At 44.4% G+C, this 185765-nt stretch carries 133 protein-coding genes, 4 tRNA genes and 1 pseudogene; 67 read left to right on the forward strand and 71 right to left on the reverse strand.

What is annotated here, in order from left to right; all coding sequences use genetic code 11:
- Positions 1–140 precede the first annotated feature (140 nt).
- The 13 genes from AAFP14_RS08830 to psbZ form a co-directional block, all read right to left on the reverse strand.
- A complete protein-coding gene (locus tag AAFP14_RS08830) occupies positions 141–404 on the reverse strand; it encodes a hypothetical protein (RefSeq protein ID WP_341731904.1) in 264 nt (87 codons plus the stop codon).
- Positions 405–645: 241 nt separating this feature from the next.
- A complete protein-coding gene (locus AAFP14_RS08835; protein ID WP_341731905.1) occupies positions 646–2130 on the reverse strand; it encodes a DEAD/DEAH box helicase in 1485 nt (494 codons plus the stop codon).
- Between the two features lie 588 nt (positions 2131–2718).
- A complete protein-coding gene (gene rimO / locus AAFP14_RS08840) occupies positions 2719–4035 on the reverse strand; it encodes a 30S ribosomal protein S12 methylthiotransferase RimO (RefSeq protein ID WP_341731906.1) in 1317 nt (438 codons plus the stop codon).
- A 380-nt stretch (positions 4036–4415) separates the two neighbouring features.
- Positions 4416–5039, reverse strand: a complete 624-nt coding sequence (locus tag AAFP14_RS08845) for a Uma2 family endonuclease (protein WP_341731907.1) — start codon at positions 5037–5039, stop codon at positions 4416–4418.
- A gap of 35 nt (positions 5040–5074) precedes the next feature.
- Positions 5075–5245 carry a hypothetical protein gene (locus AAFP14_RS08850; protein WP_341731908.1) on the reverse strand — a complete coding sequence of 57 codons (171 nt, stop codon included), beginning with the start codon at positions 5243–5245 and terminating at the stop codon, positions 5075–5077.
- A 5-nt stretch (positions 5246–5250) separates the two neighbouring features.
- Positions 5251–5886, reverse strand: coding sequence for a Uma2 family endonuclease (locus tag AAFP14_RS08855; RefSeq protein WP_341731909.1), 636 nt, complete (start codon positions 5884–5886; stop codon positions 5251–5253).
- Between the two features lie 350 nt (positions 5887–6236).
- Positions 6237–7262, reverse strand: a complete 1026-nt coding sequence (locus AAFP14_RS08860) for a D-alanine--D-alanine ligase family protein (RefSeq protein WP_341731910.1) — start codon at positions 7260–7262, stop codon at positions 6237–6239.
- A gap of 4 nt (positions 7263–7266) precedes the next feature.
- Positions 7267–8658 (reverse strand): ATP-grasp domain-containing protein, encoded by a 1392-nt coding sequence (locus AAFP14_RS08865; protein ID WP_341731911.1) that lies wholly within the window; start codon positions 8656–8658, stop codon positions 7267–7269.
- Between the two features lie 240 nt (positions 8659–8898).
- The gene (locus AAFP14_RS08870; RefSeq protein WP_341731912.1) at positions 8899–9702 is read right to left on the reverse strand and encodes an O-methyltransferase; all 804 of its coding nucleotides are present in this window, start codon (positions 9700–9702) and stop codon (positions 8899–8901) included.
- A gap of 2 nt (positions 9703–9704) precedes the next feature.
- Positions 9705–10943, reverse strand: coding sequence for a sedoheptulose 7-phosphate cyclase (locus tag AAFP14_RS08875; RefSeq protein ID WP_341731913.1), 1239 nt, complete (start codon positions 10941–10943; stop codon positions 9705–9707).
- A gap of 530 nt (positions 10944–11473) precedes the next feature.
- Positions 11474–12052, reverse strand: a complete 579-nt coding sequence (locus AAFP14_RS08880) for a Uma2 family endonuclease (RefSeq protein WP_341731914.1) — start codon at positions 12050–12052, stop codon at positions 11474–11476.
- A 106-nt stretch (positions 12053–12158) separates the two neighbouring features.
- On the reverse strand, positions 12159–12707 hold the full coding sequence (gene ribH, locus AAFP14_RS08885) for a 6,7-dimethyl-8-ribityllumazine synthase (RefSeq protein WP_340522660.1): 549 nt from the start codon (positions 12705–12707) through the stop codon (positions 12159–12161).
- Positions 12708–12917: 210 nt separating this feature from the next.
- Positions 12918–13109, reverse strand: coding sequence for a photosystem II reaction center protein PsbZ (gene psbZ / locus AAFP14_RS08890; RefSeq protein WP_341731915.1), 192 nt, complete (start codon positions 13107–13109; stop codon positions 12918–12920).
- Positions 13110–13370: 261 nt separating this feature from the next.
- Here psbZ and AAFP14_RS08895 point away from each other — a divergent pair, with 261 nt between their 5' ends.
- The 9 genes from AAFP14_RS08895 (at position 13371) to AAFP14_RS08935 (ending at position 24370) form a co-directional block, all read left to right on the forward strand.
- The gene (locus AAFP14_RS08895) at positions 13371–16400 is read left to right on the forward strand and encodes a CBS domain-containing protein (RefSeq protein ID WP_341731916.1); all 3030 of its coding nucleotides are present in this window, start codon (positions 13371–13373) and stop codon (positions 16398–16400) included.
- 14 nt (positions 16401–16414) lie between these two features.
- Positions 16415–16546, forward strand: a complete 132-nt coding sequence (locus AAFP14_RS08900) for a hypothetical protein (protein WP_341731917.1) — start codon at positions 16415–16417, stop codon at positions 16544–16546.
- 63 nt (positions 16547–16609) lie between these two features.
- Positions 16610–16750, forward strand: coding sequence for a hypothetical protein (locus AAFP14_RS08905; protein ID WP_341731918.1), 141 nt, complete (start codon positions 16610–16612; stop codon positions 16748–16750).
- A gap of 318 nt (positions 16751–17068) precedes the next feature.
- A complete protein-coding gene (locus AAFP14_RS08910; RefSeq protein ID WP_341731919.1) occupies positions 17069–18640 on the forward strand; it encodes a serine/threonine protein kinase in 1572 nt (523 codons plus the stop codon).
- 296 nt (positions 18641–18936) lie between these two features.
- Positions 18937–19269: a DUF6825 family protein gene (locus AAFP14_RS08915; protein WP_341731920.1), complete on the forward strand. Its 333-nt coding sequence runs from the start codon at positions 18937–18939 to the stop codon at positions 19267–19269.
- A 95-nt stretch (positions 19270–19364) separates the two neighbouring features.
- Positions 19365–21131 (forward strand): ABC1 kinase family protein, encoded by a 1767-nt coding sequence (locus tag AAFP14_RS08920; RefSeq protein ID WP_341731921.1) that lies wholly within the window; start codon positions 19365–19367, stop codon positions 21129–21131.
- A 735-nt stretch (positions 21132–21866) separates the two neighbouring features.
- Positions 21867–22598, forward strand: coding sequence for a PP2C family protein-serine/threonine phosphatase (locus AAFP14_RS08925; RefSeq protein ID WP_341731922.1), 732 nt, complete (start codon positions 21867–21869; stop codon positions 22596–22598).
- Positions 22599–22658: 60 nt separating this feature from the next.
- Complete coding sequence (locus AAFP14_RS08930; RefSeq protein WP_341731923.1) at positions 22659–23828, forward strand: anhydro-N-acetylmuramic acid kinase; 1170 nt, start codon at positions 22659–22661, stop codon at positions 23826–23828.
- A 92-nt stretch (positions 23829–23920) separates the two neighbouring features.
- Complete coding sequence (locus tag AAFP14_RS08935; protein ID WP_340525467.1) at positions 23921–24370, forward strand: hypothetical protein; 450 nt, start codon at positions 23921–23923, stop codon at positions 24368–24370.
- 847 nt (positions 24371–25217) lie between these two features.
- Here AAFP14_RS08935 and AAFP14_RS08940 read toward each other — a convergent pair.
- The 8 genes from AAFP14_RS08940 to grpE all read right to left on the reverse strand — a co-directional run bounded on the left by AAFP14_RS08940 (position 25218) and on the right by grpE (position 33783).
- A complete protein-coding gene (locus AAFP14_RS08940; RefSeq protein WP_340525411.1) occupies positions 25218–25415 on the reverse strand; it encodes an NblA/ycf18 family protein in 198 nt (65 codons plus the stop codon).
- Between the two features lie 430 nt (positions 25416–25845).
- Positions 25846–26544 (reverse strand): ExbD/TolR family protein, encoded by a 699-nt coding sequence (locus tag AAFP14_RS08945; protein WP_341731924.1) that lies wholly within the window; start codon positions 26542–26544, stop codon positions 25846–25848.
- A gap of 141 nt (positions 26545–26685) precedes the next feature.
- Complete coding sequence (locus tag AAFP14_RS08950; protein WP_341731925.1) at positions 26686–27471, reverse strand: MotA/TolQ/ExbB proton channel family protein; 786 nt, start codon at positions 27469–27471, stop codon at positions 26686–26688.
- A 129-nt stretch (positions 27472–27600) separates the two neighbouring features.
- Positions 27601–28812: a ribosome small subunit-dependent GTPase A gene (gene rsgA / locus AAFP14_RS08955; RefSeq protein WP_341731926.1), complete on the reverse strand. Its 1212-nt coding sequence runs from the start codon at positions 28810–28812 to the stop codon at positions 27601–27603.
- Positions 28809–29096, reverse strand: a complete 288-nt coding sequence (locus AAFP14_RS08960; RefSeq protein WP_341731927.1) for a sulfurtransferase TusA family protein — start codon at positions 29094–29096, stop codon at positions 28809–28811. Before AAFP14_RS08960 ends, rsgA begins: the two co-directional genes overlap by 4 nt.
- Before the next feature lie 302 nt (positions 29097–29398).
- Positions 29399–30529 carry a molecular chaperone DnaJ gene (gene dnaJ / locus AAFP14_RS08965; protein ID WP_341731928.1) on the reverse strand — a complete coding sequence of 377 codons (1131 nt, stop codon included), beginning with the start codon at positions 30527–30529 and terminating at the stop codon, positions 29399–29401.
- 125 nt (positions 30530–30654) lie between these two features.
- Entirely contained in the window at positions 30655–32793 is a 2139-nt protein-coding gene (dnaK, locus tag AAFP14_RS08970) for a molecular chaperone DnaK (protein ID WP_341731929.1), read from the reverse strand.
- 195 nt (positions 32794–32988) lie between these two features.
- Complete coding sequence (grpE, locus tag AAFP14_RS08975; RefSeq protein ID WP_341731930.1) at positions 32989–33783, reverse strand: nucleotide exchange factor GrpE; 795 nt, start codon at positions 33781–33783, stop codon at positions 32989–32991.
- Positions 33784–34630: 847 nt separating this feature from the next.
- On the opposite strand from grpE, the gene AAFP14_RS08980 reads away from it, so the two are divergent.
- From AAFP14_RS08980 to AAFP14_RS09000, 5 genes are all read left to right on the forward strand, one after another.
- Positions 34631–36631, forward strand: coding sequence for a GspE/PulE family protein (locus AAFP14_RS08980; RefSeq protein ID WP_341731931.1), 2001 nt, complete (start codon positions 34631–34633; stop codon positions 36629–36631).
- 175 nt (positions 36632–36806) lie between these two features.
- A complete protein-coding gene (locus tag AAFP14_RS08985; RefSeq protein WP_341731932.1) occupies positions 36807–37901 on the forward strand; it encodes a type IV pilus twitching motility protein PilT in 1095 nt (364 codons plus the stop codon).
- A 163-nt stretch (positions 37902–38064) separates the two neighbouring features.
- A complete protein-coding gene (locus AAFP14_RS08990; RefSeq protein WP_341731933.1) occupies positions 38065–39192 on the forward strand; it encodes a type II secretion system F family protein in 1128 nt (375 codons plus the stop codon).
- Between the two features lie 150 nt (positions 39193–39342).
- Positions 39343–39957, forward strand: a complete 615-nt coding sequence (locus tag AAFP14_RS08995) for a cupin domain-containing protein (protein WP_341731934.1) — start codon at positions 39343–39345, stop codon at positions 39955–39957.
- Positions 39958–40161: 204 nt separating this feature from the next.
- The gene (locus AAFP14_RS09000; protein WP_341731935.1) at positions 40162–41028 is read left to right on the forward strand and encodes a Uma2 family endonuclease; all 867 of its coding nucleotides are present in this window, start codon (positions 40162–40164) and stop codon (positions 41026–41028) included.
- On the opposite strand, the gene AAFP14_RS09005 is transcribed toward AAFP14_RS09000, so the two are convergent.
- From AAFP14_RS09005 to AAFP14_RS09015, 3 genes are all read right to left on the reverse strand, one after another.
- Entirely contained in the window at positions 41005–41607 is a 603-nt protein-coding gene (locus AAFP14_RS09005) for a Uma2 family endonuclease (RefSeq protein ID WP_341731936.1), read from the reverse strand. The two genes, AAFP14_RS09000 and AAFP14_RS09005, sit on opposite strands and share 24 nt — an antisense overlap.
- A 406-nt stretch (positions 41608–42013) precedes the next feature.
- Positions 42014–43030 (reverse strand): (S)-8-amino-7-oxononanoate synthase BioU, encoded by a 1017-nt coding sequence (gene bioU, locus AAFP14_RS09010; protein WP_341731937.1) that lies wholly within the window; start codon positions 43028–43030, stop codon positions 42014–42016.
- Between the two features lie 79 nt (positions 43031–43109).
- Positions 43110–43526, reverse strand: a complete 417-nt coding sequence (locus tag AAFP14_RS09015) for a hypothetical protein (RefSeq protein ID WP_341731938.1) — start codon at positions 43524–43526, stop codon at positions 43110–43112.
- A gap of 704 nt (positions 43527–44230) precedes the next feature.
- On the opposite strand from AAFP14_RS09015, the gene AAFP14_RS09020 reads away from it, so the two are divergent.
- The 4 genes from AAFP14_RS09020 to AAFP14_RS09035 all read left to right on the forward strand — a co-directional run bounded on the left by AAFP14_RS09020 (position 44231) and on the right by AAFP14_RS09035 (position 60354).
- Entirely contained in the window at positions 44231–51946 is a 7716-nt protein-coding gene (locus AAFP14_RS09020; RefSeq protein WP_341731939.1) for a S8 family serine peptidase, read from the forward strand.
- A 416-nt stretch (positions 51947–52362) separates the two neighbouring features.
- Positions 52363–55278, forward strand: coding sequence for a two-partner secretion domain-containing protein (locus tag AAFP14_RS09025; RefSeq protein WP_341731940.1), 2916 nt, complete (start codon positions 52363–52365; stop codon positions 55276–55278).
- Entirely contained in the window at positions 55268–57175 is a 1908-nt protein-coding gene (locus tag AAFP14_RS09030; RefSeq protein WP_341731941.1) for a ShlB/FhaC/HecB family hemolysin secretion/activation protein, read from the forward strand. Before AAFP14_RS09025 ends, AAFP14_RS09030 begins: the two co-directional genes overlap by 11 nt.
- Positions 57176–57429: 254 nt before the next feature.
- Positions 57430–60354: a CHAT domain-containing protein gene (locus tag AAFP14_RS09035; RefSeq protein WP_341731942.1), complete on the forward strand. Its 2925-nt coding sequence runs from the start codon at positions 57430–57432 to the stop codon at positions 60352–60354.
- A 34-nt stretch (positions 60355–60388) separates the two neighbouring features.
- Here AAFP14_RS09035 and AAFP14_RS09040 read toward each other — a convergent pair whose 3' ends face one another.
- From AAFP14_RS09040 to AAFP14_RS09055, 4 genes are read right to left on the reverse strand one after another with little or no spacing between them, the layout of a single operon-like run.
- Entirely contained in the window at positions 60389–61111 is a 723-nt protein-coding gene (locus AAFP14_RS09040) for a DUF928 domain-containing protein (protein ID WP_341731943.1), read from the reverse strand.
- A 21-nt stretch (positions 61112–61132) separates the two neighbouring features.
- Positions 61133–63478, reverse strand: coding sequence for a CHASE2 domain-containing protein (locus tag AAFP14_RS09045; RefSeq protein WP_341731944.1), 2346 nt, complete (start codon positions 63476–63478; stop codon positions 61133–61135).
- A 28-nt stretch (positions 63479–63506) separates the two neighbouring features.
- Positions 63507–64958: a DUF1822 family protein gene (locus AAFP14_RS09050; protein ID WP_341731945.1), complete on the reverse strand. Its 1452-nt coding sequence runs from the start codon at positions 64956–64958 to the stop codon at positions 63507–63509.
- Between the two features lie 4 nt (positions 64959–64962).
- The gene (locus AAFP14_RS09055) at positions 64963–66627 is read right to left on the reverse strand and encodes a sigma-70 RNA polymerase sigma factor region 4 domain-containing protein (RefSeq protein ID WP_341731946.1); all 1665 of its coding nucleotides are present in this window, start codon (positions 66625–66627) and stop codon (positions 64963–64965) included.
- A gap of 697 nt (positions 66628–67324) precedes the next feature.
- On the opposite strand from AAFP14_RS09055, the gene AAFP14_RS09060 reads away from it, so the two are divergent.
- The 4 genes from AAFP14_RS09060 (at position 67325) to AAFP14_RS09075 (ending at position 71287) form a co-directional block, all read left to right on the forward strand.
- Complete coding sequence (locus AAFP14_RS09060; RefSeq protein WP_341731947.1) at positions 67325–69511, forward strand: SPFH domain-containing protein; 2187 nt, start codon at positions 67325–67327, stop codon at positions 69509–69511.
- A 476-nt stretch (positions 69512–69987) separates the two neighbouring features.
- Positions 69988–70206, forward strand: coding sequence for a hypothetical protein (locus tag AAFP14_RS09065; RefSeq protein WP_341731948.1), 219 nt, complete (start codon positions 69988–69990; stop codon positions 70204–70206).
- 320 nt (positions 70207–70526) lie between these two features.
- A complete protein-coding gene (locus AAFP14_RS09070) occupies positions 70527–70886 on the forward strand; it encodes a hypothetical protein (protein ID WP_341731949.1) in 360 nt (119 codons plus the stop codon).
- Complete coding sequence (locus AAFP14_RS09075) at positions 70886–71287, forward strand: HNH endonuclease (RefSeq protein ID WP_341731950.1); 402 nt, start codon at positions 70886–70888, stop codon at positions 71285–71287. Before AAFP14_RS09070 ends, AAFP14_RS09075 begins: the two co-directional genes overlap by 1 nt.
- Positions 71288–71431: 144 nt before the next feature.
- Here AAFP14_RS09075 and AAFP14_RS09080 read toward each other — a convergent pair whose 3' ends face one another.
- The 3 genes from AAFP14_RS09080 to AAFP14_RS09090 form a co-directional block, all read right to left on the reverse strand.
- Positions 71432–71644, reverse strand: coding sequence for a type II toxin-antitoxin system HicB family antitoxin (locus AAFP14_RS09080; protein WP_472851035.1), 213 nt, complete (start codon positions 71642–71644; stop codon positions 71432–71434).
- A gap of 283 nt (positions 71645–71927) precedes the next feature.
- Positions 71928–72353 (reverse strand): GUN4 domain-containing protein, encoded by a 426-nt coding sequence (locus tag AAFP14_RS09085; RefSeq protein ID WP_341731951.1) that lies wholly within the window; start codon positions 72351–72353, stop codon positions 71928–71930.
- 429 nt (positions 72354–72782) lie between these two features.
- Complete coding sequence (locus AAFP14_RS09090; protein WP_341731952.1) at positions 72783–73199, reverse strand: helix-turn-helix domain-containing protein; 417 nt, start codon at positions 73197–73199, stop codon at positions 72783–72785.
- A 99-nt stretch (positions 73200–73298) separates the two neighbouring features.
- Here AAFP14_RS09090 and AAFP14_RS09095 point away from each other — a divergent pair, with 99 nt between their 5' ends.
- The 4 genes from AAFP14_RS09095 (at position 73299) to AAFP14_RS09110 (ending at position 77866) form a co-directional block, all read left to right on the forward strand.
- The gene (locus AAFP14_RS09095) at positions 73299–73583 is read left to right on the forward strand and encodes a DUF2470 domain-containing protein (protein ID WP_341731953.1); all 285 of its coding nucleotides are present in this window, start codon (positions 73299–73301) and stop codon (positions 73581–73583) included.
- A 139-nt stretch (positions 73584–73722) separates the two neighbouring features.
- Positions 73723–75300 (forward strand): AAA family ATPase, encoded by a 1578-nt coding sequence (locus tag AAFP14_RS09100; protein WP_341731954.1) that lies wholly within the window; start codon positions 73723–73725, stop codon positions 75298–75300.
- A gap of 103 nt (positions 75301–75403) precedes the next feature.
- Positions 75404–76576 (forward strand): FliH/SctL family protein, encoded by a 1173-nt coding sequence (locus AAFP14_RS09105; protein WP_341731955.1) that lies wholly within the window; start codon positions 75404–75406, stop codon positions 76574–76576.
- 186 nt (positions 76577–76762) lie between these two features.
- Positions 76763–77866 (forward strand): site-2 protease family protein, encoded by a 1104-nt coding sequence (locus AAFP14_RS09110; RefSeq protein ID WP_341732042.1) that lies wholly within the window; start codon positions 76763–76765, stop codon positions 77864–77866.
- Between the two features lie 301 nt (positions 77867–78167).
- Here AAFP14_RS09110 and AAFP14_RS09115 read toward each other — a convergent pair whose 3' ends face one another.
- Complete coding sequence (locus tag AAFP14_RS09115; protein WP_096832251.1) at positions 78168–78557, reverse strand: AbrB family transcriptional regulator; 390 nt, start codon at positions 78555–78557, stop codon at positions 78168–78170.
- 264 nt (positions 78558–78821) lie between these two features.
- Here AAFP14_RS09115 and AAFP14_RS09120 point away from each other — a divergent pair, with 264 nt between their 5' ends.
- From AAFP14_RS09120 to pyrR, 4 genes are all read left to right on the forward strand, one after another.
- Complete coding sequence (locus AAFP14_RS09120; RefSeq protein WP_341731956.1) at positions 78822–79265, forward strand: Rrf2 family transcriptional regulator; 444 nt, start codon at positions 78822–78824, stop codon at positions 79263–79265.
- Positions 79266–79380: 115 nt separating this feature from the next.
- Complete coding sequence (locus AAFP14_RS09125; protein ID WP_341731957.1) at positions 79381–79776, forward strand: GFA family protein; 396 nt, start codon at positions 79381–79383, stop codon at positions 79774–79776.
- A gap of 22 nt (positions 79777–79798) precedes the next feature.
- The gene (gene cbiB / locus AAFP14_RS09130; RefSeq protein ID WP_341731958.1) at positions 79799–80884 is read left to right on the forward strand and encodes an adenosylcobinamide-phosphate synthase CbiB; all 1086 of its coding nucleotides are present in this window, start codon (positions 79799–79801) and stop codon (positions 80882–80884) included.
- Positions 80885–80925: 41 nt separating this feature from the next.
- Positions 80926–81459, forward strand: a complete 534-nt coding sequence (gene pyrR, locus AAFP14_RS09135) for a bifunctional pyr operon transcriptional regulator/uracil phosphoribosyltransferase PyrR (protein WP_341731959.1) — start codon at positions 80926–80928, stop codon at positions 81457–81459.
- A 142-nt stretch (positions 81460–81601) separates the two neighbouring features.
- On the opposite strand, the gene AAFP14_RS09140 is transcribed toward pyrR, so the two are convergent.
- Positions 81602–81674: transfer RNA gene (locus AAFP14_RS09140), tRNA-Ile, on the reverse strand.
- A 181-nt stretch (positions 81675–81855) separates the two neighbouring features.
- Here AAFP14_RS09140 and AAFP14_RS09145 point away from each other — a divergent pair.
- Together AAFP14_RS09145 and AAFP14_RS09150 are read left to right on the forward strand one after the other, a co-directional pair.
- Positions 81856–82548 (forward strand): hypothetical protein, encoded by a 693-nt coding sequence (locus AAFP14_RS09145; protein WP_341731960.1) that lies wholly within the window; start codon positions 81856–81858, stop codon positions 82546–82548.
- 192 nt (positions 82549–82740) lie between these two features.
- Positions 82741–84204, forward strand: coding sequence for a hemolysin family protein (locus AAFP14_RS09150; RefSeq protein ID WP_341731961.1), 1464 nt, complete (start codon positions 82741–82743; stop codon positions 84202–84204).
- Here AAFP14_RS09150 and AAFP14_RS09155 read toward each other — a convergent pair.
- The 3 genes from AAFP14_RS09155 to AAFP14_RS09165 form a co-directional block, all read right to left on the reverse strand.
- The gene (locus tag AAFP14_RS09155; RefSeq protein WP_341731962.1) at positions 84197–84511 is read right to left on the reverse strand and encodes a hypothetical protein; all 315 of its coding nucleotides are present in this window, start codon (positions 84509–84511) and stop codon (positions 84197–84199) included. The genes AAFP14_RS09150 and AAFP14_RS09155 overlap by 8 nt on opposite strands.
- Positions 84512–84588: 77 nt before the next feature.
- Positions 84589–85263 (reverse strand): 7-cyano-7-deazaguanine synthase QueC, encoded by a 675-nt coding sequence (queC, locus tag AAFP14_RS09160; protein ID WP_341731963.1) that lies wholly within the window; start codon positions 85261–85263, stop codon positions 84589–84591.
- A 154-nt stretch (positions 85264–85417) separates the two neighbouring features.
- A complete protein-coding gene (locus AAFP14_RS09165) occupies positions 85418–86752 on the reverse strand; it encodes a cytosine deaminase (RefSeq protein ID WP_341731964.1) in 1335 nt (444 codons plus the stop codon).
- Positions 86753–87084: 332 nt separating this feature from the next.
- Between AAFP14_RS09165 and AAFP14_RS09170 the strand changes: the two genes are divergently transcribed.
- The 3 genes from AAFP14_RS09170 (at position 87085) to AAFP14_RS09180 (ending at position 90737) form a co-directional block, all read left to right on the forward strand.
- Positions 87085–88332 (forward strand): GTP cyclohydrolase II, encoded by a 1248-nt coding sequence (locus tag AAFP14_RS09170; RefSeq protein ID WP_341731965.1) that lies wholly within the window; start codon positions 87085–87087, stop codon positions 88330–88332.
- A 78-nt stretch (positions 88333–88410) separates the two neighbouring features.
- Positions 88411–89493 carry an adenylate/guanylate cyclase domain-containing protein gene (locus AAFP14_RS09175; RefSeq protein WP_341731966.1) on the forward strand — a complete coding sequence of 361 codons (1083 nt, stop codon included), beginning with the start codon at positions 88411–88413 and terminating at the stop codon, positions 89491–89493.
- The gene (locus AAFP14_RS09180) at positions 89490–90737 is read left to right on the forward strand and encodes a URC4/urg3 family protein (protein WP_341731967.1); all 1248 of its coding nucleotides are present in this window, start codon (positions 89490–89492) and stop codon (positions 90735–90737) included. Before AAFP14_RS09175 ends, AAFP14_RS09180 begins: the two co-directional genes overlap by 4 nt.
- 119 nt (positions 90738–90856) lie before the next feature.
- Here AAFP14_RS09180 and AAFP14_RS09185 read toward each other — a convergent pair.
- The 4 genes from AAFP14_RS09185 to AAFP14_RS09200 form a co-directional block, all read right to left on the reverse strand.
- Positions 90857–90928 (reverse strand) — tRNA-Thr (locus AAFP14_RS09185).
- A 64-nt stretch (positions 90929–90992) separates the two neighbouring features.
- Positions 90993–91077: transfer RNA gene (locus tag AAFP14_RS09190), tRNA-Tyr, on the reverse strand.
- Positions 91078–91244: 167 nt separating this feature from the next.
- Entirely contained in the window at positions 91245–93065 is a 1821-nt protein-coding gene (locus AAFP14_RS09195) for an ABC transporter ATP-binding protein (protein ID WP_341731968.1), read from the reverse strand.
- Between the two features lie 252 nt (positions 93066–93317).
- Positions 93318–98834, reverse strand: a complete 5517-nt coding sequence (locus AAFP14_RS09200; protein WP_341731969.1) for a trifunctional serine/threonine-protein kinase/ATP-binding protein/sensor histidine kinase — start codon at positions 98832–98834, stop codon at positions 93318–93320.
- 687 nt (positions 98835–99521) lie between these two features.
- Here AAFP14_RS09200 and bchB point away from each other — a divergent pair.
- The 3 genes from bchB to AAFP14_RS09215 all read left to right on the forward strand — a co-directional run bounded on the left by bchB (position 99522) and on the right by AAFP14_RS09215 (position 103144).
- Positions 99522–101048, forward strand: a complete 1527-nt coding sequence (gene bchB, locus AAFP14_RS09205; RefSeq protein WP_341731970.1) for a ferredoxin:protochlorophyllide reductase (ATP-dependent) subunit B — start codon at positions 99522–99524, stop codon at positions 101046–101048.
- 279 nt (positions 101049–101327) lie between these two features.
- Positions 101328–101819 (forward strand): DUF2188 domain-containing protein, encoded by a 492-nt coding sequence (locus AAFP14_RS09210; RefSeq protein ID WP_341731971.1) that lies wholly within the window; start codon positions 101328–101330, stop codon positions 101817–101819.
- Positions 101820–102598: 779 nt separating this feature from the next.
- The gene (locus AAFP14_RS09215; RefSeq protein WP_341731972.1) at positions 102599–103144 is read left to right on the forward strand and encodes a helix-turn-helix domain-containing protein; all 546 of its coding nucleotides are present in this window, start codon (positions 102599–102601) and stop codon (positions 103142–103144) included.
- On the opposite strand, the gene AAFP14_RS09220 is transcribed toward AAFP14_RS09215, so the two are convergent.
- Positions 103141–103437: a hypothetical protein gene (locus AAFP14_RS09220; RefSeq protein WP_341731973.1), complete on the reverse strand. Its 297-nt coding sequence runs from the start codon at positions 103435–103437 to the stop codon at positions 103141–103143. The genes AAFP14_RS09215 and AAFP14_RS09220 overlap by 4 nt on opposite strands.
- A gap of 13 nt (positions 103438–103450) precedes the next feature.
- Between AAFP14_RS09220 and AAFP14_RS09225 the strand changes: the two genes are divergently transcribed.
- Positions 103451–103672: a hypothetical protein gene (locus tag AAFP14_RS09225; RefSeq protein WP_341731974.1), complete on the forward strand. Its 222-nt coding sequence runs from the start codon at positions 103451–103453 to the stop codon at positions 103670–103672.
- Here AAFP14_RS09225 and AAFP14_RS09230 read toward each other — a convergent pair.
- The gene (locus AAFP14_RS09230) at positions 103655–104038 is read right to left on the reverse strand and encodes a DUF5615 family PIN-like protein (RefSeq protein WP_341731975.1); all 384 of its coding nucleotides are present in this window, start codon (positions 104036–104038) and stop codon (positions 103655–103657) included. The genes AAFP14_RS09225 and AAFP14_RS09230 overlap by 18 nt on opposite strands.
- Positions 104035–104295 (reverse strand): DUF433 domain-containing protein, encoded by a 261-nt coding sequence (locus AAFP14_RS09235; RefSeq protein WP_015176393.1) that lies wholly within the window; start codon positions 104293–104295, stop codon positions 104035–104037. The genes AAFP14_RS09230 and AAFP14_RS09235 overlap by 4 nt, the downstream gene beginning before the upstream one ends.
- Positions 104296–104508: 213 nt before the next feature.
- Between AAFP14_RS09235 and AAFP14_RS09240 the strand changes: the two genes are divergently transcribed.
- Positions 104509–104799 carry a type II toxin-antitoxin system TacA family antitoxin gene (locus AAFP14_RS09240; RefSeq protein ID WP_341731976.1) on the forward strand — a complete coding sequence of 97 codons (291 nt, stop codon included), beginning with the start codon at positions 104509–104511 and terminating at the stop codon, positions 104797–104799.
- A 144-nt stretch (positions 104800–104943) separates the two neighbouring features.
- Here AAFP14_RS09240 and AAFP14_RS09245 read toward each other — a convergent pair whose 3' ends face one another.
- Both AAFP14_RS09245 and AAFP14_RS09250 read right to left on the reverse strand, forming a co-directional pair.
- Entirely contained in the window at positions 104944–105561 is a 618-nt protein-coding gene (locus AAFP14_RS09245) for a Uma2 family endonuclease (protein WP_341731977.1), read from the reverse strand.
- A 96-nt stretch (positions 105562–105657) separates the two neighbouring features.
- Positions 105658–106287 (reverse strand): Uma2 family endonuclease, encoded by a 630-nt coding sequence (locus AAFP14_RS09250; RefSeq protein ID WP_341731978.1) that lies wholly within the window; start codon positions 106285–106287, stop codon positions 105658–105660.
- A 453-nt stretch (positions 106288–106740) separates the two neighbouring features.
- Here AAFP14_RS09250 and AAFP14_RS09255 point away from each other — a divergent pair, with 453 nt between their 5' ends.
- Positions 106741–106962 carry a helix-turn-helix domain-containing protein gene (locus AAFP14_RS09255; protein WP_341731979.1) on the forward strand — a complete coding sequence of 74 codons (222 nt, stop codon included), beginning with the start codon at positions 106741–106743 and terminating at the stop codon, positions 106960–106962.
- A gap of 293 nt (positions 106963–107255) precedes the next feature.
- Here AAFP14_RS09255 and AAFP14_RS09260 read toward each other — a convergent pair whose 3' ends face one another.
- The gene (locus AAFP14_RS09260) at positions 107256–107633 is read right to left on the reverse strand and encodes a Mo-dependent nitrogenase C-terminal domain-containing protein (protein ID WP_341731980.1); all 378 of its coding nucleotides are present in this window, start codon (positions 107631–107633) and stop codon (positions 107256–107258) included.
- A 581-nt stretch (positions 107634–108214) separates the two neighbouring features.
- Between AAFP14_RS09260 and AAFP14_RS09265 the strand changes: the two genes are divergently transcribed.
- Complete coding sequence (locus tag AAFP14_RS09265; RefSeq protein WP_341731981.1) at positions 108215–108808, forward strand: rhomboid family intramembrane serine protease; 594 nt, start codon at positions 108215–108217, stop codon at positions 108806–108808.
- 21 nt (positions 108809–108829) lie between these two features.
- Here the strand turns inward: AAFP14_RS09265 and AAFP14_RS09270 are convergent, their stop codons facing one another.
- The gene (locus AAFP14_RS09270) at positions 108830–111718 is read right to left on the reverse strand and encodes a PAS domain S-box protein (protein ID WP_341731982.1); all 2889 of its coding nucleotides are present in this window, start codon (positions 111716–111718) and stop codon (positions 108830–108832) included.
- 288 nt (positions 111719–112006) lie between these two features.
- Here AAFP14_RS09270 and AAFP14_RS09275 point away from each other — a divergent pair, with 288 nt between their 5' ends.
- Positions 112007–112447, forward strand: a complete 441-nt coding sequence (locus AAFP14_RS09275; protein WP_341731983.1) for a hypothetical protein — start codon at positions 112007–112009, stop codon at positions 112445–112447.
- Positions 112448–112636: 189 nt separating this feature from the next.
- A complete protein-coding gene (locus tag AAFP14_RS09280; RefSeq protein ID WP_472851037.1) occupies positions 112637–112825 on the forward strand; it encodes a DUF2949 domain-containing protein in 189 nt (62 codons plus the stop codon).
- Between the two features lie 89 nt (positions 112826–112914).
- On the opposite strand, the gene AAFP14_RS09285 is transcribed toward AAFP14_RS09280, so the two are convergent.
- From AAFP14_RS09285 to AAFP14_RS09310, 6 genes are all read right to left on the reverse strand, one after another.
- Positions 112915–112991: transfer RNA gene (locus AAFP14_RS09285), tRNA-Met, on the reverse strand.
- Between the two features lie 255 nt (positions 112992–113246).
- On the reverse strand, positions 113247–114200 hold the full coding sequence (locus AAFP14_RS09290; RefSeq protein ID WP_341731985.1) for an asparaginase: 954 nt from the start codon (positions 114198–114200) through the stop codon (positions 113247–113249).
- Between the two features lie 157 nt (positions 114201–114357).
- On the reverse strand, positions 114358–114858 hold the full coding sequence (locus AAFP14_RS09295; RefSeq protein ID WP_341731986.1) for a CGLD27 family protein: 501 nt from the start codon (positions 114856–114858) through the stop codon (positions 114358–114360).
- Between the two features lie 326 nt (positions 114859–115184).
- Positions 115185–115610 carry a ribosome silencing factor gene (gene rsfS / locus AAFP14_RS09300; RefSeq protein WP_341731987.1) on the reverse strand — a complete coding sequence of 142 codons (426 nt, stop codon included), beginning with the start codon at positions 115608–115610 and terminating at the stop codon, positions 115185–115187.
- Positions 115611–116104: 494 nt separating this feature from the next.
- A complete protein-coding gene (yqeK, locus tag AAFP14_RS09305) occupies positions 116105–116737 on the reverse strand; it encodes a bis(5'-nucleosyl)-tetraphosphatase (symmetrical) YqeK (RefSeq protein WP_341731988.1) in 633 nt (210 codons plus the stop codon).
- A gap of 335 nt (positions 116738–117072) precedes the next feature.
- Positions 117073–117252, reverse strand: coding sequence for a hypothetical protein (locus AAFP14_RS09310; protein ID WP_340524036.1), 180 nt, complete (start codon positions 117250–117252; stop codon positions 117073–117075).
- A gap of 126 nt (positions 117253–117378) precedes the next feature.
- Between AAFP14_RS09310 and AAFP14_RS09315 the strand changes: the two genes are divergently transcribed.
- Complete coding sequence (locus AAFP14_RS09315) at positions 117379–117564, forward strand: hypothetical protein (RefSeq protein WP_341731989.1); 186 nt, start codon at positions 117379–117381, stop codon at positions 117562–117564.
- 70 nt (positions 117565–117634) lie between these two features.
- On the opposite strand, the gene AAFP14_RS09320 is transcribed toward AAFP14_RS09315, so the two are convergent.
- On the reverse strand, positions 117635–119140 hold the full coding sequence (locus AAFP14_RS09320; protein WP_341731990.1) for a GUN4 domain-containing protein: 1506 nt from the start codon (positions 119138–119140) through the stop codon (positions 117635–117637).
- A 524-nt stretch (positions 119141–119664) separates the two neighbouring features.
- On the opposite strand from AAFP14_RS09320, the gene AAFP14_RS09325 reads away from it, so the two are divergent.
- The 7 genes from AAFP14_RS09325 (at position 119665) to AAFP14_RS09355 (ending at position 128769) form a co-directional block, all read left to right on the forward strand.
- On the forward strand, positions 119665–121038 hold the full coding sequence (locus AAFP14_RS09325) for a hypothetical protein (RefSeq protein WP_341732043.1): 1374 nt from the start codon (positions 119665–119667) through the stop codon (positions 121036–121038).
- 634 nt (positions 121039–121672) lie between these two features.
- Positions 121673–122140 carry a ribosome maturation factor RimP gene (gene rimP, locus AAFP14_RS09330; RefSeq protein ID WP_341731991.1) on the forward strand — a complete coding sequence of 156 codons (468 nt, stop codon included), beginning with the start codon at positions 121673–121675 and terminating at the stop codon, positions 122138–122140.
- Positions 122141–122281: 141 nt separating this feature from the next.
- Entirely contained in the window at positions 122282–123562 is a 1281-nt protein-coding gene (gene nusA, locus AAFP14_RS09335) for a transcription termination factor NusA (protein WP_341731992.1), read from the forward strand.
- Between the two features lie 3 nt (positions 123563–123565).
- Positions 123566–123829 (forward strand): YlxR family protein, encoded by a 264-nt coding sequence (locus AAFP14_RS09340; RefSeq protein WP_341732044.1) that lies wholly within the window; start codon positions 123566–123568, stop codon positions 123827–123829.
- Between the two features lie 423 nt (positions 123830–124252).
- Positions 124253–127414 (forward strand): translation initiation factor IF-2, encoded by a 3162-nt coding sequence (gene infB, locus AAFP14_RS09345; RefSeq protein ID WP_341731993.1) that lies wholly within the window; start codon positions 124253–124255, stop codon positions 127412–127414.
- 218 nt (positions 127415–127632) lie between these two features.
- On the forward strand, positions 127633–128265 hold the full coding sequence (locus tag AAFP14_RS09350) for a low-complexity tail membrane protein (protein ID WP_341731994.1): 633 nt from the start codon (positions 127633–127635) through the stop codon (positions 128263–128265).
- A 279-nt stretch (positions 128266–128544) separates the two neighbouring features.
- Positions 128545–128769: a hypothetical protein gene (locus tag AAFP14_RS09355; RefSeq protein ID WP_340524929.1), complete on the forward strand. Its 225-nt coding sequence runs from the start codon at positions 128545–128547 to the stop codon at positions 128767–128769.
- A 204-nt stretch (positions 128770–128973) separates the two neighbouring features.
- On the opposite strand, the gene epsE is transcribed toward AAFP14_RS09355, so the two are convergent.
- The 7 genes from epsE to AAFP14_RS09390 all read right to left on the reverse strand — a co-directional run bounded on the left by epsE (position 128974) and on the right by AAFP14_RS09390 (position 136604).
- Positions 128974–130197, reverse strand: coding sequence for an exopolysaccharide biosynthesis GT4 family glycosyltransferase EpsE (gene epsE, locus AAFP14_RS09360; protein ID WP_341731995.1), 1224 nt, complete (start codon positions 130195–130197; stop codon positions 128974–128976).
- 306 nt (positions 130198–130503) lie between these two features.
- The gene (locus AAFP14_RS09365) at positions 130504–131721 is read right to left on the reverse strand and encodes a DegT/DnrJ/EryC1/StrS family aminotransferase (protein ID WP_341731996.1); all 1218 of its coding nucleotides are present in this window, start codon (positions 131719–131721) and stop codon (positions 130504–130506) included.
- 267 nt (positions 131722–131988) lie between these two features.
- Positions 131989–132564, reverse strand: coding sequence for an alpha/beta hydrolase (locus AAFP14_RS09370; protein WP_341731997.1), 576 nt, complete (start codon positions 132562–132564; stop codon positions 131989–131991).
- Positions 132565–133087: 523 nt separating this feature from the next.
- Entirely contained in the window at positions 133088–133396 is a 309-nt protein-coding gene (locus tag AAFP14_RS09375; RefSeq protein WP_341731998.1) for a DUF3493 domain-containing protein, read from the reverse strand.
- 61 nt (positions 133397–133457) lie between these two features.
- Positions 133458–134690, reverse strand: a complete 1233-nt coding sequence (locus tag AAFP14_RS09380; protein ID WP_341731999.1) for a DUF445 domain-containing protein — start codon at positions 134688–134690, stop codon at positions 133458–133460.
- 86 nt (positions 134691–134776) lie between these two features.
- The gene (ubiE, locus tag AAFP14_RS09385) at positions 134777–135478 is read right to left on the reverse strand and encodes a bifunctional demethylmenaquinone methyltransferase/2-methoxy-6-polyprenyl-1,4-benzoquinol methylase UbiE (RefSeq protein WP_341732000.1); all 702 of its coding nucleotides are present in this window, start codon (positions 135476–135478) and stop codon (positions 134777–134779) included.
- Between the two features lie 181 nt (positions 135479–135659).
- On the reverse strand, positions 135660–136604 hold the full coding sequence (locus AAFP14_RS09390) for a response regulator (protein ID WP_341732001.1): 945 nt from the start codon (positions 136602–136604) through the stop codon (positions 135660–135662).
- Between the two features lie 157 nt (positions 136605–136761).
- Between AAFP14_RS09390 and AAFP14_RS09395 the strand changes: the two genes are divergently transcribed.
- Positions 136762–137856, forward strand: a complete 1095-nt coding sequence (locus tag AAFP14_RS09395) for a RuBisCO accumulation factor 1 (protein ID WP_341732002.1) — start codon at positions 136762–136764, stop codon at positions 137854–137856.
- 192 nt (positions 137857–138048) lie between these two features.
- Here AAFP14_RS09395 and AAFP14_RS09400 read toward each other — a convergent pair whose 3' ends face one another.
- Positions 138049–139053, reverse strand: coding sequence for a DUF4349 domain-containing protein (locus AAFP14_RS09400; RefSeq protein ID WP_341732003.1), 1005 nt, complete (start codon positions 139051–139053; stop codon positions 138049–138051).
- 154 nt (positions 139054–139207) lie between these two features.
- On the opposite strand from AAFP14_RS09400, the gene AAFP14_RS09405 reads away from it, so the two are divergent.
- From AAFP14_RS09405 to AAFP14_RS09415, 3 genes are all read left to right on the forward strand, one after another.
- Positions 139208–141676 (forward strand): ATP-dependent helicase, encoded by a 2469-nt coding sequence (locus tag AAFP14_RS09405; protein WP_341732004.1) that lies wholly within the window; start codon positions 139208–139210, stop codon positions 141674–141676.
- Between the two features lie 156 nt (positions 141677–141832).
- On the forward strand, positions 141833–142579 hold the full coding sequence (locus AAFP14_RS09410; RefSeq protein WP_341732005.1) for a dienelactone hydrolase family protein: 747 nt from the start codon (positions 141833–141835) through the stop codon (positions 142577–142579).
- Between the two features lie 102 nt (positions 142580–142681).
- Positions 142682–143581 (forward strand): S1 RNA-binding domain-containing protein, encoded by a 900-nt coding sequence (locus AAFP14_RS09415; RefSeq protein ID WP_341732006.1) that lies wholly within the window; start codon positions 142682–142684, stop codon positions 143579–143581.
- Positions 143582–143715: 134 nt separating this feature from the next.
- Here AAFP14_RS09415 and AAFP14_RS09420 read toward each other — a convergent pair whose 3' ends face one another.
- The 4 genes and pseudogenes from AAFP14_RS09420 to AAFP14_RS09435 all read right to left on the reverse strand — a co-directional run bounded on the left by AAFP14_RS09420 (position 143716) and on the right by AAFP14_RS09435 (position 149865).
- A complete protein-coding gene (locus AAFP14_RS09420; protein ID WP_341732007.1) occupies positions 143716–146085 on the reverse strand; it encodes a transglutaminaseTgpA domain-containing protein in 2370 nt (789 codons plus the stop codon).
- A gap of 141 nt (positions 146086–146226) precedes the next feature.
- Positions 146227–147288 (reverse strand): hypothetical protein, encoded by a 1062-nt coding sequence (locus AAFP14_RS09425; RefSeq protein ID WP_341732008.1) that lies wholly within the window; start codon positions 147286–147288, stop codon positions 146227–146229.
- Positions 147281–148462, reverse strand: a complete 1182-nt coding sequence (hetZ, locus tag AAFP14_RS09430; protein ID WP_341732009.1) for a heterocyst differentiation protein HetZ — start codon at positions 148460–148462, stop codon at positions 147281–147283. Before hetZ ends, AAFP14_RS09425 begins: the two co-directional genes overlap by 8 nt.
- A gap of 127 nt (positions 148463–148589) precedes the next feature.
- Positions 148590–149865 (reverse strand): annotated as a pseudogene (locus AAFP14_RS09435) (RNA-guided endonuclease InsQ/TnpB family protein).
- 167 nt (positions 149866–150032) lie between these two features.
- Between AAFP14_RS09435 and AAFP14_RS09440 the strand changes: the two are divergent.
- On the forward strand, positions 150033–150518 hold the full coding sequence (locus AAFP14_RS09440; protein WP_341732010.1) for a hypothetical protein: 486 nt from the start codon (positions 150033–150035) through the stop codon (positions 150516–150518).
- A 144-nt stretch (positions 150519–150662) separates the two neighbouring features.
- On the opposite strand, the gene sds is transcribed toward AAFP14_RS09440, so the two are convergent.
- Positions 150663–151634: a solanesyl diphosphate synthase gene (gene sds, locus AAFP14_RS09445; protein ID WP_341732011.1), complete on the reverse strand. Its 972-nt coding sequence runs from the start codon at positions 151632–151634 to the stop codon at positions 150663–150665.
- A gap of 652 nt (positions 151635–152286) precedes the next feature.
- On the opposite strand from sds, the gene AAFP14_RS09450 reads away from it, so the two are divergent.
- From AAFP14_RS09450 to AAFP14_RS09485, 8 genes are all read left to right on the forward strand, one after another.
- Entirely contained in the window at positions 152287–152445 is a 159-nt protein-coding gene (locus tag AAFP14_RS09450; protein WP_341732012.1) for a hypothetical protein, read from the forward strand.
- A 214-nt stretch (positions 152446–152659) separates the two neighbouring features.
- On the forward strand, positions 152660–154882 hold the full coding sequence (locus AAFP14_RS09455) for an ATP-binding protein (protein ID WP_341732013.1): 2223 nt from the start codon (positions 152660–152662) through the stop codon (positions 154880–154882).
- A 59-nt stretch (positions 154883–154941) separates the two neighbouring features.
- The gene (locus tag AAFP14_RS09460; protein ID WP_341732014.1) at positions 154942–155343 is read left to right on the forward strand and encodes a response regulator; all 402 of its coding nucleotides are present in this window, start codon (positions 154942–154944) and stop codon (positions 155341–155343) included.
- Complete coding sequence (locus AAFP14_RS09465) at positions 155340–158525, forward strand: PAS domain S-box protein (RefSeq protein WP_341732015.1); 3186 nt, start codon at positions 155340–155342, stop codon at positions 158523–158525. Before AAFP14_RS09460 ends, AAFP14_RS09465 begins: the two co-directional genes overlap by 4 nt.
- Positions 158526–158620: 95 nt before the next feature.
- A complete protein-coding gene (locus tag AAFP14_RS09470; RefSeq protein ID WP_341732016.1) occupies positions 158621–160561 on the forward strand; it encodes a response regulator in 1941 nt (646 codons plus the stop codon).
- A 27-nt stretch (positions 160562–160588) separates the two neighbouring features.
- Complete coding sequence (locus tag AAFP14_RS09475; RefSeq protein WP_341732017.1) at positions 160589–162445, forward strand: ATP-binding protein; 1857 nt, start codon at positions 160589–160591, stop codon at positions 162443–162445.
- A 550-nt stretch (positions 162446–162995) separates the two neighbouring features.
- Positions 162996–163451, forward strand: a complete 456-nt coding sequence (locus AAFP14_RS09480; RefSeq protein ID WP_341732018.1) for a response regulator — start codon at positions 162996–162998, stop codon at positions 163449–163451.
- Positions 163452–163673: 222 nt separating this feature from the next.
- Positions 163674–165332 (forward strand): sensor domain-containing diguanylate cyclase, encoded by a 1659-nt coding sequence (locus AAFP14_RS09485; protein WP_472851038.1) that lies wholly within the window; start codon positions 163674–163676, stop codon positions 165330–165332.
- Positions 165333–165343: 11 nt separating this feature from the next.
- On the opposite strand, the gene AAFP14_RS09490 is transcribed toward AAFP14_RS09485, so the two are convergent.
- The 4 genes from AAFP14_RS09490 to AAFP14_RS09505 all read right to left on the reverse strand — a co-directional run bounded on the left by AAFP14_RS09490 (position 165344) and on the right by AAFP14_RS09505 (position 178426).
- Entirely contained in the window at positions 165344–167809 is a 2466-nt protein-coding gene (locus AAFP14_RS09490) for a PAS domain-containing sensor histidine kinase (protein ID WP_341732020.1), read from the reverse strand.
- A gap of 110 nt (positions 167810–167919) precedes the next feature.
- Complete coding sequence (locus AAFP14_RS09495; protein WP_341732021.1) at positions 167920–170412, reverse strand: PAS domain-containing protein; 2493 nt, start codon at positions 170410–170412, stop codon at positions 167920–167922.
- A gap of 200 nt (positions 170413–170612) precedes the next feature.
- On the reverse strand, positions 170613–171812 hold the full coding sequence (locus AAFP14_RS09500; protein ID WP_341732022.1) for a hybrid sensor histidine kinase/response regulator: 1200 nt from the start codon (positions 171810–171812) through the stop codon (positions 170613–170615).
- A 143-nt stretch (positions 171813–171955) separates the two neighbouring features.
- Positions 171956–178426 carry a PAS domain S-box protein gene (locus AAFP14_RS09505; protein ID WP_341732023.1) on the reverse strand — a complete coding sequence of 2157 codons (6471 nt, stop codon included), beginning with the start codon at positions 178424–178426 and terminating at the stop codon, positions 171956–171958.
- A 664-nt stretch (positions 178427–179090) separates the two neighbouring features.
- Between AAFP14_RS09505 and ppsA the strand changes: the two genes are divergently transcribed.
- Both ppsA and AAFP14_RS09515 read left to right on the forward strand, forming a co-directional pair.
- Positions 179091–181568, forward strand: coding sequence for a phosphoenolpyruvate synthase (ppsA, locus tag AAFP14_RS09510; protein ID WP_341732024.1), 2478 nt, complete (start codon positions 179091–179093; stop codon positions 181566–181568).
- Positions 181569–183514: 1946 nt separating this feature from the next.
- Positions 183515–185765, forward strand: a 2251-nt coding sequence (locus tag AAFP14_RS09515) for a DUF4347 domain-containing protein (RefSeq protein WP_341732025.1), incomplete at its 3' end; no start/stop codon positions are given.

Raw genomic sequence — 185765 nt, forward strand, 5'->3', positions numbered from 1 at the left:
CAAAATCTTATCACTTTTGCGAAAGCTTTTAGTTACAAAATACGTATATTTAACAATTATTTGCAATAAGTGGAAATTAAAGCCGTCCTAGAAGGACGGGGCTTTAGACCCAATTTTTTGGTAAAAACCCGGTTTGTTTGCTAGGAATCTTCTTCGTCAACATCCGACAACTTTTCCATTTCCTCAGCAACAAGCGTCTGAAAATCCTCTCCGCAGTGAACGTTAAGATGAATTGCAACACTTATGAACTCTGCTAGAATTTCAGCTTTTTGTCGATCGCTCAAATCAGGTAACTGAAGCTGATGGATTAAAGTAATCACATTTTGACACTCAGTACCCAATTCATCAATTAACGTTTTCAGCGTAGAATTAGTTACAGAAATTGTCCGATCGCTAACTTGCATCTTTACTTACCTAGTCGTTTTAAAGCTTGCTGAATTCCTTTCTCAAAAGCCAGAATTTCGCTATTATTAATCTCTCTCTTCTCTTCCTTCGCGTCATGAGCGCCTTCGCGGTTAAATCATTCCGATACAACCTGAAACGATATCACACCCTTGAAACAAAGTAGAGATGCGATCGTCGATCGCATCTCTACCAAAATTTAAAGTAAGGCGCGCGCAGCGCACCCTACAAATTACCTACAAATTAGTAGTTTTGTGGAACAGGAGAACCTGATGCTCCTGAAAGGCTCGGTGACGGAGTGTTACTTGGTCCCGTACCATTCTTAGGCCGCTTCTTGATCAAGATCGGCTTCACACCATTTTCGGCGATCGGGGGATCTTCTTGTTGAGCGTAATCCGCGCCCATCCAAGCTGGACGGCTTTGATCGAAAGCCATTTGCAAAGCAGCAGCGGCGATCGCGTGGGAGTCATACTCCTCAGACAACTGAGACACCAGAGGCAAGAAAGATGCCATCCGTTCCCCAGCCAAGGCTTCGCGAACCTTAGACTGCATCTTTTCCAACTGCCGCGCTTCTATTTGCGCCCGCGTCGGAATATTTCGCACCGTCAAACTTTGGCGAACGTGACGTTCGATCAAGCGCAGTTTCCGGCGGTCTACTGGTTGGATCAGCGTAATTGCGGTTCCTTCCCGACCAGCCCGGCCCGTGCGGCCGATCCGGTGAACGTAGCTTTCCACGCTGTCGGGTAAATCGTAGTTAATTACGTGGGTCAAGTGATCCACATCCAAACCGCGGGCTGCGATGTCAGTCGCCACTACCCAGCGCACCTGACATTGGCGGAACCGCGACAGCAAACGTTCCCGCTGTGCTTGGTTCAAATTACCGTGATATTCATCAACGCTGTGACCTGCTGCTTGCAGTTGGCTGGTGAGTTCCGCCGCCGACTGCCGAGTCCGCACAAAAATCAGCGCCGATTCCGGGTCTTCCATTTCTAGAATAGGCTGCAAAGCTCTTGCCTTCGACCAGCCGCGGGGAATCATGTAGACGCCTTGGCCAATGCGCTTCGGTGTTGCTTTTGGTTGTTCTACGGTGACGTTAACTGGATTGCACAAATGCCGTGCCACCAATTTGCGAATGGAAGGTTCCATTGTCGCCGAGAAAAATGCCGTTTGACGTTCTTTTGGTGCTGCATCCAAGATTTTTTCCACATCTTGAATAAAGCCCATGCTCAGCATTTCGTCAGCTTCATCCAAAACCAACCATTTCACTCTGTCGAGTTTCAGGCTTCCCCGGCTCAACATATCCAAGATACGTCCTGGTGTACCGACCACAATGTGAACGCCACGTTTCAAGCGCTGCATTTGGCGCTCGATCGACTGACCACCGTACACCGTCAAAACTTGTAGAGAGCGACCTACTTTCACCGGGCCATCATTACTAATACCGCTCAAATCACGGATGGCTTCAGTTACTTGCATCGCCAATTCGCGAGTTGGTGTCAGCACCAGTGCTTGCACCGCAGTTACATCTAAATCAATCCGCTCCAAGATGGGCAACGAGAATGCTGCCGTTTTGCCCGTTCCAGTTTGGGCTTGACCCACAACGTCGCGACCTGCTAGCAAGTGCGGAATTGCTTGTACTTGGATGGGAGTAGGTTCTGTAAAGCCTAGTGTTTCCAGATGGAGAACGAGTTCTTCCGAAAGACCCAAGCCTTCAAACAATAAATTCATTAATGCTCCTAATAACGAGTCTTAGCCTTCTAAGTCGCCCAACTCGGATGCGGATTTCTGCTCTAGGGCAGGAACTCATAAGAGTTCTGTATGGTGCTGCGCCTGCGCGCACCTTTTTAAATAGCAATCGAGTATAGGGCAGCTCCGTCGATGGTGACTAATTTACCAATTCGACAGCCGTCTTTGATTTTGTGACATGACCTACACAAACCGCCAGCGGTTTGTTGTAAGCTTTCAACAGCCTTTAACAGGATATTGAACTTCCTTTGAGGTACTCGCCAGTTTTCCCTCTTGGGCTTTTTATAGTGAGGATTATGACTAGCCCCACTTCACTAAATAGTAGTAACCACGTTTATTGGTTCAGGCGCTATCCCGCAATCTTTCGTCTACGGGATTAAGTAAGGGATGTAGCGACCGTCACCGCCTATCAGCTCTACACTCCTTCGGCATACCGTTGTGGTGTGGGGCCGACGGCGAAGCAATCTAAGATCATCCCGCTTATGTCTGGCTTGTTACTAATATTATAGCTGTTTACATTCAGAAACAAAACATTAAATTTGTTAAAACTTTCTGATTGTTCTGTAGAGACTAACTACTGACTTGACCGTAAAGGTCGTAGACGTCTGCACCAGTAATTTTCACGGATACCATTGAACCGAGCCTCGCTTGTCCTGTAACATAGACGAGTCCGTCTACTTCGGGGGAGAACCGGGCGGATCTACCAATCAACTCACCTGTCTCTGGTTGTTCTTGTTCTATCAGGACATCGACTACCTGACCAACAGATGCTTGATTCTTCTTCAATGATATAGGTTGTTGTGCCGCCATTACCAAATTGCGCCGCATTTCCATTATTTCTGCTGGTAATTGCTGAGGCAAACTGTAGGCTGGCGTTCCTTCTTCTGGGGAAAATACGAAAACTCCTACGTGATCGAATTCGTGGCGCTTGACAAATTCCAGCAAGTGTGCTGCGTGTTCGTCTGTTTCGCCGGGGAAGCCGACAATAAAAGTTGTCCGCATTACCGCACCGGGAATTGATGCTTTCAGCCGATCGACTATAGCATCATTAATCCCAGCTTGACTAGGCCGATTCATTGCCCGGAGAATTTCGGGATGGGAATGTTGCAGAGGTAAATCCAAGTATGGCAAAACGTTTGGCGTTTCTCGCATTGCCTCGACAACTTGCGGAGTCAGACCTGTAGGATAGGCGTAGTGCATCCGAATCCAAGGTACATCTACTTTACCCAAAGCCCGAAGCAGTTCGGCTAGTTTGGGTTCCCCATAAATATCTTTGCCGTAGTTGGTGGTAATTTGAGAAATTAGGATAATTTCCTTTACCCCTTCGGAGGCTAATTGCTTAGCTTCGGCGACAATAGATTCGATGGTGCGCGATCGCTGATTTCCGCGCAAGTGGGGGATGATGCAAAAAGCACAGCGGTAGTCGCAGCCTTCGGCTATTCGCAGATAGGCGACACCTTCGGATGTCGTGCGATAGCGGGGAGTGGTTTCATCAGCGATGTAAGTTGGTTCCTTCGAGACGAGGGAAACTCGATCGCCTTTTTCCACCTGTTGCATTACATCGACGATTTTATGATAGTCGCCAGTGCCGACAATTGCCACTGCTTCGGGCAATTCATCGAGCAATTCCTGTTGAAAATGCTGTGCCATGCAGCCGGTGATGACTACTTTTTTCTTAGCTTCGGCCAATTCTACCAGGGTGCGGACTGATTCTTCTCGCGCAGCTTGGATAAAACTGCAAGTATTGACGACGACGTAATCCGCTAATTCTTCATTAGAATCGACTTGATAGCCTGCTTGAGCCAGCAAGCCAATCATGTGTTCGGTATCAATGCGATTTTTTTCGCAGCCGAGGTGGGTAAATGCGATCGTTGGCTTCGTTGCCATGCAGTAATATTTGCTGTTGCGCTATTTTCGAGAACGTTTTATGGTATCACACAATTTTACAAATAGCAATGTGTCGGTGGATGCGATCGGGGACTGAAGCGTCAAAACTAGAGAAACCGGGTTTTTACGAGAATACTGCGTTAGGGCGACAGAAACCCGAAAAAACCCGGTTTCTGACCACCCGTGCGTAAACCCCCCTTGACTATACGAGCGGTTGAAACCGCTCGTATAGTCAAACAAAGTCCGCCGACGCGGACTAAGAAATAGAGGCTCTTTGGTTTGTTGCTGTCAAAGTTAAGTTGTTTTTAGTAGATTAAATAGTCGCCAACCCATCGTAATATCATCCAATCTTCGATCGCCATTTGCATAATTTTTACTCGCTAATTCGGCAATCCAGCCCGAAAAATCTGTTCCGCTGTTAATTTCAACTCTGGAAAAGCCAGCGACTCAATCCTCTCGCTTCCCCTAAACTGTTTGACCTGATACTCCCCATCTACTAATTGATAAACCGAGAGTGTTGGTTGTTTGGGATTGCCGATGAAATTGCGACCGCCCAATCCTAAATAATCGACAATCCAGTATTCGGGAATGCCCATTTCCTCATAGTCAGAAGCTTTGAAAAAATAATCATCCCGCCAGTTCGTACTGACGACCTCTACAGCCAATCGCACCGAAGACCCCATCGTGATGACGGATTCTTTTTTCCAGCGTGGCTCCTTTGCAAGTGTGGTTCTATCTAGGACTATTAAGTCTGGTTGATAACCTGCTTCGTCACGGGAAAGTTTGAGTAAGCAATCACCTGGAATTGAGTAAGGCAATTCACGACGGTCAATTTCAACTGCTAGTTTTGAGTTTATAAAACCCGTAACTTCGGAATGGTCGCCAGTTCCTAAAGGCATTTCAATAATTACTCCATTGTGTAGTTCGTACTTATGGACAGAGTTCTCTGGATACCAAGCAACGAACTCATCAAACGAGATTGTTTTGGATATGGTTTGGATCATGTTGCTGTTTCCTCTGTTGATTAGTATACGGAAAGCTAGAAGATGGCACAATGATAGATGCTATCGTTGACAAATTGGACTGTAGCTGATAAAAGTGCGATCGCCCGTCCCGACAAAACAGCACTTGGTACAAAACGACGATTTATTAAAAAAATGGTGTTCTTTTCTACCCGATTTGATATTCTTTTAATACGCGATCGCAGCATTCGTTCTAAGTCGGCTCGGTTGCAGGCAATCCAGCTCGAAAAATCACCTCCGCCGTCAACCTCAACTCTGGGAAAGCCAGCGACTCAACTATGTCATCGCCCTTAAACTGTTTTACCTGATACTCGCCGTCAACCAACTGGCAAACCGATAATGTGGGTTGTTTGGGATTGCCGATGAACTTGCGGCCGCCCAAACCGAGGTAGTCCGCAATCCAGTATTCGGGGATGCCCATTTCTTCGTAGTCGGCGAATTTGAGATGGTAATCGTCCCGCCAGTTGGTACTGACCACCTCTACAGCCAGTCGCACCGAAGAACCCATCGTGATGATGGATTCTTTTTTATAGCGCGGTTCGTTTGCAAGTGCGGTTCTATCTAGGACAATTACATCTGGTTGGTAGCCTGCTTCGTCACGGACGGGTTTGAGTAGGCAGTGACCAGGGATTGAGTAGGGTAATTGGAGTCGTCTGATTTCAAAATTGATTTCACTGGAAAGAAAACCTATAACGTCGGCATGGTCGCCAGTTCCTAAAGGCATTTCAACAATTACTCCATTGTGTAGTTCGTACTTATGGACAGAGTTCTCTGGATACCAAGCAACGAACTCATCAAACGTGATTGTTTTCGATATGGTTTGGATCATGTTGCTGTTTCCTCTGTCTGGTGATTAGTATGCGGAAAGCTAAAAGATGGCACAAGTCTTTTCGGTAAAATACTGAAAATTCTTGACATAGGAAGTGAAGTTTGTTATTATATAGCGCCCATAATATCAAAATACCGATCGCGCCGATCGACTGAATCTCAAAGTATCTACAGAAATTCTTGATACGATCATTATTTCACAGATTTTGTGATGTTTTACCTACTCCGATCGCAAACTGAGCCAAATATCGTTGACCGTTATATCGGAATGATTTAACCACAGAGGACGCAGAGAACACAGAGAGAACAGAGAGAAATGAATAATTCCGATGCTAACGGAACTGATATAAGTCATCTGTGCAAAGCATTTTGCAACATACTCTCAAAAAAACTATCCAGAGAAGTTCCTGATGCTTTCGTCATCGCAGAAAGCACACTTTTCTGAGCAAAGGAACAGTACAATCCTGCTTCCAAAAACCAAGGTTTTCCCTGCGGATCGATGCGGAAATCAAATAGACTATAATCGCGACATCCCAAAGCAATATGGGATTTTCTCGCCATATCCCAAACTCTCTCAGTTGCCGAATCGCTGATGTCAACTATCCACGATTTGGTACTATCTTTCGCGGCATAACCCAAGCTGCCATCATCATTTTGTTTCAGCTTGTCGGCATAACTCCGAATTGGCATTGTCTCAGCATTTAGAGCATATTCTTCTAGTGGCAAACAGATTAATTCCCCTGCTTTGACGATAATTCCACAGCGAACTTCTCTACCCAATTCAATAAATTTTTCTACTAATACTTCATCCGAATGAGTTAATGCTTTCTGCAAAGCTGCATCATAGTCAGCAGCATCTTTAACGAAGGTTACTCCAATGGAATTATCACCATTTAGTGGCTTGAGGACGACTGGGAAATCAATCAAAGTTCGATCGCCCGCACGGACAATTTCTCCCAACGGTACACTCACCCCAGCCGCTGCTACCACCGCCTTCGTCCTCGCTTTATCCGCCACCAGCGCCATCAACTCCGCCGGATTACCCACATAGGGAATACTCAGCAGATCGAACAAACTGCGGTATTGAGTCATTCCTGGAATGCAAAACATCTGGGGGATCGTTACATCAATTTTGAGGTCGGTCAGCACCTGCACAGCCCCCGCTAAAGACATGGGATTAGCCGCCGCGATCGCACTTCGATCGAGAGATGTCGGAAAACGCCAAGTGCGATCGGGAGAAACATAGGCAATATGAAATTCATACAGTGCTGAATTAGCCGTATTCTCCAAGCAATCTTGAGCATAAAGGCGCGACAAATCGCAGTAAAAATCACTGACTGCCGATCCAACTAAATGCAAAACTCGTAATACTGACATATACTCAATCTCCTCCTATTTCCACAAGTTTGCCAATATTAAAATCAATCCGAATCCACTCTTTCGGCTTCTGCAAATTTCCCCACAATAACAAGGGAATTTGCCAATGATGCACCATCAAAAATGGTAACGGATCGTTCCAATCGAAGATGGCATCTTTACCTTGGGTGATAATTTTTAACCGCTCAGAAACTAGCTTTGGTGAGGACAAATTAGTCACCAATCGCCAAATTTCGTGGTAAATCCAGTAAGTCGGGTGGCTAGATGCTAAGGGCTGCACAGTTTCTGGTAGCGGATTCGGATCTAAATAAGCTTTAGCTACATCGGGATGGTTGTAAAACATCGTGATGGCTGAATGGGTGCGGGGATTACATTCGATCGCGTAAATCTCTCCATCATCCGCCGCCTGAATGAAATCAAAGGAAACTTGTCCAGTCAAATTGAGACTTTTGGCAAACTGACGAATCCAATTTTCGATATCCGGGCGATCGACATTTTCGTAGTTTACCTGAAATGCCGATGATTCACAGCAACAGTGCAACTGAACATGACCGTTACGGATGGTACTGTGAGTGCAAAACTCTTGTCCTGGAATATACTCTTGCATAATCCAAGGTTTACTCTCAGAAATTGGTAAAGAGTTGACAAAAGCGGCCGTCTCTGATGGGGTTGGGCAGGGTAATTTAGTTAAGTTTAACCTGCGGATAGAATCGTAGGGAATACTTTTGATAATGTACGGGCGCTGTGCATCACTAAAATCAAAATCAATTACTTGCTGGGCATTGGTAATGCGATAGGACTTCGGGACTCGCAGCCCCAAGGCTTCCGCAGCGGAGGCAAATGTATATTTATCATCCAATCTTTGCAAGGTTTCCACATCGACGTGCATTACGGTACAGTGGGGAGAAAGTACACTTTTGACTTTGGCATCGTAGTAACTCGCGACGGGGCTGCACACGGGAACATAAACATTAACTCCCTCTTGTTGAACAATTTTCAAGAGTGCTTGGGAGTATTCTTCTGTTTGGGGATTGGGTACTGTGTAAAAGCGATCGATCGCCCAAGAGTAACGATGACCAGTCAGCCAGTATTTCTCGGTTTCTATCAAAATTACTCGATGACCGGCTTTGTGGAAAGATCTCGCTAGCTGTAATGCCTTAGTCATCTTACCCCCACTTATCAAAATTGTTTGGGGATTAGCTGTAGTCGGTGGAGACTGGAACGGTTTGATGATGATGGCTCTGAGCAAGGCTAGGATTGTCAAAGCGAGATTCAGGGGCATTACTAATAGCAACAAAGTGAGAGTTGCTAGGGTTTTAAGTGCTGTTTGGAAGCGTCGGCTCTCTGGGTTTGTGTCCTGTTCAGATGGCATCGCTGCAACTGAAATTGTTTTCATAATAAGTTTCTGGTATGACCGTAAAAATTTTCCTAATACTAAATCAATGGACTATCGCCACAGATTAGATCCCCCTAAATCCCCCTTAATAAGGGGGACTTTGAGCAATTTCTCCCTTATTAAGGGGAGTACGGGTTAACTTTGAGAATGCTCTTGTCCCCCCCTTATTAAGGGGGGCTAGGGGGGATCTAATCTGTGGCTAGAAAATAGCCCCTAAAAACGATCGATCGCGACTTTGATCTAAACGCGCCGAATCAAGGTAATCCCATCTCTGAGCGGCACTAACACCTGCTCTACGCGCGGATCGTCAACTACAGCCTGATTGAATTGGGCGATCGCAATTCCGTTAGCAGTAGCAGTACCGGACAAATAGGGCTGTCCCTGCATCAGAGTATTATCGGCACAAATCAAGCCATTGGGAGCCAACAAACCAGTAGTGAGCAGTAAATCGAGATAATCTGTATATCCAGCTTTGTCAGCATCGATAAACACTAAATCGAACACTTCTCCAGCCACAGCTAATTGTTTCATTGTTTCTAAAGCTGGTGCCACCTTAACTGAGATTTTGTGGCCAGCATTCGATTCGTTGAAACACTTCTGGGCAAACTCAGCTACATAAGCATCTACTTCACAGGCTACTACTTCCCCATCTACCGGCAGGGCTTCGGCCATTGCTAATGCTGAGTAGCCAGTGAACATCCCGATTTCCAGCACGCGCTGTGCTTTGGTGAGATGGACGAGAAATTTCAGCATTTGGCCTTCCACATGGCCCGATAGCATTTCTTGTTCCAAATGCCGCACTGTCTCGCCGTCAGAGAATCGCTGACTCCAATCTTCTGATTGGGTGCGCTTTACTAAGGTGGCTAAGGCTGGAGATTCCGGGGTGGTACAAAGGTTCAGGTAGGGATCGAGACCATTTGCTAATTCGTAGGCTTGTTTTAATTCTGCCTTGAAAGCTGGATCTAGATGATTGATTTTTTTTGCTTCCTCGACCAGACTTTCGAGTTTAGCGGCTAAAATCCCGATAGGGGTAACAGGTCTCATCTTTATACCCCGGCTGTGGAACGAGTTCCAACTTTGTCCAATACTACATACATATCCTCGCCATCACCATGGCGCGGGTAGCCCTGACAGATTTCTCGATGCACTGCTAGGGCTTCATCCAACTCAGTCCGAGTCAAGTCGTTCATGAAAAAGCATTCACCAATGGGCTTGGGTGCCGCCGCACGTTGAAGGCCATCGCGGGTACGGGCGATGGATGTTGTGGCTTTCCAAAGCAGTTCTGATGTGAGATAGGGGCTATCAATGGCTAGTCCCAGCCGACTCATTAATCCTAGGATGCGATCGCGCGAGGCGATCGAAATATAACCCCGTTGTTGGGCAATTGTCGCTGAAAAAGCCATATCAATGGCGACACTATGGCCGTGGAACATCGGAATTTCCGGTGTTAGTTCCAGTGTCGGACTCCAGGTGTGACCGTAGGCAATCACTCGATCTAAATCTAACTCGTGCAGGTTTGGCACTTCTAAGGCCAGCATCGACTGAATCGCATTATACGTTAAGCGATGTGCCACTTCGCGCAGTTCAGATGTGCCATCTAAATAACCAAAATGGCTATTGAGCAATGCTTCGCCGTAGTTTTCTAACAACTCGAAGATTTCTTTGTTGCCAACAACTGCGATCTTAATTAACTCTGCCATGCCGTTGCGTATTTGGTCGATCGGCAGAGTTTTTAGGAAAGAGAAATCTAAAATTACTTTTTGCGAAGCATGGTAAGCACCGAGGCGGTTTTTGAGTTTACCATGATTCACAGCTACCTTGATCGCTACACTGGCATCAATCAGCCCAATTAAGGTTGTCGGTACGCGGATGTAGTTAGTCCGACGGCGATAGGAGGAGCAGGCAAATCCAGTGACGTCAGTAGTCAATCCACCACCAACCACTAACACAGGTTCTTTCCGGACGAGTCCGAAATCAACGAAGGCATCTATGATGCTTTCAAAAGTTGTTAAGGTCTTATCCGGTTCCTTTATATTCACTGGAAAGACTGTTAAATCTATCTGGTGATACTGGAAATAAGCGTGCATTTGCTTGCCGTACAAACCATACACTGTCTGGTCTACAACCATTAAACAGCGACCAAAGGGGCGATAGCTATCGGCAATTTCTGGATTTTCAAGTTTGAAAGCGCCATCTACATAGAGTAAGCTGAAATCAATTTTTTCGTACCCTTCAACATGAAAAGCACGGTCTGTCGCTGTAAACTTAGCTTGAATGTCACCCATAAGATTGTTGCAATTTCCGGCTGGTAAGTAACTGTAAGTATCCGGGCTACCCTCAAAATTATCAATCCCTTTTCTGGCAAGCTTTCTAGGTGTTAACTGAACAAATTGATTATTTAAGATTGCATTAACAATTGACCTGAAAATTAATTTTCAGGGCTGTTCGTTAAGAATACGTTAAATACTGTTTATACAGTATTTATGATGAAAGCTATCCTAGGATCTAGTTGAGACTGCCTTAATGCTTACACAAAACTTAACATAACGAATTTCTCATATTTGTGCAACCAGATTCATCTAAATCTCATAAAATTGTTGAGAAATATTAGATAGTCAGCAATTTTCAGTTAAAAAGTCGATCGTATTTCAGTATTTTAATTAATTTATGTGTAAAACGATACTGATCGAGCTGTCGCTCGACCGCCAAATAAATAAATGTATAAAAATATACTAAAAATTGTGAGAGAGTTTTATCGGGGTCGCCTTAACAGCCTTGGAGGTTGCTATAAATTAACTTAAAGTCTCAATTCAGGTTAAGCTGGAAACACCAAAGACAAATCTAGAGACAAATCGGGAAAGCCCGGAATTACCACAGTCTCATTTTGTAGAACGATGTTTTGCGATCGATAATTGAAATCCCCTTGTCTTTTTTGATAAGGTTCGCTGTGCATTTCCAGTTGATTATCGACTAAATTAAATATCCAATAATTAGAAATCCCAGCTTCAGCATACAGAGATAGCTTGATTTCGCGATCGTACTTTAAAGTAGAATCAGAAACCTCAATCACTAACAAGATATCCGCAGGTTCCGGGTGAGAATCTAAATAATTATCAGAACGATTGCGGGCGATAACCACATCAGGTTCTGGTTCGCTATCTGTAGTAGATAAAATTATCGGATCTTGTACGCGGACACGAGCGCGTCTTGTTAGTAAAATTACTAACTCCTCAACTAAAAGACTGTTGCAAAAAGAGTGAAGTCTACCTTTAGCAGCCATTTTGATAAGTTCTCCGCGAATCAATTCTACTCGCTCATCAAGACCGAAAAATCCTAGTTCTCCCAAACGGTGATATTCTGCGATCGAGAATCGTTTTGCAGTTACAGTAGTCATAGCTTTGCTTACCTAGCATTCTACAAGCGACGAGCGAGGCAGAGCCTCTGGATATGGGTTCCCCGGCTCTTCCGGGGAACCAGTTGGAATCACATAATGATATATATTAGGCTAGATCGCCTGACAGCACTTCAACAGCAGACGCAGCAGCTAATTTATCGTAAGAACTTCCACCCAAGCCATTAACTTGACGCATCAAAGTGCCCATTTCCAAAGCACTCATTGCATAATTCCAGCCCAAATTGCTTTTAATTCCGGCCCTTTCCAAAGCTTGCTGCATAGTGTCAGTCGTCACCACCCCAAAAATCACCGGTACTCCACTTTGAAAAGCAGCAGCAGCAATTCCCTTAGAAACCTCACCAGCGACAAAATCGAAATGAGGAGTTTGGCCGCGAATCACCGCACCCAGACAGATTACTGCATCGTAGCGACGAGAAAATGCAGCTTGACGAGCAATCAAGGGAATCTCAAAACATCCCGGAACCCAATAAAAATCAACCTGATTACCATGAGGATTGATATCAACCCCGTGGCGTTTCAAACAATCTTGACAACCTTCCAAAAGTTTATTGACTACCATGTCGTTAAAACGACCAATGACAATCGCAAACCGCAAAGATTCTGTTTGAGTAAAAGTACCCTCGAAAACTGCCATAATTTTATACTTTGGTAATTTGTAATTGGTAAGTTGATTTTTCTTAGGTTTATTTATGAGTTGTGAGCTTTAAATTTTGGCTGTGAATTAACTGATTCAAAAAGTCACTTCTATCAATAATTAATCCCAAACCTAAAACCACTAATCATAGCCTAGATTTAAGTCAAAATTTAAAACTCACAACTATTTTACCTCGTTCTATACCGAATTTTAAACTACCAAAAAGTTTAAAACACCCACGGCAATAACCAGCAAAAACCAGAGACCAGAACCTGCAAAAATCAGTGTTTTAGACTGATTCCAGTTTTGGGGAGAAGCATAAGCCACGGGAACGCCAACTACCATCACAAAAGATAGCAGTACCAAACCTAGTAAAACAAGTTGAAACACAATTGATAACATTTTTTCTCCTTTCGATATAGCGGTGGGACGATTGATCGGAAAATTGTCGGTTGTTGAAATTCGACTGGCCCGTACAAATTCTCAGTGGTGCGAACAGCAGTCAGCAGCTCTTGAGATTTACCTAAATTTTACCATTATTGGCTGCTGCGATTGAAACTAGAATCAATACTTGACTAAGCTTGAGTTATAGTGCGATCGGCTCGTGCGCTGTTCGTAAGCCAGATTCAGGGACACTTTGGGTTACAGATGCAGGATTTGTTTATGGACTTAGTTTTGTGCCACACTACAGCAGATTTTGACACCTTGGGAGCGGCGGTGGGACTTTGCGTGCTGCACCCCGGTACCAGAATCGTGCTTGCTGGTGGGTGTCACCCCACGGTGCGGGATTTTTTGGCGCTACACCGCGATGAGTACCCGTTAATCGAACGTCGATCGGTCAATCCGCAACAAATTCGATCGATCGCCATTGTTGATGCTAGCACGCGCGATCGCCTAGGAAAAGCCGCCGAGTGGCTAGATTTGCCACAACTTAACGAAATTACGGTTTTCGATCACCATTTAGAAGCGCATTCAGACATCCGGGCTACCCTGAGCCAAATCGAAGCAGTCGGGGCTACCACTACTTTAATAGTCGAAAAACTTAGGGAAAAATTCGCAAATCAAGTCCCAAACACCAACAAAGAATTCCATCTCGATCCCTCAGAAGCCACAGTTATGGCCCTCGGTATCCACGTCGATACAGGTTCCCTCACCTTCGAGGGTGCAACGGCGCGAGATGCTATGGCTTTGGCGTGGTTGATGCAGCAGGGAGCGAGTTTGGGAGTCATCGCTGAATATGTAGAACCCGGTTTGTCTGCTCAATTGCAGGATTTGCTGAAAGAAGCTCTGAATAACTTGCGATCGGAAACTGTACGCGGTAACAGTGTAGCTTGGGTATTGCTCACAACTGATGCCTATGTTCCAGGACTTTCTGCCCTAGCATCTCGCTTGCTGGATTTGACTGAAACCGATGCTCTGCTATTAGGAAATGTGTATAAATATGGTGAAAAACAAAACAGTGATACCATCGATCCCGACTCTCTCGAATCCTCAGTTTCCAATCGATTAACTATTATCGGTCGATCGCGCATAGAAGGCACAAACCTCAGCACATTATTCAAACCCCTAGGTGGCGGAGGCCACGCCCGCGCCGCCTCCCTAGCTGTCAGAGATGTGGAACCCTTACTAACTTTAAATCAGTTAGCTGAGGAACTCAAAGCTCAAATTCCCCATCCGCCCACAGCCCGTGAATTAATGTCATCTCCAGTGCGGAGTATTCGCCCAGAAACTTCTGTGGGTGAGGCTCACCGTATCCTCCTACGTTACGGACATTCCGGGCTGTCTGTGGTCGATAACGGCGATCGGCTGGCGGGAATTATCTCGCGTCGCGACATTGACATTGCCCTGCACCACGGCTTCAGTCACGCTCCTGTCAAGGGTTACATGACTTGGCAGCTCAAAACTATCACCCCCGATACCTTGTTACCAGAAATTGAATCTTTAATGGTGACTTATGATATCGGGCGTTTGCCGGTGTTGGAAAATGGCTTACTGGTGGGAATTGTCACTCGCACTGATGTGTTGCGCCAATTGCACCAACAAAAAGGACCAGACACAGCAAGTGATACCGAATTGTCCTATTGTCATTTACCTGAAGTGGTTGAGCCGTTGTTGCGATCGCGTATTAGTCCTGAATTATGGCAATTATTGTCGCTCTCCGCCAACATTGCACGAGAGCGAGGCTGGCAACTGTATATTGTTGGTGGAGCCGTTCGAGATTTACTCTTAACTGTGACATCAGACAGGCAAGATGCCCAACCCCTACTCCCGACAACAACATCCAACTCTGGTGCTATAGGCAAGATGCCTGTTGCTGAGAGTGCCGGCGCTCAGTTAGAGGCTAATGATACACTGCAACTAATGGATATCGATCTGGTTGTAGATGGTGATGGGCGATCGGGCAATTCCGGTGCTGGTGTCGAATTAGCCTCCGAACTACAAAAACTATACCCCACCTCCCGTTTAGAAATTCACGGTGAATTTCAAACCGCCGCCCTGTTGTGGCACAAAGACTCCCCTTTCGGCTCCCTCTGGCTCGATATCGCGACGGCTCGTACTGAATTTTATCCTTATCCCGCCGCCAATCCTGAAGTTGAAGCCAGTTCAATTCGCCAGGATTTGTACCGTAGAGATTTTACCATTAATGCCCTAGCAGTCAAATTGGGTACGCCGCGATCGGGCGAATTGTTAGATTTTTTTGGCGGTTTGTTAGACTTGGAAACTAAACAAATTCGAGTTTTGCACGCCAATAGTTTTATTGAAGATCCGACGCGAATTTATCGAGCTGTGCGGTTTGCGGTGCGGCTGGGATTTACCATTGAGCCACAGACGGAAGGATATATTCGCCACGCTCTAGCCAGCGGGATTTATTATCGAATTCAAGGGGAAAATGGTCGCGCTCCGGCTCTGGAAACCAGGCTCAAAAGTGAATTAAAATACATTTTGCAAGCTCCTTATTGGCAAGTTGCTTTGCAAATTTTGGGAGATTTGCAGGCGTTGCGCTGCATTCATCCTACGTTAGATTTGGACAAAGCGCTCTGGCATCAATTGCGTCTGCTAGAACGTTTTTTGCAAGGAAGGAAGGAAGAAGCAAGAAGGAAGAAGGAAGAAGGAAGAAGAACCCCCCCCTGCCCCCCCCAAGGGGGGAAGGAACAAGGAAGAAGGAAGAAGGAAGAAAAAGACACTATTCCCAATTCCCCATTCCCAATTCCCAATTCCCCATTCCCCATTATCAATATTCCTGATTGGCAGATGCGGCTAGAAGTTTTAATCGCTTATTTAGCGCCGGAATATCGGGGTAAGGTGGCTCACAATCTTAAATTACCTGCTGATAGCATTAAGCGACTTCAAGATTTGTCTGCTTGCAGTTGTGAGGTGTTAGAGCGTTTGCCAAAGTGTGAGTTGCCGAGTCAATTGGTGCTATTTTTGCGGAATTATGAGTTACCGATGTTAATTGCGATCGCCCTGCAAAGTCCCCGAAGTGTTCGACACCAAATTTGGGAATTTTTCACCAAGTGGGTGAAGGTTGAAGCCCCTTTGAATGGCAATGATTTGAAGGCTTTGGGCTACAAACCTGGGCCTGCGTTTAAACTCATGTTGGATGATTTGTTGGCTGCAACTTTGGATGGGCATTTGGGCGATCGCACTTCGGCTATTGCTTTTTTGGCAGCACATTATCCACTCTCAAAATAGGTAAAAATAATCCGGTGAAAAAACAGCGCCCCTCTGGTTTAATCGCCATAGTGATTTACAAGACTTTTGTGGCTTCCCTCTTGACAGTGACTTCTATTGCTTTGCTTTTGGCGATGAAGAATCATCAATTATTAGAATATAATTGATGATTCTTATTTGAATGTGGCTGTATTCTGGTATTTGTTGCACCATTTGCCGAAACACGCTAATTGAACGTGCGATCGGGAGCGGCTAGCCTGGATATTGATTGGTGGGTGGATTTTTTTAAGCTGGCGATCGCCCTCAGACTATCTTCCTTACCACAATTATTTTCACAAGTCAAGCTCAAAACTAAAAATTTACAAAAGTGAGTTTAGTGTAAAGACTTGTTAAAGTAGAGAGGGGTAACACCCCCCATAGGCTATAGTCATAGATATAGATGCACCCTGATGGCTTTCCCGCTCCAAAAGAGCGGGATTTTTATTGGAAAACTATTATATTAAGTTTTAAGACGCTGGTTACAGATAAACTGATTGGGACATCCCCATAAAACGATCGCCAGATACAAAGTCTAGTAATTAGACAAAGCAGAGTAAAATCAGGCTTCGGCTCCATGGAAGCGCTCGCCCTCAGTCTGCTTTAATTACCCAAAGGCGATAGCATAGGTTGGGACACGGCATCAACTAAAGATGAACTTAGCGCCAACAACAGTCCTGCAACAGGGCAAATACACAATTAACACGACTTTAGGTATAGGAGGGTTCGGGATCACTTACCGAGCCACACACTCCCATTTAAACCAAACCGTCGTACTCAAAACCCTTAACGAAAGTCTGCGCCAACACCCTGAATCTGCCCAATTTCAGGAGCAATTCATCGCCGAGGCCCAACGCCTCTCTCGGTGTCAGCATTCCAACATAGTCAGAGTTATAGACTTTTTTACAGAAGCCGGACAGTCCTTTATCGCCATGGACTACATTCCCGGCCAAACTTTGGCCAAAATAGTTGCCACAGGCGAGCCACTACCAGAAGCTCAAGCCCTACACTACATTCGGCAAATAGCCTCAGCCTTAAGCACAGTACACCACAGCGGCTTGCTACACCGAGATCTCAAACCAGAAAATATGATCCGGCGAGAGGATACTCACATCGTCATGCTCATAGATTTTGGCATAGCCAGGGACTTTACAGCCGGCACAAAACAAACCCACACTAACTTGCTCTCCCCAGGATATGCACCGATCGAACAATACCTCCATGATGGTAAATGTACACCCGCCACAGATATTTACTCCCTCTCGGCAACCCTATACTACTTACTATCGGGCCAACCACCCATAGCAGCACCCTTGCGCGATCGGATTCCCCTGCCAAATTTGCGACAATGGCAACCTAACCTCAGCCCTGGAGTTGAGCAAGCTATCCTTCGGGGACTAGAAACTGAACCCGACAAACGCCCCCAAACCGTGGAAAATTGGCTCGCTATGCTACAAGAAACAGAGCAATTACCAGCAATCAAAACAAAGCCAACTCTGCTTTTGCCCGCACCACCGCCCCCACAGTTGACTCTGCTGGTCTTTGTCGTCACATCTCTAATTGCAGGCTGGATGGGTTTTGACCTAGCATGGCGCTACAATAGTACGAATCTCAGCAGGAATAGCACTGGCAAAACTGATTCCTTGCCATCTTTGGAAGATTTACTCAAATCCCGCGATTTGTCGGGACCCATGTTTGGACAGCCTTCCGTTGAAAGTAGTCCTGTGGCACCGCCAGAAGTTGAAAATCTGCCCACATATACACCAGATAGCAGCACGCCCGAACCCATCGAGTCCCCAGAAGTTAGCTCCCAACCAGAGGTATCCCCAAGCCCAGAAATTCCCAGCCCAACACCCCAACCAGAACCTTCAGAAATTCCTACCCCAGCACCGCAACCAGAGCCTTCAGAAACTCCTACCCCAGAGCCTAAAATCTCCATCGCTCCATCTCCTCCCATCGCCCCAGCACCGGTACCAGAAGTTCCTCCTCTGCCCCCGGAACCGCCTCCCCAATCCTTCGGGGTTCCCACTCCGCCAGTGGCTAATAGTGCTGAAACTTTCTCCCCGCCACAGGAGCAGCCTTCACCAGAAATTGTGCCAGATCGATCGCCTCAAGTCCCGATACCGAGCAGTAATGAAGGCAGTTTCGATAGTCCGATCGTACCTGACTCCCCGCTCACAGTTCCAGAACCAACCGTACCTTTCCCAGAACCTGCTACGAATTAGTCTGTGGACAAGTGAGGAGCGGACTCCCAAGATGGTGCCTGGAAAAGAACTTGAAATCATACCCTGAATAGATGCTCCTGAAGTTTCAGAGAAGGGATAACCAAGTTATAATTGTTTGGGGAAGTACACAGAAAATTTTCTCGTCAGCGATCGCGAATTATAGGGATGAAAAGATGAGACAAAATTTTTTACATCCATGAAATTCGTTGAAGCATGACACAGATTCAGAATCTGTGAAAATCGTGTTTAAACCATAGTCTAAAAACATAGAGTTTCCCTACTTACCGGAGTTTTTTATGAGTAAACCCCCAGTTCATGCCTTTTTCATAGGCAGAGCACTTGCAGAAGCACTATACGAACAATTGGAGAGTGCAGCCACTAACGCTTTCTCTGAATTCGGTAAATTTGATGCCGAACAAAGAGAGCGACTGCGGCAGTTCACAGATCGAGTTGTGGAACGAGCTCATAGAGAAGCTGATTCGGCAATGCAAGGTAGAACAGGCACTGTCAGCACAACTACTATTCAAGACATCCAACCAGCCGACTTGCAAGTAACTATTGATGAGTTACGTGCAGAAGTGGCCTTAGTGCGATCGGAATTGCAGCGCTACCGCAGCAGTTTGCCCTAACAGTCACTAACAAATATTTACCCTAGGAGCGCAAAACTATGCGCTCTTACTTCTCATCACAGCAACGACATAAAATAAGCAATTTAGGAACCCAAGTGTCTGCTCTCCTTGATGACTCTGTTAATCGCAAGCGATACGCCAAGCCTACCGGCGATGCCGTTTTGCCACCCACCGCTGGTAAATCCTACGGCAATAAAGCTTATCGCTGGAACCGCGAAAAATACTCCCGGCAGCGGCGCTTCTTCGACATTTGGACCTTTGTATTGCTCTGGTTGGCTTCGCTGTGGCTCGACAGCAAAGATTGGAGCTACTGGAAAGGTGTTACTGAAGAAAAGAAAGTTGCCAGACGCCGTTTTCAGGCTATCTGGGTTCGAGAAACTCTCTTGGATTTGGGCCCAACTTTTATTAAGGTAGGTCAGTTATTTTCCACCCGCGCTGATTTGTTCCCCGCAGAGTATGTTGAGGAACTTTCTAAGCTGCAAGATAGAGTCCCTGCTTTCAGCTACGAGCAGTTAGAGGCAATTGTTGAGCAGGATTTGGGCAAGACGGTTCACGAACTCTACCAGAGTTTTGACCCGGTGCCTCTGGCTGCTGCCAGTTTGGGTCAGGTACACAAGGCTCAACTCCATTCTGGCCCGGAAGTGGTAGTGAAGGTGCAGCGACCTGGACTGCGGAAGCTGTTCGAGATTGATTTGCAAATTCTTAAGGGCATCGCTCGCTACTTTCAAAATCATCCTAAATGGGGCAGGGGCAGAGATTGGCTGGGGATTTATGAAGAGTGCTGTCGCATTCTGTGGCTGGAAATTGATTATCTCAATGAAGGGCGGAATGCTGATACTTTTCGCCGTAATTTTCGCGATCGCGACTGGGTGCGGGTGCCACGGGTTTATTGGCGCTACGCGGCTCCGCGGGTGCTGACTTTGGAGTACCTGCCGGGGATTAAAATCAGTCACTATGAGGCTTTGGAGGCTGCTGGGATCGATCGCAAGTCGATCGCCCAAAAAGGAGCTGAAGCTTATTTGCACCAGTTGCTCAATGATGGCTTTTTTCATGCCGATCCCCACCCAGGTAATATCGCTGTGAGTGCTGATGGGGATCTGATTTTCTACGATTTTGGCATGATGGGCCAAATTCAGGCCAATGTTCGGGAAGGACTGATGGAAACTCTCTACGGTATTGCTTCCAAAGATGGTCAACGGATTATGGATTCTTTGATTAATTTGGGGGCTTTGGTTCCTACGGGTGATATGAGTCCGGTGCGCCGATCGATCCAGTATATGCTGGATAACTTCATGGACAAGCCTTTTGAAAATCAGTCCGTCAGCGCGATTACAGATGACCTTTACGATATTGCCTACGACCAACCTTTTCGCTTCCCAGCTACCTTTACTTTTGTGATGCGCGCTTTTTCGACCATTGAAGGGGTCGGCCGCGGTTTAGATCCAGAGTTTAACTTTATGGAGGTGGCACAGCCTTTTGCCATGCAGCTTATGAGTAATGGAAATGGGCATGATACAACTAGCAGTATTTTTAACGAACTTGGCCGTCAGGCGGCTCAAGTAAGTTCCACTGCTTTGGGTTTACCTCGCCGGATTGAGGAAACTATTGACAAGCTTGAACAGGGAGATTTACGGATTCGCGTCCGTTCTTCTGAAACAGACCGTTTGCTGCGCCGCATTAGCAGCGTTCAAATGGGAACCAACTATAGTTTGCTGATGAGTGCTTTTACTTTGTCGGCGACCATTTTGTTTGTCAGCCATCAAGTATGGCCCGCCCTCGTGATGGCTTTGCTAGCAGTCGGTACTGGGTTTGTTCTCCTGCGCTTGTTTAAGCGACTCGATCGCTTGGATAGAATGTCTTGAGGCTCTGAATGCTCTTGCTCTGTGCTGGCTCTGTCACGGCCGTGGAATGGGAGATTTTTAATTGCATAATTGAGATTTCTCCCTACTACCAATATCAGTTATTGAGATGTTCCATGCCCTGGCATTTCCTCACAATTATTAATGGGCAGATAGCTGGAATGGGTATGAACAAAAGTATTCCCCCATCACAGCTTACCTGCTTGTTTATCATCCTTATGGCTTCTACTTAACTAGCTCAAGATTAGCTCTAGTTAAGGTTATTTTGCATCCTCCCATGCCAGAGTGATTTAAGCTCAAAGTCGCATCAGTTACTAAAAAAGCTGATGGCTATTATTTGACTTTGAGCCTTGAAGATACAAAAATCCCAGTGTCAAACTGTGAGAGAACAAAATGTCAATTTAGTTTTCAAACAAGTGATATTGTTATAGTTGCAGCGCTCCGTTGCCCAAAATTAGGCGAATACATGGAGAGAATTGCGATCGAGTGCAAGTCTGGAAATTTTATTTCAACCACGTAGGGGCTGCTAAAAAGGATAACTCACAGAGCTGGCACACATATTCACAAACAGGACATTTACTCCTATGGGAATTAAGAAATTTGTTAATTATTCAACAGTCTCTCTCATTGCAGGTGCTGATGCACAAATACACTTAAGGGATGTTTTACAATTAAGCCTACCTTCCTCCCACCACTGTGCTGAGTACAGCTATGGTGGAGGTTTCTTGGAGGTTTGAGATGAAACTCTCTTTCGCAGGTCAGACAGATACAGGGTTAGTTCGTTCAGTAAATCAGGATTCGTACTACATCGACTCGGAGGGGCGATTTTTCATCGTTGCCGACGGCATGGGAGGACACGCAGGAGGTCAAGAAGCTAGCCGGATTGCTACGGAGGCAATTAAATCTTATCTGGTAGAACATTGGGAAGGCCCAGAGGATTCTCCCCTGTTGTTAGAACAGGCTTTTTTAATCGCCAATCAAGCAATTTTGAACGATCAGCTCAACCATCCCGAACGGGCTGATATGGGTACTACTGCTGTGGTAGTAGTGTTCCGGGATGAGGGGCGGCCTTGGTGTGCTAATGTCGGTGACTCTCGCTTGTACCGACTGCATGGGTCTCATTTGGATCAGATTACTGAAGACCAAACTTGGGTGGCTCAAGCTGTACAAAGAAAAGCTCTGACTGCTGAACAGGCTCGCAATCATCCCTGGCGTCACGTTTTGTCCCAGTGTTTGGGCCGTGAGGATTTGCGTGAGATAGACATTCTGCCGGTGGATGTCAAACCTGGGGATCGCTTGCTGTTGTGTAGCGACGGTTTGACTGAGGAACTTTCCGATCCTTTGATTGCTGGACCTCTCAAGTCGATTCGCCCCTGTGAAGCGGCTGCAACTGCTTTGATTGAAGCAGCTAAGGAGAAAGGCGGCCGTGACAATATTACTCTGGTGATTGTCACCATCGACCTCAAATAAATCCAGTCCACCCCCGTACAATCTAAAGTCTAAAATCTAAAATCTAAAATCTAAAATCGAATGACTCGCGTTATCGGTTTGATCAGCGGCACTTCAGTGGATGGCATTGATGCTGCTTTGGTGGATGTGGTCGGTTCCCAAACTGACTTGAAAATTGAGTTGTTAGCAGGTAACACTTTTCCTTATTCTCCTGATTTGCGATCGCAAATTCTTTCAGTTTGCAGCGGGGCTGCTTTGTCCATGGCAGAACTAGCTGCATTGGATGACGCCATCGCCCAAGAATTTGCCACCGCAGCCTTGACTATTCAAGCAAAGTACGATCGAGCTGAATTAATCGGGTCTCACGGGCAAACCGTCTACCACCGACCAGCCCTGAAGGGGGAGATGGGTTACAGCTTGCAACTAGGGCGGGGCGCGCTGATAGCGGCATTGACAGGCATTACTACTGTGAGCAACTTTCGAGCGGCAGACATTGCTGCCGGGGGTCAAGGAGCTCCTTTAGTGCCCATAGTTGATGCTTACTTGTTGGCACAACCCAATCTGAATCTGTGCATCCAAAATCTGGGTGGAATTGGCAATGTGACTTATCTACCTTCCAGGGACAATAGTCCCTTGAAGGACAACTCTGTGGTTTCCCATTGGGGGGATCGCATTTTGGGCTGGGATACAGGGCCGGCAAATTCTCTATTAGATTTGGCGGTGCAACACTTCTCCGGGGGAACTAAAACTTGTGATGAAAATGGAGCAGGGGCCGCCCTTGGTACTCCTTGTCAAGCTTTAGTAGAAGCTTGGCTCCAGCAAGAGTTCTTCCTGGAAAAACCGCCAAAATCTACAGGGCGAGAGTTATTTGGTGTAGACTATTTTAACCGTTGTTTGGTCGAGGCTTCTGATTACAAGCTCAGTCCTGCTGATGTGCTGGCTACTCTGACAGAACTGACAGTTGCCTCCATCGTTCACAGTTACCAAACTTTTTTACCGCAGATGCCCGATCGAGTTTTGCTATGCGGGGGCGGTAGCCACAATCTCTACTTAAAAAGCCGATTACAAGCACAATTGCATTCTGTGCAAGTGTTGACTACTTCTGAGGCGGGCTTGAATGTAGATTTTAAAGAGGCGATCGCTTTCGCGGTTTTAGCCCACTGGCGGGTTCTAGGTATTCCGGGTAATCTCCCTCAAGTTACTGGTGCTTCAGCCCCCGTACTTTTAGGAGAAATTAACTCCTTTGGGTAGAGTTGGGCATGATACCATATACTTTGAGAGACAACGGCTGTGCGTTGTTGCAACAGCATTTTAGCCAGCAGGAAAAGCATAGGAACAGCACTGTGGCTCACACGTTTTTAATGGAATCAGGCCAATGGACGCTCGAAGGAAGTTGGATTGAGCGCAATGGCGTGCCAATTACGGTTAAAGGCAAAACTTTAGTGAGCTGGAACCGAACAGATTGGTTCAGTATGGTGACGAAGCTCGTGTTTCCTGGAGGCGATCGCGAAGAACTTATTTTGCAGTACCGAGGACACCTCAACAGCGATGAACGGCAGTATACTTTTGTGCTCCAGCACAGCGAACTTGGCCGCGTCGAGGGCGAAGGTTGGATCGCTCCCCAGTCGATCGTCCAACGTTACTGGGTACTCGGAGACGAACGCCAACGGCGAACAGGTTTTGATACCCTTCACCGCGTCGATAGCAACCGCTACTACCACTCTAGTGGCATCATGTCTGGTCATTACTTAACCAGCACCATGGAGGCTACCTTGGAACGTCAGTCGGAATAGATGTTTTGAGCTAGACTAAATAGCCAAATACTTGTCTAAAGTTGCTCATAGTTCTTCTGGCGTGATGATATTGACAGCGTTGTAATTTTCTGCTAATTTGACGCTCGTGCCGAAACGATCGGGCAAAATATCTGGTTTGTAAGCCGAGCGTCGATTCAAAACTGACCAGCCTGTAAAAAGGTCGAACGGGAGACCATGATTCGTTAAATAGGTTGAAAATACAGGTTGAACAATGGCTAAAAGCTTCAACAGTTATACAACGTGATGCATAGGGTGGGCTACGCCCGAATTTACGCCTGTGGACAAGTACGAGCCGACTCCCTTGGCAGAAGCAGGAAGCAGAACCTCTAGAAACCACTTCTAGTTGAATGGTGAAGCTCGAATAAGTTTAGCCAAGTTTTGCATAGCAAACTTACGCATAAATACCAAAGAAATCGGGTTTTTTACAAGTTTTCCAGGTTCAAACCCAGTATTTTCGTAAAAAACCCGGTTTTGGCGTAAGTCACGGGAAAAACTATCACTTTTGATTTATAGGCTTTGATTGAAAAATTTAAAGTCTTGTTAGTCGGATGTCGGTTTCAGATGTCCGACTCACTAAATTTTTGTGCAGCCTTATCTGCTGCAAGTTGAGACGAATATATTTGATTTTTTTAAATAATTTGCTCTGAGCGATCGCAACTGCCGAACAGAAAGCCTCAAATGTTCAGATCGAAGGACGAGTCTGTTAAAATACCTTCTGTTTTCTATAATTTGTAACTTGTCGCTTCGAGTTGACGCCCCATCACCCCCAACTCATTTCCATCTGGGAAGAGAGTAAGAGACGGAGGTCGCCCACTGCGACTTGACATTACTCAAGACCAGGGTTTGGTTCTAGGCCCCAGTGGTGTTTCAGAAAATGACGATACATGGTTTCCCGCAACATCATTTGTTCGTAGAGCTTAACTAAAAACTCTTGAGCTTGCTCGCGGCTCATGTCATTGACCTGTGTTTTGAAGGAACACAGGCTAAATTGCTGTTCCAAAGATAGTTCTGCTGGTTGGTTCATGACTTTGACTCCTTGACAAGTAGAGGTGACTTGAAAGTACAAACCTGGATTCACCGGTTTTGTAAGTTGTTCCAGCTCACGCTAGTTGGTTTCAGGATGACCTAAAGCCCATCTTGCTTTAGCTATATTACAAAAGGTAACAATTATTTGACAAAATCGCCATCTTTCCTAAGAAATAATCTATGAGTAAAGATGGCTAGCAGCAGACAAAGGTTCCTTCTGTAGATATATATAAATATATCTACTTGTCTAGAGAAAAAAAGCTCAGTACGAACCAAAATAATTGCAGCGATTTATACCGATTTTTTAAGGAAGAAGGAAGAAGGTTATTCGACACTTCAACTACGCTCAGTGTCCGAAGTCCCAAGTCCGAAGTCCGAAGGCCAATGCCCTGTTTGGCCAATGCCTAGATGATAAATCAATATATTGCCTAATTTTGAGGCGCAACATTCTGCGATGGAGTGGCGACTCCCGGCCCGATATTAGGGGCAGTGGGTGCAGGGGAAACAGGAGATTTGCTAACCCCCTGGCTAGGAGTAGGGAGAGGGGATGGAAACTGATTCGGATTGAACTGCTGCTGGGGCGGTGGTACTTCTAACTGAGGTTGTCGAGGGTTCGAGGGAGTGGCCAGAGGATAGGGCTGGGGTTGAGTCGGATTTCCCGTGGGTGGTGCGACGGGAATGCCAGAATTGGGAAGCGAGGGAGTTGGCTGCGGGGATGGAGCCGAACTAGGAAGAGTTGCTAGGGCGACTCGATCGCCTCCTACTTCTCGCAATTTATCCAAAACCTCCACAACTTTGGCGTACTTGGCATTTTGAGGAGCGTAGAGCACCGTCAATCCCGCAGGATTTTGCTTGTGGAAACTGTTTAAAACTCGATCGAGCTGTTGATAATTAACAGGCAATTGGTCAATATAAGTTTGCCCAAAGTCATCAATGCTAACAATCAGCATTTCTCGCATCTGGGTTTGTCCAGTTTTGGCTTTAGGCAAATCGACATTAATTGCTTGCTGGCGAGTCAGTTGCAAAGCAGCCAGCAGAAAAAACGTCAGAATGCAAAATATCACATCAATTAAAGGTACCAGTTCAATCCGAGCCTCTTCAGCAGGAGTATCTAGATTAATTTTCATTGTTTTTCAAGGTTTTAACTAGCTCGGCGGGAATTGGGCCACTATAGCTTTACTCAGCTTAGTACGGGTTGAAACCAATGGGTTTCTGCCGTCGAAGTTGGAAGCTTAAGCTCTACCGCCTAAGCGGTTGGTGTAGGTAGTTCACTTGTTAGAAGTCGAATCCACATCAGGATCGGGACCTTTAAATTTTGGCTCTCGATTCCGTTCTATAGATTCTTGAGAATTGAGGGAATGGCGGTTCAAGCCATCGACACCAAAGGAAGAATTGCTGTGTTCTGTACTCGACGATCGACCTTTAGCGTTAGCCGTAGGCCAATATTGTCTGTAGAGCAATTCCAGTTCATTTCCAGCTTTGCGAAAAATTTTTGCCTGATTGAACAAAAAAGCTTGAAATATGCGATAAAAGACTAAAGTAAAAATTGCTACTACCATCCCAGAAGCTGTAGTGATCAGTGCTTCGCTAATCCCCAAAGTCACGCCAGTAGTAGCTGCGGTGCCGATGTCACCCAGCCGAATGGAACTCAGGGAGTTAATCAAGCCCAAAACAGTTCCCAGCAATCCCAACAAAGGTGCTAGAGCAATCACCGATTCTAATACTTTGTCTCCACGGCGCATAGAAGCCAATTCTTCATCAGCAGCAGATTCCAGTGCGAGTCGAAATAATTCTGGTTCAGGATTGTATAGTCGCAGAGGAGCAGATAAAAATCGACCGATGGGCTGTCGATTAGCTTGTCTAGCAATTTCATTAGCAGCGCCCCAATCGCTGCGAGCGGCATCGAGGATGCGGTTGACTATTTGCTTTTCCTTAGTAAGGAGGCTCGCCCAGAACCACAAGCGCTCGATAATTGTACTTACAGATAGAATAGACAGCACCAACAGGGGGTACATGGCTGGGCCGCCTTTTTGAAACAGTTCTTGAATATTCACAGTATTTTTACTCCCGCATAACCTGCTAAATGATACTTCTGTTGTACTTTTTTTTTAAGAAATTTAAGGCCATTTAATTTTAGCTATTAATTTACCGTGTTCTGGAGCCGATCGACTATTTGCTCCAACCTAGAATAAGTCGTCTTGACACATATCTTGCAGCGACTGGTGTTGAAGGCGGCGGGAAGAGCGGCGATATTTTTTAGTTTGCAACTTGGGTTCGTATTGCTGCGTACCATCAGACTTAGTTTGCTGCTTCAAACTCGCCTCCGCACTACTAGAGTTTAGCTCTTGTTGCTGACGGACAATCGCCTCAGACAGAAACTGCAAATAATACTCATAGCGTTCCCAATCGCCCCGCACGACACAGTTAGGCTCATGGCGGTGCGAGCAGTCGCTAAACTGGCAACTACCCAAAGCCAGCCTCTGACGAGCTTCTGGGAAATATTGAGCTAACTCAGATGGTTCGCATTCAAGTGTCGGCTGATTAAAGCCTGGAGTATCGGCCAAAAGTCCGCCACCTGGGAGTTCAAACAATTCTACATGGCGAGTAGTGTGTCTGCCACGCCCTAGTTTGCCCGAAACAGCACTGACTCGCAGATTCAGCGCCGGAATTAGTTGGTTGATCAAGCTGGACTTACCCACTCCAGAAGGGCCGCAAATTACGGTTATTTTGCCTTGGAGGTGACTTTGGAGAGATAAGGCTTCTCCAAGGGGGGAAGTCAGAAGCACCTCGCCCCCCTCAAGAGGAAGACAAGATGTGTCGATTTTGTCTAATAAATTTGGGTTTGTGGCAGAAACTTGATTTTGACTGTCATTAGCGGTTTGCTTGTAGATTCCTAAGCCGCTACGGACACTAATAAACATGGGTTCGTATCCCCATCCTTTCAGCCGATCGCGCCACTGTGCCAAATCCTCGGCCGTGACTAAATCGCATTTGTTGAGACACAAACTCACCTCCAAACCTGTAGATTCTGCCTTGACTAAAAACCGACTTAATGATGCGGGGTCTAAGTCCGGTTCCGTGAGGGCAAAAACTAGGAGAATGCGATCGGCATTAGCCACAGGTGGCCGATTGAGTTCCGTTTGGCGGGGAAACACTTGAGAAATCACACCCCTGCGATCGTTCCAGTCTGGTTCTTCTACCACGACGCGATCGCCCACCATCACCTGTTGACCAATTTTTTTCAGTCTAGTGCGGCGAGTACACAGGAGAACTCGTAGATCTGCCCAGAGAGGATTTTCCCCCTCAGTGCTAGCATCTGGATCTAACCTCACTTGATAGAAGTTAGCCTGAACAGCCACAACAGTACCCGTAATCAAGGAGGAATCCCGGCTCATGCTGCTTCCTGCTCAGGTCGCTGCACTTGCATCGCAAAAAAACCAGAATTATCCTCACCAGCCACAAATTGGGTTTGTAGAATCTGGTAGCCTTCCATTTTTAGACTATCCGGCACCTGTTCGATCGGCTCCCCAGCATCCAGCCAAACTTCCAACACTGCTCCCGCAGCCATTTGCTCCAACCGCAGTTTAGTTCGGACAAAATTGATCGGGCAGGGCGTACCCCGCAGATCGAGCTGAGCATCTGGAGATTTGAGATTTTCAATTTTCGATGTTGAATTCATAGGGATCAAGAAGAAAGAAGGAAGAAGGAAGAAGGAAGAAGAAAGAAGGAAGAAGTCACCCCCCCCCTGCCCCCCCCAAGGGGGGAAATTCAGGAAGAAGGAAGAAGTCAGCCCCCCTGCCCCCAGGGCTGTTTTATTCTGGTGACAAATCATGGTTTTGTAGGGGTAGTGCCAAGAGTGCCTACCCTCTTCGTCTTGGCGTGGGTCAGTCTTGGAGATACAATCTATTATTATTTTAAGAAAAAATGAGCGCAATTGCGCTCATTTGTTTCAGAAATAATAAACTGCGCTCATTTTTTTGGTTATTTCTGAAACAAATTTCCCAGAAATCCTTCCAAGCCACCTTTTCCGGTACGATCGCCCTTGAGCTTAGCCAACTGCATCAACAATTCCCGCTCCTCAGTCGTCACCTTAGTAGGAATGTCAATAGACACCGTAATCAAATGGTCCCCACGACTGACTGGATTTCCCAATCGAGGCACGCCTTTTTTCTCCAGAGTCAGAACAGTATGCGGCTGAGTTCCGGTGGGAATCAACAATTCCGCCGGCCCGTCTACAGTCTCCACTTCCAACCTGCACCCCAAAATTGCCTGCAAGTAACTAATTTTCACTTCCGAGTTAATGTTAGTACCTTCGCGCTTAAATACGGGGTCTTCACTCACAGCCAAGAACACGTATAAATCCCCTGGTGGCCCCCCCAGTTTGCCAGCATCCCCTTCATTGGAAACGCGCAAACGAGTACCATTGTCAACCCCTGCCGGAATTGTAATTTTCAGCTTTTTCATCACTTCTTTTTGGCCCCGGCCGCCACAAGTTTCGCACTTGTCCTCAATCACTTGCCCGGTGCCATTACAGGTGGGGCAAACTGAAACTTGAGTAAAACTGCCAAAGGGAGTACGGGTAGCGCGCCGGACTTGGCCACCGCCACTGCAAGTCGAGCAGGTTTGGGGTCTGGTTCCCGGTTTGGCTCCCGTGCCTGTGCAAGTTTCGCAGGTTTCTAGGTGCTTGATGCGGAGTTCTTTTTCCCCACCAAACACTGCTTCGCGAAAATCCAGTCGCAAATCGAGGCGTAAATCGTCACCACGCACGGGCCCGCTGCGTCTGCGACCTTGTTGTTGTGGACCGCCTACCCCTCCCTGAAAACCCTGAAAGAAGCTTTCAAAAATATCAGCAAAACTGTCGCCGAAGTCTTGGAATCCCGGCGCTCCTGCACCACTAACCCCTGCTTCGCCAAAACGGTCAAAGCGAGCACGGGTTTCCGGCTCTGACAGTACCTCGTAAGCGCGGTTAATTTCTTTAAACCGGTCTTCGGCACCGGGTTCTTTATTCACGTCTGGATGGTACTTACGAGCTAGGCGGCGGTAGGCACGCTTAATTTCTTCTTTGTCTGCGCTTCGAGAAACGCCTAATATTTCATAGTAATCGCCGGCCATAAAGCTGTTTGCCTGGAGGTAAATAACAAAAAGTGTACGAAAAAGAAACTATTGACCTTTCCAGATGTTAAAGATTAAAAATTACGAGCGTTTATTTGTAAATTTTAATCTTTAATTTTTAATTTTTAAAGGAAAGGATTCATATCATCAACTTCAGGTTCGGGAACCTGCGGTTTTGGTTTTGTCTGTAGATTTTGCTGTTTGTCGCGTTTTGGTTCCGGCTTTGGTTCTGGCCTTAATTCCGGCTTTGGTTGCCGTTTTGATTCCGGCTTTGGTTCGGGCCTTAATTCCGGCTTTGGTTCCGGCTTTGGTTCCGCCTTTGGTTTCAGCGTTGGTTCCGCGATCGTCATTAGGTCTTCTGTCGGCAAGATACTTTCATCGCTAACTGCAACCTCATCTAATTCTGGCACCGATTCGCTGGCAACCACAGTGGGGGAAGTGGCTTCCTCGTTCCGAGCTTGCTCGTAAACAGCAGTACCAAGCGAGTATAGCAGTTGCTTGAAAGATTCGATTTGTGCTTCGAGTTCTTCGCAGGTGATGTCTGGGTTAGCCATCGCTGCCCGCAAGGTAACAGATGCTGTTTGGGCTTCTGCCTTCAGGTCGTCGCCTAATAATTGGGCATTGGTTTTTAAGGTGACACCACAATTATAGACCAGGGTGTCGGCTTGATTTTTGAGTTCGACAAGTTGGGCCCGTTGGAGGTCTTCCTCGGCGTAAAGTTCTGCCTCTTGTCTCATCCGCTCGACTTCGGTTTCGCTCAATCCCCCTGTATTGGAAATTTGGATGCTTTGTTCTTTTGAGGTTCCCTTGTCTTGAGCTGAAACTTTTAGAATGCCGTTGGCATCGATTTCAAAGGTAACTTCGATTTGAGGTATGCCACGGGGTGCTGGGGGAATACCTTTGAGCAGGAATTTGCCCAGACTTTTATTGTCTTTGACTAATGCCCGTTCACCTTGCAGGGCATGAATTTCTACGGAAGTTTGGCCGTCTGCGGCCGTGCTGTACATTTGCGATCGACTGGTGGGGATAGTGGTATTGCGTTCAATGACTTTGGTGAACACTCCGCCCAAGGTTTCGAGTCCTAGGGACAGGGGAGTCACGTCTAGCAGTAGCAAATCCTTGACCTCGCCACCCAAAACTCCGGCTTGAATGGCGGCACCTACGGCTACAGCTTCGTCAGGATTGACCGATTTATCGGGAGACACGCCACCAAAATATTTGCTAATTGCCTCTTGAACTGCGGGAATCCGGGTTGACCCTCCTACTAAAATAATTCGATCTATGTCTTTTGGGGTCAAACTGGCATCTTTGAGGGCTTGAGTCACAGGGTCGATCGTGGCTTGGACTAAATGAGCGACCAGTTTTTCAAACTTAGCTTTGGAAAGTGGCATTTCCAGATGCTTCGGTCCTTTTTCATCTGAGGAAATAAAGGGCAAATTTATGGAGGTTGATTCGCAACTAGAAAGTTCTATTTTTGCTTTTTCGGCCGCTTCTCGGAGGCGTTGCAAGGCCATTTTGTCTTTTGACAGGTCCGTGCCTTCTTTGGTGCGAAAAGCTTCAACCAGCCACTGCACGATGCAGTTGTCAAAGTCATCTCCTCCCAGATGATTATTACCCGCAGTAGCGTTGACTTCAAAAATTCCGTCTCCCAGTTGCAGGATGGAAACATCGAAGGTACCGCCGCCGAGGTCAAATACTAAGATTTTTTGTTCTATATTTTGTTTGTCCAAGCCGTAGGAAAGGGCCGCGGCTGTGGGTTCGTTGACTATCCGCAGGACTTCTAAACCCGCGATCGTACCTGCGTCCTTAGTCGCTTGCCGCTGGGCATCGGTGAAGTAGGCCGGGACTGTAATTACTGCTTGGGTAACAGGTTGTCCCAAATAAGCTTCTGCATCCTGCTTCAGCTTTTGGAGTACCATTGCCGAAATTTCTTGGGGGGTGTGAACCTTGTTCCGAATTTGGACGTTAACGGTATCGTCTTTGCCTTTAATGCAGGTATAGGGAGTGCGGGATCTTTCTTCTTCTGTGTCATCCCAACGACGTCCGATAAATCGTTTGATGCTGTAGACAGTGTTTACAGCATTAGTCACAGCTTGCCGCTTGGCCAATTGACCTACTAAGCGATCGCCCCCTTTACCAAATCCTACTATGCTCGGAGTTGTGCGACCGCCCTCAGAATTGGCGATCACGACTGGTTTACCGCCCTCTAACACAGCTACGCAACTGTTGGTTGTGCCTAAGTCGATGCCTATCACCTTTCCCATAGCGCCTCATAAAACTTCGTGGGATATTTACAAAAATTTTTCAAACCCCCGAATTCTATTCGGGGGTCGGTTACGGCCTGTACAGTTTGAAGCGTTGAGGCTATCGATATTTTAGGGACGATCGCACTGCAACGTTTCTTAAATGTGAACGTACCCTCTGCTTTAGCTTCCAGAATGCAGTAGGTTCGATCCCGATCAACCTTCCGAACTATCAGGATTGTCATCTGAGGCTACCACAGATAGCCCCGGCGCTGCAACTTTAACTTTGGCGTGCCGCAAGACGCGATCGCCCAGAGTATAGCCTCGTTCTAGTTCTTGGATGATTGTGCCTTCCTCGTGTTCGTCAGTTGGTTCGCTGAGCAAAGCTTCGTGGAGGTTGGGGTCAAACTGTTCACCTTCTGGACGCATCGGAGAAACTCCGATTTGTTTGAGGCATTCTACCATTTGCTTGTAAACGCTTTGGTAGCTTTTGTGTATGTTCATTTCGCCATCTGTTTGTGGCTTAATGTGGGCTCTTGCCCGCTCAAAGTTATCAATTACTGGCAACAGGGGTTTGATAATTAAACATTTTGCCTGTAAATCTAACTCTTCTTTTTCCTTTTGGGTGCGCCTGCGGAAGTTTTCAAAATCTGCTGCTAAGCGGAGATTTTGATTTTTGAGATCTTCTAATTGAGTAGAATAGGCTTGCAACTGAGCTTTTAAACTCTCTTTGTCGCTGGTGGCTTGTGCCAGCTCTCTCTTGAGCAACTCCGTAGCATCAGCAGTGACGCTATTGCTGGAACTAGAGGAGCCTGTTTCCCCGGCATTGTGAGTCGCTCCGGGATCGACCTGAGCACTTTGATAAGCTTGAGCAAGTTCCAGCTCCCAATCGGCTGCTGCATTGGAGTTTGCGGATGCTGGCGGCGGATTTTCGCTTACCATTGGCGAACTCTCTAGGGTTTCCCCCGTTGAGCTAGGATCTTGATGTTGCTGTTTTTCCTCGTCAATCATCAGAAAAATGGGTTTGAAACCCCGTCCTTTTAGGACGGCTTTACATTTATCACTACCGCCTTGGGGTTGTTTAATTTGGTGTACTTTTGTAATGCACTTTCAACGGGACAGTTACCGTTTCAAATTTTGCAACCCTGTACGCATAGTGTTTCGCTCCTTACAGAGCCTCCCATTACTGGGGTAATGTTAGCTTCGCCAAAGTTTAGTGAGCTTGTTAGGCTAGCAGCACTGTCTCAGTGACCTTAAGACTGTTTAACCACTAGCGACAGAGCAGGGGACTAGCGAAACCATCCACAGGGTGTCGTGACTCAAAAAACGTAGTCAATGAAGACTGAGGCTGGTCAGAACGGCTTGCTAGATTTCTCTTTCAAGCCTCACGCCTTGATAGCTGAGGTTCCTGACATATATCTGTGCGACAGAACCCTATCAATTCTAGCAGTCGGAAGAGACGCGCCCTCTGTGTAGTATTTGCTGACGGCAAATTAGACCTGCTTCAAATCGGCCTTGGTGAAGACCGGAGGATGGGCAGTTGATTAATCAAAATATATCTCACTAGACCGATCGCAGACTTTCTAAAAGCTATCATCACAGAACAGGCAATGTTTAACATCCTGCGGTCAAATTCAACAAGTTAAGCCTGTTGCCTCCAGATTACTCTCTTCTGGTTGCAAGAGGAAACCAATGTTAAGTTATGGCTGATAGATTCCCGTCAAGCAAGCTTGAACAGAATATAAAATTATCGTTGGAAAGCGATACACCCCGCCCCGCTTTCCTCTCCCGGTAAGGGCAATGCCCAAGTGCTGTGCCCTCTCTGCTATCACGGGAGTCTCCCGCGGGTTTTAGGTAAATGACTAACACATCCGATCGGCGTTTCTCCACATCTATAGTTACTATCAGCAATTTTACTCCGGCTCTCAACAAGATGATTCAGTCTGGTTACGTCAACAGCGACCAACTGAAAAAAGCTCAACTTGAAAGTCGGAAGTCAGGTAAGCGGTTGACAGAGGTACTAGAATCTGCTACGGGGCTGCCATTGCCACCTGAATTGCTGCGGCTTTACAAAAAGCAGCAGATGTTTGAACTCAAAATAGTGTATGGGGTTGAAGCGTTTGACCCGGAATTGAACGAACTGTCTAACGAGCAACTTGGAGCAATGCTCGATGACTTGAAAATGTCGATCGACATCTGTCGCCAACGTCGGTTTTTGCCTGTGGCGAAGACAGAAACTGAACCTCCGGCGCTAGTAGTGGCAATGGTCGATCCTGACAACCTGGATGCTCAAGAAGATTTGCGGCGGATTTTGAAGGGGTTGAGTTTTCAGCGACGGGTGATTACGCCAGATGACTATCAAGACATTACTTCTGCCTATCAAGAAGACCAAGTTAAGATAGCAGCCAAAATGGCTGAAGCCGAAAAGGAGAGAAAGCTTTCCCTAGGGGAGGGAGACTTTGGCGAACTCTCCTTAGAAGAGGTTTCTGCCGATACAGAAGACATCGCTGACACCATAAATGACATGGACCAAGCTCCTGTCATCAAAGCGGTGAACATCATTTTGGCTAAAGCTTTATCGGAAAAAGTGTCTGACATCCACGTAGAACCTCAAGAAGAGTTCATGCGAATTCGGATGCGGAAGGACGGGGTGCTGCAAGAATATTTCCGATTTCCCAAACAAGTGGTGCAAGGGATTACTGCCAGATTTAAAATTATTGCCAATTTGGACATTGCCGAACGCAGACAAGCTCAAGATGGTCGCATCCGCCGGGTATTTGAAGGACGGACGGTGGATTTCCGGGTAAATAGCTTGCCTTCTCGTTACGGCGAAAAAATTGTGCTGCGGATTTTGGACAGTTCCAGCACTCAGTTGGGTCTGGGTTTGTTAATCTCGGATCAAGAAACTCTGGCTTTGGTGCGAGAAACTGCGAGTCGTCCCTTCGGACTGATTTTGGTGACTGGGCCGACGGGTTCGGGTAAGTCCACTTCGCTCTATTCCATTCTGGCAGAAAAGAATGATCCGGGGATTAATATCAGTACGGCGGAAGACCCGATCGAATATGCTTTGCCGGGAATTACCCAGTGTCAAGTAATTCGGGAAAAAGACTTGACTTTTTCCAATATTCTGCGGGCGTTTTTGCGGCAAGACCCTGACGTGCTGCTGGTGGGGGAAACGCGGGATAAAGAAACGGCGAAAACCGCTCTGGAAGCTGCTTTGACCGGACACTTAGTGTTGACTACGCTCCACACTAATGATGCGGCCGGTGCGATCGCCCGTTTGGACGAAATGGGCGTAGAACCCTTCATGGTTTCGGCAGCTTTGTTAGGCGTGTTGGCTCAGCGTTTGATGCGCCGGGTTTGTGACAAATGTCGCATTCCTTACCAGCCCACACCCGAAGAACTAGGCAAGTACGGTCTGTCGGCTTCTCAAGAAGTGGATCTGACAGTCTACAAGGCTAACACTATACCAGTTGAACAGAGGAAGGAATTGGCAGACCGGGATCAACTTTGTACCAAGTGCGGTGGTATCGGCTACAAAGGACGGGTAGGGGTTTACGAGTTCCTGAAAAATACTGAACGGCTGCAAGCTCTGATTACTCAAGGTGCTCCCACAGAGCAAATTAAGGAAGCAGCAGTAGAAGAAGGGATGAAAACCTTGTTGGCCTATAGCTTGCAGTTAGTGCGAGAAGGGGCGACTACCTTTGAAGAAGTGGAGCGGGTGACTTTTACCGACTCTGGGCTGGAGGCAGAATTGAAAGCGAAACGCAAGCAGGGACTAACCTGCAAGACTTGTCAGGCGGAATTGAAGCCGGAGATGCTGGATTGTCCGTACTGTTTGACGCCGCGCGTTTTTTAGATTGATTCAGCAGTCAGTAGTCAGTAGTCAGTAGTCAGTAGTTGTTGGTAATCGGTTATTAGAAAAACAACAGTCAACAGTCAACAGTCAACAGACAACAGACAACAGACAACAGACAACAGACAACTGAGTTAAATTGGTCAATAACTATCAACTTGATTAGGGAGACATATCTATGGGTCTGATGATTGAAGACGTACTGGAGTCCCTCGTAGAGCAAGGGGGTTCAGATATACACATCCAAGCGGGCGCACCTATTTTCTTCCGGGTGAGCGGGAGACTAACTCCTCAGCCACAATACGGCGAAATTATGTCGGCTGAGGAAGTGCAGATCCTGATCTTCCAAATGCTCAACAATATGCAGCGCAAGCAATTGGAAATGGAGTGGGAATTAGACTGCGCTTACGGGGTGAAGGGTTTGGCTCGGTTCCGGGTGAACGTTTACCGCGAACGGGGTGCTTGGGCTGCTTGTTTGCGGGCTCTGGCTTCTAAGATTCCGAACGCCGATGCTTTAGGTGTGCCTCAGATTTTGCGGGATCTGACGGAAAGACCCAGAGGTATGCTGTTGGTGACGGGACAAACGGGTTCTGGGAAAACAACGACGATGGCGGCTTTGTTGGATCTCGTCAACCGGACGCGGGCGGAACATATTCTGACAGTTGAAGACCCGATCGAATATGTGTTTCCCAATATCAAGAGTTTGTTTCACCAGCGTCAAAAGGGCGAGGATACTAAGAGCTTCTCTAATGCCCTGAAGGCTGCTCTGCGGGAAGATCCTGATGTGATTCTGGTGGGGGAAATGCGCGACTTGGAAACTATCGGTCTGGCAATTTCGGCGGCGGAAACTGGTCACATGGTAATGGGAACGCTGCACACTAATTCTGCGGCTGCTACGATCGATCGGATTTTGGACGTGTTCCCCCCCATTCAACAACCCCAGGTTCGCGCTCAGGTGTCTAACTCTTTGGTGGGAATTTGCAGCCAAAATTTAGTTCTGAAAGTTGGTGGTGGCCGTTGCTGCGCTATGGAAATCATGGTGAATACTCCTGCTATGGCTAACTTGATCCGGGAGGGGAAAACTCCGATGATTTACTCTCAAATCCAAATGGGGGCGAAGTTGGGTATGAGGACAATGGAAATGGCTTTAGCTGAACTTTACAAAACTGGTAAAGTCACTTGGGAATCGGCAATGGCTAAGGCTTCTAAAGCTGATGAACTCGAACGCTTAATTGGCCCGGCACCCATTGGTGCAAAGACAGGCGGTCATTAATTCAGTTATTGGTTACTGGTTATTGGTTACTGGTTACTGGTTATTGTTTATTGGTTATTAATAACAATCAACCAACCAAACAACTACGAACCAACAAGTAACAAATAACCCATAACCAATAACTACTAATTAGTAATTTTCCATAAACTTTCACAGGTAATGTATGGCTACCAATGTAATCCGCGAAAAGCCTAAAGGCAGTTTTAGCTTTGAACAAATTCAAGAGAAAATAGATTACACTTTTAGCAGTGTTACTGTTAAAGATTTAGCTATTTTTGCTCGTCAGTTTGCGGCTATGTTTAATGCAGGTGTCGCCATCGTTAGATGTCTTTCTGTTTTGCACGAACAGTGTTCTAATGCTAAGTTGAAACGAGCGCTCAGGAGCATGAATGCTGACGTACAAGAGGGGATAAACTTGGCAGAAGCGATGGCGAAGTTTCCTGATGTTTTTGACCAACTGTTTATCAGTATGGTGGCGGCCGGAGAAGTCGGGGGTGTGTTAGATGAAACCCTAGACCGTCTTGCTCTGATGATGGAAAAAAATCACAAAACAGAGTCGGAAATTAATTCGGCGATGTCTTATCCGAAGACTGTGCTTTCCATCGCGATCGTGATTTTTTTCGCAATGACCATATTTCTGCTACCAACTTTTGCGAAAATTTTTAAGGATATTGGTGCAGATTTGCCTGCTTTTACGGTATTTATGTTGGCAATTAGTGCGTTTTGTACCGCTTGGCCTCCCATTCAACAGTTGACAGTTATTGGTGTGATTATAGCACTAAAATTTGCCTTCGATATGTACTACAAAACTCCTGTAGGACGCCTACAAATTGATAAAATAGCAATGAAGTTGCCGATTTTTGGAGATTTGATCGAAAAATCGGCTGTAGCTAGATTTTGTGTGATATTTGGGTCGCTGACGCGATCGGGTGTACCGATTCTCAATTCTTTGGAAATTGTGCGAGATGTGGCTGGGAATCAGGCTATCTCAAACGCGATCGAATATGCAAGACAAGAAATTCAAAGCGGTGGCATGATTAGTATTGCTTTGCAAGAACAGCAAGTTTTTCCATCCTTGGCAATTCAGATGATGGCAATTGGCGAAGAAACTGGGGAACTTGACAAGATGCTAATGAAAGTTGGCGCTTTCTACGAAACGGAAGTGGAAGAGGCTGTAAAAGGACTTACAAGTATGCTAGAGCCGCTGATGATTGTGGTTGTAGGTGGTATCGTAGGTTCGATTTTGCTGTCTATGTATCTGCCGATGTTTGCAGTGTTTCAGAAGCTGTAAAAAACAGTAATTTGTTATGCGTTATTGGTTATTGGTTATTGTTTATTAATTGGTAAAAATTAAAACAAGTAATCACTAACCAGTAATTAAACAGCTAATAACAAATAAGAAATAACAAATAAGAATTAACTAATAAATCCTGAATTTAAAATGTTTATTAAACAATATAATTACGAAGCGTTACTAGCACAATACAGTGAATCTGCTGCGGCCCTTGAACTGCTTAAGAAGTATCGAATTTACATGGAAATGGTTCCGAGTATTCGTCGGAGCGATGATAGTTTGATTGCAATTCCTTTGCCCATTGCGCGGCTGCGGGAGGGCGTTTCCTATGCGCGAAGCAGCGGTGCTAGTATATCACCGGGACAAGCAGTTTGTTTGCCCTGTGATTTGGCGATTTTGATGTGCGATCCTGAATGGAAAGTGAAAATTGGGGTAGAAATTTTGATTTTTATTCATCGCCAAAATGAGGAGTTTTCTGAGTTACTTGCCCGTTGGCGGCAGTGTCAGGTTTGGCTGGATAAAGATTACGAGTGGGTGATGCCGCATCGTTACAGGCATATTTTCAGCGATCAAGCTGAGGCTATTCATCCTTTATTTGTGTTGTTTGATGAAACGCCGGAACTGATTCAGCGAGGTTTAATGGGGGCTGGTTTGCCGTTTGTGGTGGAAAGTTTCGACTCTGGGATTGAGGAAGCAGAGGAGGAAGAGTTTCTGGGTACTGGGGAAGTGGGAAGTCTGGGTGAAGAGAGTTATGAGTTGTAGGTAAATAAATGAATATTCAAGTTCATGAATCTTATGGACCGATCGCCTTTGCAAGAATTAAATCCCTATAATTGCTAAGTCTAATAATTTAGATGACACTTTAATGCTCTAAAAAAAAGAGAGAAAAATTTTCCATCTAATTGGATTCCCCTCGCTATAAATTATGATAAAATAACTAACAATAGCTCCGATCGCCCTAAAATTATGTCGGAAACATTAATTGATATAAGTCTGCCTCCCCAATTTCCAGATCATACACAACTTCCTGAGTCTGACGGTACTTTCGTGAAAAATTTTCAGGAGCATCCTCAAAGTATAATTCTCACTGATTCCATCGGGCCTGTGTTGCAGCGCCGACATCCCGACGGACGCTACTGCATCGGACAAGATTCTGGGATTTATTGGCGGGAAACTGAACCACCGGAAAAAGGGGCAGAAGCTCCTGACTGGTTCTACGCGCCGAATGTTTCAGCACGCCCGGAACAGGGCAAATATCGTCGTTCTTACGTGCTATGGAGAGAACATTTAGCACCTTTAATTGCTTTGGAATTTGCTAGCGGAAATGGCAATGAAGAACGAGATGACACTCCTCTGTTGATGACTGATGCAGGAGAAGTGCAAAAGCCGGGTAAGTTTTGGGTTTACGAGCAAATTATTCGGATTCCTTACTACGGCATTTATGAGATGAGCAACGAGCGATTAGAAGTCTATCATTTGAGAGATTTTGCTTATCACAAACTCGAACCTAATCAACGCGGTCACTATCCGATTGAACCATTAGAAATTGAGTTGGGACTTTGGCAGGGAAGTTATCAAAATCAAACGCAACTTTGGTTGCGCTGGTGGGATAGTCAGGGGAATTTGTTATTAATTGGTGATGAAAGAGCTGAACTTGAAAAACTCAGAACTGAACAGGAACATCAACGTGCTGAACAGGAACGTCAACGTGCTGAACAAGAGCGTCAACGTGCTGAACGGGCGGAACAAAAAGCGGCGCGACTTGCAGAAAGACTATTAGCAATGGGTATCGATCCTGATGCAGATGATTCACCAGATTTTGGCCATCCGTAAGACAAATCCTGTTAACTCTGGATCGGCGCTCACTGTTTCGGGATTATCCAAGATTTCCAGTTCTCGATTGGGGCGGTAGATGTAGACTTTTCGGTTTTTGCGATCGATCAACAAGCCGAGTAATACACCATTGTCAATATATTCTTGCATCTTGTTTTGCAATCCTTTGAGAGGATCGCTAGAGGAGCGTAATTCAATCACAAAGTCTGGACAAATCGGTGCAAATGAGGCTTTTTGTTCTTCAGTTAAGGCATTCCAGCGCTCTAGTTTAATCCATGAGGCATCGGGGGAAAGGATTGCGACCTTGGGCAGGGTAAAGCCTGCACTGGAGTCAAACGTTTCACCTGTGCCATCTTGTTCTGCCCAGTTCGCAAGTTGCTGAAAAATCTTACCGTTGCGATTACTTGTATCCGAAAAAGCTGGTGACATAACGATCACTTCCCCACTGGCGGTACGTTCGATTCTCAAATCGCCATTGGCTAGACAGAATTGATAGAACTGTTCAACAGTCATTGGTTCGATCGCAGGGAGATCGATCGTCAATGGGACGCTTTGGGTTGGAATTAGCAGGGTTGTCATGGTTTTTTTTCAGTTGGTGTAGGAGTGAATTAGTGACAGAATACCTGAACTTTTTTGGCTCGCAGTGGGTGGTCAGAAACCGGGTTTTTTCGAGAATAGTGGTTATAGTCTTTAATATCGCTAAAAACCCGGTTTCTTGGATGGTAGCGCGTCCAGGGTCAGAAACCGGGTTTTTACGAGAATACTGGTTAGAGCCTTTAATATTCGGTAAAAACCCGGTTTCTTGGGTGGGAGTGCGTCCAGGACGATGATTTTTAGCTTATACCAATTTTTTATGAGGCTGCATAGAATCTGATCCCCCCTAGCCCCCCTTAATAAGGGGGGGACAAGATTCTTCTCAAAGTCCCCCTTCTTAAGGGGGATGCGAGGGGGATCGAGATCTGTGCAACGACCCATTAAATTGGTATTACTTGACAAATTGAGGCATGATTTCGGCGGCGGTGAATAAGCCGGAAATGCCTTTTCTTTGCAGCATTATACCGGCTTTCAGATAACCGAAAGCTGGGCCGCAAACGTTGGCAGCCATGCTGGTTTCGTCGCCTAAAGTAAAGGTGTGAGTGGAGATTTTGCCCTCGAAGGTGCGGCCGGTAATTTGAACGTTGGTGCTCAGGGGTTTTTTGGAATTGCGGGTATCGACGATGCCGCCGACTGTGACTCGATCGCGATCGCAAATTCCTGCCAATTCCAACATGATATCATCGGCGTGTTCCATATTTTCCAGCTTCAATAAACCCTTGGTGGTATCTAACAGCGCTTCCACTTCTGCATCAGACATGGCTTGAGCTTTCGGTACATCATAACCGGGCAAATGTGCGATGTCTTCGCGAATGGTGGCTCGATAAGCTTCCCAATTGGCAATTCCGACTCCAAAGGTGATTTTGACGCTGTGCACTTCTGCGAAACTTTGAGCTGCTAATGCTGCTGCTGCTGTGAGTAACCCTGGTGTTGCACCGCAGCCTGTCATGTAGGTAATTCCTGCTGCTTGAAGTTCGTCTTTGAGGGCGAGAATTTGTTCGACGGCGCTGGTGCGTTTGATGGCATCTACTAATACTCCTTTCCAGCCGGATTCGATAAATTGTCTGGCTACCGATGCCATGAATGTGTTGGGAAGATTTGGTAATGCGAGGAAATAGCCGTCTACTCCTTGGGCTGTTTGGATCAGTTCTTGAATGCTGCGATCGCTCAAAATTCCCGCTGGTTCCAAATAACCTAAAGAACCTTGAGATTTATAAATAGCTTCGCAATCTTTAGAATTTAAGCCTTCAGCAGCATAGGCGTAACCTTTTTGGTCCGCGGCGGCTACCCAGAGCATTTCCCGTTTGGGAGCGAGTAAACGGGCGGCTGCTTGGCCGAGTCCGCCATAACCCAAGACCCCTACTCGAATTGGTTGGTTAATTAAATCTGTAGCTTTTTTTGTACTCATGGGAATTTGTGAATATTGGACAATCTTTGATTATCGGTCAATTGGGGACAATTGAGAAGGGAATAATCAAATAAGATGGCTATGGCGCGATCGCGAAAGCCTGTTTAACTTCCGATCGCAGTAAGTAGTAAATTGTAGCGATCGCAAAACCGAGAGTCAAAAAGTTGACCGCAGTACCACCACTACCAAACATTTTCGCCACCTGTGCAAGGGTAGCAATGACATGGACAATTAATGTTCCTGTCCAAGCCCAAGTTTTGAGTTGAAACAAACCCCAAGTTAAAACTAAAGAAATAACTCCTAAAATCAGACTTATCGCGGCAAATATGGCAATAACCCCCCCGATGACAGTGCCCACTTTCGCGCCACCAACAACAGCACCGAGGCCACCAAAAATCCCCGCAAAAAACAAGATAAATAAGCCATCAAGCAGACTAAAAACAGCACTGATTAGCTGTAAAATTGCCAGAATAGTAACACTTTGAGGACGAGTCATGTTTTTATGTTCCCTTGTTAAATAGATGCGATCGCGCAACCCTCAAGACGGTTGATATATTTGTCATACTGAGCGACACCTAGTGTAGCGAAGTATCTCCGAGATTTTTCACTCTCCTGAACCTTGTCAAGAATCGGAATGACAGAATTATAGAACCTCCTTGGGGGTTGGTATAAATATTTTAACCTGTTAAGTGGTTATGCGGATATAGTGTTTAAAGGCATGAGGGATGGGCATCAAGAGTTTCTTAATCGCTGAAAACATCTATTTTATGGCTTTTTTTTGCTGATTTCTTGTTTTTTCTTCCTTTTGCTCTCACTTTCTTTTAATCCCGTGAGGTTAGCTTTACAGCAGGCGGAAAGCAAAATCTTTATAAAAAAAATGCAACATATCTCTAAAATTCAGCTACAATGCTAACCGTCTAGATAAAAGTTCTACCAAAAATCGAATACATCATATTCATATATCTGTTCTGACTTTCAATTTCAGGGTGAGAAGCATCTGCAAACGAATTGAATTGCTGTAAAAGCAAGTCGAAGACTAAGCTGAGAATCAGGAAATCATAAGTATTACTTATTTTCCCGTGAAACGGCTTGGCGAGTTTCGGCAACACATCGGCATTTTAAATCCTGCGCATTTTGCTTATAGCCAAAATTAAGGCTATTTTTTTTGTGTGTTGTCAACTTATCAGGGGAATATAAACAATGTCGATTTTAGATATTAGTAATTTTAAAAATACATACAGTAACCAAGACTCGGTTAACTTTGCAGCCCCCAATGATACTTATAAATTTAAGATTACGGAACCGAGCAATCTGAACATATCATTTTCTGGTTTAAGCGCTCCTGTAAACTGGCTACTAAAAGATAGCAATGACAGGATTTTATCCATAACACAACTAGACCCCCTCGCTCCTCAAGTCATCAATTTTGGCAATTTAGAAATAGGCAACTATTCTTTAGAAGTTCAACAAGCAGGTAGTGATACCAATTATAAGCTAACCATTGACTCTCTGACAGGTTCACCTTTTGAATCAGGTTTTTTTGATGTTCATTCGGCAGGGGAAGTGGGTTTTGATTTGCTGCTGGATGGTGGCACATACCAAGGTGAAATAGGGATGTTCAGCTTGGAGGGATTGGGAGCATTTAATCCAGATTCTGTAGAGTTTATTAAGGAAACCAGTCGGCGAATTATCAGCAATTCTTATTTGGGTCATGTGGTAATTTCCGACTTCAATCAAGGAGCTAAGTTTGATGCGGTTTTACCCTGGGAAGCTAACCAAAATTCGGGAGAATATAAAGGCGCTCAATACTTTACGATGAGACCTGGGGATAAATTTGGGCTGATGCTGGTCCCTAATGGGACGGTACAAGAAGTGTTTAATAATCCCACTATCGGTAGTACGAAGCGTCCTTTGTTTTCCCTGGCTAAAGCTAATCCCTCTGAGGCTTTTCATATAGGTCAAATAGCAGATGTAAATGGGAATGGCAATGTGTTTGTCATGGAAGATTTACGGGTGGATTTAGGGAGCGATCGCGATTATAATGATACGATTTTTCAAATCACGAATGCGACAGGAAAGGCGATCGTACTAGATCGGGTGATCGAGCCTACACTTGATTGGCGACCGAAATTACCAGATGTAGTGAAATACATTAACGACCAAGTTAATATAGTACCTAAAAATACAGCACCTACTTCCTTACAGTTTAATGTTAAGGAAATTTATAATCCCAATGATATAGTGAGTTTGACTGGTGGCAAAGTATATGATGCGGAAGGAGTTAGTGACCTTAAGCAAGTAAGTTTTTGGCTGAATAAAGATAATAATAATTGGCAAAAGCTAGGCAGTGATGCTGTAAATTTTACAGCCGATAGCGCTGGGTTTGCAAGTTTTGACTACTCGCTCAATAGCCTAGGAATTGGTGATTATCAATTGACTGCGATCGCCTACGATCGAACAGGTGATTCTAGCACGGCGGTGACTAAAGAATTTACAGTAAAAACTCCTGAAGTGGTAGTTCCGCCAACTCCGACACCAGTACCAACACCGACTCCAACTCCAACTCCACCACCAACTCCAACACCAATAAATACAGCACCAAAAGACTTGCAATTTGAGATTTCAAGTACATACACGGTGGGAGACAAAATTAGTTTTACGGGTGGTAAAGTTTACGATGCTGATGGTGTGGAAAACCTGAAAAGTGTAGAATTTTCGGTGCAAAAGGAAGGCGGTGCATTGATTAAGCTTAGTAATGCTGAAACTTTCGTGGCTGATGGCCTTGGATGGGGAAATTTTAGCTATTCTTTGCCGGATTTGGGTGTAGGGAAGTATGAGGTAAAGGCGATCGCCTATGATAAAGAAAATGCTACCAGCAATACGGTACTCAAAAGCTTGACTGTCAACGAAGCTATCGTTACACCAACACCAACACCAGTAACAACTCCGACACCAGTACCAACTCCGACACCAGTACCAACTCCGACGCCAGTACCAACTCCGACTCCGACAATAACTCCAACTCCGACAATAACTCCAACGCCAACACCAACTCCAACTCCGACAATAACTCCAACTCCAACTCCAACTCCGACAATAACTCCAACGCCGACGCCAACTCCAACTCCGACAATAACTCCAACTCCAACACCAACGCCAACTCCGACAATAACTCCAACTCCAACTCCGACAATAACTCCAACTCCAACTCCAACTCCGACAATAACTCCAACGCCAACTCCAACGCCAACTCCGACAATAACTCCGACGCCGACGCCAACTCCAACTCCGACAATAACTCCGACGCCGACGCCAACGAATACAGCGCCAAGAGATTTACAATTTAGAACTTTACCCCTCTATACTAAGGGTGAAAAAATTAGTTTTAATGGCGCTAAGGTTTTTGACGATCAAGGAGTCGGCGATATTGCTAAAGTCGATTTCTGGTTCCAAAAAGAAGGTGGTGAGAAAATTGAAATCGCTAATGATGTTACTCAATTCACCAGTGATAGCGATGGGTTTGGTAGATTCAATTTTAGTGATAATTTGAGCAGTTTAGCACCGGGTCGTTATCAATTGTCGGCGATCGCCTATGATAAAGTAGGTAATGCTAGTACAGTATCGAGTCAAAGGTTTGCGCTGATTAGCGATCCGGGTGAAGATGGGTTGTCTGATGAAGTCAGATTGGCGATCGTTGGTTCAGCTAACCTAGAAAAATACGATCCAGAAGCACTGGCTAACACGCGAGAATGGTTGGTTTGGCTGACTCCCGGTAGTTCATCCTCACAGTTGGCTAGCAGTTTAAATGCTGTAGATTTAGGCATAGCCGGACACATCCCCAACACCTACCGCTGGCAATTTCCAGAAGATGCCGATCCATTACAGGTGCAACAGTCTTTACTATCACTAAGTCGAGTGGAATTTGCTTATCCCCTTGTTCCCATACAGCCAAAATTGCTGTCGGAACCCAAGGATGAACCTTTGGTAAAAGATGGAACTCAGTGGCACTTGCAAACAGGCATTAACCCAACCGCTAATGTGATGTCTGCTTGGGAGTTAGCGCGAGGGAAGGGTGTAGTTATTGGCATTGTTGATGACGGCTTTGAGTATAGCCATCCAGAATTGAGCTCTCAATATCGATCGGATCTGAGTTGGGATTTCAACGAAAATGATGCCGATCCCTTACCCACTTACCAGAAGGAAGTGATTGATAAATATTCCCCGGACAGTTCCCTGAATAGTGCAATCAAAGACTTTCGGCAGACGATGTTCCGTATAAAAGTGCCTCTGACGGGAGTGGTAACAGACGTGAAAGTTGAACTGAATATCCAGCACCCCAAAATCTCGGATTTGGAAGGATATTTGGTAAGTCCCAAGGAACCAATGTTCGACCCCCTCGTTTTCCTGTCTTCGTGGCGCAATTGGTCTCCCAGACCAGGCGATCCGCCTGCTGGACCGCCAGAAGTTGAACTATTCCGAAATATCGTCGGTAGTGGCAGTAATTTTTCTGGCACAATATTTGACGATCTAGCAACAACACCGATATCGACCGCCTTTGCGCCTTTTACGGGCAGTTTCCAACCGGAAGGGAGTTTAACCGGCGCTAATAACCAGTGGGCACCGGGTTATTGGCAGTTAAGGATTAACAATGAAGGACAGTTAAACACTGGAAAAGTCAATCAGTTTGGTTTGAACTTTAGTACCTACAATCCTCATGGAACATCGGTAGCAGGAGTTGCGATTGCTAATGGTTCCAATGGCTATCAAGGCAGTGGAGTTGCCCCGGAAGCTTCCTTCGCTGGACTGCGCCTAATTGCTGATAAATTTGACGATACAATTTTAGCGAATGCGCTGTATGACGTGTCTGGTAAAAATCGAAATGAGTCCATTGATATCTACAACAATAGTTGGAAGGAAGAGAATTGGCTGAGTGACTCCGGTCCTGGTGTGAAAGCGATGGAGATGGGAGTCAAACAGGGGCGCGGCGAACTTGGTAATATCTATGTCTTTGGTGCTGGTAACGATGCCTTAGATGAGGGAAATGTCAACTATAACGGATTGGCGAATTCTCGCTATGCGATCGCCGTAGGTGCGATCGATAATAGGGGCTACAAGTCACCTTATAGCGAACCGGGAGCCTCTCTATTAGTATCTGCATATTCGAGTGGCAACGGAATCGGTATTACTACACCCGATCTGCAAGGTAGCAGGGGATACGACGAGAAGGACTACACCACTGGCTTTGGCGGAACTTCAGCAGCCGCGCCTTTCGTATCAGGGGTTGCTGCCTTGATGTTAGAAAAAAATTCCTCTTTGAGTTGGCGGGACGTGCAGCATATCTTAGTAGAAACTGCTCAGAAAAATGATGCTTTCGATCCAGGTTGGTCTCAAAATGGAGTGGGGGCTTGGGTTAACCACAAATACGGGTTTGGGGCTGTCGATCCGGTAGCAGCGGTGAAAAAAGCTGATAATTGGACATCTGTTGATCGAGAATTTCAGGTGAGTTCTAACTTACAAGTTGTCAGGGAAAGTATCCCTGATGGTGCAGAAACAGGTTTGTCTTCAAAGGTAACAATTAATGAAGATATTAATGTCGAAAAAATTGAAGTTTTGTTTGATACTGACCACAAGGATTGGAGCGATTTAACGGTCAAACTAAAATCGCCAGACGGTACAAATTCGATTTTAATGCAGGCATTACCTAAAGAAGGAAATCCAAACAATAACTATCAAATAAAACCTGAATCAACTAAAACACCTTGGCTATTCACTTCTAATCGCACCTGGGGAGAATCTTCTAAGGGTGACTGGACATTAGAAGTTATTGATGAAAACGGAAATGACACAAAAGGTTCCTCGGATAGTTGGAAGCTGAATATTTACGGAACTAAGCCAAATGTATCTATAGAGGCAACAGATCCGAGTGCTTCAGAAAATGGCGATCCGGGTACGGTGATTATTTCTCGGAAGGGTCAAACAAAATATGATTTGAAGGTCGATTATTTGGTGGGAGGGACTGCTAGTGAGTCTCTAGATTATCAGAAATTAAGTGGGAGTGTCACGATTCCTGCTGGCCAGTCGAGTGTGGCAATTCCGATCGTTCCAGTTGATGACAATTTAGTCGAAGGAGAGGAGACGGTAGCGCTCACGTTATCAACAGGTCAAAGTTATACTATTGGCAAAGATGGCAGTGCAACAGTGGCGATCGCTGATAATGATGAGTCTCCCAATGTTGTTACCAATACCAAAGACAGCGGGCCTGGTAGTTTGCGGGCAGTTTTAAATTGGGCTAATAGCAATCCGGGTAAGGATACGGTTATCTTCAAGATTCCGAACACAGATCCGGGCTACAATACCAGCACCAATGCTTTTACTATTCGACCACTATCACCACTGCCAAAGATTACCGATTCAGCGATTATTGATGGCACTACTCAGCCTGGATTTTCAAATCGTCCAGTGATTGAATTAGATGGCAGTAATGCTGGCATAGTGGATGGTTTATATATCTCTGCTGGCAACAGTACAGTCAGAGGATTAACCATCAATCGTTTTGGTATTGAGGGTATCCGATTGATTGATAATGGTAACAATATCGTTGAAGGAAACTTCATTGGTACTGATGTCACTGGCACTCAAGATTTCGGCAACCTCTATAGTGGCATTTCAGTTTGGTCGCCTAATAATATTATTGGCGGTACAACGGTTAAAGCACGCAATATCATATCTGGCAATGATAACGATGGTGTTTACATTAGCGGATTAAATGCTAATAGCAATTTGATTCAAGGCAACTATATCGGTAGCGATGTCACTGGTACTAAAGATTTGGGCAATAAATATAGTGGTGTTGCTATCTGGAACGCAAGTAATAACACTGTTGGCGGTACAACGATTGATGCAGGGAACTTGATACTCGGCAACGGTAAAAATGGTGTCTTTATTAATGGTTCTGGTTCCACTGGTAATGCTGTTTTATCTAATTCCATTTCTGCGAACGATAGCTTTGGAATTGATTTGGGAGATAATGGATTAACCGTGAATGATTTAGGAGATAGCGACACAGGCTCTAACAACTTCCAGAATTTCCCTGAGTTGACTTCCGCTATATTTAGCAGTGGGAATACGACAATAAAAGGCAAGATAAATAGCACTCCCAATACTACATTCAGAGTAGAGTTCTTCTCTAACAAGGTTTTAGATGACTCTGGTTTTGGCAGTGGTGGTTTTGGTGATGGTAGTTTTGGTGGTGGCGGCTATGGTGAGGGAGAGAAGTTCCTGGGATTCCAGACTGTGACGACAGATGGCAGTGGTAATGCGAATGTTGAGATTAAGTTACCAGTAGCTGTGCCCATTGGTCAATTTATTACTGCTACGGCTACCGATCCGAAGAATAACACTTCGGAGTTTTCTCAAGGAATTGCGATCGTAGCTAATCAAGCACCCACCGAACTATTTACCGACATTAATGCTAATTTGGATGGTTCTTATTACAGTTCAGCAGCCTGGGGAGATTATGATAACGATAGCGATCTAGATATTCTAGTGACAGGCACAAAGGGACCAAATTCTATCGCCAAAGTTTACCGAAACGATAGTGGCAACTTCACGGATATTAATGCTGCTTTGAATGGAGTTAAGAATAGTTCAGTAGATTGGGGAGATTATGACAGAGATGGCGATCTTGATATTCTGCTAACAGGTTTGGATAATACCTCCAACCCAGTCTCGAAAGTTTATCGGAATGATGGGGGTAATTTTACGGATATTAGTGCTAACTTGCCTGGAGTTTGGAATAGTTCAGCAAATTGGGGAGATTATGATAATGATGGCGATCTCGATATACTGCTGACCGGTGTTACCATTATTTCTGGTTCTTCTGTTAAGATTGCGAAAGTCTACCGCAATGACAGTGGTAGTTTTACAGATATAGCGGCTAATTTACAGGGAGTTTGGCAGGGTTCAACAGATTGGGGTGACTACGACAAAGACGGAGACCTTGATATTCTCATAACTGGTAATTCTGATGATTCGTCTTCATCAGATGTCTCTAAGATTTATCGTAATGATAGTGGCAGTTTCACTGATATAAGCGCATCATTAACAGGTGTTTCTTCTGGTGACGCAGCTTGGGGAGACTATGACAATGACGGCGATCTAGATGTACTTTTGACAGGCTTAATGGCAAATAATTCATCTCCTGTTGCTAAGGTTTATCGTAATGATGGTGGTAGTTTTACCGAGATTAATGCTGGCTTGCAGGGAGCTTATTATAGCTCTGTAGATTGGGGTGATTATGATAATGATGGGGACTTAGATATTCTTTTGACAGGTGCAACGCCATCCAGGGTCTCAAAACTCTACCGAAATGATGGTGGTAGCTTCACTGATATTAGTACCAACTTACAAGGAGTGTTTGGTAGTTCAGTAAGTTGGGGAGACTACGACAATGATAGCGACCTAGATCTTCTTTTGGTTGGTAATCAATTGGGGGTTTCATCTGGTAGCACTAAGGTTTACCGAAATAACATTTTTACTGTAAATACACCATCCACACCACCCCTGGGGCTGATTTCTTCAGTTAATGGCAATTCTGTTACCCTAAACTGGAACCCTGCTACTGATGCTGAAACACCGCAACAAGGTTTGACATATAACTTGCGGGTAGGAACAACTCCTGGAGGTTCAGATATTATGTCTCCGATGGCTAATAGTAATGGAACCCGCAAAGTAGTCCAAATGGGCAATGTCAATCAAAAAACAAATTGGACGCTTAAAAATCTCAAACCGGGTACTTATTACTGGAGTGTCCAAGCAATTGATACTTCTTTTGAAGGTTCGACTTTTGCTACTGAAGGCAGCTTTACAGTTTTAGGTGTAGGTGCAATTGGAAGTATAAGTATAAGTGCTACTTAAGGTTCATTCCACAGTCCGGCAAGGGTTGAAACCCCTGCCTCAAAGCGCAAGTCCTCTCAAAGAGGACTGATGATAATGAGTTCTTGAGTCCTCTTTTAGAGGACTTTAGCTATTAGACAGGGAATTCATTCCCTGGCGGACTTACGGGCCCACAGACAGACTTGGCGGGCTTTCAGGCTTAAGTTGACACCAATGGGTAGTGCCGTGTCCCTACAATTAATCCGGCGATGATGATATCTTCAGCTCGTTGTGTTGTAAGATTATTAGGACTTGCGTGTAAATACCAAAGAAACCGGGTTTTTCACCAGTCTTAAAGGTTGGGGTGCAGTATTTTCGTAAAAAAACCCGGTTTCTGCCTCCAGGATTAATCATCTTAATATTTTCATCGATCGCCCCTTTTTATATCTTCCTTCCCTGTGAGCAATAAAACAAAGGCAAAAATATTCTGTACTCTATTTTATGTTTGTGGCTTTCCCACTTTGGCAACTGCCCAAATTGTCCCGGATGCCACTTTACCGATCAACTCCACCGTCACCTCAGATGGCAACACCTTCACCATTGAAGGCGGTACGGAAGCGGGGCGCAACCTGTTCCACAGCTTTCGCGAGTTTTCGGTCCCCACCGGCGGTACAGCATTTTTCAACAACATTGATAGCATTCAAAATATCTTCACTCGCGTCACAGGCGGGTCAATTTCTAACATTGATGGCATCCTCCAAGCCAACGGTAACGCTAACCTATTTCTCCTCAACCCCAACGGGATTATTTTTGGCCCGAATGCCAGCCTGAATATCGGCGGCTCGTTTCTTGGTACTACAGCCGATCGCATCAATTTCGCTGACGGTACATCATTCAGTGCTACTAATCCCCAAACAACTCCTCTGCTAACTATTAGTATTCCTACGAGCTTGCAATTTACAGGAACTCCCGCAGAAATTCGCATTGAGGGGATTGGCCACAATTTCAGCTTAGGTGATGATGACAAAGTAGATAGGAGCGATCGCCCTGCTGGTCTTGAAGTAACAGCCGGGAACACCTTAGCGCTCATTGGGGGCAATCTCACCCTAGACGGCGGAAACCTCATAGCTGAAGGAGGGCGGATTGAGCTTTGGTCAGTCAGAAACGGTCAACTAACCTTGAATAGCAGCGGACAGATCGCAATCGAAAATGCTGCGCCCGCCACCGAATATGGTGACATCCAATTCACCAACGCAGCATCCGCGGACGTTAGTGGTGTTGGAGGTGGAACGATTCAAGTACAGGGCAGAAATGTCTCCCTGACAGGCGGTTCGGCAATGTTAAGTATCACTGAAGGATCGCAGCCAGGAGGCTCTTTAACTGTAAACGCTTCCGATTCCGTAGAACTGATCGGCACCACAACTGAAGAACGCCCCCTTTTCCGTAGCGGCTTGCTGGCAGAAACTCAGGGCGATGGCACTGGCAGCAATTTAAGCATTGACACAGGGCGGTTGAGTATTCGAGAAGGAGCCGTTGCACAAACTGCTACCTTTGCGGCTGGTAATGCTGGAAATTTAACCGTCCGAGCTAGGGAACTCGTGGAACTGATTGGCCCTGTCACAGATTCTGAAGTCACTACTGGCGGTTTGTTTTCTGGAGTCGGTTCAGAGGTAACGGGAAACGGAGGTAGTTTAACTGTTGACACCAGACAGTTGTTTCTGCAAGGTCCAACTGAGATTTCCAGCACTACTAGCGGTTTTGGTCGATCGGGAGATTTAACAGTAAACGCCATCGATTTGGTGCAATTGTCAGGAATTAGTGGTTTATTTGCAAATGCACAAGGAAAGGGAAATGGAGGAAATTTAACAGTTAATACGAGACAGTTGATTGTGGAGGAATTAGCTCAGATATCAACGTCTACTTTTGCCTCTGGCAATGCAGGAAATTTACTAATTCGCGCTTCTGACTCAGTGGAGGTAAGGAGTGTCGGTGGCTTATTCGCTCAAGTTAACGGTCAACAAACAGAACAGGGAGAAATTTTGCCAGCAACGGGAAACGGAGGTAATTTGACGGTGGAAACCAGACGGTTAACAGTCGAGGGGGGCGGTCGGATCTCCGCAACAACGTTCGGCGAAGGGTCAGGAGGAACCTTGACAGTTCGAGGTATTGGGTCAGCAGAAACAGCAGCGGTGACTCCTGCGGAATTGGTGGAAGTAATCGGAACCTCAACTGAGGGGAGTCCCAGCGCTTTATTTGCCAGCACACAAGCAGGTGCTGCTGGGGGCAATATCATAATTGACGCGAGGCGGGTGGTTGCTAGGGACGGCGGACAGATAACAGCCTCTAGTCTGGGTGCAGGGCCAGGAGGCAGTATCGAGGTGAGAGCTTCCGACTCGGTAGAATTGAGCGGCATTGGCAGGACAGAAACAGGTGAAGCATTGCGGACAGAAGAAGGCGAGCTACTCCGCAGTGGTTTGTTGGCTCGGACGCGGGGCGGTTCTGGTGATGCTGGTAGTTTGAACGTCACTACTGAAAGATTGACGGTTGAGGGGGGAGCAACACTAACAGTTAGCAGTCGATTGGGAACAGGGACACCAGCAGCCGGCAACTTAGACGTAACAGCCAGCGACATCCGACTAGACAGAGGAACCATTACCGCCGAAACTAGATCCGGTGACTCCGGCAATATCAACCTCCAAGTTTCCAACTTCTTACAGATGCGTAACAACAGCAATATTACGGTAACAGCCACGGGCGATGCCACAGGTGGCAATATCGAGATTAATAGCAGAGCCTTAATCGCTGGTATCAACAGCGACATCACCGCCAATGCAGTCAACCGCGAAGCTGGCCGCGTTGAAATTACCGCCCCAGAAGGAATCTTCGGTGCCCGATCGCGCCGTGCCACAGATCCAACCTCCAACCTTAGCAGTGACATCACCGCCACATCCCTAGCAGGCCCGCAACTCGACGGCCAAGTTCTCCTCAACACGCCCGACGCAGACCCCACCCAAGGCGTGGTTCAACTACCACGGACGATCGCCAATCCTGATGCGATCGCCCAAATTTGCCCCAATCAACGACAAGCAGGAACCGACAAAACCTTCACCAGAGTAGGCCGCGGCTTGCCCGCAAATCCGGGAGAAACACCCGGTAATGGCTCCAACGCAGTCGGTTTAGCCGATACTGTAGCCCCTGTAAAACAACGAACCAGAACCGCTCCACCCCAACAACTCGGAGCCCCTAACCGCCCCATCCTATCGGCTCAAGGTTGGGCGATGAACAGCAAAGGAGAAGTGATTTTTACTGCTAATCCTGGTACTGTTCCCCTCCATAGCCCCGTTCAACCTACCCGTGGTTGCTATGGTCAATAAAGGAAATCCGAAAAAGGGCGATCGCCTCCTACCAATAGCCGTGGGAATATTAGCTAATAATTGGACTGTTTTGCCCCTGAAAGCACAAACCGTCCCCCTATTTCCCGTAGAATTCACAGCACAAACACCGATCGAAGCTCAAACTCCTAACTTCTCAGAACCTTTGGCACCGCAAACAGTCCCTTCCGAGCCAAATGTACCCCAGCCTAAACCAGACCCTACCTTACAAGAAGGGAAAACTGAACCTAATTCCGATACCAGTGAGGTTTATGAATGTCCGCTCTCAGTGCGATCGGCCCAACCCCAATCTCCTCCAACCCAAACACCAGAAGATAGCAAAACCGATGAAGTAATCGAAGCGATATCCGTTACTAATTTTCGCTTCATTGGCAATACAGTTTTCAGTCAAAAAACCCTAGAACAAGAAATTATTAAGAAAATCCTCAAATTAGATAACAATACTAACAGAATCACCTTTGCTCAATTGCAGCAACTGATTTCCGAAGTAACAAAACTATATAATCAGAAAGGATATATAAATTCCTTTGCCTACATTCCCACCACTAGCGAAGAACCAAATCAAAGGTTACAAAACCGAGGCGCTGCTGGGGAAGTGATCGTTAAAATAGTCGAAGGTGGCTTAGAATCAATTCGAGTTAGAAGAAGGAAGGGAAAACAGCGACTCAATCTCAATTATATATGCAGCCGTTTGGCTCGCGCCTCCCAACCCTTACAAGTTCCTCACCTATTAGATGCCCTGCGATTGCTCCAACTAGATCCCTTAATTAAAAGTATTTCTGCTGAATTAATACCCGGTTCCCAGTTCCACAGAAGTGCCCTAGAAGTTAAATTCGAGGAGGAAAAAACATTTAGTGCTGCATTGCTACTAGATAATCGACGAGCTCCGAGCATCGGCAGTTTCCGTCGCCAAATACAACTAACAGAAGCTAATTTATTAGGAAAAGGAGATGGTTTAAGTCTGGCTTACACCAATACTGATGGTAGTAATGCCTTTGACCTCAGCTATACTTTGCCCTTAAATCCTCAGAATGGCACAATTAATCTATCAGCGGGTGTTACTGACAATCGCGTTATCGAAAAACCTTTTGAAAAAGTTGATATAACCGCAGCAGCACAATATTTTGACCTAAGTTTGCGCCAGCCTGTCTTGAGAAATCCCAGACAAGAATTAGCCCTAGGAGTGACAGCAACTAGGCGAGAAAGTGGCACTTCCATTTTAGGGGAAGATTTTCCCCTGTCTGCGGGTGCGGATGCCAAAGGGCGCACGGGAATATCCGCGGTCAGGTTTTTTCAAGATTGGACTTTGCGGAACAATGATGAATTGTTGGCTTTGCGCTCTCAATTTAGTTTGGGATTGGGAGTTTTTAATGCTACTGTTAATAGCGAGGCTCCTGATAGCCGATTTTTGGCATGGCGGGGACAGGGACAGTGGATTCGCCGCTTCAGGAGAGACACTTTTTTGGTGGCAAAAACTGATATACAATTGGCGAATAGGACGCTTTTACCTCTAGAACAATTTGGGATTGGGGGTGGCAATAGTGTCAGAGGTTATCGCCAGGATATTCTGTTGGCTGATAATGGGATTTCGGCATCGGCGGAGTTGAGGTTTCCGATTGTTGGCAGGTCCGATCGAGGGTTAGGAGTTTTACAAATTGCCCCTTTTGTTGATGCTGGCACGGTTTGGAATAGTTCGGGTATAGAGAATTCTGAGCGTCAATTTTTGATGTCTGTAGGTACGGGTTTGCGGTGGGAATTGGGTGATACTATGTCGGCTAATTTTTACTGGGGTATTCCTTTAGTTGATGTGAATTCGAGGGGGAGAACATGGCAAGAAAAAGGTTTACATTTTTCGGTTCTATCCAGGTTCTCTTTTTGAAGCCTGTTCTTCACAGATTTCGGGTGCATCTGTGTTTTGCAAATATATTCGTAGGGGCGAAGCATTCCGGCAGACAATTTATTAGCGATAGCCATAAATTTAGAGCCGGAATGCTTCGCCCTTACAAAATCGGGATGCTCCCCAGATTTCGCCGCAGTCTGAGGCTATTTACTATAATAGTTTTAGCTGGATTTATAGCATTTTTTGCGGTCAATGTCAAGGCTCAATCTATATCGAATTTGGCAAAAAGTGGGGTGTCAAATTCTCCAGTGAGTTGGCAACAGGTGGATGATTTGGCAGTAATATCAAATCCGTTAGCATCGGAATTATTAAACTCTCTCTTCTCTTCCTTCGCGTCCTTCGCGCCTTCGCGGTTAAATCATTCCGATACAACCGGAATTGGTATAATTCCTGGCAATTTAGGGATGGGGAATGAGTCGCGATCGCCCCAAGCCTGGGAGAATTTAGCTAGAACCAGTTATGCTGCTGGAGAGTTTGCAGAGGCTGCGAAGTATTGGCGGCAAGCTGTTGCGGGTTTTGCGGCGGGGGGAGATTGGTTGAATCAGGCGATCGCCCTGGGTAATCTTTCGTTAACTTATCAACAGTTGGGGGATTGGAAAGAGGCCAATAGTGCGATCGCCAAAAGTCGCAGTTTGTTACCGGAGGAGTCGAAGGTACAGTCGCCAGGGGAATTAAAGGCGATCGGTCAAATTCTCGATATTCAATCCAATGGGGAATGGGAACAAGGACAAATTAATCTTGCTTTGGAAACTGGGAAGCAAGCAACGAATATTTATGTTAAATTAAAGGATAATTTAGGCTGGAAACGTAGCCTAATTGCTCAAGTTAAAACTTTGCAAGAATTAGGTTTATATCAGCAAGCTTGCCAAGCCATCATCCCTGTTGTCGAATCAAGCAATTCCGAAAACTTCGTCATTCCCAGTCAGGATTGTCAGCAGTTAATTAGTCAAAAATTAATTAAAGAAAGTGTCAAAACGCCATCAAATCCGAATTTGAAAAATATCCAAATTACCGGGGCGCGTCTCCTTGGCGATGTGTGGAGACAGCTTGGTTATTTGAAAGAGTCTCAACAGTTGCTGGAAGAATTAGAGCGAGTTGTGACTCAACAAGAATCTCCTCAAGAACAAGCTTTAGTCTTACTAAGTTTAGGTGATACCTATCAAGCTCTGGGAAATAGAAACAACTTCTTGTCTGAATTGAATCAGTCTGAAGAATACTACCAAAAGGCTAGAAAATCCTATGAAAAATCGGCGCTGGTAGCTGCGAATAATTCTTTTGTAAAAGTCCAGGGACAACTGAATTTATTAAGTCTTTTAGTTAAGCGTAAAAGTGAATTTACGGAAAATGGAAAGGAAATCGAAAAATTGCGGTTAGAAATTTGGTCTCAATTGAGTAAGTTGCCACCAAGTCACAAGCTAGTTTATGCGGAAGTCAATTTGATGAATAGTTTAGTTGAGTTCAATAATCAACTAAAAACTCCTAATCCTGTTTCAAACTCTTCTCAGTTAAATGCAGAAAAGATATTCAATTACTGTTTGCCAAATTCTGCAATGGCGGCTGAAAATGTGCTGGGAAATATGGCGTCTGTCTCTTGGGGAGAAGTTGGCAGATTGGGTGCAAAGGCGATCGCATTGGCTAGGGATTTGGGCGATTTCAGGGCAACAGCCTATGCTTTGGGCAATTTGGGTACTGTGTATGAAAAAAATCAGCAGTGGCTGGAGGCTCAACAGTGTACGGAACAAGCTTTGTTGTTGTCGCAGAATGTTAGTTTAAATGCGCCGGATCTGGCTTATCAGTGGCAGTGGCAATTGGGGCGGATTCGTTGGCTTGGGGAGGCGAAGGATGTTAAAGGGGCGATCGAAGCTTATACTGCTGCATTTAATACGTTACAGTCGCTACGCAACGATTTTGTGCCAATTAGTCGGGATGGACAGTTCGATTTTCGCGATCGGGTAGAGCCTGTTTATCGGGAATTTGTGGATTTATTGTTACAAGAAAATGACCCTAATCAAGACAATTTGAAGCAAGCTAGGAATGTAATTGAGGCGCTTCAGGTGGCTGAGTTGGATAACTTTTTTAGGGATGGTTGCATTCAGATTAAAACCAAACAAATTGATGGGATAGATCGAACAGCAGCAGTGATTTATCCAATTATTTTAGAGGATCGTTTAGAAGTTATTGTCTCCCTCCCCAACCAATTATTACACCATCGCTCATCTAGTGCACCTCGCAAAAAAGTTGAGGAGCTTATCAAAAAACTGCAACAGGAATTGAGCGAAGCCGGTGAACGTGCTGAAGTTCCCAAAATTTCTAAATTTTTCTATGACTGGTTAATTGAACCTTTTAATAAATATCTGAGACAATACCCCGATGTAAAAACATTAGTATTCGTCCTAGATGGAAGCTTGCGCAATATTCCAATGGGTGTATTGTATGATTATGATGAAGTTACTCAAAAAGGCAATTTTTTAATCGAAAAATATGCTATAGCTTTAGCACCCGGTTTGCAACTAATCAGCCCCAATACCTGGCAACCAGAAAGGTTGAAAGTTTTAATAGCTGGTTTGAGTGAAGAACGGACTTTTCCAGGGAGAACTCCATTCCCGGCTCTTAAATATATAAACCAGGAGTTAGGAAATCTCAAAAAAGAGGTTCCTAGCAGCGAAAAGTCGCTAATTAACCAAGATTTTCTTAAAAATAGCTTAAGAGACGAAATTAACTCTTTGCGTTCCTCAGTGGTTCATATAGCAACTCATGGTGAATTCAGCTCCGATCCCGAACAGACTTTTATTGTTGCTTATGATGACCTGATCCAGAGTAAAGAGTTAAGCGATATACTGAGGGGCAGGCGTGCCGGCGAAAGTAATAGTATTGAATTATTGGTTTTGAGTGCTTGTAAAACAGCCAAGGGCGATCCTAGAGCTGCATTGGGGCTAGCTGGAGTCGCCGTGCGTTCGGGAGCGCGCAGTACATTAGCCACATTATGGTATGTTGACGACGAGTCTACAACGGAAGTAATGATTCGGTTCTACAACGAATTAAAAAAACCCAATGTGAATAAAGCTGAAGCACTCCGCCAAGCTCAATTATCGCTTCTAGCAAAACAACCTGACTCCTATTATTGGGCTCCTTTTGTGATGCTCGGAAATTGGTTATAAGAATAGTCTGATTCTGAGAACTATTTATAAAATTTTATCGAGGTAGCACCGATCCAGTTATCTTTTCTTCCTTCAGTTTTTCCAAATCCATAGCTTTCAAGATGTTAATCCAGTCATTAGGACTACTGCGAATCTGCGCTAGATCGGGCATATCATACCAAAGCTGGTTAGTAATATAGATTGCAGCACGATTTTCGATCGTTGCAGCCTGCAACTGAGCCTCAAGGTTTACTCCCTCGACCCGTTTCACCAAACCTGTATGAAAAACCGAATTAGATCCCGATGAGTTTTGAGACGAACAGTAAAGTCGGAAATACCAGCGATAGGTTTTATTAATCTCTAAAGATTTTTGCTCTTGGGGAAGGTTGACGCTAACAATCCCCGGAATGTCAGGTAGTTTAAAATCCATTTTATAGAGCCGATTTCCTTCTGCATCTTCTAAAGAAAAAGTCCCGTAGCTGACGCTTTGACTGCTGTAGGGAACATAAAACCAGAAAGTCGGACGATCGGTAATTGTCGAGGCTAAAAAATCTGAACTCCTAGGGGGTAACAAAGGGGTAAAAGGTACGCCTGCTGTGTCTTCACAGGGTCCACGAGTACCTGTGGGTTTTCGCTCTGAAGGTCTACTATTTACAGGTGGTTGTTGAGAATCAGAAACTAGGAGATTGTTTAAATTAAGTTGCACATATCCCAAAACTAAGCAGTTTGTCACGTTAATAACCGCCAGCGTCCAAGCGGAGGTGAACAGAGTTTTCATATAGGTGTGCTATGGGAGCTGCTATGAGTCTTTCCTAGCATTGTATACTATTAAACATCCGCTAGCACCCAACAAAGCCAATCCTGATGGTACAAGGGGTAGCACGCATCCTAATGTCAGCAAGCTAAACCCGCAGCTCCCATATAAAATACTGAGTAGCGCTCCTTGAGCTAATCCTAAATGCAGTCGAGATTGGAGGCCGATGGCACAAAAACCCCCCACCACAGACCAAAGCAAAATCAAAACAGTATCGCCCCACTGAGGTAAAAACCACATCAGAGGTATACCATCTTCAATGGCAGTAATAATTTGACTGACCCTCTGGGCTAAAAACATTAAGCTAGGAATTTCTTGGTTGTAAGGCGTGTTATAGTTTGCGTTGTTTCTAGTTGGGTCCGTAACACCAATTAAAACAATTTTCTCCTTGATATCAGATGGGTTAACCTGTTCGTTGAGAATTTGCATAAGGGTTACTCGCTCTGCAATGTCAATTAGAGAGCGGCGCGATCGATAATTCAAGATTATTTGAAATCCACCTAATTTTTCTTTTTGATAAAAACCTCGGTCAATTTCTAAATTTTTGAAATCTGTTTTACCGATTTTCCAATAATTTTCTCGAAACTCGACTGGCAGCTTGGAAATCCGAGTTCCATTACTATTGGGTTGGCTTTGTAAATAATGTAAAGCTAGCTGAAAACTTAGCGAAAAAAATGTTTTGCACTGAGAAGACGGGTAGGGCTTCATAGCCAATAAATGTCGCCGAATCACGCGATCGGAATCTTCTATAATATCGCCAAATCCGGGTCGATTATCTGGCAGGTTTGGTATTTGTAGAATCCCTTCTGGTAGTTTTTCCGAAGGAAACATACATATAGGAATTATATGATTGTGCTTTTGTAAGTATTTAATTAAATCATCACGCCCTTGCCCTTGTGGGATATCTCTATAAATATCCAAACCAATAGTTCGTGGTTGGTGCTTATTTAATTTTTCTAGAACCCGAACTATTGTTTTATCTTGTAGGGGATATTCATTATTTAATTTCTTGAAATCGTCTGTCGTAGCTTCAACAATTAATAAGCGAGAATCTAGCGCTTTATCTGGCATAATCTGTGTTAGTTCATCAAAAGCTTTTTTTTCTAAAGGTTCTAACAATCCCAGCCACCGCACTCCCATCACAGCGCCGGTGACTAACACACTAGCCACCAACACAGCCCGAAGATTGCGCCAAATCGAAACACGTTGCCGCTCTTCCTCATTCCCCTTGAGTAACTCATCCCAAGTGGGAGGCTCCACAGCCCGATGCTCATAAATCATCGGTAGCCAACTAGCACAGGGATATTGAATATCCATAACGTGCAGCTTTTTCCGCGCCTGCATAACAGAGTCGCGCAAAGATTTCTTCTCTCTAGCAAATGCGTTTAGAAAATGCTCCAAAAATTTCTGAGCAACTTCATCCGGCACTCGCTCTCGCATGGCAATTATCGCAGGAATTTCCAGGGAAGCTAGTTCCTTGACTAATCCCATGCCATCACAAGAATTGAAAATTGCTAATTTTAAACCGTGCTTAATCGCATTTTCTAAACCATACTTTAAATCTTTAATCGCTATACTTTCAGTTTCACTCAGAGCCAGCTTACCTTGACTGTAATCATCTTCACTAGAACTATGACCTGCAAAAAATAAAATATCCCAATTCTGGTTCCATAACTCGTCATCAAGCTTGCTACTATTAGTAGCTGTTAAAGTTGTAATTTCTGCATCATTATGGGCAATAGATTCTTTTAATAGTTTTAAATCTGCCTCGACATTGATGTCTGAACTATCTCCTAATATAACTAAAACTCTAATTTTATTCTTATAATTATTTTGGCTTAATTTAGAATTAATATTAGTAGTTAAAAGAGCAAAACTAGGTTCGACTTCCAACTCTTGAAACTTATTCCATAAATGCCAAGGAAAACTCCACAAACTAATATTGTCTGTTTCGATAATGACCCTGACATCATTTTTATGAGCACTCAATACTTTTAAAAGTAAATCTCTCACCTCCTGAAAATCAGAATCTGGAAAATTTAGCCAATTATTTACACTTATTTCTACCCCCTTGGCTAATTCTTTCACTGAAACATTGGTAACTTGCGCTTTCTTGAGCTTTTCTAATTTGCGATAAGAACCAAAACCGTCATCCATGCGATTTCGCTTCAAATTATCATAGTTTTCTATCAAATCTTTAGCTGGTGGAAATTTCCCGCTAACTGTACTTTGAAAATTCTGATAATTAATGCTATCGCAAATTCTGAGGGTGACAGGATAGCGTTGCTCATTGTCAGCATCGCGTATTTCCAAAATTACAAGCTTGCTCATCGCTTTTGACCTCCCGATCCTAATTTAGTTAAATGGTAAAATCTTCTGTGATGCTAACTTCGCCACAAGCCAGTTTTACCTGGAAATTATCGCCGATCGCACCTCTGAATTCATACATTAGCCTATTGGTAAAATGGTGTGCTTTTTCTTCCCAAAAAACTTCGCCATCTTCATCTAGGATAATTAGTTCGAGATTTTGTGGTAGAGTTTTCGATCGCACTGGTAATACCCGCAAGAAAATATTGGTTTTATCACTTCCTTCAGGTAACAGAGTGATTTCTAGCACTACGCGATCGCTATCGAGCTCCATTTTTAATTCAATCATCTTACCAATTCTCACCCCCGCAGCGGCATTTTTGGGGTCAAGTTTTCCCAAACTGACTGCTGCTTGGCGCTTCAAGGCATCATTTTCGGTAGTTTCCCGCAAGTGTGTCAGTGCGGAAATTGCCTCCTGATTTCCAGGCTCAACGCAACCTAATAATTCCGCAGCCCGCAATTGATTGCTTTTATGGCGGCGATCGCGCAATAAATCAAGCAATGTCGGAATTCCCTTAGGGCTGCTAGAATCACCATAACGATAACCTTCACCTTCCATCGCATACATTAAGCCAGAATCTAACAGTCCCAACCTCTCAATTATGTCATCAATCGTCTCCCAGCCAGCTTGAATATAAGTCTTGGCCCACTCAACTAAACGTGATTGACTTTCCACCACCAGTGGTTCCTGAATAATTCCTAAACGCAGATTATATAGTTGTTGTCTGCATTCATCATTAGCCAAGAAAGATGCCCATTCCCCAAATGGAACTAGCAACCGGGGAGAATACACCGCAGAATTACCCAAAGTATGTAATAATTGAGTCGATTCCACCTTGGATAAAATTGGCAAGGGTGAGACTTCTGCTTGCAAATTCAACCCTAGAGTTATGTCCATGACAACGAGAGATTTAGTTAATTCCTGTATGGGTAAAACATAAGTGCGATCGGCGGCATTATACTTACCTTCATGCTTAAGTTGGCGGTGCGTAGCAAACCCCAAAACTTCCATCCAGCACTCCCCATCATCCCCATCCAAATTCATCTGCACCGCCAGGTAATAATCAGCATTCCAATTAGGAATATCAACCCATTCCTGCGGCACGCAAAATTCCTCCAAATCTCCCTCATCGCTAGGAATTAACACTAATCTAGTTTCGCCAATTTCGATAGCAGTGCCATTAACAACTTCCCAAAGACTAGCAATATCCTGACGTTTACCAACATAAATTGGAGGCAAATCTTCCTCTGCCCACACTTCTGAAATCCAGTTCAAAAAAGGCTTTAAACAAACACTATTTAGATAAGCATTGTAACGAGAAAGTGGATTAGAATGTTCTTGAGCTTCGTGCCATGCAGTCTCTATATCTGCTGGGTCAATTGTCAACCGCACGAGGCAAGAATTACTATAATCAACTGATTGTAATTTGGTTAAATCAAACATTGGTTTATTCCCCTTTTTTATAAGCGATTAAAGTTTTCAAGGATTCTGCTACAATTTTATCAATTGTTTCGCCGTCATAGATGATATCTAAAGATAGATTTAGATGCTCATGAGCTAGGCAAATTTTAGAGTAATAAAAACTCTTGAGCCACTCTTCTACATACTCTTTTTCCCAATGAGGTAGTTCCTTGATTAAATAGGCTTGTAACTTGTCTTGAGATTCAGAAATTATGGTCTTCACATCTAATAAACTAAGACCCAATTGACTGGCAATTTGCTGTTCATTAAGCTGTTGACCGTAGCGCCTAAACAAAATATTTTGAGCTTCCCGTCTCAGTTCTTTTGTTGCTTGTACTAAGGCTGCTTCAATTAAATCTGAGTGCCGGGGGGCGCGGAAATCTTTATGTAACCATTCAATTACATAATTTTTTACCCATGCCTGGGGTTGTGATTTGTTAATCAAGGTTCTTAAGAGTTGCTTCTTAATAGTATTGAGACGACGAGAAATAGCGGACTGGCTCGTTCCTAATTGAGTTTCCAGTTGCTTTTGCTTCAAGCCGACACCATAATAAAGCAGGAGAATTTTGTGTTGAGCGGGTTTGAGGCGATCGAGTTCTTCATGGAAATCCAGTTTAGTTTGATTCAATAGGGGATTGGCTTCTGAATCAGATTCTTCAGCTTCCAGACTAATTATTTCTGACTCTAAGGCATCCCATAATTGGTTACTGTCTTGTGGCTGAGTTATTGGGGATACATTCTGAATATTTTCAGGGCTAGAAATAATAACTCGATCGTATTTTTTTAAGGCCTCAATGGAGGTTTCCATCCAAGCTTGCATTTGCTCTCTGCTAATACTTGAGCCTGCGGAAACTTCATGGGGAGCACAAGAGAGAGACTTTTCTGCATTATAACATTCTGTGGCAGCTTGAAAGTCTTCCATGTCAGGCTCCAGCCATTTATCCCCCAATCTTCTCAGGGCGGGATTCTGAACTTTGTTAAAGCGATAAACTTGTTGAAAGTATTTGCGTGCAAAGATACATTGAGAAATGTAAGGTTCCTGATATCCGGCTCTTTGCAGTGCTTCCCGCAGCTCTTTATCACTTTTTTTAACTACCAGTCGCCACCGGGAAAATTTACATATTTGGTGTTGGTTTTTAATCTCCTTAATTAAGGTTTGTTGAATGTATGTATCTAGAGTAGCCTGAGCTTCGTCATAAGAATTTAACACTTTGACCAGATTATCTGAACTGTAAACAAAAACCCGAGCTGAAGATAGATATTCCTCCCAAGAGCGGTCTTGTGCATTTAGCCATACTTTTTTGCTGGCATAATAGCAGTTTTTTTCAAATAAACTAGCTAAATGCTCTAAGGCTAATCTTCTGCTGTTTTTGGGTTCCCAATCTTCAAGTATAGGCGCTGAAGTAATTATTATATTCCGCCAAAACATTGAGAGACTTTGGATGATATTTGGCTGAGATAACAACTGTCTAAATGTCGGGTTGTGTTTTTGGTATAACTCAAAATTGCGTTTGAGAGCCGGAATATTCTGCCACTTAATCAGTGGGGGACAGTTTTGGGTATCGAGCATGAGATAGGTAGAAAAAACCTCGGTATTATTTGGACGATCTGGTAATATGGGAATGGTTTCTCGATGAGAGTAAGTGGTCATTTTGGTCGATTCTCCAATCACAATAAAGAAAGATTTTAAGTCTGACGCAGGGGAGGGAATTTTTGCCGGTTTGAGTCTTTCTCCAGTTTAGTTTAAGCGACTTAAAGATTTATCCTAGTGTTTTTTCTCTGACTGATTGGATGAGTCCTAGGATGGATGCACTTGTTTTCTGTTGAAAGGTCGATCGCCTGTACCAGGGCCCAGATGTTTGTGAGGGAGCGATCGACTTTGGGAATAGCTTGAGCATAGTGGTTGGGAGAGCGTGCTGTGTGTCTTATTAATTTATTGGGATCGTCCCTCGAAATTTATGAGGGTTGCTGTGAGTTTTTGTCTTAGCACTTTCTCTGAGGCAGCAGTATTGAGTGCATCACTAGGTGGCTTTCAGAGGCTGAAACCCTTTCAATACATGACTTTCAAGAGATAAATGATTCCGTCTGATTTTCAATAAAAGTGACTTATTGAAAATAAATAATATTTTTGAAATCTCAAAACTCGTCAAATCCTAGGGAGCATCCCGATTTTGCATAGGCTTTCGCATGACCGCAGACAATTTATTAGTAATAAACAGAGATTTACAGGGGTCATGCGAAAGCCCCTACAAATATATTTGCCAAACACAGATGCTTAAGTTTTGGGTCAAACTTTGCGATCGAGGCTAAGCTTGAACCAATAGGACAATCTAGCCCATATTAAACAAATGCTTGATTTATTTAAACCCAAGTCAAAAATAAAAGTTCCTGTTTTCAAACAATTAGCAGTGGCTGTTTCGGCTGCTATAGCTTTGGGCGCAACAAGCAGTTTAAAAACATCGCCCGTATTAGCTGCTAGCGATATCCCCCCTACCAGTCAAATTTCGACGCAGCTAGTAGCTAAACCTGGGTTACTATCGAAACAGCAACTTCAAACTACTATCGCTGTGCAGACAACACAGATGGACTTATTCGGCTCAATTGTACCAATTGTCGTAGGTGGTGCGATCGTTCTTTGCATACCATTATTTTTTGGTGGATTGGTAGTAATTGGCGATCGCGAAGTAGGCATTGTCAGTAAAAAGTTTAGCTTCGGTGGCAAAGCTTTACCACCCGGAGATTTAATTGCCCTAAACGGAGAAGCGGGATATCAAGCTGATACTTTACCTCCCGGTTGGCACTGGGGTTATTGGCCTTTGCAATACAATGTTCGTAAAGAATCTTTAACAGTAGTTCCCCAAGGTGAAATTGCCTTAATTATCGCAGCAGGTGGTCAGTCTATTCCCTCCCAGCGCATCCTTGGTAAAATCACCGAATGCGACAATTTTCAAGATGCTCGAAAATTCCTCAAGAGCGGTGGCGAAAAAGGTAGACAACTAGGAATTTTAACCGGAGGTAGCTATCGAATTAATACAGCATTATTTACTATAATTACCGCAGCTAATGCACAGAAACATGGAATGACAGCAGAACAGTTAAAACTGTACAAAATTGCTCCCGATAAAGTGGGAATTGTGACCACTTATGACGGTGTTCCTATTCAAGATGGCGAAATTGCTGGCCCGATTATTCCGAATCATGATAATTTCCAAAATGCACAGAAGTTCATCATTGGTGGAGGAAGGCGCGGCTTGCAGGAGCAGGTTTTACTATCGGGTTCGTGGAACTTAAATCCTTGGTTTGTCGGGGTGGAACAAGTGGCAATGACTGAAATCCCGATCGGCTATGTGGGCGCAGTTATTTCCTATGTCGGTAAAACCTCAGAAGATATCAGTGGTGCTGCTTTCACCCACGGCAATTTGGTGGAAGTTGGCAACAAAGGCGTGTGGATAACTCCACTTTATCCTGGCAAACATCCGCTAAATACGCGCATTTTGAAGGTAGAATTAGTACCGACTACAAATATTGTTTTGAATTGGTCTAGCAAAACAGAAAGACACAGTTACGACTCTCAACTTTCATCTTTAACTGTACGTTCTCAAGATGGTTTTGCCTTTGATTTAGAAGTAGCTCAGATTATTCATGTGGGAGCCTTGGATGCTCCGAAAGTCATCTCTCGTGTCGGTTCAATGCAGAATTTAGTTGACCACGTTTTGCAGCCGACAATTGGCAATTATTTCCGCAATTCGGCTCAAGCTTATTCTGTGTTAGATTTTCTCTCGGCAAGAAGTGGCAGACAAGCGGAAGCCGCCGAGTATATTAAAGCAGCTTTGCGTACCTATGATGTGCAAGCAATTGATACTTTGATCGGGGATATTTTGCCACCGGGAGAGTTGATGCAAACTCAAACGGATCGCAAAATTGCGGAAGAACAATGTAAGACTTATGAGGTGCAGCAATTGGCGCAAACTCAGCGGCAACAATTGGTGCGGGAAACGGCGCTGGCTGAGATTCAGCAAGAGATGGTAAAATCGGAACAAGGTGTGAAGATTTCGGAGTTGAAAGCGACTTCTCAGGTGAAACAAGCTCAAGGTGAAGCTGAGTCGATTCGGGTGAGGGGAAATGCTCAAGCTGAGGCTTATCGCGCTGGTGTGATAGCTTTGGGTAATTCCGGTTATACAGCTTTGCAGTTAATGCAAATTATAGGCGATCGCCATGTACGAGTTGTACCGGATGTGGCGGTAAGCGGTAATGGTAGCGGCGGCGGTTTGGTTGATGGTTTGTTGGGGATGATGATGTGGAATCAAACTAGCAAAAATGGTCAAAATGGTGGGGAATTACCTGTAGTTAAGTTACCCAAATCTGAGTCTTCTGTGTTGGAACCTGCGGCGAATTTACCAGTAGCAAAAGCGCCTGCGGTGAAGTCTCCCGCATCTCGTACTAATTCGCCAGTGGCTAAGTCTGAGGCTGCGGAACAGAATGATATTGAGTCGCTGTTTGATGAATTGCCCTTTGACGATCGCTCTTTTAGTTAGGGTGTGTAGTTTGTAGAATAGAATACTCGGATACCCTGACTTTTTAAAGAACTCAGGGTATCTAATACCAATTTAATGAGTCGTTGCATATATCTCGATCCCCCTCGCATCCCAGGGCTGTTTCATTCTCAGGAAAACGATGATTTTGTAGGGGTAGTGCCAAGAGTGCCTACCCTCTTCGTCCACGATTTTGTATGTGTTTGGTGAGATTGGGGCGGGCACTCTTGGCACCGCCCCTACAAGAGAATGAAACAGCCCTGCCTCGCATCCCCACCCCCCCAAGGGGGGAAGGGGGACGAAAAATCGGAATCTTGTCCCCCCTTAGTAGGGGCGGTGCCCCCGTGCCCGCCCTCTTTGTTAGGGGGGATCGGATTCTATGCAGCCTCATAAAAAATTGGTATAAAATCTATTTTTGAGCTATAATCAAATCAACCTTTCCTAAATTTTCCACAACATAAGAAGCAGAAAAATTTGCTATGTTAACTAATGTTCGAGAAGTTTACGATCGCGTTCTGTCTACCCTTTCGCCAACGAATAGACTGCGCTTGGCAACTCTTATTCTCAACGATTTGGTGCAGCAAAATCTGTCGGTTGTCGATGAAAGCGAGACTTGGACTGAAGAAGATAAACTCGATGTGACGACATTTTCTTTGCAGTATGTGGCCACCATTTTTCCTGAAAACGAGGTGATGTAATAGTGTCTTTTAATCCTGGTGATGATGAACGTAAAAAAAAATGGATTTCAATAGCATTTATCTAACTAATTTTAGGCGCTTTTAACTGCAATTGCAAATCCTTGAGAGCGGGCGATCGATCTACGAGCGATAAACTTATAGCAATCCTAAATCATTTGCATAATTCTTGTAGGGGCTCTTGGCCCCGTGGTTGCCCGATAGATAGGGGGTAGGCACGGGGGCACTACCCCTACAAATTTACCTGAATCATTTAGGATTGCTATAGCTATAATTGTAGGGAATCAGGTTATACTAAATTAGTAACTAACTTTCACTCAGATATGACTACGGTAGCTATCCTGCCTGTACTTAATACCAACGGTGAGAAATCCTATCGCGCTATTGCGGGCGATCGGCAATCTGTCGGTCAAACTGCGGGTCAAGCTTTAGATGCTTTGACTTCTTTGTTAGGCGAAACGGACTTCAGCGCATTAATAGTCATTCAAAGGTTTAATCCTGATGAATTATTTACTATACAGCAACAAAAAAAATTATCAGAATTAATGAATTTGTGGCGTACAGCGCGCGATCGAGGACAAACTCTTTCTCCCCAACAACAAGCGGAATTAGAAAGTCTTGTCGAAACTGAACTTCAAGCTGCTACTATTCGGACAGAAGTTCTCCTACAACAATCGATCTGATGAATCCTAACTACAATTTAGTAGCAGATCGTGCTGCTCATCGTTGCGAATATTGCCGCGCACCTGAAATCGTATTTAACTTTCCTTTCGAGATTGAACATATTGTTCCACTTTATCGAGGCGGTAATAATGAGATTTCAAACTTAGCATTAGCTTGTCGCTCTTGCAATCTGCGGAAAGGAACTAATACAAGCGGAATTGATTCTACATCTAATACAGAAGTTTCGCTGTTTCACCCAAGAGAAAATAGGTGGGAAGAGAATTTTCAAGTGCAAGCTGAGTCAGGTGCGATCGCAGGAATGACACCAGTAGGTAGAGTAACAGTTACAGCTTTGGGAATGAATTCTCAAGCACAGTTAATAGCGCGACAATTATGGATTCGTTTAGGTTTATTTCCCTAGCTTTGCGGATCGCGGGTAATCAAAGTGCCAACATCGGTTAAAGTTGGCCTAGGTGAATCTGGGGTTAAAAATTAGAGTTTGAGTATAGCATAAATTTATTATCCTTGAATTTTGCCGACTTAATTTATGAAATATTTTGCTCTACTACCGTGCTTCTACATACTCACAGAGAGTAGTTGGTTCGGGAATGGGTAAACCGTCCTCTCGCAATCCTTCTAAGTGAAATTCGATCGCTTCTTTAATTTGCTGCTGTACTTCCGCAAGGGTAGCGCCTGTAGCTGCACATCCGGGTAAATCTGGTGCATAAGCTGAATAGTTATTGGGTGTTTTTTCAATGACAATGGCATAACGCATCATTTAGTCTCGACTTTAGAGTAGATTAGGATTGACGCACTGACCAAAGAAACCGGGTTTTTACCGAATCTGCTGGCTACAACCAAATATTTCGTAAAAAACCCGGTTTCTGAGCCCCAAACAGTTTGTGTTGGCCAATTGCTATCACCCGAATTTCGCGAGTCTGTTGTTTGAAGAGTAAACCCCCGCGTAGCAGGTATTGAAATGACCAAAAGCCGATAACTTCGTAGAAAAAGGTTCTAGAATAAATACTTAAAAAGGGGCTGAAATTGCTATAAATTACAGCTTACAGCTCTTGATGCGAGAGAAGAGAGAACCACACAACCAACCCAAACCACCCCAACACCCCAACAACCCAACCGAATCCTTCTCCCCCCAACGCAAACACACGCGCACACGACGGGAGGTGTCCCCGTGATGCTTGCTTTAGATTAAACGTCAGGTCATCGTACTCCAACCAACCTTTCCTCCCCTTTCTCCTCTTTCTCCAACCCACACGATCGCCCAACTTGCATTCAGTGTCATAATCAACTTTACCGCCTACTTCCAACCAGATTTTTTTCTGGACGCTAAAGCCAAAGTGACCCTGACTGTATTTTACCCACAATTGGTCGATCGTCCGCAAATCATCGCCAGGAAAATTCTCGATCGATTCCTTATCAAAATAGTCTTTCTTCAGTTTGTAGTGCCGGATGGGTTTTGGTTGAGGCAATCAGGGTTTAGACACTGGCTCATAAGTATAGCAGGTTGTTTAAATTCTCTCTAATTGCTCATTATGATAAACTGTCTCGCCTCTAAAAAGCAATGAAAAGGAAGCATTCTCAGGATTTACGCATTCCGATTCAATAAACCGGGTTTTTAGAGAATCTCTCGGTGACAATGCGTCTTATCGTAAAAATCAGGTTTCTGGACTCAAGTCCTGACTACAAACAAAAATATGGTTTTATACCAATTTTTTATGAGGCTGCATAGAATACGATCCCCCCTAACAAAGAGGGCGGGCACTCTTGGCACCGCCCCTACTAAGGGGGGGACAAGAATCCGATCTTTCCTCTTTTTTCCCCCCTTGGGGGGGGTAGGGGGGGGTGGGGATTTAGGGGGATCGGAATATGTGCAACGACCCATTAAATTGGTTTTAAATTCAAGCAGTTTTCTTAACTGGATGCAGCGGAAAGAAGACAGCCGGGGAGACGCTGAAAAACTCTGCAAGTTTTTGGATATGTTCGGTTGTAAGTTGGCGCTTTTCGCGGAGGATGTCTGAGACAATAGACTCGGTTTTAAAAATAGGAACTAAGTCTTTTTGTCTGAGTTCAAATTCTTCGATTAAAGCTTTTAACAGTTCTACTCCGTAAATGTCAGGTATGAGTTCTAAAGTTTGCTCGTACTCATAAACCAGGGTTCCTAGTACATGGAGGTAATCGCGTTCGTCTGGAGTCAGTTCGCCTTTATCTAACAAGGAGTCGATCGCTGCTTGAGTTGCTATTAATTCCTCCTCAGCATTTATAGGTCGTGGAGGAAATGCTTGTAGTAGTTCGATATAAACGCTACAGTTTTTCATGGGAGCATCCTATTGATGTTAACTTAGCAAATTGCGAAGTGACTTGTCAACCACGATTCGCAGTACAATCTATCTATATTGGATCGGAGGAATTTCCCTATGTCAGAACCGTTTTCTACTGAGATTAGCGATCGCATCTGCAACCACATGAACGAAGATCATGCTAGTGCTGTAGTGCTTTATGCTCAAGCTTTTGGCAACAAACCGGATGCAACCGAAGCTCAGATGCTGGCGATTGATGCAACTGGCATGGATTTAACGGCTCAAGTCAATGGCGAAACTTTCCCAGTCAGAGTCAATTTCGATCGCACTTTGAAAGATGCTGAAGATGCTCACCACACTCTGATTGAAATGCTGAAACAAGCTCGCAAAGTTGCCCCATAGCCAATAGTCTCCTCTTCTGTTATAATTTCAAGGTTCCTAGTCCAGATTTTAGTCCTTTTTCAAGATTTTATCAGGACTAAAATCTCGACTAGGAACCTTATTTTTAATCTCACTTAAACCCTTTAAGAGCTTAAATAAAATGACAGAAAATTACCTCCAACTAAAAGCAGGTGATGCCATTAAGGGCGATCGCCATAACCCTTTCGAGGCCCTGGTAAAACGACTAGATTTGATGATTCGCGCCCACTATTCGCTGCTGTATATTGTAGGCGCGGAAGAAGAACCTGTGGAAGCAGTAATTGCTCAAGTAGCACTGCAAGTAACTCCCGCGCGCCGGGTGTTGTTCTGGGATATCGTGCGGGGCTGGGAAGATAATGGTTCCGCCAAAGGTTCGGTGATGGCGGCGCTCGATCGCATTGGCAAAACTGCTGTAGAAGAATATACCATATTTGTGTTGCGGGACTTGCACCCAATTTTGAAATATCCCTACACCGAAAAAAATGTGCCGGTAGTCCGAGAATTACGCAATTTAACGCGGGAATTGAAGCGCAGCAAAAAAACGATTGTTCTGACTTCTCCCGCCCTGGAATTACCAGAAGAATTGCAGGAAGAAGTGACAGTAATTGATTTCCCTTTGCCCAACGTTCAGGAAATCGATCGTTTAATTTCTCACCTAGTGTCTCAGCCGGAACAGTTGCAAGTTACTGGTTTAGGAAGGGAACAGTTAGTTAAAGCTTGTCAAGGTTTGAGTCGCGCTAGAATTGGGCGGGTTTTAACTAAAGCGTTGGCGGCCAAACAGGAGATTAATGAGTCAGATATTGATGGAGTTTTAGAAGAGAAACAGCAAGCCATTCGCCAAACGGGAATTTTGGAGTTTGTTAATTCCAAAGAATCTATCAAAAATGTGGGCGGATTGGAAAAATTGAAGCAGTGGATCGAGATACGGCAAGATGCTTTTACTGACGAAGCGCGCAGCTATGGCATACCAAATCCCAAGGGCGTTTTGTTAGTGGGAATTCAAGGTACTGGGAAATCTTTATCAGCCAAAACAATCGCCTCGGAATGGCGTTTGCCACTGTTGCGGTTGGATACTGGCAGGCTGTTTGGTGGCAGGGTCGGGGATAGCGAAAGTCGGGTCAGACAGATGATAGAATTGGTAGAGGCGATCGCCCCTTGCGTTTTGTGGATCGATGAAATAGATAATGCCTTTGGCAATATTGTTAGCGGCGATGGCGATTCGGGAACATCCCGTCTGGTATTGGGTAGTTTGATTACTTGGATGCAGGAAAAAACCAGTCCGGTGTTTATTGTCGCAACTGCAAATAATGTGCGGATTTTGCCCGCCCAGTTGCTGAGAAAGGGCAGGTTTGATGAGATTTTCTGTTTGCATTTGCCTTCAGAATTGGAGCGGCAAGATATTTTTCAAGTCCATTTACAGCGGTTGCGATCGACTATTTGGCGAGAGTTTGATTTGGGGATTTTGGCTAAGCGGACTGAGAATTTTAGTGGTGCAGAAATTGAGCAAGTTGTAATTGATGGATTGTATCGGGCTTTTGGGACTTTTGTCAACGGTCAGCGGCGAGATTTGACGACTGAGGATATGTTAAAGTCGATCGAGGAGACAGTACCTCTAGCTACCATGGCGCGATCGCAAATCGAAGATTTGAAGCGCTGGGCGGCCGAAACAGGGGCGAGAACAGCTTCTAATCATACTTAATTAGTTGATTAATTGAAGCGCTATAGTCAGCGGGGGAGAAGGGATGGATTCGATGGTGATTAAGTCAAGTATGCTATAATTCAAAATTTAATCCTATATTTTTATGACGCGATTTATTCACGATCGTTTTGCCAAAGAATACCTGGAAGAACTTTTGTCACCCATTGGAACAGTCAATATCGGCAGAGATGTAACTTCCGAAGTCCGAGAAATTGATGTTTACTTCACTCCCATCACCCTAAATCCAGAATACTTAAAAGCTCTGGGATTGTTGGGAAAAATGGCAAGCACAACTGCTATTATTGAACCGTTTCGGAATCCGGCCAACGTCAGCGAAATTTGTAGCTGTCTAGGCAAGTTATTGGATGTGCGAGGTGAATTAGAGCGACAATCTAGAAGAGAAAATACTCGCCTTGATGATTCTCAGTTACCCAAACTGTGGATTTTGATGCCCACAGCATCAAAAGCATTGGTGGATAGCTTTAATGCCAAGCCAGATACAGAGAATTGGATGGAGGGAATTTATTTTTTGGGCGAGTCTTTGCGAAGTGCCATTGTGGCCATTCACCAGTTGCCAGAAACTCCAGAAACCTTGTGGTTGAGGATTTTGGGCAAAGGTAAAGTGCAGCAAAGGGCGATCGCTCAATTGAGTGCTTTACCAACGGAGGCTCCGTTGCGGATGGTAGCGCTAGAATTATTGTATCGGTTACAGTCAAATTTAGTAACTGATATCCCACAGGAATTAGAGCCAGAAGAGCGGGAGTTAATTATGGCTATTGCACCACTTTTTCAGCAACAAATAGAGGCAGCACAGCAAAAAGGTAGAGAACAAGGACTAGAACAAGGGCTAGAACGAGGGCTAGAACGAGGGCTAGAACGAGGACTAGAACGAGGACTAGAACAAGGGCTAGAACGAGGTAGACAAGAACAACAGCGCTTAATTTTAGAAAATTTTCTGCAAGTCAGGTTTGGAGAATTAAACCCAAAAATGACGGTTTTTCTAGCTCCCATATCAAAGTTGTCTGCAACGGATTTTACCATGTTGTTACTGGCACTATCAATGCTGACAGTCGATGTATCAGGGCGAGAATCAGCGGTGAAATTATTAGCTGAAAGTGTCTTGAAAATCAGTTCAAATGAATTGGGGGATCTTTTGCCGATCGCCATCACTAATTTATTGGCATTGTCTGTAGCAGAATTGGCACTATTTGTAGAGCAACTGCCGCAGTTATCGGCTGATGAATTGAGGGAAAGATTGGGCAAGATACCTGATTAATCTCAAACCTGTTTGAGTAGTCGTCAAGGGCGATCGCACTTTCTCTGTCCAAGGGCGATCGCTCTTTACCGAACCTACCCAGGCGGATACCACGCCCATCGACAGATTAACATTCTCGTTACATTTCGTTACTATAAGGAAACAGAGAGAAAAAAACTCTGCCCCATAGTATCAGAGGTAGCCATTATGAATGGTACATTTCGCGTCGGCAACCTGTTTGGAATTCCCTTTTACATCAACGCATCTTGGTTTTTAGTCCTGGGCTTAGTAACGTGGCAGTATGGTGGCGCACTAGCTGCTCTGTTTCCTACCTTGGGCCCTCTAGCGCCCTGGATGCTGGGATTATTCACAGCATTGCTGTTATTTGCTTCGGTGTTAGCCCATGAATTGGGACATAGTTGGGTTGCTATCAAACAGGGAATTGGCGTGAAATCCATATCGCTATTTCTGTTTGGTGGATTGGCTAGTTTGGAAAGAGAATCTAAAACTCCGGCTGAGGCTTTTTGGGTGGCGATCGCAGGCCCGTTAGTTAGTCTATTGTTATCTGGTTTGTTAGCAGCGATCGGGATTGGTGCTGCTCTCACAGGCCCCGCGGCGGCAATCGTCCAACTTTTAGCTTCGATTAACTTAGCTTTAGCTCTATTTAACCTGATTCCTGGTTTGCCCCTAGATGGTGGTAACATCCTCAAAGCGATCGTCTGGAAAATTACAGGGAACCCTTACAAAGGTGTCATTTTTGCTAGCCGTGTGGGTCAAATCATTGGTTGGATTGCCATTGCTACAGGGATATTTGGCAACATCTGGAATTTAGTAATCGGTTGGTTTTTGTTGCAAAATGCTGGTCAATCTGCACAATCTGCCACAGTCCAAAATCAACTGGCTGGGCTGACAGCCGCAGATGCTGTTACTCCTGGAAGCCCCATCGTCTCAGAAAACTTATCTCTGAGAGAATTTGCCAATAACTACGTCATCGGTAATCCTCAAAACTGGCGTCGCTATCTGGTAACAGATGATGAGGGACAATTGGTAGGTGCGATCGAACTTGACGAGCTCAAAACAATTCCTACGGGTAACTGGCCTTCTGTTCAAGTGAAAGAACTCCTCAAGCCGATCGAATTTTCCGCCACCGTTGAACCAGAACAATCCCTCCTAGAAGTTGTGACTCTCCTGGAACAACTCAAAGTCCAAGAACTCCCTGTGATTCGCGGCAACGGTGTTCTCGTCGGACTGATCGAAAAAGCTGAAATTGCCCGACTCTTGCAAAGACGAACTGCCGCAAACCCAGCTTAATAAGTGAGCCTCAATTACTCCCCCTAGGGACACGGCACTCCCGTTTCCCTACTACACTTTATCCACCTCTTCGAGATTGTATACGCGGAAAAACCTCGCTGTTCCAATTGGATCTAGCGAGGGAGAAAATAGCTAATTTCGGATCTGATAAATGGTGGCAGTGGCTGTTGTCGAGCCATTGCCATCTCTAGCTATCCTGTTCCAGACTCACAGATTTAGCCACACAGAAATATTTCAGAGCAAAACCTCTGCTTGAACTCCAATCAACCAGTCCCAGCAAGTCAAATCAAAAAGTAAGTGCTTAAGCTACTTCTTCTTCTTGATCGATTTGGCGCAGGTGAATGTGTTTCCGTCCCAAAGAGATTTCAAATTCATCTCCTGGCTGGAGTTCCATCTGTTTGGTGTAAGCTGCTCCAATCAGTAAGTTCCCGTTAGATTGAACGCTAATCCGATAGCTAGCCGAGCGTCCGCCTCGTCCGTTGCCGTTTTGCTTACCATCTAGCTGAATGCCCTCTGCATCAATCAGAGCATTCAAGAATTTCATCATGTTGACCCGTTCTACTCCATTTTTGGTAACGGTGTAGTAGCCACAGGCTCTCGCTTTTTCTTCTTTGGTAAGGTTCTCTAGGTCTTTAACCTTTTTGATCAGACCTTCGCCTTCTAGGGGTTCGATACTTTTCTTTTTAACCATCTACTGAGTCCTGAAATATTCAACTGGTGTACGGTTTTTTTCTCGGTTGATTTTTGATTTGGCCAAGAAAGTTTAGCTTTATAGCTGGTCGTAAAACCATATTACACCGATTGGCTCGATTGTTAACCACTATTATCTAAATATTTTTAACAATGTGCAGTCTTTCTTGAGGAGTAGCTGTCGATTGCGAGCAATCTCTAAACTCTGTAGCATAAGCTATCAGCTATCAGCTAGCTGAATATATGCCCCACATCTTAAAATCCGATGAAGTTAACTGCACGCGGACACTACAGTGTCAAAGCTCTACTGGATCTAAGTTTGCAACCTGGGTTCGGGCCGACATCGGTAAAATCGATAGCTAAACGACAGGAGTTACCCGCTCCCTATCTCGAAAAATTGCTAATTGAAATGCGACGAGCCGGTTTAGTGCAATCAGTTCGGGGTTCACAAGGAGGCTACAAATTAGCCCGCCAACCCGCTCAAATCTCTCTTGGACAAATCTTAGAGGCTGTAGGGGAAACTATTGAACCTTTACGTCGCCATTCTCCTGATGCTTGCCTTCCAGAGGACTGGGTAACATTCAGTTTGTGGAACCAACTGCACAAAAAACTGGTGCTGGCGCTGTACAGTATTTCTCTGGAAGACTTATACTATGATGCCCGAAGTTGGCAAGCTGCTCTTGGTGAAGAAACTAGCTTTATCATTTAGATGGTAAGGCATCAGGAATCATGACAATTCAATAAAATCAATGGTTTGGGCAATTAAAAACGCCCTAACTACCAAGAATGTTAAGATCCATTCCAAAATAAGATTGCCAGTAAATATGGATCTCACACTTGTTATCTACGAAGGTGGCTGTCATTGCGGCGCTGTCCGCTTCCGAGTCGCGGTGGAAAAACACGAAGCTGTTGATTGCAACTGTTCTATCTGTCACAAGAAGGGATTTTTGCACCTAATTGTACCACCAGAACATTTTACGTTGCTAAGCGGCGAAGATGTTTTGACAACCTATACGTTTAATACGGGCATTGCCAAACATAATTTTTGCCGGATTTGTGGTATTCATGCGTTTTATCGCCCCCGATCGCATCCCGATCAATTTGATGTCAATGTCCGCTGTCTCGACTCCGATGCAGTTACTCAATTTCGGATCGTACCCTTTGATGGTGCTAATTGGGAGCAGAACGTGCACCTACTGCGGGACGAAAACAATCTGTGAACTTAAAACTGTCTATATATAAATGATGCCCGATGAATTGTCTGTTTTGATTTTAGCTGCTGTATTAGATTACTCCATCGGCGATCCTTGGGGTTGGCCACATCCTGTACAGGCGATGGGTTGGGCCATTGAGCGCTATACTCGACTGGTCTTTAATATCTGGAATAATCCCCCAGCTACAAAACCGAACTTGGGCGATAGTCCCCCAAGCGATCGCCCTAAACTGTTGCTTCGCGCTGCGGGTACAATACTAGCGATCGGGTTGATTGTAGGCAGTTATACTGTCAGTTGGTTGATGGTGCAAGCTGCTAGTTGGGTGCATCCTCTTTTGGGCATTGCTTTACAGACCATTTTACTCGCAAGCTGTTTTGCAGGTAGGAGTTTGAGGGCTGCTGCCGAGGATGTACTGGCACCTCTAAATCTAGGAGATTTACTCAAGGCGCGAGAACGGTTGAGTCTTTATGTCGGTCGGGATACTGAAAACTTATCCGAGCCAGAAATTCTGCGAGCATTGTTAGAAACTGTAACAGAGAATGCCGTGGATGGGGTGAGTGCTCCCCTATTTTATGCCTTAGTTGGGTTCGCTCTCCCACATCTATATCTATTATTAAGTGTGAGGGATTTGCCGATCGCGGATTACTCCATGTCAATGAGCGCCATTGTCCCCTTGGCGATCGCTTATAAAGCAGCCAGTACATTAGATTCTACAGTGGGCTACAAAGAAGCACCCTACACAGATTTAGGATGGTTTAGTGCCAAACTCGAAGATGTCCTGACTTGGCTTCCTTGCAGATTAACAGTGATGACATTAGCTGCGATATCAGGAAAACCTCTGTACATTTGGAGGATTTGTCAAAGAGATGCGGTAAAAGATGCCAGTCCCAATTCCGGTTGGAGCGAATGCGCCTACGCCGCCATCTTGGGAGTGCAACTAGGAGGTACAAATTCCTATCGGGGAGTTGTTAAACACAAACCCCTGTTAGGGGAACCCAATCAACCTATCACAGTGCACCATATTCACCAAGCATTGCAATTAACTCGGTATTGCTTTCTGATTTGGTTGGGATTATCATTGCTCTTTTATGCTCGCTTCGTTTTTGTCCGCTAACTGTCGATCGACCCACAGCCAAAAATTAGCAACAGCCACCAATGACTAAAATTATTGAAATTTTATCGCCGGATGAAGTGCGACGCACTCTTACCCGCATCGCTTCCCAGATAGTGGAAAAATCGGGACACCCAGGAGAATTAGTCTTGTTAGGTATTCATACTAGAGGAGTACCTTTAGCTCAAATTCTGGCGGCTCAAATTGAAGTCCTCGAACAAGTCAAAGTATCCGTAGGTGCTCTGGATATTACGTTTTACCGAGATGATTTGGATCGAGTGGCGATGCGGACACCAGCCAAAACCGAAATTCCCTTCGATTTGACAGGCAAAACTGTTGTATTGATAGATGACGTTATATATAAAGGTAGAACTATTCGAGCAGCTTTGAATGCAGTAAATGATTATGGCAGACCGGAGAAAATTTGGCTAGCAGTGTTAGTCGATCGCGGACACCGAGAAGTACCGATTCAGCCGGATTTCACGGGTAAGAAGTTGCCCACCGCCAAGGAAGAACAAGTTAAAGTCTACGTTCAAGAAATTGATGGGCGCGACGGAGTGGAGTTAATTAAAGGTTGATATGCCGATCGACCCGTTGCTGAGCGCCAACAGACACACAGTGATAGGAGACCACAGAAACCCAGTTTCTCAGACCCCTAGTCTAACGGAAACGGTAACTCTCGCCCAAACCTGAGTGAGCGAAGTCGAAGTATTGTCAAAATCGGCAGTGCAGGAGTTGAACCTGCCTGAGGCGAATTATGAGTTCGCTGCCTAAACCGCTCGGCCAACTGCCGTTAGATCGCTTGGTGCGATCGAACTTAAAATGAATTATAACATAATTTCCCAGTCCGTGCTAAAACTAGAGAACAAAAATCACAATCTTCGATCTGCAACGCCCGATCGCCATCAGCCCGAAGTTGAAGTCGATCGGTCAAACAAAGCAGTTTCTAAGACTTGGCATAGAACTTACAGGTAATGGTACTGAATTCGACGGTAGTGCTGACTCTGATTCTACTGACTATGATGTTGGGAGCTGGTGTGACGAGTTCTGTTTTCGGATTTACTTTAGGTCGGGAAGCGTTGAAAGGAACTACTCAACCAGACGTTCGCCCCAGCAATAATGCAGGTGGCAAACAGGGAACACCAGCTAGCAAAGACCAAGTGAGCATTTTGAAAGAAAAAGACATTCTCAAAACCGTCAAAGCACGGATTGAAGGTCGCGATCCTGAGAAAGTAGCGGGTCAAGGGAATACCAAAACAGACAAGGCTAGCTCTAAAACAGCTACAGCCAAAAAACCAGCCACTGAGAAAAATCCCAGCACCAAGTTTCCCCTCAACAGTCGCGACGGGGGAATCACCCTAGAAGTGAGTGCAGCCAATCAGCGAGGTAACTCCATGCTGCTAGACGTGAGCATGAAGAACGAAGGCTCCCAATCTGTCAAGTTTTTATACAGTTTCTTGAGCGTCACGAATAACCAAGGCCAGCCCCTAAGTGCGACGGCCGAGGATTTGCCTGGGGAACTGCCCCCCAACGGGCAGGTGTTTTACGGCACGATTAGTATTCCCACAACTTTACTGGAAAATAGTAAAGAAATTTCGCTGACGCTGACAGATTATCCAGCTCAAAAACTTCAGTTGCAAATAGCGGGCATTCCAGTGCCGAAGTGAATTAACTTACAGCGCCGGGAAGTCCCCTGCTATACCTGTTAGTCCAGGTAAGCGGTGAGTAGTTCAATATTGGGAAAATATTTGCAGATGCTTGCCCCTGTTGTGTTCGTGTTAGGGGGATTGTCAACAATTTTAGCTTGCTATGGAGGATCTGTATCACTCCCACAGGCCTGGGTCAGGAGAGTGTAGGAGATGGCTGAGTTGCCTGCTATGACTTGGACAGAGGTGCTGTCACGGTTGCTATCAGTGCTGCTGCTGATAGCGATCAATGCTTTTTTTGTGGCGGCTGAGTTTTCGATGGTGACGGTACGTCGTTCGCGGATTAATCAGTTAGTTGAGGCGGGGGATGTTCCGGCTCTGACGGTTCAATCTTTGATCCAAAGTATTGAGCGATTGCTCTCAACTATGCAGTTGGGAATCACTCTTTCTAGTTTAGCTCTCGGCTGGATTGGGGAAGATACGATCGCCGTGCTGATCCGAGCTTCCATCCACTTTTTGCCACTGCCAACTTATATCAAGGAATCGATCGCCCATTCTTTTAGCATATCCATAGTCACTTTTTTTCTGCTGGCTTATCTACAAATCGTACTCGGCGAACTGGTGCCGAAATCTGTAGCCTTACTTTATTCCGAACAATTAGCAAGAGGCCTAGGCACTCCCAGTTTACAGATTGCTCGTTTATTCAATCCCTTTGTTTCCTTGCTCAATAAATCGACTCGATCGCTCTTGCAGCTTGCGGGTATTGAATACGATGTCACCCATCGGCCAGTGACTCCCCAAGAACTACAATTAATTATCGCTACTTCCACAGAATCCAGCGGCTTACAAGCAGAAGAACGAGAATTGCTCAACAACGTATTTGAGTTTGGGGAAGTGTGGGTACAAGAAGTGATGGTGCCAAGGCCAAGTATTGTCGCGCTTCCCAAGACTGCTACTTTTCAAACATTGCTCTCAGAAATTGCGATTTCCAACCATTCTAGGTATCCGATCACAGGAGATTCCTTCGATGATATTATCGGGGTGATAGACTTCAAACAACTTGCTAAACCGCTAGCCGAAGGTTTGTTATCACCAGACACGCCTATTCTAACGTGGATGCGTCCGGTGAGGTTTGTGCCGGAGATGATGCTGTTGGGAGAATTGCTACCTTTGATGCAGGGTTCCTCGGAAGAAATTGCGATCGTAGTCGATGAATTTGGGGGCATTTCCGGGTTAGTGACGCTGCGGGATTTGATTGCGGAAATTATCGGCCGCAGTTACGAATCGCAAGATAGTAAAGAAATAGCTTTGCAAGTATTGAACGATCGCACTTTTTTGGTGCAAGCGCAGTTAAATGTAGATGATGTGAATCAAATATTGAATTTGGATTTGCCTGTAACTGACGAATATCAAACCATTGGAGGTTTTTTGAGCTATCAGTTGCAAAGAATGCCGGCGGTGGGGGAAGTGTGGCGCAGCGAAAATGTGGAACTGGCGGTGGTTTCTGTGTGCGGGCCGCGGTTAGATCAAATTCAAATTCAGTTGTTGTCAGGGGTGGCGGGCGATCGCACTTTCAGCGAAGTTGGACAGACGAATGGGGAAATTGTGGGAAAAGGGCGCAAGAATAGCGCGTTAAAAGGTGTGGCGAAAGCTCATAGTTCAGAATCTTTTAGTTAATGCCTATATAATCTACTCGCTCGAAGTCGCTGCGTACTAAATTATCTAACGTCGGGCCTTTGGGGCGCAAATTAACGCGATCGCCAGCCTTCACATTTTCGTAATGTACAAAGGGAATATAGATATCTTGCTCCTCCATAAAAGCGTAAGTAAAGCGAAAGGCACTGTCAATGTCTTCAGCTTTAACCTCACGAAAGTCAGAGAGGAATAGGAGATCCATTTCTTCCTCAAAGTACAGCATCTCTGCAAATGCACCTCCGTCGCAAAGGACAATATAAAGAATCAGTTGAACTTTTAACTCAAGCAATTAATCTCAATATCTGCGGGCGGCAGCGAAGAGACTCGAAACAACCCGGTTTCTGACTACCCGCGCGCCAGCCATATTTAAGCGTAAGAAACCGGATCTTGCAACCCCAATTCTTCAAAAGCGGCCAACCGCAACCGACAAGAATCGCAAACCCCACAGGCATTTTCCCCGCCTGCATAGCAAGACCAAGTTTGGTCCCAAGGCACTCCTAATTTGTTACCCAATTCAATAATTTCGGTTTTTTTAAGTTCAATCAAAGGTGTTATAATCTTAATAACTTCTCCTTCCCTTCCCTGCTTGGTTCCTAACCGAAATACTTCCTGCATGGCTTGGATATAATCGAGGCGACAGTCGGGATAGCCGGAATAATCTAAAGCGTTGACACCGATATAAATTCGCTGAGCTCCTAGGGTTTCGGCGTAGGCTAGGGCAAAACTGAGAAAAATGGTATTTCTAGCTGGAACGTAGGTACTGGGGATGTTTTGAGACATTTCTCCCAAAGTGCGGTCGATCGGCAAATCCATCTGATTATCCGTCAGCGCCGAACCTCCCCACAATGTGAGGTCAAAGTTGACTATCTGATGTGCTTTAACACCAGCCGAAAGTGCGATCGCTCTTGCTGAATCTAACTCCCGCCGGTGTCTTTGCTGGTAGTCAAAGGAAATCGCGTAACATTCGCAGCCGTCGGCTTTGGCTTGATACAAAACTGTTGAGGAATCCAGCCCTCCCGACAATAAAATAACTGCTTTCATTTAAAATCACCTCCATTAAATTAGCTTTTATATTTATATCAAATTAGTTGTGAATTGACAAGATTACAGCGATGGATTTTAACGAACCGCGAAGACGCGAAGGAAGAGAAGGAAAGAGAAATAGTTGACAGTTGATGTGAGGATTGTTATAAGTTTAAGTTGCTAGCAAGTCGTCTAGTTCGCGGTAGTCTGGCAAGGTTGTATCTATTTTAATGCCTTGTCTCAACACTGTGCGATCGCGCTGGGACCTAGATAATAATTCGCTGTAGTTCCTGGCTTTAAACAAAATCAAATCTGCTGGTAAACCTACTGCTATTTTCCCCAATTTAGGCAATCCCATTAAATCTGCCGGAGTCTTGGTCACTGCACGGGGCCAATCTCCATAGGGTCTATCTAAGTGAGCGATTCTGACTGCCATATTGAAGACTTCTAAAACATCGTGGTCGCCAAATCCATAAAAGGGGTCGCGACAGTTGTCGCTAGCAAAAGCAACGGGAATTCCTGCTGTTTTGAGTTCGTGCACCAGCGTCACTCCCCGCCAGCGCGGTGTCCGCTGGGCTTGTCTGTCTTGGAGATAAAGATTGCACATTGGTAAGCTGACAATGCCAATATTGGCTTCCTTGACTAAGGTGATAGTTTCTGTTACTAATTCTGGGGGTTGGACGGCTAAACTACAGCAGTGTCCGCAGATGATTTTACCTGGGAATTGATGGCGGATGGCTGTTTTGGCTACTTGTCGCAATGTTACTGATTCTGGATCGTCATTTTCATCGGTGTGGAAATCGAGGTTTAAGCCTCGTTCTTTAGCCAGGGCAAAAACTCGATCTAGTTGTTGGTCTAGGTCTGGATTTATATAGGCAACACCGCCTAAAATACCGCCTATTTCTGCCATTTTATCGGCTAATTTTTCGCCTGCTGGTGTTAGTAAATATTCCAGGGACACTAGGGAAACTGCTTGCAAAATTAGCCGATCGCCCCATTGTGTCCGCAACTCTTCAAATGCTGCTAAGCTAAAGTTTCCCTGTTCGCCTCCGCTGTCGATGTGGGTGCGGATGGCTTTGGTGCCGTGGGCGTAGCTGCACTTAATCCCGAACTCCATCCGCCGATAAATGTCTTCTGGGTTCCAGTTTTTTTGAGTGTCAGCGCCCACTGTCAAGATTGCTTTGGCAAATGTACCATCGGGATTGGGTGCTCTTTCCCAAATATGACCTTTGTCTAAATGGGTGTGTAGATCCACGAAGCAAGGCCAAACTAGCCCTCCTCGACAATCTACCACTGGGATATCTGCAACTTCTGATAAAGGTTGCTTACCGGAATGGGTAATTTTGGCGATCGCCCCGGCGCCAATTTCCACATCCACTACACACAAACCCTCGCCAGTCTCTCTGACTGCGACTGGATCTGACTTGAGTGCGATCGATGGAATCTCCAACAGAGACATCGGCACGCAAGCATTTTTTAGCAAATAATTAGATGTACTTGGCAACATTCAATCTATGAGTTAATATTTATGGATAATTTAGTGCTATCATTTGTAACTATAGCAACTATTTCAGGAGTTGTAAACCTCTATAATTCCCCAACTTATCTGTTTGTTAATTTTTCCGTCTCCTCTGTATTTTGCTGTATTTTCCTGCCTAAAAATCAGCCAAAAGTCAGATAAAATTACTAGATAAACTAGGGTAGAGTATGTACCTTGATTATTGGCAGTTTAGCCCCGATCGCTGAATCACAAATGAAAAATCTTTAATTTTTGAGAAAATTTCCCTAGTCAATCGATTTTAGATTTTAGCAGCATCCATAACTAGAGCCAGAAAAACTGTGTCAACACCCAAGGATATATTTTTAAGTTCTCACCCCAAGATATCTCCCAGAAAACCTCTTCCTATTTATTGGGGAGAAATCGATCCGCTGAAACGAGGCCCCGTGATTGCTAGTCTCAGCAAATCCTCTCACCGCAATGCGATCGGCACTCACTCCGGTTCCTACTCTGTCTATCGGGCGCTAGCTGTAGCCAAGGGGACACTCCAAGCAAATCACCGCCCCGATTTTACTAACACGTCTCCCGCCGCCGACATCGGACCTCACCCCAGTTGGGGTGATGCTAACTTGATTGTTTCTCTCGATCCTTTTGGCGCTTTGGTTAGCGAAATTTACACCTCGTTTTATCAGCAGGGATACGATATTCGACCGACAATTGCAGTGACAAAAGCTCACATTAATCTGCCCGAACTTCAAGAAGCTATTGCCCAAAATCGGGTACTAATTGATGGCAAAATTGTCAAAGCTGGCGGAAATTTAGCAGTAACCAAAATCGCGATCGATCCAGTTTGGTATTTGCCTGGAATTGCTCATCGGATTGGTGTGGAAGAAAGAGTTCTCCGTCGCGTGCTGTTTCAGCAAACAGGGGGAATGTTTTCCGACTTAGTGAAGCGACCAGAATTGCAGGTTTTTTTGCCGCCGATTGGGGGAACTACAGTTTATATTATTGGGGATGTAGCTCATATTTCTGACCCACAGAAGCAGTTGGCGGTACGAGTACATGACGAGTGTAATGGTTCAGATGTTTTTGGTTCTGATATTTGTACTTGTCGTCCTTATTTGGTACACGGAATTGAGATGTGCATCCAAACAGCACAAGCAGGGGGATCGGGGGTAATTCTTTACTTTCGCAAGGAGGGCAGAGCTTTGGGTGAAGTAACTAAGTTTTTGGTGTACAATGCGAGGAAAAGGCAGACTGGAGGCGATCGCCCAGATGAGTATTTTACTCGCACTGAATGTGTTGCTGGAGTTCAAGATATGCGCTTTCAAGAACTAATGCCAGATGTGTTGCACTGGTTGGGAATTTCTCGGATTGACCGTTTAGTTTCGATGAGCGATCTCAAATACAATGCAATTGTCAATTCTGGCATTCAAGTAGTCGATCGCATCCCCATTCCCGAAGATCGGATTCCCGCAGATGCACAAGTCGAAATCATCGCTAAAAAAGCTGCTGGCTACTACACTCCATCGGGAGTACCCGATGCTACAATCCTCGCAGAAACTAAAGGACGAGATTTGGAAGATTGATGTGAGCTCGATCGCGATTCATCGCATCTTGGTCAAATCAAACTCATTGCTATTTTTTTTGAGCGCTCAAGGCAGGTTATGGCTAATTTACGTTCTACTGTGATAGTAAAAACAGATATTTGCGGATATACCGTCAGAGTAAAAAAATTATCTCAGTCGGAATTAAGTAGCTTGTTGAACGAACACAAAACTTTTATTTTAGATATTAGCACCAGAAATGAAGGCAGTTTGATTAAAGGAGAAGGTGATTCATTTTGGCTGATTTTTCCGAGTGTGACAGCCGCAGCTATGGCCGCCATAGAAATGCAGCAACAATTGAGAGCACAACAATCTAGCAAATCCAATGACGAACGATTGGCGATTCGCGTCTCAATTACTTTAGGAGATGTTTTACACCAAGATAAAGATATCTTTGGTGATACAGTAAATTTAACAGCTCGCATAGAATCTGTTACTCCCCAGGATGAAATATATTTATCCCAAGCAGCTTGGTTAGCCCTCAATAAAGCAGAAGTGCAAACATCCTTCGTCAATGAATTTTCTTTGAAAGGAATGAGCGAACCTGAAAGAGTCTACAAAGTTGACCAAAGTCATAAGACGAGAATTGTAGAAAATCAAGCCATCATCAAAGCTGATTTGAGAGGTTTTATTGCCTATCAAGAATCTAATTCTATCAAAGATGTAGAATATTTACTCACCAATTTTGATGCCTTTGAAAAAACAATTTGCGAAGAATATGGTGGCACAATTCGCAGTATAGTTGGCGATTCACACCTGCTCACTTTCCCGGAATCTCACTCGGCCCTGGCTGCTATGGAAAGTTTGTGTAAAAATTGGAAAATCTTTATCGATTCCCATCAAATACCTTGTGGGTTGTCGGTGGGAGTTGCTAAGGGAAATTTGTATATATTTCGGTCTTGTACCTACGGTAAAGATATTAACATAGCTGACAGACTGGAAGATTTAAGCAAAATAGTCTCTCCGAAATATGATAAAAATTCGGTGATAGTTTCTGAAAGAATCAAACGGGAAGTGAGCGGTTCTAAGTGGGAATATCAATTGATTAAAATCGATAAAAATGTTATATTAGATAATATTTTAGATTATAGTCAGTTTGATTTTTTTAAAGAAAATGATGTTTACCGTTTCCTAGTTATATGAACTTGAATAGTAGAGAGTTAGAAACCGTGGAATATCTGAGGACACCTGCTGCTATTCGCCACAAGTGCGATCGGCTGTTTAATTTAGCCTCCGAAGATAAACTCCGCCATTTCCGCATCGATTTAACCAAACTCGACCAAGCCGCCAATTATGTGATGGAGACAACTAGGGAACAGTATCCCGATTTCCAGATACCCTTTCACAGTCGCTGGCGGCATTTTGAAGTGGGAAACCAGCCCCGACTCGCTCAATTAGATCTAGCAATAGCAAAATTTACACTCCTGGAAAAGACTCAAATCAAATTTGACTTAGCAATTATCAGTGTGTTGCTTGATGCCGGTGCTGGTGCAGATTGGCACTATTGCGAAGCCGAAACAGGACAGATTTACCGCCGCTCCGAAGGCTTAGCCGTCGCCACTTTTCGGATGTTTTGTCAAGGTCTTTTTTCCAGCAATCCCGATTTTCCGTGGCAAGCTGATGCTCTAGGACTTTCTGAATTAACCTTAGAAACCTTAGCGACGGGATTTCAAGTAAGTCAAGAAAATCCGCTAGTTGGTTTAGGGGGTAGATTAGAATTGTTGCAGCGTTTGGGAAAGGCGATTTGCCAACATCCATTATTGTTTGGCTCAGAAAACCCGCGCCCTGGCAATTTGGCCGCATACTTGCTGGATACTCATTCTTGTGGATTCAAAACTATCAATGCCCAGGAAGTTTTGAGCGCTGTTTTGACAGGATTTGGGGAAATTTGGCCTGGGAGATATGTAATTGGAGGTGTGAATTTAGGCGATGTTTGGCCACATCCGGCTCTGTTGGGAGAATATCAGCACTCTGAATTTGTGCCGTTTCACAAACTTTCTCAGTGGTTAACTTATTCCCTGTTGGAACCGCTACAAGAGCTTGGTTTAGAAGTCGTGGAATTAGATGAGTTAACGGGATTGTCTGAGTATCGCAACGGCGGTTTTTGTTTGGATATTGGGCTATTGCAGGCAAAAGATTTAGGGATTTTTGCCGAGAGTTATTTACCGGGTTCGGAGGTGATAGTAGAATGGCGATCGCTCACGGTGCATCTGTTAGATAAAATTGCCGCAGCTATTCGAGAAAAGCTGGATTTGAATGCGACTGAATTGCCACTGGTGAAAATTTTGCAAGGAGGAACTTGGGGCGCGGGGCGGAAAATCGCCGGAGAATTGAGGGCTGGTGGAGTGCCGCCAATTCAGATAACCAGTGACGGGACAGTGTTTTGAATCGAAAAAATCCGATCGACTCCACTTGCACTCCTACAGTATGGTTGAGATAAAACCATTAGCACCAAAGTGGAGCCGGAAAAGTATTTTCTGGCTATCCTGAAACCCTTGACGCAGTAAGCCCGTAACGAGATTTGAACTCGTGACTTCCTCCTTACCAAGGAGGTACTCTACCACTGAGTTATACGGGCATAAACAATTAAAAATATCAAATTAAAAATTTTAACTTTTAAATTTTAACTTTTAATTAAAAAGTGGTGGGCCGAGCTAGATTTGAACTAGCGTAGGCGTAGCCAGCGGATTTACAGTCCGCCCCCATTAACCGCTCGGGCATCGACCCATTTGCACCACAGTTAAATACCTTATCACTATTTTCTGGGTTTGCAACAACATATTTAAAATATTAATCAAATACGTGGAATATATAAGTAAAAAACGGGGTATAGGACACCGTAGCTCCGGGATCGGGAATTGGGAAATTTCAATCCCAAACCCAAAATCCTTTGACTAATCAAGCAACTGGCCGGTTTCTTGCAGGGAGTGCAGCCTCCGGTAAACCCCTTGTTGCTTCAACAGTTCGTTGTGGCTGCCAACTTCGACGATTCTACCGCGATCGAGTACGACGATCGCATCGGCTTCACGAATGGTACTGAGTCGGTGGGCAATAATGATGGTAGTGCGCGTACCCAGGATATTTCGCATGGCTATCTGGATCGATCGCTCGCTTTCATAATCCAAACTCGAAGTAGCCTCATCGAAAATTAACACATCCGGCTCCACTAACAGCGCCCTAGCAATACCCAATCGCTGTCGCTGACCACCGGACAAGCGCATTCCTCGCTCCCCAACCACGGTATAGTAACCGTGGGGCAACAACTGTACAAAATCGTCTACTTTGGCGATGCGACAAGCATCCTCAACTTGCTCGAAAGTGGCACTTCTGTTTCCGTAAGTCAGATTTTCGAGCAAAGTACCGTTAAAAACGTCTACTTCTTGGTGAACAATGGCTAAACGCTGGCGGTAACGAGTCACATCTAAGCTGCGAATGTCTTCCCCATCGATCAGAATCCGCCCGGAGTTGGGTTCAAAATAGCGAAACAGCAGTTTCACTAAAGTCGATTTCCCCGAACCGGATCGCCCTACTAATGCTATGGTTTGACGGGGATGAATCAATAAATTCACATCCTGCAACACAGGTTTTTCACTGTCGTAACCGAATGTCAAACCGCTAAGCTCAACCTTACCAGTAAATTTATAAGGTGGCTGTGCGGCTCTAGCATTTTCTGCTAAATTAATCGCATCTACACCCTCTGACGTTTCCATAAACTCATGGAACCGGATCATGGAAGCATAGCGGCGGGCAAATACTTCGGCGATAATGCTAATCGGCCGTAGTTGGGAATAGGCCATGCTTGCCAAAGTGTAGATGGTAACAAAATATCCGATGGAAATTTTGCCTCCCACCGTGGCTGCGAGGCTAAAACCGAGAACAGAAAACAAACACAACTGGACAAATGTCTGCTGGTATGTCCCCAGGGTGACGTATCCTTTGTGAATGCGGTGGATCACTACTTTTAATTCGCGATCGAGTCTGGTGGTTTGCCTTTTTAGTTCCTCTGTTTCTGTCGCAAAAGCTTTGACTGTTTTGATGTTGGTGATAATTTCCGAGTTGCGACTTTCGGTATCTTCGATGTATTCATCCAGAATTTCTTCCCGCTTAGTAACCTCTTGCAAACCTTTGAGGGTGAAACCGAGGATCAAGAGGAAGGAAAGCAAAATTAATAAGCCAATTCGCCACTCCATTAACCAGATGACTGCAAAAATGCCAATTAAGCGGACGACTTCGGGGATGAATTCCCCAGCAATTTCTGGGTAGGTCCAGGTGTAGTTAGCGACGCCTTTGGCGATGCGACTGGAAATCCGTCCGGCGTTGTTTTCGTCGTAGAATTCTAGGGGTAAGGTGAGGATTTTGCCGATCGCATTTCTCATTTGATCGCGCCTAGCTGTCAATGGTATTACCCAGTGGAACCAATTTCCTACCCAAGGTTCGATCGGTGATTTTACTACACTTACCACAAAAATTAACCCCAGCAAGACGGCCAGTGATAATGTTTGGTTGACTGGTTGCTGGGTAACAGAGGCGATCGCGGAGATCAGTTTTTGGGTAACATTGTCTGTAGGTTTACCCGACAATACGTTTAATGTTTGACCGATCGCGTAGGGCGCAAGCAAATCGGCTAGTGCCAACAGGCTGGATGCGCCTATGCTCAAAACTGAAATTTTCCAGTAGTGGCTGTAGTATTTTAAGATGTCCCGAAAGCTGGCCATAAATTTTTGTTGAGATAGAACCCTTGCAAACACTTAAATCTGAAACTGTACTCTGTAGGCAGCTAAGTTACAAGTGTACTACACAAGTGAGCGATCGGGCATCCCTGTTCGCCGAATGCTAGAGACTCACCCGATCGAGTGACTTATGGCAATTTTCGGTTTTAAGTCAAATTAAGTCATCTGTCAAAATGCTCAAATCCCCAACTTTCCAGTGCCAGCAGGGAGTATAAAGTGTGTTCTGGGCTATGTTTTTTACATCACCTGCCGTGGGGCGATGGGAATTTCAATAATAAACTCACTCCCCTCTCCCGGCGCAGAAACACAAGTCAATTTCCCACCATGAGAACTCACCACAATCGAGTGACAAATAGACAATCCCAAACCCGTACCAGAACCCACCGGTTTAGTCGTAAAAAACGGGTCAAAAATCTTGTGCAGCACCTCCCTTGTCATCCCAGGACCCGTATCCCGGATTCTAATTATCGCCGAACTCCGGTCCGTCACCTCCGTGGCGATCGTAATAGCAGGCTTTTGTTGATAATTTTCCGGGCTATCTCTTACCAACAACAGCGCATCGATCGCATTAGTCAAGATATTCATAAACACCTGATTCAACTGCGACGCATAACAAGTAATTAGCGGCAAATTCCCGTAATTTCTAATCACCTCAATCCCCAAACGCCCGCCCTCCTTTCTCAGACGAGGCTGCAACAGCATCACCGTACTGTCAATCCCTTGATGAATATCAACCGACTTCATTTCCGCTTCATCTAGGCGCGAAAAATTCCGCAAACTCAACACAATATCGCGAATTCTTTCAGCTCCCACCTTCATAGAATCCAGCAACTTTTGCAAATCTTCGATCAAAAATTCCAGTTCAATAGTTTCAATCTCATCGATAATTTCATCGCTAGGGTCTGGATAGTGCTGCTGGTAAAGCTCAATCAATTTCAGCAAATCTTGGACATATTCGCCCGCTGGTGTCAGATTTCCATAGATAAAACTTACAGGATTATTAATTTCGTGAGCTACACCCGCCACCATTTGTCCCAGACTAGACATTTTTTCGGTTTGAATCAATTGAGCTTGAGTGAGTTTTAACTCCCGCAAAGTTTGTTCTAAACTCTCATTTTTTTCATTTAACTCCTGCGTCCGCTCTTGCACTTTCTGTTCCACAGAATTGTAAAGCAGAGCATTTTCTAAAGAAATAGCAACTTGGGAAGAAAGCAACCTTAAAACTTCCAATCTGTGAGGAGTAAAAGCACCGATAGTCAAATTATTTTCCAGATAAAGAATGCCGAGCAGTTTCCCTCGATTCACAATGGGAGTACACAAAATAGATTGGAGTTGGTGCTGGGCGACGTAGGGATCTGCCGTAAATAGTCCCTCCGCTGCCGCATTGCTCAACACCAAGTCTGAGCGAGTCCTTTCCACATAATTAATCACCGTCACAGGTAAATCCTGACATTCCTCAAGAGGCGTAAATGGGAACATCGTAACATCTTCGGCAAATACTGAAGCTTTCGCTAAAATTAACAGTTTTCCCTCTCTAACTAAAATCAGAAAACCTAATTGAGCACCAGCATTTTCCAGGGAAATTCTCATCAAAGAAGCCAGCAACTTATCCAGGACAATTTCGCTAGAAATTGCCAGAGATGCCTTCATTACCGTTGCTAAATCCAGCGCCCTCGCATCGCTACCAGTAGAAGTATGAATAGTTGTGGTAGTTTGGTTGAGGGCAAAATTGCCGTTGAGAGGTGTCATTTCCCGCAACTGGGGATATTTTTGTTCTAAATCATCTACTTTTCGCGCGGCACCCCAGCGTTGGTAACAGGAATGAGCATCCCGTAAGTGAATTTTAGCATATTGATATTTGCCTTTATTTAACCAATATTTGGCGGCTAGTTCATTAGCCAAGGCTTCATTTTGGACAAACTCATTGTCTTGAGCTAAAGTGATGGCGAAGTCGTACAATTCTACAGCTTCTGAGTCTTTTTTGGAAATTCTGGCTATTTCTGCTTGCACTAAAACGTGCTTGTGAAGAAAATTTTCTGGACAGTTGTCTGCCCAAATTTTCATCTCTCTTTGATTCTTTTCTAATTTTTCTAAATACAGCGTTTGATCTGATTTAGAAACATTGGGATAGACAGCGATTAGCACTAACGAAAAGTAAAAATTCCATTCGGTTGCGGGTATAGCTCCTGTAATAAAGGAAAGCTGCTTTTCTACTTCCAAAGCTAATTGTAATGCTTCCTTGTAGTTACCATACAAGTATAATACCTGACATTTCCGAATTTGATACAAGCACAACGAGTACAAATTTTGATGGGCTTGACAATTGTATACATACTCAAGTTCGGTAATTTCTTCGTTCTCAAAAACCAGTTTGTCCGTAGTGAGTTTGCTGAGGTTTCGGAGGATTAACTCAACTCCTAATAATGTATCCGTTACCAGTTGATTTTTGGTTTTTTGGCTGAATTGCAAATATCCTTTGGTATCTGCGAGCACTTGGGCAATATCTCTGCCTTGAAAGAAATAATTCGCGATGCGGTTAGACAGAATATAACCTGCATATTCTAAATCCCCCGATTCTAAGGCCGCTTGATATCCTTCATTACTAATTGCGTAAGCTTCTTTAATATGATTGAACCAGTAATGAAAAATACTGACCAGAGATGAACAAGCTCGACATTTTAGACCCAAATTCCCAGATTTTTCGCTCAAATTCAGGGACAGCATGGCAAATTGATAGGCGGTTTTATAATCTCCTGAAACCGCATTTAAAAACATACCATAACCTGCGTAACAAAGAGATGCTTCGGGAACTAAACCGTATTTGAGAGACAGATTTAGTCCTTTTAATACGCTGACTTTCCACAAATCTGGATTGTTTAGGTAGGCGGATGTTAGTAAATTTGTGATTAATTTAACGGCAACTTTTTTTTCTGGGATAGTCATTTCTGGGGCGTCAATCAATGAAGCAATTTCGCGATCGCCCAAAATGCTCTTGGCTGCCTCAAATTCTTCAGAAATCACGGTTTGCAGCCCATCTAGGGGTAAATCGATACCCAGCAAGTTCAAGGCTTTGATGCCCGCTTTGACTGCATCCTCGTACTTGGCGCGCAGGGTGTACTGTACGATCAGTAGGTTGTAAATTTCTACTTTCTCTAAAGGCGATCGGGCTTTTTTTAAAGTTATATTGATAAACCCTTCGGATTTTTCAAAATAACCGTTTAAATACTCAACATTTGCTCGTTCCATATGCAAAGCAAAGGCTAAGTCATAGTGGGAATCCCAAATATCCTCCGTCAAGCCGTCCATACCTGCGGTTAAATACTGCAAAGCTGAAACATAAGCTGTGGCATCTTTCGCTCGCCTCGCCGCGTCTAAATTCAACGTCGCCAGTTCAATTAATTCTTTATCTTCCCCGATTAAAGTTCGAGCCACATTCAAGTGATCGACCAACTCAAAGATTCTGTCAGCCCGATATTCAGTAGGAGTATTTTCTAATATTTGCCTACCTATTTTCAGGTGAACAGCTTTTTTTTCCGAATCATCAATTAAAGCATAGGCTGCTTGTTGTACCCGGTCATGTAAAAATTTATAATTGAGAATTAACAGCGGAAACATTACATAATCTAAGGACTTACTTTCCAACTCCGAACTTGGCAAAATCAATCCCGACTTAATCGCTGGTAACAACTGGGAAAAAGTTTCTGAAGCTTCTTTTTCATTAATTAAAGACAGGGTGTTTAAGTCAAATTCATTACCCAAACAAGCTACTAAACGCAAAACTTGCTGAGTGGAACTAGGCAGTTTTCTTAACTTTTGCACCATCAAATCTACCACATTATCAGTGATAGCGCACTGCTCTATTTGATTTATGTCCCAATGCCAGCCGCCTTTATTTCCCGACAGAGGCGGATGAAAAACCAGCAAGTCTTCTTGATATAATGTATGTAAAAATTGATTTACAAAAAAAGGATTGCCATCAGTTTTGCTGACAACAAGCTCAGCTAACGGTTTGACAGATTCTCGATCGCTATGCAAAGTCTCTGCAATCAAATGAGTTATATTGTCCACTCCCAGTGGCAATAAAGCAATCTGATTGACAATTGCTTCTTGATTTCGCAGCGTCTCCACAGTCATCATTAAAGGATGAGTGGGACTGACTTCATTATCGCGATAAGCCCCAATTAAAAACAGATATTGCGTAGCCTCATCTGTCATCATCAATTCGATCAACTTGAGAGTTGCCGAATCAGCCCACTGCAAATCGTCCAGAAAAATTACCAGAGGATGTTCTGGCTGACAAAATACGCGAATAAAATTTTGAAAAACCAGATTAAAGCGATTTAGAGACTCCGTTGGCCCTAATTCAACTACAGGAGACTGAGGTCCCACAATCAGTTCTACTTCGGGAATGACATCAATAATAATTTGCCCATTTTGGCCGAAAGCGCTACGAAGTTTTTCCCGCCATACTGCTAACTGCGTTTCACTTTCAGTTAAAAGCTGTCGCACCAGTTCTGAAAAAGCGATCACAACCGCCGAGTAAGGAATCGTCCTTTTGTACTGGTCAAACTTACCCCAGATAAAATATCCCTGTCTGCAAGTAATCGGTTTTTCTAAAATTTTCACCATGGCGGATTTGCCAATACCGGAATAACCAGCAATTAGCATCATCTCGCTGCGAGATTTATGATATTCTCTTCTTGTTAGCAATAATTGGGAAGTTTCTGCCGTGGATTTTATATCTTTATTAATCACAGCAATTTGAGAGTGTTCGGTGCGACGGTTAGAACGATAATTTGTGGCTGCTACCCGTTCAAATGCTGCTAAAAGAGTTTCTACTTCTCGCTGTCTGCCGTATAGTTTTTGAGGAATTTTAAATTTATCGGAAATATCTTGACTACCAAGAGTAAACTCAGAAATCAACCCGGATGTCTGCAACTGAAACAGACAAGATTCCAAATCTGCTTTCAGTCCCCAGGCGCTTTGATAGCGTTCATCAGCGGTTTTGGCTAACAATTTCATCACAATATCTGAAACAGCTTGAGGAATTTCCGGTGCAATTTCCTTAAGAGGTACTGGCTGTTTAGCGATATGACAATGAACCAACTCCATGGGATCTGCTGTGTTAAAAGGGAGTTGTCCTGCCAGAATTTCATAGAAGGTGACACCCAAGGAATAGAAGTCGGTGCGATAATCTATTACCCGGTTCATTCTACCGGTTTGTTCCGGCGACATATAGGCTAAAGTACCTTCTAAAAAATTAGGGTCTTTATTGGGAATGTTATCGAATTCGCTGGCCGTGGAAATACTAAAATCTATTAGTTTGACTTTACCTGTAGCTGAGTTAAAAACAATATTACCAGGGTTAATATCTTTGTGAATTACATTTTTAGCGTGAATTTCTCCCAAGGTTTCAGCAATTTTGATGGCCGTAGTTAAAAATCCTAAAGTTGTGAATTTTTGGGAAGCCATGAAGATTCTCAAAGATTCGCCGCCAAAATCTTCTAAAATCATTGCCAAACTATTTCTCACAGATAGCAACTTGTGGACTGTTACCACTCCGTCTAACTTTAAGCTGGCAGTAATTTGATATTCGCGCCGATATCTATTCAGCTCTTCTGGAGTCGGATAGTCTTCTTTGATAAGTTTTATAATAACAGGCTGATTGTTCTGCTCATCCCGGCCGCGGTAAACCAGGGATGTGCTGCTTTCATAAATGAGAGCGAGAACTGCAACGCCGGGAATTGCCATCATAGTTGGGTTCTCTGAAATTAGGTGTGCTAAGTTAATATTACTCTCCATTATCACTCAAGAGCTGTTTTTTGGGATGCGTGGGCAAGTGGGCCTTGACAGCAAACCACTACCGGTAGCCTCCCACCGTAAGGATTTTGGCATCCACAGGAGTCAGCCATAGAGAGTTCATAGTATTTTAGATTAAAGAATGAAATTATTGCTGTATACTCGCTGCATAATCATTCTGGACTTCCCCGCCCCAACCGGATTTTTCAGGAATTTGTATGATTAATCACAAGACTTGCAGTTTTTGCGTCAGTATGGAAGAAATTTTCAAATAAATGCGTATTTTACTATATTAATAGTATTTCTAGTAGGCTTTAAAAAATCAATCAAATTGATTAATATTTAGCTGTGAGGAATCAGTTCAAGATTTAATATCTACGTTGTAGGAATTGAATTTGCCGAGGTGTTAACGAAAATTGACAAAAGGTTAAGAATTATTGCAATAAAAGCAGAGTAAAGTTATTTTATTCAGGGGTCAAATCCTTAGCAGGAAGAGGGTTTGACCGATCGCCCAAATCAACAAATCTAGAGAAACTTACTATTTCTAAAGGATTCATTCGGTGAGAGAATCGGAAACAACTCTAAAATTTAGCAGTAATCGCCCGATCGAGCAACTCTCAACCAGCACAAGGAAAAATACCTATGAAATTGGCTTATTGGATGTACGCAGGCCCAGCCCACATTGGCACCCTGCGCGTTGCTAGTTCCTTCAAAAACGTCCATGCAATCATGCACGCACCCATAGGAGACGATTACTTCAATGTCATGCGTTCCATGCTGGAAAGAGAACGGGACTTCACCCCAGTCACCACCAGCGTCGTTGACAGACACGTACTCGCCCGCGGTTCCCAGGAACGAGTGGTGGACAATATCACCCGTAAAGACAGAGAAGAACACCCAGATTTAATTGTTTTGACTCCCACTTGCACTTCCAGCATTCTGCAAGAAGACTTAGAAAACTTCGTGGAGCGAGCTCAATTGGAAGCCAAAGGCGATGTGTTGTTGGCTGATGTTAACCACTATCGGGTAAACGAACTCCAAGCAGCCGATCGCACTTTAGAACAAATCGTCAAATTTTACATCAACAAAGCCCGCAAAAAAGGCGATTTAGTAGAAACCAAAAGCGAAAAACCATCAGTCAACATCATCGGGATGTCTACGCTGGGTTTCCACAACAACCACGACTGCACCGAGTTGAAGCGTTTGATGGCAGATTTGGGCATCGAAGTCAACGAAGTTATTCCCGAAGGCGCTTCAGTTCATAACTTAAAAAGACTGCCACGGGCCTGGTTTAACCTGGTTCCCTATCGCGAATTAGGGATGATGGCCGGAGAGTATTTGCAAACAGAATTCGGTACGCCAATGGTGGATATTACCCCCATGGGTGTGGTAGAAACTGCTCGTTGTATTCGGAAGATTCAGCAAGTTTTGAATGCTCAAGGTGCGGATGTTGATTACGAAAATTTCATTGACCAACAAACGCGGTTTGTGTCTCAGGCTGCTTGGTTTTCGCGATCGATCGACTGTCAAAACTTAACAGGCAAAAAAGCCGTTGTATTTGGCGATAATACCCACGCAGCAGCCATGACGAAGATTTTGGCTCGCGAGATGGGAATCCACGTTGTGTGGGCAGGAACCTACTGCAAACACGATGCTGACTGGTTCCGGGAACAGGTAAGCGAGTATTGCGATGAGGTGATTGTTACCGACGATCACGGGGCGATCGGAGATGCGATCGCCAAAGCCGAACCTTCCGCCATTTTCGGCACCCAAATGGAACGCCACGTCGGTAAGCGCTTGGATATTCCCTGCGGCGTAATTGCTGCGCCGATTCATGTCCAAAATTTCCCGATCGGCTACAAGCCATTTTTGGGTTACGAAGGCACAAATCAGTGCGTCGATTTGGTCTACAATTCCTTTACTTTGGGCATGGAAGACCACCTGCTAGAAATCTTCGGTGGCCACGATACCAAGGAAGTAATTACTAAGGGAATTTCGGCTGATTCGGATATGAATTGGACGAAGGATGGACAGGCTGAGTTGAATAAAATCCCTGGTTTTGTGCGCGGGAAAGTCAAGCGAAATACTGAGAAGTTCGCGCGCGATCGGGGAATTGCTCTCATCAATGCTGAGGTGTTGTACGCGGCGAAGGAAGCTGTCGGCGCCTAGGTTATGAGTGGGGTAAGGGCATCTCTTGTGACATTAGTGTTAACAACCGCGTCAAATGTATTACAATTCTACTGTTTGACGATTAGGCTTTCGATCCCCCCTAGCCCCCCTTAAGAAGGGGGGAACCGGAAATGCTCAAAGTCCCCCTTCTTAAGGGGGATTTAGGGGGATCGAGACTCCGCTATAAACGAGAGATAAAAAGATTTTCAGGCTTAAGTTGACACCAATGCTCTTGTGGATGCCCTTGCTTATTTATAAAATTTTAAATAAGCGAATAATATGGACACAAGAGTAAAAATTCTCGAAGATTCCACAAGTATTACAGGTTTCTACGATAAAGAAGCGGATGTTCTGTATATCTCGCTGGGAGAACCGCGCGAGGGCGTAGCTGTGGATATTAGCGATGGTGCGATCGCCCGCTATCATGAGGATAGTGAAACAATTGTCGGCATTACTTTAATTGGATTGCGGCAGCGGGTATTGAAGGAATTGAATCACAAACTGCACGTAGCACCTCATCCAAATGGGTGGGCGGTGAATGAGGCAAGTGTTGAGTCAGTTGAGAGACTATTTCCTACTCAGGAAGCTGCGCTTAAATATGCAGTAGGAGCCGCAAAGGCGCAATGGCTTGAGGTGGTGATTTATGGTGAAAATGGGGAAATTCAGAAAGTGATTAATCCGGGAATAGATGCACTTTTGCAGCGGAGGAGTCAACGACGAAATTCGGTTGCAGATCAACTTGAATGTTTAAAGAATGTTGAGGTTTCCTGAAAGAAATGCGCGATCGCTATTCTAGTGGTAGCTAAAAGGTTCAGCGAAGAATGACAGTTATGAAGTCTGCAACCCTTGCTTCTTTTTGACTACTCTACCGGATAGGATCTCCGTCTTTTATCGTAGCTAGAACCGGACAATCAATAGTATTAACCCCTTTCCCGTTAAAGTTATTCTTATTCATAACAGTTGGAGAGGTAACGTGCCTTTTTGTACCCTGGTCTAAAAGGTATATGCGGTTCTTCAAAGGATGTCCGTTTTCTCCACAACGGACAAGTCTGTTATCATTTGTTATGGATGGTCCGGGTTCAACAGCATCGGTGTCTAAATAATCTCGCTGGTTGGGTACAAACAATCTTCCATATATACTCGGACCTGCGATATGGCGGCGCTGACCACGGTCAACCCAGAAAATCATACTATTACCCGGATTTCTAATTATAAGACCGTTTAAATCTGGGCGATTGCGTTGGAATGACTGAGCGTTAACACCTTTATAAAAAGTGCTTTCAGTTGTAGCAAAGAGGAGAACAGACGAGAGGAAAACGAAGGGAAATAACTTGTTCATATTGACAAAGTGAAGTAATAACTGTTGGCTATATCAATTCCGTATTGTGGCTGACGCTCCAAATACACCCATCGATAATTTGGTAAGTAATTTAACCAACTTGATACTACTTATCATGTCAACCGATCGCAGCTTTGGCAAGTCGGAAAAAAGCGGATAAAGTCGGAAAAAAACGGGTTATATTAAAATAGTGTTGTATTCAGATATGCTGATGGATGCCCAACAGGTCTTAAACTCTATTGATGAGCTAGTGTTTGCCAAGACTGGCAAACACCTCGACACCCTGCAAGTAGCAATCCTCAAGGGAGTCTTGAATAATCGGAAATACGCACAAATTGCGGAAGAATATCACTGTAGTCAGGGTCATGTAAGGGATGCTAGCTATGAGCTATGGCAGATGCTCTCAACTGCGCTGGGCGCAGACATTAACAAATCAAACTTTCGCGCTACGGTAGAAAGATGGGGAGTAGCAAACTTCTCAAGTATGGGAAGTCCTGTACAAATTGGGCATATTAATTTTTGTACCAATCCCGCACAAGAATCTGAATCACTTTCGTCAGAACGCTCGGCATCAAATAATAAAAGTGATAATGATGTCAAAGAATATCCAAATTATCAAAAACTTTTAGAAGAAGCCGAACGCAAAGCTAAGTTAGAAGCAGTCCCTAAATTGGCAAAACTGGGTTTGAATGCTGAACAAATTGCGGAATCTTTAGAACTGCCGTTAGCAGAAGTGCATCGGGTAATTCAGATTTAGATAAACTTCCCGATTCTTTCTTCGCGCATATCGGGAATAATTGTATCCCAATTAATTACTTCTTCAGTTTTTATTGATGCTGCTTTGACGACTAAGACTCCACCAATATAATGAACCTCGCACTCTTCATCCATATTTACTGGTTGGCTGTTGCCAGTTTCCTTTGGCGGCGAAGCTACTTCCTGCTTTCTCTGCTGCCATAATAAGAAATCAGCAAACTTGAGGATTTCTTGCAGTTCGATTTCAGAGAAATTTTTCAGTTTGTCAACAATTTGTTCTTGGATAGGTGTCACGGCTATTTTTTCCTTGCTTAACACGATCGCCCTTATTCAGTTTAACACGAGGGAAGAGCGATCGCCCTTTTCCAACAAGCGTGCGATCGCCCATCTGAAAAATTGCTATGATATCAAACGCTCCAATCTGGCTATCATTATTGCTACAATAAAATTAGTCGATCGCTATTTCAAGATTGTCGATAGCGACGCACCCTACAATATCTATGGTAATTGTTTAGTCAGATTCATCTGACGATATTGCTTGATACTCCAAAAGCTTTTCCCCTCGGATAATCCACAATTTACCCGCAACTTCTGCGGCATCCAATCCGCGAATTAATATTTCTACTGCCGCTTGCAAATCTTGCGGTTTCGCTTGAGAAGGCAGACGCAGTAACACAATCCCAGAATAATCAGAAGGATTGTAGCGGAGGCGATTGCCAAACCCCCTATCCAAAGTCACCAAACATCTATCTTCCCTTCGACAGATATCAATTAATAATTCATCCGGTGTTGAACTCAAATTTTGTTCCCGTACAGTCGCAACATCATGGCCAGCCAAACGTAACATGGAAACAACGCGGATGCTGCCCAAATTTTCATCAAGTTTTAACTTCACTTTAAAACTACCTTTTTTTCACCCACAGGAATTTCGACATAACAATCTCTTGCCAACTCAGCCCCATAAGCAATACAAGCCAAAACGTCTTCTCGTTCAATTCCCGGATATTCCTCAAGCAATTCTTCCAAAGTCATGCCGCTAGCAAGAAAGTCAAGAATCAGAGAAACCCAAATGCGATGACCGCGAATACAGGGTTTGCCAAAGCAGATATTAGAGTCGATTGAAATGCGAGACAGTAAGTTATTTTGAGTCATGTTTTTTCAATTATAGATGAATTATTTCTTCATTTGAGCAACATTTATTTATTGGATACGCATCACGGCTATTTTTTCCTTGCTTAACACGATCGCCCTTATTCAGTTTAACACGAGGGAAGAGCGATCGCCCTTTTCCAACAAGCGTGCGATCGCCCATCTGAAAAATTGCTATAATATCAAATGAGCCAACCTTGCTCTCAGTGAAAAAATATGTCAACCCCTACACAAACTCCCCAAACAAGCACCCTTGAGATAACTATCGATCGGGAACAAAAAGAACTGTTAGAAAAAGCAGCTACCCTGTGGGGTCTTAGTCTGAGCGAATATCTGCTCGAAGTTGCTCTAAATCTAGCCCAAGAAATGCCAGTTAAACCAGAACAGATCGTTCTTTCCGAACCAAATTGGGAAATTGTTACCTCAGCGATAGAAAATCCACCAGAACTTAACTCTAAGCTGAAAGCAGCGATTGAAAGGTATCGGCAAGAATACGAGTGCAAATAAATATCAGAACAACTTTATTAAAACTACTCAAATTCTCTACAATTAACCGTTGTGCTAACCCAAGATTAATTTGACGTTGACGAGGAATGCGAGTGAGTACGGAGTAAAGTTAAGCTAACGAAGCTATCCCGTAGGGAATCACCCTCACTCCTCCTTTTGACTATCTTCTTGCTCAACTTGCTCAAAATTAACTTGCTCGTAAACATCAGATAGAGGAACTTCTACCTGGAAGGAATTAAACACTAATGCCGTATCTTCCTCGTCATACTCGCGATACAACCATCTTTTATTCTCGGTTTTAGAATATTGCTCAACCTTAATTTGTGTTTGATCGATCAGAATATATTCTCGAAAAGTAGAAAGAGTTTTGTAAAATGCAAACTTGTCACTTCGATCGTAGTTTTTAGTAGACTTTGATAAAACTTCCACAATCACTTGAGGGTTGGTAATCATATCCGTGCGATTGTTGTGGTACTCTGGTTCTCCCAAAATTACCATTACGTCAGGATAAGTGTAAAGTCTGACTTTTGGTACCCACAGACGCACGTCACCGATGAAGATGCGGTAATTTCGTTTTTTGAGAGCAAGACTCAAAGCAATGTACAAATTGCCAGCGATTTGATTGTGATTGGTAGATCCGCCTGTCATAGGAATAATTTCTCCGTCGAGATATTCGCTTTTGTACTCTGCTGTTTCTTCCAGTGCTAAATATTGCTCTTCTGTGCAGTAACGTTGCTCGCTTGTTTGCAAAGTGGCTGTCATCTTGATATTCTCCCACAAGGATGTTGAACAAATATTTCTTTTGAGTGCTATCGCTCACTTAAATGATAACCCGCATTCCCAACCAAGCGAAATACCTTATTCCTCCCCGCTTTCTTCCGCCTCATTTTCCGCATCAAAATTCACCTTCTCATAAACATCAGCCAGCGCAACTTCAACTTGAAAGAAATTAAAAACTAACGCCGCATCTTCCTCATCATACTGACGGTAAGACCACCGCTTGTTTGCCAACTTACAATACTGTTCTATATAAACCTGGGATTGGTCAATCAGAATATACTCTTGAAAGGTCGGAATCGTTTGATATAACTTAAATTTATCACTGCGATCGTAAGCTTTCGTAGATTTAGATAAAACTTCCACAATCGCTTGAGGATTCATCACCGTATCCTGGCGATTATTGTAATACTCAGGTTTGCCCGGAATTACCATCACATCGGGATAAGTATAAAATCGCTTTTTCGGCAGCCACAGACGCACGTCACCGATGAAAACATCATAGTCAAGTCCCTTAAGAGCAAGACGTAATGCTATACTCATATTCAAAGAAATGCGATTATGATTCGTAGTTCCACCTGTTATGGGAATAATTACTCCGTCGAGATATTCACTTTTGTACTCTGCTGCTTCTTCCAGGGCGAGATATTCTTCTGGAGTGAAGTAGTCTTGTGCTGTTGGCTGTTCTGTTACTTGTAGAATAGCTGTCACGGTTTTTTCCCCAATTCAATAGATTAGGACTTATTCACGGGTGGTCAGAAACCGGGTTTTTACCAAAAAATTGGGTCTAAAGCCCCGTCCTTCTAGGACGGCTTTAATTTCCACTTATTGCAAATAATTGTTAAATATACGTAAATTGCGATCGCCCTTTTCACACCAAAGGCGATCGCACGCTGATCAACTCGCAATCAAAATTAGTCGATCGGATCGAAAACTAAAGTCAATCTCGCAGCCGGAAGCAGTTGTTTGAGAACTCGCAAGTGACCCTCTGCATCAGACCAACTGCGAAAGCGACCGACAACGACCCTAGTTTAATCCAAATAAAGTAATATGACAACCGCAACGGTCTATTTTGCTACTGATATAGTCTATGCAGGAAAAAATTTGACCGACAAGGTGCTAGCATCTGCCTTGCAAAGGTTGTGTTATGCGAGCAGTTAAACAGTGATCCGGTGGAGATTAGCAGTTGTCATGGCCGATCGGAATATCAGTAACAAAGAACTGGCCCTCCTCACGGGCATGAATCCCAGGTCTATTTCTCGGCTCAAAACTCGCCGTTACCTGACCCGAATAGACGCAGCAACGTTAAACGTTCTCTGCAAATCACTAAATTGCAAGCCCGGAGACTTAATGGATTACGAAGAGGACAATCCCGATCGAGCCTGAAATATAATTTGTACGATCGCCTTCTCAAACCAAAGGCGATCAGCACTTATCCTTCTGGATGCACGGGCGATCGGGAAACCGGGTTGGTGCGAGAATACCTCGTTAGAGTGGCAAAAAACGCAAAAAACCCGGTTTCTTTTTAGACCGACTCCTTGAAGAAGTTGGGGCTCTGCGTGTATTGACTGGAAACCAACATCAGAATCAATTAATCCCTGAAACCAAAAAAACCCTCCCCAACAAGGAATAGGGAGAGTTACCATAAAATAGAGTTAGAAATTGAAGCTTTTACAGAATTAACAATAGGGAGTCACATCCTCGCCACACTCATCAGCCAAATAACACAAAGCTCGAAACCGCATCCCCACTACTTGTTCGTAAAGCGGGTTTAACTTGCACATTGGCGGAATGTAAAATAAAGTGCGATCGCCAATTTTAATTTCCCGCTCAAAGGGACACTGGGAGGGAATAAACTTACACAAAAATCGAGCCAATTTTTGACTTTTAATTTCGGTGCTATCCAGCCACTGTTTCAGCGGATGCAATAAGTCAAAGCGCGGTTTTTTTCCGTAAGGTTGAGGATTTGTAGCGACACTAGCTGGGTTTTTTTCTTTACCAACCCATACCCAAATTGGCAGAGTGCGGTAGGGTACTGTATGCTCAAATACATTCATTTTGATCTGTTCCTCTTTTACAACGAGGTGCCAAGAACTCTCTGTAGAGTTAGGAGATTATCTACAATCAGTATCTACAGCATCCCGTTTTGCTTTACCGGATTGAACTTCTTGAATTAATGACTTTTGGCGAAAAAATTAGTTCCTTGAATTTTTGATCTAGTTCCAGGCTGTGCGATCGCACCAAGGCAGTGATGCTCAAACCAGCAGGAAAAAATTTTGCTCGGCTTGCTTACCATTGCATTGTATTGTCTAATACAATACTTTTTTTACACAGAGTGTGCGATCGAAAAAGTGTCCTTACTTCCAGACCAAGGATTCATCTATGGGGTAGAAATCCTGCTTTTGATGTTTTACTTTTTACATTAGGTTTACTCACTTTTTGTAGTTCTCTTTTAATTCTGACGTATTTTTGTGAATTATTCCATAGGTGAAAATGCGGAATTTTAGATAAAAGTGATAAGAGTTACAAATGAGGGTGGCTACAAAATTCTGAGAAACCCAGCCTCAACTATTCCGTGAGCGATCGCTCAAAAAATCCTACAATTATACATAGCCGTCAATCATCACCCTCACCAACCATGAGCAACCCAAATACCAAAACTATCACCAGGGAATTGCAAAGTCATGTCGCCATTCTCGGTGGCTGCGTCGCCCTCTTCTCGATGATAGAGATTGTCGATGTATTTGTTTTCCGAGGCGCACTCAATTCCTACGGAGTGCGCCCCCGCAACCTTGACGGACTTCAAGGCATCCTGTTAATGCCTTTTCTACACGGCAGTTTTGCCCACTTAGCAGCCAATACCCTTCCTTTTGTGACATTGGGTTGGTTGATTATGCTACGAGAAGTTAGCGATTTTTTTGTCGTGAGTGGCGTCACTATGCTAGTTAGCGGATTGGGAGTTTGGTTAACCGGCGCGCCCAATTCCGTTCATATTGGCGCCAGCGGATTAATCTTTGGTTACTTCGGCTTTTTGCTGCTGCGGGGCTACTTTGAGCGTAGCTTTACTTCAATTTTACTATCTTTAATTGTTGGTTTCTTCTACGGCAGTTTAATTTGGGGAGTATTACCATCTCAGCCAGGAGTTTCATGGCAAGCCCATTTTTTTGGGTTTGTCGGGGGTGTATTAACCGCCCAACTTTTGGGGCGACAAAAATCTAAAATTAAAAATTAAAATCCTTTGGTATTCATGACTTTAACTCTCTCTTTTTAATGTAACGCGATCGGGCAAGCGCACAGTAAAAATAGAACCGCAACCTAACTGACTTTCGACTTGAATATCCCCACCCATCATCAGGCAAAAGTGACGGCTAATGGTTAATCCTAAACCCGTGCCGCCATACTGGCGCGTGGTGGAGGCATCTCCCTGTATAAAAGCTTGAAATAAATGCTGTAATTGTTCCGGGGGAATACCAATACCTGTATCAGCTACGCGGAAAACTATCCATTCGCAAGAGTCTTTTTGTTGGTGCACTTTTAAGCTTTGGTTTTTCACTCTTTCAACGCTGATTTTAATATGGCCACCTTGAGTGAATTTCGCTGCATTGCTCAGCAAGTTGAGTAATATTTGCCTAGTTTTAGTAATATCAGCATACATCACTCCCAGCTCTTGAACACAATCAACTTCAAACTTATTAGAATTTTTCTGCACCAAAGATTCGACAGTCGAAACTACCTCATTAATTAAATTAGCAGGGCTGAAAGTTTCTAAATAAAGTTCCATTCGCCCTGCTTCTATCTTAGAAATATCCAGAATGTCACTAATTAAAGATAGCAAGTGTTTCCCAGCAGTTTGAATTTTCAGCAAGTCAGGGATAAAATCTTCGCAACCCAAGTCTTCAGCATCTTCTTTGAGTATATCGCTGTAGCCGATAATCGCGTTGAGGGGAGTTCGCAATTCGTGACTCATGTTGGCTAAAAATGCGCTTTTTGCTTGGTTGGCGGCTTGAGCAGTTTGAGCGACTTTTTGGAATTCTTCTGCTAATTTGCGCTGGGTAATATCTTCGGCAATGCCGACGATGCGGTAAATTTCTCCTGTTTCGTTCCGTACCGGAAAAGCCCGATCGCGTACCCAACAGACTGAGCCGGAGGAGCGCACTACTCGATACTCCTCATCATAATCACCCCGCACCTGTTTCTCAAAAGCAGCATAGATGCGATCGCGATCGTCTGGATGAATCGCATCCCAAAAAGATGTTGGTTCAGAATACAAAATCTCACTGCTCCGATTCCATATTTTCTCACAAGCTGGACTCACATAAACTATCTGCTTGTGATTTGGTTCTCTAATCCAAAATACCTCGTGAATATTTTCTGCCAACTGACGAAACCGCTCCTCGCTAGCCCGCAACTGCGCCATAGCATTGTGAAAATCAGTCACATCTTGAACCAGCGATGCTACTCCGATTATACAACCATCAGTATCCACCAAAGTAGTATTGTACCACTCGCACAGAATAACTTTACCATCTTTTCTGACGTTCTCGTTGATGCTACTAACTCCTCCTTGATTAGTTAACAAAGTGATAGATAATTGCCTGACGTACTCCTTAGCACTTTCAGGAACGATCAGATCGACTCCGTGACGTCCCATAGCTTCCAAACGGTTGTAGCCAAAAATTCTTTCGGCTGATAAATTCCATTCCGCTACTTCAAAATTGAGATTCCATTCAATACCCCCTAAAGGAGTTTGATGCAGGTGGAGAGCGAGTTTTTGCTGGGAGTTTTTGAGAGAGCTAATTAATTGAGTTTTGTCCGCGATCGCCGATTCCACCCGATCTTCTAGAGTAGTAAAAGACTCTTCCAACTGACCCGCCATCCGATGAAAAGAACGCGCCAGAACACCCACCTCATCCTCGCGCTTGACAGATGCCATCAACTGCCGTTCTAGTGCTGTTGAGTCCCATTCTCCCCGCGACAAATCCTCCGCAGCCTTACTCAGACGCTGAATTGGGACCACAATCCACCTCGAAGTTAAGCCACCAATCGCGATCGCCACCACCAAAGCACCAAAACACAGCAACACAGTGTAACGAGTGTTGCTGTGAATCCTTTCCATAAAATCGGCTTCAGGAACCGCCACCACAATCAGCCAGTCGAGTCCTCTCCCATCAACCAGGGGCGTTACTTGTAGAAATTGCCGTTCCCCGTCGATCGCAAAATCTAGCTGGTAAGTGTCATTAATCTTCCTCAAATCCCCGAAGCGCTTGGTCAAATAGCGAGCAGTCGATCGAATCAAAGGATTATTGCTGCTCGTTGCCCTAATCCGTTTTGCCACACCATTACTAACAATAAATGGCGATTCCTGAGTGGAATTTGCCACCAATTCCCCAGACCTTTCTACAATAAAAGTCTCTCCAGATTTACCTATTTTTAGATGATTCAAGAATTTATTGATATGCGAAAGTATCAAGTCTGAACCCACTACTCCAATCAGTTTGCCCCCTTCGCCATAAACCGGTGCAGCCGCCGTAATCGCTAGTTTTGGCGAGTCAAAATAAGTATAAATTTTGCTCCAAGTCGGTTTGCCAGTTTCCAATGGTGCTGTGTACCAGGGGCGGATGCGAGGGTCGTAGTTGGGACTACTTTTTAACAGCTTGCTTGGTGTCCCTAACTCCGAGGCTGCGTAGCTCTGAAAATGATAGCCCGTAGATTTGTTAGAAATCTGAAATTGTAAATTACCATCAGTGAGGCGTTCAACTCCAATAAAATCTTTTTTTTCTGAGCCGAATTCAATATAGCTAATTTTATCGAAGGCTTGGATTTGTTTGGTAAAGTATTTCTGCAAACTAGCGGAATCATCTACTTTTAAAATACCGAGACGGATGGCATCAATATTTAGCTGATTGATTTGGTGTGGCGTGGCAATATAACTATTAATATGTTGCTGGATACGCGATGTAACTTCTGCGCGCAGTTGGGCAGCCACATCGTTGACTGCTATGCGCCCGTTCCGCAGCGATAGCCACCCAGTTAGACCTACAGCAGCAAAAGTCTGGAGGGCAAAAGGCACCACTAGGACGATCCTAATTGGTACTTTGCCCAACATTGTTACAATCTGGTTGGTCAGATATCTGATTGGCATGATGAAGCTAAAGTTTTAATAACCCACAATGTTTAGGTAAACTGCAACCTCAGTAGAGTAGATTTTGAAATTGAAAGAGTTTTTTCGGGCAATTTGCTGTTAAAAACTCATATTTTTGCACCACGGATTAAATTTGCCACTTATGTCACCATTATCTTAACCCGATCGCCCGCTTTCGCAACAGGGGCGATTTCTGACTACCATTCCAGAAGCCGCGCCTTCTCGATAGCTTTCCCCCGCGGACTAGGAGCTTGGCTTTCTGGCTGACGCTGGTTAATTCGACACTTTATGAATTTTAAACTGGATATAATCAGAATACTAGGATGCAACGCCACACAAGGAGCGATCGTGAATATAATTATGGCTACTCTTGGCACTGTTGTGGGACTGAGCTCGATCTTAATCGGTATGACTCTGCCGGTTCTAGCCCAACCAAGACCCCAAATAGTGCCACAAAATTCAGAAACGACTTTATCAGGAGATTCGCTGAGGACGGTGGAAGATAGAACCCTTGACTCTGACTATCAATACTGGCTTGGTGAACCACAAACCGTGGGTGATTCGGGTATCAGAGCTAGTCGCTGGAGCAACACTTTTCGGATCAAAAGCGATCGCCAATTGGACTCGATTGCAACTCCTTCCGATGCCGAGCGTCAAGCCAATCCTTTACCTCCAGCGCCTAGTGACACTGGTACTGGAGGGGGAGTTCAAATTCAGCTAGGATTGTAGGAATTTGCAATAATTTGATTTTTTGTGATAGCGATCGCCTTTTTTGAGCATTTATATCACAATTTATAGACACTTCTCATCACACCAAACTCGCCCTTATCCACCGACAATCAGGACAATTAGATGTCTGAAAAAGCCCGATTAGCTACATATCTTTACAAAAAGCGTATAAAACTGGCGGTGAAGGTGATGGGAAAGGCTCAACTGATCGATTATTTGCAGGGGGAGTTGGCGATCTCGCATTCGGCGATCGCCCTAGCTCTGCGACACGGCGAACAAGATGCAGGTCAACTGCCTTTGGTTCTGTGGCAGTACGGGCTGGTTACACTTGAACAACTCAACCTGATTTTTGATTGGCTGCAAGCCCAGCAGATTTAGCGATCGAATGTAGTGGTCTCATCTTTAGTGGTCTCATCAAACAAAACCCCCATAACCTTTTGGATTACAGGGGATTGTTTTATTTAATTTGGTGGCGGGAAGTGGATTTGAACCACTGACCTTCGGGTTATGAGCCCGACGAGCTACCAGGCTGCTCTATCCCGCGTCGCTTTGTCTCTTCTCTAATATAAACATACCTTTAGGAAAATAGCAACCCCTAAATCAAAAAAACTTTTGAGAGGGTGGGTGGGGTTGCTGAAATCGGCTTGCCATCAGCACTTTTAGCTAGAAAGTCTGATGCTGGCTGGGGCATATGCTGCACCATGCTCAAGTACAAAGCCGAAATGGTAGGCAAAGTTTACCGAAAAATGGTGTCTAAAGCCTCGTCCTTCGCTTGACGGCTTTTTCTTGATCTTGTAGTTCAAAGCATGGAAACTTCCCCGACTACCTCCAAGCGCTTGAATTCACTCAGAGTCATGTAAGTTTCCGAAAGAGTTTCGGCGATCGTCGCGGTGATCCACCCCAACTGCTTGAGCAAGTGAATCGCCACAGCATATTTAGCCCGTTTGGCCCCATCTGTTACCTTAATTGCCAAACCCATACCTTCGCCAACCCGGCCAATGCACTGCACGCCCTCGGCACCGGACTTGCTCACCAACTCCCCTTGGGTCAAGCGCATCAGTTCCGTGTCAAATTTGCCCTCACCCGCGACCATGATCGGGTGGTGAGTCATAGCGCGAACAATCCGCTCCATATCCACATTGTCGCCACTGGCCAACTTAGCGTAGAGAGAAGCCATTTGCCCCAACTGCAATAAATAAGTAGGAGCCCCACAGTCGTCGCGAGCGCTGATAAACTCTTCGGCTGGCATTGCCAGTAAGTCAGCCACCTTGCCCAAAATAAGCTGCTGGACGGGATGTTTGCGCCGCAAATAAGTTTCCAGCGGCCAGTGCAGTTGCTGACAGACTGCCAGCATCCCGGCGTGTTTGCCAGAACAGTTGTATTGCAGGGAACTCTTTTTACCTTCAGGAATCGGGCATTGCAGTTTAGAAGGGTCAATGTCGCAGCGCCACAGGACGTTAAACACCTGTCGCGATTGCTCGATCGTACCTTGATGAGAACTGCACATAATCGCTAAGTCTCGATCCGTGAGTTCGTAGCGTTCTAAGGTACCGGTCGCTGTCACAGCCAAAGCTTGAAAAGGTTTGAGTGAAGAACGGACAAAGGTTGCCGTTTCCGAGTTACCAGCAACGGACAGAACGCGGCCGCGATTGTCGCAGACAGCAGCCTGGACCCGGTGCTTAGATTCCACAATACCTTCGCGCAGCAGTCTGACTTCCAGTTCTGGAGCTTGGGTTCGTTTTCCCCTTGTCATATCAATTTTAGATTTTAGAGTTTAGATTTTAGATTGGGCTTGAGGAATTTATGAATTGTGAGTGTAATTTATCAGTTGCGATTTGTCAGTTACAAATTGGATCTTGCAGCCAAAACCGATCGCTCACAACTCATAATCCCCCAGCACCCATTGCCGATTACAAACAACTCCAAATTACTCCCCCGGCAACCAGGAATACCGTCAAACCATAAAATGTCTGCCGCAGACGCTTCAGAATAGGTTCTAGCTGGTAGTTGACAATTAACTGGTCTTGAAGCAAGACTTCAGGAGTTTTCACCCAGGATTGACCGTCATACCAGCCGGATTCTTCGTAGACGACTGTGGGGTTAGAAAGGCGCGATCGCACATAAAACCAACCCAAGTACAGTCGCAGCAAGGCTAATCCTAGAATAAAACTGGCACCAGCGGCACCACTAAGGGCAAACTGAACTGGATACTTGACCGGAACAAAACTAGCAGCAGCTATCGGCCCGGATACCAACCAACTCCAACCCCACACCCAAGCCAGTTTTGTCAAATACTGCCGCCAACTCAGGGTGGCCCAACTAAAAAACCAGGACTCTTTGAGTTCTTGGTATTCATTGAGTGGTCGCTGTTCCTGCGGAACAGGACAAATAGAAACATAAGTGTCTTTCACATTAGCTATCCGATACTTTTTTGCTAACGTTTGCTAACAAATACATAAGTTGAGAACTGATCTCAACTAAGGCGTATCAACCAATGCCCGTAGAAATCTCTACAAGCACTTGTACTATCAGCGTTCAGCTTGGTTTTCGCGTGACCGCATTTAGCCAATTTGATTATTTGCTTTGATACTGTAGAGGCAACTTATTTAGATAGAGGTTGCTTACTACCAAGGTTTTTCACCTAAATCCGAGCGGCTAAATTCATTCTACATGACATAAAGACATCGGGCTAATGTAAGTGATTGTTGGCAAATGTCAGAAAAAGTCTTACTGTTAATCAACCTCTAGGCGCGACAGAAAAGTCAATACGTTCGGCGTGTCCCCAGAACGCTTCTAAATTGTAGAATTCACGCTCTTGAGGTTTCAAGATGTGGACGATCGCGTCGCCGTAGTCCATCACTACCCAACTGGCATCTGATTGCCCTTCTATGCGCAGTGGCAAGCGTTCCCATTCTGCTTCTACTTGGTCGGCGATCGCTTGGGAGATAGCTCGTACCTGCACGTTGGAAAAGCCGGTGACGATCGCAAAGTAATCTGCTAAGTAGCACACTTCTGATACCCGAAGCAAGACAATATCATCCCCTTTGCGGTCTTCGGCAGCACGGGCAATGGTCAAAGCTAGGGGGCGGGTCGGGTCTGGGGATGCACCTGGAGTGGCTGTAGACTGAGCCAAGGTATATTCGAGTTGGGTTCTATCTGACATTCAGTGTTTAAGTTCCTAAGTAAGGGCTAATTGACGATCTGCCATCGGTTTTTGGCAGTTTGAGACCGGAAATGGCAGCGCGGGCAAAATCTCAAGTTGGCACTCCCCTCTAGTCAAGAAACGGGGATTAGGAGGCTCGAACTTAGGGAAATTAATCAAATTCGATTCTCCCTTGAGTTTGATGAAACTTTGGATTTCTTGATTTGAGTGGATGACCATCAGTAAATTATTTCTCTGGGTCTCATAGGTGACAACGTTCAACAGGTTGTTTGATAATTGCAGCAGTTGTTCTACGATGATTTTGGTAGATTCTGTTAACGCTCACAGATGTTTTTGGGGACAGAGTATTTTTTGACCTTTGAGCATTAGACAGTCTTGGGTAGTCGTTTTTTGAGATAATTGCTACTTATTATAATAGACAATCAGTCACCAAAAATTGAAAGCAGGTGTTAAGCTGCAACGCCACTTTCAGCTTCAATATGTAAATTTTGCTTTTAACTTGTGATTGGTGCGATCGACTCCCCCGTCAAATTTCTTGTTTCTTTCACTGTAGTCATTTGCAGCGCCCAATTGCGGGTAAGTACCGTCCGCGGGTGGATGTAGCACCGAGTTTCTAGCAAGTATTTAAGAGCATAATCGCTGGCTTGCCAGACGGCGGCATAAAGATTTTGCACGCTTTTTGAACGCAGCGCTTCTAGTTCGGGGGTGTTACCGCGGCTAGGCTCGATCGTATCGGCTACAAATAAGGTACAACTGAGCTGACTCATATTTGGTCGGCCGAGGGTATGATTGGCAATGGCATCCAATATTTCTCGATCGACCACCCCGAACTCATCTCTGGCGACAATGGCGCTGACATCCGCGTGTAGCAGGTGTGGGTGCGCTATTAACACCGAGTCTAGCTCTAAACCTTCCGCCTTTGCTATTTCCAGTAGCAGTTGAGGTTTGAAGTATTTTGCCAAATCGTGTAACAATCCGGCCACTCGAGCTTTAGCTTCATCGAGGCCGTAAAGGCGAGCCAAGTCACCGGAGGATTGCTCAACTCCCAGAATATGTGTGATGCGAGCAGCAGGAACGCGGTCTCTGAGCCAATTTAGGACGCTTTCGCGCCCTTGTGGAAGTATCAAGTATTAACTCCGAAATTGTATAATTTCTTTTATGTTAGCGTTTTCTTTTCCAGACCACTGTGGCTACGGACAGTCGATCGGCTAACCCTCTAATCATTGATTGAGTAAACAAATGTGGGCAACTGTCAATCACCCACATCTAAAAATCCTCACAATTCCAGTTTTTAGGAAAGAGACCATCTCCAAAGGAGACTCCCATTTATCGGGTGGGAAACTCTGCTCCTGTTCCTCCACCTTCGCAGTATCTACCTAATGCACGCTATATTTCGGTAAATGTGTGTATACAGCTACGAAGGGTCTTGTTTACCTCGCCAAAGTTATCAGTGGGTAGTGGATCAGGCTGGAACTACAGGATCGAACACAACAGTCAACCTGTCGGCCGGAACCATGCGCTTGAGAATTTGTAAGTGACCGTCTGCATCAGACCAACTACGAAACTGACCTACAACCACTTTTTCCAAATTCGGAAGCGATCGAACTACAGTCCACGGCTTCAGACATTTTTCTTGCAGCATATATAGACATATCTCCTTTTTCAATGGGAGCCAAAGCCAGTCAACCATGCTTAGACAGCGCTGAGAACTGGCTTTTGACTTTGTAAACTTGCCCTTCTCTCAAAACATATCACAAAAAAATAGTTTGTGATTATATCTTATTTACTGATTATTTTTATAGCATTTATCAAAAACACATCATTTAGGCCAATTGGGAATTGGGAATTGGGAATTGGGAATTGGGAATTGGGAATTGGGAATTGGGAATTGGGAATTGGGAATTGGGAATTGGGAATTGGGAATTGGGAATTGGGAATAACAAATAACCAATAACAAATAACAAATAACCAATAACAAATAACCAATAACCAATAACCAATAACCAATAACCAATAACCAATGATTACACATCTCGCCGTGACAGCAGAAACCAAATGCCACCCAAACCCAAAACACCGCACAAAACCCCACCTTCCCATCCAAAAACAGTCCCACCAGGCAAATGTCCAGGCTTCGCCTTAGAAGTAAAATTTATCTCCGAATAGTATACCCATTGATTATTAATTCGCCATCCCACACGATCGCCAAACTTTTCCCACACAGTAGCATCATAAACTCCAGGCTTCCCACCAGACTTTACCCACAGACCCTTTTGCACCGAAAAACCGAACCGGCGATGACTGTGACGCACCCAAAGTTGGTCTATAGTCTGTAAATCCTTACCCGGAAACTTCCTAATATCTTCCTCACTCAAATAACCTCTTGATGTTTGCTCCATCACCTCCAACATTTTCACAGAAGTTTCCTCATCCGCAGCACGCCAATTTTTCTCAGTCAGCAGTTTTTCCAACAGAGAATAGTCAATACCTTTTTCCGATTCTAAATTAACGGAAACTAAAGGAGTTTGAGTTACAGGTTGAGTTGGTATAGAAGGACTAACAACAACTGTTGGTTGCTGGGACTTAGGCACTGATGGTACAACCACCACAGAAGTAGGTCTTAAAACCTCCAAAACTTCCAGAGCCGATTTATAGCGGTCTTTAACATACTCCTGAATCAACTTATCCAAAATCTGCCCTAAATCTTGGCTAATCTTTGTACCTTTAGGCAAAGCCTCCCTCCACAGCCAGCGACCTTCTAGAGGGTCATAAAGGTCATCATGAATGTCTCCGTAGATATCCAAATAAGGCATAACAGAAGTTAGCAACCGAATGCAAGTCACCCCCAAACTGTAAAGATCGCTAGCAGGAACAGCCTTACCGTGCCGCTGTTCTAGAGCTGCATAGCCCGGAGTTCCCAACTTAGTTCCTGCTTGGCTAGGAGCTGCTGCTACTACCTGTTTAGAAACCCCAAAATCGATCAGTACCAATTTGCGATCGCGATTGCGGCGAATCACGTTTTCCGGCTTAATATCCCGGTGAATTACATTCCGCTCATGAACAAAATTCAGCAAAGGCAACAAATCTAAGAGCAGTTCTCTAGTTTTAATTTCGCTATAAGCACCATATTTTTCTAACTCATCTTTTAAGTTATTGCCATCAATAAACTCTTGCACTAAATACAAGCGCCCATCTTCCTCAAAATAAGAAATTAACTGCGGAATTTGTGGATGTTTGAGTTCATATAGCCGTCTTGCTTCTTGTTCAAACAACCTGACATACTTTTTAAAATGACTCGGTTTCCGCTGAAATTCCTGTGGTGGTGACAACTGTTTGATTACGCACAGTTCTTCAAACTTCCCGTGATTAACAGCCCGAAAAGTTCTGCCAAATCCCCCATCGCGCAGCGGCTCAGTTGCTGCATAAAGGTCTTTTAGCAGCAACTTGGAACCGCAATTAAGACAATACTTTGTGCCTGGTGGGTTCTGACGCTTGTCTTTGGGGCAATCGAGATTAAGGCAGTAGGTCATATATTAAAAACGGGTGAACAAAATTATACTTAGAGTGTCATTTTATTCAAGAGTGCGATCGCGAGCTGTTTTTTTTGGGGCCAAACTCAGAACATCAGCACAGAGGCTGCCTGGGGTAAGCTGAGGGGAGTTCTCGCCAGACTGCCCCACAGCAAGTATAGCTCTCTTGAGCCTTTTACCTCAAACTCAGAGTCCCAGTTTGACACCGAAGCTCGATCGATGCAGTATCTTCGACAAACAGAGCTTCATCCCAACCAGTTGTCACTTAGCACTCAAAAAGGTCAATCGCCCCAACTACTTTCAATTTTTGCCACAGCCAGCCTGTAGAGCCTAAAACAGACATCATACTCGATCGCTCCCATCCTCGGTACAATAAAACAATCAGGTCAACTCATCATTTAAATTTCTGAGGAATCCCAAATTTATAATCCCAAATACCAAATATAATGACACTGAAACTTCAGCCATCTCCCAATTCCAAATCGCCCAAAAAATCTCCAAAAATACCTTGGTTCGAGCGCTTAATGGCCTTGATAGCTCTGGGAAATTTAAGCGTAGTATTATTTGACATCAGTTACCTTCCGTGGCGTGATTTCTACTTCCGGCAACTGCCTCTGCTCACCCAAGTCTACGATCCATTTAAAGGAATTAAACCCCACCGAGATACCCAAAAATATCTAGAAAGCTTAGATCAATTAAAAAATCAAGTGCTGCAAACAGGCTTAGCCTCTCCTCAAGTAACAGCTAAATTGCAGGAACTAGACAATCTGAGCGCCAAAATGATCGACGAAGACCCCTTTCGAGTAGCATCAAAAAGCGGCACGCTAGAAAAAATTAAAGACAGAATGCGCGATCGCGCTCCCAACCCAGAAGACTCAGCCAAACAATCCTTCAAAACATTCTGGAGCCAAGACTATTTAACCAGACAAGGTTGGCAACCAGAAATCAACTGGTTTGATGCCAAAATCAAGCCATTAATCGCGACCAACTATTACCGGGCGATGGGAGAAAACGGCGAATTTACCGACAATTTTTGGAAAATTGACCTGCCATTTATTATCATATTTGCGATCGAATTTTTAGCCCGTACCTACACCATCAGTCGCCGCCACCGCAGCGTCACTTGGCGAGCAGCCATGCTCTGGCGGTGGTACGACATTTTCATGCTGATCCCCGGATGGCGACTATTGCGAGTATTAACTGTCACCATCCGCATCCACCAAGCCAAAATGCCCGATCTTCAACCCATACGCACCCAAATCAGCCGGGGTTTCGTCGCCAACTTTGCCCAAGAATTAACAGAAGTAGTGGTAATTCAGCTCATCAACCAGATGCAACAATCAATTAGTAGTGGCGAACTAGCAAAGCAACTTTTTCAATCTCAGAAACAGCGATATTTAGACATTAATAATATCAACGAAATAGAAGCGATCGCCACTCATTTAGTCCAAATCACCGTCTACAAAGTCCTCCCTCAACTCCAGCCAGACCTAGAAGCCCTCCTGCGTTACAATATAGAACTATTTCTCAAACAATCCCCCCTTTATCAAGGATGGAAGCAAGTACCTGGACTGGGAAACCTGCCGGAACAGCTAGCAGAGCAATTAGTTGCAGAACTCTCCAAACTAGCCACACTCGGTCCCCAAGATGCCTACGAAGCCTTCAAAATCGCTAGCGAAGACCCCATAGGAACCAAACTCTCAGGCCAGCTAGTCCAGCATTTCGGGCAAGCTTTGGGAGCTGAACTGCAACAGCAGCAAACTTGGCAAGAAATACAAATGTTGCTTTGCGACTTCCTGGAAGAGTTTAAAATCAACTACATCCAGCGGTTGAGTGAAGAAGACTTCGAGAAAATTTTAGAACAAGCCAAAGAACTGCAACGCATAGCCCCGCGTTAGGAAGATCGAAGATTTTCCCCATTCTCTCCCTATCTCCCACTCTCCCCACTCCCCCCCGTCGCCGAATCGCCGAGCTCCCAAGGGGGTTTGTCACTGGGCGGGCGATCGAGCTAAACTGAGATTTGAGATTAACTGCGATCGAACTCAAAGCTTGTACCTCTGTTGCCAACAGGCAAAATGCTTGTTGCACAAAAAGTAAATTTGCTTGTGGAGTGGGGATCTTATGGCCCGCCCCTCAAAAACTTTTTGACAATTGTGCAATATTTGATACCGGAGATAGTTCTCAAACTTCACTACTGAGTCTCAGGACTGATGATAGCCCTGTTTGTGGTATGTCAATTGACCGCGATTTAAACGCCAGGAGAGAACATTTTCAACTGGGAACAACCCTCGGCTTGAGGGGGCTAGCCTACTTATCTTGGGATGGCCGACCACCCAACAGCGTAGGAAGTGAACACTAATTATCCAAAGGATAGCTTTGGGTAAGTCTAGGTAAGTTTTATGAAGCAGTGGGTCAAGCCCACTTTTTTTGTTGCATTAGTCGCAGGAAAAAAGCTCAGTGCATCAGACTTGCAAGTTTAGGACTGATCCAGGCCCGTGTCCGAGTTCAGGAGTTTTAGCTTAAATATTCAATATGACTCATCCCCTAATCCCACAAATCATTGACTTAGCTACCCCCGTTGCCGAAACACTGGGATTGGAAGTAGTGGGAGCAGTGTTTCACACCAACCAAAATCCACCAGTCTTACGGATAGACATCCGCAACGTCCAGCAAGACACCGGTTTAGCCGACTGCGAGCGGATGAGCATAGCCCTGGAACCCGAATTAGACGCAGCCGACATCATACCCGATGCCTACGTGCTAGAGATTTCCAGTCCTGGTATATCCCGATTGCTCAGCAGCGAGCGAGAATTCATTACCTTTAAAGGTTTCCCCGTCACAGTCAAAGCCGCCGAACCGGAATCGCGAATCAAAGAGTGGAAAGGACTACTGGTGGGTCGGGATGAAACAACAGTTTATCTCAATCAAAAAGGGCGACAGATTAAAATTCCCCGTCTTCAGATTGCCAAAGTTGAACTAGACGAAGGAAAAGAGATGTAAAAGGAAGTTTTGAGTCTTGAGTTCTACTAATCCCTCATCACTCATAATTCACCCTTGACAATTGCCGATGACCGATACTTCCACTAGGCTCGGCACAAGTGCCAATGCCCGATTACCCAATTACAAAAAGGAGTGTTTTATATGTCAATGGTTCCTCTGCCCGGACTCAAAGAAATGGTCGAAGGTATTAGTAAAGAAAGAAACTTGCCAAAACACGCAGTTCAAGCAGCCTTACGAGAAGCCCTCCTCAAAGGATACGAACGCTACCGTCGTACCCAAAAATTAGACCATTTCAGCGAAGAATACTTTGATAATTTTGATGTAGAACTAGATGCAGAACAAGAAGGTTTTCGCGTTTTAGCCAACAAAACTATTGTCGAAGAAGTCGTCAATCCCGACCACGAAATAGCACTTTCTGAAGTGCAGGAAGTAGCCACAGAAGCTCAACCCGGTAGCATCGTCCTCGTAGATGTAACGCCAAATCAAAAAGAATTTGGTCGCATGGCAGCCATCCAGACTAAACAAGTGCTGGCTCAAAAACTGCGCGACCAACAGCGCAAAATGATTCAAGAAGAGTTTAAAGATTTAGAAGAAACTGTTCTTCAAGCAAGAGTGCTCAGGTTTGAGAGGCAGTCGGTAATTTTAGCTGTCACTAGCAGTTTTGGTCAGCCAGAAGTAGATGCCGAACTCCCGAAGCGCGAACAGTTGCCCAATGATAATTACCGCGCCAATGCTACATTTAAGGTGTACCTCAAAAAAGTAGGCGAAGGCTCTACTAGAGGGCCTCAGTTACTTGTCTCTAGAGCAGACGCAGGTTTGGTAGTTTATTTATTTGCCAACGAAGTGCCGGAAATAGAAGACGGAGTGGTGAGAATTGTTGCCGTAGCTAGAGAGGCAAATCCCCCTTCCCGTCACGTCGGCCCCCGGACTAAAATAGCAGTTGATACTCTCGATCGAGATGTAGACCCCGTAGGAGCCTGCATCGGAGCGCGGGGATCGCGGATTCAGGTAGTAGTTAACGAATTGCGCGGGGAAAAAATCGATGTGATTCGCTGGTCTCCAGACCCCGCAACTTATATTGCTAATGCTCTGAGTCCGGCTAGGGTAGATGAAGTGCGTTTAGTTGCGCCAGAAGGCAGGCGAGCACACATTTTGGTCGCAGAAGACCAACTTAGTCTGGCGATCGGTAAAGAAGGTCAAAACGTCCGCCTCGCAGCCCGCCTCACAGGTTGGAAAATCGATATCAAAGATATTGCTAAGTACGATCGTGAGGCAGAAGACAGTAAATTGGCAGCAGAAGAGACTACACTCGATCGACTAGCAGCAGAGGAAGAAGCAGAATTCGAGGAGGACCAGGAAAGTTCATCGGAGGCAGAAGATGTCGGTACAATTGACGAAACCGAAGCCAGGGTCCGATCGTAAATGATGAAACCGAACTACCGATGCTGTGCAAGTTGTCGAAAAGTAGCTCCAAAAGAAGCTTTTTGGAGAGTAGTCAGGGTCTATCCTTCTCATCAGGTACAATTAGATCTTGGCATGGGTCGTTCAGCTTACCTTTGTCCGCAAGCAGAATGCCTCAAAGCAGCTCAGAAAAAAAATCGACTTGGGCGATCGCTCAAAGCGCCTGTGTCTGACGAACTGTACCAAACACTTTGGCAGCGTTTAGCCACCTCTGACTGCGCCTGTTAAAGGTCAAAGCCGACAAACCCTCGGCTTCCTCCGTACAAACCCTCTTGGCAGCCCTACCTGTAATTACCGGTAGTGCGACCACTAAAACCCCAATCCGATCTGCCCACCAGTCTGGAAAGATTTGTGTCAGATTAGATAAGGGTGGGGTACTAGCAGAGGTATCCTCAAGGTAGAAAAGGGAACTAAGAAGTTGGAGAAAGTGGCTTTTGCCAAAACTTAGACTTCTGAGTTCTAAGTTCTCAAAAAAACTTGAGAATTCTTCGATCGCAGACTTCAGCTAGGTTGCATTTTTATAGATGGAACTGCTGAGAGAGTACCAAAACCCCGATTCCTGACACTGAAATCAATCACAGCGAATGATGTCGTCATTAGAACAAAAAATCAAAATGTAAAAACTGGTTGGCATAACAGAGGGCAGAGTGGATGAACAACGGCAAAGTAAGAATTTACGAGTTATCACGGGAACTAAATTTGGATAATAAAGACATCTTGGCAGTGTGCGAGCGGCTCAATATTTCAGTCAAGAGCCACAGCAGCACAATCACAGAATCAGAAGCAGAACGCATTCGCAAAACGGCGGAAAAATACGTAGCCAGCCACTCTTCCCCCGGCAAGCCAGCTCCCCCAGAAAGAGCAGCAGCGCCATCTAGAGAATCTGGCCCTCATCCTAACGATCAACAAAAAAAACAGCAAATTTTAGAAATACGCAGTCCAAAAGTACGACCCCAGGCTGGTGCAAACTCCCAGCAGCCGGGGAACGAGGAGAGAAAAAAAACGCAGGCAACCGTCGCCACTCCTCCCAAATCTCCGGCGGCTCAACAGCTCCAACCTCCGGCTAAGCCAAATATCAATCGACCCGTACTGTCGAAGCCGAATGCTCCATCAGCAGCTCCTTCGTCAGCAACAGTGTCTCAAACCGTAGGTGATATCGACCCAGAAACCAACACCGAGGCTCCGGGATCGACAGCAGCCCAACCTTCCTTAGAAAAATCCCCTGAACGAATTCAGCGCGTTGCCTTCCCCCCTCCGGGGCCGTCGGCAAAGCTGACATCGCCACCAGTCAGACCCGCCGGAGAGTCGGCTAATCGCACCCAACTGACTCAGGGAAATAGGCCGATCATCAAAGTTGCCAAAACTGAGCAAGAACAATCAGAACAGGCAGAAAGTCGGGAAGCACCTGCTAAACCGACTCGACCGACCAGACCAGCGGCCGGTGGTACCGAATCTCGCGCCCAAAGACCACGCTTGGATGGACCAGGAAGCGTCAAAACTCAACTGGCAGATCGACCAAGCCCAGGCGGCCCACGCCGGAGCCTGGCGCCGGTAACATCAGCTACCGGGCTGCGTAGCCGTGGCGGTGACACTGCATCCGCAGTGGAAGACAGTGACGATATTGAAGAAGATACACCGTTGCTGGTGGAGATTCCTCTCCTGACCAGACCAAGCCTCCCTCGTCCTGCCAAAAAAACCCAGGTCATTTGGGAAGAAGATGACGATGAAAACCCAGATGCAGCTAGCAAAGCAGCAAAAGCTGGTAAGGTCAAACGTTCTCGCCTAAAACCCATCGACGAGGATGACGATGACTTAGAAAACGGCTTGGATATGCCAGCACCAGTAATGGTCAGCCTGTCCCTAGCCCGCCCTGCTAAGGCGAAGTCACCAGCAGCACCAAAATCAACACCAACTCCGGGCGCACCCGGCAGCAGTGGCAAAAACAAGAGACCAGGCCCTTCTCACGATAAGAGCTCCTCTGGTTCCAGTGGGGGACGGGGTAATAATCGTGGCAAAGCAGCCGAAACAAAAGTAGAACGTCCAGAAACACTGGTGCTGAGCAGGCCGATGACGGTTCAGGAACTCGCAGGTACTCTGGCTGTTCCCGAAACCGAAATTATCAAGCGCCTATTCTCTAAAGGTATTGCGGTCAATATTACCGAAACCTTGGACATTGCAGCGGTGAGAATGGTAGCTGAAGAAATGGGCATAGAGGTAGAAACCCCTGAAAAAGTGGCCCCAGCTATCAAAGTAACCGGTATGGTGGAGGAAGGTGATTTGGAATACCTCCAACGCCGTCCGCCAGTAGTCACAATTATGGGTCACGTCGATCACGGTAAAACTACCTTGCTCGACTCGATCCGCAAAACTAAGGTGGCTCAGGGAGAAGCTGGCGGTATTACCCAGCACATTGGTGCTTACCACGTAGATGTGGAACACGAAGGCAAGAGCCAGCAGGTGGTATTTTTGGATACTCCTGGTCACGAAGCCTTTACAGCAATGCGTGCTCGCGGAACTCGTGTCACAGACGTTGCCATCTTGGTGGTGGCGGCCGATGACGGCGTGCGACCCCAAACAATTGAAGCTATCAGTCACGCCAAAGCGGCTAAAGTGCCAATTGTGGTGGCGATCAATAAAATTGACAAGGAGGGCGCTCAGCCGGAACGGGTGAAGCAAGAGCTGACAGAGTACGGCTTGGTTGCAGACGATTGGGGTGGCGATGTCACGATGGTTCCAGTCAGCGCGATCCGAGGCGAAAATCTCGATACGTTGTTGGAAATGATCTTGACAGTCGCGGAAATGGAAGACCTCAACGCCAACCCGAATCGCTCGGCTAAGGGTACGGTGATTGAAGCTCACCTCGACAAGGCAAGGGGTCCGGTGGCAACTCTGCTAGTCCAAAACGGTACTCTACGGGTAGGCGATATTGTGGTCGCAGGCTCGGCCTTGGGTAAGGTGCGGGCTATGATCGACGATCGCGGCGATCGCGTCGAACAAGCAAGTCCATCTTTTGCGGTGGAAGTGCTGGGACTGCGAGAAGTTCCCAGGGCTGGAGACGAATTCGATGTCTTCGCCAACGAAAAAGAAGCAGCGGCGATCGCCAGCGGCAGAGCTACATCCCAACGAGATTCCCGTCTGTTGCAAGGTGGCAGAATCAGCCTCAGTGGCTTCTCTCAACAAGCTAAGGAAGGCGTTCTCAAGGAACTCAACTTGATCTTGAAGGCAGATGTCCAAGGCTCCCTAGAAGCCATTGTCGGCGCTCTGACCCAACTTCCTCAAAAAGAAGTTCAACTCCGATTGCTGCTATCTGCTCCTGGAGAAGTCACAGAAACCGACGTTGACCTCGCCGCGGCTAGTAATGCCGTGATTATCGGGTTCAATACTACCCTCGCCACCGGCGCTCGCCAAGCAGCCGACCAAGCAGGGGTAGACGTGCGGGAATATAGCATCATCTACAACCTCTTGGATGACATTCAAGGGGCGATGGAAGGCTTGCTGGAACCCGAACTGGTCGAAGAACCTCTGGGAACTGTGGAAGTGCGCGCTGTGTTCGCGATCGGTCGTGGAGCTGTGGCTGGATGTATGGTACTTTCTGGCAAGGTCATTCGCAACTGCAAGGTGCGAGTGCGCCGTGCCAACAATGTCGTCTATGAAGGTGTCCTAGACTCCCTGAAACGGATGAAGGAAGATGCCAAGGAAGTCAATACTGGCTTTGAATGTGGCATTTCCTTGAATGGGTTTAGTGACTGGGTTCAAGGCGATATGATTGAAGCCTACCGAATGGTGACTAAACGTCGCACGCTCTCAGCATAATTTTGGATTCTCAATTGTGGATCGGGGACTCAAGGCTGGTTAATTACCAGCCTTGAGTTTTAAGCATTCTTCCTTCTTCCTTCCCCCCTTGGGGGGGTTCTTCTTCCTTCCCCCCTTGGGGGGGGGCTGGGGGGGGTTCTTCTTCCTTCTTCCTTCTTCCTTCTTCCTTCTTCCTTCTTCCTTCTTCCTTCTTCCTTCTTCCTTCTTCCTTCTTCCTTATGCGTTCTTTTTGGTCTGAACCTTTTTTGTGGATTCACCTGGCTGGGCTGGCTGCATTGCCGATTTTCCTTGGACTTTGTTGGCTGGGACTAGCGGTGGGTTCTCCGCTGCTACCAGTGTGGCTCGAAGTATTTTTAGTCGGGGCCGCAGGTATTGGGCCTGTGCTCTGGATGCAATGGTTTCGTCCTTTTTACATTTTTAGTATTTTAGTGGTGGCGGTGAAACCCCAGAATCTCACAAATGCACAGCAGCGGATTCTGGCTGGGTTTAAATCTCGCTTAAATCAAGGATTAGCTCTGTTTTTAGCTATTTTGCTGGCAGTAACTTTGTGGCAACTCTATCGATTTTCTCCCCTGGTAGCTTCCGTGGCTCCTTTTCCTCCTCAATGGCGATTGGCTGGATTGCTGTTGGCTGCTGGCGCTTTTCTAGCTAGCAATTTGTTCTTGCAGGTGCCTGGGAGTGTCCTGGCTGTATTACTGACACCGGAATCAAAATTTGCAGCGAGACAGCCTCATGTTTTGGAAAAAGTTGGGCTTGATTTTACGATCGCAGGTTGGCAGGTCGATCGCATTTTGCCCGCTTTTGCCGAGGCTGGGGATAAGCCGAAACTTGAAGAGGGAGATGGGATTTGAGGGTGGCGATGCGAGATTTGCGATGGGGGATTTAGGATTAAAAAAATCATCCGCCCTGGATTCAATTGTATTTTAAGATACTGCTGATTTGAAAATAATGTGCTAATAAATCAATAATTATCAAGTGAAATTTATTGAGATTATTAACATTTAATATCAAATTTTTAATTTAAGGTTATTTTGATTTTTCATTTGCTATTAGGAGAGGAGAATATATAATGGAAATTGTCAAGGTAAGCTTTCAGTCCTCACTGAGGATTAAAACAGAGGTATAAAAATATGGCGAATGCACAAACGATCGCACAAGAACCTCAAGCAGCAGAGCCGATCGAGCTGTACGAAGATTCTCAAATCTGGGGCAGTCTCAAAAAAGCGATCGGCGCAAGTTCTGGATTTCAACGCTGGCAGCTAGAGCGAAATTTTGAGAATCAGCAGGCAAATGTCAGCATCGACCAGCAAGTTCGCTCCTATTTGCGAGAAACTTTAGCAACTTTGGCTTACTGAGTGCTGCGGAGCAAAATGTTGTAACCCATAGTAGCTTCCCATTGCCCCTGGTTTAAAACCAACTTTAAACACGGCGTTAATTTCAGGATTTTTCAACAGCAAGGGCATTTGAAAATTAATATAAATATCCTAGCTCCTTCTATTCAGGAGCTAGGACGTTACGGGCCCTAGTCAAAAAATCAGTGCCTTGAATTTCCCCAAAATTTAGTTGAGATGCTCCAAGGATTCAAGTAAAATCTGAGCGCTGCGCCGATGATGGAATTTCTCAGCAATCTTCTGTCGTGATTTTTTAGTCAGACTCAAGGCTAACTCTTTGTCCTGTAGCAATTTGGCTATAGCATCTGCCATTTTTTCGGGATTTTCCGCCGGGACCAGCATACCGTCAACACCGTTATCTATCAGTTCCGCCATCCCACCCACCTGGGTAACTACTACGGGAGTTTCCATAGCCATTGCTTCCATCACTGCTACAGAAATTCCCTCTTTTAAGCTGGGTAAAGCAAAAATATCAGCCTCTTTATAACCTTGGCGATTTCGTTCTTCGGAGACCGAACCCAGCAGCTCAACATAATCAGACATTGATTCATCTACAATGAATTTTTCCAATTCTTTCCGGTAACCATTACCAGCGTTTCCATCCTCCCCAGCAATCTGCAAACGGACGTCCAAGCCTCGTTCTCGAAGCAACTTGATTGACTTAATCAGGTACTTGTGTCCTTTAGCTATATTGAGACGGCCACAAGTATAAATTCGGCATTGAGTCCCTTCCTGCCATGGAGTGTAGGAAGTTTCACGCTTAATTTCATCGAGATTAACACCCACTGGTGAAACTCTCACCTCCTTGGGCAAGAAACCTTCTAGCTCATCTTTGATAGAGTATAGAAGTTGTTCAGACATCACAGAAGCAAAAGCAGAATGTTGCCATTTTTGCTCTTGATTGGCCCCAAAATCTTCTAACTGACCCAGAAGGGCGACACTATAAGTAATGCCCGAAAGTATGGAGGCAAATAGGGCTATATTAGCAGCATTGCCACAGGAATGAACGTGGACGTGAGACCAGCCCTGGGTTTTGGCAAACCAAGCTAGCTTTGCACCCATAACGACCAATACCAAGTAGTAAAGCTTTTGAGCTAAAGACACATCCTTCGCATTGGCAATTACACTCAGACAGCGCCACCAAGCAATCGGACCAGCTTTAATGAGTTGGATGGGAACATTGACAAAATCTTTGAGTTCAAAGGGGACTAAATAATCGGTGATACTTTGGGCTTTCTGAGCCCAAGTATGTACGACCTTTGTGGGTGGACGGCGGGTGGAGATGATGTGAGGTTTCATACCAATATCCACCATTGCTTGATATTCACGCCAAATCCAAGTATGAGTTTGCCCTGGAAATTCAGGGATAAAGTAGCCAATTTGTTTATTCATTATTGATTTATTTCCTTAGCAACTTGACCAATTGAAATGTGTTAAACTATCTGTAGTCTTTTTTGAGACCGTAGATTTTTTGGCAGTAAAACCGGTGACCAGCCATTTTTTTGATAGCTTCCAAGACTTAAGTTAAAATGCGTCATTCCTATCAATAGATACTGACCAGCCAAAAAGATATCCGAATAAATCCGGGTTTTTCACCCCATTTGGGCTGTGGGTCCCTAATTTTTGCTTCTTGCCCATACAGGAATAAAGGGGGTTTTTGCCCGGATTTAGTATTAAAGGTTTGTGGGGCTATATAGTCTAGGCAGCTTTGCCTGCTGTCACCTCTAATCGAGGTAGAACCTTGCCCTTGGCCAAACATTTTTTAACAGCAGCAATGACATCTTCAACATCTGCATCTGTTAATTTTGCTGAAATTGGCAAACTTATAGTGCGGAGTCCGACGTAACTTGCATTCGGATAATCTTCCGGCTGCCATCCAAACATTTCCTGATAGACAGGATGTTCTGCCATACTCATGTAATGGACGCCAACACCGATATTCTCAGCATTAATAGCGTTAAGAAACTCGTCGCGGCTGATGCCTGCGGTGGCTTCATCTACCAAAATGGTGTATAGGTGGTAGGCATGAATTGTGTCTGGTTCTGGGTCTGAGGGCAGAGTAATTGGTAAATCGGCAAATGCTTCATTGTAGCGCTGCCAAATCTCTTCGCGCCGCTTCCAATAAGGAGCAACTCGTTCCATTTGACGAATCCCGATCGCTGCTTGCAGATCCATCATATTGTATTTAAAACCGACTTCCACCACTTGGTAGTGCTTGTATCCTGAATCGCCGAAGCGCTTCCAAGCATCTTTGCTCATACCGTGCAGCGCCAAAATTTTGAGCCGGTCAGCGTCTTCTTGTTTCCGACTTAGAATCATGCCACCTTCACCCGTGGTGATGTTTTTGGTGACATAAAAACTGAAGCATCCAAAATCGCCAAAAGTCCCTGCTTTCCGTCCTTTATATTCTGTTTCGATGGCGTGAGCACAGTCTTCGATTAACTTTAAGTTGTGGCGCTGAGCAATTTCGCACAGGGCATCCATATCGCAAGGACGACCTGCAAAGTGAACTGGCAAAATCGCCTTAGTTTTGGAAGTTATTTTAGCTTCTACTTTCGCCGGGTCAATATTCATGGTCACCGGGTCGATATCTGCCAGTACAGGTGTTGCCCCTGCGTGAATAATCGCGTTAACTGTCGCACAAAAAGTCATCGGAGTAGTAATGACTTCATCCCCTGGTTTTAACGAAGCAGCGAGGATACTTAAATGCAGCCCTGCCGTACAGGAATTGACTGCAATTGCGTACTCGGAACCCTTGTAAGCTTTGAAGTCATTCTCAAAGCGCATGACCTTTGGCCCGGTACCCAACCAGCCTGTTTGCATAGTCGATACGACTTCCTGAATTTCAGCATCTTCGATCGCAGGAGAGCCAAATACGAGGAAGCGATCTTTAGACCGAGTAGGATTGTTGTTCATTTTGCTAGTTGTTATCCAGTAATTAAAGTCTATGGAATGGGAGTCAACCGCCCTAAGAGCTAGGGTTATCTTGGGATTTGAGATGCTTTTCTATATCTTAAGATAGATATTTCCTAATGTCTATAGTTTCTGATTTCACTATATGAAAGTTACAGAAACACTTGTGCTATTTTTTTGGGTAAAAAACTTGTTTATAAGTGAAAATACGGAACTTTTATAAGGATTCTGTCTACGAACTCAGAAATTTGCCTGATTTGAGATCGTCTCCTAAAGTCTAGGTAGACGAATCTTATTCAAAAGGTCTTGGAGCCGTTCGGAAACACCGCCCAATTGTTCTGACAAGGCTACCAGTTTGCCATAAGCTTCCACCAAACGATCGCCCTCAACGTCAACTTCGGTGGTCGGATAATTCTTGATGGTTTCCAGTAACGTAATTTCATTATCACTGCTGGCAGACAGCACCAAAGCAGCGCGCAAAGCCTCTTTATTGGCATTCCCAGAAGGAGTTTGAATTACCTGACCTACTTCATCCAGAATCATGTCTCCAACTTTACTATTCAGGGTCTGAGCCAAAAACCTGTGATTGACTTTCACCGGTCTCGTCAGACTGCGACGAATAGCTTCCGGGTCTTGTTTAGCTTGTCCCAACAGCATTTCTAAGCCAGAAGACATTTTCCCAGTTGCGGCGAAACTTTCTAATTCGCTGACTGGTATGGTCATCCGAATCACACTATATTTGAGGACTACCTTTTCAGAGGCCAGCGCAGCACCGCTATAAAACAACATTCCCGCCCCTGTGGCTAAAAATAAACTCCATGGCTGTTGGAAAAATGACCATCTCATACTAAAGTCCCCAGATATTGTTGTCCACTTTGACTATAGCGATATTTATTTACTTACCACCCAGCTAAATTGGTTCGGGAGATGCGATTTCAAATCCGGGTAAAAAAACCCTTGATTGCTGTATGGGGGAAAGGGGGAGAGAGGGTGACAGGTGCAGAGGGGGAGAAATTAGCGACTCAGATCAAAAAGGGGGGTGAATCACCCGGACGTAGTGTTAGATAGTATTCTGTCCGTTGACACCGGAATCACCATCAAAAAAACTCACCACCAGGTCTTCTATAAGTGAAGGCTGGCGGTGAGTCTAAAGTTAATTTTTATGTTTAGGGTCTTTATGAAAGCTGACCCCATTTGAACGGCTTAAAAGTGGTTTATGATTAGGGTCTTTAAATTTGCTGACCCCAATTGAACCCATTGCTTAATAATGACAGGGATCGATCGCAAACCAGGGTTTCATAATGATTTCTTTATAATTCTAACTTTTCCTTGCCTTAAATGTACTTTTGTTTCTATTTGTAAAGTTTTATTACTTCTGTTTTGGGGGCTGGTCCTGGGCGCGCTGCTCCCAACGAAACAGAAACACCATCAGAGCCACCACTCCCACTTGAAGGGCAAAATTGGGCAACGTAGAGCTAACTTGCTGGCCGGAGGCAATTTTAGCAAGGAAAACCAAGCCACCAATGAAGCCAGATGCGCCACAAGCCACATAGACCAACTGTCGCAGAGGTCGATAGGGAGCGGCGATCTCTGCTGTTAAACGTTTGTATTGTTCGGGAGTGAGGTTGCGAGGGTTTTTCGGGCGGTAGGGGCGATCGCCGGGATTGGAAGTTGGCATAATTTTAAATAAGAGGTGTTTTTTATGCTACAACAAATATCTCACAATCATCAAAAAAAAATCATTGCTGCACCAAGAGGACGATGGTCTGCAAGCCGCCGACCAAAACACCCAAAATCCCACCTAAATTGACTATTCCTTGCAACTCGCTTTTGACAATTCCCTGAATTGCTAATTCCAAGTCTTCAGGAGAAGTACCTTTAACTCGATCGATAATCACCTGATCGATATTTAAAATAGGGATCGCCTGAGCTACAATATTTTCTAAATCCCGCTCCAGATACCGCTCTAAAACCAAAGCTAGTTCTTTGCTAACCATTTCCAGGGAAGCACTCATCACGGCTGAAGTCTGCAATCGACTCAGAATTAACTTAGAAATATTTTCCCAGTCCACAGACTTGCTCAATCCCTGAAGTACCTCCGTCCCCCGTTCTTGAACGTAGCTGCGAACGCTGTCACGCATAGTTTTGCGTAACTGTCGCACTGTCGAAACTGGTAGATTTTGCATCGACAAGTTTTGCAGCCACTCCTGAATCCGCCCGCGAATTCCCAAAGCCACAGTTAATTCTGCTAAGCGCTGATTTGTCGCTTCTCTGTCATCGAGACAAAAAGTCCGCAATCGAGTTAAAGTGTTCCGTAAACCAAACAAATTGGCGACTACCCAATAAGTACCGCTGGTTTTTTCTCGAAACCCTTCATCGATGATCGAAATATTGCGATCGGTCAAAAAGTCAATCAAAGTCTGCCGCAACACTTCCGGCGGTATTACTACCTGTAACAGCCAATCAGCTAACTGACCAGCCTGAGCTTCAGTTAGCTGAATTTCCAGCAAAACTTGGTCAAAAATTTGATTTAACTGAGGTTCTAAAAAATCTTCCCGTCGCGCCAAAATTTTGAGAATTCTTGGTACTGATTCCCCTAGCAAATCTCGCAGAATGTTAGCGAGAATTTTAGCAGTTTTTTGCTCGGCATCTGCTTTAACTTGATCCAAGGCTAACTGCAATAGCCAGAGAATGACCGACTCCATTCGATCGGTTTGTAAAAGGCGACGGGCTAATTTTTGTAACTCCTCTGGTGTCAGGAGCGAACCCATAATTGTGTCAGAAATTCGCTTGGCTAAGCGCTCTTGGTTGCGGGGGATCAAGCCGGGAGTGAATGGTAATTGCCGCCCTTTGATATAGATGGCTCGGTAAGGGCGAAATAACATTTTGATAGCTATATCATTGGTGAAATAGCCAATAATTCCTCCCACTACAGGTGGGGCAAAAAACAGCCAAATATCAGATGGATTCATCAATAATTGGGAATTGGGAATTGGGAATTGGGAATTGGGAATTGGGAATTGGGAATTGGGAATTGGGAATAACCCATAACCAACAACTAATGACTAATGACCAATACTCCCATCATAGCTCCAGCAATAGGATAGTGTGTGGCGTTGGTAAATCCGGCTTGGTGGGCGATCGCCACTTGTTCCGAACCCATCGGGAATTTTTCTAAACTAGGATTGATATAGGCGTATTCTTCTGTCATGCCAAATTGCTGAGCCATGGACACTACTAGACTTTGGAGATAAAACTGCTGAAAACTGCGCATCAGGGAATTTTTGGGGCGGTGGAGGTCAAGAATCGCTGCTGTGGCACCGGGTTTGAGTACGCGGTGCAATTCCTGAAGACTGCGGGGGATATCAGTCACATTGCGGAGGCCGTAACCCATGGTGGCGCAGTCGAAGTAATTGTCGGGAAAAGGCAAATCGAGGGCGTCAGCTTCTACCCAGGAAATAGGACTAGAAGGGGTGAGAAAAGGTCGATCGCGACGGGCTGCAACAGCCAATTGTGCTTGCGAAAAATCCACTCCAAAGACAGAACCGCTAGGGCCTGCTTGCTGTGATAAAAGTAGAGCTAGATCTCCGCTACCGCAGCACAAGTCTAAACAAGTATTGCCGGGGCGGGCATTACTCCATTTCACCGCCATTTGTTTCCAAATTCGGTGCTGCCCCAAGCTCAACCAATCGTTTAATTGATTGTAAATGGGTGCTATTCGATTAAATATATTTTTAATTTGTTCTGAATTATTGGTCATTGATTAGTTGTTATAGGTTAGTTGTTATGGGTTAGTTGTTATGGGTTAGTTGTTATTGGTTAGTTGTTGATTGTTACTAATAACCAATAACCAATCACTAATCACTCATCACTAATCACTCATCACTAATCACTCATCACCAATGACTACTGACTACTGACTACTGACTACTGACTAATAACTACTGACCCTGAAAACTTGTCATTACCAAAGCAACTTGTTGAGCTGCGAGGTGAACAGTTGTCAGTTCGTCGGGGCGAAGGGTACAAGGCTGCTTCCACTGAAGGGAAATCAGGGCGATCGATCGACCTCCGTGAACCACCGGGATGCTCAGATGGGATTTAATGGCAGATTGCTGATAGTGTGGCAGGCTAGCTAGGTTTGCATCCGTTGCAATATTCACAGCAGCCTGAATATTTTGAGAAGCGATCGCCTCCCTAGCTAGAGGGTCATCTGCTAGCCAATTTTCCAGAGCACCACCGCTGGTATGACCACCTTGAACAGGGACTAAAACATTGCCTTCCACCAGTTGCAAAATGCAAGTGTCGGCCAAAAAATTATCACTGATAGCAGTAGCGATGGGGTCTAAAGTGGCGGCCAAATTCGGATACTCCAAAGCCGTCTGCATGATAGTGGCTAACAGTTGTATTTGATTTTGGGCGCGACGCAATTCCTCAGTCCGCTGCTTGAGAACTTCATAAGTTTCGGCAGCCTTTTGGACTACCATTTTCAACTCGTTCGGGTCCCAAGGCTTAGTGATATACTTGTAAACCTGTCCAGAGTTAATCGCATCTACCAAGTCTTCAATATCCGTAAAACCAGTCAAAATAATCCTGACCGTGTTCGGAAACTGAAACACAGTTTTGCTGAGAAACTCGGTTCCCTTCATTTCTGGCATCCGCTGATCGGAAATGATGACGGCAACCTCGCCTTCGCTTTCCAATACTTCTAAAGCACGAATTCCGCTTTCTGCTTTGAGTACGTTAAAATCGCGTCGAAAAGTGCGGTAGAGTAAATCCAGATTGTCTGGTTCGTCATCTACTACCAGCATTTTCGGTTTTTTCGGTCGGTTTAAGGTCATGAGCTGGCGTTTAATTTGGTCTAGCTCGGGAATGGCACTATCCATAACAATACGATAAACTCCCGTCTGTAAATTTAGGCGAGGAACTATTCTGTAACAATAGTCTCATATCTCACTTACTATAAAGTCTAACCTTTGCCACAATACGATCTTTGCTGGTACTCAATCACACTTAACGAGAGCCTTTCTTTTTGATCCAATTATGACTGATACACCGCAAGATTCCTCCGGGCCCGCATCTCAACCCTCTGCTGATGCTGTGGAACTCGAAAATTTAGTCCGATCGCTCCGCCGCAAAGAAGGTGGCTGGGTACACTGGGGACAAGCCTGTACAGCACTGCAAAAAGCTGGCTACAGTTCTCAAAGAATTTTTGAAGAAACTGGTTTTGAGCCAATTCAGCAAAATCAGGTCAGCGTTGCAGCCCAAGTCTACACTAGCATGATAACTGCTGGGGCTTCCGAAGAAGTACGATCGCACTTTTTAGCAAAAGGTAGCGATATTTTGTATGAATTTCGGATTCTGTCTCAAGCTCAAAGGGCGGCCGCCGCGGCTTTGATACTGGCCCACAATTTGGACGTTGACGACGCCCGTGATGTCGCTAAAGCCATGAAGGAGTTTTCACGCTTTGGAAGTCTGCCCCAAGGCTTCACAGATACTGCTGGCGATGCTATGGCTTACCAGTGCTGGCAATTAGCCAGACAAAACAGTGACTTGCAAGAGCGATCGCGCTTAATTGCGCGGGGTTTAAAATTAGCTAGCAGCAACAGCGCCCGACAACAAATCGAGCAGTTGCTGGTAGATTTTACCGTAGTTCGGAGACGTTCAGCCCCCCGTTTGCCCGTTTACAGGCTCGACACAGAGGAACAACTACCCCGGATGCTCCCGGTGGTGGGTAAATTGCCACTTGCGGTGACAGATTTACAGGCAGTGCCTTTGCTAGAAGAAATCGGACCATTGAGAATGGTAAAATTTGCGGGAGCGGGAGCTTGGGTGGCAATTCCGGGCTGGCAAGTGATTTTGAATGCTGAAGATCCGGTAGCGGTTCTGGAAATGAGCGATCGACTGCCAGTGCCACTGCAAGGCAAAATTGAAGAAATTTTAATTATTGTCGATCGAGCTCAAAGACAATGGGATGCTGATAGTTATTTCCTGGCAGATAACGGTGGCAATTTGGAATTGCACTGGTTTGAAGAAGCACCGGATATTCAGATTTTAGGACGAGTTGTGCTGGTGATGCGTCCGAAAAAGATTTTGGATGAAGATTACACCAAAGATGGATGGCAAATTGATGATTAGTTAACGGTTAGTTGTGATTTGTTGGTGGTAACTGGTTCCCCGGAAGAGCCTGGGAACCTATATCCAGAGGCTCTGCCTCAAAAAGCTGCGATCGAAATTGGAGGCTCTTCCTCCGCATCTGCGTTACCAGGCTCTGCCTGGTAACGAGTAGAACAGGCCCGAAAGCCTGTTCTTAAAATTTATAACCAAGAACTAATCAAGGGATTTCTGTTCCTCTATTTTGGGAGCAGACTGTGATTTTTTAAACTTCTTAAAACCATAAACCCCAGCCCCAATCACCAAAAAATAAGGAGTGTAAGCCAACAACCAAAGACCTAAATCAAACAAACCAAAAGTTAATTCTCCTACAGAATGAGTAGCTTTCCCCCAAGTTTCTTGAATCCGCAAACCAAGAGAAGGTTCTGGAACTTGTTGAGAAGATACTGCTGCTTCTAAAGTGAGACTAATAGTAGAATAAGCCACTTGATTTCGCAAACTCTTTAACTGAGCATCAATTCGTTCGATAGACTCCCGAATCTTGCTCAATTCTTGAGCAGCTTTGAGTACATCACCCACAGAACCAGAACGGTCCATAATTTTTAATACCATTTCCTCCGATTTACGCAGATTCCGCAGTCTCGCTTCACTGTCCACCAACTGAGCAGTCACATCCTCCGCAGTCAGAGCGCGATTCTTGACAGTCCCTAGTTTTGCTAAACTATCTAAAGTAGTTTCCAATCGTTCTTGAGGCACGCGAATCTGTACAGTTGCCATTTGTCGGATACTAGAATCGGGCGGCTTTTCGCTTTGGAAACCCAAGATATCACCTTGCTGTTTTTCGACAATATTAGTCACAGATTTAGTGCTAGCATCAATAGATTTGACAACTACACCAAGTTCGGCTTTTTTAATCAGTTGAGGACGAGTGGTAGGAGTTTCTGCTTTGACATCTTTGGCATCTTTTGGTGCAGCAGCCATTTTTGATGCTGCCGATTCTGCGCTGGTTGCTGGGGGTGCCGCAGGTGCGGGAAAAGCTTGTGGATCGCCAGCAGCCACTTGGTTTCCCTGGCTGGTGGGTGGAGCACCACAACTAGGCAAAGCAATGGTGGAGGATAAAGTTAAAAAGGCGACTAGGGCAAAGCGAGTTGTGCTTTTGTTTAATCGGTTCCGACTTGGCTTTACTGGTGGCTGCAAATTGGTTTTAAGGTAAATTGTCATGATTAGTTTGTCCTCTAAAAACCTGTGGGTATTAAATGTTATGGTGGTTTTAGCTTAAGCGGGAATCAATAGTCTCAGGATAGCTGATACAGAAATTGAAACGGTAGAGCGTGAAAAATATTTTTATTATCTAAAATCTCCTATCTAAAATCCCATGACTGACGAATTCGAGCCTAATTTTGCTTCCTCAATTAGTGGTATCAAGAGCCCCGAAAGCCTGTTTACTTCACAATCAGGATCGGAGTTAGCATCCATTTTGCGAGAACAAGCTTGTCAGAAGATTCGCGACAGCTTGCGTGACGCCCAGAAAGACATGGCAAATTGGCAAGGTGGCCCCCTTGCGGTTTCGGCGGTGCCTGGGGCTGGGAAGTCTACGGGAATGGCTGCTGCGTCAGCAATTGCGATCGCCCGCCATCAACTTCACAGCCGCCGTCAGTTAGTGGTGGTGACTTTTACGCGATCGGCGGCTGCTAATATTAAACTGAAAATCCGCGACAGATTGAAAGAATTGTCCTTACCCCAAGGCGGTTTTGTTGTCAATACTTTACACGGTTTGGCATTAAATATTGCGAGGCGTCATCCTGATTTATCTGGTTTAAATTTAGAAAATTCAACTTTAGTTAATACCACTCAAAGTCACCGCTTAATTCGCGCCTGTGTAGAAAGTTGGATAGCGGAAAATCCCCGCCGATATCAAAGTTTGTTAGAAGGACAGCAATTTGATGGTGAGGAAACCGAGAGAATGCGACGACAGTCTGTTTTACGAACAGAGATTTTGCCACAGTTAGCTACCACTGTAATTCACGAAGCCAAATCTTCAGGTTTATTTCCTGAAGATTTGTTAGAAATGGGAGCTATGTCTGCGGGAGACAGTTATGAAATTTTAGCTGTAGCAGGCGGTTTATATCAGAAATATCAAGCTGTGTTGAAGAGTCGGGATTTTATCGATTACGACGAAATGATTTTAGCAGCCTTGCGAGTGTTAGAGAATCCGAGAGCCAGGGCGATCGAGCAAAAACAAGTATTTGCCGTTTTTGAAGACGAAGCCCAAGATTCTACACCTTTACAGACTCAGCTTTTAAAAATATTAGCTCAAGATCCAGAACATCCAGAATTACCGGAAAATTTGATCAGAGTTGGCGACCCAAATCAAGCGATAAATTCTACTTTCACACCCGCAGACCCGATTTATTTTAACGACTTTTGTGATGAATGCGAAGGTCAAAATAAGTTAGCCAAAATGTATGTAGCTGGTCGCAGTAGTCAGGTGATTATCGATGCAGCCAACTTTATTTTGAAATGGGTAAATGAGTCGGAATTAGCGGGAACAGAACCGCCGTTTCGCGAGCAAGATATTCAAGCTGTTGGCAGCGATGACCAGCAAATAAATGCCAACCCAGAACCCATTGGCCGCGGCTTAGAATTGCACACTCCCCGCGATATCTACCAGAGCATCGAATTAATTGGCAAGCGAGTTATTCAGTTAGTCGAGGAATTTTTACCTGCTGATTTTGAATGGAAAGTTACCGAAAATAAACTTGAAGAGTTAGGGGAGGTGAGAGAGGAAAAAGCACAGCCAACATTACCCTTAGAAAATCTCAAGTCTATGGCTGTTTTGGTGAGAGAAAATAAACAAGGAAAATTAATCAAAGAGGTGCTAGAAAATCCTCATAAATATGGATTAAGCGTAGATTTAAAAAAATATGGGATTAAGATAGAAGATGTGGGAGAACGCGATCGCCATTCTCAAGTACCTTGGGAAATCTTAACATTACTGCAATTTCTCGATCGCCCCCACTCACCAGACTACCTGAAAGCAGCACTCAAGATTTTGAGCGATCGGCAACTCATACCCAAACAAGACTACAATGCTTTAGCTACTAGCCCAGAGCAATTTCTGTACCCAGGCCCCCTCGACCCAAAACAGTTAGACCCCGTACTTAAATGTCGCTACTTTTGCTGCGGTTTATTGCAAGCACGCCTCGAACTTCCACCCAATCACATCATCTCATTTCTAGCCCTAGCACTGCAATACGACCAAACAGAATTAGCCACCGCCGAAAAATTAGCAGAACGAGTCGCCATCCAAACAATCGGCAACAATTCAATGAGCAATATTTTGAGTGTCCTGAGCGAAATAGTCAGTTCCGAAAGATTTGAGCCAGTAGAAGCCGAAGAAAAAATAGAAGAACGCTACACCAGCAAAGGTCAACTAACAATTATTACCATGCACAAAGCAAAAGGATTAGATTGGGATTGCGTTTTCATCCCATTTTTACACGACCAAATTATACCCGGAAGTTTGCGAGTGTTACCACAAGCAAAATTTTTAGGAGATTTTACCTTAGCAGAAGTAGCCAGAGCACAAATCCGAGCTAGCTTACACAAAAAAGAAGCTTTTCCAACCCTCAGTCAAGCCTGGGAACAAGCCGGATATTTGAAAACAGCAGAAGAATTTAGATTGCTCTATGTAGCCATGACAAGAGCCAAAAGCTTGCTGTGGATGGCAGCCGAAAAAAAAGGCCCTTTCACTTGGAACAAACCCGATAATTTGCAAGAACTAAAGCCTTGTCCAGTCATGCCAGTTTTGAAACAAAAATTTCCCCATAACGTGGTGTCGTAAAATTAACCAACCGCCAAGACACCCAGAGTCCCAAAACAAAAAAACCTTCATCCCAAAATCTTGGTATAATAGGAAAAATATTCATACAAAACTTCTCTTTTCTTCCTTCGTGTTCTTCGCGCCTTCGCGGTTCAATAACAAAAATCTCATTCACAAATGACCAACTCAGAAATTCATACAGCTAACGTCAAAATCCCCAACGGCGATTTGCAAATCGCCGCCTACCTAGCCCAACCCGCAGCAGCAGGACAATTTCCCGCAGTTATCGTCATTCAAGAAATCTTTGGTGTTAACTCGCACATCCGCGAAGTTACCGAAAGAATAGCAAAAGAGGGCTATGTGGCGATCGCCCCAGCCATTTACCAACGCCTCGCCCCCGGCTTTGAAACAGGCTACACAGCCGAAGACATCAAAATCGGCAGAAAATACAAAGAACAAACTACCGCACCCGAACTTCTGAGCGACATCCAAGCCACCATCGACTACCTCAAAACCTTGCCATTTGTGAACCAACCAGACTTTGGCTGCATCGGCTTCTGCTTTGGCGGACACGTAGCCTACCTCGCCGCCACCTTACCGGAAATCAAGGCTACAGCCTCATTCTACGGTGCTGGTATCGCCACCCAAACCCCCGGTGGTGGCCCCCCCACCATCACTCGCACAGCAGAGATTAAAGGCACTCTCTACGGCTTTTACGGCATTCAAGACACCAGCATTCCTTCCGAACAAGTTGACCAAATTGCCACAGAATTAGAAAAACACAGTATTCCTCACCTAATTTTCCGCTACAATGCCGATCACGGTTTCTTCTGCAACCACCGCGGCAGTTATGACGCTACCGCAGCAGCCGAATCGTGGGAGCAAGTCAAGCATCTATTTCAACAGGAACTTCAACCTGTTTAGAGATGAGGAGAATGGGAGATGTGGAGACGGGGAAAATTTTCTACCAACAACCAACAACTGACCACTGACAACTGATAACTGATAACTGACAACTAAACTTACATGAATTCCAAATCTACAGGTTCTCAAAGCGCAAAAGCATCCTTTTCAATGGACGATTTTGCAAAAGCCCTTGAACAGCACAATTACGAGTTTCAGAAGGGACAAGTTGTGCGTGGCAAAGTCTTGGAGCACGACTCAAATGGTGCGTATGTTGATATCGGTGGCAAGTCTTCGGCATTTTTACCCATCCAAGAAGCTGCTTTGAGAACCATCGCGAATTTGTCGGAAGTCGTGCCTTTGCAAGAGGAACGGGATTTTTTAATTATCCGCGAACAAGATGCAGATGGCCAAGTTACTTTGTCTTTGCGACAGCTACAAATTCAGGAAGCCTGGGAAGGGCTCATGGAATTGCAGGAAAGTGGCAAGGTGCTTCAAGTACGGGTGTTGGGGGCAAATAAGGGCGGCGTAACGGTGGATGTTCAGGGAATGCGTGGCTTTATTCCCCGATCGCACTTAATCGATCGAGATAACATAGAATCCATGGTCGGTCAAGCTTTAACTGTGAGTTTCTTGGAAATAGACCAAGAGAGACAAAAACTGGTACTTTCCCAGCGCCTAGCAACTCAATCCTCTGCCTTCAGTCAGTTACAAATCGGTCAATTAGTAGAAGGAAAAGTCAGCAGCATTAAGCCTTTCGGCGTGTTTATAGACATGGAAGGAATTAGCGGTTTGCTGCACATCAAGCAAGTCAGCCAAAAATATATTGAAAACCTTTCCCAGGTGTTTTCCCCAGGTCAAATTCTCAAAGCAATTGTGATTGACCTCGATGAAAGCAGGGGCAGAATTTCACTTTCTACCCGGATTTTGGAAAATTATCCAGGAGAAATAGTGGAAAAGATGGCGGAGGTGATGGATACCGCAGAAGAAAGAGCCGAACGTGCTAGAAAAAGCCTTAGTTAGTAGTTAGTTGACAGTTGACTGTTGACTGTTGTTACAATAACTACTGAACGACAGTCAACATTCATAAACTATTAAATCTCAAACAACTGATTAGTGGTTTGACTCATTTCAATTGATGCCCAGAACTGTTTAAGTTAAAACCACCGCTTTTTCAGTTTTTTTAAGTGAGATTGTCTCAAATTCTCCACCAACTGTCGCAACTGGTTCAAATTACCCATTTCCCCTCCGTACTTCCAGCGTACATAAACCTGAGAAACCTCCTCAATCACGTCTGCTTGATCAGTTCCATGATTTGGGCGCATCGCCTCAGCATACTCCAAAGGCGTTTGAGCTTTCTGTTTGGCAAATCCGCGACTAGCCAAATCCTTCAACATTTCCTGATAAACCCCCTCCACAGGTGGTAATTTCCCCAGCCAACGACGGTAACGCCACTTGCGCCACAGTTGCCAAATTAACCAGCCTAGGAAGCCAAAGGCGATCGCAGCAATTAAGCCAGTAAACAGCCCCACCCAGCCGTTCGCCAACTGCGCCAAAAACCAGCCCACAATTAAACTAATCCAGCCAATTACAAAACCTATGACTGAATCTAACCCACTTCTCAGAGGTGTTGGTAGCCAACCCGCTACCCACTTCCAAAATGATTCCAGGGCACTAAAAGTCTGGTTATCTTCCACCGAAGCCGGAATCAGAGGATAACCGGGAATCGGATTAAAAGCAAACCAGCCGTAATTGGGAAAATATACCTCCGTCATCAAGAAAGCATCGGTATTTTTGACAATATATAAACCCGTAAATGGGTTGAATTCCCCCGTGTCAAATCCGCCTACCATCCGCGCCGGAATTCCGATCGACCTCAGCATGATTGTCAGCACTGTCGAAAAGTGGTCTGGATATCCACCTGTTATCTTTTTGCCGCCCTGGGTATTTTGATAACCAAACAGAAAACTCTCGACTAAATCTTCATTTTCTTCTAAATAAGGCAAGGCTTTTTCAATTTTATAATTCGGATTTTGCTTTAAATATTGAGCTAAATATAAAGCTTTTTCGTAGGGAGAGTCGATCGCTCTATCTGATTTAGCTACTCTAGTTCTAGCCAGCAATATTTCCTCCGTTTTTTCCCGCACCTTGGCCGCAATTTTCGGAGGCACATCTAAATAGAACTTGCGAATATTTTTCGGGTAATCAGTACCAGTCTTATCCAACAAATCCCGATCGCGATAAGGCACATTAGAAATCACCGTATAAGTTAAACCCTCAGCCAACTCCACAGGCGATCGCAATCCGCCCTCCGCATCTATCGCGACATCCACTGTCGGAAAATAAAGCTCCTTAGCCTTGTTTAAAGCCGGAATCAAATTCGGCAATTGAGCAACAATAGTATAACTTTGAATCACTTCTTGAGTCCGGGGTGCATTCGGAAACGGATTCAGATAAAATTGATAGGACCACCTTGGTCTGTTAATCTTTTGAGCTTGTTCGTTGCGAGAAATTTCCCAGCCCTGACCGGTGTATTTGTCAAAGCCTAATACCCGCCAAAAACCCGCCGCCTGCGATCGTACCCGCATCACCACTTGAGGTGTCATTTCCCCCCGTAAATTTTGATTGATGCGCTGATTGAAACCGTAATAAAAATTAGAGTCAACCTCTCCTGGGCCTTTGTCTGGGTTTCTCCCCCTTCCTGTGCCACTTCCTTTTTGATTTCCCCCTCTGACATACCCCGGATTCAGAATACTGCGGGAGTCAAACTCCCCTTTATATTCAATGGGAGCACTCACCGGAAAAGTCCGTAATTGATAGCCAGGGAGGCGTGGTAAAAATGCAAATATAGTTAGTCCCAATCCCACAGTTATTAGCAACAATAAACCAAAATATTTGGGAGATAAGGTGGCTGCAAATAATGACCACTTTTTGTGGTTTTTCTCTTGATTATCTACATTTTGCTTAGTCTTGTCTAGCTGGGAGAGTCCCAAGCGCGATCGATAATCCAAAACCAAAGTCGGCAGTGCTAAAGCTAAAAACAGTAACAGCAGTGGTCCAAAAGTCAAGGTTTGGCTGAGAGTCCCTGCTACTCCCAACAAAATCAGCCCGATTACCATCGAGTAGCCTAAATCTTTGCGGCGCGGCAAATCGAAGCTGTGCAGCACTTGAACTTGAATTAATAGTTGGGCTAAAACTAACCTTGTATCGTTCAATTCTCCTACCAAACGGCTGAAGAAGGCGAACAGGGCCACCAGCATACCAATGGCGATGCAGAATTTAGCTGCTACATTGCGATCGCGCCGGCGATACCAACTCCAAGTTGCCCCCACAATACTAACAGGCACTGCCCAAAGATTGAGATTCTCTTCTGCAGCAACATCCGTAGCCACAATTCCCACTATTACCAACAACTGAACCAGGATTCGCAGCAGTAAAGAATCCTCAGTCGCCGGCGGAGGCATTGCCTCAATCTGCTCCCACAGCTTACCAAAAAAAGGTATTTTTCGCAGGTTATCAGTTGTCATTTGCACCCCTTCGATTTTCCCTGGATTATTTGTGATTGTTTCTACCGATTGACTTGGGGGCTGATTACCAAATTGCGATCGGTAAAAATTCTATTCAAAAACGCAGTTGTTTATTTAAAATTTGCCTTTTTCGTTGCAATTTTAGACGGACAAAGTAGGACGAATTGCAAACATCAAAGGTCTGGCATCGAAGTTTTGGAACCGAACTTCTAGTGCATAGGTTTTGTCAGGTTGCGGGTCAAACAACTCGACACTTAAATGACCTGAATTTGGTCGCTGTGCACTTGCTTGTGCATTTTCTCCTTTAAGTTCCAAACTTCCTCCTCCGGGAAATTGACACTCAACTCTCAAAGAAGTCATCGAATGTTCTGTGTCAGTCCTTGACTGGTATTGGGCTTCTAGAGTGAGGGAACCCAATGCAGTCAGCCATTCTCGTGATACTGGCGACTGATTTGCCGGACAATTCAAAGTTAGAGAATCGAGAATTTCCCGCGCGGCCATCAGCGACAGTAGCATTTGTTGGTCGGCTGTTGCGGCTTCGTAATTGGGAAAATCCTCTATATCTAAAACTTCAACTCCGCGGACAGCACCTCTGAGCACTAAGCCAGCTAATTCGTTGAGTTCCTGAGATTGGTCGGGAAACAAGCTATCTACAGCCTGAACTAATTTCGATCCTTCTCGCAGCGACGACATTACCAGATTCTGACAGGGTTCTAGGAGTTGAGCAAATACCCCTTGGGCGATCGGAATTGGCAGGCGTCCCCATCTGATATTTTGGAGTTGGGGTGTCCAGAGGTGCAGGGGGGGAACCCATTGGGGGGCTACATCGTCTGGATAGTCGTGGTCGTAGCTTTGAATTTCTGTTTCCCAAGGAAACAGCGGCGGGTTGGATTCAATGGAGGCTCTTAGCCTCTGTTTTAACAAAGTCTGAAAACGATCTTGCACGGTCGGTATTTCTCCCATTGTCAGCGGTTGTGCGGTTTCATTGCTTTGGGTCCCTACTTGATACTCAAGTGGGTCTGGTTCGTCCCATTCCCAATATTCCCTCTCGGAATGCTCTCCTGTGTCGTCCCACTCTTGGGAGGGAAACGACCCAGTTAATTTTTCCTCATCTTCACTCAAGGCATTCGCAGGCGCTTGCAATATCCAGTCTAAAAAATGGCGCTCGAAAGCCTCTGCATCCCTGTTCGTTTCGTTATTCATCACTAGATGCCCCTTCTCCGGAATCTGAACGATTACGCAATTCCCAGGCCAGTTCCAGCAACTTAAACCACCTTTTCTGTACCTGGGCTACCGTGCTGCCGAGGGTTTGTGCGATCGCTGAATCTGACAGACCCTGTTGCTTCAACTTTAGCAAACGCTGTCCCTCTGGGCCAATTTGCTCACAAAAAGCTTGCCACTCAGTCGGCAGCAAGCCCAAGTTTCGATCTAAGTCTGCTTCTAGCCACTGGTGAACCAGTTCCCAGCGGTGAGACATAGCAAACCGAAGCAAATGGTATTTGAACCGCTGCTGCAAATAGTCTCTTTGGCGGGGAGTGATGCCCAGAATTGCCTCTATTTCCTGGGTTGGCAAATCTTGCAACCTCAGCACAAAATAATCTGCACATTCTTGTTGGTTGCGCTCTTTCAAGTAAGCAACTAATTCGTCAATCACGTTCTGTCGCAGAGACTCTGACTCCTCGCCGTTGGGGCGAATTCCCGTGGCACCTTGTCCGGCCATCGCCTCTCGTACTGAGTGTACTGAAGAGTCGTTCCAGGTTTGGTCAGAATCTGTAGCCCCTCCGTCTGCGGCTTGTTCCATATCTACGGAGGTTTCTTTGGGCTGCTGCTGGGAAAAGGTTTGGGCCCGCAAAATAATTAGTTGCTGGCTGCGGTTCCGAGGCAAAGGAATACGCCGTTTACCAAAGCGCTCTACAAATGCCATGTACTCTGCTAATTCTAAGCGAGTGCGGGGGCTGTAGGTGGGTGGCAGTTGCGTTTCGCGCCGGAATGCTTTTAAAGCTTCGAGATAAAATCCTTGCAAGAAATCTTTGATCAGCTCAATCCGCGCCTGGTAGCTAGACTGCACCTGGGGTGGAGTGATGTACCGATAGACGATCGCACTGAGGGTACTGTGTAATTCTACTCGTCCTGGCCCGGAGCCTAAATTGTAATAATGGAGGCATTGTTGCAAGCGGTGCTGGGCGAGACCTAGGGCAGAACCTTCTATGTCTCCAGAGGCTTGAATCCGCTGGCTTTCTGTGCATATCCTGTTGACTTCTGCTGCGAGTCGTCCTGCTACATCCCGGCAATTCTGCTCAGACGCGCGAGTGGACTTTGTAAGTTCGTCTAACAGCAGTTGAAAGATGGTTTCCACGCTCTGGCAGATTTCCCGCATGATTGTTTACAACTAACCTTGAAATTAGCACACTCATTTGACTTTAGATGGAAGATTTTAGATTTGTGAGATGCTTGCAGGTTGTCCCAGCTATCCCATAGTTTTACAATAGCTGGCAAAAGTATAGTCATTTATTGCACATGACATGGGAGGCGTCAAGTCCCTCCCCCTTCACTTTCACTTTGAGCGGATTAACCCGCCTCGGCTGAACTACGCAGCTCTCTATCCCATTGCTGAAAGCATTTGGGATTGCTTTTCTAAGGATGTTATACGCAGCATTAACATCAGAATTAATCAATTGACCGCCTGATGTTTTGTACAAACCTCTCTTGATTCGCTTACCCTGGAACACAGGGTCTTTATCGGTTTTTCCGTAAACAGGGATTGGGTCGAGATTCAGAAAATTTGCGCGCGAAGTGGTAAGATTCTTCTTGCACGATTACCTTAATCCCAACCAACCGAGTCTTGTATTCCAACATCTCAATTAATCGAGCGTGAGGAATACTGACAAAGTTTTGATTAGTTTGCTTTCCTAAATCAATCTCGGTTTTCCACTGTGCATTCTTACCAATTACTAGCGTCCCAATTTGTTTGGCTACCAAATGGTCAACAATTAGGCGACTTGTATGATGCAAGTAATTATCGACTTTTTGGTGGCGACAGCGAGTTAAGCGTTGAATGCGGGGTGAAATCTTGCGGCTTCCTTTCAACTGAGATTGTAACTGTGCTTTACGTTTGTTGTAGAACTGGTTGATTGATTTCAATGGTCGCCCGTTAATCAACAGAGGGATAAAACCCGGCTGATTTGAAGTTAACGCCACTAAGTTATCCAATCCTAAATCAATACTAGCTACAGAGTTGCCGTTACTAACGGTGGACTCCGGTTCATCATAAATCACCTCAATTGCATAGGAATCGCATTTGGGAACCAGTCTAACTTGACAAATTCCCTCGGGATTGATTTGAGTTTTGATTAAAAGCTCCGTACCCGAAAGCTTGATAATTCCTTTTCTCAACTGTGTAGTGCTAATCGCTTGAATCGTGTAGACAAGAATGTTTCGCCCTTTAGCTTTATCTTTGTACTTCGGCAGTTTTGGGCGGCCGGTGAATTTAGAGGAATCGGCTTTGTAAGCTTTGACTGCTTCAAAGAATGATTTCCAATTCTTATCCAATATCATCAAGATTTGTTGGCTAACCTTAGCAGGTAAAGCCTTGTAGGCTTGATGATACTTCATCAAACGGTTCATTTCGTTGTAGTTGATATAGCCCCATCCATAGATAAAACTCTGACGAATCACGTAGTTAGCGGCATTGTAGAGATTTTTGGATTTAAAAGCTAATTCATCAATCAGTGCGAAACGGTGTGACGTCGATTTAATGATGTGCCTTTCTGTTAGTTGCATCCAGACTCGACCTTCGTAACGAGCGAAACAATTTCATTTAACTCTCCTGACTATATGATACTACTATTGTTTATTGATGCTTACCATCTTAATGAAGTTTTACAATACTTGGACGCGCACCTGCTAACCTGAAATTCTGAATATCCAATCTCAAATTATAGCGACCGATGGATTTAGATCTACAGATTCGAGCACTGATCGACAAAGCTCCCCCTGACGGTTCGACACCACAAATTCTAGAGGCGATTTCCCCGGCGCTACGATTACTTGCCCAACAGCTCGAGCATCTGGAATACTTTATTTTGCAAAACTTCGATCGAAGTTGGGCGCTCTCGGTTTTGAGCAATCTCAAGCAACCTGGGCAAGAGAAGCGGGTGATTTATGCTTGGAGTAATTTGAAAGATGCTTCCCAGGCTCCGGCTGCTGCGGGCGATCGTGTCTTGCCCGTATCCATGCCTGTTACTCACATTTTATTTCAGATGCTAGCTCTCGAAGGTCTCGACAGTATAGTTTTTTTTGAAACTCCGGGCAATCTCGAAGTCGGCACGGAAGTCAGTCGCGAGCAAGTGCAGAACTTAATTAATGTTTACTTGCAACAGTATCGATCGACTTTACTGTCAAATTCTAGCAATCTCCCCCCGGATATTGCTTAGTTGGGAATTGGGCATTGGGAATTGTTCATGGGGCAACCGCCCAGCCCCCAGGGGGCAAGGAATGGGGAATGGGGAATTGGCATTGGGCATTGGGCATTGCTCTCCCACTGTCCCCTCTTCCTTCTTCCTTCTTCCTTCTTCCTTCTAATAAAGTCGGCTCAAAACGTACTCCGCCAAATCAATCAAAGCTTGGCGGGACTCTGAATGGGGCATGGATGCCAAGTATTGGACCGCTTTCTGTGCGTGATTTGTGGCTAATTCTCGCGATCTTGCTATACCTTGAGAATCTGCCACCAGTGCTAGGGCCTGCTCTAAATCTCCTTCTTGGGCAAACTCTCGTTCTATGATAACTTCCAAGTAAGGCTTTTCTTCCAGGGCAAATAGTGCTGGTGCTGTCAGATTACCGCTGATCAAATCGGAACCTGCGGGTTTCCCCAAAGTTTCTGTTGAAGCGGTGAAATCTAATATATCATCTACTATTTGGAATGCCAAACCAATGTTGCGACCGTAGTTGTACAAATCGTCTGCTACTTCCGCTGAAACCTCGCTCAAACAGCCCGCTGCTTTCGAGCTGTTGGCAATTAAAGAGGCTGTTTTGTAATAACTTTTTTCTAGGTACGCTTCGATCGACAAACTGGTATCAAACCCATTTAGTCCCTGTTGAATTTCTCCCTCTGCTAAATCCATAATCACTTCTGAAAGTAGTTTAACTACTGTCAGGTTGTCGAGATTTGCCAAATGCCAGGAGGATTGAGCAAACAGAAAATCTCCCGCCAATACTGCCACTCGATTGTTAAACCGACTGTGCACCGTCGGCACTCCCCGCCTCAGATCCGACTCGTCCACCACGTCGTCGTGGACTAGACTTGCCGTGTGGATCATTTCCGTGATTTCGGCGAGGCGACGGTGTTTTTCCGTGATTTCCCGATGGGGCATTGTCGCCTTGGCGACCAACAAGACTATTGCGGGTCTCACCCGTTTTCCCTTTGTGCCGAATAAGTATTCCGCAGCCGCGTACAAAATGGGATGACGGGCACCCACTAACTGTTTCAAGTTTTCTGTCAACAGTCGCAGGTCTTCTTCAACCGAGGAAAATAGGAGAGTGCTAGAGATCATGGATACGCCGACTCAAGCCGTAAAGTAACAAAATTTTACATATCATATCTTTATTTTAAGGTAATTCTCTGCGATCGGGAACAAAATTCTCTGCGATCGATAGCGATCGATCGTCTGTCATCAGCCACAAGTTATGGGCTTGAGGGTGAGCAGCACCAGGCTACCAGAGACGTGACCCTATTGTATCGAATTGTTAAGGACTTTGGGAAAAAATCTTTAAATGCCATAAAACCTGTGCTATACTAAATATTAAGGATTTAAACAATTCCATACATTAAGCCCAGCTAAATCAGCAGGCAGCTTTAGAGTATCTGCAAGAGGTTGTTAGAGCCAGCCTTGTTAACCCGATCGCGACCAAAAACTCTGGGAATTATTTTATGCTCATGGGAGCAAAAAAAACACGAGTTAATGGTAGTGCATTGTATGTGTGCGGTAGCTCAAGGCAGCTAGAGTGGAATACTTTAGGCTGTTAAAGCATCAATAAAGCAGTAAAGGATAGTGGACAGGGAAAGGTTTATTTTTCCCGATCGCTTTATATGAAAAAGCAGCCTTTAGAGTCAAGGCATTGTTTTGTGTGCTGACTTAATGTAGTAGGTGTTGAACCCGTCCTCCCCCTGTTTGACCTTCTCCTCCTCGACTGGTGGCTCTAATTATGATTTACCGTGATATTCCTCTAATTATTCCCATTCTAGCCACGGGCTATGTAATGACTATTTATTTGCTGCTAATCTTGGCCGAACGCAGCGCTAAAATAACTCGACTGGGTGGGTGGCGCTTGCCAGAAGCTGAATCCCGAAGCACCGTGCGCTAAGCTACAACTAAATAATTCTCAATAGTCAATTGATAACCCTGCCTCTGTATGTCAGTACAGAGGCAGGTTTATGATTAGATAGACTCGTAAAAATGATAAAATTCTGGTGGCCAAAACGGTGAAGAGCGCTATGCAGCAAATTATAAAAGCTAACATCTACTAATAAGTTTGTATTAATTTTCGCTTCCGCCTGCATCTCTACCCAGGTTTGCCCATGTCAACCTTAGTTTTTGATACCCATAACTTGCCAAAAGAGGCGATCGACCCCCCACACCAAGGGCGGGATCGTGACACACTCTTGAATAAGGCGGTCATGAGAATTCAGACCCCAGACAGTGGTATTTTAATCGCTCAACAGCCACAATTGCTGGGTATGTTTAGAAAAAACGATATTGTAAAAACAATTGCTAGCAAAATTCCTCCTTTAGAGGTGGCTATTTCTGAGGTCATAATTCACCAGCAAATCGTCCTTTCTTTCCCTGAATCTACGGAAATAGGTTTGACCAGCATCAAAATCGGCACAGTGGCTGGGAGTTCCCCCCTAGGGCCATTCCAGATGGATGCCAGATGCAGGTGGGTCTGGGACTTGGTGCAGCAGCAACCTATCGGGCGCTTGGTGGTGTACGAGGCGACGGAATATTTAACCAAGCTTGTGATGCAAAGTACCTTGCAGCCAACCTTAGAGCCAGCAGAAATGCAAGGGAAAGTCAAGGTTTTGCAGCCCATAGTTGCCGAAAAAAACCAGGAGTCGATCGCAGTGAACGAACAATTACAAAAAGAAACTAGCCCAAGCCGAGAAATAGCAGAAGACTTACGGCTGTTAAATGAAAATTTGGAAGCACAAATTAAGCAGCGAACTTTAGAATTAATCAGTGCCAACAATCAATTGAAAGCCGAAATACAAGAGCGTGCCGCCGCCGAATCCGAAGTGCGACGTCTCAATGCCGAACTCGAAAAAAGAGTACGAGAACGCACCGCTGAACTAGCTTTTAGCAACGAAAAATTGCAGCAAGAAATTAACGATCGGCAATTACTGGAAGCAAAACTGCACTTTTCGGAAAATAAAGTCCGGGCCGTGTTTGAAGCGATGACAGACATCGTACTCGTCCTCGATAGCCAAGGGAATATAGAAGTTTTGCCGACAAATACGGCGGGGTTTTCCGAAGCAGATAGCGATATCGTCAGCCTCACTATAGAACATTTTTTTGACGACGAAAACCCCGATGATTGGTGGATGTTAATTCAACAAGTTTTAGAGACTGAGCAAACACTTAATTTCGACTACAGCTTCACAGTGGGCGATCGCGAACTGTGGTTTACGGCTTGTATTTCTATGTTTTCCAAAGATGCGGTTATTTGGGTAGCCCGCAATATTAGCGATCGCAAATTAGCAGAATCTGTTTTATCCAAAAGAAATGAAGAACTCGCTAAGACTCTTCAAGAACTTAAGCGCACCCAAAAAGAACTGGTTCAATCGGAAAAAATGGCGGCTTTGGGACAGCTAATAGCCGGAGTTGCTCACGAAATCAATTCTCCTCTGGGTGCGATTCGATCGTCTGTGCAGAATATCGGGGAATTCTGGGCAGAAAATCTGGCTCAGTTGCCAAAATTTTTCCAGCAACTGTCCCTAGAACGCCTGGAGGATTTCTTTGCTCTACTAAACAGATCCAGCCAAGAACAAGATACATTATCTAGCAAAGAAAAACGGCAATTAAAAAAAGTAGTACAACGCCAGTTAGAAACCGAAGGAATTGAAAGTGCTGACAGCCTTGCCTGTACTTTATTGGATATCGGTATTGGCAGTGACATCGCACCTTTTTTAGATTTATTTAAAGCTCCAGATCGCCACCAAATTTTACAAACTGCTTATCAATTTGCTACAGTACAAAAAAGCACTAAAAATATCGCGACAGCCATAGATAGGGCGGCGAAAATAGTCTTTGCTTTAAAAAGCTACGCTCGCTATGACCAATCGGGGACTAAGGTCATAGCTAAGATCACCGACGGTATAGAAACTGTATTGACCCTTTACCACTATCAAATCAAACACGGGGTAGAAGTAATTAGAAACTATGATACTAATTTACCTTCTGTGTTATGCTATCCTGATGAACTAAATCAAGTGTGGACAAATTTAGTTCACAATGCTTTACAAGCTATGGATAATAAAGGAGTGTTAAAAATTGATGTGAGGTACCGAAATAATGCAGTCTCAGTTAGCATTACCGACAGTGGCAAAGGCATTCCCCCAGAAATTATGCCCCGAATTTTCGAGCCTTTCTTTACCACTAAACCTCCTGGGGAAGGTAGTGGCTTGGGATTGGATATAGTTCTGAAAATTATTGACAAACATGAAGGTAAACTGCAAGTAGAAAGTGTCCCCGGTAAAACGACCTTTAGTGTATCCTTACCAGTACAAACCACCGACGGTAACTAAGAAGCAAAAAATTTCCGATAAAATTCACAATTTTCATAAAATCACAGGGATAAAAGTTTATGGGAAAACCAGTAATTTTGTGTGTTGACGATGAAATAGTTGTTTTAAACAGTTTGAAAATTCAATTAAAAAAAGAATTTGGAGATACTTACCTTTATGAAATAGCAGAAAATGCCGATGAAGCTATGGAAATTATTCAGGAAATTGAACAAGAAGCCGAAGCCAGTGATATTTTGGTAATCGTATCTGACTGGTTAATGCCCGGTATTAAAGGAGATCAATTTTTGATAGATGTCCACAAAAAATATCCGAATATTGTGAAGGTCATCTTGACCGGTCAAGCCGACGCATTAGCCATAGAACGGGTAAAAAAACAAGCTAATTTGCACAAATGTTTGTATAAACCCTGGGATGGCAAAGAATTAGTAGAAACAATAAAATCTGGTTTAGCAAAAGCATGAACAACAAACCTGTGATTATTTGTGTCGATGACGAACCTATAATCCTTGAAAGTTTAAAAATTGAGTTAAAAAAAGCCCTCGGAGAAGAACATTTATTAGAAACTTCTGAAGGTGGTGAAGATGCTTTGGAGTTGGCGGAGGAACTGCTGGCAGAGGGAAGTGAAATTGTGGCGGTGATTTCCGACTATTTGATGCCTAATATCAAAGGGGACGAGTTACTAAAACAGATTCACCGCATTTCACCGAAAACTATCAAAATTATGCTGACAGGACAAGCAGACCTCGAAGCCGTAGCGAATACTATTAAACACGCCAAATTGTACCGCTACATAGCGAAACCTTGGCAGTCAGAAGACTTGAAGTTGACCGTAAAAGAAGCGATTAATAGCTATTTTATGGAAAAACAATTAGCGGAACAAAACACTAAACTACAAAAATTAAATCAAGAATTAGAAAATTTAGTAGAAGAACGGACTACACAATTGCGCTTTTCGGAAGAAAAGTTTGCTAAAGCTTTTCGTTCTTCTCCTAATCCAATTACGATTACCAGACTTAAAGATGGCAGCCACCTAGAAATAAATGATGCTTTTTGCCAAACCATAGGTTATTCGCCAGCCGAAATAATTGGTAGAACTGCTCTTGACTTGAATATTTGGGTCAGCCAAGAAGCTAGAAAAAAAATGTTTTTGATGTTAAAAGAGAAAGAAATAATACGTAATTATGAGTTTAATTTTAGAACCAAAAAAGGCGAGATAAGAACGGCTTTATTGTCAGCAGAAATAATTGAAATTAATAATGAAACCTGCGTAATTTCTGTGAGTCAGGATATTAGCGATCGCAAATTAGCAGAAGAAAAACTCCGGGCTTTAGCTACTTCTCTCGCCGCAGCCCAAAGACTGGCCCACGTCGGCAATTGGGAATGGGATTTGTCCACAAACACAACTATTTGGTCCGAAGAATTATCCCGCATTTTTGGTCTGGATTCAAGCCAGCCAGCACCCACAGTAGATGAGTTTGCTCAATATGTTCATCCAGACGATCTAGAAAAGTGGCAAAGCAGCATTAATGCTGCGATGACTACCGGGGAACCATACACGTTGGAATATCGAATTTTGCAGCCGGAATCAATAATTACCGATGGTAATTTACCTTCCCAAACCAATCAAGGAAGCTTCATTCGCTACATCGAAGCTAGGGGAGAACCTGTGGTAAACCAGCAAGGACAAGTGACAAAGATATTCACAACATTGATGGATATTACTCTGCGCAAGTTGGCAGAAATAGCCCTGGTTGAAAGTGAAGAAAAATATCGGCACTTAGTCGAAACTTCGCAAGATATCATTTGGTCTTGCGATGCGACAGGACACCTTACTTTTGTAAATCAAGCGGTAAAACAGATTTATGGTTATGAACCTGAAGAAATGATTGGCTGTTCTTTTAGCGATTTCTTTGCACCGGAATCAACAGCTCCTGATTTGCAACTTCAGCAGTATTTATTGACAGGTAATTCAGTATTTCAGTATGAAAGTATTGTATTAGGAAAAGATGGGAGAATAATTGATATAAATACCAAGGCGATCGCCCATTTAAACTCGGAAGGAAATGCGATCGGTGCGACAGGTACTGCCAGTGATATTACGGAAAGAAAACAAGCAGAAATAACTTTGCGGCAAGCCAAAGAAGAAGCGGACAGGGCCAATAAAGCTAAAAGTGAGTTTCTCTCGAATATGAGTCATGAATTGCGTACTCCTCTCAACGCGATTCTGGGTTTCAGTCAACTGCTATCTCGCGACACAGGCTTGGGTGAAGAGCAACAGCAATACTTAGGTATTATCATCCGCAGCGCCGAACATTTGCTGATTTTAATTAATAATATTCTACAAATGTCAAAAATTGAAGTGGGGCTGGTGACAGTTAATAACAGCACTTTCGACCTGCAAAAAATGCTGAATAATACCGAAGAAATGCTGAAAATGCAAGCACAAAAGAAAGGATTGCAGTTGATTTTTGATTGTGCACCTAATTTGCCTAAATATATAGAAACTGACGAAAGTAAATTACGTCAAATTTTGATTAATATTATTGGTAATGCACTCAAATTTACCTCGGAGGGTGGGGTGAATTTAAGGATTAAACATGAATTATTAAAGAGCGAAAATACACTTACTAATTCACCCGAAATTAATAATTGCTGTTTGCTATTTGAAGTCGAGGACACTGGGCCGGGAATTTCTCCTGAAGAGATGGAGAGTTTATTTAAACCTTTTGCACAAACTGAAAGTGGGAGAAAAGCTCAAGAAGGAACTGGTTTGGGCTTGCCAATCAGCAAACAGTTTGTGAATTTAATGGGAGGGGAAATGAGTGTGGTGAGCACGGTGGGTGAGGGCAGTATTTTTAAGTTTGATATTAAAGTTTCTCTCCCTGATACCGTGGAAATTCAGATTACTCAAACAGCTCGTCGTGTCGTCGGTATTGAGCCGGGACAGCCGGAATACCGAATTTTGGCTGTTGACGATCGCCTGGAAAGTCGCTTATTGCTAGTGAGAATGCTTTCATCTTTGGGTTTTGCTGTCCGGGAAGCGGAAAATGGGGTTGAGGCGATCGATGTTTGGTCGAGTTGGGAACCTCATCTGATTTGGATGGATATGCGGATGCCGGTGATGGATGGTTATGAAGCTACGAAACGGATCAAAGCGCATTTGAAAGGTCAAGCCACCGTAATTATTGCTTTGACGGCTAGTGCTTTTGATGAAGAGCGATCGGTGATTTTGTCTGTGGGTTGCGATGATTTTGTCGCGAAGCCTTTTCGAGAGCAAGTGATTCTCGAAAAGATCGCAAAATATCTAGGAGTCCGCTATGTTTACGATCGCGAACTTGCGGGTAATTCTCACGGTAGTCAGTTTGCTGGGGGTTTGTTTAATGGCGAAATGGGTGAAAATGAAAATATGGGAGCAGCGGATTTACCTTTTACGCTGAGTGCTTCGTCCTTTGAAGTGATGCCTGGTGAATGGATTGATGAATTGTACGAGGCGGCGGAAGAAGTGGACAATGATTGGATTTTCCGGTTAATTTTGGCGATTCCTCCTATTCATGCTAATTTCGGCAACGCGATCGCAGAATTGGCTAATAACTTCCGGTGCGATCTGATTATTGATTTAATTGAAGAATTGAGAAATTATTAAAATTATAAATATGCCAGAATAATTACAGCTTGTGCTATGATATCAAATTGATCACTTTTTTATATTGGCAATTACATAACAAAAATCAACAATCGATGACTCAAAATATTACCAAAGAGAATAGAGGCAACATATTAATTGTTGACGACACTCCAGAAAATTTGCAGGTTTTATCAGCCACACTGTTAGATCGAGGATATAAAGTTCGGGGTGTAATTAATGGTAAAATGGCAATTAGAGCTGCCAAATCGAGTTCTCCCGATCTAATTTTACTCGATATCAAAATGCCGGAGATGAACGGCTATGAAGTCTGTGCTAAACTCAAAGCCGATGGGGAAACCTCAGAAATTCCTGTAATTTTTATTAGTGCTTTAGATGAAGTTTTAGATAAAGTAAAAGCTTTTCAAATTGGTGGGGTGGATTACATCACCAAACCATTTCAGGTAGAAGAAGTTTTAGCAAGAGTTGAACACCAACTGACTATAAAAAGACTACAAAAAGAACTAATTGCTCGCAATAATCAACTGCAACAAGAAATTGTCGAACGCAAAAAAGCCGAAGAACAAGCAGCCGCTGCTTCTCAAGCAAAAAGTCAATTTGTTGCTAATATGAGCCACGAATTAAGGACTCCCCTGAATGCGATTCTGGGTTTTACTCAAGTAATGAGTCGTGATTCTTTACTGAGTAATGAAAATATAGAAAATCTCAGAATCATTAACCGTAGCGGGCAACATTTGCTGGAATTAATTAATGATGTTTTAGACTTGTCAAAAATTGAAGCTGGAATAGTTGCTTTAGATGAAAGTAGTTTTGATTTATATCAAGTCTTAGACACTTTGGAAGAGATGTTTCAAATCAAAGCTGAAACTAAGAATTTACACCTCAAATTTTCCGTACAATCCCAGGTTCCTCAATATATTAAAACCGATGAAAAAAAACTGCGTGTCTGTTTAATTAATCTGCTGGGAAATTCCATAAAATTTACTGAAAACGGTGGTGAAATTTTGCTAAGAGTGGGTCTGGAAACAGTTCCCTTCCAGTCAGGAGAAACAGAAATTGATTCTAACTCGATTCCCAACGAACGATGTGTAATATTTTTTGAGGTTCAAGACACTGGAGTTGGCATAGCAGCCGAAGAAATGGACACTTTATTTAATGCTTTTGTGCAAACAGAAGCGGGTAAAAAAGCGGCTGACGGCACGGGTTTGGGTTTAAATATTACCAAAAAATACGTGGAAATTATGGGGGGTAATATTGAAGTAAGTAGTATTTTAGGTGAGGGAACTACTTTTAAATTTAACATTAAACTATGTGCGGTGGCTCCCTCAGAAGTAAATATCACGAAATTGCAACGGGTGCTGGGGCTAGAACCAGAGCAGCCAATTTATCGAATTTTAGCAGTGGATGATAATACTGAAAATCGGCTGCTGCTAATTAAAATGCTTGCACCCATTGGCTTTGAAGTCAGAGAAGCTGAAAATGGTAGACAAGCAATTGAAATCTGGGAAAGTTGGCAGCCGGATTTAATCTGGCTGGATACGCGAATGCCAGTAATGAATGGTTTTGAAACTGTGGCAGAAATTAGAGCTAGGGAGAAAAATACTCGATCGCATACTGTAGTTATTGCTCTGACTGCTAGCATTTTTGAGGAAAGAAGAGGCGAAATTATCGCAGCAGGCTGCGACGATTTTGTGCGTAAACCTTTTCAAGAACAAATCATTTTTGACAAAATTGCTCACTATTTGGGAGTGCGCTATATTTATCAAGAGTTGTCTGTACCTTTTGGAGTAGGAGGGAGGCGTTATTTGAACGGCGAAAAACCAGATTCATTTTTTTTACCACTGCTGGCAGAGATGCCAAAAAGTTGGTTAGAGGAACTGGACGAGGCTGCTAATGATGTTAATGAAGAATTGGTGATTCAAGTTGTCGATCGCATTTCCGAAAGTCATCCAACTTTAGCTAATGCTTTAAAGGATTTACTTGAGGATTACCGACTTGACAGAATAGTGAATTTAACTAAATCAATTTTAGAATAAATGGATCATAGCGGAATTAAAATATTGATGGTTGACGATCAACCGATTAATCTGCGTTTTTTATCTAATTTACTAAGCTCTCATGGCTATCAAGTTTACAGAGCTATTTCTGGACAACTAGCTTTGAATGCAGCAATCGCTTATGCTCCTGATTTGATTTTGTTGGATATCAGAATGCCAGAAATGGACGGATATGAAGTATGTCAGAGGCTAAAAAAAATACCCGAAACAGCGCAGATTCCTGTAATTTTTTTAACCGTTTTAGATGATATTAACGATAAAATAGAAGCTTTTCGAGTGGGCGGATTAGACTACATTACTAAACCTTTTCAAGTGGAAGAAATTTTAGCAAGAATCGAAAAGCAAATTGATTTACACAAGCTGCAACAGCAATTAAAAAACCAAAATGTTCAACTGCAACAGTCGCAATTGTTGCTAGCAAGCGTGTTGAATAGTTCCCTAGACGGTGTGGTAGCTTTTTCTGCTGTTCGCAACAGTCAGGGAAATATTGTTGATTTCAAATGGATTTTGTTGAACCGGGCTGCGGAAAAAATGCTGAGTATGGTGTCCCCAAATTTAATAGGAAAGTATTTGTTAGAACAAATTCCTCAAGTCTGCAAAAATGGTCTATTTGATGTGTACGTTTCTGTGGTAGAAACAGGAGAAACAGTAGAGCGAGAATTTTATTACGAACACAATCGCAAATTCAGTGCTTGGCTGCACATTGTGGCTGTCAAATTAAATGACGGTTTGGCTGTCACATTTCGGGATATTAGCGGACGAAAACGATCGGAAGCAGCCCTTCGCGCCAGCGAAGCTCGCTTTCTGGCCCTGACTCAAGTCTCCTCAGATATGATTACCCTGGCGGATGCCAATTGTCATGTCATCTATCAAAGTTCAGCCGTAGAAAGAGTTTTGGGCTATTCTCCAGCAGAATTTATGGGTAAAATGCCTTTGCAAGTGCTGCACCCTGATGATTTGGCTTCCCAAAAAGAGGCAATTGCTTGGATGCGAGCAAATCCGGGTATTTCTAAACTTATGGAATATAGGTTGCGCCACAAAAATGGTAATTGGGTATGGCTAGAGGGAGTTGCTACTAACTGGCTTGAGGATGCTGATATTGGTGCTTTTGTGGTACTCACTCGCGATATTAGCGAACGCAAACAAGCAGAAATTACTCTCACTCGCTATGCTCAAGAATTAAGTCGATCTAATGCAGAACTACAACAGTTTGCTTATATTGCTTCCCATGATTTGCAAGCACCTTTGGGAACGATTTCCGGTTACGCTAAATTATTAGAAAGGCGCTGTCAAGACAAATTCGATCCTCAAACTTATAAATTTATTAGTAATATAATGAGTTCTTGTACAAGGATGCAGAACTTGATTGATGATTTACTGGAATATTCACGAATTGGCAGAAGCCAGAAACCTTTTGCATTGAGTGATTGCAATTTAGTGTTTGAGGAGGCTTGCGCTAATTTGGAGTGGGCTATTCGTAAGAATCAAGCTATTGTTAGTAGGGCGGATTTGCCGATGGTTGTGGCTGATAGTTCTCAATTAGTGCAACTATTTCAGAATTTAATTGGCAATGCTATTAAGTACCGGGGTGGCGATCGACCGATGGTCCACGTAAGTGTTTCTCGACAGGGGGATAACTGGCTGTTTTCTGTAGAGGACAACGGTATTGGTATTCCAGAGCAGTATCAGGAGAGTATTTTTCAGATTTTTCAGCGCTTGCATACTCAAAAAGAATGTTCGGGAACTGGTATTGGTTTAGCGATTTGTAAAAAAATTGTCGATCGCCACGGCGGTCGAATTTGGGTGCAATCAGGACCCAATCGAGGAGCGATTTTTTATTTTTGTCTTCCTGTAGGGGAGTGAAGGTAGAATTTATAAGCTCTAAGCTGCTGCGGTTTGGCTCTGGTTAAAAATCAGGATGGAGGAAGTAACAGAAAGGAAAAAGTAATAGCTTTAGTGATTTTGGAAAAATATATTTATATTTACTTTACATAATTGTGAGAAAAATGTAGCATATTTACTGATGACAAAAAACAAATAAATGGCTGATAATTAATTTATTAACTCAAATCTTGTAAAAGTTTAAAATCAGCGGTGCACGGCAGAATTTTCAATTTATTTCAACTGTATCGAGAGTTTCTTACTTTCCCCTACAGTAATTTAGAGTATATTTCGGGGGCAAGCCTTGGTGATAGTTCTAGTTGTGTGGGTTGTGCATTTTTTAAAAAAATGCTAAGTGAAACAAGCATTAATGACAATGGTTTGCCTGCAAGGCAAAGAAAAGAATTTTTGCTACACAAACTCAGCCTGGTTGGTCAAACCAGCAAAGTTAGGGCAACAGATATTGGCATATCCTCGGATATTTGTTCAATTTATACCAGGCTACAGCATTCGTTGGTAGTGAGTGAAAGCAGTGAATAATAAAAACAAAACATTCACTATTTTAATGGCTAATGATGACGAAGATACCCGTTTTTTCGTGCAGGAATCACTCCGAGAGATTCCCATAGCAATTAGAATCGAATTTGTGGAAAATGGGGAACAAATGCTAGACTATTTATACTGTCGTGGCTCCTATGCTGATGCGAGGAATGGGCGCTTCCCCGACCTGATACTTTTAGATCTGAATATGCCGAGGCTGGACGGGCGAGAAGCGCTAACTTTGATTAGATCGGACTCCGACTTGCAACATCTCCCGGTGGTGATACTGACTACATCGCAAAGCAGCGGAGATATTTTGCTTTGTTACCGCTTGGGTGCGAATTCTTTCATATCCAAACCAGTGACTTTTGAAGGGTTGGTTGAAGTAATGAAGACTTTGTGTCAGTATTGGTTTGAAATCGTTTCGCTCCCGTCGGAGGCTCTATAAGCTAAGTTGTAGGGGTAAGGATTCGGGGAATTAATCTCTGAGTAAAGCCCAAAGTTTTCTGCCCCAAGGCAATTTTCCCTAGGGGAGGTTTCCAAAGATGAGATGGTTTCCGTTGCTAGTCGCTATGTCGGCTATTAGTTAGAAGTTCTAAATAGTTGTTGTCAACCCGCTCGAATTGCTATAGTTGTGTTAACGTCTAACCACTCGATAAAAGTTTTGTTGGTGGAGGATAACCTCGCAGATGCGACTCTGATTGAAGACCTTTTAGGGTCATTCAGTGACGCTACATTTATGCTTGAAATTGTTAAGTCTATCGAAGAGGGAATACAATATCTGCAAGGAGCAGAGTTTGATGCCATACTATTAGATTTGTCCGTGGCAGATTGTTTGGAGGGAAGCGATCCGATCGCGATGCTGAAAGCCCGATCGCCCACAGTGCCAATTGTGGTACTAACAGATATGAATGATGAACATACGGCACTGTCAGTATTGCGATCGGGCGCTCAAGATTGTTTGGTGAAGGGCAGATTTCATAGAACTCTTTTGGTGCGGGCAATCCACTATGCGATCGAACGGCAACGCATAGAGGAACAATTGCGACAACAAGCCCAAAGAGAGCGACTTTTGGCTAAAATGATCGAAAATATTCGCTCGTCCATCGACGCTACAAGTATTCTCCACAGTACCGTGGCAGAAGTACGTCAATTTCTGAAAACAGACCGGGTTTTAATTTATCGCTGTCACAATTCTGCGACACAACTCGACAGCGAAGAGCAAAAATGTGAGATTGTCGCAGGTGACGGATTGCCACAAGGTGATATTGAAAACCAAAATATTTGTTCTGCTTTGGCGGTATCCTGTCTTTTTTTGGCGGAGTCTCAGTCGGTACAAGCAATATCTGATGTGAGTGGGACGGAATGGACGGGTAGTTGTAAAAAATTGCTGACAGATTGTGAAATGGCAGCAGTTTTAAGCGTTCCAATTTGGCAATTTGAAGACAAGGAAGCGACAAAGAAAATATCTTCCGATTCTAGGTGGGAAGCAGAAAAAGATGAGGATTATCCCGAAGATTTAATGACGCTGCTGTGTGGTGGGACACCGCAGAGAATGCTCAAAAATGAATCTGAGTCGGGTACAGAAAATAAAAATTATTTGTGGGGAATGCTGACAGCATATAATTGTACTGGAGCTAGGCAGTGGCAGGCATGGGAAATAGAATTTTTAACACATTTGGCAAATCAAGTGGCGATCGCGATCGAACAATCTGAACTTTACCGTAAGTTAGCAATTGCCAACCAAAAATTGCAGCAACTAGCAACTACAGACGCACTGACACGGATTGCTAACCGCCGCCAGTTCGATCGCATTTTGATGTTGGAGTGGCGTAGGCTAGCAAGAGAGGAATTGCCACTGTCTTTAATCCTGCTTGACATCGACTTTTTTAAATCTTACAACGACTTTTACGGGCATCTTGCCGGCGACGACTGCTTGTATCAAGTGGCTGGGGCGATCGCCTCTGCTGTCAAGCGGGCTGGAGATTTGCCAGCCCGTTATGGTGGGGAAGAATTTGCCGTACTACTACCCAACACTGGAGCCGAAGGAGCCCACGTTGTCGCCCGGACAATTTGCGATCGCCTCGATGCGCTAAAACTCCCCCACGCGCGATCGGAAATCGAGCCCTACGTTACCCTCAGTTGTGGGATTGCTACCACAATTCCTGCTCCTGAGCGCTCTCCCCACAGCCTAATTCACAGTGCTGACAGCGCTCTCTATCAAGCTAAAACTGAAGGCAAAAACCGCATTTGTCACGCCAGCAGCAACCCTCACTCCTCGGCTCACAAACCCCCAGATTTATCCCTAGAGTCCGTTTCTTCAATCTGAAATCTCAAATCTCAAATCCCTTGACGAATCGGTATTTCGATCGCAAATTCTGTCCCCACCCCTAACTGAGAATTACATTCCAAAGTTCCGTGATGTTTTTCAACTACGATTTCATAACTAATAGCCAATCCCAATCCCGTACCTTTTCCCACAGGTTTCGTAGTAAAAAAAGGATCGAACAACCGCTGCTTTACTGATTCGGGAATGCCAGTACCGCTATCTGCAAACGTAATTCTCACCCGTTCCTCATCCACAACTTTTGTGTGAATCTTAATTGTATAAACAGAGGATTCAGCATCAGCCGATTCCAGCTCTTTAGCCTTTTCTTCCAAAGCATCAATCGCATTGCTCAACAAGTTCATAAACACCTGATTTAATTGACCAGAGTAACATTCAACCAAGGGTAAATCCCCGTACTCTTTAATTAGCGAAATAGTAGCGTGTTCCCGTTTTTGCTTCAAACGGTGAGCCAAAATCATCAAAGTGCTGTCAATGCCTGCATGAATATTAACCGCCTTGAATTCTGCTTCATCAAGGCGAGAAAAAGTACGTAAAGATTTAACAATTTCTTGAATTCTCTCAGCTCCAACTTCCATGGAATCCAACAGCTTCGGCAAATCTTCCCGGATAAAATCTAATTCGCAGTCTTCAAGTGCTTCCTCAATTTCTGGCCTAGGTTTAGGGTAAGCTACACGGTAAAGTTCCAGAATTTTTAGCAAATCTTTGGTATAATCTTTGGCATAGGTAATATTCCCAAAAATAAAACTGACAGGATTATTGATTTCGTGGGCGACTCCAGCAACCAATTGACCCAAGGAAGACATTTTTTCACTTTGGACGAGCTGTGCTTGGGTATTACCCAGAGTGTTAAAAGCTAATTCTAATTCCACTGCTTGTTCTCTGAGTCTAGCTTCGGATTCTCGCAGTGCCATTTCTGCTGCTGTGCGCTCGGTAACATCGACACCAATTCCCCAAAAATCCCAGCCGGGAACTGAAAATTCAGCGGAAATATTAGACCAAGCAATTGTTTTGACAGTGCCGTCAGCGGCCTGTATTTCTACTTCTAAATCTCGAAAATTATGTTCGAGTTTGACAACTTCTTTAAACACTTTTTGGCGGTATTGAAAATCCGGTATTAATAGTTGTATTGCTTGCTGATTGGCGACCATTTCTGATGTACTGTAACCCAAAACTTGTTCGCATTCTCGGTTCCAGACTATAATATTGCGTTCGGCATCAACAGCGCTGAGCATTACTGGCATATTTTCGAGAATTAAGCGTAGCCTTGCTTCACTTTCCCTGAGAGCTTCTTCAACTCGCGCCCTCTCCGTGATGTCCACAGAAACGGCAATTAATCCTGGAATTTCTCCTTTTTCATCGAAGATTGGGGTGCCACGAGTTTCGTAAATGTTACCAGAGAATTCGGCTGACCAAATTTTTTCTTCGCCAGCCAAAACCAAATTAATATTTTCGATAATTTGGGGGTACTTTTCGTACAGTCCGTACACGGATAAGCCCACTACTTGTGCTGGAACTAATCCTAAAGGTTCTAACCCTTTTCCTTCCGAAAGTGTAAAGATGCCTCGGCGGTCAATGCAAGACAAAATTATGGGTGCATTGTTGACAACGGCACGGAGGCGTTTTTGACTCATTTGCAGTGCTAATTCTGCTTGTTTGCGATCGGTAATATCGAGGGCTGCTCCGAATAATTTGATGACTTCTCCTTGATGGTTTTGGACAATTTGTCCCCAACCGATTAGATATCTCATTTCTCCGTTTAAACGGTAAATGCGGTGGTCAATTTCGTAGGGTTGGCGGTGGGCGATGGCGTCGTTTATAGTTTGTTGAAAGCGTTCTCTATCGTTAGGATGAATTTGTTGCACCAGTTCTGGATAACTTGGTGTTGGTGCGTTTATTTCTAGAGCGTAAATTCTTTTTAATTCATCAGACCAAGTAACTTCGCCAGTAGTGAGGTCGAATTCCCAGTTGCCGATATGGGCAACTTTTTGAGTTTCTTCTAGTTTTTGCTGGTATTCCAAGAGTTCGTTAGTGGCTTTTTTACGTCCGCTAATATCCGTCGCCGTACCTATAAATCCTTGAAATTTACCTGCTGGTGTCAACTTAGGAACTACTGTTTCTTCAATCCACCGATATTCGCCATCGGCTCTTTTGAGGCGGTATTCTCTCTGGAATTTGCTAGGGGAATTCCAAGCAGTTGCATATATTTGTTCCCAGCTATCTAAATCTTCGGGGTGGATGTTTTGCGTCCATCCGCGGGCTGAAATTTGTTCGTGACTAAGCCCTGTAAATTCTGTCCACTGAGAATTAAAGTAATGACAATTGCTATCTGCATCTGCTATCCACAGCATGGTTGGTACTAGATCTGCCCACTCGCGCCAAGAATTTTCGCCGACATCTGAAAAATTGGCGATCGGGGCTTGTTTGGGTAGTTTAGCTTCCCTGGGAGAACCAGTCATAACTTGACAAGGGGTAAGTTGACATTTGCTGTTTTTATTGTGACACTGAGATGCAATTTCATGTAAAAAATCATCGGCTTTTCATAACCAATATATCAATCCAAATTCCTCTAGGTTAAATTTTGCTGGACTGGAATTTCTACCACAAACTCCGAACCCTCTCCCACCGTGGAAGTACAGCTCAATTTGCCACCATGTCGATCGACTATAATTGAATGAGAAATCGATAGTCCCAAACCAGTCCCCTTACCCACAGGTTTAGTGGTGAAAAATGGGTCAAACAGCCTAGACTTAACAGATTCTGGTATCCCCCCTCCATTGTCAGCAATTGATACCGCTACAAAGCCCACAGCCGTCAAATAAGTGCGAATAGTGATAGTGCTGAGAGGTCGATCGCACTCCTGCATTGTCTCCTGGTTGTCCCGTTCTTCCAAAGCATCGATCGCATTAATCAAAATATTCATAAATACCTGATTCAACAGACCAGGAAAACATTCCACATTTTGCAGTTGTTGGTAATCTTTAATTACCTGAATACCCGCAGAGTTGCTGTGAGATTTCAGGCGATTTTGCAAAATCATTAAACTGCTATCAATTCCCTCATGAATATCCACCGACTTCCCAGCGGATTCGTCTAACCGAGAAAAGTTGCGGAGGGATTTCACAATTTCTACAATTCGCTCGGTTCCTACTCGCATAGAACTAAAAAGTTTTGGCAAATCTGCCCTCACATAATCTAAGTCAATTTCCTGGATTTTTTCCACTACGCCCCCCGCCGGATTGGGGTAGTTATCCTGATAGGTTTTAATCAAAGTTAACAAGTCTAAAGTATACCTACGAGCTGGTCCTAAATTGCAGTGAATAAAGCTGATCGGATTATTTATTTCATGAGCTACACCAGCAACTAACTGCCCCAAACTTACCATTTTTTCATTTTGCACAAGCTGAGATTGAGTTGTTTTGAGCTGCTTAATTGCTGTTTCTAATTCTAGGGCTTTGGAACGTTCTCGCGCTTCCGATTCCTGCAAAGCAAACTCTGCTTGTTTGCGATCGCTAATATCTTGATGAGTGCCGTTCATCCGCAGTGGTGCGCCCCATTCATCGTATTCTACTACCTTACCCAAAGCCATAATCCATTGCCAATTTCCCGATTTATTCAGCATCCTAAATTCAATTTTATAAATATCATTTTCCCCTTCAAAATATGAATTTAAAGCAGCCATGACCTTGATTTTATCTTCGGGGTGTAGTAAATCTTCCCAAGATTTAACATTATTTTCAATTTCATGTTCTTCATAACCTATCATTGCTTTCCACTGGGAATCAAAATAAGTAGCGCCTGTAGCAATATTCCAATCCCACAGCCCCAGGGAGCTACCAAAAACTGCTAATTGCAATCTTTCTTGACTAAGTTTTAAGGCTGATTCTGTACGTTTTAGTTCTGTGAGATCGGCAATGATTGCCATCATTCCTATGGGTTGATTATTACTATCTTTAATGCAATTTGCTCGCAATTGAGTTTCTATAATTTCGCCATTTTTAGCTTTGACTTGGATTTCACCACTCCAGGATAAGCCTTTCCGCAGCACGATAAATAATCTTCTCAACTCTTGATATTTGGTGTACATGACTGCGGGTCCACCACTATTATTTAGTTCCTCAACTGTATAGCCGTAACGCTGAATAAATGCGAGATTATGATAAATGGAATAACCATCCAGATTGGCGATCGCGATCGCCTCACTAGCGCTATCTACAGCTTGAGTTACTTGCTGCAAAGTCAATTCAGCTTGTTTGCGATTAGTAATGTCAAACATCACTCCATCTCGCCACAAAACTTGCCCTTCTAGATTGTAAGCCGGTCTACCTCTTTCAGAAATCCACCGCGTCGCGCCATCAGCCCGAACAATCCGGTATTCTAGATAGTAAGGCTGTTTTGATGCCACTGCTTCTTTGATTTTGCGATCGAGCATTTCCCGATCTGCATCATGGATAATATCACCAAAACCGAAGTTGCTTCGGGACATAAAATCCGCAGCAGAATAGCCACTAATTACCTCAATCTCATCGCTGATAAATTCCATCTTACCCCGCACATCGTACTGACAACGGTAGATAGCACCAGGAATGTTTTTAACTAGCGATCGCAATCTTTCTTCCCTAGTATTTTTTTGCCATTCTGCTTCCCGTCTGTGGCGGACAATAGCGCATTGTAAAGTACGGATCAGCAGCCGACTATCTAGTTGTCTTTTCACCAGATAATCTTGGGCACCTGCGGCAAGCAACTCAATGGCTAGTTTTTCGTCATCGGAGGAAGTGAGAATGACTATGGGAATATTTATACTATAATTTTGCAGATTTAAGAAAGCATCGAAGCGTTGGCTATCAGGAAGTGAAATGTCTAACAAAATTACATCAAAAACCCGATCGATTAAATTTTCTATAGCTTCCTGGAGTCCGATAACATGGGTAAAATTTATCGACCCTCTCAGATTGCTTTCTAACAACATATTTTGAATGAGTTCCCCATATTCTGCACTATCTTCTACCAAAAGAACGTTCAAATAAGCAGGTATAAAAGTTGAATTAAAAACAGAGATCATTGGTTAAAATTCAATATAAAAATAAGTTCGCGCTCGGTTAATAATTGATAAATTCTGTATGGGCATTTGGCCTAAGAGCTCTGATTGTTTAGGGGATGACTTCTTCCTTCTTCGTTCCTCCCAAGGGGGGATGACTTCTGCCTTCTTACTTCCCCCCTTGGGGGGGTTCTTCTGCCTTCTGCCTCATTCTACCTTCAATATTACTGCCGTTTTGGCAACACAACTGTAAATATGCTACCCTTGCCGAGATTACTGCTAATAGCAATCTCGCCCTTAAAAGGTTTTAGCAGTTCAATACAAGTATAAAGTCCCAGACCAGTTCCTGTGGGTTCACCCTCTTTTTGTTCCTCGCCTTTAGCTGGTTTTGATGTGTAAAAAGGATCGAATATTTTTGAAAAATCTTCTGGTGCTATCCCGCATCCAGTATCCGCAATCTCCAGATAAATTTTCGATTCATCTTGTCGAGTCACAATAGTTAGTTCTCGGCTTTTTTTATCCCACATAGCATCCATGGCATTATTTATTAAGTTGTAAAATACTTGAGAAATATAGGAATAAATTAAGGGAATATTTGGCAGTTTATCGTCATAAAAATATTTTTTCTTTATTTTATTTTTAAAATACATATTTCCTTCCAATAGCTGAATCTCTCGCTGCACTAATTCGTTTATATTAACAGGTTGTAAATCTTGCTCTTGCTCCTTTCTGCTTTTCACCATCAGAGTGTCCATAATCTGATTGACTTTTGTGATGGCTTGTAAAATATACTTAGTGTAACTAAAAAACGAGTAGTCATTAATTTTTGTCGCTTTTGTTTCAATGAGATCGACGCTAGTCTGCATAACTTGCAGCGGACTTTTTAAGTTGTGTACCATGCCCTGAGTCAAGCGACCGATAATGGCAGTTTTTTCTTGATCGATGAGTTGCTTACTTTTTTGTTCGACAAGTCTTTCCAGATTTTGGTTGAGGTGAGCAAGCTCTGCGTTTTTCTCTTCTAGTTTTTTTTGTAAACTACGAATAGTCAAGTGAGTTTCAATTCGGCTCAATACTTCTTCGTGCTGGAACGGCTTAGTGATGTAATCAACTGCTCCTGTTTGAAAGCCTTTTACTTTGTCAAGGGTATCGGAAAGGGCGCTCATAAATATGATGGGAATGTCTTGGGTCGGCGGGTCTGCTTTCAAGCGACGGCAAGTTTCAAACCCGTCAATTCCCGGCATCATGATATCTAAAAGGATCAGGTCGGGATGGATATATTCAATTTGCTCGATCGCACTTTCGCCGTCCTGGGCTACTAATACCTTAAACCCATAGTTTCTCAACAACTCGAAAAGTACATCCAGATTGGTCTGGTTGTCATCGACAATTAGTATAATGCTTCTTTCGGAATTTTTATCGTTCATATTCACGGAAAAAAATCAAGTTGAATAGTTGTGAATTTTGACTTGTGGTATGTGACTTGTGAATTAAAATCCCAGTCGAATGATTTTGATTTTTTGGTCACAATCATAACTGTCAACTTACAAAGTTTTACATAACTTTAATCCTAAGACAAATGTTCCTTCAAAAAAGCTCGAATTTGCTTGATCTGAAATCCCTTAGCTAGTTGGCGGACGTGGTGAGCGAAAGGCACTAATTTGGGGTCAGAATTTTCAAGTTTAGCAATTTCCTCCAGAATAGCTTCTATATCGCCCATGGCACACAGTCTTAACAAAGCCAAGACTGACTCACAGGTGGGAGATGCGATCTTGTCCGCAACAGCCAAGTCTGATCCTGTTTTTGGGGTTAGATCTTTGCGTTTGTGAGCCGATGGTCCTTCTTCGTAAACCCATTCTAGTCCCAAATTAACTCGCAACGATTCTAAAAGCTCGTTGTTTTGAATAGGCTTACTGAGAAAACCATTGCAGCCTGCAAGTATGCTCTCTTGCCTGGTAGTCTCATAAACACTAGCAGACAAAGCAAGGATAACCGCATCTTTTAATTCCGGCAAGTGTCGCAGCCGCCTGGTAGCTTCCCAGCCGTCCATTACTGGCATCAGCAAGTCCATTAAAATTAGATCGGGTTGAAATTCCAGTGCTTTGTGCAAACAGTCTTCGCCGTCTGTGGCTTCTACAATTTCAAAGCCCAAACGAGAGAGCATTTTATGCAGCATTGCCCGATTTGCTTCGTTGTCGTCTACTACCAAAACTTTGCGCTTGAGGCCTACGAAACCAACAATCCGATGTTTTTCCGGTGGAGAGGGGATTTCTGAACACTGGGCGACGGCGGGCAAATCTATGTCTAACCAAAAAATGCTGCCTATGCCGGAGGTACTTTCGACGTGAATTTGGCTGCCCATCATGTTTACTATTTTTTGACTGATGGAAAGGCCCAATCCGGTACCTTCCACCACGTTGCTACGATCGCCCACTTGGTGAAAAGGCAAAAATATTTCTGCTAATTTGTTCTCTCTGATACCAATGCCGCTATCTTCGACTTGAAAGCGGATTTTAGTTGGTGGTAATTTCGCTAAGTTTGGTGTTTTTGTGGTGTCACCTGGGGCGATGGACTGCTTCTGAGGTTCGAGATTAGAGGTCAAAGTTGCCATGCCCTCACGATTTGCCACCGTTAAACTAGAATTTATGGAGTTGAGGGGAGTGGCATATTCAGCCAGATTATCCACATAACCGACTTTCAATGTCACTCCACCACGATCGGTGAACTTAACAGCATTGCTGAGCAAATTAATCAAAACTTGTCGTAGTCTTTTTTCGTCCGCTAAAACGTAATTTGGCAGAACAGATAGCTCTTCGTAATTGAAGGCAATTCCTTTTTGAGCAGAACGCATTTTAAACAAGTCAACAATATTTTTGATTAAGTTCCTAAAATCCACCTCGGCCACTGACAGATCCATTTTATTAGCTTCTATTTTAGCCAGGTCTAAAATGTCATTAATCAGCGTCAGTAAGTGATTGCCACACTGTAGAGCGTTAGTCAGGATATCCAGTTGTTCTGTTGTTAAATTACGCTCGTTTTTGAGGAGTTGAATGTATCCTAAAATGCCGTTCAAAGGTGTCCGCAATTCGTGGCTCATATTGGCGAGAAAGTCGCTTTTAGCGCGGTTAGCAGCTTCAGCGGCTTCTTTAGCTAATTGCAGGGCGGCTTCTGCTTGTTTGCGATCGGCAATTTCAGTTTGCGCCTTTTGAAACAAAGTAGATTGTTGGATGGCGATCGCCAACTGCACGGCTAATTGTTGCAGACACTCTGCCTCAAATTTCTGCCAAGGACGGGGGCCAGTGCAGTGGTGGGCAATTAGCAGCCCCCACAATTTTTCGCCTTGCAAAATCGGTACTACCAGGTTAGCTCTGACGTGCAGATCCGTTAACACATTCAAGTAGCATTCAGCGATACCAGCGTTGTAAACATCATCTGTAGCTCTAATTCTGCCGTCTTTGTAAAGGTCAACGTAGGCTTCGCCAAAACAGGGGTCGTAAATTTCTATTCCCGCAATTGCCATGCAATCTTCCTTTACCGACTCCACAGCGATAAACCCACTCCAACTAGGAGTAAATTGGTAAATGACTGTGCGGTCTACTTGCAAAAATAGCCGCACTTCTTCCACAGTTGTGGTTAAAATTTCTTCTAAGTTTAAAGAAGCCCGAATGCGTTCGAGCATGGAGACTGCTAGTTGCTCCCGATTTAATTGCTGGCGCAAAGTTTTTTCGACTTTTTTGCGTTCGCTAATATCGGTGATTACTCCCACCGAACCGATAAAATTGCCATTTTCATCTTTTATATTATCGGCTCTCACCAGAGTAGTTACTGCTTCACCATTCTTAGTTTTTAGTTCAATTTCATCACTCCATGACAAGCCTGTGCGAATGGTTTTATAGATTTGTTTATAAATTTTGGGTTGGACGTACATCGCCTCGGCTGCATTGAGCCTGTTGAGTTCTTCCACTGTGTAGCCGTACCGTTGAATGAAGGCTTGGTTGTGGTAAATAGAGCGTCCTTTCAAGTCGGTAATCGCGATCGCGTCGCTGGTACTTTCAACAGCTTGAGTAACTTTCAACAGCTCTAGTTCTGCTTGTTTGCGATCGCTGATATCAGTCATGGAGCCCACCATCCGCAGGGGATTTCCGGCTTTGTCCCACACTGCTTGGGCCCTGGCTAGTACCCACTTGTAGCTGCCGTCTTTGCATAGCAGACGGTATTCAGAGGCATAATTCGGGGTTTTGCGATCGAGGTAATCTTGGATAGCAGTTTGCACGCGCCAAGCATCTTCCGGGTGAATTCGCTCAATCCATTCGCGGTTGTTAGTGTCAATTTCCGTTTCTGAGTAACCGATAATTTCCTTCCAGCGAGCAGAGCGAAAAACTTCATTAGTTTGGAGGTTGAAATCCCAAATTCCGTCTTGATTTCCCTTAAGAACTAACTGCCAGCGTTCTTCGCTTTTCCTTAATTCTTCTTCGGCTTGTTTGCGCTGAATATGGGAACCCAATTGAGTGGCTACTGCTTTTACTAAATCTACTATACGGCCCTCTAGAGGCGAGCGGTTCCGCTGGTAAAATACTAAAACTGCGAGGACTTCTCCCTCAGCGCGAATTGGTATGCCGAAACAAGCTTTTAATCCACTTTCTCTTGCCAGTTCCCATCGCGAAAAAACGGGATTTACGCCATCGGATATATCCTCTCTCCACTCCATTTGTTTAGTCAGCCAAATGCGCCCCGGTAGTCCGACTCCCAGTCCAAATACAAACTGATGGCTTTCACGTCCAAAAGCCTGCAAAGTCGGCTCGCTAGCATACCAACTTGGGCTGTGTTCTAGAACAGTGCCATCAGCAGCAGGTATCCAAGCTTCGGCAAAATTCCAGCCGATAGCGTTGCACAAAAAGCGCAAAACATTGGCGATCGCGCTCTCGAAGTCTGGGGACTGACTAATTGCTTGAGTTGCTGCTAGCAACAACTTGATTTCATCTTCTGTTTGCTTACTTTCAGTAATATCAGTTCCCGCGCCCAAAATTTGTTTTAATCGACCGGCTGGGGTTTTCATAAATACAGTATCTCGGCTGACAATCCAGCGCCAAGAACCATCCTTATGCTGCATTCTGTATTCAACTTCAAAGATATCGCCTTGGCCACCTGTTTCTACTTGTTGTAAATAATCAGGAATTTTGCTCAAATCTTCCGGGTGCATCAATTGAGAAATCATCTCTACACCCATAGCCTGAAGTTCTTCTACTGTATAGCCTAAAACTTGAGATATGGAAGCATTAGTATAAATAATTTTATGTTCAATCAAATCGTAAACATACAAAATATTAGGACTAGCTTCAGCAATTTTTTCGGCGAACCGCTGACTATCTTGCAGCTTTATTTCGGCTTGTTTTTTAGCAGAAAGATCGCGGACAATGGAAATAATTTCGCCCCCTTCGAGCATAGTCAGGGACAGTTCTTGAGGAAAGTTGGAGCCGTCGCTGCGACATCCGATGGCTTCGGTGTTGCAATATCCTTTTGTGGTTAAAGCGGGGAAAATTTCTTGCTCCAACCTTTGTAGTTCTGCACTTTCATAGCATATTTTCCAGCTTTGAGCGAACATGGCTTCGGGAGAGTCGTAACCATACATTTTGAGTTGAGCTGCGTTGCAATAAATGAACTCTCCGCCGGCACCGATGATGGCGATGCCCTCGGAAGCGGCGGCCATGGCGGCGGCTTGTCGCTGAATTGCCGACTCAGAACGTTTGCGATCGGTGATATTACGGACGATCGCGATAATGTCGTCATCGCTACAAAATACAATTCTGGCTTCAAAATCGTACAGTTCACCATTAACTGACATGGGATATTCTACGATTTGAATTTCACCATTGTCGATCGCTTGTTTGTTCCCAGATACGATCTTGTCAGCAAAAACCGACGGTAAGATGTCTTGGACTTTTTTCCCGATAAAAATACTTTGTTTAAGTATAATATTCTGTTCTTTTGCTGGTTTGAAGTCTACAAAAGTGCCATCGGCGCGACAGCGAAACATCATGTCAGGTATGGCATTTAAAAGAGCTAGATTGGTGGCTTCACTTTTGCGTAATTCTGCTTCTGCTTGCTTGTTTAAGGTAACGTCGCGGGCCACTGCATAAATTAAACCTTCTTCAGCAAAGGGCGATGCCGTCCAGGACAGCCATTTATAAGTACCATCTTGGCAAAGGTAGCGGTTTTCTAAGTTAATAACTGGGTTGCCACTTTTGAGTGTTTCCAATTTAACTCTGGTGATTGCTCTGTCTTCGGGATGCACAAATTCTATAAAAGGTTTGGCTATAAGTTCCGCTTGGCTGTAACCTAAAGCATTTGACCAAGCAGGATTTAAGCGTCTGAAATAGCCGTCTAAACCCGCAATGCAAAGTAAATCTAGGGAAATGTTAAAGAAGCGATCGCGCTCTTTTTGAGTTTGTTTTAATTCGGTGATATCCATCACCAAGCCGTCCCAAACTAAATCGCCATTGGCTTGCTTTTCCGGTTTAGCAGCGCCTTGCAGCCACTTCACTTTGTCCGGCATAATTTGTCGCCACTGCTGATGCCATGGCAGCAGCGTATTCGCCGATTTTATTATGGATTTTTGGAACTCTTCTAGGTCATCTGGATGTATATTTTTAAAGCCCAATTCTGCATCTTGTTCTAGCTCTTTAGGTGCTAATTCATAAATTTCATTACAACCAGAAGAAACGTAGGAAAATTTCTTTTCTCCCTCCTTATTAATGCGGAATTGATAAATCATTCCCGGTACGTTAGCTGTCATTTTTTCCAACCGAGAGCGGGTCTGCCTCAATGCTATTTGCTGCCGCTTGTACTCCGTGACATCTCGGATAGTACCTACTAACATTTTACTGCCTTCGGCTGTTTTAAAAATAATTTTCTTGGTAGATATAATTCTTTTTTTACCGCGGCTATCTATAAATTTTTCTTCCGTTTCATCAGGAATTTCTGTTTTCAATACCGCTGCGTCTTTTTGTAAAAACAAGTTCGCTATGTCTTCCGGTAAAAAGTCGTATCCACATTTACCTATTAGTTCGGTTCGCGGTTTGCCCATTAACTCGCAAAAAGCATCGTTTAATACTACCCAACGATGTTGTTCGTCTTTGACAAAAATTGGGTCTGGCGTCGCATTAATCGTGTGCTTTAAAAATTGTCGAGATGCTTTGAGTTGGACTTCATAGTGGTGGCGATCGCTCACATCCAAGACCACTTTAATCATCCGATCGATCGACCCGTCTAGGCTGCGGATGCAGCGCAGCGACACTCTAGTATAAACTATTCCACCGTTTTTTTTGCGCCATCTTTTGTCTAAAACGTAACCTTGACTCTTACCCATTAAAATTTTCTTTAGCTGCTCTGAACTAGCTTGCCAATCTTCAGGAAAAGTCAATTGCTCCCAATTACCCTGCAACAGTTCTTCGCGCTCGTATCCCAGCAAATTGCACAAAGCATCGTTGACTTCCAACCACTCACATTTTTCTGGTTGTGAGGGAGAAAGTGGCGCTGCTAGAATCGCGATTCCGACTAGGGAATTCTCCACTACCGATCGATATTTTGCTTCACTTTTTCGCAAAGCTTCTTGGTTGTGTTGTCTTTCCACTGCGTAACGCAGCGATCGCATTAACACTTCACTGTCTATTTTTCTTTTGACTAGATAATCTTGAGCTCCTGTTTGGATCGACTGCACGGCTAATTCTTCATCGTTGCGGGCCGTGAGCACCACGATCGGAGTATTGACGCTGTATTCTTGAATTTTAACAATTGTACTTAAGTCTTGGCTGTCCGGCAGTGACAGATCTAGTAATATGACATCAAATTTTTCCTTTAGTAAAAGCTCCTGTGCTTTACTGAGACGATCGGCGCGACTTATCAATAGCCTTTGGGGCAACGATCGGGAAACATTGGTTTCTAATAATAATTCTTCGATCAGCTCAGCTTCGGCCCGATTGTCTTCGACGAGGAGAACCTTAAAGCCATGGCGCTCTGCGGTTGGGTTCAAAACTGATATCATAAATACCCAGATTTTTATCGTAAAGCAGTCGTAGTAACCATTATAGCATATAAGCAATTCAATGCTGAAATGTACAACTAGGAATAGTTTAAAACTGTTTGACTGAATTCTCTCTGACTCAGCGGAAATTGGCGACTCTCTCTCCTAAGTAAGAAAATCGTTGACACACCTTTAAAAGCGATCGTCCCCTCAAAATCCACAGGAGGGATGAATACAGGGGTTGTTACCTAGTTTTTTTGTCTTTGCTTGATGATAGCTGATACCTCCTAGTCCCTGCCATCTTTTTACTTGTGGCAACCCAGGAAAATTTTCTCGTCTCTATTGTGTTTTTCCAAAAAAGTGATAATCTATAAATAGAGGCCAGAAACTATATTGATCTAAAAGGCATCTGGCACAATCTGCGCATAAATACACTTAAATTCACTTTGAGGAGCCGGGGATCAAGGTTTGAGTGATAATTAAAATAGTTTTATTCGGAGAAAATCTTAGCTGTTAAGGTGAGTAATTCATTGGAGTGAATGATTAGCAGGCAGGATACAGCTAATAAATAGTGACGGAAAAATCAAGAAGTCTGGATATTTAGAGATTGACTTCGTAAGAAAACTAAGTTCAAACTTTTTGCTGTCGTTGGACCGAAATGAGCTAAACAGTAGAGGAAAAAGTAATGACCCACAAATTAGCAATTCCAGAAAAGCAGCTTCAAATTTCCAAAGACAAAGCCTTAATACTATGGTTCGATGAAGTCGGCATCGCTGACATCCCCTTAGTCGGTGGCAAAAATGCTTCCTTGGGGGAAATGATTCAACAGCTAACCCCCAAAGGAGTGAATGTTCCCAACGGGTTTGCAACTACAGCATACGCTTACCGCTACTTCATCGAGTCGGCGGGTTTAGATACTAAACTGCGCGAACTTTTTGCTGACTTAGAAGTTGAAAATGTAAACAACTTGCGTCAAAAAGGCAAGCAAGCACGATCGCTGATTTTGGAAACGCCGTTTCCGCCAGACTTGCAAGCGGCGATCGCCAGCGCTTACGATAAATTATGCGATCGCTATGGCGAGAGTACAGATGTAGCAGTCCGTTCCTCCGCCACCGCCGAAGACTTACCAGACGCCAGCTTCGCCGGACAACAAGAAACCTACCTCAACGTACATGGCTGCACCAGCGTGCTCGAATGCAGCCACAAATGCTTCGCTTCCATATTCACCGACAGAGCGATTTCCTACCGTCAACTCCGAGGCTTCGACCATTTTGATGTAGCCTTATCAGTAGGTGTGCAAAAAATGGTGCGATCGGACTTAGCATCCTCCGGTGTCATGTTCAGCATCGACACCGAAACCGGTTTCAAAAACGCCGCCCTCATCACCGCAGCCTATGGATTGGGGGAAAACATCGTTCAAGGGGCCGTCAACCCCGACGAATACCTAGTCTTCAAACCAACATTGAAACAAGGTTTCCGCCCAATTCTCGACAAACGCCTCGGCACCAAAAAAATTAAAATGGTGTACGATATTGGCGGTTCCAAATACACCAAAAACGTCTCAGTAGCAACCACAGAACGAGAAAAATTTGCCATTAACGATGACGAAATTCTGCAATTAGCACAGTGGGCAGTATTAATAGAAGAACACTACTCCCAAGTGCGCGGAACTCCAACGCCCATGGACATCGAGTGGGCAAAAGACGGCAATACCGGCGAATTATTCATCGTCCAAGCACGACCGGAAACAGTACAATCTCAAAAATCAGTTACAGTTTTGCGGAGTTACAAACTGCAAGGTTCTAGCGCTGTTTTGGCCAAGGGACGGGCTGTGGGCGAGGCCATTGGACAAGGGAAAGCCCGCGTAATTTTAGAAGTTAGCGAAATCGCGGAATTTGAAGCAGGGGAAGTTTTAGTCACCAACAAAACAGACCCGGATTGGGAACCCATTATGAAAAAAGCCAGTGCGATTGTCACCAACTCTGGCGGCCGTACTTGCCATGCAGCAATCATTGCGCGAGAAATGGGAATTCCGGCAATTGTTGGCACCGGTGATGGGACAAAACTCTTAAAGAATGGTCAAGAAATCACTGTTTCTTGTGCTGAAGGAGAGGAAGGCAAAGTTTATTCGGGTTTGGTGCCGTTTGCAGTCCAAGAAAGTGCGATCGACAATTTACCCCGCACTCGCACTCAAATCTTAATGAATGTCGGCAACCCCGAAGAAGCCTTTGGTTTATCAGCAATTCCTTGCGACGGTGTGGGATTGGCGCGACTGGAATTCATCATTGCCAATCACATCAAAGCACACCCGTTAGCACTGATTCACTTTAACAAATTGGTAGATAAATCCGTCAAACGCGAAATTGCCAAACTCACAGCGCTTTACGAACACAAGCCCGATTTCTTTACCGACAAATTAGCCCACGGAATTGGCACCATTGCCGCTGCATTCTATCCCAATCCTGTCATCGTGCGGATGAGCGATTTCAAGAGCAATGAATACGCTAATCTATTAGGAGGGCGACAGTTTGAACCCAAGGAAGAAAACCCAATGATTGGGTGGCGTGGTGCCTCTCGCTATTACGACCCGAATTATCGCGAAGCTTATGCTTTGGAATGCAAAGCCCTGAAGCGAGTTCGCAATGAAATGGGCTTGACAAATGTGATTCCAATGATTCCGTTTTGCCGCACGCCAGAGGAGGGGCGAAAGGTGTTAGCGGAGATGGCGAAACACGGTTTAGTCAAGGGCGAAAATGGCTTACAGGTGTATGTGATGTGCGAATTACCTAGCAATGTCATATTTGCTGATGAATTCGCCCAGGTATTTGATGGATTCTCCATCGGTTCTAACGATCTGACTCAGCTAACATTGGGATTAGACCGGGATTCTGCTTTAGTCGCGCACATTTTTGACGAACGGAATGAAGCTGTGAAGCGGATGGTGGAAATTGCGATTAAAGCGGCTAAAAAATACGACCGCAAGATTGGAATTTGCGGTCAAGCCCCCAGTGATTATCCTGAATTTGCTCGGTTCTTGGTTGAGTTGGGAATTGATTCGATTAGTTTGAATCCTGATTCTGTTTTGAAGACTTTGTTGGATGTTGCTAAGGTTGAGAGTACGGCTTCGATGATGGACTTGGTGATGGATGTAGCGCCTATTTAACACAAAATGTGCTCTCTGTGAGACATCTCCCATAATCTCTAGGTCTGATGACTAATGACTGATGACTAATGACTAATGACTAATGACTGATGACTAATGACTGATGACTAATGACTGATGACTGATGACTGATGACTAATGACTAATGACTGATGACTGATGACTAATGACTGATGACTAATGACTGATGACTGATGACTAATGACTGATGACTGATGACTGATATCAATTCCGGTTGTATCGGAATGATTTAACCACGAAGGCGCGAAGGACGCGAAGGAAGAGAAGAGAGAGTTTAATAATTCCGATGCTAACGGATTTGGTATGATGACTAATGACTTATAACTAATGACTGATGACTAATGACTGATGACTAATGACTGATGACTAATGACTAATGACTAATGACTTATAACTAATGACTTATAACTAATGACTGATGACTAATGACTGATGACTAATGACTATCGCATCTTTTTTTTCTAAAACTCCGGTTACAAATCCCCTAATTTATTGTTCTAGTTATGCGAGCAAAAAGCTTGTAGAGTATAACTTTAAAGGCTTTCAGCTACCCACGGATTGAGGGGTAATAAACCCGGATTTTAATTAAATTTTATACTCCTATAAACTCAACTATACACAGGCTTGGTAATTTATATAGAAGGCATCGGTTAGCCGATCGCAGATATTACTCCCGAAACTATTGACGTTCCCATTTAAAAGGTCTAACTTATATAAGGGATTGCATCTACGAGTATTTGCGGATAGGCTAATTATCAGTTACTATGTACTTACGTGTGAAGAGTTTTGTTTCAAATTTTTCTGAATAAGGTGTTCTACAGTTTTAGAACCTCTAAAAATTGTTCAAAAAACTGATCTGATCCACCAGAATATTCAAGATGACCGATGACCGTTGCCTCCAGGACTTAATCAGCCCCAAAAATTACCGAACATCTACTTTACCGAAAAAAATGATGGAATACTCTACCTTTATCTTTGGAACAATTCCCTGTTAGCGAAACTGTTGTGTACTCGCCGGCGCCGTGTCCCAATTTAAACCATAAATTTCGCTTTTCCAAACTACAATCGACCAAATTTTGAGCATCCTCATCGATACAGGGTCTGTCTATTTCCAGAGGATGAATTATCAACAGCCTAATTTTGAGCATCCTCATCGATACAGGGTACATCTATTTCCAGAGGATGAATTATCAACAGCCTAATTTTGAGCATCCTCATCGATACAGGGTACATCTATTTCCAGAGGATGAATTATCAGCAGCCGAGGGTGAAATTAGGTCAACACATTCTGCAAGGTAGCAATCGTAACCATTTAATTTTCCGTGTAGCACTAAGGCAAAAAAAAGCCGTTTTCTCCGAAATATCGTGGATATGTCCGAGAGAAATGGATGCACAAACCGGGTTTTTGAGTTCCCGTTCGTAAATTTGTGGTAATTATTGCTACCTGTTAGTGGAGATCGGGTGGATAGCGATTTTCAAGACATGGAAGTAGGAGTCGATCGCTCGCCAATCACCGATGAATTGTTACCTAGAACACCAGGGCTAAATCAGACTGTCTATGCTAGAGGCTAACGAGGGAGAATACCATCAAAAAATTTTTGATAATTCCTGTTTTTGCCGACTGGTGGACGTAATAGATCTGTGTTAAACCTAACGGCACTTCCAAACACAATGTAAACAGCACTAATCAATTGATAGCAATAAATCCAACTAGGGGCTTGGGCTTCTAAAATATTCTCCCTCGTTGGCTAATACAGGGAACGCTATCAAATACCAATTAATAGACTATTGATTTGAATCGGTGAATTCATGTTTCAATTAGTCACCCACAACTCAAAAGAGCTGAATGTATTACTTGCAATCGCCGACTAAATCGGTTGTCCAACCAATAGTTTTTTTTAGAAAATTTGTGAGTTTTTTGAATCATGAAAAGCATCTACCCCACCCTTTCCACAACCCAAAACCTTGGTAAAAACACCAACATTGCAGGGAACCACCGTTCCCATCCTGTTAAAAATCTACTGATAGTCGATACAAAAGTAGAAAATAGTGATAGCTTGGCAAAAGGAGCAACGGAGGGTACAGAAGTATTCATGCTTGACCCTAACCTGGATGGAGTCAAGCAAATTACTAGAATTTTGGCTAATTGGAGAGATTTAGAAAGCGTTCAGATAGTTTCTCACGGCCAAGAAGGGCGACTACAAGTAGGGTCGATAGAACTCAATAGCAACAACATAGAAAGCTACAGCCATTTGTTGCAACAGTGGGGAAAATCTCTCAGCGAGAGAGGGGATATTTTGTTGTTGGGATGCAGCATTGCAGCAGGGAAAAGCGGCCAAGCTTTCCTGGGGAGACTGAGTGAAATTACTGGTGCAGATATTGCAGCTTCCGATGATTTGACGGGGAGTGCGGCCCTTGGTGGCGACTGGGAATTAGAATTTGCGATCGGCAATATAGAAGCTAGCATCGCGATCGATCGCCAAGTACAGCAAGAATATAGCGGTATCCTGGGGACATTAGTCAGCGAAACATTCAAAAACGATACAGTCATCGGCCCCTGGATTTATCGAGGCACTAACGGAACACTTTACGATCCCACAATCCCCATCACCAGGCAAATGGTTCCTGGTATTACCGGAGGAACCATATCCGGCGTAATTCCTGCTTTGGGTGGAGACACACCAGGTAACGGAGTCCTGCGGCTGACTCCATCAGTTAAAAGACAGGAAGCTTTTGTCCTCTATGACAAGGCTATCCCAGCTACTGAGGGTCTAAAAGTTACTTTTGATTTTTTTGCTTATGGCACCGTCGCCGCAGAGGATGGTACTCTTTTTGGTGCTGATGGTATTAGCTTTTTCCTGGTGGATGGAACAGCTACACCAAAAAAAGCAGGAGGCTTTGGAGGGTCTCTTGGCTATGCCCAAAACACCAGTAGTACCCCTGTTTCCCCCGGCATTTCTGGAGGTTATTTAGGTGTTGGGTTAGATGAGTTTGGTAATTTCTCAAATCCTACGGCAGGGCGAGTTGGTGGCACTGGATTTTCCCCGGATTCTATAGGTATTAGGGGTAGCGAAAAAAATTCTTACCAGTTTTTAACCAATGCTTCTATTGCTATTGGTATGGACAATAAAGATACAACGATTCGGAGTGAGGCAAAAAGAAGCGTTCAAATCACTCTGTTTCCGGTGCGTTCTGCAACACCCAACCGTCTTAGCGTTGCCTTCGATCTCAATGGTAATGGAGTATTTGAGCCTGGGGAGACGGTTATTGATATACCAGATTTAAAGGCTGTAAATGGAGAAGTACCATCTACTCTGAAGTTTGGATTTGCGGCGGCTACAGGAGGTAATACTAATATCCATGAACTCAACAATGTAATTGTAGAAAGTATTAATGAGTTAACTTTGACCGCCGATCTTTCTGTTGTCAAAACAGGACCAGTATCAGCGAAAGTTGGTGAGACGGTGACTTATACGATCGCCACTGCGAACAAAGGGCCATATGCCGCAGAAGGAGTGACGATTACAGATAGTATCATTCCGGGATTAACGGGAGTCACGGCATCGGATGGAGGAACCTACGACGCAGTGACGGGGATTGTGACTTGGAAACCCGTGGAGATCGACAATGGCGCTACCATCACTCGGACGGTTGGGGTAGTGGTGCCAGCTACCCTGAGTGCGATTAGTAACACAGCTAGAAGCAGTGCTGTTACCACAGACCCAGACCTGAGCAATAACAACGGTACGGACCCCAAGGCTAAGGTGTCTACGACGATTGCGGCTGTAGCAGACCTGGTAACTACTAAAAGTGGGTCTACTTCGAGTCCGGCGGGCGAGACGGTGACTTATACGATCGCCACGGTGAACAAAGGGCCAAGTCCGGCAACAGGAGTGACGATTACAGATAGTATCATTCCGGGGTTAACGGGAGTCACGGCATCGAATGGAGGAACCTACGACGCAGTGACGGGGATAGTGACTTTTCCAACAGTGGCGATCGACAATGGCGCTACCATCACTCGGACGGTTGGGGTAGTGGTGCCGCCGACCCTGAGTGCGATTAGTAACACAGCTAGAAGCAGTGCTGTTACCACAGACCCAGACCTGAGCAATAACAACGGTACGGACCCCAAGGCTAAGGTGTCTACGACGATTGCGGCTGTAGCAGACCTGG

Origin of the sequence: Microcoleus sp. EPA2 (genome assembly GCA_020882975.1) — a bacterium.
Classification (GTDB): domain Bacteria; phylum Cyanobacteriota; class Cyanobacteriia; order Cyanobacteriales; family Microcoleaceae; genus Microcoleus.

Coding starts and splice junctions, on each gene's coding strand:
- AAFP14_RS08830 (WP_341731904.1), bottom strand. CDS start 404: ATGCAAGTTAGCGATCGGACAATTTCTGTAACTAATTCTACGCTGAAA.
- AAFP14_RS08835 (WP_341731905.1), bottom strand. CDS start 2,130: ATGAATTTATTGTTTGAAGGCTTGGGTCTTTCGGAAGAACTCGTTCTC.
- rimO (WP_341731906.1), bottom strand. CDS start 4,035: ATGGCAACGAAGCCAACGATCGCATTTACCCACCTCGGCTGCGAAAAA.
- AAFP14_RS08845 (WP_341731907.1), bottom strand. CDS start 5,039: ATGATCCAAACCATATCCAAAACAATCTCGTTTGATGAGTTCGTTGCT.
- AAFP14_RS08850 (WP_341731908.1), bottom strand. CDS start 5,245: ATGCTGCGATCGCGTATTAAAAGAATATCAAATCGGGTAGAAAAGAAC.
- AAFP14_RS08855 (WP_341731909.1), bottom strand. CDS start 5,886: ATGATCCAAACCATATCGAAAACAATCACGTTTGATGAGTTCGTTGCT.
- AAFP14_RS08860 (WP_341731910.1), bottom strand. CDS start 7,262: ATGTCAGTATTACGAGTTTTGCATTTAGTTGGATCGGCAGTCAGTGAT.
- AAFP14_RS08865 (WP_341731911.1), bottom strand. CDS start 8,658: ATGAAAACAATTTCAGTTGCAGCGATGCCATCTGAACAGGACACAAAC.
- AAFP14_RS08870 (WP_341731912.1), bottom strand. CDS start 9,702: ATGAGACCTGTTACCCCTATCGGGATTTTAGCCGCTAAACTCGAAAGT.
- AAFP14_RS08875 (WP_341731913.1), bottom strand. CDS start 10,943: ATGGGTGACATTCAAGCTAAGTTTACAGCGACAGACCGTGCTTTTCAT.
- AAFP14_RS08880 (WP_341731914.1), bottom strand. CDS start 12,052: ATGACTACTGTAACTGCAAAACGATTCTCGATCGCAGAATATCACCGT.
- ribH (WP_340522660.1), bottom strand. CDS start 12,707: ATGGCAGTTTTCGAGGGTACTTTTACTCAAACAGAATCTTTGCGGTTT.
- psbZ (WP_341731915.1), bottom strand. CDS start 13,109: ATGTTATCAATTGTGTTTCAACTTGTTTTACTAGGTTTGGTACTGCTA.
- AAFP14_RS08895 (WP_341731916.1), top strand. CDS start 13,371: ATGGACTTAGTTTTGTGCCACACTACAGCAGATTTTGACACCTTGGGA.
- AAFP14_RS08910 (WP_341731919.1), top strand. CDS start 17,069: ATGAACTTAGCGCCAACAACAGTCCTGCAACAGGGCAAATACACAATT.
- AAFP14_RS08915 (WP_341731920.1), top strand. CDS start 18,937: ATGAGTAAACCCCCAGTTCATGCCTTTTTCATAGGCAGAGCACTTGCA.
- AAFP14_RS08925 (WP_341731922.1), top strand. CDS start 21,867: ATGAAACTCTCTTTCGCAGGTCAGACAGATACAGGGTTAGTTCGTTCA.
- AAFP14_RS08930 (WP_341731923.1), top strand. CDS start 22,659: ATGACTCGCGTTATCGGTTTGATCAGCGGCACTTCAGTGGATGGCATT.
- AAFP14_RS08940 (WP_340525411.1), bottom strand. CDS start 25,415: ATGAACCAACCAGCAGAACTATCTTTGGAACAGCAATTTAGCCTGTGT.
- AAFP14_RS08945 (WP_341731924.1), bottom strand. CDS start 26,544: ATGAAAATTAATCTAGATACTCCTGCTGAAGAGGCTCGGATTGAACTG.
- rsgA (WP_341731926.1), bottom strand. CDS start 28,812: ATGAGCCGGGATTCCTCCTTGATTACGGGTACTGTTGTGGCTGTTCAG.
- AAFP14_RS08960 (WP_341731927.1), bottom strand. CDS start 29,096: ATGAATTCAACATCGAAAATTGAAAATCTCAAATCTCCAGATGCTCAG.
- dnaJ (WP_341731928.1), bottom strand. CDS start 30,529: ATGGCCGGCGATTACTATGAAATATTAGGCGTTTCTCGAAGCGCAGAC.
- dnaK (WP_341731929.1), bottom strand. CDS start 32,793: ATGGGAAAGGTGATAGGCATCGACTTAGGCACAACCAACAGTTGCGTA.
- grpE (WP_341731930.1), bottom strand. CDS start 33,783: ATGATTGACGAGGAAAAACAGCAACATCAAGATCCTAGCTCAACGGGG.
- AAFP14_RS08980 (WP_341731931.1), top strand. CDS start 34,631: ATGACTAACACATCCGATCGGCGTTTCTCCACATCTATAGTTACTATC.
- AAFP14_RS08985 (WP_341731932.1), top strand. CDS start 36,807: ATGGGTCTGATGATTGAAGACGTACTGGAGTCCCTCGTAGAGCAAGGG.
- AAFP14_RS08990 (WP_341731933.1), top strand. CDS start 38,065: ATGGCTACCAATGTAATCCGCGAAAAGCCTAAAGGCAGTTTTAGCTTT.
- AAFP14_RS08995 (WP_341731934.1), top strand. CDS start 39,343: ATGTTTATTAAACAATATAATTACGAAGCGTTACTAGCACAATACAGT.
- AAFP14_RS09000 (WP_341731935.1), top strand. CDS start 40,162: ATGTCGGAAACATTAATTGATATAAGTCTGCCTCCCCAATTTCCAGAT.
- AAFP14_RS09005 (WP_341731936.1), bottom strand. CDS start 41,607: ATGACAACCCTGCTAATTCCAACCCAAAGCGTCCCATTGACGATCGAT.
- bioU (WP_341731937.1), bottom strand. CDS start 43,030: ATGAGTACAAAAAAAGCTACAGATTTAATTAACCAACCAATTCGAGTA.
- AAFP14_RS09015 (WP_341731938.1), bottom strand. CDS start 43,526: ATGACTCGTCCTCAAAGTGTTACTATTCTGGCAATTTTACAGCTAATC.
- AAFP14_RS09020 (WP_341731939.1), top strand. CDS start 44,231: ATGTCGATTTTAGATATTAGTAATTTTAAAAATACATACAGTAACCAA.
- AAFP14_RS09030 (WP_341731941.1), top strand. CDS start 55,268: ATGGTCAATAAAGGAAATCCGAAAAAGGGCGATCGCCTCCTACCAATA.
- AAFP14_RS09040 (WP_341731943.1), bottom strand. CDS start 61,111: ATGAAAACTCTGTTCACCTCCGCTTGGACGCTGGCGGTTATTAACGTG.
- AAFP14_RS09045 (WP_341731944.1), bottom strand. CDS start 63,478: ATGAGCAAGCTTGTAATTTTGGAAATACGCGATGCTGACAATGAGCAA.
- AAFP14_RS09050 (WP_341731945.1), bottom strand. CDS start 64,958: ATGTTTGATTTAACCAAATTACAATCAGTTGATTATAGTAATTCTTGC.
- AAFP14_RS09055 (WP_341731946.1), bottom strand. CDS start 66,627: ATGACCACTTACTCTCATCGAGAAACCATTCCCATATTACCAGATCGT.
- AAFP14_RS09060 (WP_341731947.1), top strand. CDS start 67,325: ATGCTTGATTTATTTAAACCCAAGTCAAAAATAAAAGTTCCTGTTTTC.
- AAFP14_RS09065 (WP_341731948.1), top strand. CDS start 69,988: ATGTTAACTAATGTTCGAGAAGTTTACGATCGCGTTCTGTCTACCCTT.
- AAFP14_RS09070 (WP_341731949.1), top strand. CDS start 70,527: ATGACTACGGTAGCTATCCTGCCTGTACTTAATACCAACGGTGAGAAA.
- AAFP14_RS09075 (WP_341731950.1), top strand. CDS start 70,886: ATGAATCCTAACTACAATTTAGTAGCAGATCGTGCTGCTCATCGTTGC.
- AAFP14_RS09080 (WP_472851035.1), bottom strand. CDS start 71,644: ATGATGCGTTATGCCATTGTCATTGAAAAAACACCCAATAACTATTCA.
- AAFP14_RS09090 (WP_341731952.1), bottom strand. CDS start 73,199: ATGAAAAACTGTAGCGTTTATATCGAACTACTACAAGCATTTCCTCCA.
- AAFP14_RS09095 (WP_341731953.1), top strand. CDS start 73,299: ATGTCAGAACCGTTTTCTACTGAGATTAGCGATCGCATCTGCAACCAC.
- AAFP14_RS09100 (WP_341731954.1), top strand. CDS start 73,723: ATGACAGAAAATTACCTCCAACTAAAAGCAGGTGATGCCATTAAGGGC.
- AAFP14_RS09105 (WP_341731955.1), top strand. CDS start 75,404: ATGACGCGATTTATTCACGATCGTTTTGCCAAAGAATACCTGGAAGAA.
- AAFP14_RS09110 (WP_341732042.1), top strand. CDS start 76,763: ATGAATGGTACATTTCGCGTCGGCAACCTGTTTGGAATTCCCTTTTAC.
- AAFP14_RS09115 (WP_096832251.1), bottom strand. CDS start 78,557: ATGGTTAAAAAGAAAAGTATCGAACCCCTAGAAGGCGAAGGTCTGATC.
- AAFP14_RS09120 (WP_341731956.1), top strand. CDS start 78,822: ATGAAGTTAACTGCACGCGGACACTACAGTGTCAAAGCTCTACTGGAT.
- AAFP14_RS09125 (WP_341731957.1), top strand. CDS start 79,381: ATGGATCTCACACTTGTTATCTACGAAGGTGGCTGTCATTGCGGCGCT.
- cbiB (WP_341731958.1), top strand. CDS start 79,799: ATGATGCCCGATGAATTGTCTGTTTTGATTTTAGCTGCTGTATTAGAT.
- pyrR (WP_341731959.1), top strand. CDS start 80,926: ATGACTAAAATTATTGAAATTTTATCGCCGGATGAAGTGCGACGCACT.
- AAFP14_RS09145 (WP_341731960.1), top strand. CDS start 81,856: ATGGTACTGAATTCGACGGTAGTGCTGACTCTGATTCTACTGACTATG.
- AAFP14_RS09150 (WP_341731961.1), top strand. CDS start 82,741: ATGGCTGAGTTGCCTGCTATGACTTGGACAGAGGTGCTGTCACGGTTG.
- queC (WP_341731963.1), bottom strand. CDS start 85,263: ATGAAAGCAGTTATTTTATTGTCGGGAGGGCTGGATTCCTCAACAGTT.
- AAFP14_RS09165 (WP_341731964.1), bottom strand. CDS start 86,752: ATGTTGCCAAGTACATCTAATTATTTGCTAAAAAATGCTTGCGTGCCG.
- AAFP14_RS09175 (WP_341731966.1), top strand. CDS start 88,411: ATGGCTAATTTACGTTCTACTGTGATAGTAAAAACAGATATTTGCGGA.
- AAFP14_RS09180 (WP_341731967.1), top strand. CDS start 89,490: ATGAACTTGAATAGTAGAGAGTTAGAAACCGTGGAATATCTGAGGACA.
- AAFP14_RS09195 (WP_341731968.1), bottom strand. CDS start 93,065: ATGGCCAGCTTTCGGGACATCTTAAAATACTACAGCCACTACTGGAAA.
- AAFP14_RS09200 (WP_341731969.1), bottom strand. CDS start 98,834: ATGATGGCAATTCCCGGCGTTGCAGTTCTCGCTCTCATTTATGAAAGC.
- bchB (WP_341731970.1), top strand. CDS start 99,522: ATGAAATTGGCTTATTGGATGTACGCAGGCCCAGCCCACATTGGCACC.
- AAFP14_RS09210 (WP_341731971.1), top strand. CDS start 101,328: ATGGACACAAGAGTAAAAATTCTCGAAGATTCCACAAGTATTACAGGT.
- AAFP14_RS09215 (WP_341731972.1), top strand. CDS start 102,599: ATGGATGCCCAACAGGTCTTAAACTCTATTGATGAGCTAGTGTTTGCC.
- AAFP14_RS09235 (WP_015176393.1), bottom strand. CDS start 104,295: ATGACTCAAAATAACTTACTGTCTCGCATTTCAATCGACTCTAATATC.
- AAFP14_RS09240 (WP_341731976.1), top strand. CDS start 104,509: ATGTCAACCCCTACACAAACTCCCCAAACAAGCACCCTTGAGATAACT.
- AAFP14_RS09245 (WP_341731977.1), bottom strand. CDS start 105,561: ATGACAGCCACTTTGCAAACAAGCGAGCAACGTTACTGCACAGAAGAG.
- AAFP14_RS09260 (WP_341731980.1), bottom strand. CDS start 107,633: ATGAATGTATTTGAGCATACAGTACCCTACCGCACTCTGCCAATTTGG.
- AAFP14_RS09265 (WP_341731981.1), top strand. CDS start 108,215: ATGAGCAACCCAAATACCAAAACTATCACCAGGGAATTGCAAAGTCAT.
- AAFP14_RS09270 (WP_341731982.1), bottom strand. CDS start 111,718: ATGCCAATCAGATATCTGACCAACCAGATTGTAACAATGTTGGGCAAA.
- AAFP14_RS09275 (WP_341731983.1), top strand. CDS start 112,007: ATGAATTTTAAACTGGATATAATCAGAATACTAGGATGCAACGCCACA.
- AAFP14_RS09280 (WP_472851037.1), top strand. CDS start 112,637: ATGGGAAAGGCTCAACTGATCGATTATTTGCAGGGGGAGTTGGCGATC.
- AAFP14_RS09290 (WP_341731985.1), bottom strand. CDS start 114,200: ATGACAAGGGGAAAACGAACCCAAGCTCCAGAACTGGAAGTCAGACTG.
- rsfS (WP_341731987.1), bottom strand. CDS start 115,610: ATGTCAGATAGAACCCAACTCGAATATACCTTGGCTCAGTCTACAGCC.
- AAFP14_RS09310 (WP_340524036.1), bottom strand. CDS start 117,252: ATGCTGCAAGAAAAATGTCTGAAGCCGTGGACTGTAGTTCGATCGCTT.
- AAFP14_RS09320 (WP_341731990.1), bottom strand. CDS start 119,140: ATGACCTACTGCCTTAATCTCGATTGCCCCAAAGACAAGCGTCAGAAC.
- AAFP14_RS09325 (WP_341732043.1), top strand. CDS start 119,665: ATGGCCTTGATAGCTCTGGGAAATTTAAGCGTAGTATTATTTGACATC.
- rimP (WP_341731991.1), top strand. CDS start 121,673: ATGACTCATCCCCTAATCCCACAAATCATTGACTTAGCTACCCCCGTT.
- nusA (WP_341731992.1), top strand. CDS start 122,282: ATGTCAATGGTTCCTCTGCCCGGACTCAAAGAAATGGTCGAAGGTATT.
- AAFP14_RS09340 (WP_341732044.1), top strand. CDS start 123,566: ATGAAACCGAACTACCGATGCTGTGCAAGTTGTCGAAAAGTAGCTCCA.
- infB (WP_341731993.1), top strand. CDS start 124,253: ATGAACAACGGCAAAGTAAGAATTTACGAGTTATCACGGGAACTAAAT.
- AAFP14_RS09350 (WP_341731994.1), top strand. CDS start 127,633: ATGCGTTCTTTTTGGTCTGAACCTTTTTTGTGGATTCACCTGGCTGGG.
- AAFP14_RS09355 (WP_340524929.1), top strand. CDS start 128,545: ATGGCGAATGCACAAACGATCGCACAAGAACCTCAAGCAGCAGAGCCG.
- epsE (WP_341731995.1), bottom strand. CDS start 130,197: ATGAATAAACAAATTGGCTACTTTATCCCTGAATTTCCAGGGCAAACT.
- AAFP14_RS09365 (WP_341731996.1), bottom strand. CDS start 131,721: ATGAACAACAATCCTACTCGGTCTAAAGATCGCTTCCTCGTATTTGGC.
- AAFP14_RS09370 (WP_341731997.1), bottom strand. CDS start 132,564: ATGAGATGGTCATTTTTCCAACAGCCATGGAGTTTATTTTTAGCCACA.
- AAFP14_RS09375 (WP_341731998.1), bottom strand. CDS start 133,396: ATGCCAACTTCCAATCCCGGCGATCGCCCCTACCGCCCGAAAAACCCT.
- AAFP14_RS09380 (WP_341731999.1), bottom strand. CDS start 134,690: ATGAATCCATCTGATATTTGGCTGTTTTTTGCCCCACCTGTAGTGGGA.
- ubiE (WP_341732000.1), bottom strand. CDS start 135,478: ATGACCAATAATTCAGAACAAATTAAAAATATATTTAATCGAATAGCA.
- AAFP14_RS09390 (WP_341732001.1), bottom strand. CDS start 136,604: ATGGATAGTGCCATTCCCGAGCTAGACCAAATTAAACGCCAGCTCATG.
- AAFP14_RS09395 (WP_341732002.1), top strand. CDS start 136,762: ATGACTGATACACCGCAAGATTCCTCCGGGCCCGCATCTCAACCCTCT.
- AAFP14_RS09400 (WP_341732003.1), bottom strand. CDS start 139,053: ATGACAATTTACCTTAAAACCAATTTGCAGCCACCAGTAAAGCCAAGT.
- AAFP14_RS09405 (WP_341732004.1), top strand. CDS start 139,208: ATGACTGACGAATTCGAGCCTAATTTTGCTTCCTCAATTAGTGGTATC.
- AAFP14_RS09410 (WP_341732005.1), top strand. CDS start 141,833: ATGACCAACTCAGAAATTCATACAGCTAACGTCAAAATCCCCAACGGC.
- AAFP14_RS09415 (WP_341732006.1), top strand. CDS start 142,682: ATGAATTCCAAATCTACAGGTTCTCAAAGCGCAAAAGCATCCTTTTCA.
- AAFP14_RS09420 (WP_341732007.1), bottom strand. CDS start 146,085: ATGACAACTGATAACCTGCGAAAAATACCTTTTTTTGGTAAGCTGTGG.
- AAFP14_RS09425 (WP_341732008.1), bottom strand. CDS start 147,288: ATGAATAACGAAACGAACAGGGATGCAGAGGCTTTCGAGCGCCATTTT.
- hetZ (WP_341732009.1), bottom strand. CDS start 148,462: ATGCGGGAAATCTGCCAGAGCGTGGAAACCATCTTTCAACTGCTGTTA.
- AAFP14_RS09440 (WP_341732010.1), top strand. CDS start 150,033: ATGGATTTAGATCTACAGATTCGAGCACTGATCGACAAAGCTCCCCCT.
- sds (WP_341732011.1), bottom strand. CDS start 151,634: ATGATCTCTAGCACTCTCCTATTTTCCTCGGTTGAAGAAGACCTGCGA.
- AAFP14_RS09450 (WP_341732012.1), top strand. CDS start 152,287: ATGATTTACCGTGATATTCCTCTAATTATTCCCATTCTAGCCACGGGC.
- AAFP14_RS09455 (WP_341732013.1), top strand. CDS start 152,660: ATGTCAACCTTAGTTTTTGATACCCATAACTTGCCAAAAGAGGCGATC.
- AAFP14_RS09460 (WP_341732014.1), top strand. CDS start 154,942: ATGGGAAAACCAGTAATTTTGTGTGTTGACGATGAAATAGTTGTTTTA.
- AAFP14_RS09465 (WP_341732015.1), top strand. CDS start 155,340: ATGAACAACAAACCTGTGATTATTTGTGTCGATGACGAACCTATAATC.
- AAFP14_RS09470 (WP_341732016.1), top strand. CDS start 158,621: ATGACTCAAAATATTACCAAAGAGAATAGAGGCAACATATTAATTGTT.
- AAFP14_RS09475 (WP_341732017.1), top strand. CDS start 160,589: ATGGTTGACGATCAACCGATTAATCTGCGTTTTTTATCTAATTTACTA.
- AAFP14_RS09490 (WP_341732020.1), bottom strand. CDS start 167,809: ATGACTGGTTCTCCCAGGGAAGCTAAACTACCCAAACAAGCCCCGATC.
- AAFP14_RS09495 (WP_341732021.1), bottom strand. CDS start 170,412: ATGATCTCTGTTTTTAATTCAACTTTTATACCTGCTTATTTGAACGTT.
- AAFP14_RS09500 (WP_341732022.1), bottom strand. CDS start 171,812: ATGAACGATAAAAATTCCGAAAGAAGCATTATACTAATTGTCGATGAC.
- AAFP14_RS09505 (WP_341732023.1), bottom strand. CDS start 178,426: ATGATATCAGTTTTGAACCCAACCGCAGAGCGCCATGGCTTTAAGGTT.
- ppsA (WP_341732024.1), top strand. CDS start 179,091: ATGACCCACAAATTAGCAATTCCAGAAAAGCAGCTTCAAATTTCCAAA.